At 69.9% G+C, this 227,991-nt stretch carries 197 protein-coding genes and 7 pseudogenes; 109 read left to right on the forward strand and 95 right to left on the reverse strand.

Annotation, left to right across the window (positions count from 1 at the left end):
* The first annotated feature begins 161 nt into the window (after nt 1-161).
* From ACWGI6_RS05780 to ACWGI6_RS05800, 5 genes are all read left to right on the forward strand, one after another.
* Nucleotides 162-2,228, forward strand: a complete 2,067-nt coding sequence (locus ACWGI6_RS05780; RefSeq protein ID WP_453266319.1) for a flotillin family protein — start codon at nt 162-164, stop codon at nt 2,226-2,228.
* Nucleotides 2,229-2,304: 76 nt separating this feature from the next.
* Entirely contained in the window at nt 2,305-7,218 is a 4,914-nt protein-coding gene (locus tag ACWGI6_RS05785) for a DNA repair ATPase (RefSeq protein ID WP_453266320.1), read from the forward strand.
* Nucleotides 7,219-7,378: 160 nt separating this feature from the next.
* The gene (locus tag ACWGI6_RS05790; protein WP_453266321.1) at nt 7,379-7,840 is read left to right on the forward strand and encodes a CBS domain-containing protein; all 462 of its coding nucleotides are present in this window, start codon (nt 7,379-7,381) and stop codon (nt 7,838-7,840) included.
* 262 nt (nt 7,841-8,102) lie between these two features.
* Nucleotides 8,103-9,356: a cation:proton antiporter gene (locus tag ACWGI6_RS05795; protein WP_453266322.1), complete on the forward strand. Its 1,254-nt coding sequence runs from the start codon at nt 8,103-8,105 to the stop codon at nt 9,354-9,356.
* A 52-nt stretch (nt 9,357-9,408) separates the two neighbouring features.
* Nucleotides 9,409-10,707, forward strand: coding sequence for an ArsB/NhaD family transporter (locus ACWGI6_RS05800; protein WP_453266323.1), 1,299 nt, complete (start codon nt 9,409-9,411; stop codon nt 10,705-10,707).
* Between the two features lie 188 nt (nt 10,708-10,895).
* On the opposite strand, the gene ACWGI6_RS05805 is transcribed toward ACWGI6_RS05800, so the two are convergent.
* The 4 genes from ACWGI6_RS05805 to ACWGI6_RS05820 form a co-directional block, all read right to left on the reverse strand.
* The gene (locus ACWGI6_RS05805) at nt 10,896-11,567 is read right to left on the reverse strand and encodes a DUF4142 domain-containing protein (protein WP_453266324.1); all 672 of its coding nucleotides are present in this window, start codon (nt 11,565-11,567) and stop codon (nt 10,896-10,898) included.
* Between the two features lie 217 nt (nt 11,568-11,784).
* Nucleotides 11,785-12,969 carry an FAD-dependent monooxygenase gene (locus ACWGI6_RS05810; protein ID WP_453266325.1) on the reverse strand — a complete coding sequence of 395 codons (1,185 nt, stop codon included), beginning with the start codon at nt 12,967-12,969 and terminating at the stop codon, nt 11,785-11,787.
* Between the two features lie 92 nt (nt 12,970-13,061).
* Nucleotides 13,062-14,756 (reverse strand): chloride channel protein, encoded by a 1,695-nt coding sequence (locus tag ACWGI6_RS05815; protein ID WP_453266501.1) that lies wholly within the window; start codon nt 14,754-14,756, stop codon nt 13,062-13,064.
* A gap of 263 nt (nt 14,757-15,019) precedes the next feature.
* Entirely contained in the window at nt 15,020-15,529 is a 510-nt protein-coding gene (locus ACWGI6_RS05820; protein ID WP_453266326.1) for a nitroreductase family deazaflavin-dependent oxidoreductase, read from the reverse strand.
* A 406-nt stretch (nt 15,530-15,935) separates the two neighbouring features.
* On the opposite strand from ACWGI6_RS05820, the gene ACWGI6_RS05825 reads away from it, so the two are divergent.
* Nucleotides 15,936-16,460, forward strand: coding sequence for a MarR family winged helix-turn-helix transcriptional regulator (locus ACWGI6_RS05825; protein WP_453266327.1), 525 nt, complete (start codon nt 15,936-15,938; stop codon nt 16,458-16,460).
* Nucleotides 16,461-17,071: 611 nt separating this feature from the next.
* Here the strand turns inward: ACWGI6_RS05825 and ACWGI6_RS05830 are convergent.
* Nucleotides 17,072-18,238 carry a ferritin-like domain-containing protein gene (locus tag ACWGI6_RS05830; RefSeq protein WP_453266328.1) on the reverse strand — a complete coding sequence of 389 codons (1,167 nt, stop codon included), beginning with the start codon at nt 18,236-18,238 and terminating at the stop codon, nt 17,072-17,074.
* A gap of 511 nt (nt 18,239-18,749) precedes the next feature.
* Here ACWGI6_RS05830 and ACWGI6_RS05835 point away from each other — a divergent pair.
* On the forward strand, nt 18,750-19,226 hold the full coding sequence (locus ACWGI6_RS05835) for an STAS/SEC14 domain-containing protein (protein ID WP_453266329.1): 477 nt from the start codon (nt 18,750-18,752) through the stop codon (nt 19,224-19,226).
* Between the two features lie 259 nt (nt 19,227-19,485).
* Nucleotides 19,486-19,533, forward strand: a pseudogene (locus ACWGI6_RS05840) (hypothetical protein); the annotation flags it as partial.
* Between the two features lie 111 nt (nt 19,534-19,644).
* Here ACWGI6_RS05840 and ACWGI6_RS05845 read toward each other — a convergent pair.
* From ACWGI6_RS05845 to ACWGI6_RS05855, 3 genes and pseudogenes are all read right to left on the reverse strand, one after another.
* Nucleotides 19,645-19,959 (reverse strand): annotated as a pseudogene (locus tag ACWGI6_RS05845) (FAD:protein FMN transferase); the annotation flags it as partial.
* A 44-nt stretch (nt 19,960-20,003) separates the two neighbouring features.
* The gene (locus tag ACWGI6_RS05850; RefSeq protein ID WP_453266330.1) at nt 20,004-20,444 is read right to left on the reverse strand and encodes an FMN-binding protein; all 441 of its coding nucleotides are present in this window, start codon (nt 20,442-20,444) and stop codon (nt 20,004-20,006) included.
* A 9-nt stretch (nt 20,445-20,453) separates the two neighbouring features.
* A pseudogene (locus ACWGI6_RS05855) lies at nt 20,454-21,816 on the reverse strand (ferredoxin reductase family protein).
* A gap of 146 nt (nt 21,817-21,962) precedes the next feature.
* Here ACWGI6_RS05855 and ACWGI6_RS05860 point away from each other — a divergent pair.
* A complete protein-coding gene (locus ACWGI6_RS05860) occupies nt 21,963-22,697 on the forward strand; it encodes a response regulator transcription factor (RefSeq protein WP_453266331.1) in 735 nt (244 codons plus the stop codon).
* Nucleotides 22,694-24,142, forward strand: coding sequence for a sensor histidine kinase (locus ACWGI6_RS05865; RefSeq protein ID WP_453266332.1), 1,449 nt, complete (start codon nt 22,694-22,696; stop codon nt 24,140-24,142). Before ACWGI6_RS05860 ends, ACWGI6_RS05865 begins: the two co-directional genes overlap by 4 nt.
* Nucleotides 24,143-24,542: 400 nt before the next feature.
* On the opposite strand, the gene ACWGI6_RS05870 is transcribed toward ACWGI6_RS05865, so the two are convergent.
* Nucleotides 24,543-24,761, reverse strand: coding sequence for a CBS domain-containing protein (locus tag ACWGI6_RS05870; RefSeq protein WP_453266333.1), 219 nt, complete (start codon nt 24,759-24,761; stop codon nt 24,543-24,545).
* A gap of 4 nt (nt 24,762-24,765) precedes the next feature.
* On the opposite strand from ACWGI6_RS05870, the gene ACWGI6_RS05875 reads away from it, so the two are divergent.
* The gene (locus ACWGI6_RS05875) at nt 24,766-25,419 is read left to right on the forward strand and encodes an MBL fold metallo-hydrolase RNA specificity domain-containing protein (RefSeq protein WP_453266334.1); all 654 of its coding nucleotides are present in this window, start codon (nt 24,766-24,768) and stop codon (nt 25,417-25,419) included.
* Between the two features lie 78 nt (nt 25,420-25,497).
* On the opposite strand, the gene ACWGI6_RS05880 is transcribed toward ACWGI6_RS05875, so the two are convergent.
* Entirely contained in the window at nt 25,498-25,830 is a 333-nt protein-coding gene (locus ACWGI6_RS05880; protein ID WP_453266502.1) for a universal stress protein, read from the reverse strand.
* A gap of 28 nt (nt 25,831-25,858) precedes the next feature.
* Between ACWGI6_RS05880 and ACWGI6_RS05885 the strand changes: the two genes are divergently transcribed.
* A complete protein-coding gene (locus ACWGI6_RS05885) occupies nt 25,859-26,317 on the forward strand; it encodes a hypothetical protein (RefSeq protein ID WP_453266335.1) in 459 nt (152 codons plus the stop codon).
* A 66-nt stretch (nt 26,318-26,383) separates the two neighbouring features.
* Here the strand turns inward: ACWGI6_RS05885 and ACWGI6_RS05890 are convergent, their stop codons facing one another.
* The 4 genes from ACWGI6_RS05890 to ACWGI6_RS05905 are packed head-to-tail and all read right to left on the reverse strand — an operon-like array spanning nt 26,384 to nt 30,810.
* Nucleotides 26,384-27,403, reverse strand: a complete 1,020-nt coding sequence (locus tag ACWGI6_RS05890) for a 3-oxoacyl-ACP synthase III family protein (RefSeq protein ID WP_453266336.1) — start codon at nt 27,401-27,403, stop codon at nt 26,384-26,386.
* Nucleotides 27,400-28,053 (reverse strand): SRPBCC family protein, encoded by a 654-nt coding sequence (locus ACWGI6_RS05895; protein WP_453266337.1) that lies wholly within the window; start codon nt 28,051-28,053, stop codon nt 27,400-27,402. Before ACWGI6_RS05895 ends, ACWGI6_RS05890 begins: the two co-directional genes overlap by 4 nt.
* Complete coding sequence (locus ACWGI6_RS05900; protein ID WP_453266338.1) at nt 28,025-29,797, reverse strand: thiamine pyrophosphate-binding protein; 1,773 nt, start codon at nt 29,795-29,797, stop codon at nt 28,025-28,027. The genes ACWGI6_RS05895 and ACWGI6_RS05900 overlap by 29 nt, the downstream gene beginning before the upstream one ends.
* Nucleotides 29,794-30,810, reverse strand: a complete 1,017-nt coding sequence (locus ACWGI6_RS05905) for a GlxA family transcriptional regulator (RefSeq protein ID WP_453266339.1) — start codon at nt 30,808-30,810, stop codon at nt 29,794-29,796. Before ACWGI6_RS05905 ends, ACWGI6_RS05900 begins: the two co-directional genes overlap by 4 nt.
* Nucleotides 30,811-31,145: 335 nt before the next feature.
* Here ACWGI6_RS05905 and ACWGI6_RS05910 point away from each other — a divergent pair, with 335 nt between their 5' ends.
* Nucleotides 31,146-31,682: a DUF2231 domain-containing protein gene (locus tag ACWGI6_RS05910; protein ID WP_453266340.1), complete on the forward strand. Its 537-nt coding sequence runs from the start codon at nt 31,146-31,148 to the stop codon at nt 31,680-31,682.
* 180 nt (nt 31,683-31,862) lie between these two features.
* On the opposite strand, the gene ACWGI6_RS05915 is transcribed toward ACWGI6_RS05910, so the two are convergent.
* The gene (locus ACWGI6_RS05915) at nt 31,863-32,102 is read right to left on the reverse strand and encodes a hypothetical protein (protein ID WP_453266341.1); all 240 of its coding nucleotides are present in this window, start codon (nt 32,100-32,102) and stop codon (nt 31,863-31,865) included.
* 61 nt (nt 32,103-32,163) lie between these two features.
* Here ACWGI6_RS05915 and ACWGI6_RS05920 point away from each other — a divergent pair, with 61 nt between their 5' ends.
* Nucleotides 32,164-33,081, forward strand: a complete 918-nt coding sequence (locus ACWGI6_RS05920) for a hypothetical protein (protein ID WP_453266342.1) — start codon at nt 32,164-32,166, stop codon at nt 33,079-33,081.
* A 130-nt stretch (nt 33,082-33,211) separates the two neighbouring features.
* On the opposite strand, the gene ACWGI6_RS05925 is transcribed toward ACWGI6_RS05920, so the two are convergent.
* Nucleotides 33,212-33,340 carry a CBS domain-containing protein gene (locus tag ACWGI6_RS05925; RefSeq protein WP_453266343.1) on the reverse strand — a complete coding sequence of 43 codons (129 nt, stop codon included), beginning with the start codon at nt 33,338-33,340 and terminating at the stop codon, nt 33,212-33,214.
* Between the two features lie 1,100 nt (nt 33,341-34,440).
* On the opposite strand from ACWGI6_RS05925, the gene ACWGI6_RS05930 reads away from it, so the two are divergent.
* On the forward strand, nt 34,441-34,986 hold the full coding sequence (locus ACWGI6_RS05930; RefSeq protein ID WP_453266344.1) for a DAPG hydrolase family protein: 546 nt from the start codon (nt 34,441-34,443) through the stop codon (nt 34,984-34,986).
* 61 nt (nt 34,987-35,047) lie between these two features.
* A complete protein-coding gene (locus tag ACWGI6_RS05935; protein ID WP_453266345.1) occupies nt 35,048-36,424 on the forward strand; it encodes an FAD-binding oxidoreductase in 1,377 nt (458 codons plus the stop codon).
* A 557-nt stretch (nt 36,425-36,981) separates the two neighbouring features.
* On the opposite strand, the pseudogene ACWGI6_RS05940 reads toward ACWGI6_RS05935, so the two are convergent.
* Nucleotides 36,982-37,950, reverse strand: a pseudogene (locus tag ACWGI6_RS05940) (recombinase family protein); the annotation flags it as partial.
* 119 nt (nt 37,951-38,069) lie between these two features.
* Here ACWGI6_RS05940 and ACWGI6_RS05945 point away from each other — a divergent pair.
* The gene (locus ACWGI6_RS05945) at nt 38,070-38,687 is read left to right on the forward strand and encodes a flavin reductase family protein (protein ID WP_453266346.1); all 618 of its coding nucleotides are present in this window, start codon (nt 38,070-38,072) and stop codon (nt 38,685-38,687) included.
* Between the two features lie 170 nt (nt 38,688-38,857).
* On the opposite strand, the gene ACWGI6_RS05950 is transcribed toward ACWGI6_RS05945, so the two are convergent.
* The 7 genes from ACWGI6_RS05950 to ACWGI6_RS05980 form a co-directional block, all read right to left on the reverse strand.
* Nucleotides 38,858-39,091, reverse strand: a complete 234-nt coding sequence (locus ACWGI6_RS05950; protein WP_393905054.1) for a DUF2277 domain-containing protein — start codon at nt 39,089-39,091, stop codon at nt 38,858-38,860.
* Between the two features lie 36 nt (nt 39,092-39,127).
* On the reverse strand, nt 39,128-39,715 hold the full coding sequence (locus tag ACWGI6_RS05955; RefSeq protein ID WP_453266347.1) for an alpha-ketoglutarate-dependent dioxygenase AlkB family protein: 588 nt from the start codon (nt 39,713-39,715) through the stop codon (nt 39,128-39,130).
* A 357-nt stretch (nt 39,716-40,072) separates the two neighbouring features.
* A complete protein-coding gene (locus ACWGI6_RS05960; RefSeq protein WP_453266348.1) occupies nt 40,073-40,633 on the reverse strand; it encodes a hypothetical protein in 561 nt (186 codons plus the stop codon).
* A gap of 45 nt (nt 40,634-40,678) precedes the next feature.
* Nucleotides 40,679-41,218, reverse strand: a complete 540-nt coding sequence (locus tag ACWGI6_RS05965) for a methylated-DNA--[protein]-cysteine S-methyltransferase (RefSeq protein WP_453266349.1) — start codon at nt 41,216-41,218, stop codon at nt 40,679-40,681.
* 335 nt (nt 41,219-41,553) lie between these two features.
* The gene (locus tag ACWGI6_RS05970; RefSeq protein WP_453266350.1) at nt 41,554-42,723 is read right to left on the reverse strand and encodes a PQQ-dependent sugar dehydrogenase; all 1,170 of its coding nucleotides are present in this window, start codon (nt 42,721-42,723) and stop codon (nt 41,554-41,556) included.
* A 219-nt stretch (nt 42,724-42,942) separates the two neighbouring features.
* Nucleotides 42,943-43,695 carry a hypothetical protein gene (locus ACWGI6_RS05975; RefSeq protein WP_453266351.1) on the reverse strand — a complete coding sequence of 251 codons (753 nt, stop codon included), beginning with the start codon at nt 43,693-43,695 and terminating at the stop codon, nt 42,943-42,945.
* Between the two features lie 792 nt (nt 43,696-44,487).
* Nucleotides 44,488-44,868: a VOC family protein gene (locus tag ACWGI6_RS05980; protein WP_453266503.1), complete on the reverse strand. Its 381-nt coding sequence runs from the start codon at nt 44,866-44,868 to the stop codon at nt 44,488-44,490.
* Nucleotides 44,869-45,485: 617 nt separating this feature from the next.
* Between ACWGI6_RS05980 and ACWGI6_RS05985 the strand changes: the two genes are divergently transcribed.
* The gene (locus ACWGI6_RS05985; RefSeq protein WP_453266352.1) at nt 45,486-45,716 is read left to right on the forward strand and encodes a DUF6296 family protein; all 231 of its coding nucleotides are present in this window, start codon (nt 45,486-45,488) and stop codon (nt 45,714-45,716) included.
* Between the two features lie 306 nt (nt 45,717-46,022).
* Here the strand turns inward: ACWGI6_RS05985 and ACWGI6_RS05990 are convergent, their stop codons facing one another.
* The gene (locus tag ACWGI6_RS05990) at nt 46,023-46,304 is read right to left on the reverse strand and encodes a hypothetical protein (RefSeq protein WP_453266353.1); all 282 of its coding nucleotides are present in this window, start codon (nt 46,302-46,304) and stop codon (nt 46,023-46,025) included.
* Between the two features lie 254 nt (nt 46,305-46,558).
* Between ACWGI6_RS05990 and ACWGI6_RS05995 the strand changes: the two genes are divergently transcribed.
* Nucleotides 46,559-47,410, forward strand: coding sequence for a GNAT family N-acetyltransferase (locus ACWGI6_RS05995; protein WP_453266354.1), 852 nt, complete (start codon nt 46,559-46,561; stop codon nt 47,408-47,410).
* A 45-nt stretch (nt 47,411-47,455) separates the two neighbouring features.
* Here the strand turns inward: ACWGI6_RS05995 and ACWGI6_RS06000 are convergent, their stop codons facing one another.
* Nucleotides 47,456-48,154, reverse strand: coding sequence for an aspartate/glutamate racemase family protein (locus ACWGI6_RS06000; protein ID WP_453266355.1), 699 nt, complete (start codon nt 48,152-48,154; stop codon nt 47,456-47,458).
* A 512-nt stretch (nt 48,155-48,666) separates the two neighbouring features.
* Here ACWGI6_RS06000 and ACWGI6_RS06005 point away from each other — a divergent pair.
* Nucleotides 48,667-49,428 (forward strand): chitinase, encoded by a 762-nt coding sequence (locus tag ACWGI6_RS06005; RefSeq protein WP_453266356.1) that lies wholly within the window; start codon nt 48,667-48,669, stop codon nt 49,426-49,428.
* A gap of 304 nt (nt 49,429-49,732) precedes the next feature.
* Here ACWGI6_RS06005 and ACWGI6_RS06010 read toward each other — a convergent pair whose 3' ends face one another.
* Nucleotides 49,733-51,022, reverse strand: a complete 1,290-nt coding sequence (locus tag ACWGI6_RS06010; RefSeq protein WP_393905067.1) for an ATP-binding protein — start codon at nt 51,020-51,022, stop codon at nt 49,733-49,735.
* Between the two features lie 219 nt (nt 51,023-51,241).
* On the opposite strand from ACWGI6_RS06010, the gene ACWGI6_RS06015 reads away from it, so the two are divergent.
* From ACWGI6_RS06015 to proP, 4 genes are all read left to right on the forward strand, one after another.
* Nucleotides 51,242-51,970 (forward strand): Mut7-C RNAse domain-containing protein, encoded by a 729-nt coding sequence (locus ACWGI6_RS06015; RefSeq protein ID WP_453266357.1) that lies wholly within the window; start codon nt 51,242-51,244, stop codon nt 51,968-51,970.
* Between the two features lie 935 nt (nt 51,971-52,905).
* Entirely contained in the window at nt 52,906-53,718 is an 813-nt protein-coding gene (locus ACWGI6_RS06020) for a hypothetical protein (RefSeq protein WP_453266358.1), read from the forward strand.
* Between the two features lie 128 nt (nt 53,719-53,846).
* Nucleotides 53,847-54,545 carry a class F sortase gene (locus ACWGI6_RS06025; protein ID WP_453266359.1) on the forward strand — a complete coding sequence of 233 codons (699 nt, stop codon included), beginning with the start codon at nt 53,847-53,849 and terminating at the stop codon, nt 54,543-54,545.
* 1,189 nt (nt 54,546-55,734) lie between these two features.
* On the forward strand, nt 55,735-57,246 hold the full coding sequence (gene proP / locus ACWGI6_RS06030) for a glycine betaine/L-proline transporter ProP (RefSeq protein WP_453266360.1): 1,512 nt from the start codon (nt 55,735-55,737) through the stop codon (nt 57,244-57,246).
* A gap of 91 nt (nt 57,247-57,337) precedes the next feature.
* On the opposite strand, the gene ACWGI6_RS06035 is transcribed toward proP, so the two are convergent.
* Nucleotides 57,338-57,994, reverse strand: a complete 657-nt coding sequence (locus tag ACWGI6_RS06035) for a maleylpyruvate isomerase N-terminal domain-containing protein (RefSeq protein ID WP_453266361.1) — start codon at nt 57,992-57,994, stop codon at nt 57,338-57,340.
* Nucleotides 57,995-58,083: 89 nt separating this feature from the next.
* On the opposite strand from ACWGI6_RS06035, the gene hemC reads away from it, so the two are divergent.
* The gene (gene hemC / locus ACWGI6_RS06040) at nt 58,084-59,019 is read left to right on the forward strand and encodes a hydroxymethylbilane synthase (protein ID WP_393905073.1); all 936 of its coding nucleotides are present in this window, start codon (nt 58,084-58,086) and stop codon (nt 59,017-59,019) included.
* Between the two features lie 60 nt (nt 59,020-59,079).
* Here hemC and ACWGI6_RS06045 read toward each other — a convergent pair whose 3' ends face one another.
* The 6 genes from ACWGI6_RS06045 to ACWGI6_RS06070 all read right to left on the reverse strand — a co-directional run bounded on the left by ACWGI6_RS06045 (nt 59,080) and on the right by ACWGI6_RS06070 (nt 66,323).
* Entirely contained in the window at nt 59,080-59,775 is a 696-nt protein-coding gene (locus ACWGI6_RS06045; RefSeq protein ID WP_453266362.1) for a hypothetical protein, read from the reverse strand.
* Between the two features lie 398 nt (nt 59,776-60,173).
* Nucleotides 60,174-61,355 carry a hypothetical protein gene (locus ACWGI6_RS06050; protein WP_453266363.1) on the reverse strand — a complete coding sequence of 394 codons (1,182 nt, stop codon included), beginning with the start codon at nt 61,353-61,355 and terminating at the stop codon, nt 60,174-60,176.
* A 69-nt stretch (nt 61,356-61,424) separates the two neighbouring features.
* A complete protein-coding gene (locus ACWGI6_RS06055) occupies nt 61,425-62,000 on the reverse strand; it encodes a dioxygenase family protein (RefSeq protein ID WP_453266364.1) in 576 nt (191 codons plus the stop codon).
* Between the two features lie 540 nt (nt 62,001-62,540).
* Nucleotides 62,541-65,318 (reverse strand): helix-turn-helix transcriptional regulator, encoded by a 2,778-nt coding sequence (locus ACWGI6_RS06060; protein ID WP_453266365.1) that lies wholly within the window; start codon nt 65,316-65,318, stop codon nt 62,541-62,543.
* Between the two features lie 88 nt (nt 65,319-65,406).
* Nucleotides 65,407-65,802 (reverse strand): nitroreductase/quinone reductase family protein, encoded by a 396-nt coding sequence (locus ACWGI6_RS06065; protein ID WP_453266366.1) that lies wholly within the window; start codon nt 65,800-65,802, stop codon nt 65,407-65,409.
* A 107-nt stretch (nt 65,803-65,909) separates the two neighbouring features.
* Complete coding sequence (locus tag ACWGI6_RS06070; RefSeq protein ID WP_453266367.1) at nt 65,910-66,323, reverse strand: hypothetical protein; 414 nt, start codon at nt 66,321-66,323, stop codon at nt 65,910-65,912.
* A gap of 471 nt (nt 66,324-66,794) precedes the next feature.
* Here ACWGI6_RS06070 and ACWGI6_RS06075 point away from each other — a divergent pair, with 471 nt between their 5' ends.
* A complete protein-coding gene (locus ACWGI6_RS06075; protein ID WP_393905079.1) occupies nt 66,795-66,947 on the forward strand; it encodes a hypothetical protein in 153 nt (50 codons plus the stop codon).
* Between the two features lie 208 nt (nt 66,948-67,155).
* On the opposite strand, the gene ACWGI6_RS06080 is transcribed toward ACWGI6_RS06075, so the two are convergent.
* The 4 genes from ACWGI6_RS06080 to ACWGI6_RS06095 form a co-directional block, all read right to left on the reverse strand.
* Complete coding sequence (locus ACWGI6_RS06080; protein WP_453266504.1) at nt 67,156-67,500, reverse strand: MmcQ/YjbR family DNA-binding protein; 345 nt, start codon at nt 67,498-67,500, stop codon at nt 67,156-67,158.
* A gap of 88 nt (nt 67,501-67,588) precedes the next feature.
* A complete protein-coding gene (locus ACWGI6_RS06085; RefSeq protein WP_453266368.1) occupies nt 67,589-68,086 on the reverse strand; it encodes a potassium channel family protein in 498 nt (165 codons plus the stop codon).
* Between the two features lie 42 nt (nt 68,087-68,128).
* Nucleotides 68,129-69,139 (reverse strand): trypsin-like serine peptidase, encoded by a 1,011-nt coding sequence (locus ACWGI6_RS06090; protein WP_453266369.1) that lies wholly within the window; start codon nt 69,137-69,139, stop codon nt 68,129-68,131.
* Between the two features lie 213 nt (nt 69,140-69,352).
* Nucleotides 69,353-70,090, reverse strand: coding sequence for an HAD family hydrolase (locus ACWGI6_RS06095; protein ID WP_453266370.1), 738 nt, complete (start codon nt 70,088-70,090; stop codon nt 69,353-69,355).
* A 317-nt stretch (nt 70,091-70,407) separates the two neighbouring features.
* Here ACWGI6_RS06095 and ACWGI6_RS06100 point away from each other — a divergent pair, with 317 nt between their 5' ends.
* Nucleotides 70,408-72,243, forward strand: coding sequence for a glycoside hydrolase family 15 protein (locus ACWGI6_RS06100; RefSeq protein ID WP_453266371.1), 1,836 nt, complete (start codon nt 70,408-70,410; stop codon nt 72,241-72,243).
* A gap of 55 nt (nt 72,244-72,298) precedes the next feature.
* Here the strand turns inward: ACWGI6_RS06100 and ACWGI6_RS06105 are convergent, their stop codons facing one another.
* On the reverse strand, nt 72,299-72,934 hold the full coding sequence (locus tag ACWGI6_RS06105; protein WP_453266372.1) for a hypothetical protein: 636 nt from the start codon (nt 72,932-72,934) through the stop codon (nt 72,299-72,301).
* 265 nt (nt 72,935-73,199) lie between these two features.
* Here ACWGI6_RS06105 and ACWGI6_RS06110 point away from each other — a divergent pair, with 265 nt between their 5' ends.
* The 4 genes from ACWGI6_RS06110 (at nt 73,200) to ACWGI6_RS06125 (ending at nt 79,132) form a co-directional block, all read left to right on the forward strand.
* Entirely contained in the window at nt 73,200-74,993 is a 1,794-nt protein-coding gene (locus ACWGI6_RS06110; RefSeq protein WP_453266373.1) for a coagulation factor 5/8 type domain-containing protein, read from the forward strand.
* Between the two features lie 274 nt (nt 74,994-75,267).
* Complete coding sequence (locus tag ACWGI6_RS06115) at nt 75,268-76,686, forward strand: purine-cytosine permease family protein (protein ID WP_453266374.1); 1,419 nt, start codon at nt 75,268-75,270, stop codon at nt 76,684-76,686.
* 357 nt (nt 76,687-77,043) lie between these two features.
* Complete coding sequence (locus tag ACWGI6_RS06120; protein WP_453266375.1) at nt 77,044-78,147, forward strand: CPBP family glutamic-type intramembrane protease; 1,104 nt, start codon at nt 77,044-77,046, stop codon at nt 78,145-78,147.
* Nucleotides 78,148-78,694: 547 nt separating this feature from the next.
* Nucleotides 78,695-79,132: an ATP-binding protein gene (locus ACWGI6_RS06125; RefSeq protein ID WP_453266376.1), complete on the forward strand. Its 438-nt coding sequence runs from the start codon at nt 78,695-78,697 to the stop codon at nt 79,130-79,132.
* Between the two features lie 397 nt (nt 79,133-79,529).
* Here ACWGI6_RS06125 and fabV read toward each other — a convergent pair whose 3' ends face one another.
* Entirely contained in the window at nt 79,530-80,738 is a 1,209-nt protein-coding gene (gene fabV, locus ACWGI6_RS06130) for an enoyl-[acyl-carrier-protein] reductase FabV (RefSeq protein WP_453266377.1), read from the reverse strand.
* 1,086 nt (nt 80,739-81,824) lie between these two features.
* Here fabV and ACWGI6_RS06135 point away from each other — a divergent pair.
* The 7 genes from ACWGI6_RS06135 (at nt 81,825) to ACWGI6_RS06165 (ending at nt 90,539) form a co-directional block, all read left to right on the forward strand.
* Nucleotides 81,825-83,138, forward strand: a complete 1,314-nt coding sequence (locus ACWGI6_RS06135) for a helix-turn-helix domain-containing protein (RefSeq protein WP_453266378.1) — start codon at nt 81,825-81,827, stop codon at nt 83,136-83,138.
* A 232-nt stretch (nt 83,139-83,370) separates the two neighbouring features.
* Complete coding sequence (locus tag ACWGI6_RS06140; protein ID WP_453266379.1) at nt 83,371-83,979, forward strand: toll/interleukin-1 receptor domain-containing protein; 609 nt, start codon at nt 83,371-83,373, stop codon at nt 83,977-83,979.
* A complete protein-coding gene (locus tag ACWGI6_RS06145) occupies nt 83,976-86,291 on the forward strand; it encodes a hypothetical protein (protein ID WP_453266380.1) in 2,316 nt (771 codons plus the stop codon). Before ACWGI6_RS06140 ends, ACWGI6_RS06145 begins: the two co-directional genes overlap by 4 nt.
* A 30-nt stretch (nt 86,292-86,321) precedes the next feature.
* Entirely contained in the window at nt 86,322-87,224 is a 903-nt protein-coding gene (locus ACWGI6_RS06150) for a hypothetical protein (RefSeq protein WP_453266381.1), read from the forward strand.
* A complete protein-coding gene (locus ACWGI6_RS06155; protein WP_453266382.1) occupies nt 87,221-88,480 on the forward strand; it encodes an OmpA family protein in 1,260 nt (419 codons plus the stop codon). The genes ACWGI6_RS06150 and ACWGI6_RS06155 overlap by 4 nt, the downstream gene beginning before the upstream one ends.
* 14 nt (nt 88,481-88,494) lie before the next feature.
* A complete protein-coding gene (locus ACWGI6_RS06160; protein ID WP_453266383.1) occupies nt 88,495-90,123 on the forward strand; it encodes a hypothetical protein in 1,629 nt (542 codons plus the stop codon).
* The gene (locus ACWGI6_RS06165; RefSeq protein ID WP_453266384.1) at nt 90,120-90,539 is read left to right on the forward strand and encodes a hypothetical protein; all 420 of its coding nucleotides are present in this window, start codon (nt 90,120-90,122) and stop codon (nt 90,537-90,539) included. Before ACWGI6_RS06160 ends, ACWGI6_RS06165 begins: the two co-directional genes overlap by 4 nt.
* A 19-nt stretch (nt 90,540-90,558) precedes the next feature.
* On the opposite strand, the gene ACWGI6_RS06170 is transcribed toward ACWGI6_RS06165, so the two are convergent.
* Complete coding sequence (locus ACWGI6_RS06170) at nt 90,559-90,996, reverse strand: HIT family protein (protein ID WP_453266385.1); 438 nt, start codon at nt 90,994-90,996, stop codon at nt 90,559-90,561.
* Nucleotides 90,997-91,185: 189 nt separating this feature from the next.
* Nucleotides 91,186-91,752: a GNAT family N-acetyltransferase gene (locus tag ACWGI6_RS06175; RefSeq protein WP_393905241.1), complete on the reverse strand. Its 567-nt coding sequence runs from the start codon at nt 91,750-91,752 to the stop codon at nt 91,186-91,188.
* Nucleotides 91,753-91,900: 148 nt separating this feature from the next.
* Here ACWGI6_RS06175 and ACWGI6_RS06180 point away from each other — a divergent pair, with 148 nt between their 5' ends.
* Nucleotides 91,901-92,299: a DUF3662 domain-containing protein gene (locus tag ACWGI6_RS06180; protein ID WP_453266386.1), complete on the forward strand. Its 399-nt coding sequence runs from the start codon at nt 91,901-91,903 to the stop codon at nt 92,297-92,299.
* A gap of 160 nt (nt 92,300-92,459) precedes the next feature.
* Here the strand turns inward: ACWGI6_RS06180 and ACWGI6_RS06185 are convergent, their stop codons facing one another.
* Both ACWGI6_RS06185 and ACWGI6_RS06190 read right to left on the reverse strand, forming a co-directional pair.
* A complete protein-coding gene (locus ACWGI6_RS06185; RefSeq protein ID WP_393905100.1) occupies nt 92,460-92,771 on the reverse strand; it encodes a DUF4326 domain-containing protein in 312 nt (103 codons plus the stop codon).
* Between the two features lie 157 nt (nt 92,772-92,928).
* Nucleotides 92,929-93,225, reverse strand: a complete 297-nt coding sequence (locus tag ACWGI6_RS06190; protein WP_453266387.1) for a putative quinol monooxygenase — start codon at nt 93,223-93,225, stop codon at nt 92,929-92,931.
* Nucleotides 93,226-93,338: 113 nt separating this feature from the next.
* Here ACWGI6_RS06190 and ACWGI6_RS06195 point away from each other — a divergent pair, with 113 nt between their 5' ends.
* Entirely contained in the window at nt 93,339-94,304 is a 966-nt protein-coding gene (locus ACWGI6_RS06195) for a GlxA family transcriptional regulator (protein ID WP_453266388.1), read from the forward strand.
* A 404-nt stretch (nt 94,305-94,708) separates the two neighbouring features.
* On the opposite strand, the gene ACWGI6_RS06200 is transcribed toward ACWGI6_RS06195, so the two are convergent.
* Nucleotides 94,709-95,008 carry a hypothetical protein gene (locus tag ACWGI6_RS06200; RefSeq protein ID WP_453266389.1) on the reverse strand — a complete coding sequence of 100 codons (300 nt, stop codon included), beginning with the start codon at nt 95,006-95,008 and terminating at the stop codon, nt 94,709-94,711.
* A gap of 529 nt (nt 95,009-95,537) precedes the next feature.
* Between ACWGI6_RS06200 and ACWGI6_RS06205 the strand changes: the two genes are divergently transcribed.
* From ACWGI6_RS06205 to ACWGI6_RS06240, 8 genes are all read left to right on the forward strand, one after another.
* Nucleotides 95,538-96,149: a flavodoxin family protein gene (locus tag ACWGI6_RS06205; RefSeq protein WP_453266390.1), complete on the forward strand. Its 612-nt coding sequence runs from the start codon at nt 95,538-95,540 to the stop codon at nt 96,147-96,149.
* Nucleotides 96,150-97,126: 977 nt separating this feature from the next.
* The gene (locus ACWGI6_RS06210; protein WP_453266391.1) at nt 97,127-98,131 is read left to right on the forward strand and encodes a methyltransferase; all 1,005 of its coding nucleotides are present in this window, start codon (nt 97,127-97,129) and stop codon (nt 98,129-98,131) included.
* Nucleotides 98,132-98,160: 29 nt separating this feature from the next.
* Entirely contained in the window at nt 98,161-98,811 is a 651-nt protein-coding gene (locus tag ACWGI6_RS06215) for a thermostable hemolysin (RefSeq protein ID WP_453266392.1), read from the forward strand.
* Nucleotides 98,798-100,369 carry an AMP-binding protein gene (locus tag ACWGI6_RS06220; protein ID WP_453266393.1) on the forward strand — a complete coding sequence of 524 codons (1,572 nt, stop codon included), beginning with the start codon at nt 98,798-98,800 and terminating at the stop codon, nt 100,367-100,369. The genes ACWGI6_RS06215 and ACWGI6_RS06220 overlap by 14 nt, the downstream gene beginning before the upstream one ends.
* Entirely contained in the window at nt 100,366-101,307 is a 942-nt protein-coding gene (locus tag ACWGI6_RS06225) for a TauD/TfdA family dioxygenase (protein WP_453266394.1), read from the forward strand. Before ACWGI6_RS06220 ends, ACWGI6_RS06225 begins: the two co-directional genes overlap by 4 nt.
* Complete coding sequence (locus ACWGI6_RS06230; RefSeq protein WP_453266395.1) at nt 101,304-101,981, forward strand: O-methyltransferase; 678 nt, start codon at nt 101,304-101,306, stop codon at nt 101,979-101,981. The genes ACWGI6_RS06225 and ACWGI6_RS06230 overlap by 4 nt, the downstream gene beginning before the upstream one ends.
* A 67-nt stretch (nt 101,982-102,048) precedes the next feature.
* The gene (locus tag ACWGI6_RS06235; RefSeq protein WP_453266396.1) at nt 102,049-102,576 is read left to right on the forward strand and encodes a nuclear transport factor 2 family protein; all 528 of its coding nucleotides are present in this window, start codon (nt 102,049-102,051) and stop codon (nt 102,574-102,576) included.
* On the forward strand, nt 102,573-103,835 hold the full coding sequence (locus ACWGI6_RS06240; RefSeq protein ID WP_453266397.1) for an amidohydrolase family protein: 1,263 nt from the start codon (nt 102,573-102,575) through the stop codon (nt 103,833-103,835). Before ACWGI6_RS06235 ends, ACWGI6_RS06240 begins: the two co-directional genes overlap by 4 nt.
* Nucleotides 103,836-103,845: 10 nt before the next feature.
* Here the strand turns inward: ACWGI6_RS06240 and ACWGI6_RS06245 are convergent, their stop codons facing one another.
* Entirely contained in the window at nt 103,846-104,358 is a 513-nt protein-coding gene (locus tag ACWGI6_RS06245) for a MarR family winged helix-turn-helix transcriptional regulator (protein WP_393905111.1), read from the reverse strand.
* Nucleotides 104,359-104,527: 169 nt separating this feature from the next.
* Between ACWGI6_RS06245 and ACWGI6_RS06250 the strand changes: the two genes are divergently transcribed.
* Entirely contained in the window at nt 104,528-105,337 is an 810-nt protein-coding gene (locus ACWGI6_RS06250) for an alpha/beta hydrolase (protein WP_453266398.1), read from the forward strand.
* A 109-nt stretch (nt 105,338-105,446) separates the two neighbouring features.
* Here the strand turns inward: ACWGI6_RS06250 and ACWGI6_RS06255 are convergent, their stop codons facing one another.
* A complete protein-coding gene (locus tag ACWGI6_RS06255) occupies nt 105,447-106,178 on the reverse strand; it encodes a CAP domain-containing protein (protein WP_453266399.1) in 732 nt (243 codons plus the stop codon).
* Nucleotides 106,179-106,700: 522 nt separating this feature from the next.
* On the opposite strand from ACWGI6_RS06255, the gene ACWGI6_RS06260 reads away from it, so the two are divergent.
* On the forward strand, nt 106,701-108,200 hold the full coding sequence (locus ACWGI6_RS06260; protein ID WP_453266400.1) for a sigma-70 family RNA polymerase sigma factor: 1,500 nt from the start codon (nt 106,701-106,703) through the stop codon (nt 108,198-108,200).
* 101 nt (nt 108,201-108,301) lie between these two features.
* On the opposite strand, the gene ACWGI6_RS06265 is transcribed toward ACWGI6_RS06260, so the two are convergent.
* From ACWGI6_RS06265 to ACWGI6_RS06275, 3 genes are all read right to left on the reverse strand, one after another.
* A complete protein-coding gene (locus ACWGI6_RS06265) occupies nt 108,302-109,624 on the reverse strand; it encodes a M64 family metallopeptidase (protein WP_453266401.1) in 1,323 nt (440 codons plus the stop codon).
* 296 nt (nt 109,625-109,920) lie between these two features.
* Entirely contained in the window at nt 109,921-110,277 is a 357-nt protein-coding gene (locus ACWGI6_RS06270) for a hypothetical protein (protein ID WP_453266402.1), read from the reverse strand.
* Between the two features lie 47 nt (nt 110,278-110,324).
* Nucleotides 110,325-111,215, reverse strand: a complete 891-nt coding sequence (locus tag ACWGI6_RS06275; RefSeq protein ID WP_453266403.1) for a helix-turn-helix transcriptional regulator — start codon at nt 111,213-111,215, stop codon at nt 110,325-110,327.
* 214 nt (nt 111,216-111,429) lie between these two features.
* Between ACWGI6_RS06275 and ACWGI6_RS06280 the strand changes: the two genes are divergently transcribed.
* From ACWGI6_RS06280 to ACWGI6_RS06290, 3 genes are read left to right on the forward strand one after another with little or no spacing between them, the layout of a single operon-like run.
* A complete protein-coding gene (locus ACWGI6_RS06280) occupies nt 111,430-112,020 on the forward strand; it encodes a non-oxidative hydroxyarylic acid decarboxylases subunit B (RefSeq protein ID WP_453266404.1) in 591 nt (196 codons plus the stop codon).
* A gap of 32 nt (nt 112,021-112,052) precedes the next feature.
* On the forward strand, nt 112,053-113,477 hold the full coding sequence (locus ACWGI6_RS06285) for a non-oxidative hydroxyarylic acid decarboxylases subunit C (protein WP_453266405.1): 1,425 nt from the start codon (nt 112,053-112,055) through the stop codon (nt 113,475-113,477).
* A 60-nt stretch (nt 113,478-113,537) separates the two neighbouring features.
* Nucleotides 113,538-113,783: a non-oxidative hydroxyarylic acid decarboxylases subunit D gene (locus tag ACWGI6_RS06290; protein ID WP_453266406.1), complete on the forward strand. Its 246-nt coding sequence runs from the start codon at nt 113,538-113,540 to the stop codon at nt 113,781-113,783.
* 136 nt (nt 113,784-113,919) lie between these two features.
* Here ACWGI6_RS06290 and ACWGI6_RS06295 read toward each other — a convergent pair whose 3' ends face one another.
* The 3 genes from ACWGI6_RS06295 to ACWGI6_RS06305 all read right to left on the reverse strand — a co-directional run bounded on the left by ACWGI6_RS06295 (nt 113,920) and on the right by ACWGI6_RS06305 (nt 116,105).
* The gene (locus tag ACWGI6_RS06295; RefSeq protein ID WP_453266407.1) at nt 113,920-115,380 is read right to left on the reverse strand and encodes an amino acid permease; all 1,461 of its coding nucleotides are present in this window, start codon (nt 115,378-115,380) and stop codon (nt 113,920-113,922) included.
* A gap of 89 nt (nt 115,381-115,469) precedes the next feature.
* The gene (locus ACWGI6_RS06300) at nt 115,470-115,703 is read right to left on the reverse strand and encodes a hypothetical protein (protein ID WP_453266408.1); all 234 of its coding nucleotides are present in this window, start codon (nt 115,701-115,703) and stop codon (nt 115,470-115,472) included.
* 87 nt (nt 115,704-115,790) lie between these two features.
* Nucleotides 115,791-116,105 (reverse strand): hypothetical protein, encoded by a 315-nt coding sequence (locus ACWGI6_RS06305; protein ID WP_453266409.1) that lies wholly within the window; start codon nt 116,103-116,105, stop codon nt 115,791-115,793.
* A 222-nt stretch (nt 116,106-116,327) separates the two neighbouring features.
* On the opposite strand from ACWGI6_RS06305, the gene ACWGI6_RS06310 reads away from it, so the two are divergent.
* The 3 genes from ACWGI6_RS06310 to ACWGI6_RS06320 all read left to right on the forward strand — a co-directional run bounded on the left by ACWGI6_RS06310 (nt 116,328) and on the right by ACWGI6_RS06320 (nt 119,801).
* A complete protein-coding gene (locus ACWGI6_RS06310; protein ID WP_393905126.1) occupies nt 116,328-116,666 on the forward strand; it encodes a hypothetical protein in 339 nt (112 codons plus the stop codon).
* 532 nt (nt 116,667-117,198) lie between these two features.
* The gene (locus tag ACWGI6_RS06315) at nt 117,199-118,683 is read left to right on the forward strand and encodes a cytochrome ubiquinol oxidase subunit I (RefSeq protein ID WP_453266410.1); all 1,485 of its coding nucleotides are present in this window, start codon (nt 117,199-117,201) and stop codon (nt 118,681-118,683) included.
* The gene (locus tag ACWGI6_RS06320) at nt 118,680-119,801 is read left to right on the forward strand and encodes a cytochrome d ubiquinol oxidase subunit II (RefSeq protein WP_453266411.1); all 1,122 of its coding nucleotides are present in this window, start codon (nt 118,680-118,682) and stop codon (nt 119,799-119,801) included. Before ACWGI6_RS06315 ends, ACWGI6_RS06320 begins: the two co-directional genes overlap by 4 nt.
* 40 nt (nt 119,802-119,841) lie before the next feature.
* On the opposite strand, the gene ACWGI6_RS06325 is transcribed toward ACWGI6_RS06320, so the two are convergent.
* From ACWGI6_RS06325 to ACWGI6_RS06335, 3 genes are all read right to left on the reverse strand, one after another.
* Entirely contained in the window at nt 119,842-120,654 is an 813-nt protein-coding gene (locus ACWGI6_RS06325; RefSeq protein WP_453266505.1) for an endo alpha-1,4 polygalactosaminidase, read from the reverse strand.
* Between the two features lie 106 nt (nt 120,655-120,760).
* Complete coding sequence (locus ACWGI6_RS06330) at nt 120,761-121,522, reverse strand: IclR family transcriptional regulator (RefSeq protein WP_453266412.1); 762 nt, start codon at nt 121,520-121,522, stop codon at nt 120,761-120,763.
* Nucleotides 121,523-121,643: 121 nt separating this feature from the next.
* Nucleotides 121,644-123,035 (reverse strand): MFS transporter, encoded by a 1,392-nt coding sequence (locus ACWGI6_RS06335; protein WP_453266413.1) that lies wholly within the window; start codon nt 123,033-123,035, stop codon nt 121,644-121,646.
* 167 nt (nt 123,036-123,202) lie between these two features.
* On the opposite strand from ACWGI6_RS06335, the gene ACWGI6_RS06340 reads away from it, so the two are divergent.
* Nucleotides 123,203-124,168, forward strand: a complete 966-nt coding sequence (locus ACWGI6_RS06340) for a 2-hydroxyacid dehydrogenase (RefSeq protein ID WP_453266506.1) — start codon at nt 123,203-123,205, stop codon at nt 124,166-124,168.
* A gap of 244 nt (nt 124,169-124,412) precedes the next feature.
* On the opposite strand, the gene ACWGI6_RS06345 is transcribed toward ACWGI6_RS06340, so the two are convergent.
* Both ACWGI6_RS06345 and ACWGI6_RS06350 read right to left on the reverse strand, forming a co-directional pair.
* Entirely contained in the window at nt 124,413-125,087 is a 675-nt protein-coding gene (locus ACWGI6_RS06345; protein WP_453266414.1) for a hypothetical protein, read from the reverse strand.
* 208 nt (nt 125,088-125,295) lie between these two features.
* Nucleotides 125,296-125,886 carry a TetR/AcrR family transcriptional regulator gene (locus tag ACWGI6_RS06350; protein WP_453266415.1) on the reverse strand — a complete coding sequence of 197 codons (591 nt, stop codon included), beginning with the start codon at nt 125,884-125,886 and terminating at the stop codon, nt 125,296-125,298.
* 62 nt (nt 125,887-125,948) lie between these two features.
* Here ACWGI6_RS06350 and ACWGI6_RS06355 point away from each other — a divergent pair, with 62 nt between their 5' ends.
* Both ACWGI6_RS06355 and ACWGI6_RS06360 read left to right on the forward strand, forming a co-directional pair.
* Entirely contained in the window at nt 125,949-126,704 is a 756-nt protein-coding gene (locus ACWGI6_RS06355; protein WP_453266416.1) for an alpha/beta fold hydrolase, read from the forward strand.
* Between the two features lie 408 nt (nt 126,705-127,112).
* Nucleotides 127,113-128,024 (forward strand): MBL fold metallo-hydrolase, encoded by a 912-nt coding sequence (locus tag ACWGI6_RS06360; protein ID WP_453266417.1) that lies wholly within the window; start codon nt 127,113-127,115, stop codon nt 128,022-128,024.
* 15 nt (nt 128,025-128,039) lie between these two features.
* Here the strand turns inward: ACWGI6_RS06360 and ACWGI6_RS06365 are convergent, their stop codons facing one another.
* Nucleotides 128,040-128,771: a class I SAM-dependent methyltransferase gene (locus ACWGI6_RS06365; protein ID WP_453266418.1), complete on the reverse strand. Its 732-nt coding sequence runs from the start codon at nt 128,769-128,771 to the stop codon at nt 128,040-128,042.
* A gap of 200 nt (nt 128,772-128,971) precedes the next feature.
* Here ACWGI6_RS06365 and rho point away from each other — a divergent pair, with 200 nt between their 5' ends.
* Nucleotides 128,972-130,339, forward strand: a complete 1,368-nt coding sequence (rho, locus tag ACWGI6_RS06370) for a transcription termination factor Rho (RefSeq protein WP_453266419.1) — start codon at nt 128,972-128,974, stop codon at nt 130,337-130,339.
* Nucleotides 130,340-130,355: 16 nt separating this feature from the next.
* Here the strand turns inward: rho and ACWGI6_RS06375 are convergent, their stop codons facing one another.
* From ACWGI6_RS06375 to ACWGI6_RS06385, 3 genes are all read right to left on the reverse strand, one after another.
* Nucleotides 130,356-130,868: a DinB family protein gene (locus ACWGI6_RS06375; RefSeq protein WP_453266420.1), complete on the reverse strand. Its 513-nt coding sequence runs from the start codon at nt 130,866-130,868 to the stop codon at nt 130,356-130,358.
* Between the two features lie 313 nt (nt 130,869-131,181).
* Nucleotides 131,182-131,421 carry a chaplin gene (locus ACWGI6_RS06380; RefSeq protein ID WP_453266421.1) on the reverse strand — a complete coding sequence of 80 codons (240 nt, stop codon included), beginning with the start codon at nt 131,419-131,421 and terminating at the stop codon, nt 131,182-131,184.
* Between the two features lie 152 nt (nt 131,422-131,573).
* On the reverse strand, nt 131,574-133,286 hold the full coding sequence (locus tag ACWGI6_RS06385; RefSeq protein ID WP_453266422.1) for a purine-cytosine permease family protein: 1,713 nt from the start codon (nt 133,284-133,286) through the stop codon (nt 131,574-131,576).
* Between the two features lie 651 nt (nt 133,287-133,937).
* Between ACWGI6_RS06385 and ACWGI6_RS06390 the strand changes: the two genes are divergently transcribed.
* Nucleotides 133,938-135,332 (forward strand): tetratricopeptide repeat protein, encoded by a 1,395-nt coding sequence (locus ACWGI6_RS06390; RefSeq protein WP_453266423.1) that lies wholly within the window; start codon nt 133,938-133,940, stop codon nt 135,330-135,332.
* Between the two features lie 14 nt (nt 135,333-135,346).
* Here the strand turns inward: ACWGI6_RS06390 and ACWGI6_RS06395 are convergent, their stop codons facing one another.
* A complete protein-coding gene (locus tag ACWGI6_RS06395) occupies nt 135,347-135,619 on the reverse strand; it encodes a hypothetical protein (protein WP_453266424.1) in 273 nt (90 codons plus the stop codon).
* 363 nt (nt 135,620-135,982) lie between these two features.
* Here ACWGI6_RS06395 and ACWGI6_RS06400 point away from each other — a divergent pair, with 363 nt between their 5' ends.
* From ACWGI6_RS06400 to ACWGI6_RS06415, 4 genes are all read left to right on the forward strand, one after another.
* On the forward strand, nt 135,983-137,023 hold the full coding sequence (locus tag ACWGI6_RS06400) for an NAD(P)-dependent alcohol dehydrogenase (RefSeq protein WP_453266425.1): 1,041 nt from the start codon (nt 135,983-135,985) through the stop codon (nt 137,021-137,023).
* 38 nt (nt 137,024-137,061) lie between these two features.
* On the forward strand, nt 137,062-137,850 hold the full coding sequence (locus tag ACWGI6_RS06405; protein WP_453266426.1) for a DeoR/GlpR family DNA-binding transcription regulator: 789 nt from the start codon (nt 137,062-137,064) through the stop codon (nt 137,848-137,850).
* Nucleotides 137,851-138,137: 287 nt separating this feature from the next.
* Nucleotides 138,138-138,707, forward strand: a complete 570-nt coding sequence (locus ACWGI6_RS06410; RefSeq protein ID WP_453266427.1) for an AMIN-like domain-containing (lipo)protein — start codon at nt 138,138-138,140, stop codon at nt 138,705-138,707.
* A gap of 216 nt (nt 138,708-138,923) precedes the next feature.
* Nucleotides 138,924-141,179 (forward strand): HelD family protein, encoded by a 2,256-nt coding sequence (locus ACWGI6_RS06415; RefSeq protein WP_453266428.1) that lies wholly within the window; start codon nt 138,924-138,926, stop codon nt 141,177-141,179.
* 99 nt (nt 141,180-141,278) lie between these two features.
* On the opposite strand, the gene ACWGI6_RS06420 is transcribed toward ACWGI6_RS06415, so the two are convergent.
* The 6 genes from ACWGI6_RS06420 to ACWGI6_RS06445 form a co-directional block, all read right to left on the reverse strand.
* On the reverse strand, nt 141,279-141,833 hold the full coding sequence (locus tag ACWGI6_RS06420) for a GNAT family N-acetyltransferase (protein WP_453266429.1): 555 nt from the start codon (nt 141,831-141,833) through the stop codon (nt 141,279-141,281).
* 273 nt (nt 141,834-142,106) lie between these two features.
* The gene (locus tag ACWGI6_RS06425) at nt 142,107-142,988 is read right to left on the reverse strand and encodes a carbohydrate ABC transporter permease (RefSeq protein WP_453266430.1); all 882 of its coding nucleotides are present in this window, start codon (nt 142,986-142,988) and stop codon (nt 142,107-142,109) included.
* On the reverse strand, nt 142,985-144,388 hold the full coding sequence (locus ACWGI6_RS06430; protein WP_453266431.1) for an ABC transporter permease subunit: 1,404 nt from the start codon (nt 144,386-144,388) through the stop codon (nt 142,985-142,987). The genes ACWGI6_RS06425 and ACWGI6_RS06430 overlap by 4 nt, the downstream gene beginning before the upstream one ends.
* Nucleotides 144,389-144,406: 18 nt before the next feature.
* The gene (locus ACWGI6_RS06435) at nt 144,407-145,741 is read right to left on the reverse strand and encodes an ABC transporter substrate-binding protein (RefSeq protein ID WP_453266432.1); all 1,335 of its coding nucleotides are present in this window, start codon (nt 145,739-145,741) and stop codon (nt 144,407-144,409) included.
* A gap of 55 nt (nt 145,742-145,796) precedes the next feature.
* Entirely contained in the window at nt 145,797-147,593 is a 1,797-nt protein-coding gene (locus tag ACWGI6_RS06440) for a glycoside hydrolase family 13 protein (RefSeq protein ID WP_453266433.1), read from the reverse strand.
* 205 nt (nt 147,594-147,798) lie between these two features.
* A complete protein-coding gene (locus ACWGI6_RS06445; RefSeq protein WP_453266507.1) occupies nt 147,799-149,070 on the reverse strand; it encodes an ABC transporter substrate-binding protein in 1,272 nt (423 codons plus the stop codon).
* A gap of 172 nt (nt 149,071-149,242) precedes the next feature.
* Here ACWGI6_RS06445 and ACWGI6_RS06450 point away from each other — a divergent pair, with 172 nt between their 5' ends.
* From ACWGI6_RS06450 to ACWGI6_RS06460, 3 genes are read left to right on the forward strand one after another with little or no spacing between them, the layout of a single operon-like run.
* Entirely contained in the window at nt 149,243-149,749 is a 507-nt protein-coding gene (locus tag ACWGI6_RS06450; protein ID WP_453266434.1) for a PadR family transcriptional regulator, read from the forward strand.
* Nucleotides 149,746-150,507: an ABC transporter ATP-binding protein gene (locus ACWGI6_RS06455; protein ID WP_453266435.1), complete on the forward strand. Its 762-nt coding sequence runs from the start codon at nt 149,746-149,748 to the stop codon at nt 150,505-150,507. Before ACWGI6_RS06450 ends, ACWGI6_RS06455 begins: the two co-directional genes overlap by 4 nt.
* Before the next feature lie 3 nt (nt 150,508-150,510).
* A complete protein-coding gene (locus ACWGI6_RS06460; protein ID WP_453266436.1) occupies nt 150,511-152,850 on the forward strand; it encodes an ABC transporter permease in 2,340 nt (779 codons plus the stop codon).
* Nucleotides 152,851-153,049: 199 nt separating this feature from the next.
* Here ACWGI6_RS06460 and ACWGI6_RS06465 read toward each other — a convergent pair whose 3' ends face one another.
* Nucleotides 153,050-153,700: a CAP domain-containing protein gene (locus ACWGI6_RS06465; RefSeq protein ID WP_453266437.1), complete on the reverse strand. Its 651-nt coding sequence runs from the start codon at nt 153,698-153,700 to the stop codon at nt 153,050-153,052.
* A gap of 826 nt (nt 153,701-154,526) precedes the next feature.
* On the opposite strand from ACWGI6_RS06465, the gene ACWGI6_RS06470 reads away from it, so the two are divergent.
* Both ACWGI6_RS06470 and ACWGI6_RS06475 read left to right on the forward strand, forming a co-directional pair.
* Nucleotides 154,527-154,733, forward strand: coding sequence for a DUF2180 family protein (locus ACWGI6_RS06470; RefSeq protein ID WP_453266438.1), 207 nt, complete (start codon nt 154,527-154,529; stop codon nt 154,731-154,733).
* Nucleotides 154,734-154,793: 60 nt separating this feature from the next.
* Entirely contained in the window at nt 154,794-155,522 is a 729-nt protein-coding gene (locus ACWGI6_RS06475) for an alpha/beta hydrolase (RefSeq protein ID WP_453266439.1), read from the forward strand.
* Between the two features lie 31 nt (nt 155,523-155,553).
* On the opposite strand, the gene ACWGI6_RS06480 is transcribed toward ACWGI6_RS06475, so the two are convergent.
* The gene (locus ACWGI6_RS06480; RefSeq protein WP_453266440.1) at nt 155,554-156,195 is read right to left on the reverse strand and encodes a hypothetical protein; all 642 of its coding nucleotides are present in this window, start codon (nt 156,193-156,195) and stop codon (nt 155,554-155,556) included.
* A 462-nt stretch (nt 156,196-156,657) separates the two neighbouring features.
* Here ACWGI6_RS06480 and ACWGI6_RS06485 point away from each other — a divergent pair, with 462 nt between their 5' ends.
* The gene (locus ACWGI6_RS06485) at nt 156,658-157,308 is read left to right on the forward strand and encodes a DUF2238 domain-containing protein (protein WP_453266441.1); all 651 of its coding nucleotides are present in this window, start codon (nt 156,658-156,660) and stop codon (nt 157,306-157,308) included.
* A gap of 125 nt (nt 157,309-157,433) precedes the next feature.
* Here ACWGI6_RS06485 and gntA read toward each other — a convergent pair whose 3' ends face one another.
* Nucleotides 157,434-158,111 (reverse strand): guanitoxin biosynthesis heme-dependent pre-guanitoxin N-hydroxylase GntA, encoded by a 678-nt coding sequence (gene gntA / locus ACWGI6_RS06490; RefSeq protein ID WP_453266442.1) that lies wholly within the window; start codon nt 158,109-158,111, stop codon nt 157,434-157,436.
* A gap of 552 nt (nt 158,112-158,663) precedes the next feature.
* Nucleotides 158,664-159,281 carry a hypothetical protein gene (locus ACWGI6_RS06495; RefSeq protein ID WP_393905162.1) on the reverse strand — a complete coding sequence of 206 codons (618 nt, stop codon included), beginning with the start codon at nt 159,279-159,281 and terminating at the stop codon, nt 158,664-158,666.
* Nucleotides 159,282-159,930: 649 nt separating this feature from the next.
* Here ACWGI6_RS06495 and ACWGI6_RS06500 point away from each other — a divergent pair.
* Genes ACWGI6_RS06500 through ACWGI6_RS06510 form a run of 3 tightly spaced genes read left to right on the forward strand, consistent with a single transcriptional unit; the run spans nt 159,931 to nt 162,762 of the window.
* Complete coding sequence (locus ACWGI6_RS06500) at nt 159,931-160,140, forward strand: ferredoxin (RefSeq protein ID WP_453266443.1); 210 nt, start codon at nt 159,931-159,933, stop codon at nt 160,138-160,140.
* Nucleotides 160,130-161,494: an NAD(P)/FAD-dependent oxidoreductase gene (locus ACWGI6_RS06505; RefSeq protein WP_453266444.1), complete on the forward strand. Its 1,365-nt coding sequence runs from the start codon at nt 160,130-160,132 to the stop codon at nt 161,492-161,494. Before ACWGI6_RS06500 ends, ACWGI6_RS06505 begins: the two co-directional genes overlap by 11 nt.
* A gap of 35 nt (nt 161,495-161,529) precedes the next feature.
* Nucleotides 161,530-162,762, forward strand: a complete 1,233-nt coding sequence (locus ACWGI6_RS06510) for a cytochrome P450 (protein WP_453266445.1) — start codon at nt 161,530-161,532, stop codon at nt 162,760-162,762.
* Here the strand turns inward: ACWGI6_RS06510 and ACWGI6_RS06515 are convergent.
* A complete protein-coding gene (locus ACWGI6_RS06515) occupies nt 162,756-163,199 on the reverse strand; it encodes a hypothetical protein (RefSeq protein ID WP_453266446.1) in 444 nt (147 codons plus the stop codon). The genes ACWGI6_RS06510 and ACWGI6_RS06515 overlap by 7 nt on opposite strands.
* Nucleotides 163,200-163,415: 216 nt before the next feature.
* Between ACWGI6_RS06515 and ACWGI6_RS06520 the strand changes: the two genes are divergently transcribed.
* From ACWGI6_RS06520 to ACWGI6_RS06530, 3 genes are all read left to right on the forward strand, one after another.
* Complete coding sequence (locus tag ACWGI6_RS06520) at nt 163,416-164,483, forward strand: helix-turn-helix domain-containing protein (RefSeq protein ID WP_453266447.1); 1,068 nt, start codon at nt 163,416-163,418, stop codon at nt 164,481-164,483.
* 148 nt (nt 164,484-164,631) lie between these two features.
* Nucleotides 164,632-165,240 carry a CatB-related O-acetyltransferase gene (locus ACWGI6_RS06525; protein ID WP_453266508.1) on the forward strand — a complete coding sequence of 203 codons (609 nt, stop codon included), beginning with the start codon at nt 164,632-164,634 and terminating at the stop codon, nt 165,238-165,240.
* Between the two features lie 257 nt (nt 165,241-165,497).
* Nucleotides 165,498-165,656, forward strand: coding sequence for a hypothetical protein (locus tag ACWGI6_RS06530; protein WP_453266448.1), 159 nt, complete (start codon nt 165,498-165,500; stop codon nt 165,654-165,656).
* A 27-nt stretch (nt 165,657-165,683) separates the two neighbouring features.
* On the opposite strand, the gene ACWGI6_RS06535 is transcribed toward ACWGI6_RS06530, so the two are convergent.
* Nucleotides 165,684-166,973 carry a cytochrome P450 gene (locus tag ACWGI6_RS06535; protein ID WP_453266449.1) on the reverse strand — a complete coding sequence of 430 codons (1,290 nt, stop codon included), beginning with the start codon at nt 166,971-166,973 and terminating at the stop codon, nt 165,684-165,686.
* A complete protein-coding gene (locus ACWGI6_RS06540; protein WP_453266450.1) occupies nt 166,970-167,758 on the reverse strand; it encodes an alpha/beta fold hydrolase in 789 nt (262 codons plus the stop codon). The genes ACWGI6_RS06535 and ACWGI6_RS06540 overlap by 4 nt, the downstream gene beginning before the upstream one ends.
* A 279-nt stretch (nt 167,759-168,037) precedes the next feature.
* Between ACWGI6_RS06540 and ACWGI6_RS06545 the strand changes: the two genes are divergently transcribed.
* A complete protein-coding gene (locus ACWGI6_RS06545; RefSeq protein ID WP_453266451.1) occupies nt 168,038-169,807 on the forward strand; it encodes an MOSC domain-containing protein in 1,770 nt (589 codons plus the stop codon).
* Nucleotides 169,808-169,928: 121 nt separating this feature from the next.
* On the opposite strand, the gene ACWGI6_RS06550 is transcribed toward ACWGI6_RS06545, so the two are convergent.
* Nucleotides 169,929-171,338: an alpha/beta hydrolase family protein gene (locus ACWGI6_RS06550; RefSeq protein ID WP_453266452.1), complete on the reverse strand. Its 1,410-nt coding sequence runs from the start codon at nt 171,336-171,338 to the stop codon at nt 169,929-169,931.
* A 162-nt stretch (nt 171,339-171,500) separates the two neighbouring features.
* Entirely contained in the window at nt 171,501-172,154 is a 654-nt protein-coding gene (locus ACWGI6_RS06555) for a TMEM175 family protein (protein ID WP_453266453.1), read from the reverse strand.
* 714 nt (nt 172,155-172,868) lie between these two features.
* Here ACWGI6_RS06555 and ACWGI6_RS06560 point away from each other — a divergent pair.
* From ACWGI6_RS06560 to ACWGI6_RS06575, 4 genes are all read left to right on the forward strand, one after another.
* Nucleotides 172,869-173,849: an ABC transporter permease gene (locus tag ACWGI6_RS06560; protein ID WP_393905174.1), complete on the forward strand. Its 981-nt coding sequence runs from the start codon at nt 172,869-172,871 to the stop codon at nt 173,847-173,849.
* Nucleotides 173,850-173,901: 52 nt separating this feature from the next.
* On the forward strand, nt 173,902-174,969 hold the full coding sequence (locus ACWGI6_RS06565; RefSeq protein WP_453266454.1) for an ABC transporter permease: 1,068 nt from the start codon (nt 173,902-173,904) through the stop codon (nt 174,967-174,969).
* 67 nt (nt 174,970-175,036) lie between these two features.
* Nucleotides 175,037-177,172, forward strand: a complete 2,136-nt coding sequence (locus ACWGI6_RS06570) for an ABC transporter ATP-binding protein (RefSeq protein ID WP_453266455.1) — start codon at nt 175,037-175,039, stop codon at nt 177,170-177,172.
* A 62-nt stretch (nt 177,173-177,234) separates the two neighbouring features.
* Nucleotides 177,235-178,932 carry an ABC transporter family substrate-binding protein gene (locus tag ACWGI6_RS06575; RefSeq protein ID WP_453266456.1) on the forward strand — a complete coding sequence of 566 codons (1,698 nt, stop codon included), beginning with the start codon at nt 177,235-177,237 and terminating at the stop codon, nt 178,930-178,932.
* A 134-nt stretch (nt 178,933-179,066) separates the two neighbouring features.
* Here ACWGI6_RS06575 and ACWGI6_RS06580 read toward each other — a convergent pair whose 3' ends face one another.
* Nucleotides 179,067-180,272, reverse strand: a complete 1,206-nt coding sequence (locus ACWGI6_RS06580) for a cytochrome P450 family protein (protein ID WP_453266457.1) — start codon at nt 180,270-180,272, stop codon at nt 179,067-179,069.
* A 552-nt stretch (nt 180,273-180,824) separates the two neighbouring features.
* On the opposite strand from ACWGI6_RS06580, the gene ACWGI6_RS06585 reads away from it, so the two are divergent.
* The 3 genes from ACWGI6_RS06585 to ACWGI6_RS06595 all read left to right on the forward strand — a co-directional run bounded on the left by ACWGI6_RS06585 (nt 180,825) and on the right by ACWGI6_RS06595 (nt 184,508).
* The gene (locus tag ACWGI6_RS06585; protein WP_453266458.1) at nt 180,825-181,523 is read left to right on the forward strand and encodes a class I SAM-dependent DNA methyltransferase; all 699 of its coding nucleotides are present in this window, start codon (nt 180,825-180,827) and stop codon (nt 181,521-181,523) included.
* Between the two features lie 48 nt (nt 181,524-181,571).
* Entirely contained in the window at nt 181,572-183,506 is a 1,935-nt protein-coding gene (locus ACWGI6_RS06590) for an ATP-binding SpoIIE family protein phosphatase (RefSeq protein ID WP_453266459.1), read from the forward strand.
* Between the two features lie 300 nt (nt 183,507-183,806).
* Entirely contained in the window at nt 183,807-184,508 is a 702-nt protein-coding gene (locus ACWGI6_RS06595) for a hypothetical protein (protein WP_393905181.1), read from the forward strand.
* Nucleotides 184,509-184,654: 146 nt separating this feature from the next.
* On the opposite strand, the gene ACWGI6_RS06600 is transcribed toward ACWGI6_RS06595, so the two are convergent.
* Together ACWGI6_RS06600 and ACWGI6_RS06605 are read right to left on the reverse strand one after the other, a co-directional pair.
* Nucleotides 184,655-185,893: an RNA polymerase sigma factor gene (locus ACWGI6_RS06600; RefSeq protein ID WP_453266460.1), complete on the reverse strand. Its 1,239-nt coding sequence runs from the start codon at nt 185,891-185,893 to the stop codon at nt 184,655-184,657.
* Between the two features lie 8 nt (nt 185,894-185,901).
* Nucleotides 185,902-186,261, reverse strand: coding sequence for a YciI family protein (locus ACWGI6_RS06605; protein ID WP_453266461.1), 360 nt, complete (start codon nt 186,259-186,261; stop codon nt 185,902-185,904).
* 468 nt (nt 186,262-186,729) lie between these two features.
* Between ACWGI6_RS06605 and ACWGI6_RS06610 the strand changes: the two genes are divergently transcribed.
* The 4 genes from ACWGI6_RS06610 to ACWGI6_RS06625 all read left to right on the forward strand — a co-directional run bounded on the left by ACWGI6_RS06610 (nt 186,730) and on the right by ACWGI6_RS06625 (nt 190,413).
* On the forward strand, nt 186,730-187,956 hold the full coding sequence (locus tag ACWGI6_RS06610) for an AI-2E family transporter (RefSeq protein ID WP_453266462.1): 1,227 nt from the start codon (nt 186,730-186,732) through the stop codon (nt 187,954-187,956).
* A gap of 414 nt (nt 187,957-188,370) precedes the next feature.
* Nucleotides 188,371-189,039, forward strand: a complete 669-nt coding sequence (locus tag ACWGI6_RS06615; RefSeq protein WP_453266509.1) for an AAA family ATPase — start codon at nt 188,371-188,373, stop codon at nt 189,037-189,039.
* A 373-nt stretch (nt 189,040-189,412) separates the two neighbouring features.
* The gene (locus ACWGI6_RS06620; RefSeq protein ID WP_393905185.1) at nt 189,413-189,688 is read left to right on the forward strand and encodes a hypothetical protein; all 276 of its coding nucleotides are present in this window, start codon (nt 189,413-189,415) and stop codon (nt 189,686-189,688) included.
* Nucleotides 189,689-189,969: 281 nt separating this feature from the next.
* Nucleotides 189,970-190,413, forward strand: a complete 444-nt coding sequence (locus ACWGI6_RS06625) for a HEAT repeat domain-containing protein (protein WP_453266463.1) — start codon at nt 189,970-189,972, stop codon at nt 190,411-190,413.
* Between the two features lie 225 nt (nt 190,414-190,638).
* On the opposite strand, the gene ACWGI6_RS06630 is transcribed toward ACWGI6_RS06625, so the two are convergent.
* Nucleotides 190,639-190,938, reverse strand: a complete 300-nt coding sequence (locus ACWGI6_RS06630; RefSeq protein ID WP_453266464.1) for a hypothetical protein — start codon at nt 190,936-190,938, stop codon at nt 190,639-190,641.
* Nucleotides 190,939-191,248: 310 nt separating this feature from the next.
* Here ACWGI6_RS06630 and ACWGI6_RS06635 point away from each other — a divergent pair.
* Nucleotides 191,249-191,734 (forward strand): annotated as a pseudogene (locus ACWGI6_RS06635) (hypothetical protein).
* 159 nt (nt 191,735-191,893) lie between these two features.
* Here ACWGI6_RS06635 and ACWGI6_RS06640 read toward each other — a convergent pair.
* Entirely contained in the window at nt 191,894-192,337 is a 444-nt protein-coding gene (locus ACWGI6_RS06640; protein ID WP_453266465.1) for a DUF2690 domain-containing protein, read from the reverse strand.
* A gap of 20 nt (nt 192,338-192,357) precedes the next feature.
* The gene (locus tag ACWGI6_RS06645) at nt 192,358-192,852 is read right to left on the reverse strand and encodes a hypothetical protein (protein WP_453266466.1); all 495 of its coding nucleotides are present in this window, start codon (nt 192,850-192,852) and stop codon (nt 192,358-192,360) included.
* A 910-nt stretch (nt 192,853-193,762) separates the two neighbouring features.
* Between ACWGI6_RS06645 and ACWGI6_RS06650 the strand changes: the two genes are divergently transcribed.
* Nucleotides 193,763-194,236, forward strand: coding sequence for a lamin tail domain-containing protein (locus ACWGI6_RS06650; RefSeq protein ID WP_453266467.1), 474 nt, complete (start codon nt 193,763-193,765; stop codon nt 194,234-194,236).
* A gap of 277 nt (nt 194,237-194,513) precedes the next feature.
* Here the strand turns inward: ACWGI6_RS06650 and ACWGI6_RS06655 are convergent, their stop codons facing one another.
* The 3 genes from ACWGI6_RS06655 to ACWGI6_RS06665 all read right to left on the reverse strand — a co-directional run bounded on the left by ACWGI6_RS06655 (nt 194,514) and on the right by ACWGI6_RS06665 (nt 197,046).
* Nucleotides 194,514-194,759, reverse strand: a complete 246-nt coding sequence (locus ACWGI6_RS06655) for a hypothetical protein (protein WP_453266468.1) — start codon at nt 194,757-194,759, stop codon at nt 194,514-194,516.
* A 1,022-nt stretch (nt 194,760-195,781) separates the two neighbouring features.
* Nucleotides 195,782-196,528, reverse strand: coding sequence for a DUF4232 domain-containing protein (locus ACWGI6_RS06660; RefSeq protein WP_453266469.1), 747 nt, complete (start codon nt 196,526-196,528; stop codon nt 195,782-195,784).
* A gap of 98 nt (nt 196,529-196,626) precedes the next feature.
* Nucleotides 196,627-197,046, reverse strand: coding sequence for a helix-turn-helix domain-containing protein (locus tag ACWGI6_RS06665; protein ID WP_453266470.1), 420 nt, complete (start codon nt 197,044-197,046; stop codon nt 196,627-196,629).
* A 30-nt stretch (nt 197,047-197,076) separates the two neighbouring features.
* On the opposite strand from ACWGI6_RS06665, the pseudogene ACWGI6_RS06670 reads away from it, so the two are divergent.
* From ACWGI6_RS06670 to ACWGI6_RS06680, 3 genes and pseudogenes are all read left to right on the forward strand, one after another.
* Nucleotides 197,077-197,534 (forward strand): annotated as a pseudogene (locus tag ACWGI6_RS06670) (serine hydrolase domain-containing protein).
* Nucleotides 197,518-197,700 carry a hypothetical protein gene (locus ACWGI6_RS06675; RefSeq protein ID WP_453266471.1) on the forward strand — a complete coding sequence of 61 codons (183 nt, stop codon included), beginning with the start codon at nt 197,518-197,520 and terminating at the stop codon, nt 197,698-197,700. The pseudogene ACWGI6_RS06670 and the gene ACWGI6_RS06675 overlap by 17 nt, the downstream one beginning before the upstream one ends.
* Nucleotides 197,701-197,791: 91 nt before the next feature.
* Nucleotides 197,792-198,370, forward strand: a complete 579-nt coding sequence (locus ACWGI6_RS06680; RefSeq protein ID WP_453266472.1) for a dienelactone hydrolase family protein — start codon at nt 197,792-197,794, stop codon at nt 198,368-198,370.
* Between the two features lie 170 nt (nt 198,371-198,540).
* On the opposite strand, the pseudogene ACWGI6_RS06685 reads toward ACWGI6_RS06680, so the two are convergent.
* Nucleotides 198,541-198,711, reverse strand: a pseudogene (locus ACWGI6_RS06685) (IS5/IS1182 family transposase); the annotation flags it as partial.
* Between the two features lie 248 nt (nt 198,712-198,959).
* On the opposite strand from ACWGI6_RS06685, the gene ACWGI6_RS06690 reads away from it, so the two are divergent.
* Complete coding sequence (locus ACWGI6_RS06690; protein ID WP_453266473.1) at nt 198,960-199,370, forward strand: RidA family protein; 411 nt, start codon at nt 198,960-198,962, stop codon at nt 199,368-199,370.
* Between the two features lie 186 nt (nt 199,371-199,556).
* Here ACWGI6_RS06690 and tpg read toward each other — a convergent pair whose 3' ends face one another.
* Nucleotides 199,557-200,114 (reverse strand): telomere-protecting terminal protein Tpg, encoded by a 558-nt coding sequence (tpg, locus tag ACWGI6_RS06695; protein WP_453266474.1) that lies wholly within the window; start codon nt 200,112-200,114, stop codon nt 199,557-199,559.
* Nucleotides 200,115-200,123: 9 nt separating this feature from the next.
* Nucleotides 200,124-202,208: a telomere-associated protein Tap gene (tap, locus tag ACWGI6_RS06700; protein ID WP_453266475.1), complete on the reverse strand. Its 2,085-nt coding sequence runs from the start codon at nt 202,206-202,208 to the stop codon at nt 200,124-200,126.
* 354 nt (nt 202,209-202,562) lie between these two features.
* On the opposite strand from tap, the gene ACWGI6_RS06705 reads away from it, so the two are divergent.
* From ACWGI6_RS06705 to ACWGI6_RS06730, 6 genes are all read left to right on the forward strand, one after another.
* The gene (locus tag ACWGI6_RS06705) at nt 202,563-203,387 is read left to right on the forward strand and encodes an LLM class F420-dependent oxidoreductase (protein WP_453266476.1); all 825 of its coding nucleotides are present in this window, start codon (nt 202,563-202,565) and stop codon (nt 203,385-203,387) included.
* 16 nt (nt 203,388-203,403) lie between these two features.
* The gene (locus ACWGI6_RS06710; protein ID WP_453266477.1) at nt 203,404-203,832 is read left to right on the forward strand and encodes a TIGR03668 family PPOX class F420-dependent oxidoreductase; all 429 of its coding nucleotides are present in this window, start codon (nt 203,404-203,406) and stop codon (nt 203,830-203,832) included.
* 416 nt (nt 203,833-204,248) lie between these two features.
* Entirely contained in the window at nt 204,249-206,093 is a 1,845-nt protein-coding gene (gene ggt, locus ACWGI6_RS06715) for a gamma-glutamyltransferase (RefSeq protein WP_453266478.1), read from the forward strand.
* A 466-nt stretch (nt 206,094-206,559) separates the two neighbouring features.
* A complete protein-coding gene (locus tag ACWGI6_RS06720) occupies nt 206,560-207,480 on the forward strand; it encodes a hypothetical protein (protein WP_453266479.1) in 921 nt (306 codons plus the stop codon).
* Between the two features lie 489 nt (nt 207,481-207,969).
* Nucleotides 207,970-208,635 (forward strand): hypothetical protein, encoded by a 666-nt coding sequence (locus ACWGI6_RS06725; protein ID WP_453266480.1) that lies wholly within the window; start codon nt 207,970-207,972, stop codon nt 208,633-208,635.
* Complete coding sequence (locus tag ACWGI6_RS06730; RefSeq protein ID WP_453266481.1) at nt 208,616-209,548, forward strand: inositol monophosphatase family protein; 933 nt, start codon at nt 208,616-208,618, stop codon at nt 209,546-209,548. Before ACWGI6_RS06725 ends, ACWGI6_RS06730 begins: the two co-directional genes overlap by 20 nt.
* A 121-nt stretch (nt 209,549-209,669) precedes the next feature.
* Here the strand turns inward: ACWGI6_RS06730 and ACWGI6_RS06735 are convergent, their stop codons facing one another.
* Nucleotides 209,670-210,860 carry an SLC13 family permease gene (locus ACWGI6_RS06735; protein ID WP_453266482.1) on the reverse strand — a complete coding sequence of 397 codons (1,191 nt, stop codon included), beginning with the start codon at nt 210,858-210,860 and terminating at the stop codon, nt 209,670-209,672.
* 56 nt (nt 210,861-210,916) lie between these two features.
* Between ACWGI6_RS06735 and ACWGI6_RS06740 the strand changes: the two genes are divergently transcribed.
* Nucleotides 210,917-216,904, forward strand: coding sequence for a WD40 domain-containing protein (locus ACWGI6_RS06740; RefSeq protein ID WP_453266483.1), 5,988 nt, complete (start codon nt 210,917-210,919; stop codon nt 216,902-216,904).
* Between the two features lie 151 nt (nt 216,905-217,055).
* Here the strand turns inward: ACWGI6_RS06740 and ACWGI6_RS06745 are convergent, their stop codons facing one another.
* From ACWGI6_RS06745 to ACWGI6_RS06755, 3 genes are all read right to left on the reverse strand, one after another.
* Nucleotides 217,056-217,574: an LppU/SCO3897 family protein gene (locus ACWGI6_RS06745; RefSeq protein WP_453266484.1), complete on the reverse strand. Its 519-nt coding sequence runs from the start codon at nt 217,572-217,574 to the stop codon at nt 217,056-217,058.
* Between the two features lie 133 nt (nt 217,575-217,707).
* Entirely contained in the window at nt 217,708-218,523 is an 816-nt protein-coding gene (locus tag ACWGI6_RS06750) for a thioesterase family protein (protein ID WP_453266485.1), read from the reverse strand.
* A gap of 131 nt (nt 218,524-218,654) precedes the next feature.
* Entirely contained in the window at nt 218,655-219,323 is a 669-nt protein-coding gene (locus tag ACWGI6_RS06755; RefSeq protein ID WP_453266486.1) for a ScbR family autoregulator-binding transcription factor, read from the reverse strand.
* Between the two features lie 99 nt (nt 219,324-219,422).
* On the opposite strand from ACWGI6_RS06755, the gene ACWGI6_RS06760 reads away from it, so the two are divergent.
* The 4 genes from ACWGI6_RS06760 (at nt 219,423) to ACWGI6_RS06775 (ending at nt 223,791) form a co-directional block, all read left to right on the forward strand.
* Complete coding sequence (locus ACWGI6_RS06760; RefSeq protein WP_453266487.1) at nt 219,423-220,343, forward strand: ScbA/BarX family gamma-butyrolactone biosynthesis protein; 921 nt, start codon at nt 219,423-219,425, stop codon at nt 220,341-220,343.
* Between the two features lie 228 nt (nt 220,344-220,571).
* The gene (locus ACWGI6_RS06765) at nt 220,572-221,291 is read left to right on the forward strand and encodes an HAD family hydrolase (protein WP_453266488.1); all 720 of its coding nucleotides are present in this window, start codon (nt 220,572-220,574) and stop codon (nt 221,289-221,291) included.
* A 550-nt stretch (nt 221,292-221,841) separates the two neighbouring features.
* Nucleotides 221,842-222,918 carry a chitinase gene (locus tag ACWGI6_RS06770; RefSeq protein WP_453266489.1) on the forward strand — a complete coding sequence of 359 codons (1,077 nt, stop codon included), beginning with the start codon at nt 221,842-221,844 and terminating at the stop codon, nt 222,916-222,918.
* Between the two features lie 135 nt (nt 222,919-223,053).
* Nucleotides 223,054-223,791 (forward strand): SAM-dependent methyltransferase, encoded by a 738-nt coding sequence (locus tag ACWGI6_RS06775; protein ID WP_453266490.1) that lies wholly within the window; start codon nt 223,054-223,056, stop codon nt 223,789-223,791.
* 349 nt (nt 223,792-224,140) lie between these two features.
* On the opposite strand, the gene ACWGI6_RS06780 is transcribed toward ACWGI6_RS06775, so the two are convergent.
* Nucleotides 224,141-224,458, reverse strand: coding sequence for a UBP-type zinc finger domain-containing protein (locus tag ACWGI6_RS06780; RefSeq protein ID WP_453266491.1), 318 nt, complete (start codon nt 224,456-224,458; stop codon nt 224,141-224,143).
* 672 nt (nt 224,459-225,130) lie between these two features.
* Between ACWGI6_RS06780 and ACWGI6_RS06785 the strand changes: the two genes are divergently transcribed.
* The 3 genes from ACWGI6_RS06785 to ACWGI6_RS06795 all read left to right on the forward strand — a co-directional run bounded on the left by ACWGI6_RS06785 (nt 225,131) and on the right by ACWGI6_RS06795 (nt 227,878).
* Nucleotides 225,131-225,616, forward strand: coding sequence for a peroxiredoxin (locus ACWGI6_RS06785; protein ID WP_453266492.1), 486 nt, complete (start codon nt 225,131-225,133; stop codon nt 225,614-225,616).
* Nucleotides 225,617-226,150: 534 nt separating this feature from the next.
* Nucleotides 226,151-226,306: a hypothetical protein gene (locus ACWGI6_RS06790; RefSeq protein ID WP_453266493.1), complete on the forward strand. Its 156-nt coding sequence runs from the start codon at nt 226,151-226,153 to the stop codon at nt 226,304-226,306.
* Between the two features lie 324 nt (nt 226,307-226,630).
* Nucleotides 226,631-227,878 carry an FUSC family protein gene (locus ACWGI6_RS06795; RefSeq protein WP_453266494.1) on the forward strand — a complete coding sequence of 416 codons (1,248 nt, stop codon included), beginning with the start codon at nt 226,631-226,633 and terminating at the stop codon, nt 227,876-227,878.
* Nucleotides 227,879-227,991 lie beyond the last annotated feature (113 nt).

The raw sequence follows: 227,991 nt of genomic DNA on the forward strand, positions 1-227,991 counted from the left end.
GCCGACGCTCCGCGTCGACTCCCTCCTCCGCCTTGCGATCGCACGAACCAGACCCCGCTCCCTGATCCGCCCTGATCCAAACGACACGCCCTAGCTGAGTCCCTGGACCAGCACGCGCCCGCTTCCCACTTCCGATTCCTCATGCTTCAAGGATGTTTCCCATGGATGCCACCACTGTGGGCATCGGTGTGCTCATAGCCGTTGTCCTGCTCGTCGCCGTCGCTGTGCTGCTGGTCTTCTCCCGCCTGTTCCGCAAGGTGGAACAGGGCAAGGCGCTGATCGTCTCCAAGATGCGGAAGGTCGATGTGACCTTTACCGGGCAGGTCGTACTGCCGGTGCTGCACAAGGCCGAGGTGATGGACATCTCGGTGAAGGCCATCGAGATCACGCGCACCGGGCGGGACGGGCTCATCTGCCGGGACAACATCCGGGCGGACATCCGCATCTCGTTCTTCGTACGCGTCAACAAGACCGTCGAGGACGTCATCAAAGTCGCCCAGGCCGTCGGAACGCAGCGGGCCAGCGATCAGACCACGATGCAGGAGCTGTTCCACGCGAAGTTCTCGGAGGCGCTCAAGACGGTCGGCAAGCAGCTGGACTTCACCGACCTCTACACCAAGCGCGACGAACTGCGGTACCGCATCATCGAGGTCATCGGCGTCGATCTCAACGGTTACCACCTGGAGGACGCGGCGATCGACTACCTGGAGCAGACGCCGCTGAGCCAGCTCGATCCGCACAACGTCCTCGACGCCCAGGGCATTCGGAAGATCACCGAGCTGACGACGGTGGAGCACGTGCGCACCAACGAGTACCAGCGCACCGAGGAGAAGGAGATCACCCGGCAGAACGTCGACGCCCGGGAAGCCATCCTGGAGCTGGAACGCCGGCAGGCCGACGCCGAGATCAAGCAGAAGCGGGAGATCGACACCTCACGGGCCCGTGAGGAGGCCGAGACGGCGCGGGTGGTGGAGGAGGAGCGGCTGCGGGCGCAGGGTGCCTTCCTGCGTACCGAGGAGCAACTGGGCGTGCAGCGCGAGAATCAGACGCGCGAGGTGGCGGTTGCCGCGAAGAACCGCGAGCGGGTCATCGCTGTCGAGAGCGAGCGCATCGAGAAGGACCGTCTCCTGGAGGTCATCGCCCGGGAACGGGAGACGCAACTGACGCGGATCTCCGCCGAGAAAGAGGTCGAGGCGGAGAAGCGGGAGATCGCAGAGGTCATCCGGGAGCGCGTCGCAGTGGACCGTACGGTCGCCGAGCAGGAGGAGTCGATCAAGAAGCTGCGCGCCGTGGAGGAGGCGGAACGGGGCCGGCAGGCCGTCATCATCGCCGCTGAGGCACAGGCGCAGGAGAAGCTGGTCAAGGACATCAAGGCCGCCGAGGCCGCCGAGCAGGCCGCCACCCACCGGGCGGCGGAGGTACTGACGCTGGCCGAGGCAAGGCTGAAGTCCGCGGACTTCGACGCGCGGGCCAAGGTGCGGCTCGCCGAGGGCGTCCAGGCTGAGTTGGCGGCGGAAGGACTCGCGGCCGTACAGGTCCGCGACAAGGAGGCCGAGGTCATCGAGAAGGCCGGCCGCGCCGAGGCGGAGGCCACCGAGGCACGGCTGCGTGCCGAGGCCGAAGGCGTACGGGTGAAGGCCCTCGCCGAGGCGGTAGCGATCGGCGAGAAGCTCAAGGCCGAGGCGGAGGGCCTCACCGAGAAGGCGCGCGCGATGGCCGCTCTTGACGAGGCATCCCGCGGTCACGAGGAGTACCGGCTGCGGATCCAGGCGGAGAAGGAGATCCGGCTGGCCGGCCTCGACGTCCAGCGCCAGGTCGCCGAGGCACAGGCCACGGTGATCGCGACCGGGCTGGAGAACGCCGACATCAATATCGTCGGCGGAGAGTCGGTCTTCTTCGACCGGCTGGTGTCGTCCATCGCGCTCGGCAAGGGCGTCGACGGTTTCGTCCAGCACTCCGAGACCGCACAGGCCCTGGCCAAGCCCTGGCTGGACGGCTCGGCGAGCTTCACCGACGACCTGAGCCGGATCCTCAGCTCGGTGTCGGCCTCCGATGTCCAGAATCTGACCGTCTCCGCACTGCTGATGAAGCTGATGAAGAAAGGCGACGGCGCCAACGCCGGGCAACTGCGGCAACTGATCGACAAGGCCGGTGAACTGGGCCTGGCCGACTTGCCGCTCACCACCCTCGGCGCAGCCCTCAGCACCAACGGCACCATCAAGGCTTGATCACCCGCGTCGACCGGAGCTGCCGCACAGGGGACGGCAGCTCCGGTCCGCACCTTCGCGAAGGGAACCGCACCCCATGTCAACCGGGGCAACCGGCATGGACACCGGTACGTACGAGGTCCTGCGTGAGCGGCTCGCCGCGCAGGCCGCCGAACTCGCCCGCCGCGCCGATGAACTCAACATCCGCCGCACAGCGGAGTTCGGCTCGACGCGGCTCGAACTCACCGGCACTGAGCGGCTGCGGACCGAGCACACCTGCCTGCCCCGCGACATCGTCCCCATCGGCGATGCCCTGCTCTTGGGATACGGCGCTCTTCCCGGAGCCACGTCCGGCAACGCTGTGGGCGAAGTCTTCGCGCTGTACGACCGTGACCTGCACCGGCTCGGCGAGGACGCGGTTCCCGGGCTCCTCGACGATCCCGGCTTCGTACGGGAATTCGCCGCCCTCCACCGCTACTACCGCGATACCCGGCTCCTTCAGCTGCGCCGGACCGAGGGCAGGCTGCTCGCCGTCTTCCGGACCGGCGAGAAGAGCGACGACATCCGGGTGCTGCGCTGGTCCGTGTCCGACGACGGCAGGATCTCCTTCCTCGATGCCCGCGGGGAGCACGATCACGTCCTTCCTGCCGCGCACGACTTCGAGTGGACCGAGGCGACCCGCGAGGACCACATTCCCGGCCGCCACCCGCACCTCTCCGTCAGGGGCGAGATCTTCGTCGCGACGGACGGCGGAACCCTCACCGTCAAGACAGAGAACGACACCGGAACCGGCGAGGGCATCTACACCGAACCGGTCGACGAGCCGCTGCAGTCCCTCGCCGACGCGGAGGTCGCCCATGCGCGCGTGGGCGACCTCCTTCTGCTGCGGATCCGCCCCTACAAGGAATCCGCCCACCGCCACCTCGTCTTCCACACCCTCACCAAAACGGTGGTGCGCCTGGACGGCATCGGGCAGGCGTGCCGCCGCCTGCCCGAGGGCCAGGGGATCGTCTTCCCGGGCGGCTACTGCCTGTCCTCCGGCGCGTACAAGATCTTCGACGCGGACACCACCGGCCTGGAGTTCGAGCACGCGGTGCGCTCGCCCAACGGAGAGGACCTGCTCTTCACCTTCCACGCACGAGCCGGGGGCCGCAGCCTGCTGCTGCCCTACAATGTCATCCGCAAGGAGGTCGCCACCCCGCTGTTCTGCCTCGGCTGGGCGCTGTTCGACGACGGCACGCTGATGGTGCTGCAGCGCGGTGCCGGCGACGAACCGGGCCGGGTCCACCCGCTCCAGCTCTGGCGCTCTCCCTATGTCTCCGACACCTACGCCGCCGCCCGGCCCGTCGGCAGCGGACCGCTGGCCCGTGTGGGTAACGCCGACCTCGTACGGGGCCTCTCCGACTGCCTCTCCCTCACGCGTGCCGTTGCCGAGACCACCCCGACGACCGAGGTGTACAAGGCGCTGGCAGCCGGCTGTGTCCGCACCGCCGATGCGCACCACTGGCTCGGCGACGACGAACTGGGCGAGCTGCGCGCGCCGCTGGACGCCATGCGGAAGACCGCCGAGCAGGTGCTGAGCGAGTTCGAGACCGTCCAGGTGCTGACCCGGCAGGCCGCCGACGCGCTCGGCGAGGCAGCGGCCCGGATCGCGTCGGTGGTGCGCCGTCTGCGTGGCGAGACCCCCCGCAGCGCCGGCGCCTGGGTGACGGGGCTGACCGAACTGCGGCAGGCCCAGGGCCATCTGCTCACCCTCAAGGACCAGAGGTACGCGGACACCACCCGTATCGACGAACTCGCCGCCGACGTCGAGACGGACCTGGCGACATTCGGCCGACGTGCACTTGCCTTCCTGGCCCGCGAGGATGCCTTCACCGACCACCACCAGGACACGGAGCGGCTCGTAGCGGACGCGGAGTCGATCACCACGGTCGCCGAGGCAGCACCGGTCGGGGCCCACCTCGACGAGCTGGCCGACGGGCTCCGGACCGTCACCGAGGTCGTCGCCGGTCTCGACATCGGAGATGCCACGGTCCGCACGTCCGTCCTGGGGCGCATCGCGGAAGTACTGGGCGGCGCGAACCGCGCCCGCGCCACGCTCGACGCCCGCCGCCGCGAACTCGCCGACCACGAAGGACGCGCCGAGTTCGCCGCCGAGTTCGCCCTGCTGGGGCAGGCGGCCACCGGCGCGCTCGCCGTCGCTGACACCCCGGCGGCGTGCGACGAACAACTGGCCCGCCTGCTCGTACGGCTGGAGGACCTGGAGTCCCGGTTCGCGGAGTTCGACGACTTCCTCGGTGAGCTGACGGACAAGCGCACCGAGGTCTACGAAGCCTTCTCCGCCCGCAAGCAGACCCTCGCCGACGCCCGCTCCCGCCGCGCCGAGCAGCTCGCCACCGCGGCGGCCCGGATCATGGAGACCCTCGCGCGCCGGGCCGCCACCCTCGCCGACGCCGACGCTGTCGCCACGTACTTCGCCTCCGACCCATTGGTGAACAAGGTCCGCCGCATTGCGGAGCAATTGCGCGAACTTGGTGATCAGGTACGGGCGGAGGAGCTGGAGGGGCGCCTGAAGGCCGCCCGCCAGGACGCGTCCCGTGCCCTGCGCGACCGCACCGACCTCTATGCCGATGACGGCCGGACCATCCGCCTGGGCCGCCACCGCTTCGCCGTCAACACGCAGCCCCTCGACCTCACGCTCGTCCCCCAGGGCGACGGCCTTGCCTTCGCCCTGGCCGGCACCGACTACCGCTCACCGGTCACCGACCCGGACTTCGCCGCTACCCGCCCGTACTGGAACCGGCTCCTGCCCTCAGAGTCGCCCGCGGTCTACCGCGCCGAACACCTCGCCGCCCGCCTGCTCGACGCACACGGCCCGGCAGCCCTTGCCGGGTCCGACCTCGCCGCCCTCGTACGGCAGGCCGCCGAGGAGGCGTACGACGAGGGCTACGAACGCGGCATCCACGACCACGACGCAACCGCGATCCTGGCCGCGCTGCTCCGCCTGCACGCCGGCGCCGGCTTGCTGCGCCACCGGCCCGCCGCCCGTGCTGCCGCCCAGCTGTACTGGGCGCACGGGACGACCGCCGAAGCCCGCGAAGCCTGGACCCGGCGGGCCAGGTCGCTCGCCCGCGCCCGGGAGACATTCGGCCCGACCTCGGCGATCGCCGAACTCCAGGCGGAGTTCGCCGGCGCGATCGGCCGGGACGAGGCAGCGTCCGCTGCCGCGTACCTCTTCGAGGAGCTGACCCGCGGACCGGACGGCTTCGTCCTCAGCACCGGCACCCGTACGCTGCTCGACACCTTCCGCCGCACCGTCGGCACACCGGCGTACGACGAGGACCTGTCCGCCCTCGACGACCTCGCCGCGCGCCGTCAGCTGGTCGAGGCGTGGCTGTCCTCCTACGCCGTCGCCACCGCCACGACCGCCGGAGACCTGGCCGAGGCCGTGGCCGCGGAGCTGTGCCCGGACCTGACGCGCTACGAGTCCGACGCACCGCTGACCGAGATCGTCGAAGGGCTGCTCGGCACCCACCCCCGGATCACCGGCCGCGCGCTCACGGTCCGGATCGACGAACTGCTCGCCCGCACCCGTGACTTCCGCGCCCTCGATGTCCCCGGTCACCGCGCCTACCAGCGGCAGCGCACCGCCCTGGTGGCCGCCGAGCGCTCCCGGCTCCACCTGGACACCTACCGGCCCCGCGTGATGTCGTCCTTCGTCCGCAACCGGCTCATCGACGAGGTCTATCTCCCCCTCATCGGCGACAACCTCGCCAAACAGCTCGGCACCACGGGCGAGGCCAAACGCACCGACACCGGTGGACTGCTGCTGCTCATCTCCCCGCCCGGATACGGCAAGACGACGCTGATGGAGTACGTCGCCGACCGGCTCGGCCTCGTCCTGGTCAAGGTGAGCGGCCCGGCACTGGGGCACGCCGCCACCTCCCTGGACCCGGCCGACGCCCCGAACGCCACCGCCCGCCAGGAGATCGAAAAGATCAACTTCGCCCTCGCGGCGGGCAACAACACCCTCCTCTACCTGGACGACATCCAGCACATCTCACCCGAGCTGCTCCAGAAGTTCATCCCGCTGTGCGACGCCACCCGCCGCATCGACGGCGTCCAGGACGGCGAGCCCCGCACCCACGACCTGCGGGGCAAGCGTTTTGCGGTCTGCATGGCCGGCAACCCCTACACCGAGTCGGGCGGCCGCTTCCGGGTTCCCGACATGCTGGCCAACCGCGCCGACGTCTGGAACCTGGGCGATGTACTGACCGGCAAGGAGGAGGTCTTCGCACTCAGCTTCATCGAGAACACCCTCACCGCCAACCCGGTCCTGGCTCCGCTCGCCGGCCGCGACCGCGCCGACCTCGACCTCCTCATCCGCCTCGCCGTCAACGACCCCACGGCCCGTGCCGATCAGCTCACCCGCCCCTGCGTCCCCGCCGAGCTGGACCGGATCACGGCCGTGCTGCGGCACCTGCTCGCCGCCCGCGCCACCGTCCTGGCGGTCAACGACGCCTACATCGCCTCCGCCGCACAGACCGACGCCACCCGCACCGAACCGCCCTTCCAGCTCCAGGGCTCCTACCGCAACATGGCCAAGATCGCCCAGCGCATCCAGCCGGTCATGAACGACGCGGAACTGGCGGCCGTCATCGACGACCACTACACCGCCGAAGCCCAGACCCTCACCAGCGGGGCCGAGGCCAACCTGCTGAAGCTGGCCGAACTGCGCGACACCCTCACCCCCGAACAGGCCATGCGCTGGGCAGCGCTGAAGTCCGCCTACGTCCGCACCCAGAAGCCCGGCGGCACGGAGAACGAACCCGCCGGCCTCCCCCAAGCTCTCGGCTTCGCTCGAGCAGGGGGGACCCCCACCGCCGCCGCCCTCGGCCTCCTCTCCGAACGGATCGCCGCCGTCGAGTCGGCCCTCACGCACGCGGCCGATCCCCGCCACCTCATGGCCGAGTCCAGCGCCCGGCATGCGCCCGGGGGGCACCCCGAGTGAGTGCACGCCCTTGCGGGGGTGGCCCGGCCGATGTCATGGCGGCAACCGCTCCGCCTTGCCGTCGTGTCCGGTCCCACCGGTTGTAGGGTGCCCAGTGCGGTCCCGGCGCCGCTCCCATGACGCCGAAGGCCGGTACCTCAGGGCGAGACAGGAGCCGATCGTGCGGGCACGTGACCTGGCGGTGCAATACGAGACAGTCGGCCTCGACAGCGAGGCTCTGGACGCGGCCCGGCTGATGGCCGAACACCGGCTGCCCGGCCTGCTGGTGGTGGATGAGAAGGGCGCACCGGCGGCGGTCCTCCCGGCCTCCCAGATGATCAAAGTACTGGTGCCCGGTTATGTCGTGGAGGACCCGGCCCTCGCGGCGGTGGTGGACGAGCGCCACGCCGACCGGCTGTGTCAGGCGCTGTCCGGACGCACCGTACGGGACTGCCTGTCGAGGACGGCACCCACACCACCCGTCGCGGCACCCGACGACACGGCGCTGGAGGTTGCGGCACTGATGGCCCAGGCCCGCAGCCCGCTCGTGGCGGTCGTGGACAAGGGCAGGACCGGCGTACGGCTGCTCGGTGTGATCACCGCCTCCCATCTGCTGGAGCGGCTCCTGCTCGCCGCCTCCTGACGGGCGACCGGAAGCGCCGCGGGGCGCCCCTTCGCACCCGCCGACGGTGCGCCGCAGCCACGGCCCGCCGACGGCGCATCCGGTGCCCGGCTGGGCCAGTGGGTCCTGTAGTTGCCGGAGCCCGGCAACGTTCCGACCCCCAGGGTGCCCGTTAGTAATCTGTCAAAGAAGCATCAAGAATCGGTAAGCTTCCGCACGGTGTGCCGGGAAGTCTGGTCGGCGAGCAGGGGATCACTCTCTCTTCCGATCGGGGGCTCACGACATGGTGCTCGTGGTGGTGTTCGGCGCCGCGCTTTTGGCGGCGGTGTTGTTGTCGGGACTGGCGGCGCGGACGGTGCTCTCCACGTCCTTGCTCTTCCTCGTCGGTGGCGCTCTCGTCAGCGATGGCTTTCTCGGGCTGATCCACATCACGCCCGACAGCGAGATCGTGTCCGTCACGGCCGACCTCGCGCTCTTCGCGGTGCTGTTCACCGACGGCATGCACGTCTCGCTGCCCAAGCTCCGGGCCAACTGGAAGAACCCCGCCCGTGCACTGGGCCTGGGCATGCCGCTTGCTTTCGTCTTCATGGCACTGATCACCCACTACCTTGCGGGACTGGACTGGACGACGTCCTTCCTGGTGGGAGCGGTTCTCGCACCCACCGACCCGGTGTTCGCCTCGGCGATCGTCGGGCGGAGCGAGGTCCCGGCCAAACTGCGGCAGCTGCTGAACGTGGAGAGTGGCATCAACGACGGCCTCGCCCTCCCCGTCGTACTCGTCCTCATCGCCGCTGCGGGCCCCACGGCCGACCGCGCGGAGGCGTCGCTCGTCGGCATCACGCTGGAGCTGGCGCTCGGCCTGGCCGTCGGGATCGCGCTGCCACTGGTCGCGGGCGGGCTCGTACGCTTCCGGCTGCTGGGTGTCGAGCCGAAGCTCCAGCCCTTGCTGCCACTGGCCACCGGGATCATCCTCTACGCGACCTGCCACCTGACCCACGCCAATCCCTACCTGGGCGCGTTCTCGGCCGGCGCGGTCCTGGCGCACGTCTCGCCCGAGGCGAAACAGTCCTTCCAGCCGCTCGGTGAGGCCCTGGCGGAGCTGGCGAAGTTCGCGGCACTGCTCGTCTTCGGCGCGCTGCTGACTCCGCAGCTGTTCGGTGCCCTGTCGTGGGGCGGTTACCTGGCCGTGATTCTGGCGATCGTCCTCATCCGGCCCGCCTCGCTGCTTATCTCGCTGCTCGGTACGCGCTTCCCCCGCCGGGAGAAGCTGGTCGCGGCGTGGTTCGGCCCGAAGGGTTTCGCGTCGGTGGTGTACGGCCTGTTGGTGCTCCAGTCCGGCATCCCCCAGGCAGAGAAGGCATTCACGCTCATCGCGGTGTGCATCGCCTTCTCGATCGTCGCCCACAGCTCCACGGACGTCCCGATCGCCCGTGCCTTCCATGTCGACGATCTGGCCGGAACCCCGGCCTCGCAGGAGCAGGCAGCTGCGCACCCGAACACGCTCACCAAGGAGAACCAGGTCGGCGCGCCCGGCTGAGGGACAAACGCCCGGCTGAGGACACTCAGCCGGAACCTTTCATCGGAGGATCGTGAACAACTGGCACAGCTGGGCCGCCATCGTCGTGTTCGTCGGCGCCTACGCCCTGATCATCAGCGAGAAGATCCACCGCGTCGCCGTGGCCCTCGGCGGCGCGGGACTGATGCTGGCGATCGGGGCGACCGACGACGCGTCGGCGTTCTACTCCGCGGAGTCCGGCATCGACTGGAACGTCATCTTCCTGCTCATGGGCATGATGATGATCGTCGGCGTCCTGAAGAAGACCGGCCTCTTCGAGTACCTGGCGATCTGGTCGGTCAAACGCGCCCGTGCCCAACCCTTCCGAGTCATGGCCATGCTCATCGTCATCACGGCAGCGGCCTCGGCACTCCTCGACAACGTCACCACCGTGCTGCTGATCGCTCCCGTCACGCTGCTCGTGTGCGAGCGTCTGGCGCTGCCCGCCGCGCCGTTCCTCATCGCCGAGGTCCTGGCCTCCAACATCGGCGGCACAGCGACTCTGGTCGGCGACCCGCCCAACATCATCATCGCCAGCCGAGCCGGCCTCACCTTCAACGACTTCCTCGTCCACCTCGCACCCCTCTCGGCGATCCTGGTCGTCGTCCTCGTCGCCCTGTGCCGAGTCATGTTCCGCAAGACCTTCGTCTACGACGAGGACCGGGCCGCCGAGATCATGGCGCTGGAGGAGCGCGAAGCCATCAAGGACCCGCGCCTGCTGATCCAAGGCCTGATCGTGCTCGCCCTTGTGGTGGCCGGCTTCGTCCTGCACCCGGTCCTGCACTACGCCCCCAGCATCGTTGCCCTGCTCGGCGCCGGCCTGCTCGTCGCTGTCTCCTCCGCCGAGACCAGTGACGTACTGGCCGAAGTGGAGTGGCCCACCCTGGCCTTCTTCGCCGGACTCTTCGTCATGATCGGTGGCCTGATCGACACCGGCGTCATCAACGAGATTTCCAAGGGGCTGGCCCACGTCACCGGCTCCAACGAGCTCGGCGGATCCCTCATACTGCTGAGCGCCTCCGCGGTCCTCTCCGGCGTCGTCGACAACATCCCGTACGTCGCGACCATGGCCCCCATCACCAGCGACCTCGTCCACAACATGGGCGGCGGAAACGACCACGTCATGTGGTGGGCTCTTGCGCTCGGCGCGGACCTCGGCGGCAATGCCACTGCGATCGGTGCCTCGGCCAACGTCGTCGTCCTCGGCATCGCGGAACGCAACCGGCAGCCCATCTCCTTCTGGCAGTTCACCAAGTACGGCCTGATCGTCACCGCAGTGACGGTCGCGCTGTCCCTCGTCTACGTGTGGCTGCGCTACTTCGCTCTCGCCTGATGCGGCTCGGCCGGCCATGGGTCCATGTGCGCCGCGGCCGGGCTCTCGGCCTGAGACGTGTCGCCCACACCGGGTTCGAGGCCGACATGTCGACCGGGGAGCATTCGTCGAGGTGTGGGCCACTCGTGGCCGTTGAGCGCGCGAGGTGACGCTGGGACGCCTCTCCGGGCAGGAGGCGCGGCGGAAGGTCACTTGGGGATGGTCGAGGCGACGTCGTCGAGGGTGGCGTCGGTGACCAGGCCGGTGTCCTCCAGCACGTCCATGTGGTCCTGGACGGTGTTGTTGGTCTGTGTGGCCAGTCGCCGGATCATAGTGTTCTTGGTCGTGGCGCGGACCTCGCCGATGGTGATGAAGATCTTGCCGTGGGAGGCGCGCAGCAGGTCCACGAAGAGCTGGTCGAACGCCCGGCCCCGGGCGTTTTTCAGCTGGTCCACCCAGCCCTGTTGTTCGGCGGTGGCCTGGTCGGGGATGGGCACGCTCAGCGCCTCGGAGTCCTCCCGGGCCAGCTCGTCGAGCTTGCTGTGCCCTTCGAGCAGGTGCATCCCGGCGCGCTTGATGGCTTCGCTCGATGCATGCGTCTGGGCGAGCCGGCCCGCCGGCATCTCCCATAGCCCGGCCTGCCGGACCTTGGTGAGGAAGGTCTTGTCCAGCGCACCGAGCGCGCCCGCACTGCCTTTCTGAGGCCCGTTCAGGGCGGCATTCGCGGCAGGGAGATCGGCGGAGACGGACTCGTCGGCGGAGCTGTTCCGCTGCCAGAGCCACACGGAAACGGCAGCGATGACGGTGGTGAGGGCGAGTGCGGCGGCTATGAAGCGGCCGCGGTTCGAGGTGGGGCGGGGGTTTCGCGCGTGAGATTTCATCGTGCCTCCTGGCTTGCGCGTGACCGATCGCCGGCGGGCGTGGCCGTCCCGGCGACGGTGGGCGTCGCCACGCTAACCTTTGCACTAGGCAAGGAACCGGATTGAGCGACGATGCTCAAATCCGGCCAACGGGCGGTTCTCGTGGGCTACGATCTCGCCCTTCGTGCCGTGGGCATGGATCCTGGCCGTGCCGGGCGGATTCCATGGCCGGCAGGCTTCAGGGCTTCCGGTTGCCGGGTTCCGTGGCGGCTGATGCGGACTCCCCGGCGAGGACCGCACCGCGGTTGGGGTTGGTATCGGACGGCCCGGGGGCCTTCAAGGCTCCGCGCCGGACGTGGAGTTGCCAGGCGGCGTTGGGAACGAACCACCGGGCGGTCTCTCGAACGGTGCGTTGTCTCTCGGTGATCACCGGTTGCCAGATCTGTTCGTAGCGGCGCAGGGCGGCTTCGACCGAGTCGCTGCGGTGGAGTTGGTCGGCCAGGATGCAGGCGCCGGCCATGCCGAGGGAGGCACCTTGTCCGGCGAGGAGGGAGACGGCCTGGCAGGCGTCGCCCAAGAGCGTGACCCGGCCCCGGCTCCATTGCGGCAGTTCGATCTGCGCCACCTGGTCGTAGGAGATGTGGTCGGCCGACGGGCACCGTTCCAACGCGCGGGGGGTGACCCAGCCGAGCCCGGAGTACTCCCGCAGGAGCGCGGTCCGCACATCGCTCGGCAAGGTGGGGTCGGGGGTGCGGTGCACGGCGAAGGCTGCGACCTTGCCGTTGCGCAGCCCGTGGAAGCCCATCTGGCGTCCGAGGGTGTCGGTGAGACAGATCCGGTTCCGAAGCCGGGCGTGGACTTCCGGCGCGTCGAAGACGAACGCGGCGGTGTGGAAGCCGAGGTAGCGCAGGTAGCGTGCCTCGTCCCCGTGGATCATGAAGCGAACGGTGGAGTGGAGACCGTCGGCCCCGACCAGCAGGTCGGCGTCGACGGTGCTGTGGTCGGTGAGGGCCACCGAGACGCCGGTGACGTCATTGTCGATATGTACGAGGCCGGTGGCGAAGCGCAGGTCCACGCGACGGGAAAGGCTCTCCCGCAGGGCGTGTTCGAGGTCGGGGCGCATCAGACTCGGCAGCTGCCCTCCTGTTGGCCTGCCGGACTGGGCATATGTCAGCCGGGCGCGGGTCTGTCCGTTGTGGTCGACGGAGACGGCTTCACGGACCGGGTAGGTGAGTTGCTGCAGCCGGGGCAGGAGGCCCATGGCGCCGGCGGCGTCGTGGACGGGGCCGGCTAAGTCGAGCAGGTAGCCCTGGGCGCGGGGGCCGGGCGCCTTCTCCAGCACCACGACCTCCCAGCCGAGGGTGTCCAGGCGCTGGGCGAGTGCGAGGCCGGCGATTCCGGCCCCGCAGATGACTGCCTTCATGTGGCACGGCCTTTGCATGGTGGATGTCGGCGACGGCGCCGGTGTGCTGTCGGAGCTGGTGTGTCTCCTTGTTGCGTGGGGGAGCGGTGCCGTCAGGAGGCGATGGGTGTGTGGAGTGCACGCAGGGCGCTCTGGTGGGTGAGCCAGCCGACCAGCCGGTCCCTTCCGGGTGCGAGGACGGGCAGGCCGGTCCCGGGCGCGGCGACGAGGGCGTGCAGCGCCGTGGACAGCGGCATGTCGGTGGTGAGGGGAGCGGTCGGTTCGGCGAGGTCGCCCGCGAGGGCCGGGGCTTCGAAGTCGCCGCCGGGGCGTTCGGCGAGCACTTCGGCCACGGACCGGGCGGTCAGCGTGCCCAGGTAGCGCCCCTCGGTGTCCAGCACCGGCAGTGCTCCGTGCTCGGACCGGACCAACAGGTCTCCCGCTTCCGCGAGTTCGGTGGCATCCGGCAAGGGAGCGGGGAGCGGCTCCATGACCTCCTCCACGGTCTGCGAGCCGATCCTGGCTCCGGGCGCGGGTGCGTTCAGGTCGATGCCGCGGCGGCGGAGCTTGAGGGTGTAGACGGTGTCGTGGGAGAGCAGTCGGCTGGTGAGGGTGGCCAGGACGATGGCGAGCATCAGCGGCAGGATGATCGAGTACTGGCCGGTGAGCTCGAAGAGGATGACGACGGCGGTGATGGGGGCCCGTGAGGCTCCGGCGAAGACGGCGCCCATGCCGACCAGCGCGTAGGCGCCGACGGCACCCGCGGTGCCGGGCATCAGCTGGTGGGTGGTGGCCCCGTACGCGGCGCCGAGCATGGCGCCGATGAAGAGGCTGGGGGCGAAGACGCCGCCGGAGCCGCCGATGCCGATGGTCAGGCTGGTGGCGAGGATCTTGCCGACGAGCAGGAGCAGCAGGAAGCCGGCGATGTACCCGCCGTGGGCCGCCTTCTCCAGTACGGGGTAGCCCACGCCGTACATCTCGGGCAGCATCAGCAGGACCACGCCGAGCAGCAGGCCGCCGACGGCGGGGCGGAGCCATTCGGGGCCGCGCCAGGCCCAGTCGCAGGCGTCCTCGATCCAGTACAGGATGCGGGTGAAGCCGACTCCCACGACGCCCGCGAGTACACCGAGAACGGCGAACAGTCCGTACTGGCCGAGGTGTTCGACATGGAACGGTGGCAGCGTGAGGAAGGCGGTGTCGCCGAAGGCGGCTCGGCCGATCACACTCGCGGTGACGCTGGCCAGGACGGTGGCGCCGAACGCCTCGATGCTGAAGGCGCCGAGTATGAGCTCCATGGAGAAGAACACGCCGGCGAGCGGGGCGTTGAAGGTGGCGGCTATACCGCCGGCGGCCCCGCAGGCGACCAGCAGCCGCATCCGGTCCTCGGAGACCTTGACCACACGGCCCAGGGTCGAGCCGAGGGCGGAGCCGATCTGGACGATGGGGCCCTCACGGCCGACCGAGCCGCCCGAGCCGATGCACAGCGCCGAGGCGAGCGCCTTGACGACGGAGACCTGGGGGTTGATCCGGCCACCGCGCTGGGCGACCGCCAGCATCACCTCCGGTACGCCGTGGCCGCGTGCCTCCTTGGCGAACCTGTCGACCAACGGCCCGTACAGCAGACCGCCGACGACGGGCGCCAGCACGACGAAGAACGGCCCCAGCCACGGCACATGCGGATTCGCTTCCCGGCCGGCGCCCGCGTAGTCGGCATGACCGGAGAAGAGGTGGGTGAAGGTCACGATCAGCCAGCGGAAGGCGATCGAGCCGAGGCCGGCTCCCGCACCTACCGCCACCGCGAGCGCCAGTAGTCCCCACGGAGCGTTACGCACTCGCGCCACCGGTGAGGGGGGCCGAGTCTCGACCACTGTCCCGCGGTTACCGGTGCCGACGGCATCCGTTGTGCCTGTCCCGCTCATATCGTCCTCTCGTCTCACTGATGGGGCGCCTGTTTGCATTATGCAAAAGTTGTCAAGCGGCACTTTCAGTGGGGCGGGGGGCGCAGGAGGGGCAGGGGAGAGGTCTGCGGGGTGCGAGGGTGCAGGGGGCCGTCTCGGAGGGCTCCTGCGGTTCATGCGAGGCGATCAGGCGACGCGTCGAGGCGGACGAACGGGATGCGCCGTCCCGCCTGGCGGTAGGCGCCTTCGCTGCCGTCCACCTCGAACCCCATGAAGGAACACAGCCGGCGAGCCAGTCGCGGGTGCTCCGGGGCGTAGCGGGCCATGATGGCGCCGCCGTCCTCGGGGGAGAGGAAGGAGGCCGTGGCGGTGTAGCGACGGTTGCCGCACCGGACCGTTGTCCGAGGGGAGTGGCGCAGGTTCTGGTACCAGGCCGACGCCGGGCCGAAGCCGGAGGCGACGGTCCAACTGAGTCTGTCGCCGTCCCGCTCGTGTGCGACCACTTCCAGGACCACCTGGCGACGGAGTCCGGTGAGCCGCCCGGTGTGGTTCAAAAGCAGCAGTCGCTTGCCGAGCAGCGGGCCGAGTCCTGCCCGGTAGAGGCGGATGGGCAGGCGGGCCACGAAGCGTCGCCATCCGGTGGGGAGAGGTGGGCGTTCAAGGGTCGAGAAGTGATGCGTCATGGGTCTCCTTCCGGCCGGGGGTCGCGGCCCTGTGCGTGGAGTGGGTCGAGACGCCGGGAATGGATTTTCGCCAGTGCAACAGTTGCATAGTCTAAAATGTGTTCCCAGGGCGCAAGGCATGGGGTTCCGGAGTGTCGTCGCACTGTCGCCGGGCGCGCCGCGGTTCCCGGGGGCGGTCACTTCATGCCTGCGGACGGTGGTTGACGAAGACGCGCAGCACGTTCGAAGGCGGCTGACGGCCGCTCGAAGGCAGTCTGTGGACGAGGTCGCGTGCCGGAGCGGAACTGACCGAGCGTTGTCCTGTCAGCACGCTGGGATTGCCTTGGGTCGTGTGGTGGACGGTGGTCGCGTGCACTGTGGGTGTCCCGACGGGGTCACTCCTGCCGCCGGACGGTAGAAAGGGGGCATGGCCGAGAGCGGAGCCCCCACGAGGGGCGTTGACGATGTGGATGCGGTGACCCGAGCGGTGCTCACGGCGTCAAGACTGCTGGTCGCGGTGTCCGCGCGGTCACTCGGCGAGGTCGAGGAACGGGTGACGCTTCCCCAGTTCCGGATGCTGGTGGTGCTCTCCACGCGAGGGGCCACCAAGCTGGTCGCGCTCGCCGAGCTGCTCCAGGTCGCTCCCTCGACCGCGATGCGCATGGTGGACCGGCTCATCGTCGCCGGTCTGGCGGATCGGCAGGCAAACCCCGACAACCGGCGCGAGACACTGCTCCAGCTCACCGACGAGGGCCGGCGAACGGTCGAGGACGTCACCGCCCGCCGGCGCGCGGAGATCAGTACCATCGTCGAACGTCTCGCTCCCGAGCAGCGAACCGCGCTCATCGAAGCGCTCGACGCCTTCAACGAAGCGGGCGGCGAGCCGCCTGTGGATGCCCTGGAACTCCACCCCCTGGGGTGGGCCGACGCCGTGCCTGACCGCCGTAGCTGAGCGTCCGTGTGAACAGGGCGGCGCGGCCGGCGGAACTCACATCGGGGCGCTTGGCTCCCAGACGTGCGCCCATCCGGCGCGTGGAGATCATCCATGTCGCCCTCGGTTCGACCGTGGTCTCCGTAGTGGAGCCACTTCGCGAGCGACCCAGACCTTCATCTGCCGCACCGCCGTGAGCGGCCGACTGCGCGACGGCTCCAAGGGCGCTTCGTGCACGCCCCATTGGCGTGCCGGGCGAGGAGAGTTGGCATCTACAGGAGTCGGCCGCGTTCTGAGACATCGGCGATCGGTTCGCGCTTCCGACCATCACGTCGGCGATCTCGTCGACGCAGGGGAGGCGTCGGCCGAAGCATTCAGCGCGCTCGGTCGAGCGGCGGAGGCCGCTGCAGCCGTAGCGGAAACCGTCGACCGATGCGCGGCGGGCGGCCTTTCCCCGGCACGCGCCGCGGTGCTCGTGGCGCGTCGAGGGTCTGCTGCACGGCGGTCGTCACGCTGACCGCCTCAGATGGGGAACCTGCCACGGGGCGCAGGCGGCGTGGAGAGGGTTGTGGACCAGGGCGTGGATGACGAGGCCGGCGCCGGCGGCTTGCACGCCGAGGTCCCACAGGCGCTCACCGCCGGCGGAACTGGGGACCGTAGGTGCCTGGGCGGTTGGGGAGGTCGATCTCCATCAGCTCCACGGCAGGGTGCTCCAACCCGCGCATGGCGTGGACAGCCAGGCGCAAGGTGTGAGGGTCGCCTTCGCCCCAGGCTCTGTCGAGGGTGTTCAGCACGGCGCTGTAGGCGGCATCGAAATGATCAAGGAGCCGACGTGCCCGGGCAGGCGGGTGCGGCCAGCCGCCACGTGGGACTCGGGCCATGGGGCGAGCGTCGGGGAAGGGCACGGGCGCGCCGGTGAACTGCCAGCCGTTCTCCGTCTCGCGCAGCCGCCGCCCGTGATAGATCTCGCCGAAGGCGTAGTAGTGCGCTGGGTGATCGTCCTCGAACGAATCGGCAGGCGAGCTGGCGGTGCCCTCGCCTTGCTCCTTGATGATCTCGATGCATTGCTCCACACCATCAAGACTGTCGACGGGCTTCAGTACGTCGGATCCGATGCGTTCGGACAGCTGCCCCCGCCTCGACAGCTCTGGTCTCGTGGCCCGGAACGTCTTGAGCAGGTCGCTGTAGAACGCGCCGACGCTGGGCGGCTGGTCGGTGCTCAGGGTGAGCGGGCCTTCCGGGGCTTCGATAGCCATCATCACGTCGTGGACGAACGACTTCGTCAGGCCTGACAGGTACACATTCAACCCGGGGTGCACGCCGCCGGGCAGCGGACCCGGGTAGGTCGGCGCCGCAGCCCCGATCCGCGGTCGCTCGCCCACAGCCACCAGTAGGTTGCAGACCATGCCCAGGTGGTACATCTCGTCACCGACGATACGACGGATCAGCCGCGCGGCCGCGCTGCGCCGGTCTTTGACGGACCACCAGCCACACAGATAGGGCGGGATCGTAGCAAGTTCGAGCTCCACAGCGACCTGGAGGGCTTCCTTGAGCCAGCTCACGCCGCGTCCGCCCTCGGGCACAGCAAGCAGACGCGCCACGGACCCGCGGCCGACCGTGGCCCGGGGCTCGTGCAGCGGCAATCCGGCTCCCGCGGCCTCGACCGCCCGCTCAGCTGCGACCGCTGTTCCGCCGGGCGCGGCCGGCGCTCCGGCCGCCAAGGCAGCCGACGCCAGAAAACGCCTGCGGTTGAGAGCGGGAACCGCCGGTCCTTCAGGGGCTTCGCTGGTATCACTCATCGTTGCCTCCCGCCATGCTGATAGCCGTGCCTCGTACCGAGGCTTCGTGAGTCGTCGGAGGCTCGCGAAGCTAGCAGCGATCACGGCCCCTCCCAGGACGCACAGGCCGCAGCCTGTCCCCTCCACCCTGTTGGACCAGTCCGGACTGACCAGCACGTCGGGGTCGGGATCCCCTCATCTGCGCGAGATACCGGGCCTGTTCGAGACGGGGCACAGTTCAGGGCGCAGGGATGTGGCGTGCGTGCGAGGTCGAAAGCCCTGCTCCGCGTGGAGCCGCAGCATGCCCCGCTCTGCCGGCAGAGCGGGCGAGACCGATCGGACTGGCAGAATATGCCCCGCGGGCCAGGTGTACTGCAGCCACGGAGCGGCCGCTCCGGCCCGTCGGCGGGGGGCGCTTCGAGCTTGCCGGAAAGCGTCGTCGTACCGCTGCCGCCGACACCGGGGAAGACCGGCAGTTGCGCTTCACCTGGCAGCAATCTGGTCTGCCGGGCCGCCTGGCCCCATCACAGCCGTGGCCGCCGGCCATTTGCTGGACAGGCGGTGCCGGAGGGAACGCGAGGAAGCTCTGGACTGGCTGGCATCACTGCCCCAAGGCCCCGGCATCTCCCACCGGCTCCTGCCCGATTTCCGCGTACTGGTCGTCGAAGTTGAACATCCCCTGCGCGCCCAGGACTTCGACGCTCTTGCCGTGACGGCGGACAGCTGGCTCGGCACTCACGACGCGTTGGCGGGTGTTGTGATCCACTTGCGGACCTTCCCCGGCTGGGAGAATGTCGGCAGCCTCATCCGCCACGTTCGTTTCATCCGCGACCATCACCGGAAGGTCAGAAGGGTTGCGCTGGCGGCGGACACCAAGGCCGCCGCTTTGGCGCCCCAGCTGGCGAATCACTTAGTCCGGGCCGAGGTGCGGCGATTCGCGTACGACGGGTTCGAGGACGCTCTCGCCCGGGCCGCAGGTCCTGGGCTCCCGCAGTCGGGTGAGGCCTGACGACTGCAGGGAAGGGCGGGCACATGAGGGCGAGCAAACCGATCCACCGGGCCGCGAGGTCCCCCTACTCTCTCTACGTGGCCACGGCTGCCGCGGTAGCCGCTGCCGCGGTGATCGGGTCGCGGGCGGTGGACCGCCGCCGCCTAATGGTCAGTCTGGGCGTGAACCTGGCCCTTAACGCGGGGTGGAACTGGATGTTCTTCGGCCGCGCAGCACCGAAGCCGGCGTGCTGGGAACGTTCTTGCTGGACGTGAGCAATGTGGAGCTGATCCGCCGCACCGCCCGCTCCGACAGCACGGCCGCTCGCGTCCTCCTGCCCTATGCGGCGTGGTGCGCCTTCGCCACCATCCTCAACCTCGCCATCGCCCGGAGCAACTCGTCCAACGACCGCGCGCCGCTACCGGGAGGCGGCTCCTCATTACGCCGTCGTTCTGACGACGTCGCACGCCGCTCCCGGGAAGTTTTGGGTGTGCCAGATGCTGCCGTCCCATGCCACCGCGAAACCCTCGTGACCGTCGAGCCCCGCCAACCAGTCGCGGGCGCCCGCACCCATGGCGAAGGCCGCCGTGGCATAGGCGTCGGTCGTGGTGAGACTGCGGCCGACGACGGTGACCGAGGCCGGTCCCGTCGCGGGAGTGCCGGTGTGCGGATCGAGAATGTGGGCCCCGCGTTCGGCGGTGCCCGAGGTGGCGACGGCCAGGTCGCGTCCGGTGACGACGGTGCACAGCTCGCCCCGTGCCCATCGTCCGCTCGACGTGGCGCAGTCCGCGACGGGGCTCAGACACCGGCCCGGTCCAGGGCGCTCTGCAACGACCGGATGTAGCCGGCACTGGTGTAACTGGCCCCGGACACCGCGTCGATGCGGGCGCTGTGCGTGCTCAGCGCTTCCTGCGTCAGGCGCGGGACGGCGTAGGTGGCGATCTCACGGTCACGGCCGTTCTCGGACGGCGCGTGCAGCACCTTGACGGCGGTCAGCCGGCCGGCCTTGACGGTGGCCGAAACCTGTACGGTGCCGTAACGCGTGCTGATCCGGGCGCCGGTATAGGTGCCTTCGGCTGGGTGGCCGCCTCGCTGCGGACGTCCGGTGGGCGACAGGGCAGGTGCGACGCCCGCCTGGGCCGGGTCGCCGGTCAGGCCAGCGGGCTGGTGCGGCTTGAGGGAAAGCAGGAGGACGATCAGCGCGCTGGTCGACGCTGCGGTCAGAACGGCTCGGCGCACGGGGGCTCCTCAGAACTCGAACGACTCGTGGTGGATGCGGTGCCGGGGTATGCCGGCACCGCGCAGCGCGCGCCGGGCGGCGCCGGTCATACCGGGCGGACCGCACAGATACACGTCGTGGCCGGCCAGGTCCGGTATCAGGCTCTTGAGTGCGCGGGCGGTCAACGGCGCGGAGTGCCTGGCCGGTTCATCGACGAAGTAGTGGACGGCCGTGCCGCGCGCGGCCGCGATCGCGTCGAGCTCGGCGCGCAGGGCGAGGTCTTCCGGACGCCGTGCCCGGTAGATGAGCGTGACCTCGCCGGGGAGGGTTTCGAAGAGCGCACGCAGCGGGGTGATGCCCACGCCGCCCGCGAGCAGCAGCACCTTCGCCGACCGGCGGCGTGCTTCGGTGAAACCACCGTAGGGGCCTTCGGCCCATACCCGAGTGCCGGGCTGCAGCCGCGCCAGGGCCGCACTGTGCCGGCCTGCTTCCTTCACGGTGATGCGCAGGTGGTGGGGGAGCGGGGGCGCGGAGAGGGAGTAGGGGTTAGCGGTCCACCACAGGCCCGGCGCCAGGAAACGCCAGCGGAAGAACTGGCCTGGTCGGGCCCCGAGTTCGGTCAGCCGCTCCCCGGTGAGGTGCACCGACACCACGCCCGGTGCCTCGGGGCGGACGTCGGCGACGTGGAGCCGGTGGCGCAGGGCCCGTCGTACCGGGACCACGAAGCGGTACCAGACGATCAGCGCAGCCACCGTCGTGTACAGGGCGTACCAGCCGAGTTGGGCCGGCTTCCGGCCCACGAAGTCGGCCCCGTTGGCGAGCTGGTGACCGAAGGCGAGGAAGACGGCCAGGTAGGTGGCGAAATGGAGGTAGTGCCAGGTCTCGTAGCTCATGCGGCGCCGGGCGGCACGCGCCGAGACGAATCCGGTGCCGACCAGCAGCACGAAGCCCGCGGGCGCCTTGAGCATGTCCGGATAGTCGAGGACGAGTGTGGTCGTCTCGTGTAGGAGATCGCTCCGCGAGGTGAGGGCGTAGCCCCAGACGATCAGCAGGGTGTGTGCCAGAACCAGCGAGATGGTGTAGCGCCCGCCCATGGCGTGCCAGCGCGCAAGGCGATCGGTGCCCAGGTTGTGGTCGAGCAGCGGAACGCGGGCCACCAGCACGACCAGTACCGTGCAGGCGTAGCCGGCCAGCAGTCCGGTGATCCGGCCGGCGCCGGTGAGCCAGTCCGCGGGGCCCACCACGGACGCCGTTCCGGTCCACCACAGGGCCAGGACGCCGGCGCCCCCCCGCCCAGATGACGCCCTGGGCGAGCAGCGGAGCCGAGGGCGGTAGCCGCCGTGGCGGGGCGCTGCCGCGGGCACCGCGGCGGGTGTGCGAAATGGCGCTCATGGGGGCTTCCCTTCCCTGGTCGGCGCCAGCGTCGCAGCGAAACCTCTGAAGATCCTCTGAGCGGCGTCCCCGCCGAGCGATTCACAGGAAACTCAGAGCTGACTCTTACCCGCGCGTGCCTCCGCGGGAGGGATGCTGGAGCCACCATGCACACTCGCCGTGCTCCCGCCCCACTGCACGCCACCGACGGCTCGCCGGTGCGGGTCCTCGTGGTCGACGACGAGCCGGACGTCACCGAAGTGCTCTCCGGCGTCCTGGCCGGTGAGGGCTGGGAGGTCCGCAGTGCGGCCGACGGCGTCTCCGCGCTCGCTGTGGCACGGACCTTCCGTCCGCACGCCGTCGTCCTGGACTGGATGCTGCCCGACATCGACGGTCTGCAGGTGCTGCACCTGCTGCGCCAGGAACTGACGACGGTCTGCGTCCTGTTCCTCACCTCACGTGACGCCGTCGAGGACCGGATCGCCGGGATCACCGCGGGCGGCGACGACTACGTGACCAAACCGTTCAGCCTGGAAGAGGTCCTGGCGCGGCTGCGCGGTCTGTTGCGCCGGGCCGGTATGGCGCATGATCCGGACGGGGACCGGTTGGTCGTCGGGGACCTCGTCATGGACGAGGAGGCGCGGGAGGTCGTTCGCGGCGGTGAACTGATCGAGCTGTCCCGCACCGAGTTCGAGCTGCTCCGGTTCCTGATGCGCAACCCCCGGCGGGTACTGTCCAAGGCCCAGATTCTCGACCGGGTCTGGTCCTACGATTTCGGCGGCCGGTCGCATGTCGTCGAGCTGTACATCAGCTATCTGCGGAAGAAGATCGACGCCGGCCGCGCCCCTATGATCCACACGGTCCGTGGCGTCGGATACGTCCTCAAACCGGAGCTGTCGTGAATCGGCCCGTCCCGCGCACACTGCGCAGCCAGCTCACCGCCGGTCTGGTCGTGCTCCTGGCGCTGGCCTGCCTGGCGGTCGGCGTCACCACGGTCTTCGCGCTCGAGGGTTTCTTGGTACGTCGCCTGGACCAGCAGCTCTCCGCCTCCGCCGGCCGCTTCGCGGTGAGTCTGGAACACGAGTCCAGGCCGGACGCCGACAACCGGCCGGACACCCGCGGTCAGTCCGAGGGCACCTTGGGTGCCCGGCTGCTGCGCGGCACGCCGGCCCAGGCGGCTGTCGTACGGGACCGGACGGACGCCGCGGTGCCGCTGTCCGCCGACGACAGTCGTGCGCTGTCCGCCCTCCCGACCGACGGCTCCGGACACGGCATCCGGCTGTCCGCCCTGGGGCGGTATCGCGTCAACGCGGTGGTGGGCGACGATCACGACGTGCTGATCACGGGTCTGCCGCTCCGCCCGGTCGAGGAGACGGTGCACCGGTTGGTGGCGGTCGAGGCGGTGGTGTTCGGCGGGGCTCTCCTGGTCACCGGCGTGCTGGGAGTTCTGTGGGTACGTCTGTCGTTGCGTCCGCTGCGCCGTGTCACGACCACGGCGGCGAGCGTCGCCGAACTACCGTTGGCCAGTGGCGAGGTGGCGATGCCGGCGCCGGTGCCGGTGGCCGACACGCGCACCGAGGTGGGGCAGGTCGGCACGGCCCTCAACCGGATGCTCGGCCATGTCGGCAACGCCCTGGAGCGTCGTCATGCCGGCGAAGAGCGACTGCGGCGCTTCGCCGCCGACGCCAGTCACGAGCTGCGGACGCCGGTGGCCAACGTCCGTGGCCATGCGGAACTTGCCCTCCGGCACAGGGGGCCGGTGCCCGGTGAGGTCCGGCGCTCCCTGGAACGGATCCAGGCCGAGTCTGAGCGGATGGGCCGCTTGGTGGACGATCTGTTGCTGCTCGCACGCCTCGACGCCGGCCGTGCCCTGGAGAGCAGGCCGGTGGATCTGACGCGACTCGTGCTCGACGCGGTCGACGATGCGCGGGTGGTCGGCCCGGGCCACCGATGGCTGCTCGACCTCCCTGAGACGGCGGTGACCATGACGGGGGACGAACACCGCCTGCACCAGGTCGTCGGCAATCTGCTCGCCAACGCCCGGACGCACACCCCGCCGGGGACCGCCGTGTCGGTAGGGCTGACGGCCGACGACCAGGGAATCCGGCTGACGGTCGCCGACGACGGCCCTGGCGTGCCCGAGCAGGTCCGGCGGGGAGTCTTCGGCCGCTTCGTGCGGGGTGACCACAGTCGCTCGCGAGCGGCAGGCAGTACCGGCCTGGGACTGGCGATCGTGGAAGCCGTGGTCTCCGCGCACGGCGGACAGGTCATGATGAACAGCCGCCCCGGACACAGCGAATTCACCGTGACCTTTCCTCCGGCGTCGCTCGGTTCCGACATCCACTGACCCGACATATCGTCAGGTTGCTGGGACGCTTGACCATGAAAGCCACGCCTGCGAAGTTGTGAAGGAAGCCGTTGGTCCAGGTCACGAAGGTGCGGCAAGAGCTGCTGATCTGAGGCGTCCAGAGCCTGCCTTGCCCGGTCCCACGGAACGGCACCGAGGGCCCCGAGTCGCCTCAAGGACCGTCAACGTGGACCTCATGCTCGGTGACGAATCCCTCGGGAAGGTACGTCCACTTCCCTCAGGCCGATCCACGGATCTTGAGCGTTGCTTGCGGGAACCGTCGAGCGAGGCTTGGCGTGGAGAAGGGGGAGCACGGATGTGCCCGGCGCTGCCCAGAGGTATGGGATGTGGGCGTCATCTGGCACTGTGCACCGTTGAGCGGCTGGACGCTGTGGTGGCGTCAAGCAGTCGCACAGATGGCTTCGACGAAGTGCCCTACCTTCTCTTCCGGCAGATGCCGGGCGAGGTCGGCTTCGCTGATCATGCCGACCAGCCGGTGATCGTCGATGACCGGTAGCCGCCGGATCCGGTGTTCCGCCATGGAGTGCAGGACCTGTTCGCTTCCGGCGTCGGCGCTGATGGTGAAAGGTTTGCCCTGAGCGGGCTCGCCGGCGGTCATCCTCTTGGGATCCTTGCCCCTGGCGAGGCACGAACTCGCCGCGCTGCGTTCGAGCGGCAGACTGCCCGACTCGGTCCCGGTCTTCGTGGACAGCCCGATGGCACTGGCCGCACTGGACGTCTACACGGAGGCAATCCGGACGCAAGCTCCGGAGCTGCGGCCCGAAGTGCGTACGGCCGGCAGCGCCGCCCTGGCCCCCGAGCCATTTCTTGCTGCCCGGTCGGTGCAGGAGTCGATCGACATCAATCACACCCCCGGGCCCGCCGTCATCGTTTCCGCGTCCGGCATGGCCACCGGCGGGCGCGTCCTGCACCACCTTCGCAAACGACTGCCCGATCCGCGGAACGCCGTGGTGATCGTCGGGTTCGCGGCTCAGGGAACCCGCTCACGGGACCTGCTCGACGGGGCACGCGCCCTGAAGATGTTCGGCGAGTACGTGCCGGTGCGCGCCGAAGTCGCCGACGTGCCGCATTTCTCCGCACACGCCGACCGGCGGCAGCTTCTGGACTGGCTGCGTACCGCACCACCACCGCAGGTCACCTATCTCGTGCACGGCGAGCCCGACGCGGCAGCCGCTCTCAGGGACCAGATCGACCTCGCATTGGGGTGGACAGCAGTGGTTCCCCGTTCCGGAGAGCACGTGCTGGTACGTGGATGAGTATCCGACGCAGTCGACGAGGCAATCGGCACAACACTCCAGAGTGTCTCCCCACACGGGGCATGCCGTGCCACGGGATCAGTCGTGGGGGACGATAGCTACCGGACACGGGGCGTGGTGCACGGCTCCCTGTACGACGTGGCCGATGCGAGGAGGCAACACGCCTCTGTGCCGGCGGCCGACAACCAGCAATTCTGCGTTCGGTGTGCCGTGCAGAAGTGCGGGCGCCGGACTCTCCAATATCACCTGTTCGTCGACGTGCACGTCCGGGAACTTCGCCCTCCACGGACGCAATGCCGCAGCCAACTCGTCGCGTGCGTTCTGAGCCGATTCCCCGGCGGCGATCCGGTCCACGCCACCGCCGCGGTTGTAGGCGTACGCAGGCAGATGTCTGCCGTGTACGGCGCGCAGCGGGACGGCCGCCGAGGGCTACAACCGAATGGACGACGGCCGCGATGCCGAACAGCGCCGCTGGACTCACGACACCGCTGCCGAACCAGCCGTCGACGACGGCATCCCGGACTACGCCTTCGGCCCCCGCAAGCGCACCGGCTCGACCCCCGTCAGGGACTTCGCCGGCCGGGGCACCATGCCCGACCGCGCCTACGCCGACTTCGAGACATGCCCCCAACTGGCCTCGCTCAGCGTGGGCGATACCCCGGCCGACTGGCTACGCGCCGGCCAGGCATTGGAGCGTGTCCTGCTCCTGGCTACTCTCCACGGGCTCGCCGGCTCCTTCGCGACGCAGCCCGTCGAATGGCCGGACCTGCGATGGATCCTGCGCGACCCGCAGTCCGGCACCGGCCATGTGCACATGATCCTGCGCCTGGGGTACGGCCCACAGGGGCCCAGGACTCCGCGACGTCCGGTGGAGCAGGTGCTGACGATCACATCGTGAACGACAGCCGGATGACACGGGCTCTCGTTCAGGGCAAGTCGGGGCGGTGCGCGGGATGTCCATCGCTCAGTCCCGTCCACCCTGCCAGCGGACGGCGACGGCGCCGGCGAAGTCGCCCGCGTGGGCAAATCCTCCGAGCACCACCAGGTTGCCGTCCTCGACCTGTCGGGAGCTGATCGCGCGGTCCAGGGTGATCGGGATCGCCGCGCCGAACAGATTCCCGTACTTGTCGAAGGTGTCCAGGTGCCGTTCGGCCGGAAGGTGCAGCGCCTCGCGCCAATTCCGTAGAAAGGTGCGGTTGGGCTGGTTGGTGATGAGGACATCGATGTCGGCGGTCGCCACGCCGAGCCGCCGGCACAGGTCGGCGACCACCTCGGGGACCAGGCGGTTCCCGCGTGCCAGGACCTTGGCGACGCCGGCGTCGGTGAACCCGATCCGCAGTTGGGATTCTCCCGGTTCCCAGTACTTGCGGCCGTCGTCGACCGCTACGGTCATGTCCCCGGCGTTCTCGCCGACGTGCCGGGTCTCCACGTCGAGGACGGGTGCGTCGGACGACGTCGTCACATACCCCACGCCGCAGCCGTCGCCCGGGATCGCGGCCTGGGCGAGACGGCGCACCTGGGACTGGGTGAACCATTGACCTGCGGCGCTTTGGGCATTGCAGATCAGGGCGGTCTTCGCGTCGGTGGTGGTGAGGATCTGCCGGGCCAGCTTCAGCATGTACACGAAGGAGGCGCAACCCGCGTTGGCCACGTCGACGAGCCACTCCGGGTTCAGGCCCAGTCGGCGCGCCACCTCGGTGCCGGCGCCCACGAACGGCAGGTCCGGCAACTGACTGTGCACCAACAGCACGTCGACGGCTCGGATCTCTTCCCTGCCGTGCCGTTCGATCAGCGGCTGTACGGCGCGTTCGACCATGTCTGCGTTCGTCTCGTCCGCGGCCACGTGATGCCGTAACGGAGGGACCTTGAACATGGGATGGTTGCGGAGCTTGTCCTCGGCTCCGGGGTACTCGGTGTAGAACTCCGCGGGGACCGGCTCGCCGGGGAGGTAGCTTGCGACGTCGGTGAGGCTGACCGTCGTCACCGCGCCACCGCCCTCGACGGCGTCGCGCTGACCGGGAGGCCGTTGCGGTGGCGGTGTTCCAGGATCGCCTTGAGGTTGTTCATCTCCACGGTGTGCCCCGCGTAGAAGAGGTCCCAGTAGTCGCCCACCCAGGGCCGGTTCGGGCGGGGTGCCTTGTCGGGATGCGGGTTGGCGTCGTAGTAGGGGTGCCGGCAGTTGGTCCAGGTGATCACCGAACCCGGCTTGTCCAACACCAGCCGGGCCGGGACGACGCGCATCAGGTAGATCATCCACAGCTTCTCACCCTGGTCCCACGAGCAGTGGTAGTCCACGGTCATGGCCTCGGGGTTGGCGACCACCTCGCAGTAGATCCTGGTGTCGGCCTCGAGCCGGTCGTGGCCGACCCACTGCCCCGGCGTGCCGGAGGGCGCGAAGTCCCGGAGGCTGCAGGTCCACTCCTCCAGATGGTGCCCCTGGCGCAGGTAGTCGTAGGCCGGCTCCGGGGGGCAGTCGACGTACTCGTGGATGGTGCAGTACCGGCCGTAGACCTGATGGTGGGGGTAGACGGAGTGGGTGAGCTCCATGCAGTGGGCGGTCAGTTCCTCCTTGCCGGCGTTCTCGATCCGTATCAGACCGGGGATGTCAGCCAACGTGGACGATTCCTCGCTCATCTGAACTCTCCTTGCTCTCGGTGCCGTTGGTGCTCTCGGTGATTTCGGTGAAGGACTGGAAGGGAAGGAACGGCGGGATCTCCCGCGGGTCGCAGTCCACCGCGACGAACGCCGGGCCGCCGCCCGCGTTGCCGCGCAGCAGCGCCGTGCGCAGCTGCGCCGCGTCGCCGGCCCCGGTGGCATCGAGGGAGGGGAAGGCGGCGGCCACTCCGGCGGCGAGGTCGGTCCGGGCGAACAGGTCGTCGTTGCGGACGCCGCCCTGGAAGAACTCCTCGCGCAGGGCGCACATGGCGTGGGCGTTGTTGTTGAAGATCACGAAGGTCACGGGTGCGGCGTACTCCACGGCGGTGTGCACTTCCATCCCGTGCATGAAGAAGGCCCCGTCCCCGGCGAGGACATAGGTGCGTCGACCGGTGGCGAGCGCGGCGCCGATGCCGGCACCGAAGGTGTAGCCCATGCCGCCCATGCCGACCGCCACCACGAATCGGCCGCGTCGCGGTGCCGGTAGCAGATGGATGGCGCTGGCCCCCGCGTTGCCGGCGTCCACGAAGACGTGTGCGTCTGGGGGAAGCGCCGCTTCCACCGCGGCGACCGCCTGAATGTAGGGGGTGTTTCGCCCCCGGGCTTGAGGAGGCGGGCTCGGCACGGGGGTGGGAAGGGGACCGGCGTGCGGGGGACAGGGACGTGGGCGGGACGGCAGGCGGGCGGTCACCGCGCGCAGCGCGTCCCGCAGGTTCCCGCCCAGCGTGGTGCCTGCCACGAACGGCGGTTCGGGGCCGAGGCAGAGGACGTCGGTGGTGGCCAGGGCCCGGTCGAGGCCGCCGCGTGCCATGAGCGGCAGTCGGGTACCGACCAGCAGGCATACGTCGGCTCGCCGCAGACACTCCTCGACGTTGGTGTGGCCCATCACCCCGGCTACGCCGGCGAATCGGGGATCACGGTTGTCGAAGACGTCCTTGGCGTCCGGGGTGACCGCCACCCATGCCCCGAGGCGCCGGGCCAGTTCGGCCAGCTCCGTGCGCGCATCGGCGGCGGAGACCTCCTCACCGGCGATGACGAGAACGCGGCCGACCTTGCGAAGAGTGTCCGACACGGTGGTGAGGGCGGCTCCGTCGAGCCGCGCGGTCGATGCCGTCCGCGTCCGCACGCACGGGGTCGGGGCCGCGCCAAGGCCGGTCATTTGGAGCTGCGCCTGCTGCACGTCCTTGGGCAGCAACAGGACGGCCGGCCCGCATGGATCGGACTGCGTCGCCGCCACGGCTCGGGGCAGCAACTTCTTGAGCGACTCCGCGTCATCCACCCGGGCGCAGAACCGGGAGATGGGGGCAAAAACGTCCCGAGCATCGAAGGAGCCCGCCTTGCCGCTGGAGTCCTGGAACGCCCCGCGGCCCTCCTGGGCGGTCGGCGGCTGGCCCACCAGGGCCAGCACGGGCACCCGCGAGGCATGGGCCTCCGCCAGGCCCGGTACGAGATTCATCGCCCCACCGCCCGAGGTGGCGGCAACGACGCCGATGCGGCCGGTGGTGCGTGCGTATCCGTCGGCCATGGTGACGGCGGAGAACTCGTGTTTGGCGACGACGCCGCGGACGGTGCCACAGCGGTGCACGGCGTCATACAGGTCTTCGATGTTCGCGCCGCCGACGCCGAATACGTGGGTGACGCCGGCCCTGGCGAGTTCCCCGACCAGATGGTCGACCAGGCGTACCGTTTTCGTCTCGCGTAACTTCGCGGTCGTGCCGGTCATACGGAGCTCCTGTCCCTCTCGTGCTGCCGGTCGATGAGACCGGACGGCGAGATGACCTGAAAGCGGTGCCGATATTCCTTGGGGGTGAGTCCCAGGATCCGTCCGAAGGAGCGGAAGAACGTCTCGGGGGCGGTGAATCCGCAGCGGCCCGCTACCTGATTGATCGTCAGGTCGGTGGTTTCCAGCAGTTCGCGTGCGCGGGCGATACGCGTCCGCTCGACGTACTGGCCGGGTGTCGCGCCCGCCTCGCGCCGGAAGACCCGGGCAAAGTTGCGCTGACTCATGTTGGCCTGCCGGGCGATCTCGGCCACGGACAGGGGGTTGTGCAGGTTGCCAAGAATCCACTCCTGTGCTGCCCTGATCGGCGGATGGTCGGCCAACTGGGCGTCGAGGACGGCGCTGTACTGGGCCTGCCCTCCGTGCCGCTTGAGGAACAGCACCAGAAACCGTGCCGTCTCCAGCGCGAGCGCCGCACCGTGATCGGCCTCCACCAGAGCCAGCGCCATGTCGATACCCGTCGACACGCCGGCGGAGGTCACGAAGGGGCCGTCCCAGACGAAGATCGGCTCGGCGTCCACCGTCACCTCCGGATAGCGGCACGCCATCGCTTCGCTGTACGCCCAGTGGGTGGTGGCGCGTCTGCCGTCCAGGAGGCCAGCCTCGGCCAGCAGGAAAGATCCGCCGCATACGGAGGCGACTCTGCGCGACCGGGCTGCTGCCCCGCCGATCCAGCAGACCAACTCCTGGTCCTGAAGCGCGTCGGGAAGACTCCAGCCGCCCGGCACGAGGAGCGTGTCGATCGGCCCCTGTCCCGCCTCCAGGGGTGCGGCTTCCACCACCACTCCTGAACTCGTGCGTACCAGTGGCGCGTCGGCGGAGACGAAGTCGACGCGGTAGGGGACGCCCGAGGGGTCGAGGAGCCGGTTGGCGGTATCAAACACTTCGATGGGTCCGGTGATGTCCAGGGCCATTGCGCCCGCGTACACCACGACCACAACACGTCGCTCGATCACAGTCACAGCCTGTATTGAACAACGCACTGGCTGCAATGACAGTTTATTGACGTATCCGGCCAACAAGCGGTCGGCGGATGGGGAAAGGGGGCCGGCCAGGCAGTTCGAGTGCGAGCGGACGGCGCTGTGTGAGGCAGCTCACATGGCTCCACCAGCGGCAGAGGTGCCAGCCGCTGAGACGCAGATTACGGGACTCGAATGCACTGCTCTCCGGAAGGACGTGGGCTCAGAAGAAGTTGAGAGCTTCCTGTGCCAGGCTGTCGTGCCCACTGGCCCGCACGGGGAGACTGTGCGCGAGCTGACCCCGCACGGTTGCTTTCCGGAGGAGCGCCTCTATGAGCCTCAATGTTGTCAATGGCCTGCCCGCACACGTCCTGATCGTGCACGTCGTCGTCGTGCTCGTTCCCCTGAGTGCACTGGCGGTCGTGGTCGGCGCGATCTGGCCGAGTGCCGCCCGGCGCATGGGGATGGTGCTGCCGCTACTGGCCCTGGTGACGCTGGTGAGCGTGCCTCTGGCCACGGACGCCGGGGAGTGGCTGGAGAAGCACGTCGACAGCAACGCCCTGGTACGCAGGCACACCGAACTCGGCGACGGGTTGCTTCCCTGGGCCGTGGGCCTGTTCGTGCTGGCGACAGTGGTCTGGTGGACGACCCGCAGGCCGGCCGCGGCGGAGGCCGCCTCCGGTGAACGGACCCGGTCCGCCGCGTCCCGGTCCGCGCTGGTCATCCGCATAGTGGCAGCAGTGCTGGCCGTAGGGGTGGCCGCGGGCGCCGTCGTGGACGTGTACCGGATCGGGGAGTCCGGGGCGAAGGCCGCCTGGCATGACGGCTTCTCCAAGACCGCCACGGGCGACCGGGGTGGCAACGACTGACACAATTGGCTCAGCCGCCGGTGCGGATGCGCAGGCGCCGGAAGCCGTGCTGACACGCTCCACTGCGATTCGGATACAGGCCCCCTCCGTCTGGCCCATTGGCGGACGGAGGGACCGATCTCGCGGGGTGGACTGACGCTGCTCCCCGGTGAGTTCAGCTCCTGGCCTGCCGGGGAATGGTCACCCGCTGCTGCCCGTCCCATTCGGTGCCGTGCCGGGGAGTTTCTTGATGAAGTCGGCGGGCACAGCGGGGGGCCCGGCTGCCTCGGCCGCGCCCTTTTCCCTGGCCAGGAAGGAGCCGAGTTCGCCGATGGTGCTCATGAGCGGGGCTGGGAAGACGACGGTGGAATTCTTGTCCACGCCGATCTCCACCAGGCTCTGAAGATTGCGCAGTTGAAGAGCCAGCGGGTGCTGCATCATCGTGTCCGAAGCGTCGCCGAGCGCAGCTGCGGCGAGCGACTCGCCCTGTGCGCTGACGACCTTGGCTCGCTTCGACCGGCATGTGACCGTACCGCTGCCCAACCAAGCCGAGCGCGCGGCGATCCTGGCCGTCCACGCCCGCGGCAAGACATTCGCTCCCGACGTCGTCTGGGACGTCATAGCGCGGGCCACCCCCGGCTTCTCCGGAGCCGACCTCGCGAACCTCGTCAATGAGGCAGCCATCAACGCGGTCCGTGCGGGCGGCGCCGTCATCTCCGCCCAGAACCTGGACACCGCCCGCGACCGGGTTCTGCTCGGACGACGCGAAACCTCCAACGCCCTGCTCCCCGAGGAACGCCACGCGGTCGCCGTTCACGAGTCCGGCCATGCTCTCGTCGCGGCCCTTTGCGAGCACGCCGATCCGGTCGCGAAGGTGACCATCCTGCCCTCCGGACCGACCTTGGGCGCCACCGAGCAGCTCCCCGAAGCGGAACGCCACCTCTACAGTGAGGGCTATCTGACGGACCTGCTGACCGTTCGCCTAGGGAGGCGGGCCGCCGAACTCGTCGCCTTCGGTGAAGGCTCGACCGGCGCCGCCGACGACCTGGCCGGCGCCACTCAGGTAGCCGGCCGCATGGTCCGCGATTTCGGCATGTCCTCTGACCTCGGCCCGGTCGGGTATGCCGTGGGCACCCCTCAGCGTCTCGGCGGCGAGACCCCCGAAGAGACCCTGCACCGGCCCTACTCCGAGCAGACCCAACGCATCATCGACCAGGAGGCCGCCCAACTGGTACAGGAGGCAGAGACACGCGCAGTGATCCTGCTGGGCGAACACCGCAAGGCGCTGGACGCCCTTGCGGCGCTGCTCGTCACCCACGAAACGGTCGCCGGTTCCGCCGTCCTGGAGGTGCTGCGACAGCACCAGCGAACCGATGATGGTGATGCCACCGTGGCGGACAACCCCACGGCGCCGTCGTGAAAGCATCGACCGGTACTCGGCGTGCCGCCGGCCATCAGAAGTCTTTTGGACCGCGACGACCACGGCCGCCAGGTCCGCGCGTCGGATGTGCAGTCACGGCTCCCTCGGGTCGCGTCCCTGACAGGCGTGGCTAGTCGTCGACGACCGGTACCGCCGTGATGTCGTGCTCCCCGAGGTGTGTGGTGATGTCCTGGAACCCCGTATCCCGTAGCACGCTCACAGCGGCCGTGGTCATGAGGTCTCCGACCATTCGATGCATGTCACCGCTTCCTCCTCAGGCGTTCGCACTGCGGTTCCTCTCTCCACTGTCCGCCCCTTGGAGGGTGCCTGCACTGTTCATGCGTCCTGAGCGGGCATGTGTCCGGACTGGCACTCCTTGCCGGCGCCGCCGATCGTGGGGTCGGCGCCGGCGGGTCACCCGCTGATTTCGGGCTCGGGCATCGTGTGCTTGATCAGACGTCGGCGCAGTGAATCAACGCCCCATCGATGCGGACGACTCCTGATTACTCCCATCGATCACCCCGCGACACCGCTCGGCTGCTCGTTCACGCCGGCCCCGGCCCGTCGTCCCCTGGATGAGTACGCCGCGACGGTGGGCTCGTACGAGGGTGTCCTCCGGACGGACCCTCCAGCAGGGCATCGACTGCCAGTCGTGCATAGCGTCACCCAAGAGCGCAGGACTCCCGTCCCTGCTCGTGCTGCCGGGAATTCCCGGGTCGCCCGGGCATTTGACACCTCGCAACGGAGTGACGATGGCGGAGCGACAGCCGACTGCTCGCAGGGCTGTGAGGCGATTGAGCCGCACCGCAGGGGCCTGCGCGCTGGCTGCGGGGTTTGCCGTCGCGAGCTATGCACCTCCCGCCGAGGCCAGTCCGCCAACGGGGCCTCGTTTATGCGCGACGGAGCAGGCTCCTCCAACCAGGAGCCAGGCCGCGCCGGAGCTGGTCACTTCGGGCAGCGGGGTGTGGAGCTTCGTCTCCGAGCCAGGACTTCATCCCATGCGGGTCACCGTCACCACCTCGTGAAGGAGGTGTCGTATGGCCGACGTGGCGGAACCACGCGCCGACCCGGGGCGCCGGCCCCACTTGGGAATGCAGGTCGGCGAACTCGACGGCAAGTGGTATGCGAAGTACTGGAACCCGGTGATGGCGCCGCTGCCGCAGCACGTCAGGGAGGCCCTCGCACTCGGTCCGCAGGCGCCTCCGCTGTGCCTGGAATTCGACGCTGCCGGGACGCTGAGCGACGTCGGCCACCACGACCTCGAGAACGGCTACAGCCTCTTCGACGACGGTTCCATGCACACCGCCACGCTGACCCGTATGCCAGGCGTGTCCCGGCCATGCTGGATTGGTGGTTCTGGTGGCACGCCACGGAGCTCAGCGGTACAAGCTGTGGAACCCGCGAGCCCATGTGTACGCCGCATGGTCAGGAGCCCCGACGGACCGAGATGCTCCGTACCACGAGAGATACATCGGGGGCACGTCGTTCGTCGACGAGTACGTCGGCAGCGCCCTCGGCGAGCTCGCCATCCGCTTCGTCCGGCCCAGCACGTTCGGATTCAGCGAGGACAGTCTCGATCCGGACGAGGCGACCGCGGTCTGCGGTGTGGTCGGACTGTCCCGAGTTCCACTCGATTGGGGCTACTTGATCCATCACGTGCGGCGGGTGAAGGACGGCAGCGAGATGCGCTCACGCTTCTGGATGGGCGGAAAGTACGTCGCCCCTCGCGAAGAAGCATCCCTGTCCGGGGAGCTCGAAGCGGCCGCGGAAGGCTTGAGAAAGCTCGGAGCGGAGCAAGCCCGTGCCATGGTCGTGCATTGTTCCCAGGAGATGAACCACCTCGCCGCGTTTCTCCCGGGAATCTTCGATGAGTTCACCCGCGATGAAGGACGCGACCAGCCGTAATGAGCCGTTCTGCAGCGGGCAGCGGGAGTCAATTTCACGGAAGATCCAAGAGGGAGAGGGCATGGCGCCTCGTATCGAGGGCAGGGTGTTGCGGCAAGGTGACTACCGCTACGAGAGCCTGCGTCGTGAGGCTTGCTGGCACGCCGGTGTACCGGACCGGTATCCCGAAGTGATCGTGCTGGCGAACCACGAGGACGACGTCGTCGGAGCGGTCGAGCTCGCCAGGCGGGAGAGCCTGCGGATCGCGGTGCGCTCCGGAGGCCACAGCTGGTCCGCCTCGCACCTGCGTGACGGCACGGTGCTGATCGACCTCTCGAACCTGCGGCACGTGACGGTCGACCCGGAGGCGATGACCGGCACCGCGCAGCCCGGCATCAAAGGATCAGAGTTCAGCGCCATGCTCGCGGATCAGAACCTGTTCTTCCCCACGGGGCACTGCTCGGGCGTCTCCCTCGGCGGGTACCTGCTGCAGGGCGGGTTCGCCTGGGCAGGGCGGGACTACGGGCCGGCCTGTATGTCGGTCACCGGCATCGACGCGGTCACTGCCGCCGGCGAGCGGGTCCACGCTGACGAGACGGAGAACCCGGACCTGTTCTGGGCGTCCCGCGGAGCCGGCCCCGGCTTCTTCGCCGTCGTCACCAGGTTCCACGTCACGCTCTATCCGCGCAGGCGCGTCACGATGAACAGCGGCTACTTCTGGCCGGCCTCCGCCGCGTACGACGTCTACGGCTTCGTGCACGAGACCGGCCGCCGGACGCCGACGGAGATCAATCTCCTGTGCAGCCGCGATCCGATGACCGGCGGTGAGCCGCTCATCGCCCTCAACGCGACGGCCTTCGCCGACACCGAGGAGGAGGCCAGGGAACAGCTGTCGGTCTACGAGTCCTGTCCGGCACGCGCGCACACGCTGACGACCCGGCTCAACGAGGTGACCGACACCGGAACCTTGAGCCGTTTCGGCACCGACCCGCACTACGACGAGACCAAGCGGTATCTGGCCGACAACATGTGGACCCACGCGCCGTTCGACGACCTGTGGCCCACCTTCCAGGAGATGCTGAAGACCTGGCCGCCGGCACCGTCGCACCTGGTGTTGTTCAACTGGGCAGGCCACGAGGGGCAGCCCCCACGCCCGTCGATGGCCTACTCCGTGGAGGACGAGCTGTATTACGCCCTCTATGCGGCCTGGACCGATCCGGCCGACGACAGCACATACACCCGGTGGGTGACCGACCACATGCGCGCGTGGGAGCCCTGCGCCAGTGGCATCCAGCTGGCCGACGAGAACCTGCTCCACCGCCCATATCGCTTCGTGACCGACGAGAACCTCCGCCGGCTCGACGACCTCCGTGTCACCTGGGATCCGGACGGGATGTTCGTGTCCTGGCTCGGCCGGCCTGCTGGACGTTCTAGCGGAGCGGAGGGCACGGCCCTTTGACGGGCACCTGTGCAGTTCAGGCGGCTACTGGTGGGGGGCGGGCGTTGCCCGGTCAGCTGCAGTCCGCTCTGCGCGTAGACGTTTTCCCTGCAGCGAGGGGGCACCCGGTTCGGCCCACGCCAGCAGGGCTTTGATGACCCTTCATGGGGCTCGTGGTCGAAGAAACTGGGTCTCGATCGTGCCGACGGCATCGGCGGAGGGCCGGGCCAGGCGGTCTGCAGAACGACCAGGGAACGCAGCGGCGGCCGCCACACCAAGTCGGTCTTTGAGGTCTGAAGCTGCTCATACAGGAAGGCATTCATAGCTTCGTCGACCGCCGCGTCGGCGGCGGGCGCCGAGACGGCGATTCCCCCATAGCCACCTCGCTCGGACGACGGACAGATGTAGTTCTGGACTAGCTTTCCCGACTTACGCCGGTAGCGGTGTCCCACCAGACCTCGATGGCATTTGCTGCACCGCATGATTCCGAAGAGAAAGTACTTGTTGACCGGCGCCGTGCCGGACTCGCCGAGCTTGATTCCGGCCTTCTGACGGCGACGTTGCCACTCGAACTGGACCTGGGACCAAAGCTTGGGGGTGACGATGGGTTCCCAGGAGCCGAGCAAGGGGCGTCCCTGGTCATCGAAGAGGACCAGGGACCAGCCGTCCCCGGCCGTAGCGGCTTGGACCCGATGTTTCCCCGCGTAGGAGACCATGCCCGCGTAGCGCGGGTTGCGGAGCATCTTGGCGACCATCGTGGACGACCATGTGCGGGCGGCCGGAGGCTTGATTCCTTCGGCGTTGAAGTTCCTGGCGATGCTGTATGCCGACTCCCCTGACATGAAGTCCTCGAAGATCCGGACGACGACGTCGGTCTCGTCCGGGACGAGCTGCCCCTTGTGCTCGCCCTTGCGGACCCAGCCGTACGCGATGCGGCCCTGGGCGATTCCGTTCTGGGCGGCGGAGAGATGCTGACGTGCGACGCGGCGGGCGGTGTCCTCGGAGGACTTGAGCGCCATCACGCACATCATGCGAGCCATGTGACCGTCGCTGTCGTTGATGAGGTTCATGCGGCCGCCGCTGGCGCCGGTGACCCGCCGCTTGACGTATTCGACGATGTCGATGAGGTCTTCGAGGTCTCGGGGCTGGCGGACGAGCCGGTCGAGGTCGTAGAAGATCACGCCGTCGATGACGCCGTTGGCAAGGTCGGCCAGGAGCTGACGGAACTCGGGACGCAGGACGATCCAGTCGATGGAGCCGTCGGGCTTGATGACCTTGCGCTTCTTGAAGGCTGAGGTGTCGTTCTCGCGGTAGATCTTGGTGAGCGGCCCCCAGCGCAGGCGTGCCCGGGTGTCTTCTGCGTCTTCGAGCTGACGGTCGACGCCGGCTTCGAGACCGAAGCGGTCGGAGGAGATGCGCAGGTAGGCGCCAGGGCGTTTGGGGGCGTATGCCGCAAGATGGTCGTGGAGGTTCAGGGTGACTTGGCCGCCGCGGGCATGGGGAGGGACCTCGAAGTCCTCCCAGACGGTGGGGGCTGCTGTTGGCACGGTGTCGGCTCCTGGTGCTCGGTGGCTCCGATACCAGGCACTTTCCGCCGAACTCAGGGGTTTGGTGGTGCCGTGGATCCGCTATAGGATCCGCGGCCGCCTCCTGGATACTGATCACCATGCGTACCGACTTTGATCCCGCTGCCATGTCCCGCAACGAGTTCTACAAGCTCCTGACCGCCACCGTGGTGCCGCGGCCGATCGCCTGGGTGTCCACCGTCTCGGCCGACGGCACGCACAACCTGGCCCCGCACTCCTTCTTTACGATCGCCAGCGTCGCGCCGCCCGTTGTGCAGTTCAGCTCCGTCGGACGCAAGGACACCTTGCGCAACATCGAGGCGACCGGGCAGTTCGTGGTCAACTTCGCGCCGGAGGGGCTGTTTGAGCAGATCAATGACACGGGCACCGACTTCCCGCACGGGGTGAGCGAGTTCGAGGCGGCCGGGATCGCTGTCGAGCCGAGTCTGCGGGTCAAGCCCTCGCGGGTGGCGGCCTCGCCGGTGGCGCTGGAGTGCGAGGTGCACAGCACGCTGGGCATCGGGGATTCGACCATCGTGTTCGGGCGCGTGGTGCATGCGGCCGTATCGCAGGACGTGCTGGTCGACGGGCATCCCGAGATCGCCAGGCTGAAGCCCCTGTCGCGGCTGGGGAAGGATGAATGGGGCACGGTCGGCGGCGTACGGGAGATCTCCCGTATCCGGCATGCGGACTGGCGGGGGCCGGCGGGCGATCGATAGGGAGGGGACGGGGAGCCGAGCCCGCCCGCAGGACCGGGGAGGCTCAGGAACCTGACATGCGTGAGCGGCGCGTCAGGATCCCTTCCCTTCCGCGCACGGTCGGTGTCCGTGCGATCACCCACCGGCTAGGGGCGTTGCCGAGGGGTGTCGGCAATGCCGGTGCCGGTGGTTCAGACCTGCGAATGCGGGCGGGCGGCGGAGCCGCGGATCTGCAGGCCGTCGAGGAGTTCCTGGGTCGCGGCCGCCACGGCGTCCACGGCCTGGTCGAACACCTCGCGGTTGTGGGCGGCCGGGGCGCGGAATCCGGAGACCTTGCGGACGTACTGCAAGGCCGCGGCCCGGATGTCCTCGTCGGAGACCTCGGGGGTGGTGGGCGGACGGAGGGTCTTGATGCTGCGGCACATGAGTCCAGTCTGCCTCGCGGTGTGGCCGATATCCGCCTATCCGTCGAGTCCGGTCACCCGCATGGTGATGTTGAGGCGACCGCCGGTCAGGCCGGACGCCGGGTCGCCGGTGCCCAGCCTGACCTTGGGGACTCCGTGGTACGCGAAACGCGACGGTCCGCCGAAGACGAAGAGATCACCGGAGGCCAGCTCGACGTCGGTGTACGGCTTGGTGCGCGTCTCGGTATTGCCGAACCGGAAGACACAGGTGTCGCCGATGCTGAGGGAGACCACCGGCGCGCCGGAGCGCTCTTCTTTGTCCTGGTGCATGCCGAGCTTCGCCTGGCCGTCGTAGAAGTTGATCAGTGCGGTATCCGGCGTGTAGTCGTCGCCCGCGGCGTCGTCCTGATAGGCCTCGACCAGCGCGCGACGGCCCAACTCGACCATCCAGTCGGGGAATTCGGCTACCCGAGCGCCGTTCACGTCATCGGCCGTGCGGGTGTATGCGTACGGCTGCCAGTGCCAGCCGATGCACACGGTCTGGACGGACATCACACCGCCGCGCGGAAGCTTGGTGTGCCGGATCGGGGCCGGGCCGCGCGCCCAGCCGCGACATGCGGTGACGAGCTCGCGTTGCTGGGCCATGGTCAGCCAGCCGGGGACGTGGACGGCACCGGGGGCGATTTCCCGGCGGCCGGCGTGGGCGTGGTGCCCGTCGGCCGTGGTGGGGTGGAGGAGCCCATGGGGGCGCGCGGCGCCCGGGGCGGTGCCGTCGGGTCCTTCGCCGGGCAGCTCGGCGGCGTCGCCGCTTCGTGCTCCTTGACGTCGACCGGGCCCACCGCGTCCGTCAGGCCCACCGCGTCCGTCAGGCCCGCCCGATCCGTCAGGACCGCCAGATCCGTCAGGCGCACCGGGTCCTATGGGACCCGCCGGATCGCCGAAGTCCTCGAAGCCGGGAAGTGGCGTGCTCATGTGCTCCTGCCTTGCCTCGTCGCTCGCTGTTTACAGCGTCCCACGGGGTGAGTCGTCGGCCGACGGGCCGGTTGCTTGCTGGGTGACCCAGCCGCCGTCGATGGTCCAGGTGCTGCCGTCCGCGGCCACACCGCGCATGCCCTGCAGCGTCTCCGGGCCCGCCAGGGCGGGTACGCGGGAGTCGCCGAGAGCCGCGAAGCCGTAGGTGCGTGCCGGGTCCCAGACGGTGCTGTGGCGCAGCCGGCGGCTCATCTGGGCCCAGCCGAGAGGTGCGGCGGCCACTACCCAGGCGTCGGGCTCCTCGGCCGTGAAGCGGTTGGCCGCACGGAGCCAGGACGCGGCGGACTCTGGCCAGTCGACGACAGCGAGTACCGGTAGCCGCCCGTGGGCACGCCATGCTTCGGCAAACGCTGCCGCTGCCGAGCGCGACGCGGCGTCCCGGCCGTGCCCGACGACCACCGTGGCGACACGATTCCGGGGCGCGGTCAACAGGTCCAGCAGGGCGGCGAGTTCGGCGTCGGTGTGCGGGGCGGGGGAGGGGAGGTCGCCGTACGCGGCCACCTCCGCGGGGGAAATGAGGGGAGAGGTCATGAGGAGAGAGGCCATGAGGGAAGGGGTGCCGGGCCGTGGCCGGGCTCAGAGGAGCGTGGGCTGGAGGGCGCCCTCGTGCGTGAGCAGCGCGGTTTTGCGTTCGACGCCCGCCGCGTAGCCGCGCATGGTGCCATCCGCGCCGATCACACGATGGCAAGGGCGCAGGATCAGCAGGGGATTCGCGCCGATCGCGGCCCCCAGGGCCCGGACGTCGGACCGCGGTACGCCGATGGCCTCGGCGAGCCGGCCGTAGGTGGTCGTGGTGCCATACGGGATGGCTTCCAGGGCCCGCCAGACGCGTTCCTGGAGTTCCGTACCGGTGGTGCGGAATTCCAGCTCGAAGCGGGAGAGCTCGCCGGCGAAATAGGCGCGGAGCCGGCGGACGGCCTCGGCGAAGGGACGGGGGTCGCGGCGCCAGTGCGGCTGCACGGTGGCGGCGCCCCGTTGCCCCGGCATGGAGAGGGCGGTCAGGGCGGTGCCGCCGGGCGCGGTGGACGATTCCTCGCCGACGAGCAGCAGCTCGCCCATGGGGCTGTCGAGGGTGGTGTAGCTGGTGGTGGCGGTGGTTGCCGCGGAGGAGATCATGGCGCTTCCTCGTTCGTGTTCACTGCTTTCATTCCTCGCTTTCATTCCTCGAGTCTGCAGGTTCGGCCGCGCCTCGGCTGGCGGAAATCGGACGTCACGATGGGGCGCTGCTGGTCCGTCGCAGTCGCCAGTCGCCAGTCGCCAGTCGCGAGCCGCCAGCGACGGCTCATCGATCACCCACCAACCACAGGTCACTCGCCGGCCACCGGCCACCGGCCACTCACCAGCCACCGATCACCACCGATCGCTCGTCACCACCCACCGCGCACGGACCACCGGCGTGTCGACCCGCCGCACCGGCAGTGGCCGACACGCCGGCCGTGCTCCATCGGGAGCTACCTCAGGTCGATCTGGAACACCTTGTCGGAGCCCGGCTCGCCCTCGCCGCTGTTGTCGGCGTTGGTGGTGGTCAGCCACAGGGACTTCGTGCCGGGTACGGACTCGACCGTACGCAGCCGCCCGTAGTCGTGGGTGTAATACGCCTTCGGGGTGCCCGTGTTGGTGCCGTCGACCGGGATGCGCCACAGGCGTTCGCCGCGCAGTGCGGCCATGTAGACCGCCCCGTCGGCGTAGGCGACCGCGCTGGGCGAGGCTTCCGCGACGGGCCACTGACGCTTGGGGTTGGTCATCCCGGAGGTCGAGCAACTGCCTTCGCACCGGGGCCAGCCGTAGTTCTTCCCCGGCTCGATGAGATTCAGCTCGTCGTCCTTGCTGTCACCCAACTCGCCCTCCCACAACCGGCCTTGGGCGTCCCAGGTGATGCCCTGGGGGTTGCGGTGGCCGTAGGAGTAGACCAGAGACTGGAAGGGGTTGCCGGGGGCCGGCTTTCCCTCGGGGGTCATCCGCAGGATCTTGCCGTTGAGGGAGGTCTTGTCCTGGGCGAGATCGGGGGTCCGGGCGTCGCCCGTGGTGGCGTAGAGGTAGCCGTCGGGCCCGAATTTGATGCGCCCGCCGTTGTGGTACGTGTTCTTCTTGATGCCGTCGACCAGCACCTTGTAGTCGCTGAGGGTGCTGCCATCGAAGGTCATGCGCGCGATCCGGTTACCTTCGGCGGCGGTGTGCATCACGTACACGTAGTGATCGGTCCCCCAGGACGGCGATACGGCGATGCTCAGCAGCCCGCCCTCGCCGCCCGTGGTGACGACGTTCGGGACCTCGCCGACCTGCCGCTTCGTGCCGTCCCGGGTGAGTGTGTAGACCTTGAACGCATCGCGCTCGGTGAGCAGGGCGGAGCCGTCCGGCAGCCAGCTCAGGCCCCAGGGGATGGACCAGCCCGACGAGACGGTCTTGGGGGAGCCGGGCTCGGAGGCAAGGGCGCGGCTTCCGGTCACGTGACCCGGACCGGCGGCATGACCCGGACCGGCGGCATGACCCGGACCGGCGGCGTGACCCGGACCGGCGGCACTGCCGGTGCCGGAGGCAGCGACGAGTAGTCCGGCGGCCAGGGCGGAGGTGACCGCCACGGTCCATGTGGTGGGGCGTGCGGCTCTGGTGCGCAGGTGCATGGAGTCCTCCAGCCAGGAAGAGGCGACGGGGCGTTCCCTCGGGGACGAGCATTCGGCGGCGCCGAACTGATAGGAAAGTTTCCTGCCGTTCGGCCCCGGAAGCTACTGCGCCTCGGGGTGAGGGTCAAGGCTGGAAGGCGGGAGGTATCTGCCCCGTCGGCAAGGGGAGTTGATGCTTGAGCGGCGTCCGGTGCCCTCGCCAGGCCGTGCCCTCGACACTCAGGGGTGGTAGTGCTCGACGATCTTCGTCGCGACGCCGTCCTCGACGGTGACCCGGACGTCGAGGGAGTTCATCTTGGCGGCCTTCTCCAGCTGTGCTGCGGTGCACGGGGAGGTGCCGTAGCCGCTGTCGTCCATGGTGACATTGCCGTTCGACGCGCACATCGCGGCGGCTCCCAGGGCCTTGGTCTGTGAGTCGACGAAGAACCCCTGCTCGGCTCCGGAGGCCGGGGCCACGGTCAGCTTTCCGGGTGCCAGGTACTTCAGGACGCCGTTCCAGGTGCCGCTCACGCCCTTGCCGTGGGGCGCCGAGCCGGCGTCGTCCGCCGAGCCGGAGCCCGCGCCGGCACCGCTCGTGCCGTTGGCGCCGCCCGTTCCGTTGCCGCCGCTCGCCGTGCTGTCGCGACCCGTCTTGCCCTCACTCGCCCCGGCGCCGTCACCGCCGCTCTTCCCGGCCTGAGACGGCTTCCGGCTCGGCGCCGACTCATCCTTGGACCCCGGTTCGGCCGCTACGTCGCCGAGGGCTGCGGCCTCGTCCGACAGATCCGAAGGATCGGGGCTCGACGAGACCTTGGTGCTCGCCTTCGTGTCGTCGTCGCTGCTGCCGCAGGCGGTCAACGAGAGCGCGGCAACGGCCACTAGCGAAGCGGCGACGATCCGACGCCCACGGCGTAAGGCGGAGCCGTCGGCGGTGGCGGACGCGGCGGTGCTGTTGGCGTCTGCGTCGACCTCGGAGGCCTTGTTCCAGGACATGAATCCCCTTTGTGTGCACACTGCCGCACAGCGTCTCGGCGGAATCGCGCCGTTGCTGCGTTGGCGTGGGCGTGCGCGTTGGTTTCGGCCACGGGCTTCGGACATGGCGTAGCTACCGCTTTCGGTAGCGGTGCATCACCAGCTTGGTCATGGCCGTTGCCGATCCACTAACGGACCACTAACGCAGCTTCCGTTTCCGTGTGCTCACCGGAAACGGACCCTCGGACCGGGGTCTTCCGCAGACGCTTTCCAGGCAGGAGGCAGGAGGCAGGAGGCAGGAGGCAGGAGGCAGGAGCCGACAGCCAGGAAGGGCGGGCGCGCGGGCCGTTGCGTTGACCGTGCGGGGGCCTACGCCGCCTCGACGACCTCCGAGCGCACCGCAAGCGTCCAGATCTCCAGCAGCACCGCATACTCCGCCATGTCCTGAGCCGACCACGCCATGCCGCGACGGGCGCGTACAAATCGCCGGATCGATTCATTCGCTTCGGAAGCAGGAACGGGCGTACCCGTAGGGGCAGAAGGAGTTGGGGACATATAAGCCATGCTAGGGGCAGACACTGACAACGCAGACCCACGCGCGGCGTCCCCGCGCCCGCAGCGGGTGCTCCTGCGGGTGTCCCTACGTCACCTCAACTTCTTGACCAGCAAAGACAGTCGGCCCTCCGCGCGGCCCCACCGTCCGCATGTGTCCATTCCCACACGCTCCGCGATCACCCGGGGTGACGGAGGCAGCCGGCACGCCAACTCCGGGCGGGCATCGCCGACAAGCCCACTCGCCCACAGCTCCCTCCTTCAGTGGAGGAAGAGGCAGAACGGGTGCCCCGCCGGATCAAGAAGCACCCGGACATCGTCCTGCGGCTGGAATTCGGGGCATGACGCACCCGCCGCGACGGCATACGCCTCGGCCTCCGCAAGGTCATCGACCCGAATGTCGAGGTGCAGCATCTTCTGCTGTTCCTCAGGACGTTCCGGCCAGACGGGGGCTTGATATCCCGGCTCGGACTGGAACGAGAGCCCCGTACCTCCGTCCGGGCACCTGAGCAGTACCCAGTCCGGTTCACTGGACTTCACCTCCCATCCGAGGAGCCGCTGATAGAACTCCGCAAGCGCATGGGCATCCGGGCAATCCAGAGCCACCGTCGCAAGCGAAAACCAAGGCTTCCCCATCGGCATTGCTCCCATCGCCCCCATCCACACACCGGCACCTGACCATACGGCTCGGCCCCCTGGTCGTGGCGTGCCCAGGCTGACGAGGAGGACCGCGCCGTGGCCACGCGAGCGTTACCCCAATCGGGTGAGGTGTGAAGCCGCCGTCGCGACCGGGTTCCGACGGCCGCATCCTCGTCGTCACCGCATGGGTAAACGAGCGCAGCCTCATCGTTCTCGAGTCGATCTCGGTCGAGGTGGCGCTCCACGAGCACCTCGCAGAGTTCCGCCGGACCCGCCGTTGTCAGTGGTGCCCCCTACCGTGGCTCTCGTAAATATCCGAGCTGCTGGCGCTTCTCGGACCCGCCCCGCTTCCGTGAACAGCGCACGGGAGCGGGGCCACCAATCCGGCCGGCCCGCGGAGCTATCCGGCCGGCCCGCGGAGCTAGGTGATGCGCGCCGCGATGGGGGCGACCTTGATCCCAGCCTGGTCGGTCCTCGGCGGGGAAACGGACGTTTTCGCGTCCTCCTCAGGCGCGCCGGGCGGGTGTGGGTGACGATGGAATGGCCGAGGTGCAGCGGCGCCCGTGCAGCGGCGGTGGGGGACGCCCGGAGCACCTGCCGAGTCGTGCCGGGAGGCCCCGATGGATTATCCGGAATGCTATGAGCTGGTATTTCAAGCCCCTGCCGTCGAGGACGACGTGGTGATCGTCCGTCGTACCGACCGGGCTGGAGCGGGCGGCTATCCGGTCTATGAGGACGAATCCGGAATCGTCCGCGCGGAGATCAGCGACCGGGGTGAAGTCCGCATGCTGGCCAGCGGGGGACATCAGATGCTCCGGACGCCGCTGCTGGCGCGACCCCTGACCCCGTGAGGTCTCGCAGGAGCCTGTCCGGCGGACGGGAACGCGCACTCATAATCACGCTGTGTTGCGACATCTTTACCCTGGGCGAGTTTCCGGGCGCTGAGTCCGCGTGGCGCACCTCGGAGCGATAGCTCTCTCGGCAGTCAGCTGCATGCCGTGTGCGTCGCTCCCCCATGCCGTGCGCACAAGGGCGCGTCGCCCTCCGATCGGCACACGCACGCCAGGCGCGTGGCCCCCCGATCGGCATACGCACGCCAGGCGCGTCAGCCTGATCCGCACACGGAGCCAGGAGCTTCGACTGATCCGCGCTCCGGCTCAGAGGCCCCGCAGATGGTTTCGTTTTTGCGGCGTCCGTCGGCCGTCGGGCATTGTCACGTTCCCGCTGCCCCAGGTGTTCCTGCGGTCCTCGGTGCCTTCGCTGTCCGTGCCGGCCTCGCTGACCTCACCGTTCTCGGCGGGGTCGGGCTTGGCGTCGGGTTCGGATGGCGATGCGGAGGAAGCCGTCTGGCCTTCCAGCACGGCCATGGCGCGTTCGAGCGTCTCACCGGTGACCTGCATCCGGATCCTGGCCAGTCGTTCTAACTCGCTACGCGACACCACGTCAGCGTACCTGCCGTGAGTTCAAACCTCGGCACGACCCAAGAATCCGTGACGATAGGGGAGTTGGCGGACGCATCACCCTCAACCCGGCGGGCTGTCGGACTCCCACACGTACGACCTGGTTCGCGAGCCCGGTGTCGGCAGTTGATCAGCATTCCGTCCCACACGTCCCTCCCTCCCTGGGGGCGCGTTGGGCGGTGGAGCAGTGCGGTGGAGAAATGCGTGGCAGCGGTTCACGACCTGCTGCTTGGATGCGCGGTGTGACTTCCTTGGAGCTGGCTGACCGTCGTGAACTGCTGGAACGGCTGGAGCATTACTACGATGCCGTCCCCCGATCCGGTGCCCGGGCCGAGGACTTCGGGGCGCTGACGTTGTTCGTCCGGGAGGGGCAGGGATGGCCCTTCTATGCCCGCCCGGCCCTGGGGCGGCGCGGAGAGGTGAGTGCTGCCGAGGTGAACCGGGTGCGCGCCCGGCAGCGGGAACTGGGCATTCCGGAGAGTTTTGAGTGGGTGGCCGAGACTGCGCCCACGCTGAAGGCCGCGGTCGAACAGGCGGGGCTTTCGGTGCGCGCACATCCCTTGATGGTGCTGGGCCCGGACGTCCCGACCCCCGATGAGTCCAAGGTGCCCGACGGTGTGGCGCTGCGGACCGTCGGGCCGGACGATCCTGTGCTGCCCAGCGCACTGGCCGTCCCACATCTGGCCTTCGCCGATCCCGGGACCGGTGTCGGTGTGGCCGGAGTGCGGGAACTGGCCGAGGCGGTCCGGGGCAGCGCCGGAGACGGGACGGTGGAACGCTCGGCCGCACGCATCCGGGCCGGTCTGACGTGTGTCGCCGCCGCGGTGGCGGACGGCAGGGCGCTGTGTGCCGGTCAGCACCAGCCGGTCGGGAAGGTCAGCGAGACCGTCGGCGTCGGAACTCTGCCGACCGCACGCCGCCGTGGTCTGGGGCTCGCGGTCACCGCGGCGCTGGTGTCCGACGCACGCTCGCGAGGCGTCGAGACCCTCTTCCTGTCCGCGGGCGACGATGACGTCGCGCGGATCTACGCCCGGCTCGGCTTCCGCTTCGTGGCCACCGCACTCATCGCCGAGCCCGCCGAGTAGGGCTCGCGGAGGTCCGTCACCCGTGATGCGCCACGGCCGTACGGGCTACGGGACGTCGGCGAGAGCGCGGGTGACGGCCGCTTCGGCATGCAGCCGGGTGGTCGGAAAGAGCGGAACCGGGCTGTGCTCCGGTTCGATGAGCAGCTCGATCTCGGTGCAGCCCAGGACGATGCCCTCCGCTCCGGCAGTGACGAGGTCGCCGATGACGGCCTGGAACGCCTTCCGGGATTCCTCGCGGACGATGCCGAGGCACAGCTCCTCGTAGATCACGCGATGGACGGCGCTTCTCCCGGCGGCGTCCGGGACGAGCACATCCAGCGCATGGCTTTCGAGTCGGCCGCGGTAGAAGTCCTGCTCCATGGTGAAGGCGGTGCCCAGCAGTCCGACGCGGTGCAGGCCGCTGGTACGTACGGCGTCCGCCGTGGTGTCGGCGAGATGCAGCAGCGGGACGGTGACGGCAGCGGACACTTGGTCGGCGACCTTGTGCATGGTGTTGGTGCAGAGCAGGAGCATGTCCGCGCCGGCCGACTCCAGTGCTCCGGCGGCCTCGGCGAGCACCTCGCCGGCCTGCTCCCAGCGACCTTCAACCTGCAGTCGTTCGATCTCCGCGAAGTCCACGGAGTAGAGCACACACTTCGAGGAGTGCAGGCCGCCCAGACGCTCGCGCGTCAGCTGATTCAGCAGCCGGTAGTACTCCGCCGTGGACTCCCAGCTCATGCCTCCGAGCAACCCGATGGTCTTCATCGGGCCACCCTCGCACAGGATGCGGGCCGTTACGTCACCTCACCGGGGCGCGGTTACGTCTCCTCAACTCCCTGCGGCTGTCATGCCCTCGTCCCGAGCCCCGCGCGGGGTGGGCGCTGACAACGGCTCGATCCGCATGGGGGATGCCGTGCGGGCGCCGGCCGGGGCGAGCACCGATGGGGCCGATGGGATCGATGCATTGGTATGGACATGTTCAATGCGCTGCCCATAACCTGGCGTTGGTCTAGACCGCAGCTCTGGCGGTCGTAGCCGCAGTCCTGGTTGCAGCTGCAGTTGAAGCTGCCGTGCGTTGCCGTCCTACTCGTCCTTGTCCGTGAACGTGTCGCTTGACGATCCGTGTCCCCACGCCCGTACTGCGAGGGCGGTTGCGGCATCTCCGACCACACGTCGTCAACTGGCGGAGTTCGTAAGGCGATTCGTCAACTCGGCCATCCCCCCACACGCAGTGGCCCCTCCTGCCCGGAGTGCGGCCGCGCGAAGGAGTCACCGCAATGAGATCACGTATTGCCGCGTTGCTGAGCGCCGCCGCCGTAGCCGCGAGCGTCGCGCTCGTCGTACCGACTGTGCCTGCGGCCGCCACGGTGGGCTGCTCCGACTGTGCTGCGGCTCCGGCCAGGGCTGATGCCCAGGCGGAGGGGTTCGTCGTCAGCGAGGCGCAGTTCAACCAGATGTTCCCGAACCGGAATTCGTTCTACACCTACAGTGGCCTGACCGCGGCCCTCAGCGCTTATCCGGAGTTCGCGAACACCGGGAGCGACACCGTGAAGCGCCAGGAGGCCGCGGCCTTCCTCGCGAACGTCAGTCACGAGACCGGTGGCCTCGTGTACGTGGTGGAGCAGAACACCGCGAACTACCCCCACTACTGTGACGCCAGCCAGCCGTACGGGTGCCCGGCGGGTCAGGCCGCCTACTACGGCCGTGGTCCGATTCAGCTCAGCTGGAACTTCAACTACAAGGCCGCGGGCGATGCGCTCGGCATCGACCTGCTGCACAATCCCTATCTGGTGGAACAGGACGCCGCCGTCGCCTGGAAGACCGCCCTTTGGTACTGGAACACGCAGACCGGGCCGGGCACGATGACCCCGCACCAGGCCATGGTCAGCGGCGCCGGGTTCGGTGAGACCATCCGCAGCATCAACGGCTCCCTCGAATGCAACGGCGGCAACCCCGGCCAGGTACAGAGCCGGATCAACAGCTACCAGAGCTTCGTACAGATCCTGGGGACCACGCCTGGCGGCAACTTGAGCTGCTGACGAGTGGTGCGGTCGGCAAATCAGTGGTCGGCAAATCAGTGGTCGGCATATCGGTGGTCGGCAATCCGACGGGCGGCATACGTATGGCGGCCGGTCGTGAGCGGCGGCCGCCTTGCCGGCCGGCCGTTCCAGCGCACCGGACGGTGTTCCGTTCCCCGGCCCGGCATTCCGGTGCGCTGGACGAGCCGACCAGTCCGACGAGCCCGACGAGCCGACCAGTCCGACGAGCCCGGTGTCCATGGCTCCATGGCCAGGTCGGGGCGCTGTCCGCCGTCCCCGAGCTGGTTGTGCCGCGCACAGGTCGTCAGCAGCGAGCGTGGGCGGTGATGTCCGCGCTGAATTCGTCGATCATTGCGGGGGTGACGGTCGGCCGGCACTGGGCGATGGCGGCGAGATAGTCCTCGGTGGTCGCCCCGAGCCGGCCGTGCGCCCCCGCACCGACGCCGATCGCCTCCAGGTCCCGCTCGAAAGACGTCTGGGCGGCCACCCGGGCGGTGTGCTCGATGTCGGCCGGGGTGAACAGCTCGCTGGCCGCCACCAGCGCCGCGACATCCACCTCGGCCCGGCCGTCCGTGTACCGGGACCAGATCGCCGACCGGGCCGCCGTGTCCGGCGTCCCGATCGGGATCAGGTAGTCGAACCGACCGGGGCGCAGAAACGCCGGGTCGAGCGAGCGGACGGAGTTGGTCGCGCACACCAGCAGCCGTTCGTCCCGTTCCCGGAAACCCGGTATGAGCTTGAGCAGCTCATTGGTCACACCGTGCAGCCCGCCCGGCTGCGCGGGCTCGCCGCGGACCGGCGCAATCTCCTCGACCTCGTCGATGAAGACGAGGACCCGCTCCAGCTCCGCGATCCGGGCGAACGCGCTGCGCAGGGCCGCCGCCAGATTGCCCTCGTCGGCCAGGCGGGACGGAAGCAGCTCGACGAACGGCCAGCCGAGCCTGGCGGCGATACCCCGGGCGAAGGTGGTCTTCCCGGTTCCCGGCGGACCGAACAGCGCGATCGCCCGCGGTGGCCGGACGCCGTGCCGGGCGGCTCGCTCCGGCTCCGCCAGCGGGAGCACGACACGCCGTTCGATGAGGTCCTTCTCCGCTTCCATGCCGGCCACCTTGGCCCACAGGTCGGTGGGCAGGAACCGTCCGCCGAGGTCTTCCAGGAGGCTGGCCGCGGGCCCGTGGTGCGGCTCGACCTTCTCGAAGTAGGCGACGGCGGGCTGCCGCGTATAGCCCGCGTTGAGCAGTCCCTCCCCGAGCAGATCTTCTTCGGGGAGCACATAGGCGATACGGCTCACCCGGGCCGCGATCAGCCGCCGCTCCAGCTCCACCAGCAGCGCACTCGCCAGCCCCCGGCCACGCCAGGCCGAGGAGATCGCGATCCGCATCACCCAGCCCCGCTCACCCGCCACACACGCGAGCGCCGTGCCGATGGGCGCACCCTGGTGGACGGCCACCACGGCGGGCTGCCGAGAGGTCAGCGCACTGATGCACTCGGCGAGCGAGAAGACGGACTCCTGTCCGAGCTCGGCCGTGGAGTCGATCAGGTGGACCACTTCGGCGAGATCGTTCTCGCGGTAGTCGTGGATGAGCCAGTTCACCGGTACCGCCCCTCATTGGTGATGTTGGTGATGTTGGTGATGTGGTGGCAGTGAGGCTAGGGGCGGCGACGGAGCGGGTCCCGCTCCATCGTGAACAATCCGGGGCGTGGATCGCTACGGTCCGTCTGTAGCCAGATCCGCCGTGGCCACGACAGGGGCCCCTCTGACCGGCAGGAATCGGCTGGCTGGCCAGGCCCGGCCGATGGCATGCTGTCCGGCGTGAACGGACCTGAGATCCATGTCAGCTTCGCCCCTGAGCTGCACCTTTTCGTCGCCTCGGAGCACACCACGACCACCCCTGCGTCTGTGGTGACCGATGGGTCATCGACGCTCGGCCATGTCGTCGAGTCGCTCGGTGTCCCGCTCACGGAGGTCGGGCGGCTCGTCGTGGACGGCGTCGAGGTTGCCGTCTCCCATGTCCCTGGGGCGGGCGAGAACATCGAGGTACAGGCCGTCGAGCGCCCGCAGCGGATCGCCGGCGCGCCCCTGAGGTTCCTGCTGGATGTGCACCTCGGCACCCTGGCCCGCAGGTTGCGGCTGCTCGGCGTCGACGCGGCGTACACGAACGAGGACCCCGGTGACGCGGCGCTGGCCGCGCTCTCGGCGAAGGAGCGACGGGTACTGCTCTCCCGGGATCGGGGACTGCTGCGACGCCGGGAGATCTGGGCGGGCGCATTCGTCTACAGCGACCGGCCCGACGACCAACTCCGCGACATACTGGGCCGCTTCGCCCCCACCCTCGCCCCGTGGACGCGCTGCACCGCCTGCAACGGACGGCTGGCGGACGCGGACAAGAACTCGGTCCGGGAGCAGCTTGAGCACGGCACTCAACGTACGTATGACGTCTTCGCGCAGTGCACTGCCTGCGGGCGCGTCTACTGGCGAGGGGCACACCATGCGCGGCTGGAGGCAATCGTCGAAAAGGCGCTCCGGGACAGCACGACCTGAGGTGAGGGCGGACCGACACTCGATATTTCATGGGGACGTGAGACCGCCTCTCGGCTCCACCCGTCGGCCGTACGAATTCCTCAGTTCGGGTGAGGGCGCCCTTGGGGCTCCCGTGGCGCACCCGTGACAACCCGCGGAGCGCCCGTGGAGGACGGTCCGCGTGCGTGTCCATTAATTGCCGGGTGATCACGGCACCGGACGCACGGCGAAGTTCGTGCGGATCGGCTTCGGACGGTGCCTCAACTGGCTCTGACAGCAGGCTATTTCGGACTTTGGGGATCGGGACCGGGGCGAGCCGAGGTGTTCCGGACCATGGGCCCCCCGACCGCGACCGGGCCGTCTCGCCGGTGCCGCCATAGTGGACCACGGTTCCGAATCGGGTTCCGCTGCGCGGCGGGCAGCGGAACGAACCATCCCTGTCGGGGAGTTCGTCCCTTGCCTGCTCTTCGCGCAGTACGGGGTGACCGCATCCCGCCAGGGCTGCGGTCACAGGCACACGGCTCGTCGGCCACGTCCGTATCGACCGCGTTGAGTTCACCCACGCAACCCATCGCCGAACGCCCTCGTGTCGTCGCAGTCGTCGCAGTCACCGTTCGCCGCAGTCGCCGTCACCCCGGTCATCACAGCCATCGGGGCCGTCGGCGTGTCGCGGAGAATCCCGCTCGGCGGGCTCGTTCAGGGCTGAATTGCGGTGCCGTGGAGGGGCGCCGAAGTGCCTCTAGCCCACTCGTTGCGCGACACGCCGACGACGCGCGCCATCCAACGGGTGAATCCGCCGCCTCCGGCCACCCGAAGAGCCCATGACGTCCCTCGAATGCGACGTTCTCCGGTGGTGCGAGGTCGCAATCAGGCTGACGGTGATCACGTCGCCACTGCGATCCGATGAGCCGGCAAAGAGTCAGCCTTCGCAGTCGCGTCGAAAGGAACTTGTCCCCATGCGCACTGCTCGCACCCTGTTCGCCTCAGCCGCCATTACGGCGGTGCTTGCAATCTCCGCTCCCGCTGCGAACGCCATGATCACGGCGGACATTGCCTCGGACAGCGCTTCTTCCGCCACCAACAACGACCACGACAGGAACGGCGACCGCGACCACGGTCGGGGCAACGACAACTGCCGCGACCACGGCCGCGGCGGCTACGGCGACCGTGACCACGGCCGTGGCAACGGACGTGACAACGGTCGCGGCAACGGACGTGACAACGGACGTGACAACGGCCGTGACAACGGTCGCGGCAACGGCCGTGACAACGGAGGTGACCACGGCCGCGGTGGCTACGGCGACCGTGACCACGGCGGTGACCACGGCGGCGCCCACTGCCGCGACGACCGGATGCCGAGCGGCGGTATGCACACCGGCGGCGGCGCCATGGCCAAGACCGTGATCGGTGACTGGGACCAGGGCAGCGGCTACGGCGACGACCACGACAAGCACGGGCGTGGCGACCGCGACCACGGCCGCGGCGACCGTGACCACGGCGGCGGCGACCGCGACCACGGCCGCGGCGGGTACGGCGACCGTGACCGCGACCACGGCCGGGGTGGCTACGGCGACGGTGACCACGACAAGGGTGGCTACGGCGGCTACGGCCGCGGCGACCGCAAGCCTCACGGTGGCATCCACACCGGTGGTGGCGGCATGGCGACCGGCAGCGGTCTGGCCGCCGGCTCCGTGCTGATGCTCGGTGGTCTCGGTGCTGGTGCGTACATGCTGCGTCGTCGCAACACCTCGGGCGCTGCGGCGGCCTGACCCGGCTGCCCCACACGGGGGCCGCTGCGCTGTCGCGGCCACCGTTCCTCGTGGACGGTGGCCGCGGCGATTGCATCACCGCTGCCCCTCACGCCTCGTCGTCCCCCGGTTCATGAAAGGCACCCTCAATGACCGCCCAGCAGTCGCCCCAGCCGAATTCGAACCCGTCCCGGACCACCCCCGCGTCTCGCCCCGTCGGCCGCGGTCTGCTGTGGTCTGCGGGAGCGTTCCTGCTGGGCTCCCTCCTCGTCTACAACTCGGTGGACACCTCGGCGGACCCCAAGCCGCCCTCCCACCACACCGTGGCTTCCTCCGCCACACCGCGGCCCTCCGCCGCCGCGGCAGTGCCTGATCTGGCCCTGCCCCGTTCCGCCCCGAAGCGCGTGTCGATCCCCACGATCGCCGTGGACGCGCCCTTCACCCCGCTGACCATCGGCCCGACCGGACAGCTCAACGCGCCGCCCGCGGGGGACAAGAACCTCGTCGGTTGGTACCAGGACGGCGCGACGCCGGGCGAGCGCGGCTCGGCGATCATCGCCGGTCATGTGGACACCAAGACCGGACCGGCGGTGTTCCTGCAACTTGAAGCGCTCAAGCCCGGTGCCCTGATCAACATCACCCGTGAGGACGGCATGGTCGCGACCTTCAAGGTCGACTCCATCGAGACCTACAGCAAGGCGAAGTTCCCCAGCGACCAGGTCTACGCCGATGCTCCCACCGCGCAGCTCCGGGTGATCACCTGCGGTGGTGCTTACGACAGGAAGGTCAAGGACTACGTCGACAACATCGTGGTGTACGCCCACCTCGCCTCGTACCGACACGTCTGAGCCTTTCCGACACGCCCGAGGGGCTCTCCCCCCATCCCCGAGGCAAACACAGACACGCCAGGACAAGCCCAGGCCGACCCCCTCGTCGGCCTGGGCTTTGTCATGGCCGGGGCCGGGGTGGGAGTGGCAGCAGGAGGGGGATGGGCGAGCCGTTCGCGTGCGGGGGCATGGGCGGGCGTTGCGCGGGTCGACGGGGCGGGCCGGGCCGATCGCGGGCTGGTGAGGTCCGGTCAGGCGGCTCGTCGCATACGAGGCAGCGGCCGGGACGGGGCCGGGCTCGGTGCGGAGGCACTACCGTCGGGCCACGTGGTCGGGGCGAGCCGGCCTCGCGGGGGCGCGCCGCACCCAGGGGCGGCCGGGCAGCTCGACCCGTGCGAACTGTCCGTCTTCCGTGAACGGGGTAATGACCCCGTCGTGCAACTTTTCCGGTTCGCGTTGCCGGTCGCGGTCCGGCACCCATGGCCCTCCACGGCCTTACCAGATCGCGCGCTCCGCCACCCCGGCGGAGAACGGGAAGGGGACAGTTGACGGCTGTGGGGTGGGTGGCATCGAGCAAGAGGACCTTGGCGGCGCGTCGGCGCCGCCGGGCCCGGTCGCGGGGGCGGGCGACGGCATCCACGGCAATCGGGCCGCCGTGCGCACCACATCGGCCTCGCCAGGCTGCCCGGGGCCGGGACGACCTGGCGAGGGCGGCACGGAGGCTGTCGGGACCGCGGCCCGCCTGAGACCGACGCCGCCCGGTGGCGATGCTCACCCGGTGGCGAGGCCGCCTGACGTCGGTGCCCGCCCGGTACCGAGGCTGCCCGGTACCGAGGCCGCCCGGCACCGAGGCCCGCCCGGGACCAAGGCCCGCGTCGTACTGCCCGTCAGATGTCCGACGGCCCATGGAACGGCGGCGGCATTTCACCCACCCTCGGCTTCCGGTAATCCGCCCCGGCCCCCTAAGCCGACAGCCTGTCAGGTCGTCGGGCGACACGCGGTGCCGTGGCTTTCTCCCGATACGGAATGCCCGGGGAAATAATGAACCGTCGAAGAAACCATGGGCGCGCCCATGATGTTCCCGAGTGTATTCATGAGGCACCCGATGCCGCCCTGTTGACGGGATGAAATGAGCGCTGGACGCCAAGGACCGTCGCACCCGCGCAGGGGCCGGAAGCCGGCCCGCGGAGGCACTCCTGCCACCGACCGCATGCTCCGCATTCTGCTGCGCCGCCGCAAACAGCCGCTGAGCGCCGAGGATGTGACGATCACCGACAGACCCGCCGTACGCCAGGCGGTGTCGGCCGCGGCCCTCGGCAACACCATGGAGTGGTTCGACTTCGGGGTCTACGCCTATCTGGCCGGCACCTTGGGCAAGGTCTTCTTCCCGTCGAGTTCCCCCGGGGCCCAGGTGGTGTCGACCTTCGCCACATTTGCCGCGGCATTTCTCGTCCGGCCGCTCGGCGGCTTGGTATTCGGCCCGCTCGGCGACCGTATCGGCCGTAAACGCGTGCTCGCCGCCACCATGATCATGATGGCGATCAGCACCTTCGCCGTCGGATTTCTGCCCACCTACAACACCATCGGCTTCGCCGCGCCCATTCTGTTGCTGATCTGCCGTCTGGTTCAGGGGTTCTCCACCGGCGGGGAATATGCGGGAGCCACCACCTACATTGCCGAATACGCACCGGACACCCGCCGCGGATTCCTCGGCAGCTGGCTCGACTTCGGCACGTTCGTCGGATATGCGCTCGGCTCCGGACTGGTGACCCTCCTCACGGCGGTGCTCGGTGCGGACGGCTTGGTGGACTGGGGCTGGCGGCTGCCGTTCCTCGTCGCCGGACCGCTGGGGCTGATCGGCCTGTACATGCGGCTGAGGCTGGAGGAGACCCCGGCCTTCCAGCGTGAGGCCGAACAGGCACATCACGATGCGGAGGAGGTCGTCGCCGCGGGCGGCGAGGACCCGGTGGAGGAGGCCCGCCAGTCCGGTAAGGGGCGGCTGAAGGAGATCTTCACCCAGCACTGGGAGGCCGTGCTGATCTGTATGGGCCTGGTGCTGCTCTACAACGTCACCAACTACATGGTGACCTCGTACCTGCCGACGTTCATGACCGAGACGCTCGGTCAGGACGCCACCACCGCCCAGCTGCTCATCCTCGGCACCATGATCGTTGTGGTGCTCACCATCACCACCGTGGGCCGTACCTCCGACCGATGGGGCCGCCGGCCCGTCTTCATGGCGGGCAGCGCCGCCATGATCGTCCTCGCCGTCCCCGCGATGCTTCTCATCCGCGCCGGCGGCATCCTGCTGCCGGCCTTCGGGTGCCTGATCCTGGGGCTCCTGCTGGTGTGCTTCGCGGGTACGTCCGCCTCGACCCTGCCCGCACTGTTCCCGACCCGGCTGCGCTACGGCGCGCTGTCGATCGCCTTCAACATCTCGGTCTCGCTCTTCGGCGGCACCACCCCGCTCATCGCCTCCGCGCTGGTGCAGGCGACCGGCAACGACATGATCCCCGCCTACTACCTCATGGTCGCCGGCGTCATCGGGCTCATCGCCACCTTCTTCCTCCACGAAACGGCCGGAAAGCCGCTGCGTGGTTCCGGCCCGATGGTGGAGAGCGAGGAGCAGGCTCAGGAGCTGGTGGCCAAGAGCCGCACCGAAGCGGGGCGGCGGGCCAGGGACCTCTGGCTCCGGTTGCGGCACCCATGGGCGCGGCATTGAGCGTGACGACGGGCAGGAGGCTCAGTGGCGTGACGGTGCCCGTCGCTCACCCGGCCGGCGCAACCGCCCGGACCGGTCCAACGCCCGGGAGCTATCCCTGAACGCTGCCGTACCAGCGCCAGCTGGTGCGGCGAGGGTGCCCCGGTAGTTCGGCGCGTCCGGTGGCCCACAGCAGCGTGTGCCAGGGATCGGCGGCCTCCGGGGCGTCCGGAAACAGCCGGGCGAGCACCCGTGCGCACACGTCGGCGGGCGGGTTCCAGGAGAGCTGAAGCCCCTCCGCCAGGTCGTAGGCGTGCACGAGGGTCTCCACCGTGCCCATGGCGGCGAAGCCCTCGGGGTCCGACACCCCGAACACGTGGTGGGCACGCACCTTCGGCGGCGTCGTCCGCGCCATGGCCACCAGCAGAGCGCCGCTCGCCTCCAGCACCTGCAGCAGCCCCGCAGGGCCCGCCGTACGGTCGGCATGCACGGCGTTCGCGGGGCCGCCGGGCCGCCGGCTCTCCCACACAAAGGGCACATTGCCCTCCAACGGCGGCCTCCGGGGGCCCAGTTGGGCGGCGTAGGCGAAGAGATCGTCGCTGAGGTGCTCGACGGTCTCCCAGCAGTCCCACTCCAGCGAGCCTGCCTTGCGGTCCCACGCCGCCGGGGGCGCCTCGCGCAATACGGCCACCGCGAGCTGTACGGCGCGGTCAAGATCGTCCGCAGCGACGGCGGCCGGCTGGAGTGCGACTTCTGTTGATCGGGACATACGGGGACCGTACCGCGAGCGCGGGGGAGGGCGGGCCGACCGGGCCCGCTGGTGGTCGTGCTACGGATCTGACGGTCTATCGTAGGCGCATGTCCGCGCCTGAACTGATCCGTATCGTCTCCCGCGACTCGCCGATGGCCCTGGCCCAGGTGGAGCGCGTCCGCGCCGAACTCGGCGCCCTCCACCCCGGCATCGCCACCGAGGTCATCCCGGTCAAGACGACCGGCGACCGCTGGATGGGCGCCCTCTCCCAGGTCGAGGGGAAGGGGGCGTTCACCAAGGAGGTCGACGCCGCCCTCCTGGCCGGTGAGGCGGACCTGGCGGTGCACTGCGTCAAGGACATCCCGGGCGACCGCCCGCTGCCGGCCGGCACCACCTTTGCCGCGTTCCTCGAACGCGATGACGTCCGGGACGCGCTGATCCACCCCGACGGGCTCACTCTCGACGAACTGCCCGACGGCACCCGGATCGGTACCTCCTCGGTCCGCCGGATCGCGCAGCTCGCCGCCTCCCATCCGCACCTGCAGTGTGTGCCGATGCGCGGCAACGCCAACCGCCGTATGGAGAAGCTCGCGGCCGGTGAGGCGGATGCACTGCTGCTGGCCGTCTCCGGTCTCGAACGCATCGGCCGTACGGACGTGATCACCCAGATCCTGTCGGTGGACGAGATGTGCCCGCCCATCGGCGCGGGCGTGCTGGCGCTCCAGTGCCGCGAGGGCGACACCGACACCATCGACGCCGTCAGCGGTCTCGGCCACCCCCGGACCTTCCAGGAGACCACCGCCGAACGCATGCTGCTGCACGTGCTGCAGGGCCACTGCAACAGCCCCATCGCCGGTTACGCCAAGACCGACGGCCGCGGTGAACTGTCGCTGCGGGCCTGTGTGTTCACCCCGGACGGCAAGACGGTTCTCAACGCGCACGAATGGGCCGGCCCGCTCACCCCGGAGACGCTCGGCACATCCGTGGCCGTCGCCCTGCTGCGTCAGGGCGCCCGCGAGCTGATCGACGGGATCGCGCACTGACGTCCGTGTCCCACCTGGGCCGGCGAGCTCTGACCGAGGTGGGAGGCCGATTGGGGGCCTTCAGCGGGCGAATGCTGCCGATACGCGGCCTTGGTCCTCCGTGGTGAAGGCGAAGGTACTGGCCGGATTTCGGTAGGAGTGCGTGCCGTCGTTGGCGAGAACTCCGTTGTGGGTGGTCCAGGAAGTGGGGCCGGTCGAGCCTTGATCTTCGACGAGCGCAGCCGCAAGGTCGTGAGGCGCCTCGGCGGAGGTGCGGGCATCGAGTGCGGCTGCCAGGCGTGGCATCGCGCTATCCGGGAGGTCGTCGTCTCCCATGGCGGGCAGCAGAAGCAGGAGGCGGGCGTGTGGGTCGGTGGTGCTGCCCCCGGCCAGACCGTTGTCGGCAGCGCTGATCAGCTCGGACCAGGACATGGCCGGTCCCATGAAATGCCCGTCGTCCCGGGCGAGAAGCAGGGCACGTTCCCAGGCTGGGTGGTGCAGGAGGTAGTCGACACCGGGGTCGTCGTTGTCGGTGCGGTAGACGACGTGGAGACGGTGCTCAGCGCCCAGCGGGATCGTGAAGACGGGCCAGTTCGCTCGTTCCGTCAACTGCCGGTGGAACTCCTCGGCCGCGTCGTGGTCGGCGCCGAAGAGCAGCTCTTCCGTCTCCTCGCGCTGAGCGATGGAGTACAGGTGGCCGGGCCAGAAGAGGGCTGACTTGAGCAGTTCCGGCTCGGGCGTGAGCGGTCCGCATGCGTACCCGGGTATCTCCATCATGGCGGTCATCATGCCGCGTGGCTGTCGTGCCCCGACCGGTACCTTGCCGCTCCGCGCGCACGCATTGCGCCCGGACCGCGCCGCGGTGTCGTCATCCTGCACCACTCGCGCGCCCGGCCGATCGTCAGGAAGCCGCCGCGAGGGCAGCGGCGAGGAGGGCCGCCGGGCCGTCCGGTAGCACGTGGTGCAGGGCCTCGGTGCGGTGGACCAGCCGCCGCACCGGCGCTGTGCGACCGGCGCCGGGGGGGGTCAACCACCGGACCGGGGCTGACCGTTGGGACCGGGGCTACCGTTGGGACCGGGACTGAACCGTTGGGGTCAGAGCTGACCGTTGGGGTCGAAGGCGGACCGTTGGGGTGGACGGGCATGCTCTGTCCACCCCAACGACGGCCGTCGGCTCAGCCCTTCAGGCGGGTGATTGCCGGAACGAGGTCTCCTTGTTCGGAGATGCCGGCGGCCCAGAGGTCGGCGCTCTTGGGCACCGTGGTGAAGCTCCGTACGACGATGCCCGGAGCGGAAGCCGTGTCCCACTGGTTCGTCTTCCCGTTCCACCGCAGGGCCACGGTCGCGGCGCCCTTCCCGCCGACGGCCCACAGATCGCCGTTCGCCGCCTTGCCGACGGCACGCAGCCGGCCGTCCGCCACGTCCGGCGTCTTTGCCGCTGTCCAGGCGGTGCCGTTCCAGTGCACCGCGAGGGGACGATCCGCGCTACCGGACGTGCTGCCGCCCACCGCCCAGATGTCGTCGGAGGCGAACGCGGTGACTCCGCCGAGCCAGTTGTGGGACTTCTGAGGGCCCGGCACGGTGACCCGCTTCCAGCTGGTGCCGTCCCAATGCAGCAGCAGCGCCGTCTGCGGTGACTTGGCGTCGGCGGCATACGCGGCACCGGCCGCCCAGATGTCGTCCGGAGCGACGGCCGTTACGCTGCTGAGTTCGCCCGTGCCCACATCGGGCAGGGTCTGCCGTTGCCAGCTCGTGCCGTCCCACGACTGGATGGCCGGGACTCCGTCCTTGATCGACCGGCTCATCGCCCGGCCCACCGTCCAGGCCTTGCCGTCGGACGTCGTTGTCACGGCGTCGGGGACGACATGGCCGCCCGGATCGCGGGCCAGCTGGTGTGTGGTCCATTTGGAGCCGTCCCAGTGCACGGAAGCGCTGCCCACCGCCCAGATATCGGTGGCCGAGCGGACGGCGAGGGCCTGCGGAAAGCTGTTCTCCGGCAGTGTGGACTCCTGGGTCCAGGACGTCCCGTCCCAGCGCAGTGCGACGGCCTCGAGAGCGGTGGCACTCTTCAGCCGATAGCCCACTGCCCAGGCCTGCTTGTCACTCAGAGCGGCTATCGCGGTCAGATCGCCCTTCTTTACGGGCACCTGTGTTGCCTGCCACCCGTCCGCGCGGGATGCCGAGGACGCGGGAGCGGTGTCGGACGAGGTGGGAACGGTGGCTGCTGCGGACGCGGCCGGTCCACCGTTGATGCCGGTCAGGACCAGTGCCCCGGTGACCACGGTGCCGGCAAGCGAGGCCAGCAGCAGCGGTATCCGGCCGGGACGCCGCCTGGGCAGGGAGTTAGTCGATGGCATAGGCATTTCCTTGTCTGGTGGGGGATCAGGTCAGCGCACGGGGGCGGTTGATGGGCGCCCGCCTGCTCGCTAGACCTTGGTGGTGATCACGAAGTCGAATGTGCCGGTGTAGCTGCCGTCCTTCGGGCCGGTGAGCCCGACGGCGCAGGCGCGGTTGAACAGCCGGTCGGCGGCGTTGAGGGCGGCGAAGTCCCGGCCGTACGCCTGGGTGTCGTCGGGGAAGTACAGCTGGGTGACGAGCACGGGGCCGCCGGACGCCTGCACCTGGGTGTGGATGTGTGGTGCCCGTTGGCCCCAACGGCCCCAGTAGTCACGGGGGATGATCGTCCGGAGCAGGTAGGCGCCCCTGCTGTCCGTGTACTGGTGCCCGCGGAGCGAGAACCCCGAGGTGTCGTAGTCGCCGTTCTGATCGCACTGCCAGAACTCGATGAGTGTTTCGGGCAGCGGCTTGCAGCTGGTGTCGTACACGACTCCGCTGAGGTCGAGCCGTACCCCGCGGGTGGCCGGGGTGATCAGATCGCCCCGTGCGGGGGAGTTGGGCTTGAACAACGGGCCCTCGATGGAGTCCGGAGTCTCCTGGCCCGAGCAGGCGGGGGTGACGGCGAGCGGGCGTGCCCCGCGGCGTGCCGCTGTTGGCCGGCTCACCTCCGAAGCTTCGGCCGCAGAGCCGGTCGAGGCAGCCAGGCTCGCCCCGAGGGCCACGGTGGTCACGCCCGCGGAAGTGGACCTGATGAAGGACCTCCTCGAACTTCCCTGCTCGCCGCCTGCCCGTGCCGGGGGCCGCGGGCCGGTGTCAGACCCCGGGCTCATATCGTCGGCGTACCGCATCGCATCTCCTTGCCGGAAGGAACTCGTTGACGGGGCACCCGACGAGGGCAGGCCGGTATGGACGGCCGGGGTCAGCGCTGGTGACGTGACGAACGGCTGACGGTGGGTGTCCTTGGTGGTGTCCTTGTGACGGCCCTGCTGATGACGATCGTTCGCTGTTCCTGTGACGATCGTCCGTGTGACGGCCATCCGGTGGGACGGCTTGGGACGGCCGTGGGGTGATCGGCCCGTCGGGTGCGCTCTCCCGCTCAGCCTCCGATGCCGTATCGGCCCCCGCATCGGTCGGATGACCTACGAGTTGTGTGCGTGACGAAACCACCGGCGCCGGGCGAACGGCCGTCGGTGGCTCCGGTCCGCTCAGGGGCCGGGCTCGGCGTCCGGTGCCCGTCCCGCGACCCGGACGGCGATCTGCGTACGGGACCTGACCCCCAACTTGTCCCGGACCCGGTCCAGATGGCTGGCCACGGTGCTCTTGGAGAGACCGAGATGTGAGGCGATCTGCTGGTTGGTCATGCCCTCGGCGACCAGCTCGGCGACCGTCGACTCGCGCCCGGTCAGCGGGGGCTGCCCGGCCACGCCGACCCGGCCGGGGTGCCCTTCATGATCACTGTCGCGCCCCATGGAACGGATCTGCGTACCGCGCAGTGCATACGCGACCAATCGCGTTCCGCGCAGTCGGCGACCGGCTGCCATCGCCGCGCTGACCCCGGAGGGGTGGACCCGCTCCTTGACCCGTGCCACGGCCGCCTCCACCTGCCCCCACCAGTGCGCTTCCGGCTCCGTGTCGATCCGCCGCCGTATCGCGGCGGCGGCCGCGTACAGCCGTAGCGACCGCTCCAGGTCCCCCCGCTCGGCCGCCACGATGGCCAGCCCCTCCAGCGGGTAGAGCGTATGGAAGCTCTCGCCGGGCGGCGTCTTGAGCAGTACTTCGGCGAACCGCCGCTCGGCGGCAGCCACATCGCCCTGCGCCAGCCGGATCGCCCCTGCGGTGTGCAGAGCGGCCGTCAACTGGCCTGGCGGCGCACTCGCCTCCAACTCGGGCAGGCACTCTTGCATCAGCTGCTCGGCCCGTGCGACCCCGCCCGTTTGGAGCAGCGCCCAGGCCAGATGGTGCCGGCAGAGCGCGAGGTCCAGTGGGCGGCCGAGCGTGTGGACCACGTCGAGGCACTCGGCGAAAACAGCGACGGCATCGGAGAACTCGCCCCGGCACAGCCGAGCGGCCGCCAGTGCGTCCAAGGCATTGGCCAGCCTGGCGGGGTCCCGTCCCCTGCGCCCGACGGCGACGGCTTCTTGCGCGAAGGCGAGGGCCGCGGCATGGTCGTCCTGCAGACAGGCCGACCGCGCGGCCAGTGCCAATGCCGCGCCGCGGTCTTCGCGGTCGTGCATCTGCTCCCACACCCCCGACAACAGCGTGCGCGCGGCCGTCAACTGCTCCTGGTGGTACTGCAACCGGGCCAGGGCCACGGCGAGCGGGGCGTGCCGACGGTCGGAACGGGAGGCGGAGTAGGCGACGGCTGCCGCGAGGTTCTCCTGCTCCTGGGCGAGGGGCCCCTCGGTGGTGTCGGGGAATGTCCCCGGTGCGACGGCTCCCGCGGCCTGCCCGGCCAGCCAGTCCAGCGCCCGGTCCCATGTGTCATGCAGCTCCCCGGCTTCCGCGAGCCGCGCCATCCCGTAGGCCCGGATCGCACTCAGCTGCCGGAACCTCGCCGGGCCCCGCGGCTCATCCCCCCGTACCCTCACGACCAGAGATTTGGCCTCCAGCGCGCAGACCACGCGCAAGACCTGCTCCGGTCGCACGGTGCGGTGCGGGGCGGCTCGGTGACCGGGGTTTTCCGTGTGGTGGACGCCGTCCCGGGGAGCGATGCCGTCCCTATGGTCGATGCCGTCCCTGCGGTGGACTTCGCCCCTGTGGCCGGCGCCGCCCGCCTCGCGGACGTCTCCGCATCCGTCCCGTCCGCTGCCCCGTTCCCGGTCTCCGTCCTCCCCTCCGTGCCGGTCTCCGTCCTCTCCTCCGCCCTTGCCCCCGTGCTCGTTGTCGCCCTCGTCGCCGTCCCGGTTTTCCGCTCCGTCGGCGCAGACCGCGGCGGCTCCCTGGGCGTCGAAGCCGCCCCCGAGGACCGACAGCCGCCGGAAGACCACCCTCTCCAACGGATCCAGCAAGCGATGACTCCAGTCGATCGCGGCCCCCAACTCACGATGCCGGCCGGGCCCGGTCCGACTGCCATCGGTCAGCAGCGACAGCTGATCGTCCAGGCCGTGCAGAATGCCCGGCAGGGAGAGCGAGCCCGCCCTGCCCGCCGCCAGTTCGATGGCCAGCGGCAGCCCGTCCAGCCGTCGGCAGATCTCGGCCACCGTACGGGCCTCGCCGGGCTCGAGCCCGAACGCCGCGTCGCTTCTCCGGGCGCGCTCCAGGAACAGCCTGGCGGCCTCCGACTGCAGCAGCTCAGCGGTGTCGTGGTCCTCGCCTGCGGGCGACAGCGACAGTTCGCCGACACGGAAGACGACCTCGCCGGGGACGCGCAGCGGCTCCCGGCTGGTGGCGAGAATCCGCAGGCGAGGGCAACGGGCGAGCAGCGTCGCGGCCAGCTGCGCGCAGGCGTCCGCCAGATGCTCGCAGTTATCCAGCACGACGAGCATCGTGCGAGTGCCCAGCGCATGCACCAGTGCCTCGACGCCTGCCCGGCCGCCGCGCTCGCGCACCCCGAGGGTGGTGGCAAGAGCCTGCGGCAGCAGCTCGCTGTCCTGCAGCGAGTCGAGTGCGGCCCAGTGGGCACGGCCCGCGTGTGCGCCCCGGACGCTGCCCGCCAGCTCCAGTGCCAGACGTGTCTTGCCCACCCCTCCCGGGCCCGTCAGCGTCAGCAGGCGCGAGGAACTCAGCAGCGCACGTAATCGCGACAGCTCTCGCTCACGACCCACGAACGCGTCGAGCGCGGGGGGCAGTCCGCGCCCCGCCAGCTCCGTTCGAGGCGGGACGCGACGCTCCGCGCGCTGCCGGAACGCGCGTTGCCGACAGGCACTGGAGCAGTACCGCGCGGGCCGGCCGCCCGGAGCCGTGCCGCCGCTTGCAGCCCGTGAGGGCGTCGGGAGCGGCGCACCACATGCTTCACATCCCCACGACTTCGCCACACCAGGCATCCTGCACAACAGGCGTCCTTCGCACCAGCGTTGCACGTGGTGGCCGCCCCGCACCGGCAGGCGGCCACACTTCCGCCGCCCAGGCGCCTCAGTCGAGGAGATCGACCCGGAACGTCAGCAGGTTGGTCCCGAGCGCCCGGACCGCAGCGCTGTTGAACCGCGGCAAGGCCTTGAGCCGCGCCCGAGCGTCGTCCTGTGGGACCGCATGAGCGGTGCCGACATGCCACCGTCCCTTGATCCGGACCCGGACCCGGGAATGCGCCTGGATGTTCCGTACGTACTGTGACTTGTCGCCGTACTCGGAAACGAACCAGAATTCATTCCCGACGCGGCGTCCGCCGATCGGTGTCCGACGGGGCAATCCGGACTTTCGTCCGGTCGTCTCCAGGAGGGTCTGTTGCGGCAGCCGAGCGAGGATCGGGTTGCCGATCCGCCTCTGGAACGACGTCACAGTCCGAAATTTCATCTCGCGATAGCGCGACATCCGTGGCCCATCCGTTCATTGCTGGAATTCCTCGGCGATGGTCAGGCCGTCAGAGTGCGCGGATGCGCCGCGGCATGACTCGTCACGATGTCACCATTGTCCCCGGATCACGGCCTCGCTGCCCCCGGGCCCTCCTTCTCCCACGGCACGACAACGACCTGCTCGTCATCCTCATAAATAATCCTTCCCGGATTTGTGGACTCGATCCGCTCGCAGGCCACGTCATGCGCGGCCAGCAGCTCCAAGTAGCCGTCCACCCGGTCGATGAGATGCACCGCGTGAGCCTTGAACCACGCCACGGCCCCTGGGTTGAGTTCGCGATCGTAGACAGTGGGGTCGATGCGCGAGGGGTTGGTGTACGTGGCGTCGTACCAGTCGTTGCCGGCGCGCCAGAAGCGGTACTGCTCGTCGCTCAACTTGCCCTGGCGGGCAAGGCCGTTGGCGAGGCCGAAGATGCCGGGGAAATGACCCCTCGGATTGCGCCTGGTCCCCTGAAACCTTACGTACAGCGCCTCACTCACGAGCTCTCCTCCAGCTGATGTATCGAGAACGAAGATGACCGGCTGCGGCCGAAGCTCTCGCCGGGACCGGAGCGCGTGGGAACGACGCACCCCGGCGGGCCGGGCGGGCTTCGGTCAGGGGCGGGGTATCACTTCGATTTCTCTCTCCTTGAGCTTCCCGGTCGTGCTCAGTACGACGGAGAGGGGACCGGTCCCCGGCGCGTTCGCCTCACGGGCGAGTTTGACGAACGCCTCCAGCGGCGATCCCGGTTCCGGACGTTCCCCGTCAACGGTCTCGGCCCCTGGGATGATCTTTGCGCGCCCGCCGCGCTCATGACACGATGTCCAGCGCCCGCGCGGGGGAGCGGTGGACGAGTGGGGACAACCTCCCTTTGTGCACCGAGTTTGCAAACTGTGGTGCTCCCTACTTCCCGGGGCGGCGAGAACGCACCAAGCCGCAGTCACAGGATCACAAGGGAACGGGACGCCGACATGACTACCTCCACCTCCAGCCCTACCCCCATCTACGAAGAGCTCGTCGAGGAACACGGAGACATCCTCGCCGAAGCCCGCGAGGCCGCCGAGCGTTCCCAGCAGACGGCCACCCAAGCGCTGGACTGGAGCGATCTGCGACGCCGACATTGATTTCTGCGGCCTTGCCGGCAGCCCTCGCCATCCGAGCCGTGCAGCCGTCGTCAGAGCCGTGCAGCGATGGCTTGGCGGCAGCCCGTCGGGATGTGGAAATGCGTTGCACCCCTGAGGACTCCGAGCTGTTCCGTCTGGCTCGGCGTCCCTCGGTGGGACGTGGTGAGTGAATCCGTCGGGGGAGTGGCGTCGCACAGGATGCGCGGACTCAGTCCGTCCGGGGAAAGGCATCCACGAGCCGCGCCGGAGCTGCTTGCTTCCAGGAGTCCACGAGGATGTCCTGTAGCTCGTCCATATCCTCCAGCTCGGCCAGCCGCACCCGCACCCAGGCGGAGCCGGCCTCGTGCGGCGGCACCCAGAACTTCGCCGGTTCCGCGGCAATCAACTCTTGCCGCTCATGCATCGGGCAGCGCACGGCGAACGATGTCTCATCGTCGGGGATCGTGATGAACATCTTTCCGGCGACCCGGAATGTGGGCATGTCCCAGGCTTCCTTCTCCACCGTCTCGGGCAGGGAAAGGGCGATACGGCGGACATCAGCGGAATCGATCACGGCCACCAACCTACCCGGGGGCACGGAACGCCGCGTACCCCCTCAAGGACCACAAGGCTCCTCGGTCAAGGACCACCACGTTCCTCGGTCAGGAGGGGGAGTGTGAACCTTTGTCCCGGATCAGATTCTCGACGTGGTCGAACCGCGTGTGCAGCGTATGCAGTTCCGAACGAAGCGCCTCCGCATCCTCGCGTGCATGGTTCCCCACCGCCTTGCCCACGCGGACCATGTCCTGCTCAGCGCGGCCGACGAACCAGGTGGCCAGGGCGGCCGTGATGACCCCGAACGCCGTAATGGCGCTGAGCATCAAGAAGGAAGCAATGATGCGGCCCCACAGCGTGACCGGGTAGAAATCCCCGTATCCCACCGTGGTCGCTGTTTCGATCGACCACCACAATGCCCTCGGATACGACGTGATATTGGCGCGGGGCGCACCGGATTCGGCGACCACGACCAGAGCGGCACCTCCGAGAAGTACCGCGGTCATGACCAGGGTGACCCAGAGCGCCGCTTGTGCATGAAGCCGGCGCCACGCTTCATTGCCGAAGAGGCGATTCAGTACGGACGAGAGAAACGACGGCACCAACGGGCGTCACCTTCCACTGCGGGCCTGCTGGGCATCCAGCCCTTAGCCATCGCTGACATTAACAGCACCCAACGCAACGCTCGGATATGTCGATGGCGGATTCCAGCGCGGTGCGGCAGGCGTGTCGCCGCGGACGGCGTGTACATAGAGCGCCAGCGTGTCGGTCGTGAAGTACGAGCTGTAGGAGACGTCCGGGATGTCGCCTCCCGTGTGGTAGCCGCCGATGACCCCGATCAGGGCGTAACCCGTGAAGTCCCGTACCAGGAACGGCCCGCCGGAGGTGCCGCCGATATAGCCCGCGCAGGCAATCTCCAGGAAGTCGCCGGGGGCGGCCGGGTCGGTGCTGGTGTAGCGATGTGTGGAGGAGGCGCAGTCCAGGGGTTTGGGGTGGCTGGTGTCGCTGTTGCCGGGGTAACCGATGAGCCGTACGTTCCGGTGGTCGTAACCCGGGTACGGGAGGAGGTCGAAGCCGCCCGTCACTTCCTCCACCTCGGCCCCGTCCTCCCTCGCCCCGAGCCGTACCACCGCGTAGTCCCAGCGGGCACCCGCGTCAGTACCGAGGTCGTAGTACCGCTGGTCGAGGTAGATGCGGTCGACGGGGTAGATGCCGTGCGGCTTCAGCCCGTCGTGGTACTGCGGCACGAAGGACAGGTGGCGCTTCGGGTCGGGGGAGCGCAGACAGTGGGCGGCACTGACCACGAGGTCGCGGTGCGGGCTGCGTACGACCGTGCCGCCACAGAACCGGCCGGTGTTGCTGCCGTCCGTCCAGAAGAAGGTCCCCACCTGGGGGAGACCGTCGAACGGGTGGCTCGGCGGAGTGGGGCCCGCCGCCGGGCGCCGCGCCTGCCAACTCCTGGTGACGACGGCCGGTTCGGCTGCCCTCATCCGCTGCGGGCTCCAGTACGTGCCGGCCGACGCGACCGGGTGACCGGGGCCGTCCGGGGTACCCGCCGCCTGCGCGAGCGCTCCGGGCGGCAGGGCGAGCGACAGTCCGAGAAGCAGGGTGGTGAGCCGCAGAGTCAAACGGCCGCGTGCAGCAGTCGGTCTGCTCATGATCCGGGTCCTCCCCAAGGCCTGGCGTACGGGACGGGGACAGGTGCGAGCGAGCGTGCCATGGTCCTACGGCGGGGAGGCGTATGGCGAGAGGCCGGGCCGGAATTCCTGCTGGTGGTGGGGAGTTGGCACGGGCGGCCGACAGTGGCCTCCTTCAGTCGGGGGACCACCAAGACGCGGGGCCGCCGTGCCGCGCCTCCTCCGCGCCCGTGCTCAGGCCGAGGGCAGTCCGGCCAGTCGCAGCACCGCGTCGAGGCCGCGCAGCGAGCCGGGCGCGGATCCCGCGGGAAGCACATACGAACGCAGGCCCGCGCCGACCGCGCCGCCGTCCTTGGCGGGGTGGTCACCCACCATGAGCGTCTCCGACGGATCCGCGCCCAGCTCGCGGCAGGCGTGCCGGAACAGCAGCGGGTCGGGCTTCTCCGTGTGGTGCTCGTAGGAGTGCACCCAGGCCGAGAAGTACCGGTCCAGATCATGGTGGGCGAAGGTCGCCCGCAGATCCCAGCCGACGTCGCTCACCACCCCCAGGGCCAGGCCGTTCCGTGCGAGGTGGGCGAGCGTGGATGCGGTGTCCGCATAGGGCAGCCACTGCTCGGGAGCCTGCAGTTGTTCGTAGAGCGCCTCGGCGAGCGGAGCGAGTTCGGGGACCGAGGCGTACCACGTGGTGAAGGCATGCCGGTGAGCCTTCGAGGAGACGTCCCGCGCTCGTTGGGCCTGCATGACCTCGGGGTCGGACAGTCCCGCTTCCAGCCCGCTCAGCAGACGGTCCATCGTCGTGTCGTCCACCGGCCGGTCGGAGGCTGCCCGGATCCTGTCCTCATACGCTCCCATCTGGAACAGCGTGCCGGAGAAGTCGAAGAGCACGGCCCGGACGGCGGTCGGGGCTGCTGCTTGCGAGGCGGCGGTGACGCGGAGGGGCCCTTCGGGACCGCAGACAGGGAGAAAACTCATGCGTACTTCCTACCGCAGTTCAGCTGGGCGCGACGGGATGAACCGTCTTCGCGGCGCGGGTAGCGGTGGGGCCGGCTCCTGGTTTCGCACCGCGGCCCTTCTGTCCACTTTCCACTGGACCGGCCACCCCCTCATCTCCCACCTCCAGGCCTTGTCCGGTGGCTGCGGCGGTGACCCTGACGGCTCCCTCCGTGAACATCGATCACACACAGTGACACATCGGGCGGGCTCAGGCCCGCGCCGCTCGCTCGCCGCCCACAACCGCGCGGAGGTAACCTGAATCCACTGCTCCCGCAGCCCCGTCCCGGGGAGGTCGCATGACCGCTGCTGTGAGCCTCCGCCCCAGCAAGGCGGACGCACTCCGCTACAACCCCATCGCCGAGCACGGTCTGATCGGGGACATGCGTACGGCCGCGCTCGTCGGCACCAACGGCACCATCGACTGGTATTGCTGCACCCGCTTCGACGCACCCAGTGTCTTCGCGGCGATCCTGGACGCCGACCGGGGCGGGGCCTTCGAGCTGGCCCCGGACGTGCCCGCCCGCACGAAGCAGTTCTACTTCCCCGACACCAACATCCTGATCACGCGGTTCTTCGCGGACCACGGCGTCGGCGAGGTCCAGGACTTCATGCCGATCGTCGACGACTCACGCGAGGCGGACCGTCACCGGCTGATCCGTCGGGTGCTGTGCGTGCGCGGGTCGCTGCCGTTCACCGCCCGGGTGGCTCCCCGCTTCGACTACGGGCGCAGCACGCACACGGTGAGTACGCGGCAGGGCCAGACCGTGTTCGACTCCCCGGATCTCTCACTGGCGCTGACCTCCAGCGTCCCGGTCGAGATCGACGGCCCGGACGCCACTTCCTCGTTCACGCTGGGCGAGGGGGAGGCAGCCGTGTTCGCGCTCGACCGGATCGGCGGCGGGGTGGAGCCGCGAGCCTGCCCGGTGATGGAGGCGGAAGAGCTGTTCGGCGCCACGGTGCAGTACTGGCGCAAGTGGCTGTCGCGCTCCCGCTACCGAGGGCGCTGGCGGGAGATGGTGCACCGCTCCGCGCTCACCCTCAAGCTCCTCACGTACGCCCCGACCGGCGCCATCGTGGCAGCTCCCACGACCAGCCTGCCCGAACAGGTCGGCGGCGAGCGCAACTGGGACTACCGCTATGCGTGGGTGAGAGACGCCGCGTTCTGCATCTACGCACTGCTCAGACTGGGCTTCACCGACGAGGCTCAGGCCTTTGTGCACTTCCTGTCCGAGAACGTCGGCCTCCATGACGGCGCTGACGGACCGCTGCAGATCATGTACGGCATCGACGGCCGCAGCGAACTCCCCGAAGAAGAACTCCTCCATCTGGAGGGTCACTTGGGCTCGTCGCCCGTCCGGGTCGGCAACGAAGCCGTCAACCAGCTCCAACTGGACATCTACGGGGCCCTCATCGACTCCCTCTACCTCTACGACAAGTGGGGGGAGCCGCTGTCCAGCGACCACTGGACCACCGTCGGCACCCTGGTCAACTGGGTCTGTGACAACTGGGACCAGCCGGACGAAGGCATTTGGGAGACCCGCGGCAAGGCCCAGCGCTTTTTGTACTCACAGCTGATGTGCTGGGTGGCGATCGAGCGCGCGATGCGGATCGCCACTCACCGGGGTCTGCCGGCGGACATGCCCCGCTGGGCGCATGCCCGCGACGCGATCTACCGGCGGATCATGGAGAGTGGCTGGTCCGACAGGCGACAAGCATTCGTCCAGCACGAGGGCGACGACGTCCTCGACGCGTCCGTCCTGATGATGCCGCTGGCCAAGTTCATCTCCCCCACCGACCCGAAATGGCTGTCCACGCTGGACGCGTTGGGCGAGGAGCTGGTGTCCGACTCCCTGGTCTACCGCTATGACCCCCGCCGCAGCCCGGACGGGTTGCGCGGTGAGGAGGGCACCTTCTCGGTCTGCTCGTTCTGGTACGTCGAGGCGCTGTCCCGCGCCGGCCGGGTGGACGAGGCCCGGCTCGCCTTCGAGAAGATGCTCACCTACGGCAACCACCTGGGGCTGTACGCCGAAGAGATCGGCCATACCGGCGAACAGATCGGCAACTTCCCCCAGGCCTTCACCCATCTTGGACTCATCAGCGCCGCCTTCAACCTCGACCGGGCCCTGGGCTGAAGCGCCGTAGCCGCGCCGCCGACGGCGTGCGGCGCGCACCGGAGAAACCGGCGCCTCAGGGCCTGGGGCGCCGGCTCAGGTCCGGGCGGCCGAGGTGGCCGGGTGCGCGTTGCTCCTCGCCCCACCACAGGTGCGGCGGGAGGTACTGGCGGATCGCCGCCGTCACCTTGTCCCGGCTGCCGGGCGGCAGCGGTAGCCGGTAGCGCAGGCGCGGCAGACCGGGCGCGACCGGCTCCTCGTCGCGGACCAGGGCCCACAGCACCGGATCCCGGTCGTTGATCGGGCCGCCGGGGCACAGTTCGATGGAGTACTGCTTCGTGCGCCGTCCGAACCGGCTCCACTGCATACCGGCTCCGGCCAGTCCGTCCCAGGGGATGACCTGCCGCGCCGTGCCGTTGTCCAGCCACACCCCGGCGCGGTCCACGATGACCGCCCCGCGCCGGCCTCGCCAGACGGGGATTCCGAAGAGCACACCGAGCGCGCCGAACACCAGCAACATCACCAGACCGGCCACGCCCGGAACGGTGACCTCGCCTTTCGCCGTGCCCATGAACAGCATGATCAGTCCGACCACGCCGGTCAGGCCCAATGCGATCAGGATCAGACAGATGGGGATGACGGTCAGCGCGCCGCGGCGTCCGGTGCGCACCACGGTGTCGTCCGGGGCCGGGGAGTTCTGTGGCATGGACATGGGGCCGCAGTGTACGCAAGTCCGCCCGCCTCGGGTTCCACTGACATCTCCTGAACACGAGAAGACCTCCGCAAATGACCCGCCGCCCGGCCGCATTCGGCATCAACTTGCCTAAACTGCCTCAAGTTTGATGGATGGTCAGTACCAAGTTTTCGGATTCCCGACAGAAGTCTTGACGCACCGTTCACATGTGATGAACATGCATCGGGCAAGAGAGCGCTCCCATGAACATCACTCGTTCACTTCCTGAATCAGGAGAGCCGCTATGCCCACACCCCCCACAGATGCCACGGCTTCCCGCACGCCGAGGCCCTCACGCCGTAGAGTCCTGGCCGCGATGGCAGCCGCGCTCCCCGCCGCAAGTCTGCCGGTGCTCTCCTCCCGGGCGTCCGCGGCCCCTGCCGCCGCCGCGCTGCCGGGCGGGGGCGATCTCGGCCCCAATGTGCTGGTCTTCGATCCCGCCACGCCCGACATCCAGGGAAAACTGGACGAGATCTTCAAGCAGCAGGAGTCGGCCCAGTTCGGCAACGGGAGGTACGCACTCCTCTTCAAGCCGGGCACCTACAACGGTCTGAACGCTCAGCTCGGCTTCTACACCTCCATCGCGGGCCTCGGGCTGTCGCCCGACGACACCACCTTCAACGGTGATGTCACCGTCGACGCGGGCTGGTTCAACGGCAATGCGACACAGAACTTCTGGCGCTCGGCGGAGAACCTCGCGCTCCGTCCCGTCAACGGCACCAACCGCTGGGCCGTGGCCCAGGCGGCGCCGTTCCGGCGGATGCACGTCAAGGGCGGACTGAATCTGTCCCCCGACGGCTACGGCTGGGCGAGCGGCGGCTACATCGCCGACAGCCGGATCGACGGCGCGGTGGGACCGTACTCCCAGCAGCAGTGGTACACCCGTGACAGCTCGGTGGGTGGCTGGAACAACGCCGTGTGGAACATGGTGTTCTCAGGGGTCGAGGGAGCCCCCGCCCAGAGCTTCCCCGACCCCCCGTACACCACGCTCGACACCACCCCGGTCTCCCGCGAAAAGCCCTTCCTCTATCTCGACGGGGCCGACTACACGGTCTTCCTGCCCGAGAAGCGCACCAACTCCCGCGGCACCACCTGGGGCAATGGCACACCACGGGGCGAGTCCCTGCCGCTCGGCCAGTTCTATGTGGCCAAGCCCGGTGTCGACGCGGCGACCCTCAACGCCGCGCTGGCGCAGGGGCTCAACGTGCTTCTCACGCCCGGGATTTACCGCGTCGACCGGCCGATCGAGGTCCAGCGCGCGAACACGGTGGTCCTGGGGCTGGGGTACGCGACCCTGGTTCCGGAGAACGGTGTGACGGCCTTGAAGGTCGCCGACGTCGACGGTGTGCGGCTCGCCGGGTTCCTGATCGACGCCGGCCCGGTCAACTCCGCCACGCTGCTGGAGGTCGGCCCCCAGGGTGCCTCCGCAAACCACGCCGCCAACCCGACCACGGTGCAGGACGTCTTCATCCGGATCGGCGGGGCGGGCGCCGGCAAGGCGACCACCAGCATGGTGATCAACAGCAACCACACCATCGTCGATCACACCTGGGTCTGGCGCGCCGACCACGGCGAGGGCGTGGGCTGGGAGACCAACCGGGCCGACTACGGGGTCCGCGTCAACGGTGACGACGTCCTGGCGACCGGGCTCTTCGTCGAGCACTTCAACAAGTACGACGTGGAGTGGCGCGGCGAGCGGGGACGCACGGTCTTCTTCCAGAACGAGAAGGCGTACGACGCGCCCGATCAGGCCGCGGTGCAGAACGGCAGCACCAAGGGGTACGCCGCGTACAAGATCGCTGACGAGGTGACCACTCACGAAGGGTGGGGCCTGGGCAGCTACTGCTACTACAACGTGGATCCCACCATCCGCCAGGACCACGGCTTCGAGGCTCCGAACAAGCCGGGCGTGAAGTTCCACGACCTGCTCGTGGTCTCCCTGGGGGGCAAGGGCCAGTACGAGCACGTGATCAACGGCATCGGCGCGCCCACCTCGGGTACCTCGACGGTGCCGTCGACGGTGGTGTCCTATCCGTGACCCGTGACCCGTGACCCGTGACCCGTGACCCGTGATCCCCGATTCGTGATCGCCGCCCCTGATCCAGATCATCCCGATCCCTGACTCCCTGACTCCCTGACTCCCGGATCCGTGACCCCCGGACCCCTCGGATCGCCCTCCTCCCCGACCGCCCCCTGGGACGGCCCGCGCCTCCGTTCGGCAACGGCCGGCGGCACCGTGCCAGGGGGCCGTTACGGGCGGGCCGTCCGCGCGGCCTACCGTAGGGCGGCGCATCTGTAGAGCCTGGAGAGTCATGACCATCGAAGAATCCGCCTTCCGAGGGCGGATGCCTGCCCGTACCGGCGACCTGGCGGTCGAGCGGCACGGCATCGAGCCGGTGCCCGAAAGCAACCGCTACGGCAAGTCCGCCCGCCTTTTCACCGTATGGTTCGCCCCCAACCTCACGATGACCGGAGTCTTCTCCGGCACCGTGGGCGTCACCCTGGGGCTCGACTTCTGGACAGCCTTCACGGCCATGGTGCTCGGCACGATCGTCGGCGCGGTGCCCGCCGCGTACCTCGGCACCTGGGGCAGCCAGACCGGGACCGGTCAGCTGCCGCTGTCGCGGCTGGCCTTCGGCCGTGGTGTGGCGCTGCCCGGCATCATGCAGTGGCTCTCCTCCGTCGCCTGGGATGCGCTGATCGGCCTCTTCGGCGGCGAGGCGCTGGCCCAGCTGCTCGGCTGGCCGTTCTGGCTGGGCGCACTGGTGGTCCTGCTGCTCCAGGGCGCCGTCGGCGTCTTCGGCTACGAGGCGCTCCATCAGCTCCAAACGGTGATGACCTTTGTGCTGGGCGCCGCATTCCTGGTCCTGAGCGTCAAGCTGCTCTCCGGTGTGCCGCTGCCCGTATCGAGCTCGGCGCACGGCGCCGATCGTCTCGGTGCCTTTGTCCTGACCAGCACCATTGCGCTCAGCCTGGCCATCTCGTGGGCCCCCTACGCGTCCGACTTCAGCCGCTACTTGCCCCGCGCGACGTCCCGGCCCCGGATGTTCTGGTACTCCGTGCTCGGCATGGTGCTCTCCTTCGCCTGGGTGCAGGCGCTGGGGCTGTGGGGAGCCAAGCTGTTCACCGACCAGACCGCCGCCGGGGTGCACGGGCTGCTGGGCGGCGGGGTGCTCGGCGCCTTCGGTCTGCTGGCCATTGCGGCCGCGGCGGTGTGCAGCAACGCGATGAACGACTACAGCGGCTCCCTGGCGCTGCAGGCCGCCGGCCTACGGGTGCCCAGGCCGCTCGCCGCGGCCGCAGCGGCCGTGCTCGGCTTCCTGCTCGTGCTGTGGATGCACGCTGCCGACACCACGCTCCGCTTCCAGAACCTGCTGTTGTTCGTGGGCTACTGGATCCCCGGTTTCGTGGGCATCGTGCTCGTCGATGCGAGGCTGCGCGCCAAGGCCCGGCGCGGCGCGGCGATCGACGTCGAGGCCGAGTTCGCCCGTCCCCAGCCGTGGTGGCCCGCGTGCGCCGCTTTCGTCGTCGCGTTCGCCGCGGCCGTGCCCTTCATGGACACGACCCTGTTCGTCGGCCCGGTTGCGGCCGCACTGCATGGCGCCGATCTCGCGTACTACGTCGCATTCATGGTTTCCGTGGTGGTCTACGCCCCTTTGAGGCTCCTGGCCGGTGCCCACGCGGCACGGAAGGCGGAGCCGGTCGTGGCGGTGCCGGGCGCGGGTGGATGAGCCGAGCTCACCGTTCGGGCAACGCCGAGCACGGAGGGCGTGGCGTCGCCCTCGTCCACGCCGTCATCGGTCTGCTCTGCCGCTTCGGGTACGGCCGCTGGGTCGAGGGATGTAGTCCCCTGCCGCGGTAGGTCATGCCGCAGGAGGGTTTGCGGGGCCGTTCGTGTCGGGCGCGCCAGGGTGCGGCTTCATCGTCGAAGCCGCGGGCACACGTAGCTCTCGAAGAGCTTGCGGGGTGTGGCGGTCCGGTACCGGCCCGGTGTCGGGTGACGAGCCCCATCAGGCCGGTTCGCTGCGCACGGACGATTCCGGCGGACGCGGCCGGACGCCTCTCCCGCCGAACGTGAAGGGAAGCCGATGGCTACGACCTACGGCACGACGCCGGCTCGGGGCTCCGCGTGGCGGGCCTGGGGGAGGGCGCTGCTCGGCGGTGCGGTGATGGCGGGTGCGCTGGGAGCGGGAAATGCGCTGGGGGAGGCGCTCGCCCGCACGCTCGGTGCCGATGGCTATCTGCGGCAGCTGTTGCCTGCCGCACTGGTGAGTGCGCTGGCCGTCCCCGCCGTACTGGGGTTACGGGCCGCGCGGTCAACACGGTGCCTTCCGCTGGGGCTTGGGCCCCTCTCCTCGGCGCCGCTCGGCTTCTTCCGCGGCCTGGCCGTCACCGCCTCCTGCGCTGCCGTCGTCCTCGGGGCCGGTACGGCGCTCGGGTGGGTCAGCTGGTCCGGCCTGGACCCGGCAGCCCTTGCCTCGTTCCTGGTGAGCAACGCGTGGGTGGCCCTGCTGCTGGAGGCGCTGCCCGAGGAGGCGACGTTGCGTGGCTATGCCTGGGCCTCCTTGCGCGACCGGCTCGGCGGAGTCATCTCCGCTCTGGGGGCGACGGCGGTCTTCTTGCTGGTACCGGCGGCGTCCACCGTGGTGCAGGCCGCGGTGTCCCCTCTGGTGGGCGTGACCTCCGCGCCCATGGGGCTGACCCCCGCGGGTCAGGACCCTGTCGCCTATCTGGTGTTGCTCTCGCTCTTCGGTCTCACGCTGGTGGCCGCACGGACGGCGCCGGGATCCGCACCGCTGTGGGCCGCGATCGGCACACATGTGGCCTTCCTCAGCGTCAACCGTGTCGTGTTCGAGGGCGTACAGCGTGGCGCGGGCTGGTCGGCGAGGGTTGCCCCGACCCATGCCGCGGTGCTCGAACTGGGGTATCTGGCGGCCACGGCGATGGTCTTCGTCGGGGCGAGGCTGGTGTCGTCCCGTCTGCGGGCGCGGGCGCATCGGCGCCGGTCCGGACACCCGTCCGCGGCGACCACACACAGCGTGGGCCACTGGACCGGTACTGCTCCGCTGCTCGTCCCGGCCGGGCGGGAGTGGCCGTCCTCGGGCGCCGGGCAGGAGGGCCCGTCGCGCGTCGGCCGGGAGTGGCCGTCACATGACCGAGGGGCCCGCGTCATCCGACGTAGTGGAGTTTGACGGTTTGACGGCTATGGGGCATTTGCTCGTATTTATTCGGACACAGCGGATCTGATCGGTGAGGTGATGCCGAGCCCGGCGCGGAAGGCGGCGCCGGGCTCGGTGAGCAATACCGAAGGCCTTTCGCCCTCTCCGCCTGCAACGGCCGGAAGGAATCGGCTCTTACCCATCGGCCCGTGAAGCAAACAGGGGTAATTTCCGATTGCGCGCGGCAGATACGGGCACGCGCTTGTCCGGAGGATGATGACGGTGGTTCCGCTTCTGCTGGTGTCGCTCTCGCGTTGATCTTTTCAGCGTGGAGGTGCACAGCAGGCCTTATGGGCACGGCGGTGACCGTGCCCGCCGTCCTGCTGCCGAGGTGGCGTGAGGTGTTTCACAGCACTCCCGCTTGTCCTTGTCCGCTCGGGACGAATGGGGGCCGGGCTTTTCGCCCGCGTGGCGAACCAACCATTTCGTCCGACCTCGGAGAATTGTGGTTGGTAGCCCGGGAAGAGGGCACGCTCTCCGGCCTGAAGGCGAGACGACGCGATATGGGGTGAGCTTTATCATGAGCACCGCCGAGGCTCCGCGCACCGTTACGGCGTCGCCGGTGCTGGAGCTTCAACTGGACTGTCACTCCGAAGCCGTCGGGCCCGCACGGCACCTCGCCGCCGGCTTCCTGGAGCAACTGGAGCCCTCCGTGGAAAGGGACACCAGGGAGGCCGTGATCCTGGTGGTCTCCGAACTGGTGACCAACGCGGTACGGCACGCGGGCGGAGAGACCTGCACACTGCGGATGAGGGCCGTCCCGGAGTCGGTGGTGGTCGCCGTGGGCGATTCCAGCCCTGTTCTTCCTCGCCCCCGCACCCCCGACGTCACCGGCGAGGGCGGCGGATTCGGTTGGTCGATGGTCTGCCGCATCGCGACCGCCGTGAAGATCAGGAGAGAGCCGGCCGGTAAAACCGTGACCGCGATCATCCCCCGCCAGGGGCCCGGCTCACAGTGACCGGCCGGGCCGTGGCCGATGCGCCACGACCTGAGCGCACCGCGTTTGCCGCGGCGGACGGCCGGGCCGACCGATCGGTCCCGGAATGACGTGATGCATATCGCCACCGCTCGACCGCCCGATTCCCCACGAGGGAGTCGGCGCCAGGCGACGACTGGCCAACCGCCCGAATTCCTTGACGGTGTAGGCGAATTCGACGTGCACGCTCACGAACGGCACTCCGGGGCCGCGCTCCGGCCCCGCCCCGTCAGCAGGAAAACTTCCCTTGTCAGGGCGGGATTTCCGCAGTGAACGCGCGTTCTTTCGTCAATCCGATGGCGAAGTCGTTCCCGTCGGTGATCAACCGGTGGCCGTCCGAAGCACACCACGAGAATTCCGGTCGGTGGTTTCCCGGGGATCAGGCAGAGGCGTCCGGCCAGGGAACCTGGGTCGCGGTCGGGGCCGAGTAGTCGATGCCCGGTACCGCGAAACCGTAGAGGCGCTGGACCTCGGCGCGGAACCAGTCGAGGTCGGCGAGCCGGGAGATGGTCTCGGTGGTGGACGAGTCCCACCTTTCGGTGACCGCGGCCTGCACCGCACTGTTGAGTTCCCAGCCGTCGAGACGGACCCGGCCGTCGTCATCGGTTTCGAGGGGCCGGACGCCGGTCAGCTGGTCCCACAGGTCGGCCAGCTGTGCAATCGGTGGCACCACAGCCTCGCCGAGCGCACCGCGCAGCAGACCGACGTAGAGGGCGATGCCGGGGATGGCGGTGGAGGACTGGGTGACCGCGGCCCCGTTGACGGAGGTCACCGCGCGGCCGCCGACCAGCTTGTCCAGGCGCTCGTCGAGCGCGCGGGCGGTGGCTTCGAGGTGGGACTTGGCGGCGCCGATGGTGCCCTGCCGGTAGATCCCGTCCGTCAGGGGCGAACCGACGTACGACAAGGCTGCCGTGGTGAAGCCGTCGGCGAGCAGACCGCGGTCGGCGAGATGGCTGACCCACCGCTCCCAGTCGATGCCACCCATCACCGCCACGGTCTGCTCGATGTCATCGCCCTCGGCCGGTGGTGTCTCCACCTCCTTGACCTCCGGAGTCCCGTCACCGTCGAAGACGAGGGTCTTGGTGCGGTACGCCTGACCGATGGGCTTGAGAACCGAGGCGTAGGTGGCACCGGTCTCCGGGTCGGTGCGCCGTGGTGCGGCAACCGAGTACACCAAGTGGTCCAGACGGCCGAAGCGCTGCCGGAGGAGATCGGCGACCTGGTCCTTCATCTCGTCGGAGAACGCGTCGCCGTTGAGGAACACCATCTCGTGGCCGTGCCGGCGGGCGAGTTCAGCGGTGGCGGCGGTGCGGTACCAGCCGGCCGTGGCCGTGCGCCGCTCGGTAGGGGCCTTCTCGAAGCAGACTCCGATGCCGCGGATCCCCGACCGGGCGAGGCCGGCGATCATCGCGGCCAGCCCGTAGCCGGCTGAGGAGCCGACGACGAGTGCCACCGGAGCGTCGTCCGGGACCCGGGCGGGCGAGGGAGCGGCCTGCCACATCTCCTGAACCAGGCGCGCGCAGCCGGCCGGGTGGGAGTCGAGGAAGAGGAACCCGCGGCTGCGCGGGGTGATGACACGTTCGCTCATGACGCACGTCCTTCAGGTCGTCGCGGAGGAGGCGGGCCGCCACCGGAGCACACCGCCCCTGCAAGTGTGCGACCCCATACCTCCCCATGATCGTCTTGGCGGCCACAGTGTTGGAGTGACGGATTTGGAGGTTTTCCCTCAGTTCGAGCGGTGACGGGTCTGCCGCGCGGGCCTGGGGCTGCACCGTCCCGGGACGGGCGCATGTCTTTCCGGGTGCGGCGAGGGCGAGGTGGCGACGAGGCGGCGGTGTGTTGCCGTGCCTCCCTCGGCCGCCAGGCCCCGGCGAGCCGACCGGCTGCCGCACACGTCCCGGCTCGCAAGAGACGGCCCCCGCAACCCGTCGGGTCAACCTGTCGGGCGATCCGTCGTCAGGCGCAGCCCGTGCAGCCGGTGCAGCCCGTGCTCTTCGGCGCTCCAACCGAGGAACCGTCGGGCCGGCCGGCGTCGGCGACCGTCCGGCGGGGCACCCGCAGCGGCATGCGGCGCGGGCAGCGTGGGCGGTCGGGCGGCCGATTTTGTCGCCCTGGCGCTGGGCGAAGGCGGACCCCTGGCCCTGGGGGGACACAGTCAGACCGCTGCCCTCCGCGTGCGCCACACCAGGACCTGCACCAGCCATAGGAAAGACCTGTACTTCGTCGATGGGCGGTCAACGTCCTTGTCAGTCAGGCTGGTTGACCTGACCTCTTCCTGGCCTCGCCCGTTGTGCCTGCTTCATGGCACGTGAAGAGAGGCCAGAGGCCGTCGTGCCCCGCACTGTGGCCCATGTAGGAGGCGAACTGCCGGCCTGGAGTCCACCCCAGGACCCCACGCTGCCGGCCCGGCCGGGCCGACCGGTAGCCGTTTCCGGGGCTGCGGATGCATGCCAACTACCCGCCACCACCAATGATCTCCACGTTTGCGGAACGGCGGAGCGCGGCGAAGTGACCGTTGCGCAAGGGGTCCTTCCTGCGGAGAAGAGGATTTACCTCGCGCGAAGCGGAGCGTGATGAAACCGATAGCAAGCAATGTGTGAAGAGGATGTGAGAGTTGGTGTGATGCGTGGCACACTCCCTTCACCGGTCGCGAGCGACGAGGGGGGCGGGCGGGGTGCAGCGGATTCCTGTGTGGTTCGGGGCGGAGTTACGCCGGCGAAGGATCGAAGCGGGGCTGTCGCTGGGAGAACTGGCGACCCTGATTTGCTTTTCCAAAGGCCACTTGAGCAAGATCGAACGTGGTGTGAAGGCGCCCAGCCACGATCTTGCCCAGTTATGCGACAGCGCTCTGAACGCCGAAGGGCAACTCAGCAGCCTGATTTCCGCACCTGAGCGCAGCACCGTAGCGACACCCCTTGCCGAAGCGGATGTCGCTACGCCCTGGACATTACGTATGCACGCCGGCGGCGAGAGCGACTTCGTGGCATTCGACCGTGCATCGCTCGGTGCCGGTACCGTGCCCTCCACCATTGTGAGTTGGTCCCTCGCACCCCCTCCTTTCGAAGGTGGGGAGACGAATTCGGCGTTGCCGCACTTCCGCACTGTCTTCGACGAGTTCCGCCGTATGGGCCAGCTCTTCGGGCCCGCGGTCGTCGCCCAGCTCTGCATCGCGGCCACCAGCGCGCTGCGGGGCATGGCGCACCAGGCACAGTCGGCCCACCGGGACGCCGTGCTCCGGCTCGCCTCCCGGTTCGCCGAGTACACGGGATGGATGGCGCAGGAGGCGGGCAGCGACGCGGCGTCGCTGTGGTGGACCGAGCAGGCGGTCCAGCTGGCCGCAGACAGCGGTGATGACGAACTGGCCGCCTACGCCCTGGTCCGGCGGGCGGAACTGGCCCTGTACACGGGCGATTCGGTGGCCACCGTCCAGCTGGCCCGGCGGGCCGGACAGCAGGCTCGCAGTGCGCGCATCCGCGGGCTCGCCGCGCAGCGCGAGGCGCAGGGGCACGCACTGGTGGGGGACCGCGACGCATGCCGCCGGGCTCTCGACCGCGGTGCGGAGCTGACGTCCGGCGCGGCGCCACCGGGCGGCGGGGAGCCGGTTCTCGGCAGCATCCATCTGCCGGATCTGACGGCTTTCGTCGCGGGCTGGTGCATGCACGACCTCGGTTCCCCGGCGGAGGCGGTCACCCTGCTCGGGGACGGCCTGGACGCCATTCCGCCGGAATCCCGACGGGCCAGGGCCCGATATGGCGCCCGGCTCGCGCTTGCCCTGGCGAACGTCGGCGAGATCGAACAGGCTTGCCAGATCGCCGAATTGGTCGCCTCTCATGTTGCCCTCATCGACTCGGCCACCATCCGTGCCGATCTTCTGCGCCTGAGTCGGGCACTCAATCGTTGGCCAAAGAATCCCACCGTCCGTCGGACCCTTCCGCATATCGCGATGGGCCTGCACACCAACCGGACCGGGCCGGGAACTCCGGCCTGACTTCTCGCCCACCGGCCGGCCCCACGCAGAAGGCCGCCCGAAGAGCCGCAGTGCTGCCGTATCCGCGGTGTTCCGTTGCCCGCTCAAAAGGCCGAGGGCAACGCGTTGACCGTGCTTGAAACCCCTGTGAATCTCGGCTTCATCCCCCTGTGCCCAGCGACAGCCCGAGCGGCCCGTGCAGCACCCGGCTGCCGTAATCCACCGCTGTCATCCTGAGGAAAGGCAGAACATCATGGCCGGCGTTTTCATCAACTACCGGACCGGCGACGGCGCTGAAGCAGCCGTCCTGCTCGATGAGGAATTGAAGGACGTATTCGGCCCGGAGAACGTCTTCCGGGACCGCCGCGCCATTCCGGCCGGGGCACACTTTCCGCCCGACCTGTGGCGGCACCTCGAAAGCTGCGGGGTTCTCCTCGTCCTCATCGGCCCGAACTGGCTCGCGCTGCGCGACGACGACGGCCGGCGCCGGATCGACGTACCGGGTGACTACGTCCACGACGAGATCCGCTGCGCACTGGAGTGGCGCAAGACCGTCATCCCCGTGCTGATCGATGCGGCCGTGCTGCCCTCCAGGAGCCAACTGCCCGCCGCTATCGGCGAACTGGCGGAACGTCAGGTCTTGCATCTGCGAGTGCCGTACGCGCATCTCGACCTCCCCGTCATCACGGAGGCCCTGCGCAGCCACGTACCGGTGAGCAGGACGGCCCAGCAGCCGGCGCCACCCGCCGGCGGGCCCCTCCAGGCGCGCGGGGACGTCATCCACAAGAGGAGCGCCGTCAGTTACGGCGGCAACTCCACGTACCACGAGAACCGGGACCCAAAGAGCGGAGGGCAGCAGTGAGCGACACCGAACAGCCCGGCGCGGACAGTGCCGCGCCGGAGGACATACCGGGTGAGGACCTCTCGTCCGCCACCCCGGACGAACCGGCACAGAGCGCGGCCGAACCGGTGGAGCCGGGAGCGGCCCCACCGTCCGATGCCGCCGAAGCCACCGCCGCGAGCGCCCCGAACGGGCAAGCCGCAGCCAAGAACGGCGACAGCCGCCCGTCGGCCCAGGACACCGGCCGGGCAGCTCCCCGGCGCGAAACCGGCGACGGCGGCGACTTCACCCGCTACCAGCAGGCCCGGCAGCAGAACGCCCTGAACAAGCTCAAGCGCAGTGCCGTCGCCCATGGCAGCGGCTCCGCCTTCTACGCCGAGCAGCTGACCATCGGCGGAGACACCGGCATCGAGATCCAGGTGCTGAGCGTCTCCGCGCTGACCGTCGCCCAGCAACTGGACTCCCATCAGGACGTCGATCAGCAGGCACAGATGAGCGCCCGGCTCGCGGCACAGCACGTCCTGGTGCTCGCCGGGAAGCCGGGCAGCGGTCGCCAGTCCACGGCACTGACACTGCTCGCCGGCCGCTGTCCCGACGACCGGATCAAGATCCTGCACAGCGAGGCCCCGGGCATCCTCCAGGCGTTGTGCCGGCGTGCGGACGAACTGCTCACCCCGGGCGGCTTCGTGGTGGACCTGGACGACCAGCCACTGAAGCTGTCGACGCTCGAAACGCTGGGCCATCTCGCCCGCAAACAGCGCGCCTTCCTCGTCGTCATCGGCGAAACGGGCCCGGTGGACCCCGACCGGCTGCGGCCCCATGCCTTCGAGCACCGGCGCCCCGCCCTCGGCGACGTCCTGGCGGTGCACCTGCGCCGACTGCTCGCGGGGCACCCCGGCGTCTGCGCCCAGCAGGACTGCACATCCGAGCACACCACGGCGTTCCTCACCCGGATGCTGGAGTCACAGCAGGTGCAGCGCACCCTCGACGGGGCCCCGTCCGTACGCAGCGTCGTGGAGTTCGCGGAGGTCCTGGCGCAGAGCGTCCACTCCGAGGACACCAGCCTCAGCGACGTCATCGGTCAATGGCGTGACCGGCTGCGCCGGCTGGCGAAACAGCTGCTGCACGTCCCCGCGGAGACCTCGCAGGGCCCGGTCCTCGATCCGCACCGCCAGGCGTTCCGTATCGCCTATGCGTTCTTCCACGGCCATCCGCTCTCCGATGTCTTCGAGGCGGGCCAGGTCCTCAGCGCGACCGTCCTGCCGCGCTACGAGACCCGCGAACCGGCGCCCACCAACCACGTCTTCGAGCGGGAACTGGACCAGCTGATCCCGCAGGAGATGCGCGCCTCCGCGGACACCACGCCCGGTGGCCGCGCCGATGACAACCCCCGCCGCGCCAGGCTGGTGGACGAGGAGCTGATGCACGCCGTCATCGAGGTCGTCTGGCACGACTACGACAGTCTGCGCGACCCCTTGCGGGAGTGGCTGACGGCGCTGGTCGCCGGCCCGCTGGAGCGGATCCGGGTCCGTGCCGCGCAGATCGCGGGGATCCTGCTCAGCCATGACTTCGACAGCGTCTACCGGGACCTGATCCGGCACTGGGCCGGCGAGTCCGCGGCCTATCGCCAGTCCGCCGCGCTGGCCCTGGAGATGGCGGCCCACGACCCCCGGCTGGTGGACCGGGTACGCGGCCAGATCAGAAGCTGGCTGAGCAGCCCCCGGTGGCAGCTCCAGGACAGCGCGGCCCGGGCGTACGGAACCCTGGTCGGCGCGCAGGACGTCCCCGACACCCTCTGGGCGCTGCGTGAACTGGGCACCCGTCCGGAACTGGCGTTCAGCAGCTCGGTGGCCTTCTCGATGTCCTGGCTCTATCTCGCCGGTGCCCCGGGCCCGACGGCCGACGCCCTGGACCGCTGGATCACCTCGGACAACGACCATCTGAACCGGCACGCGATCCGCACCCTGCTGATCCTCAGCCGCTACGGCGCCGGCCCGGACCGACGCGACCGGCCCGTACTGGCCGACACCGCCATGACCGACCAGGAACGTGCCGATGCCCTGGTACGCCTCTGGCGCCATGCCCTGATGGGGAAGGACAGCTCGGCACGCGCCTGGGATCTGCTGCGGCGCTGGCTGCTCGCAGGGGACGCGGACAAGGAACTCGCCGCCTTCCTGGAGGCACTCGTACCGCGCATCTGCGCCCGGCCGCTGTCCCTGCGTGCCGGGTTCTACCTCGGTATGTGGGCCGGCCGCCATCCGGACTCGCGCACCATCCGCCGGCTCCGTCACCAGCCGGCCCGCGGCGGCCTCGCCACCGACTCCGTGTCCTGACCGACACCCCGCAACAAGAGGAGAACGACCATGACAGAGCGCAAAGGACTGCGCGCCAGGCTCCGCAACTGGTGGCGCCGGGTAACGGGCAAGAACGAGGCGGAGAACGTCGACGGTCCCGAGCCCGTCGACGAGACGGAGACCCCCGACACCTCGGCTGCCGGCCAGGCGGCGCGGGCCGAGGTGGGGGTGGAGCTGCCACCGGGCGACGATGCGCTGTCGGTGGCGGCCCGCGGGGATGTGTTCGCTTTTGAACTCGTTCCGCACTTCCGCTGGAGCAGCCGGGAGATGACGCTGGACACCCTGCGCGAGCGCGCGGCGATCCACGAGGAGGCAGCCCGGGGCAAGCTGCTGCGACGCGCCTGGGCCATCGCCCGGACCTGTGATCCCGGCGATCCGGTGGCCGCGGAGAAAGCCGTCAACAAGGAGCTGCGCGGCGGCTGGTGCTACAACGACGAGAAAGGCCTGATCCGCTGCCGGCCGTCGGTCCGGATGCGTATCGACCCGGCCCTGCGCGAACATGTGCTGCCCTTCCACCTCGCCGAAGTGAGACTGACGGAGGAGCACCGCCTCGGTGAGCTCAAGGCGGGACAGGTGCAGGCGCGCACCGAGCGCTGGCTGCAGGTGATACGCGAACTGGAGCTCCTCGGCACCCTGGGCCCGGCCGAGCGGCGGCTGTTGGTGCCGTTCGCCGCGGCACTCGCCGACGAGGACTTCTTCAAGGTCATGCAGGCGCTCAAGAACACCCGCCGCAACGGGGCCGAGGCGCTCGCCGATGTCCTCACGGCCGCGACCAAGCACCACGAGCAGGTGGGCCTGTTCGAGTACGCCAACGCCTACGACAAGGCACTGAGCGAATTCTGCCGCCAAATGGGACTCAGCCCCTTCTCGTGGGTGGACACCGTGACCGACGTCGAGGAGCTGGCCCCGTGAACCGCGCGGACACCGCAGCACCGCGGCCCGGGCGCCGCCGCGCAGCGCCCCTCGCCGGAGCCCTGGGAATGGTGCTGATGGCCGGCCTCATCGGCGCATGCGGCGACTCCCCACGCCTGGACGCCTGCGCCTGGATGAAGGAACCCGTGGAGCCCGCCGGCCGAACGGTGGTCCTCGTCGACGCCTCCGCCTCCGTACGGGGCACGGCCACCGGACGCGACTACGCCCACAGCGTCGGCCCGCTCCTCGCGGCGGTGGCCGAGCGCAAGGACACGGTCTCGGTGGGCAGCTTCAGCGGCGACTCGGCGCAGATCACCTGGCTCGCCAAGGACCGTTCGACCGACTGGGCCACGAACAACGACAACACCATCAATCAGCGGAAGCGAAAGCAGCAAGCGGTCGGCTGCCTGACCGGCCTCGTCGGCAAGGCCGAAAGCGCCGTCCCCCAGGGCGGTGGCAGCAACGTCCTCGCGGCCCTGACGGCAGGCGTCTCCTCACTGGAGGCCGCATCCGGCGACCGCAGCCTTCTCGTACTGACCGACGGGCTCTCCACCACGGGCTGCGCCGATCTGCGCGGGGCCGCGTTCCGGGACACGAGCGAGAGCAACGCCATCGCCCGGGTCTGCGCCGCCCGCGACGAGACACCGTCCCTGACCGGAGTGGACCTCACGCTCGCCGGACTGGGCCAGCCGGCCGCCGACCAGCCCGCTCCCACGGCGGCCCAGCGCACATGGCTGAACACCCTGTGGCGCAAACTGTGCCGTGCCGCGGACACGGCCGCCCCGGGCACCTCCTGCACCATTGCCCCGACGGCCATCGGCACGGCCGGACACCGCGCGCCGCAGAAGAAGCCGCCGCAGGACCCAGTGGTCGACTACGCCAACGACCGGCCCGAGACCTACCAACTCCCCGGCGCCGCACTCTTCGACACCAGCTCATCCGTCGTACGCCCCCAGGCGCTGCCGCTGCTCAACGATGTCGCGGTCAGAGCCCGTACCACCCCCGGCAGCAGGGTCGCCGTCTTCGGCTATGTCGACCCGCGCGGCCGGCCGGACAACAACCAACAGCTGTCGCAGGCACGGGCGAACGCGGTGCGGAAGGTCCTGACCGGGCTCGGGGTGACGCGGGTGACGGCACACGGCCGGGGCCTGCCGACCGGGTGCGCGAAGCCGGCCCCCACCGCGGCGGGCCGGATGACGGCCGAGGACAGGCTCCAGTGCGACCGACGCGTCGACATCGACATCATCAGAAAGTGAGGTTGCGGGCAGCGATGAACACCACCAACGGAAAGCACCGGCCAGGACCGGCCGCCCGCTATCAGGCGGCGGTCGACTGTCCCGGCAGTGACCCCTCCTTCGTCGGACTGGACGTCAAGAAGAGACCGTCCTCCCGGCCGGCGGACCAGACCGACAACCGGGAACAGGCCGCCCTCATGCGTGCCTTCACCGACGCCAACACCGTACTGACCGCGGCACAGCCGGGGCTCGGAACCGCGGCAACCGCGGTCGCCCGTACCTTCCAGGAGGCGCAGACCACCATCGAAGCGGCCGAGCGGTTCACCGTCGCCCGGTCGTCCCAGCAGGCCCAGGAGCACATCGGGGAACTGCGCGCCCGGCATGCCGACGACGGGCCGGAGAGCCTGCGCCGTCGGCCGGTGCTCTGGCGGCGTCTGCTGTGGCCCACCCTGGTGGCCGGGGTGGCCTTCGACACGATGTTCATCGGCACCCTGATGCAGCGGTTCTTCGGCCTCGGCGAGGATCAAGCCCTCGCCTACCACCTGGCGTACCTGCCCGGATTCGGGGTCGCCGTCTGCCTGCTGGCCGCGGGCAGTCTGCTGGCCGAGTCCGTCTTCCGGCGGCGTACCCGGACCGCCCGCACGCTGGAGCGGACCCACCGCGGTCCGGTCGCCGCACTGCGCGAAGCGATCTGGCCCAAGAGCCCGCGTACGGAGCGGCGCCGAGCCGGCGAACTGCCCTGGCCGAACGCGGCAGGCCCGGTGCTCTTCGCCCTGGCCATCTTGACGATGGTCGGCATCTGGGCCCGTATGCGTGCGGCCGACGCGGTACGCGAGCATGTGGACCTGGCACCGGATCAGGGCGCCGTCATCATCCTCACCCTGGTGCTCAGCACCGCCGCGATCGTGGTCAAGGTGCTCGCCCACAACCCCTGTGCCGACAGCGACCGGGAGGCCGAACGGTCCGTCGCCGCGGCGGAGAAACGCGGTAAGGAACTGCTGGCGGAGGCACGGCGCAGGCTGGTGGGGCACACCGAGACCTGGTGGCGGCTGCGTGCCACCGTCGAGGCGGCGGCGAGCGAAGCCCACCGTACGCTCGAAGAGGCATGTATCCGCATCGTCGAGGAGCGCGCCCGCACCGGCGTCGCCGGCCGACACGACTTTCCGCTCACCATGCCCGCCTGGCCGTACCCCACCCCGGCACACAACGGCGCCGCCCCGGCCACCGACGACCGGGCGCCCCTCCGTCCCACACCGCCCAGGGCCCGTCTCGAACTCCTCGATCACGCCTACACCGTGCTCGTCCGCTACGCCCCCGAGCCGCTGGAAGACCGCATCGGCGGCATCGCCGATGACCTGAACGGACAGTTCCGTGCGTCCCCCGGTCAGCCCGCGGAGCAACCCGACGCAGCGACACCCGGGAGCGCCCCGGTGGCCGGTGAGGCCCCCGTGGCCGACAAGGCGGGGATACCCGGCGAGGCCGAGGTACCCGGCGCGGTCCCGGCAGCCGGCGAGGCCGGGACAGCCGACGGCGCCCACATACCCGACGAGCACCGGATTCCCGAGGCTGACCGGCCACCCGGTGAGCCCACGGCACCACCGGCGGAGCCCCGTCACGTCGCCGCGGACAGCCCGCCGGGTGCGGAAGGAGGGACGGCAGGGTGACCGTGCCACCGCGCTTTTGCCCCGAGGAAGTGAAACACCTGGAGTTCCTCCAGGCCGTGATCGCCCGTCATGCCAATACCTCCTTCCTCGTCAAGAGCTGGGCCATGACCGTCAGCGGTGCCTTCATCGCGGTGGCCACCCGCGGCCCGAGCTGGAAGACGGCCGCGGTCGCCGTGGGACTGGCGGCGGGATTCTGGCTGCTCGACAGCTACTACCTCCGCCAGGAGCGGAGGTTCCGCACCCTCTACGAAAGGGTCGCCGACCGCCGTACCCCGCAGGTGATGCCGTTCACGATGGACGCCGAGCAGTACGGCGACCGGGTGCCGTGGCGTGATGTGGCGCTGTCCAGGACCATGCTGCTCTCCTACGGGGTCCTGGTCGCCATCGACACCATGACGGTCATCTTTCTCGCCTGAGTGTTGTTGACGGCAGCGGTCATCTCCCCGCGGGCCGGGCGGCGGTCCACGGCAGCAGCAGACCGTCGCCGTCGGCACGCGGGACGACATGGAGATGAAGGTGGCGGACGGTTTGTGTGGCCGACGGACCGCGTGAGGTGATCACATTGCAGTCCCCGGCCTCTCCCGCGAGTTCGGCCGCGCGCAGCATGGTGGTCGCGGACACCTCCGGGTCCTCGGCGACATCGGCGACATGCACCCTGGGGATGACCAGCACATGTCCGTCGGTGACCCCTCCGTGGCGTGGCCGGATGGCGATGGTCTCCGGCCACTCGCGCAGCACCGTTGCCGGTGCCTGGCCCCGGACGATGAGGCAGAAGGGGCACCCCGGCCGCTGAGCGCGGGAAGTCCGCGGATTTCGCGGGCAGGCGCCCGGCGCGTCACCGGTCACCTCGCGGAACTCCCCATGACTGACCATGAATCCTCCGCACGGGGCTGCTCGGACCGGTCGGGCCGGTCGTACCGGGACGGGCTGGCCGGACAGATACCGCCGGGCCGTCGAGCACCCCGTCCGCTGGATCAATAATCGACCATGGAATCCGGTCGTGAGCGGCTTCGTCTTCTTCCCGCCGGGTGAACGCTGTGTTCCCGGTCCGAGCGGTCCTCGTCACCAGAGCTTGTCGATCTCGCCCGGGTACACCTCGATGCGGGAGTGCGGGAAGGCGGAACGATGCCGCCGGCCCCGGGGCGAGAAGAAGCCGGCCATGGTGACCTTGTCGAAGCCGGGGCGGTCGCTGGGGAAGGGGGCCAGAGGCGTACCGCCGACGAGCACCGCGCCGGGCAGCTGATGCCAGCCCGCGCCTTCGTAGAAGGGCTGAAGCGGGCGGTCGCAGGTGAACAGGCCGACGTCCAGGTTCATGGCCGCCATGGCTTCGCGGGCCGCCGTCACCAGACGGCGGCCGTGGCCCTGGCCGCGGGCGGCGCCACGGGTCACCACCGTGCTCAGCCCCGCGGCCTGGTAGCGCTCTCCGTCATGGACGATCTGCTTGGTGAGGATGTCCAGGGCGGCGAGCACCGTGGCACCGTCGACGAGCAGCATCGACACCGGCCGCAACGCAGGGTCGTGGGCGAACGTGCCGGGCGCCGAAGGGGAGTCCGGTGGCCAGGCCTCGTCCCGCAGCTCCGCCACCTGCGTACGCAATGCGGGCGGGACATCGGCTTCCGGGAATGTCATGATCGGCACCCATCCATTGTGACTGCCCGTGCATGGGGGGCCAAGGGTTTTCCTGTGACCGGCCGCACCTGGTCTCTTGTGGGCCGTGGACGATCGAGGGCCGACCTCATCGCTGCATGTGCACGTCGGCCCAGGGCAGACGATCTCCATGGGATTGCTGAGGCGTTGGGAACGTGCGGTGGAGGATTGCGAGAGCGCGCTGCTGGCCAAGATTTTCCGGACCGACCCGGTCCAGCTGTTCGACGCGCTACGGCAGGAGTGCGACGACCGTGCGGTCGTCTGCAGCCAGCACCGCGTCCTCGTACCCAATGACTACACCGTCGAACTCGCGGAAGAGGTGCACGATGAACTGGCCGCACGCGGCGGGCAGATGGGACGGCAACTGACCGACGTGCTGGACCGGCACGCCGCCGAGCGCGGATACGAATGGGCCGGCCCGCTCACCGTCCACGTCGCCGCCGCCGAGGTGCCGAACGGGCGGTACCGCATATCGAGCGCGGCCCTCGCGCACATCCCCGTCGGTGCCGCAGGTCCCCGAGGAGGGTGACCAGAAGCCGCTGTCACCTGATCCGGGGGAGAGCGCCGGGTAACCGCAGTGGTCTGCCGAATTGAGGGGTGCGTACTACGGACATCGATGGGTGCGTGGTGCTGGCAGCGAAGGGCCGGGCCTCAGAACGGCCCGGCCCCTCCGCGTCCCATCGGACTCCTTACTCCGTCGAATCGGCGATCTCGGCAATCACCTGGGCATGGCAGGGCTCCGGGAGGCACCAGCAGCCGAGCCGGCGTCCGCGCAGTTCCGGCAGGAGCGCCAGCAGATCGGGGCGTTCCAGCAGATAGGCGCGGTACTTCGCCAGGACCTCCGCGCGCGACCCGTCCCGGCCCGGGCGGAACGGACTGGCCAGCGGCGACGCCTTGAGGTGCCAGCCGCCACGGTTCATCGCCCGCCCTACATAGACCACGTCGGCGTACTCCGGGTCGTCCCGGTGGCCCTTGAGGTTGACGACCGTCGTGCGCTTCATGCCTTCATCCTCATGCCGCCGACCGCATCCGGCAGTGCGACGGCCGCGTGCGGGTCGTGGCCGCCTCGTGCGAGCGCCCCGGGCGGATGCGCGTGGACCGTGGACTGTGTCATCTGTCGTTCTCTTCCGGTGGTGTGGTCCCGGGACCGGCCGGCTTTCAGGGGAGCTTGACCGCCAGCAGGTCGACGGGACGGATGTCGGGGGCCGAGCGGAGCATGGTCCCTGCCGCTTGTGTCAGCGCCGCGGCGATCCGGCCCTGCAGATGACCGGTCCGGCCCTCCTCGTCGTGAAAGGTGTCGAAGACCCCGAACGTGGTGGCGTCCTCGCGGAACGCGAACCACGTGACGGTGTGCTCCTCCTGCCGCGCGAGCTCCAGCGCGTCGCCCAGCAGCGCCGCGACCTGCTCGGCGTACTCCGGCTGTGCCTCGATGCGTGCCAGCAGCCCGATCTTCATGTGCGTGACTCCTTGTTTCGGTGTGTGCCCTCCGTTGGGCACACACCGAACCTACGGCTGTGCACCGCACCCACGACAGTGTCGTAAACGACGCTCCTGATAGCGTTTCCGACATGGATGTAGCGGTGCTGGCCTACGACGGCGTCTTCGACTCCGGGCTCGCGGCGATCCTCGATGTGCTCGACGGCGCCAATGCGATGCGCGGGGAGCTGGCGGAACCGCCGCCCGCATGGACGGTCACCACCATCGGGTTCCGGCGACGGGTGCGCACGGGAGCGGGACACCTCGTGAACACCGCACCGGTGAGTGCGGCGGCGGAGGCGGATCTGCTGCTGTTGCCGGCACTCGCCGAGCGACGCCCCGAATCCCTCATCGAGCATGTCTCGGGCACCGCCTCCGCCCCGCTACGACGGCTGCTGGCCACCACACGGGAGCATCGCACCCCCCTCGCCTCGGCCTGTACCGGCACCTTTCTGCTGGCGGAGTCCGGCGTGCTGGACGGGCGGCGGGCGACCACGAGCTGGTGGCTGGCGCCGGTCTTCCGCACCCGCTACCCCGCGGTCGAGGTCGACCAGACCCGCATGGTGATCACCTCGGACGGTGTCACCACGGCCGGTGCCGCCTTCGGTCATGTCGACCTGGCGCTCGCCGTCGTACGGATGAGCAGCCCCGCGCTGGCGGACCTGGTGGCCCGCTACCTGGTGGTCGACGAACGGCCGTCCCAGTCGGCGTACACCATCCCCAGCGCCCTCGCCCAGAGCGACCCGCTGGTGTCGGCCTTCGAGCGCTGGGTCCGCGCGCGTCTGGACCAGCCGATCAGTATCAGCGAGGCCGCTCACGACCTGGGCGTCAGCGAACGCACCCTTCAGCGCACGGTTCAACGGACCCTGGGCACCTCCCCGGTGCGCTTCGTGCAGGACGTCCGGGTGGAGCAGGCGTCACATCTGCTGCGGACCACCGAACTGACCTTGGAGTCCATCGCCCGCAAAGTGGGCTACGAGCATGCCAACACCCTCCGCGTCCTGCTGCGTCGGCTCACGGGCAGGACGGTGGGGACCTTCCGCGGTCCGGATGTGTGACCGCACGCCCCGTGCCGCCCACCCGGCCGACCTCGTGTCAGGGCCGGTGAGGGGCTCCGTACCCGCGCAGCCCTCTCGGCTCGCGGCCGACCGGGCGGCCGTCCCCCTCCCGTGGCCGACCGGACGGCCGCCTCCCTCGTGACCGATCGGCCGTCCCCCATGGGCCGATCGGCCGTCCCCCGTGACGGATCGGCCGTCCCCCGCGACCGACCGGCCGTCCCCCGTGATGGATCGGCCGTCCCCCGCGACCGACCGGCCGTCCCCCGCGACCGATCAGCCGCCCCCCCCGCGACCGACCGGGCGGTCATCCCCCTGTCCCCGCGCACCACTCGCGCGGGGACGGACCGCCCGACTCGGGATTGCCGGCTGCGACTACCCGTGAGCTGCCGGAAGCGGCGAAGGGTTTACAGGGGTCGGGCCCACAGGTCCCACTGGAGGCCCCCGCCGTCGCAGAAGGGATCGGCCCACTTGCCGCTGCTGACCAGGTCGGTGCCCGCGGCCTGGCAGCCGCTGAGAGTCCAGAACTTCTTGCCGGTCCACACCGTTCCGGGCGGGCCGTCCATCGGCTTGGCCTGGGTGTGGAGCGCGGCCGGTGCGGCGGCCTCGGCTCCGGTGGTGGCGTGGGCCTGAGCGGCGCCACCCAGCCCGACGACCGTGAGCGCGGCGGCAGCGAGCGCAGTGGTGAGAATTCGCCTGTTACGCACGTGATGTCCTTTCCCCGTTGCGAGGGACCCCTTGCGAGCCCGTCACCCTGCATACGGATGAGGGCCCTTCGCTGTATGACACGTCGTCGTGTGACGTGGGTCACATGTAGCGCGACGGGGGGCTACCTGCCCTCTTTCTCGTACGCCCGGCCCCCCGGCCGCCGCCCGGTGGGCGTGAACTGCCGTGGCCGAAAAGCTATTTGACGAAGAAGCGTCTCGCCATGGCGACCGTGTACGTCTGATCGTGAAGTGTGCCGCGGCGCCCGATTTCGTCCGGCAGGGCCGAAGTCGCCGATGTATCGGCCGTGGTGACGGGGCGTGCGGTGCCGTGTGCGGTCGCCCGGCGAAGAGAAGCGGAGGTGGCCGGGTGAACTATTCCGACCTGCCGGTTTACCTGTTCTTTTCAGGGTGTTGTCCGGAGGCGCTTGCCTTGGAAGCGCGGGCATGGATAGCGTAACCAGCACCTAAAGCTTTCTGGACAGCTTTAGTGAAAGCTAAACATCGTATTGATCCCGGGTGGGGGAGAAGCATGCAGATCAAGGTTGCGGTGGCGTACCACAGTGGATACGGCCACACCGCAAAGCAGGCGGCGGCTGTCGCGGCCGGTGCGGAGAAGGTTCCCGACACCCAGGTACGCCTGGTCTCCCTCGCCGAGCTGAACGACGAACTGTGGGAGGTGCTGCAGGAGTCCGACGCGCTGATCTTCGGCACACCGACCTACATGGGCGGCAGCAGCGCCGTCTTCCGTGCCTTCGTCGAGGCCACCAGCCAGGTCTGGGGCGACAACATGCGCTGGAAGAACAAGATCGCCGGTGGCTTCACCAACAGCGGCAACATGGCGGGCGACAAGCTCAACGCGCTGATCGACATCACGCTGTTCGCCGCTCAGCACGGCATGATCTGGGTCGGTCTCGCCGAGTACGGCGGCTGGAACACTTCCGCCGGCAGCCCCGAGGACCTCAACCGGCTCGGCAGCTGGCTGGGCGCCATGTCCCAGTCGAACAACGACGAGGGGGCCGATGTCACCCCCTGCGCCAGCGATCTGCGTACCGCCGAGGCACTCGGCCGCCGGATCGCCGAGACCGCCCATGTGCACCGGGCCGGCCGCGCAGCCGTCGGGTTCGACGAGGTCTCCGCCTGACCTCCACGACCCGTACCGAGGCAGCTGCGACCGGGAGGGGGACCCGATGAACAGCCGTCAGGAGCCGGTGGTGCCGCGCACGGACGTACAGTCCGAGGTGGCCACCGGCGATGCGGTCAGCCGTCAGGTATGCAGCGCGGCGGCTGTCGCAGGGGGCACGGCGGCCCGTGCCGTGCCGGCGGGGGTGCCTTGTCCGGGCCCACCGCCGTCGCCCGAGCCGGCGCGACGGGCGATCCGCTCCGCACCACCGCCTCCTGTTGCGGGATCGTCGGGTGCGAGCCCGCCCGGTCCCGCACCCGGCTCGCCGGGCCCGACGGCGACGATCCGGTGAACGGCGGGGCGAGTGGAATCGACTGTGTCGTAAGCCGCTCGATTCCGGATGGAGCGGCGGTCGTCCGGCACGTTCCAGGGGTGGCGTCGGGAGATCCCTGCCGGGTGCCACTCGCGTCCGGCACGGTGCGGGACGTCATGGCATCGCCGCCGCACCGACTCCGGGACGCCGGGCCGCCCGGCCCCGGACCGGATCCCTTCCTCTCGACCGCACACTCCGGCGGGGGACGCTGTCCCCCGGTTCCGCACCGGCTTCGGCCACGAGGCCACCGGAGAACTGCCGGGCCGGATGATGCCCTCTGTTTCTGCGACATCCAGGCGGCTGGTCCCCGCGTCGCCGTACCGGACAGCGCGCCGTCACCGGCGTCGCGGCCGGACCGAAGCTGAACACCACCCGGTGGCCCCGCCCACCGGTGTGGAGCACCACGGCCGTCACGGCGCGGAGCGCATTTCGCTCACCCTCGTGGCACGGCCGGAACCGATGCGCCCCAGGGCGTCCCGGTTCCCCCCTCCCGGCCGGCTGAAGCTCGTCCCCGTTCGGCAGTTCCATCACCTGCACCGTGCCCGCGGGCCGCCGCGAGCACGGCACGTCCCGGCCGCGTCCGTCCACGCGGCCGTTGCCACCTGCCATTCCGAGGAGATCAGCCATGTTCAAGACCACCACCGATGCCGAGTTGGCCGGCAACCCGATCGACGAGGTGATCGGTTCCACCATCCGTTACGCGGCGCTCACCTCCGCCGCCAAGCTCGGCATCTTCACCGCACTGGAGGAGGGCGGCCCCAAGACCCTCGACGAGCTGGCCACGGCGATCGGCGCCGGCACCGACGGCACCCGTGCGGTGGCCGACGTCGCCGCCGTCCTGGGCTGGCTCACCCTGGAGGACGGGCGCTACCGCAACGGCCCGCTCGCCGAACGCTGGCTGGGCAAGAACGCCGAGTACGACTTCACCCCCGCCCTGCTGTGGGCGTACGAACTCACCAATGTCATGTGGGACCTGCCGCAGGCCGTACGGGACGGCAAGCCCGACCGTTCGCTGTGGGAGCGCTGGGCCGACAACCCCGAGGCCGGGCGGGACTTCTCGGCATACATGCGGGTCAAGTCGCGGCTGACCGTGCAGGCCATCGTCGACGCCGTACCGCTGCCCGAAGGGGCGCGGCGCCTCCTGGACCTGGGAGGATCACACGGACTGCACTCCATGGCCATGTGCCGGCGGCACCCCGCGCTGTCCGCGACCATCGTCGACCTGCCCGAGGCGCTCGCCGACACCGGCGCCGCGATCGCGGAGGCGGGGCTGGCCGACAGGATCAGCCTGCGGCGCGGCAGTTTCCTCAGCGGCGACCTCGGCACCGGATATGACGTGGTCTTCCTCTTCGAGATCGTGCACAACCACACCGACGAGGAGAACCGGGACCTGATCGCGCGGGCCGCCAAGGCGCTGCGGCCCGGCGGCCGGATCGTGGTGCTGGAGGACGTACGCGGCGAGCAGCTCGACGAGCACAACGCGGCGTTCTCCCTGGCGATGTACGCCTGCTCCGGTGACCGCACCTACAGCCTGCCGGAGATCTCCGGCTGGCTCGCCGGGGCGGGCCTGAAGACCGTCGAGCGGATCGCACTGCCCTCATCCGTCTCCCTGGTCGTCGGCACCAAGTAGAGCCGGCAGCCGGGGAAGGGGGGAGCACCGTGCAGATCGATCTGGCACACCGGTCGACCAGCTCATGGGTGGACGCCGCGGACCTCGCTCGTGAGGTGTACGCCCAGGCATATGGCGCCGATGTGGCGCCCCGGCCCGACTCGTTCATCGTCGCCCGCCCGGCCTGCGCCGGGGCGGCGGAGCCCTGCGCGCCACTGGCCTGTGCGGGGCTCACCTTCGGCAGGGACCAGGAGTTGTTCTCCGAGCGGTATCTCGACACCGGAGTCGAGGCCGCCGCACTGGCCCACCTCGGGGTCACGGTGGACCGGAGGCGGGTGGTGGAGGTGGGGGCACTGGCCACCCGCCGCGCCTCGGTCGGCCGCGAACTGATCAGAGCGACACCGATCATCTCCTGGTGCCTGGGCATGGAGTACATCCTGTGCACCGTCACCCGGAGCCTGATCACGACACTGGGCCGCACCGGCATCTGCTTCGTGCCGTTCGGCCCCGCCGACCCCAGCCGGCTGGCTCCCGACGAGGCGGCGCGCTGGGGCTCGTACTACGACCATGAGCCACAGGTCGGCGTCATCGCGCTGAACGCCCTGGACCGGCTGTTCTCCGACACCACCGGGCGCTACTCCGTCACCGACCTCCAACTGAGCATCAGCGCAATGGAGGTGGCCGGTCATGCGGGCCATTAGGGAGAGCCTGGTCAGGTTCGGGGAGTCGGCGCGCCCGATGATCGAGGTGTTGGGGGAGGACGGCGTCCCGGCACGGACCCTCAGCTACCAGGAGGTGACGCGCCGGGCCGCCGACCTCGCCGAACGGATCGCCCAGGGGGACGGCCGGCCGCTGCGCATCGGAGTGGTCTGCGGCAACACTCCCGAATTCGTGGTTGCCGACCTCGCGCTGATCGCCGCCCGTGCCATCGAGGTGCCGGTCCCGCTCGCCTTCTCCGCCGAACAGGCCGCCGGCCTGCTGGAGGAGACCGATCTGTGTCTGGCGGACGCGGCCGGGCAGGAGCGTCTGACGCAGTGGGGGAGGGACCGGGTGCTGCGCCCGGACTGTACGGTGCTGCCGCTGTCCACGGACGAGCCCGTGCCGTCCGCGCCGTTGGTGCTGCGGCCGGCCGGCGCCGGGCGGACGGACTGGGAGTGCAAGGTCATCCACACGTCCGGGACCACCTCGCGCCCCAAGGGGGTGCGGATCCGGGCAGCGGCGCTGAATGAACTGCTGGGCTCACTGCGGTCGGTGATGCCCCGGGGCGCCTTCGCCCGCTATCTCTCCGTCGTTCCCTTCAGCCTGCTCATCGAGCAGGTCACCGGCCTCTACATGGTCCTGCTCGACGGCGGGACGCTCGTCCTGATGCCGCCGGGCAAGGCCCTGGTCGGCACCGCGGCGTCGGCCGCCGCCGACGCCATGCCGTATGTGGCGGCGTCCCGCCCGACCGCGATGGTCGCCACGCCCGCGCTCGTCGATGCCTTCGCCACGGCTGCGGACGAGGCCGCGGGCAGCGGACGGGCCGTGGCGCCGGCTCTCTTCGGGAGTCCGGAGGCGCCGCTCATCTGCTGCGGCGGTGCGCCCGTGCACCCCGAGCTGCTGCGTCGCCTGGAGGAGCACGGCCTCCCGGTCCACGAGGGGTACGGGTTGTCCGAGAACAGCTCCGTGGTCAGCTGGAACACCCCGGCCGCCCGGCGGCTCGGCACCGTGGGCCGCCCCCTGCCGCACGTCCGTGTCAGGATCGCCGACGATGGTGAACTCCTGGTCAACAGCACCTCGTTGTTCGCCGGCTACACCCGCGACGACCCCTCCAGCCTCGTCCTCGACGCCGACGGCTGGCTCCGCACCGGCGACCTGGCCCGGGTCGACGAGCAGGGGTTCCTCAGCATCACCGGACGCAAGAAGAACGTCATCATCACCGCGGCGGGCCGCAACGTGGCCCCCGAGTGGGTCGAGGCGCAGTACGCCCAACTCCCCTTCGTCCGCGCCGTCGCGGTGTTCGGTGACGGACTCACCGTCCTCCACGGGCTCTTCCTCGTGGACGGGTCCACCGACCTCGCGGCGGCCGAGGCAGCCGTCCGGGAGTTCGGCGCGGTGCACCTCTCCGAGGTGGAGCGGGTCGCCGTACCGCACCTCACCGTGGCCGACGAGCGCCTGTACCGCAGGTTCTTCACCGTCACCGGCAGGCCCATGCGGGCAGCCATCCGCACCGCCCTGTCCAACGGAACGCTGTACGACCACCAAGGAGCTGACGCATGACCACGATCGCTGACGTCCGGCCCTACGGCGCCGCCACCGGCCGGCTCGTCCTGCCCGCCGGGGACAGCTCGCTCCGGGCGCTGGACCCCGCATGGGTCACCGGTCTGCTCGCCGACGCCGGCTTTCTGCTCTTCCGCGGCTTCTACACCGACCTGGAGGAGTTCACCTCGTTCGTGAAGGCACACTCCGGCCGGATCACCCTCGACCCGGCGCGCTCCTTCCACGGCGGTGAGGTCGCGCAGAAGGTGGACGCGGGCACCAACGCCGTCGGCCTCCACCTGGAGAACGGCAACAGCCCCTTCGGCCCCGACCTGACCTGGTTCCTGTGCGAGAAGGCCGCCTCCAGCGGCTCCCGGACCACCGTCTGCGATGGCTACCGCGTCTGGGACGCGGCCGGCGACACGGCCCGCGCGGTCTTCGGCATCAAGGACATCATGTACAGCCGCCGGGTGGAGGAGCCCAAGTGGAAGGCGTTCGTCTGCCACCAGACGGAAGGCCGCAAGGACCTCGACGACGTCACCTTCGCCGATATGAAGGAGCTGGTGGGCAGCAGTGTGTCCACCACCCTCCAGCTCAACGACGACGGCTCCATCCACTACGCGTACCGCACCGGCGCCGCCCACACCACGCTCTTCGGCAGCCGGCTCTCCTGGGCCAACAGCATCTTCGGCCCCTCGTACAACTACGAGGCCCCGCGCATCACCTTCGCCGACGGCACCGACATTCCCGAGGAACTCCTCGCCGAATTCCGCCGGCTCACCACCGAACTGACCGAGGAACTGGACTGGCAGGACGGCGACCTGGCGCTGATCGACAACACCCGGGTGATGCACGGCCGACGCGAGATCCTCGACACCGACCGGACCATCTACAACGCACAGAGCTACCTCGACCCCGCCTTGCTGGCCGCCGTGCGGGACGGGAGGGCGCAGCGGTGACCACCCCTCCCTCCGGGCTGGACGACGCGCGCGTGGGCGCCGTGCTGGACGAGATCGCCCACACCGCCGAGCACAACGACCCGGACGTGATGAAGCGCGCCTACGCCACCGCGGCCGACTGGCCGCAGCCGCCCACCGCCCGGCAGGCCGCCGAGCTGTGTGCCCAGGCCGCGCTGCCCGTGCACCCGCAGGTCGGCACCTTCCTATACCAGCTCGTACGGAGCCTGCGCCCGGTCCTCGTCGTGGAGTTCGGGACCTCCTTCGGCGCTTCGACGCTCTATGCGGCGGCGGCGCTGCGCGACAATGGCGGCGGCCGCATCATCGGCTCGGAGCTGCACCCCGGCAAGGCCGACCGTGCACGCGGCCATCTGGAGCGCGCGGGGCTCGGTGCCTTCGCCGAGATCAGGACCGGCGACGCCCGCGAACAGCTCACCGCTCTTCCCGGTCCGGTCGATCTGGTGCTGCTGGACGGATGGAAGGAGCTCTACCTCCCGGTCCTCAAGGTGCTCGAACCCGCGCTGCGGGCCGGCTCCCTGATCATCTCCGACAACCTGCCGATGCTGCCGCCCGAGTTCACCGACCACGTCCGCACCGCCGGCAACGGCTACCTCTCCCAGCAGCTTCCGCTGGGAGACGGCATCGAGTTCTCGCTCCGCCTCCAGGAACAGGCATGACGCCGCGGCCGGGTGAACCCGCCGGACGCCGCGCCACCCGTACACACGGAAAGGGCACTGAACACCCGTGAACCCCCGCACCCATCGCCGCACCCTGCTCCGGGCCGGCTTCGCCGCGCTGCCCCTGGCGGCAGCGGCACCGGCCGCACACGCCACCGAGCGGACCGGCCGGCTCACCGCCGCCGATGTCTCCTGCTGGACCGACGCCTATCTGGAGGCCTGGCGGACCAAGAACGACGCCGCAGCGGTCCGGCTGTTCACCCCCGACGCCGTGTACGAGGCGGTGCCCGGCATTCCGGCGCAGACCTTCCGCGGGCGCGACGCCATCGGCCGCTACTGGCGCGAGATCACCGCAGGCCAGACGGAGATGACCGGCCGTCACGGCACCCCGGTCGTCACCGGCAATCGGGCGGCCGTCGAACTCTGGGTCACCCTGCGGGCCCCCGCCATCAACCCGGACGGCGACCACTGGGTCACCTTCCTGGAGACCAACATCCTGCTCTTCGCCGCCGATGGCCGCTGCCGGCGCAACACCGAGTACTGGAACCTCCAGATGGGCCGTCTGGCACCGCCTCAGGGGTGGGGCACTGCATGATCCCCGCTCGTTCGCTGATCACCGGTGGCCGCGTCCTGAGCATGGACCCGGCCATCGGTGAACTGCCGTCCGCCGACATCCTGGTGGAGGACGGCCGGATCACGGCAGTACGCCCGGACATCGACGCCACGGGGGTGGACGAGCGGATCGATGCCCACGGGTGCCTCGTGCTCCCCGGCTTCGTCGACACCCACCGCCACATGTGGCAGGCGGCACTGCGCGGCAGTGGCGCCGACCAGACCCTGGACCAGTATTTCGCGACCGTACTGCAGACCCTGGCACCCCGGCTGACCGCCGACGATCTCCACACGGGGAACCTGCTGAGCGCACTGGGCGCCCTGGACGCGGGGGTGACCACCGTCCAGGACATCTCCAACGTCGCCAAGCCGACCGAGGAGCACACCGACGCCCTGCTCGATGCGCTCACCGCCTCCGGGCTGCGCAGCGTCTTCGCCTACGGACACGGCACGGCACAGGACGCCCGCCGGGTCCGTACCCGGCGGCTGCACGCCAAGGACGGCCTGGTGACCATGGCGCTCAACGCCGAGGCCGGCAGCGATGAGACCGTCCGTCGAGGCTGGGCCCTGGCACGTGAACTGGACCTGCCGACCGCCCTGCACGTCCGGGGCGGCAGCCCGGTCTCCCGGCTGCGCCGCCTCGGCGTGCTGCGCCCCGGGACGGTGTTCATCCACGGCACCGGCATGGACGCCGGTGAGCTGCAGCTGATCCACGACAGCGGTGGGGCACTGTCGGTCGCGCCCGCCATCGAAATGACCATGGGCCACGGGCTGCCCCCGTTCGCCGCAGCGAGGGCCGCCGGTTTGCGCCCCAGCCTCAGCGTGGACGTCGAAGTCGCCGCGCCCAGCGATATGTTCACGCAGTTGCGCGCCGCCCTCCAGATCGGGCGCTTCGCGGCGCTGCAAGGTCATGCGGGCCCGGAAGCACCGCTGCTCACCGCGCGGGATGTCCTGGAGTTCGCCACGCTCGGCGGCGCCGAGGCGCTCGGGATGACGGACCTCATCGGCTCGCTCACCCCGGGCAAGCAGGCCGATCTGATCCTGTTGCGCACCGACCGGCCCGGAGTGGCGCCGGTGTACGACGCCACCGCGGCCGTCGTGTCGGCGATGGACCGCGCCGATGTCGACACCGTGATGGTCGCCGGGCGGATCGCGAAGCGGCGGGGGCAGCTGCAGTACGCCGGGCTGCCGCGGCTGCTGGCACGGGCGCAGGACGTGCGCGACCGGCTGGCCGCTCACTGACGCCACTGCGTCAGCGGCGGATCAGCACGCCCTCCTCGATGGCGGCGAGCGCGATCCGCAGCTGTTCGCTGAGGGCCTTCGCGGTGCGCTCCGGAATGCGGTCGACGAGCCGGGCATGCACGGCGGTGGTGGCGCGCACCGCCGCCTCGGCGGTCTCCACCCCGCTCGGCGTGAGCTGCACCCAGCTGCTGCGCGCATCGTCCTCGGCCGCCGCGCGGGTGACATAGCCGGCGGCCACCAAGCGCTTGATGACATTGCTGGTGCCACCGGAGGACAGCAGGAGGGCGTGCGTGAGGTCGGTGGGCTTGAGGCGGTAGGGGGCGCCGATCCTCCGCAGGGTGGCGAGCACTCCGTACTCGGCCTGGGTGAGCCCCAGCTTCTCCAGTTCGGCGCCGGCGGCGATGTCGAAGGCCGAAACCAACAGGGCGGTCCGTTTGGCGAGTTCCAGCGGGAGACCGGCGATTTCGGGCAGTTCATGCCCCCATGCCGAAATGATCTCGTCTACGTGGTCAGGCTCCACCATGAACCGCCTTCCCTCTACCTAATAGCTCAGTTCAAAGATATCCCACTGTCCGGACAGGCACGTTCTGACCTGGGGAGACGGTGTGGTTGTCAGATGCAGACACTGTGAAAAGCTTTCCATCTACCTTTCAATATAGCTTTTTCCAATGCTTTCTCTCTATGCTTCTCCCATGTTCAAGCGTGCGTCGAAGCGTGCTCTGGCCATGACGGCGGTCCTGGCTCTGGCGCTGACCGGCATCACTTCCTGCGCCGGCCGCGCCGCGGACAAGGCCCCACAACGGGGCGCAATGGCGGAAAACCGCCGCTCCACCGAGGAAGGAACCGTCGGAATGCGAGAGTTCAGCGCCGCACCGGACCGGCTGCCGTCGTGCTTCCGCGGCGCCCGGGACGCCACCGCGTACCGTCTGCCCGGTTCCTCGGGGCGAAGCCGGCTGGTCACCGTGGGCAGCGGACCTCGCGGGGTCGTCTTCGCGCCCATCTCCTGGGGCGATGCCTGTGAATGGGCGGCCGAGGCCAAGCGGCTCGCGACCCGCGGCTACCACGTCGTCACCTTCGACTGGGGAACGGACCGCCGCCGGACCGTGTCCGACGCGACCCGGCTGCTGCGTTCGCGCGGCACCACGAGCGTGGCGTGGGTGGGCGGTTGCATGGGCGGCACGCTCATGCTCGGCATGCTGCCGGACCGCACCGCCCGGCCTGCCGGCGTCGCCGGTATCAGCCCGCTGGCCTCGCTGGGGGGCTACACCGCCGGGAGCGGCACCTCCTACGACGGCGAACTGCTGCTCCTGGGGACGGCCGACGATCCGCTCTCCGACGAAGGACGGCTGCGCGAGGTCGCCCACAGCTTTCCCAAGGCAGAGGTCACGGTCCTGCCCGGCACCCTCCACGCCGCCGAGATCTTCGCCGGCCCGCACGGTGACGCGGCCCGCCGCAGCCTCGACGGCTTCCTCGGCCGCACCTTCGCCCCGGCCGGCGGCTGAAGCCTCGGTGCCGCAGGCCCCAGCAGTCCGGCCCGGCCCGAACTGCTGGAACCCCTGGCACCGCCCCGGCCCGAGAGGAGGCGGAGGCGGCGCCGACCGTCCGGGTCGGTCAGGAGTGGGTGGCGAAGTCCTGGGTCCACCACGGGCCGTTGGCGCTGAGGTTGACGCCCACTCCGGTGGCCTTGTACGAGCAGTTGAGGAGGTTGTCCCGGTGGCCGGGGCTGTCCATCCAGCCCTTCATCGCCGTCGACGGATCCTTGGGGCTCTTGAAGATGTTCTCGGCCCAGCTGCCCCACGGGAAACCGGCCTTGGTCATCCGGGTTCCCGGGTCGACGCCTTCCGGGGTGTTGTGCTCGTAGTAGTTGCGGGCGGCCATGTCGTCCGAGTGGGCCTGTGCCGCGGCCTGCAGTCGGCGGTCGACGGTGAGCGGGCCGCAGCCGTGCTGCGCCCGCTGGGCGTTGACCAGCTCGACGATCTTCTGCGCGAACGCCGCGGCGGTGCCCGTCGCCGCCCGCGTTCCGGCCGGGTCCGTGGCCCCTGCTCCGGACTCGGGGTGGGCCGCGCGGGGCGTTGTGCTCTTGGCGGTGTCCGCGCTGCGGCCGGGGCGGGAGGCGTGCGGCCGGGGCGCGGAGTGCCGCTTGCCGTGTCGTTCGGCCTCGGACGGGGAGGCCGATGGCTTGCGGCTCTTGCGCGGGCGTGAGGCGGTCGGCGCCGGGGGAGTGGAGGTGGTGGCGGCCGATGCGGACGGCGCGGACTGCTCTGCCGCGAGCGCCTGGTCGGCTCCGGAGTCGGGCCGTATCAGTACCACACAGGACCCGCCCACGACGATCACGGAAGTCACCGCCAGCAGTGTGGCCTTCCGTCGGGGATGGCTGCCGCCGCGGTGCAGGCCACCGGTGCGTCCATGCCGGCCCCCCGAGCGACTGCCGGCGCCGGACCCGCCCGAACGCCGGTGCGCGGCGGACTCGTTCGCCCGGCCGCCGTTCCCCGTCGGGGCCGCGTCGTGGAATTCGGTCTGAAGGTGGTCGTTGTTCATGGTTCCGTTTCCTGTGGGGGCCGAGGGATCTGCCGGCCGGCGGTGCCGCGTGGTGCGTGCTCCGAGGTGGCCGACACATGGGAGATCCCGGGGGCGGGCCCCGATAACGGAAAGTCGCAAGAAATGTGCCGCGGTCCCTCAGAGGCCTCCGGTCCCCGGCCGGGGACCGACTGCCACGACGTGTCGCCGGCACCGGGACCGAGCCAGGGGCGTGGCCCGGACCGTGGGCACTTTCCTGATCCGCGTAGGTTTTTTCTGTTATCGCGATGAGCCCGCGGGGTCACCTGAGTGCGGGGGCTACGAGTACGCACGAATGAACAGGGATGAATGGGCGTGAAGCAGGAAAACGGGACGGCGGCTGTCGAGGCCGCCAAGGCCGGGGACGAACATGCCCGGGAGGAGCTCATCGCCTCCTACCTGCCGCTGATCTACAACGTCGTGGGGCGCGCACTGGACGGCCATGCGGACGTGGACGACGTGGTGCAGGAGACCATGCTGCGCGTCCTGGAGTCGCTGGCGGACCTACGGGAGCCGGCATCCTTCCGCTCCTGGCTGGTGGCGATCGCCATGAACCAGGTACGCCGCCGGTGGACCGCCGACCGCAAGGCACCCGTCGTCGGCCTGGACGAGGCGCCGGAGCGGGCCGACCGCTCCGCCGATTTCGTGGACCTGACCATCCTGAAACTGGGGCTGTCCGGCCAGCGCCGGGAAGTGGCCGCGGCCACCCGGTGGCTGGACGAGGGGGACCGGTCACTGCTGTCGCTGTGGTGGCTGGAGGCCGCCGGTGAGATCACCAGGCCGGAGCTGGTCGCCGCGGTCGGGATCGACTCACGCCACGCGGCGGTCCGGGTGCAGCGCATGAAGGAGCAACTGGAGGCCGGACGTGTGGTGGTCCGTGCGCTCTCGGCGAGTCCGCCGTGCCCCGACCTGGCCCACTTGACCGCCACATGGGACGAGGAACCCTGCGCCCTCTGGCGCAAACGGATATCCCGCCATGCGCGTCAGTGCGCGGCCTGCTCCGGACACTGGAGCGACCTCCTGCCCGCCGAAGGACTGCTGGCCGGCCTCGCCCTGCTGCCGCTGCCTTCGCATCTCACACCGCCCCCGGGCCTGGCACCCACCGCCGCGACGGCGCCGGCGACCGCGGCACCCGCACACCACGCATCCGGCGTGTCCGGCGCACACCCCTTGCCGAAGCGGCTGCCCCGGCCGCGCCGGGTGAAGAAGGGCACCGCCGTGACCGGTACCGCCACGCTCGCCGTGGTCGTCACCGCCGCCCTGTGGTGGTCGCCCGGTACGCCGCCGGCTGAGCGGAAGGACGAGCCGAAGGCGACACGTACCGTGGCCGCGCCCCCACCGACCCCACACCCCACACCCACCCCGGCCCCGTCGCGCACCCCGAGCGCGTCGGCCACCCCGTCCGCCCCGCCCACGCCCACTCCGCCCAGCCTCGAAGAACAGGCCACCACGCTCATCAACATCCGGCGGGCCCGAGTCGGCTGCGGGCCGCTGCACATCAACGGGAGACTGCACACCGCGGCGCGGCGCCACTCCGCCGACATGGCGGCACGTCAGTACTACGAGCACGACGCCCCGGACGGTACCGGCCCCGACGAGCGGATCACCGCCGCCGGATATCGGTGGAGCAGCTGGGGCGAGAACCTCGACCGCGGTCCGCGAACCGCCGCCGCGGCGGTGAACGACTGGATGGGCGACTCCATGCACCGCGACAACCTGCTCGACTGCAAGTTCACGGCAGTCGGCATCGGTGTCGTCGAGGGGGCGGGCGGGCCCTGGTGGACCCAGGACCTCGCGGCACCACGCTGACCTTCACGGCCGGGGAGGGCCGGGCGGGCACGTGGACCGGGCCCGCCCGGCACCGGGGCGGCGAGTGAGAGCCGCCCCGGTGCGGACTGTGCGGGCCCGTCCTAGCGGGACACCCGCCAACTCAGCGATCCGGACAGCGGTTTGCGCAGCGCCGGGTCACGGACCGCGGCCGTCCGGTCGGTGGCCCTCGCCGTGACGGTATGGGTGCGACCGTCGGCCGGGACACCGAGGGCCCGCACCATGACAGTGGACCTGCCGCGCGCGGCCTTGCGCTCGCGGCCGTCGACATACCACTTCACCTGTGCGGAGGCGGGTGCGCTGACACGGAGACGAGCCGTGCGCGGCACCGTGCGGTCGGTGGCCACCGGGCTGCTCAGCACGCTCGCATAGCGGTAGAAGCCCGCGATCATCGCCTCACGGCCGGGAAGGTTGAACTCCCGGCCGAGCGTCCGCATGATCGAGTTCTCGGTGGGGCGGTTGAGCCCGTACTGGTAGTAGCCGCCGCCCTCGAACGCGCCGACCGCGCCGCCGTCCGGCGACTCCTGGCCGATCCAGCGGTACCACTTCTGCTGCTGGGCGGTCATCTGGTCGGCGGAGAGCGTGGTGAGGTTGGCCTCGGCGGGCTCGGGACCGGAGTAGGTGCCGGACTGGCCGTAGTCGTACTCGTCGGCGAGCTTGCCGAGCGAGTGACCGGTCTCGTGCACCGCGATCTGGTCGGACCGGTCGTTGTCGGAGGAGGCGGTGGCGATCCCGTCGTAACCGACCTGTGAGGAGACGTCGTTGTAACCCGCACCTCCGTACTTGGTGGAGTTGGCGAGCATCACGACGAGGTCAGCGGCCGGGGCCTTGGAGGCGTACGACTCGACCTTGCCGGTGTCGACGCACAGCAGCCGCTCGGTGCCGTCGCAGAAGAAGGCGGAGTCGAGCGCGGTGTCGCGCACCACGTCTTGCGTCGGGTCCCCGGAGACGCCGGACTCGTTGGAGACGGCGTCGACGGCCCAGACGTTGAACAGTCCGGCGTACGAGGCGTAGGGCTCGACGGCGGAGATCTTGGCCCACTTGGCGCGGACGTCTGCGTGGAAGTCCTCCTGCTGGGCGGCGGTGTAGCCGTCACCGATGAAGACCACATCGAGCTTGGTGCCGACCGGGCCGTTCTGCACGATCGAGGTGACGTCGCCGTCGCCGGCGATCGCGGCCTTGTCGGAGGGGGAGAGCGGTTTCGAGGCCGGGACGGTGGTGTGCCGGGGGTGACCGGCCGCTCCGGTGAAGTACTCGACCTGCTGGGTGCGTTGCCCGTGCGGGGACGGGGCCGTGGTGGCGCCTTGGGCGGAGGCCGCGGCGGCGGTCGCCGCCAGCGCCACCGCGGCGAGGCCGGCCGACACGGCGGTACGTATGGAAGTGCGTCTGGAGGTGCGTCTGCGCATGGGGGGTTCCTCCCGAAGCCCGCCGCACGAGCGGCGGGCTGAGCTGAATTCAGGCGCGCTCAACGTAGAGGCTCCGGGGGCTCCAGGCAACGGATGATGCCCAAGTGGCTGATTATGCGGATGAGTTGGGGGACAGGCGGGTGTGCGCGGGGGTGCCCCGTTCGGCCCCGATACGTGTAGGGGGTGTCGCGGTCGGCGGGGCGAGCGCGGGAGCATACGCGCCTGGCGTGGTGCGGTTGCGTATATGCCCAGCCGTCCCGCGGCCGACGGTGAACTGCCGTACCCGCCCCCCGTGTTCAGCCGCCCTCGCGCGCGACGAGCACGTCGTAGAGCGGCCAGCCGTCCAGCTCCTTCTCCCCGGCTGCGGTGGGCAAGCGGCCCTGTGAGGCCACCTCGTCGAAGATCCGGCGGACCACACCCGGCTCGTGCAGATTGAGCACACCGCCGTTGTGGGCGGCGACCGCACCGGAGTGCAGGAGGCCGTCAGGGACGAGACGCCCCGGCCGGGCACGGAAGACGATCCGCAGGGTTGCCCGAGTGGCGTCGTGGTGGAGCGAGAGAATCTCGCGGCATGCGGGGTGCTGGTGGCGGACCGACCACAGCCAGGTTTCCTCGCCGATGGCCAGACGCCGAAGTTGATGATCTTTCCGCATGTGTCCGAGCGTAGGGGCCGCAGTGCGCAGCGGGGCCCCGCGCCGGGTCACGGCCGGTTCCCCCGTGCATGGTTGCGGAAGGTGGCGGGGGTCTCGCCGGCCCGCTGCCGGAAGAACTTGGTGAAGACCGTGGCGTCCGGGAAGCCGAGCCGGTCGCCGATGGCGGTGGCGGTGAGGCCGGTGTGCACCAAGAGGCGCTTGGCCTCCAGGAGGACCCGGTCGTCGATATAGCGCTTGGCGCCGCACCCGGCGGCGGCGTGGGTGGCGCGGGTGAGCGTGCGGACGCTGTAGCCCAGCTGTCCGGCGTACTCCTCCACCCGGTGCGTGCGGGTGAAGTCACGTTCCACGGCCTGCTGGAAACTCCGGAATGCCACACTGCCCGCCTCGTCGCCGCCCTGTGCGCCGCGCACATGGGCCAGCCGCAGGACGAGGACGGCGAGCAGATGGCGCAGCACCTCGATATGCACCTCCAGGGGCAGGCCGGCCAGCTGCCGGTACTCGCTCTCCAGCAGCTCCAGGACGTGCCGTACGGCATCCCCCTCCGCGCCTTGAGGGGTCAGCGGCAGCCTCCCGTCGTGCTGGTCGACGCGGGCGGCATCCACGGTGGCGGGGCTCAGGAAGCCCGGCAGGAAGAGGACGATGGTGCCCTCGGCCAGGGTGAGGTCGGAGCGGTACTGACTGATCTGGCCGGGCCGCACCCACAGCCAGCTGCCCGGGGTCAGCTCGTGCTCGGTGAAGTCGACGGAGCAGCGCAGGGTGCCGGAGCGCACCGAGATCAGCTCGTGGAAGGCCAGCCGTTTGGTGGCGTACGGGTCGATGTCATGCCCGCGGGCGCGGGCGAGCAGGTCGGCGAAGCCGAAGACCTCCGCGCCGGGCGGGGCTCCCGCAGAGGCCCTGAAGGGGACCTCGGTGACGTCAGCGGGTCCGTTTCTGTCCATAGCGTGTCCTCAGCGTACTGCTTCGAAGGGGTGGCTCGCGCCTAGCGTGAGAGGTGACGGGGCCGGTCAGGCCAAGTGCGGGCTGACGCGGCACAAATCCGCGGTGACGATGCAGTGACCGAAACATTCATTGCACTCGCACCGGCCTCCGCCTGCCGTGCACCGGCCTTGACCGGCCTTTGTGCTGTCCGACGAACCGAGGGAGCTGACCACTGTGCGACTGATCGTGGGGATGACGGGAGCGACGGGTGCCGTGTTCGGTGTCCGGCTGCTGGAGGCCCTGGCCGAGCTGCCGGACGTCGAGACCCATCTCGTCCTCTCCCGCTGGGCGCGGGCCACGATCGAGCTGGAGACCGGACGTTCCGTCGCCGAGGTCAGCGCACTCGCCGATGCCACGCACCGGCCCGAGGACCAGGGCGCGACCATCTCGTCGGGCTCCTTCCGGACGGACGGCATGGTGATTGTGCCGTGCTCCATGAAGACGCTGGCGGGTATCCGGGCCGGCTGTGCCGACGGGCTGGTGGGGCGGGCGGCGGATGTGGTGCTCAAGGAGCGCCGCCCGCTCGTGCTCGTACCGCGTGAGACACCGCTGAGCGAGATCCATCTGGAGAACATGCTCGATCTCGCGCGCAAGGGCGTGCAGATGGTGCCGCCCATGCCCGCTTTCTACCACCACCCGCAGTCGGTGGACGACCTCGTCGACCACCTCACGGCCCGCATCCTCGACCAGTTCGACCTGCCCGCGCCCACCGCCAAGCGATGGGACGGCATGCGCGCCGCCCGCGCGGTCAAGCCCGTCGCCTGACCCCGACACCCCCGCCCCACCGAGGAGTTCTCATGGCGTACGACGACCTCCGCAGCTTTCTGGCGGCCCTCGACAAGGAGGGCCAGCTGCTGCGCATCACCGAAGAGGTGAGGCCCGAGCCGGACATCGCCGCGGCCGCCAATGCGGCCCCGCGGCTGGGCGACGCGGCGCCGGCGCTGTACTTCGACCACGTACGGGGCTTCACCGACGCCCGTATCGCCATGAATGTGCACGGCTCCTGGGCCAATCACGCCCTCGCGCTGGGCCTGCCGAAGGAGACCGGCACCAAGGAGCAGGTGGCGGAGTTCATCCGCCGTTGGGCGGAGTTCCCCGTCGCGCCCGAGTGGCGGAGCGATCCGCCGTGGGCCGAGAACACCATGGACGGCGACGCCGTCGACATCTTCCAGGTGCTCCCGCTGATCCGCCTGAACGACGGCGACGGCGGCTTCTACCTGGACAAGGCCGCGGTCGTCTCCAAGGATCCCGAGGACCCCGGCCACAGCGGCAAGCAGAACGTCGGCATCTACCGCATCGAGGTCAAGGGAAAGCGCAAGCTCGCGCTGCAGCCGGTGCCGATGCATGACATCGCCCGGCATCTGCACAAGGCCGAGGAGGCCGGCGAGGACCTGCCGGTCGCCCTCGCCCTCGGCAACGACCCGGTCATCTCCCTCGTCGCCGCGACCCCGATGAAGTACGACGAGAACGAGTACGAGCTGGCCGGCGCCCTGCGCGGCGCCCCGGCACCGCTCGCGAGGGCGCCGCTGACCGGTCTCCCGGTGCCGTGGGGATCGGAAGTGGTCATCGAAGGCGTCATCGAGGGCCGCAAGCGCGAAATCGAGGGCCCCTTCGGCGAGTTCACCGGCCACTACTCCGGCGGCCGCAATATGCCCGTCCTCCGCATCGACAAGATTTCCTACCGGAACCGCCCCGTCTTCGAGCACCTCTACCTCGGCATGCCATGGACCGAGGTCGACTACCTGATAGCCGCGAACACCTGCGTGCCGCTGTACCAGCAGCTGAAGACGGACTTCCCCGAGGTCCAGGCGGTCAACGCCATGTACACCCACGGCCTGGTCGTCATCGTCTCGACGAAGAAGCGCTACGGAGGCTTCGCGAAGGCGGTCGGCATGCGGGTGCTGACCACCCCGCACGGCCTCGGCTACGCCGCCACGGTCATCGTCGTCGACGAGGACGTCGACCCCTTCAGCCTGCCGCAGGTGATGTGGGCCCTGTCCACCAAGATGAACCCGGCAGGCGACCTCATCCAGGTCCCTCATCTGCCCGTCCTCGAACTGGCCCCACAGGCGCAGCCCCCCGGCATCGTCGACAAGCTCATCATCGACGCCACCACTCCCGTCGAACCCGACGGCCGCGGGAACTACGGCAACCAGGTACGCGACCTGCCCGAGACGGGCGCCTGGCTCACCAAGCTCCAGCAGCTCGCCGCCCACCGCTGACGGCGCTCCTCCGGCTCAACTCGCCGCCCGCCCACCCCACTTCACGAAGGGGACAGCCCCATGCCCGACGCCGCCACTTGCTGCCCACGCTGCGCGCACACCACCATCGAGCACCTCTTCACCTCACCCGTCCCCGGCGTCTGGGACGTCCTGCAGTGCGAGCGGTGCCTGTACTGCTGGCGCACCACCGAACCCGCCCGCCGCACCCGCCGCGACGCCTACCCCGACAGCTTCCGGCTGACCGTCGCGGACCTCGACAACGCCCCTGAGGTACCTGCCGTCCCGCCCTTGCGGACCGCCGGGTGAGGAGCGGTCCCGGTAACAGGGGGTATTGCCGGGGATTCAGGCGCGCCGACGGATGTCGTGGGGGTCCGCAGTACCACCGCGGACCCCCACGACATCCAGGTACCGGTCACGGGGCCCGGATCGCCCCGCCGCCCGTTCAGGTAAGCCGCGACGGCTCCGGAATCTCCTCGTCGGGCGGTAGGGCCTGGGGACCGGCGGCCCGGGTGCGACGGGTGAAGCGATAGCCGGCCACGAGGATCACCGCCCAGACCGGAGCCACGTACAGCGCGATTCTGTTCTCCGCGTCGAAGCCGAGCAGGACGAGAACGAGGCCGAGAAAGGCGAGGACGACGTAGTTCGAGGCGGGTGCCAGCGGCATGCGGAAGGCGACCTGCCGAAGCCGCCCGGCACGGACCGCAGCCCGGTAGCGCAGATGGGCGCAGACGATGATTCCCCAGGTGAAGACGGCGGCGATGGTCGCCACGCTCGTCACGTACACGAAGGCCTTCTGCGGCACGAAGTAGTTCGCGGCCACACCCAGCAGCATGACGACCATGGACGCGAGGATCCCCGCGGCGGGGACACCCTGGCGGCTGACCTTCCCGAACGCGGCCGGCGCGTGCCGGTCCCGGGCCAGGGTGAGCAGCATGCGGCCGGTGGAGAACACCCCGCTGTTGCAGGAGGACAGCGCCGCGGTGAGTACGACCATGTTCACCACTCCGGCCGCCGCGGGAACCCCGACCTTGCCGAAGACCAGCACGAACGGGCTGACATCCGGGTCGAGTTGGGTCCAGGGGACCAGTGCCATGACGGCGGTGAGGGCGCCGAGGTAGAACAGCGCGATCCGCCAGATCACCCGGCGCACGGCGGAGGGAAGGGTCTTTTCGGGGTCCTTGCTCTCCCCGGCGGTCACCCCGAGCAGTTCGACTCCGACGAAGGCGAACACGACCACTTGGAGGGCGAGCAGCGGTCCGGCCATGCCGTGGGGGAAGAAGCCACCGTGCGTCCAGATGTTGCTCAGCGAAGCGGTCTTCCCCAGGGGGCCGAAGCCGAAGATCAGGATTGCGGCGGCCATGATCAGCAGGATGACGATGGTGAGCACCTTGATGATGGCGAACCAGAACTCGAACTCCCCGAACAGCCGGACCGCCAGGAGATTGGCCACGCCGAGGATCGCCAGGGCGATGAGGCCGGGCAGCCACTGGGGCACGTCGGGCCACCAGTAGCGGACATAGATCCCGGCCGCGGTCAGCTCAGCCGTACCGGTGACGACCCACATCAGCCAGTAGCTCCAGCCGGTGGCGAACCCGGCCCAGTTGCCGATGAACTCCTCCGCGTAGGTGGCGAACGAGCCGGACACCGGCCGGTACACCAGGAGCTCACCGAGGGCACGCATCACGAAGAAGACGACCAGGCCCGCCAGCGCATAGGTGATCAGCAGACCCGGTCCGGCGTCGTGGAGGGCTTCGGCGGAACCGAGGAACAGACCGACGCCGATCGTCCCCCCGATGGCGATCATCTGGATGTGACGGGGCTGCAGACCCCGGTGGAGGTGCTCGGAGCCGGGGTCGTCATGGCCGGTGGGACGTGGCGGGGACGGTGGAGGCCGGTGCGTCATGGTGGGGCTCTCTCGTCGGGGGCGGAAATGAGGCAAGGGAGGGGACGGTTTCGGTGATCCAACGGGGTGGGGCGCTGGTCGGTATCGGTTCAGCGTGCGTCCAGGGCCGTGTCACCGGTGTAGGCGCGCGGAACGCGGGCGCCGATGCGGCTGACGATTTCGTGCGCGACGGTGTGGACGGCGCGGGCCCAGCCCTGCGCGCCGGGCTCCCCGCCGTCGGCGCGCGCCGCGGTGTCCAGCAGCGTCGGCCAGTCGCCCGCCGAGGCGCCGCCGCGCCCGAGCCCGGTCTCCGCTTCGAGGTGCAGCCGCGCAGGGCGGCCCACGGTGTGCGCCGCCCGGACCGCTGCCCGCACCGCCCAGTCGGCACCGGCCGACAGCTCGACGCCGCGGCCACCGCGGAATTCCGGTCGTCACCCGGCGTCAGGAGCCAAGCGAGCAGTGTGAAAGACACCGTGCCGCCGGAAGTGGGCGTTCACGTCGTCGGGGACGTGCCGTCGCATGATCGTTGCGACCCGCACCTCGTCCCCGCGTTCCTGCCGCGCGGAATAGGCGAGGACCCGCGTGCTGCGCTCCTCGATGGTGACCGGTGCGTCGATCACGGCGGCGATGGCGTCGGCCAGCCCGAAGGGATCACCCGCCTCGGCGCCGACCGCCCGCGTGCCGGAGTCCGCGTAACCCTCGCCCCGCGCCTGCACCTGCGGTTTCCGTAGGGAAACGATCGTCACGGCCGCATGACGGTGCGTGTGCACCGCTCCCGGACGGCTCGTGAGCCGCCTTGCAGGTGCGGCGCCCGCACGGTGCGCCCAGGCGCCGACACCCGCGGACCTCGGGAGGACTCCGCGGAAATCACCTGTCGGTGGCGGGAATTGAACGGTTGCGGCCACCGCACCGTATCTCTCCATATCCGTGCCCCGTGGGGCACCGGTCCGCGATGTGAGGAGGGCACCATGACTGACCCTGGTATCCCGCAGCTCCAGGCCCTGCCGGACGGAGACGCCGAAGTTTCGCTGGTGATTCGTCTGCAGTGGGAGGACGTTGCCGCGCTCGGTCAGGACGCCGCCCGGCTGGCTGCCCGGTGGAAGCGCCCGGTGACCCTGGACGAAGCTGCCAGCCAGCGGCTGCGCATGCGCCCGCCGGCCACTCATGCCAAGACGGTGGGACAGGAGCGGGCGCAGCCCGCGGTGGCGTCCACGACGGTGTCGCCCCTGCCGTCCCGTTCCCCTCAGGAGCAGGCACGCCAAGCGATAGAGAAGATCAATGGCAGCACCGGTCATGAGACGGCGTAGCGCGGCGACGCACTGAGGAGAGCGGCGAAGAATCCTGGTCTCCTGGGGCAGGCAGGGGGTCCGGCAGCATTGAACTGCCGGACCCCCTGCCCGCTGTGTTTCCCTGCGGCGCACCGGACCTCCGATCCTGTCCGCAGCGGAGCGAGCGGCCACCGTCCGGCCGAAGGTCCGGCCGAAGGCAGGCGGCCCTCCCTGCCCCGCCGAAGCGCTGCGCCAAGAACCGCAGACTGGGCCGACCGAGCGAAGATCCTCGGCCCAACGGCTCAACGCGGGCCCGCAGTGCGTGCTGCCCGGGCCCCGCCGGTGATTCTGTGACGAGCCGGGCGCGACCGGCGCGGTGTCCCGCCAGGACGGGGCCGAGCACCGAGGAGGCAGCCCATCGTGAACTCCACCGCCGGTGCAGTACGAGAGCCGGCGCCGGCGCGGCTACGGGACATCCGGCCCGGCGGACCTGGCCGGCGGCGTGGCCCGCCCGCCGGTGACACCGAGGCGGCCCTCTCCTGAACGTCCCGAGCAGCAAAGGCACGTAGGCATGCACACCACGGTCACACTGCTGGCGGACGCTCCGGCCCAACTGCTCCCGGCCAGGCAGCTGATGGCATTCACCCTGGCTTCCCACATCATTCTGGTGCCGCTCGGCGTGGCCCTGCCGCTGATCACCCTGGTGATGCACTATCGCGGCCTGCGCCGGAACGACCCCGTCGCACTGCTCCTCGCCCGGCGCTGGTCGGCCGTCATGGCGGTGCAGTTCGCGGTCGGCGTCGTCACCGGCACCGTGCTGTCCTTCGAGTTCGGACTGCTCTGGCCGGGCCTGATGGGCAAGTGGGGCGGTGTCTTCGGGATCGGATTCGGCGTCGAGGCATGGGCCTTCTTCCTCGAAGCGGTGCTCATCTCGATCTATCTGTACGGCTGGCGGCGGCTGAAGCCTGGCACCCACTTCCTGCTCGGCCTGCCCCTTCCGGCCGCCGCCCTGCTCGGCGCGTTCGGAATCCTGGCGGCCAACTCGTGGATGAACACGCCCCAAGGATTCACCCTCGATGCCGACGGCAGGCCCGCGGACGTCCACATCTGGTCGGCGATCTTCACCCCCATGTTCGGCCCCCAGTACTGGCACTTCGTCGTGGCGATGTTGGTCACCGCGGGATACACCGTCGCCGGCGTCTACGCCGCCGGCTGGCTGCGCGGCCGCCGCGACCGTTATCACCGGCTCGGCTTCACCGTTCCCTTCACCCTCGCCGCGGTGTTCACCCCCGTGCAGATGCTGCTCGGCGACTCCATCGCCCGGTCGGTCTTCCACAAGCAGCCGGTGAAGTTCGCCGCGACGGAGATGGTCTGGCGGACCGACACCCACGTACCGGAGTACATTTTCGGCCGTCTGCACCCCGACGGCAGCATCTCCGGCGGCATCAAAATCCCCCAACTCGACTCCGTTCTGGCCGGGTTCACCACCAAGACGAAGGTGACCGGGCTGACCTCCGTCCCGGCGAGCGACCGACCGACGGCCGCCCAGGCCACCATCGCGCACTGGGCCTTCGACCTCATGGTCGTGATCGGCTCACTGCTGCTCCTCCTCGCACTCTGGTACGGCTGGTGCCGGCTGCGGCGCCGTCGGCTGCCCCGGTCACCGTGGTTCTTCCGCGGTGCGGCATGCGCGGGTGTCGCCTCCGTCGTCGCCGTCGAATGCGGCTGGGTCACCGCCGAAGTGGGACGCCAGCCCTGGATCGTCTACCAGCACATGCGGATCGGTGAGGCGGTGACGGCGACCCGCTCCACCAGTCTGTGGATCATGCTCGGTCTGGTGATGGTGGTGTATGTGTTCATCTTCGGCTCGCTGCTCGCCGTGCTGCTCAAGATGCGTACCGGCTGGCGGCTCGCCGACGCGCGACCGGCGGCGGGGGAGCGGCAGGAGGGACCGGAGACCGACACCCCCTACGGGCCGCGCTCGCCGGTGCCGGCCGGCCACCCGCCGTCGTCCGACGGGACGGGGGCGGAACCGGCCGAGGACGGCCGGCCATGATCGCCGCCGTCATCGCCGTGGCGATGCTGCTCGCCGTGGCCGCCTACACCTGCGCCGGCGGCACCGACTACGGAGCCGGGTTCTGGGATCTGACCGCAGGTGGCGCGGAGCGCGGCAAGCGCCCCCGATGGCTGATCGACCATGCCATGGCCCCCGTATGGGAGGTCAACAACGTCTGGCTGGTCTTCCTCTTCGTCATCATATGGACCGGGTTCCCGATTCTCTTCCAGACCGTGTTCTCGGCGATGTGGCTCCCCTTGGCCCTGGCCGCCGTCGGCCTGGTTCTGCGCGGCGCCGGCTTCGCACTGCGCAAGCCCGTCCGCCGCATCGCGGGACGACGCCTGTACGGCGCCGTCTTCGCCATCTCCTCGCTGCTCACCCCGTTCTTCCTCGGCGCGGCCGTCGGCGGTATCGCCTCGGGACGGGCGGTACCGGGAACGGCGGCGTCGGCTCACGCCTGGGCCAACCCGACCTCCATCCTCTTCGGGCTGATCGCCATCGTGTCGACGGCGTTCCTCGGCGCCGTGTTCCTGGCGGCCGACGCCGCCCGCTACGGCGCACCCGACCTGGTCGGCTACTTCCGGCGGCGGGCGCTGGGCAGCCTCGTCGCGCTCGCCGTACTCGCGGCGATCATGCTGACCGTCACCCGGAGCGACGCCCCGCACGTCTGGCACGGACTCACCCACGGCGTCGGCCTCGGCCTCGTCATTCTGGCCGGAGTCTGTTCCCTCGCCACCGGGTGGCTCCTGCTGCGCCGCTCCGGAGCCTGGTCCCGGCTCACCGCCGTCGGCGTCGTCGCCGCGGCGGTCATCGCCTGGGGAGCCGCCCAACGCCCCTATCTCATCCCCACATCCCTGACCGTGGCCGAGGGCGCCGGCGCTCCCAGCAGCCTGCGGTGGGTCGGCCTGGTCACCCTCGTGGCCGTGGTACTCGTCTGCCCGGCGGTGGCCTTCCTGTACTGGCTGGACACCCACGGCGAGCTGGAACCGCTCTCCGGCACCGACCTGCACCAACCCGACCTGTACCGGACCGAGCCGGGCCGCGATGACCCGCCCCTTGCGGAACACGGCGGCACCCACGATCCGGGTAGCGGCGAACCGAAGGATCCGTCACCCTGACCGACGACGCCGGGAGCGGGCTTCTCCTGCGCGGCGGTTGTCAGCAGCGCTCCGCGACGTGGCGCCCGGCGCCGGCGGGGCGGACCTCGCGATCGCGCAGAGAGATCGAGAGGGCCTTCCCCCAGGCGCGGCAGGCTGTGGTGAAGTCCGTCTTCTCGTATTCGATGACGAAGATCCGCTGGGCGTAGGCCTCGGCGAAGTCGGTGCACTCCTGGTAGCGGGCGCACTCCTCGACGACGGCGAAGTCGAAGCCGATGCGACGGTGTTGCGGCAGCAGGTCGGTGGTGTTCTTCTGGGCGATGGCCAGGTGCCGCTGGTGGGCGCGGCGGGCCAAGAGCTGGGCGAAGGCCGCGGCATGCCGGGAGGTGAGCTTGCCGTCGGACCGCTCGTAGGAGTCGAGGTTGTCGGGTTCCACGGCGTCAAAACCGGCCTTGGCACAGCCGTCGATCCAGGGACCGACGATGTCCATGAGTGCGCGGCGTTTGGCGCCGGTGGAAATATCGAGCAGGGGCTCGTTCCAGTCCTCGTCGATGACGGGCTCGCCGCGCCCATCCCGCAACAGCAGCTCGGGGTGGCGGTCCTTCCATACGCCGGCCGCGTCGGGCTGTGCCTGGAAGGCGTTGACGTAGCAGATGTTGTAGAGACCGGGGGCGGGCCGGGCCGTACGGTCCCGGGACACGGCCCGGACCCCGGCGGGCGGGGGATAGGCCCCGCCGAGCTGATAGTCGAAGACGGCGTTCGCCGTCGGCGGCCGTACCGCGGTCGGGGCGGCCGCCCCGCCGGTCGGCGCAGATGTCCGGGAGCCGGCGGCTTCCGGAGTGCGAGGGCCGGAGCACGCCGTGCTGAGCGCCATGACCAGGACGAAGGCGCCGACGGCGAGGGGGCGTGAAGAGTGCACAGGCGGAGCTTACGGGCGGGTGGCGCGCCCAAAGGCCGGTGATGGCGCCCTCAGGGACGGTTCACACCAGACGGGCGGCGATCTCCTGGGCGCAGGTGTGCAGCGCGGGCAGGTGGCTGAGCAGCTCGTCCCGCGAGGTGAGGACGACGGTCGCGCCGAGGGATACGGCCAGCGGCGGACGGCCGGAGGTCTCGCCGCCCGGCACGGCGACCGCGACGGACCGCACCCCGACCTCGTTCTCCTCGTCGGCCTCCGCCCAGCCCTGGGCCCGCACCCGTGTCAGCTCCTCGCGCAAGGCGTCGCGGGTGGTGACCGTACGGGGGGTGACGGGCGGGAGCGGCGCGGTCATCAGTGCCTCCCGCTCACGCTCGGTCTGCGCCGCAACGAGGGCCTTTCCCAAGGACGTTGCATGCCACGGGTTGCGGGTCCCCTCGGCGCTGCGCAGCTGCAGATGCTGGGTGCCCTCAAGGGTGAGGACGAGAAGGACCTCGCTCCCGTCCAGAACTCCGGCGATGGCGGGGAGACCGGTACGGGCGGCCAGGCGGCGCATGGGGCCCGATGCGGCGGACCACCCGGCGTCGGACCGCTGGAAGCCGCGGGCGAGTTCCAGAACGCGTACGCCGAGCGCAAACCGCCGGGTGTCCTCGTCGTAGGCGACGAAGCCCTCTTCGGCCAGCCGCCCGAGCAGCCGGTGCGCGGTGCTCACGGGGAGCTGCGCGCTGCGGGCGATCGCGCTGACGCCGGCGCCCGCGGGCAGCTCGGACAGCACGGTCAGCAGCCGCAGTCCACGGCCGAGCATGTCGTCGCCCGATTGCCCGCTCACCGCTGCGCTCTCCTGGTCACTGTCGCCGTTCCGTCCCTGCTCGGGGCCGCGCCGCGGGCGGGTGACGGCCTCCCGGCCACCCGCCTCGCCCGCGCCCTGCCCGTTATCCGTCCGGGCCGCATCATCCGCACGGTCCGCCCGCCGGTGTGTGCTGGTGCTCCGGCCGGTTCACCGTACCCGTTGGATGCGCGGTGGCGGATCCGGGCGCCGCGGCCCGGGGCTCGCGAACGGTGAGCATCAGGGCGGCGGACAGCAGGGTGCAGGCGGCCATGAAGCCGAAGGCCCCCGCATTGCCGAGACCGGTGCCGCGCACCCAGCCGACGAGGTAGGTGCCGGCGAACGAACCGAGCGCTCCCAGGGAGTTGACGAGGGCTATCGCGGCGCCGGAGACACCGGCCGGCGCCAGTTCGGAGACGAGCGCGAAGTAGGGGCCGTACGGCGCGTACATGCACAGACCGGCGACCACCAGCAGCGCCAGTGCGAGCGGGAAGTGCGGGCCGGCCGCGTAGCTGCCGAGGAGGGCCAGGGCGCCGGCCGCGAGCCAGGGCCAGACCGCGATCCGGCGGCGTCCGCTGCGGTCGGACAGGCGGGAGTTGAGCAGCATCGCCACCGTGGCGAACGCATACGGCACGGCCGACAGCAGGCCCGTTGCCCCGATGCCGTCGCCGGAGCCCTCCTTGATGATGGCGGGCAGCCAGAAGATGAAGCCGTACATGCCGAAGGACCAGAAGAAGTACTGGGCGGCCAGCAGGAGGATCGGCCGGGAGCGCAGCACCTTGCGGTACACCCGCCCGGTGTCGATGGCGGAGGGGGACGGCACGGGGACGACGGACCCGGCGGTGTGCCGCTCCGTGGTCAGTGCGGTCTCCAGCGTGGTGCGTTCGGCGTCGCCCAGCCAGCGGGCGTCCGCGGGCCGGTCCTTGAGCAGCCGCAGGCACAGCAGGCCCCACACGACCGAGGGGGCGCCCTCCAGGACGAACATCAGACGCCAGTCGGAGACGGAGATCAGCCAGCCCGAGACCGCCGACAGCCACATGACGGTGACGGGATTGCCCAGGATCAGCAGGGTGTTGGCCCGGCCCCGCTCGCCCTTGGTGAACCACCGGCCCAGCAGCATCACCATCGACGGGAGCACCGCCCCCTCGACCATGCCCAGCGCGAAGCGCACCGCGATGAGCTGGCCGGGGCTGCTGAGCAGGCCCTGCAGCACGGCCAGCAGACCCCAGGTGACGGTGCACCACGCGACGAGCCGGCGGGCGCTGCGCTGCTCGGCGTAGATGGTCCCGGGGATCTGGAAGAGGAAGTAGCCGAGGAAGAAGGAGGCGGCGATCAGCGAGTCGAGTCCGGCGGACAGACCGAGCTCCTTGGCCATCCCGCCCGCCGAGGCGATCGCGTAGTTGGACTTGTCCAGGTACGCGAGCGAGTACGTGACGAACGCGATCGGCATCAGATGCCGGGCGCGGCTCGACGACCAGAATCCCGCGGCGGGACGGGAGGGAGACGTCATCGTCATCCCGGACCCCCTTATTTCCGTGTGATGGAAAGTGTTTCACTGGGCGGGAAGACGTTATGAGGGCGACGCCGACGGGTCAATGGGTTCGGCAGCGTGGCCCGCCCCACATCCGTCCGCGGACGGTGGCCGTCCGGCCCCTGCCGCGTATCAGCGAGAGCGAGCAGCAGATGCAGCACACCCCCGCCCCGGCCGGTGCGGTCGGCCGGCACGGCGTGGACGTCCTCGTGCCCTGGCCCGACCTGGACCGGCGCCACGGCGCCTGGCCGGCCGGGATCGGCGTCCATGTGTGGGACGGGCTCACCCCGGCCGGGGAACTGTCCGACGAGACGCTTGCCCGTGTCGGCCTGTGGGTGTTGCCGTACGCCGTGCCGGGTGCCGAGCGGCTGCTGCCGCGGCTGCCGGAGCTGCGGGCGGTGCAGTCACTGAGCGCGGGGGTGGAGAAGCTGGTCCCGCTGCTGCCGTCGGGGGTGGCGCTGCACAACGGCCGTGGTCTGCATGACGCGAGCACCGCCGAGCATGCGCTCGGTCTGATCCTGGCGGCACAGCGCGATCTGCCCCGGTGGGTCGCCGACCAGCGCGCCGGTCGGTGGGAGCCGCACTTCACCCGGTCCCTGGCCGACTCACGTGTCGCGGTGATCGGATACGGGTCGATCGGCGCGGCCCTGGAGCGGCGCCTGCTCGCCTGTGAGGCGGACGTGGTGCGGGTCGCCCGCCGAGCCAGGCCCCAGGAGAAGGTCCATGCCGTCGACGAACTGCCCGCGCTGCTGCCCGAGGTGGACATCGCCGTGCTGGTGCTGCCGGAAACGCCCGCGACCACGGGCCTCTTCGGGGCGAAGGAGCTGGCGGCGCTGCCGGACGGCGCGCTGGTCGTCAATGTGGGACGCGGCCGCACCCTGGACACGGCGGCGCTGCTGCGGGAGGCCGATGCCGGCCGGCTGCGCGCCGCACTCGATGTCACCGACCCCGAGCCGCTGCCCGCCGGTCATCCGCTGCGCACCGCTCCGGGCGTCCTGATCACCCCGCATGTCGCGGGCGGGTCGGCCGCGTTCCGCCCGCGAGCCGAACGGCTGGTGGTCGAGCAGGTGCGCCGCTTCGCGGCCGGCCTGCCACTGGGCAACGCGTACCCCGTCTGACCGGGCGACCGGCCGGACCGGCGCCGGGGGCGGTAGTGCTGCGGCCGTCGGCCCGCCGGCGGAGCCGGGCGCGGGCGAGGCACAGGGAGCGTCGGAGAGTGGGGGAGATCCCGCGAAAAGTGTGCCTCCCGGCCCGGAGGAGCGGGCCGGGAGGCACGGTGGCCGACGGCTGCAAACGTCCGTCCCGTGCCCGCAGGCGCGGGGCGGCCCCCCGGTGCAACCGTGCGGCTCCGCCGTGGTCGGCTCAGCGCTTGACCACGAACGCCTGGCCCTTCTTCGCGTCGGAAGAGCAGGACGTCTTCTCCGCAGTGGTCATCTTGCGGGTCTTGACGGTCACCGCATTGCTCTGCCCGTCCGTGCCGTTGTCCGCCGGCCCGGTGACCGTGTCCGGGACGAACCAGAAGTAGTGACCCCACTTCGGGCTGTCGTAGTGCGTCTGCCAGGTGCCGGAGACGGCCTGCATCACCTGTGCGCGGGAGATCCAGCCCACCTCGCCGGGCTTCACCGTCATGTTCAGGGAGCTGTTCTCGGTGTGCGAACTCGTCCAGGTGTGGCTGTAGGTCGCGGTGACACTGAGATCGATGAGACCGGCGATGTTTCCGCCGGCGGTGACGGAGACGCCTGCGGAGTCCGTGGAGCCCACGGTGTCCGCCCAGCCCATCGACTGGGTGGCATCCGAAGTGCTGCAGTTGTAGAGGGAGTTGGAGACCTGGCGGAAGTCCCCGAGGTATGCCTTGCCGAGGGTCGGCTCGTTGAAGCTGCACTTCCCCTCACCGGAAGCGCAGTCGGCTTTGAGCTGGTCCCGGGTCGGTTCGTCGGCCGCGGCAGCCGGTATGGCCATCGCCGCGACCAGGCCCAGTGACGCCGTGGTCAGCGCCAGCAGCCGGCTTCCGTGGCGGATCGTTCTGCTTTTCGTCATCGTGCTGTTGCCTCTCGCCCAGCCTTGTGGAAGCGACGAGTACGTGTGGCATTCGTCGCTGTTGCGTTTGAGACTGGTGTGAAATCTGTGACAACTACACCAAGGATTAGTAAAGTTGTAGTTGATAGTGAAACAGACCCTTTACAGGGGACCGAAACGGAGGCAGCATCAGGTCCCGCCGTGACTCCGGAGAGCCGGTCGTCGGGCGTTACCCGGCGGCGCCCGCCCCGTTGAGGACGGTGTGCACGGCCCGCGCCACAAAGCCTTCCTCAAGGGGGAGTTGGCGCAGCACGACACGCACCCACGCGGCCCCGGCCAGCAGGTCCACCAGCAGCATGGGGTCGGTGTCCGCCGTGATCTCGCCGCGTGCCACGGCCCGGTCGAAAACAGGCTGCTCGCGGGCGATCCGGTCGGCGAAGAAGTCCTGCACATGAGCGGCGAGTTCCGGGCTGTGGGTGACGGCGCCCAGTACGGACACGGCGATGTCGGAGGCGGGCCGCGTGGTGAGCAGGGTCACCATCGTGTGCAGCAGGGCCTCCAGGTCCCCTTCGAGGCTGCCGGTGTCGGGAGCCGTGAGCTCCAATTGGCGGGCGCCGATGAGTGCGGCGCCCAGGAGCGCCCCCTTGGAAGGCCACCAGCGGTAGATCGTGGTCTTGTTGACGCCGGATCGCTGGGCGACTCCCTCGATGGTCAGCCCCTCGTAACCCTTCTCCGCGAGCAGATCCAGTGTGGCGTCGAAGATCTCCTGTGCTTTCCGTGGGCCGCCGCTTCGCCGTGTCCCGCTCCGCTCCTCGCTCATGAGAGGAGATTAGCATCAGAAGCAACGCAACGTTGCGTTGCATTTGAGGTAGCGTGCCGGGCATGGAGCCCAATGAAGCCGGTCTGCCCATCGTTTTCGTGCACGGCACCCGGGTGAGCGCCACGATGTGGCAACCCGTGATCCACGCCATCGGAAGGCGTCATCCCACGGCGGCGCCCGACCTGCCCGGCCACGGGAAGCGGCGAGGTGAGCCGTTCAGCATCCCCGGCGCAGTGGAGGCGGTGGCCGAGGCCGTGGACGAACTCGGCGGCCGCGCCCTGCTCGTAGGGCTGTCCCTGGGCGGCTATGTCGCGATCGCCACCGCCGGTGCCCACCCGGACCGGGTCCTCGGCGCGGTGGCCATGGGCTGTACGGCGCTCCCGCGCGGACTCTTCGGTGCCGTCTACCGGGGAGTGGCCCGGCTCGCGGCCGGACATCCCCAAGAGGCCGATCGGCTCAGCGCGTTCGCGTTCCGCCGCGTCCTGCCCCGCGCTCAGGCGCACGCCATGGTCGCGGGCGGCCTGAGCTGCGAGGCCACTCCGGGCGTCGTCAAGGCCGTGCGCGAGATGGACCCGCTGGCGTCGCTCTCCGCGTACCCGGGCCCGGTCTGGCTGGTGAACGGCGAGCGCGACCACTTCCGCCGCAGCGAACGCCTCTTCCTCCGGGCCTGCCGCGACGGTCGCCTCGTCATCCGGCCGGGGTGCGGACGCATCACCAGCCTCACCGATACGACGGCCCTCACCCGTCAAGTCCTCGATGCCGCCGCGGTCGTCACGGCCCGGACGTACGGCTCCTCGACGCCGGAAGGAGCGCGGTGACCGCCCGAGTGTGGAGCGTGGAGGAAACCCTGGAAGCCCCCCTCCCGCCGCACGGCGTGGGCCTGGTTCCCACCGGAACCCCGGCCGCCCGGCGCGCCGCACGCCACCGCACCGGCATACGGATGACTCGCCGCCGACCGGACGCCGGGTGCCGGACGGCCCCCTGAACCGTTCCGGTCCCTCCCAGGCACCGCCGAGCCGCTCCCGCGATCCGGTCAACAAACCGGCTATAAGTCACAAAACGCCCACCAATCCCGCGTGCGGCAGCCGCCCGGAAGAGACGTTCCGGGCGCAAAGCGCAAGATCCGTCCCCTCTTCCCCTTTTGCTCCACAGCGGGGTACTTCTGGTTCCTGTGCGCACCCACCGCACCTTCACCTCCCACCCGGACCAGGAAGGACGGACCTGTCATGACCGACAACCCGCTACCCGAGGCGGTGCCGGAGGAGGGGACCGGCGGCTGGCACGTCGACGCGCGCTGCACCAACTGTGATGTCGCCAGGCAGCTCGCCCCCGATGTGATCCGCGAGAAGAACGGCCGGGCGGAAGTGATCCGGCAGCCGCAAAGCGACTCGGAGGCCCGGCAGTTGTATGCCGCCGCTTTCGCCTGCCACACCCGGTCGATCCGTCACCCCGCGCAACGCCTCACCCCCGACCTCGACCCCTTCCCCCTCGCACTGGACGACACCGTCCAGCTCTGCGGCCACAACTCACCCCACACGGCGGGTGCGAACTCCTACTTGCTGCGCCGGCCCACGGGACACTCGATGATGATCGACACGCCTCGGTGGAGCAGCGGTCTGGCCGCCCGGTACGAGGCACTGGGCCCCATCACCGACGTCTTGCTCACACACCGCGACCACGCGGCGCACGGCCGCCGCTACGCCGACCGGTTCGGGGCCCGGCTGTGGATCCACGAGGGCGATCTCGACGCCGCTCCGGACGCGGACCGCATCCTGCGGGGCACCGACCCGGTCGAGATCGGGGAGGGGGTTACGGCGTATCCGCTCCCCGGCCACACGCGCGGCAGCGTGCTCTACCTCGCCGATACGCGGTACTGCTTCAGCGGGGACAGTTTCTACTGGTCGCGCACCACAGCCGATCTGGAGGTGGCCGCCGCCGTCACCTGGTACTCGATCGTGGAACTGGCCGCTTCCCTGACCCGGACCGCCCCTCGGCTGCGCTTCGAGTGGGTGCTGCCCGGCCACGGCGACCGCAAGCGGCTCCCCGCCGCGGACATGGCGCACCGCCTCCGGCAGTTGACAGCCCGCACCCACGAACTCCGGCCGCAGCCCGTCGACTTCACCGCGGTCCGTTGGTGACTGCGCACACGTCCCTCAGGCGGCCCGGGTGGCCACCACCAGCCGGCACCGCGGGCTGCCGTCGGGGCGCCGGCCGAGCTCAGGCAGGGCGCAGAGCTGCACATCGAAACCGGTCCGCATCAGCTCCGCCCGCACCTCGGTGAGCGGGAACGTCCGGTAGTACATGACGAAGCTCGGCCGCCACAGTGCGTTGCGGACCCGCATCGCCGCGTCGAAAGCCAGCAACGTCCAATAGCCGGGCGACCCCGGCCGCGCAGGAGCCCCGATCGGGAAGACGAACCGGCCACCGGGCCGCAGCACGGAGTGCACCTGCGAGAACAGCCCCGGCCGCTCCCGGGGCAGAAAATGCCCGAACGCGCCGAAGCTCACCGCGAGATCGAAGACCGGTCCGAAGGGGAGCGCCCGAGCGTCCGCACGCACCCACTCGGCAGACGGGACGCCCGCGGTCACCCGCTCTCGGGCGCGGCCCTCGGCGAGCATTCCCGCACTGAGGTCGACACCCGTGACCCGCTCCCGGCAGATCTGCCGCAGCACGTCCATGCCCGCCCCGGTGCCGCAGCACAGGTCGAGGCCACTGTCGAACGGTCCCAGCCGCTGCAGCGCCCGCGACACGGGCGTCAGGATCGCGTCCGGGGTCCGGAACGGCGTGTGGTCGAATTTCGGCGCGAGCAGGTCATAGCCGCGCTCGATGGAGGACAGTGCCTGCACGGCGAGTTCACGGAAGGTGGGGCCCTGAGGTGCGAACATTGACCTCAGCATAGAACTGGTCCACACCTCGCCGCTTGGGCCGCGCCGTGTGGTACCGTCCGAATGGAACGCACTTTCGCTCGCCGCTCTTACGGCGCCGGTGCGTCATGTTCCCCCATCGCATTCCCCTCGCTGTGGCGCCCGTCCTTCACGACCGGCGATCCAGCAGGCACCGACTGTTCGACCTCCACAGTCCAGCGATGCGGCTTTCCTTCCCGTTCCGGCGCGGGCCTTTCTGCCCGCCTGCAGGGCGTGAACTCACCGCCCTTTCCTGCCGGATTTCCCCCTCCACCTCGACCCACGGACCCACGTCCCGAGAGGACACAGGACACCCCATGACCAGTACTTCACCTACTTTTCCCCCGTCTCCCCACGTCAGCAGGCAGCCCGCCAAGGCCGCTTCTGCTTCTCCTTCCGCCTCCAGCCCCTTTCCCCAGCGCGCTGTCGCGGCCTCGGAGAACCCCGCCGTATCGGCATCCGGGGTCCTGGATATCGCGAACGGCCGGCAGGAAGGAGGTTTTCTTCGAGCGGAGGGCTGCCTTGCCTCGTCCGGCGATGTCCGGGTGCCCGCTGCACTGATCCGTAAAGCGGGCCTGCGCAAGGGCGATTTCGTCGTAGGAACGTGCACGCGGCCGCGGTCGCTCGCCCAGGTCGAGTCGGTCAACGGACGAAGCCCGGATGCGGTGCGCGGGCGACCGCATTTCCGTGACCTCACGCCGCTGCATCCGCAACACCGTATGCGCCTGGAAAGTGCGGCCGGCGGGCCGGCGCCGCGCATCGTCGATCTGATCGCACCGGTCGGTAAAGGCCAGCGGGGGCTGATCGTGGCACCCCCGAAGACGGGCAAGACGGTGCTGCTGCAACAACTCGCCGCCGCAGTCGCCGAGAACCACCCCGCATCCCGGCTGATGGTGGTGCTGATCGACGAACGGCCCGAAGAAGTGACCGACATGCGCCGTTCGGTACGCGGAGAGGTGCTCGCCTCGACGTTCGACCGGCCGGCGAAGGAGCACATCGCCCTCGCCGAACTCGCCGTGGAACGCGCCAAACGACTCGTCGAGCTCGGACAGGACGTCGTCATCCTCTTCGACTCCCTCACCCGCCTGTGCCGGGCGCACAACAACGCCGCCACGTCGGGCGGCCGCACCCTGAGCGGAGGCGTCGACGCCGGCGCGCTGCTCGGCCCCAAGAGGCTGTTCGGCGCGGCGCGGCACGCAGAGGAAGGCGGCTCGCTGACCATCCTTGCCACGGCCCTGGTGGAGACCGGATCCCGGGCCGACGATTACTTCTTCGAGGAATTGAAGAGCACCGGCAATATGGAACTCCGTCTGGACCGTGAACTCGCGGGCAGGCGGCTCTATCCAGCGGTCAATATCACCGCCTCGGGCACCCGCCGCGAGGAACTGCTGCTCCCGCAAGCGGAGTTGGCGGCCATCCGCCGACTGCGTCGCGCCCTCCGGACCGGGGACGGTCAGACCAGCATGGAGTCCCTGCTCGACAAGGTCCGGCGCACGCCCGACAACGCGACGTTTCTGCGGCAGGTGCAGCAAACCGCCCCGGGCGGATGACCGACACGAACTCCGGTCAGTAGTAACCCTTTTCACCGTCGAGAAGCTCCCGGACGGCATCCATATGGCCTGCGTGCCGGGCGGTTTCCTCGATCATGTGGAACATCATCCACCGTAGGCTCGCGGCAGCAACCCGGAAGTCGGGGTGTTTGCCCACGTCATCGAGCGAATGGGCAGCGATGATCTCGTTCGACACCGCACATTGCCGTTCGTAGTCGGCAAGGAGCTGGGGGAGCGGGGTCCCGTCGACCATCATGTCGGCATCCTCGGGCCCGTCGTCGAACTGCGGCCCCACGGCCGGTCGGCCGAGAAGCACGACCTCGAACCAGGTGTGTTCGACCCAACGCAGGTGGGAGACGAGCCCCGCCATCGACATCTGGGGTGAGCTCGGCAGGACGGAGCGGTGGGTGTCGGCGTCCGACAGCCCCTCGCATTTCCAGTGAATGATCGCGCGCTGCATATCGAGCCACCCGATGAGCTGGGTCCGCTCGTCGGCGTCGAAGGGAGGACGAATACGAGAAGGCGGCATGAGCGCAGAGGCTAAGGGCTGTCCCGTAATCCCTGGCGGGCGCACGACGACAGCTACGGCACCTCGCCGCGTTGTCGGAACATCCGGATACGCCCAGTATCCGGACGTCCCTCCGCCTTGCGATGCACCGCATCTGACGCCGTGCGCTGATCCGCCAGGGATTACGGGACAGCCCTTAGCCCGGCCGACGACGCCGCGCACGGGATTTTTCGTGGTGAAGTGGCCCCCGGCGACCGCATTCGGGGGCCACTTCGGGCCGACGCGCGCCGGGCGACGGATATACCGCTCCGCACGACCGCGCGCCGAACGGGCGTCAGTCGCTCATACAGGGGTTACCGAAGGTGGGGTTGAGCAGCCCGATGATGCTGATGGTATTGCCACAGACGTTGACCGGAATGTGGATGGGGGCCTGGATGGTGTTGCCGGACACGATGCCGGGTGAGTTGAGGGATGCCGCCTGGGCGCCGCTGTCGGCGGTGGCGATACCTGCACCGCCGAGGACGACGGCGCAGGCACCCGCGGTCGCGAGGGCACTCTTGATCCGGTGAGCCATCGATCGGTCTCCTTAACTGGTGGAGGAACTGCGGCACATGGCGCTGAAGGCCCCCGTAGGGCGCTGTGCACCACGGCTGTGCGCCGCCCGTACGTGGCTGTCGTTCCCCACCGGCACCCGCTCCAGCGGCACAGGACGCGAAGAGCAGACTTTTAGGTGATATGGCTGTCTGTGTTGACTGCCGTGCCGCTGCCTGACGAAGCGGGGGCCGCCGGCAGGACATGAGCGCCGGTCTTGTCGGTGCTCAGGCACAGCGAGCAGATCACCGCGGCGTGCCGGTGGCAGGCGGCGAGGTCCGGACGCTCGAACTCCTGTTGGCAGACATGGCACTCGTACGGGGCCGAACTGGGGTTGCCGTCCGGGTCCAGCAGCGGAGCGTCGATCCCGTCGCTGGTGCGCCGCAGGTAGAACCGGCCCTTGGTCAGAATGGCCATCAGGGGCGTGAGGACGAAGGCGATCACTGCCGCAGCGACCGGTGAGTACGGCTGGAGCGTGTCACCCAGAGCGTGGAAGTACAGGGCGATCGACAGACCGGATGCGGCGGTGAAGGCCACCACTCCGACGGGGTTGACCGCATGGAGCATGCCGCGGCGGAACTCGGGGGCCTGCGGGGAGAGTTTCAGCAGGTACTTGTTGACGATGATGTCGGTGGCGACGGTGACGATCCAGGCGATGGCGCAATTGGAGTAGAACCCCAGGATGCTGTTGAGGAAGCTGAACATGTCCGCTTCCATCAGGATCAGCGCGAAGGCCAGATTGGCGAGCACGAACACCATCCGGCCCGGGTAGCGCTTGGTGACGCGCGTGAACGAGTTCGTCCATGCCAGCGAACCGGAGTAGGCATTGGTCACGTTGATCTTGATCTGGCTGATCACGACCAGCACCACGGCCAGCGGGATGACCAGCCACGACGGCATCATGGCCGCAAAGGCGCCGGTGAACTGCTGGATGGGCTCGGTGGCGGAGGCCGCGCCCACCTCGGAGAGGATGTAGACGGCCAGGAAGACACCGATGGCCTGCTTGAGTGCGCCGAGCACGACCCATCCGGGTCCGGCCATCACGACGGCCGTCCACCAAGTGCGCCGGTTCTGCTCGGTCTTGGGCGGCATGAAGCGCAGATAGTCGACCTGCTCGCCGATCTGCGCGATCAGCGACAGACAGACGCCCGCGCCCAGCAGCACCGACGCGGAGTTGATCCCGCCGTCGCCGTCGGAGCCCCGGTACGAGAGGAAGGTGTGCACCGTGCCGGGGTCCGTGGTGATCAGATAGAGCAGCGGCCCCACCATCAGCAGCAGCCAGATCGGGGTCGTCCAGACCTGAAGCTTGCTGAGCGCCTTCATCCCGTAGATGACCAACGGGATGACCATGAAGGTGGAGATCACATAGCCCAGCCACAGGGGCAGACCGAAGCCCAGCTTCAGGCCTTGCGCCATGATCGAGCCTTCGAGGGCGAAGAAGATGAAGGTGAAGCTGGCGAAGATGACGCTCGTCAGGACCGAACCGTAGTAGCCGAAGCCCGAGCCCCGGGTGATCAGGTCGAGGTCGATGTTGTAGCGCGCCCCGTAGTAGGCGAGGGGGAAGCCGGTGATGAAGATGACCACCGCGGCGACGAGGATCGCGGCCAAGGCGTTCCCGGTGCCATGGGTGAGCCCGATGCCCGCACCGATCGAGAAGTCGGCCATGTACGCGATGCCGCCCAGCGCGGTGGTCGCCACGACCATCGGCGTCCAGCGGCGGTAGCTGCGCGGGGCGAACCGGAGGGTGTAGTCCTCCAGGGTCTCGTCGGCCGCTTTGTCGACCGGCGCCTCGGTGGGTGGGGGCCGATGACTGCTGTCGGGGGCGGTCAGTTGTGGCTCGACGCTCATGCCGGACCTCCTGAGGGGGCGGTGGGAATGCGACGCGATGTGCCACGCCCACGGCAGGGGAGACCGTGTGGCGCGCGACAGCGTTGGCGAGGCGGGAGTGCGGTGCTGCGCAGGGGGAGCGGACCCGGACGGTGTGCTGCCGGACCGTCGGGTCAGGACGTGCCGCTGTGCGGCTCGACGGCCGAGGCCGTTGCCGGGGGCAGCCCCCGGCGACGGTGGCCGTGAGGCGCATGTGCCGGGGGGCGCAGTGAGGTGGCGGACTGCGTATCCGGTCCTGTGTCCATGGCGGGGACCTTAGGGAGCGCGTGTTTCCCGCAACGTCTTCGCAGATGAAGCGGACGTTTCCGCGGCGGCGCGAAGCCGGGCAGGCACCGCGGCGGACGGCCCCCCGCCGGCCGGCTGCCGCGCTCTCGCGCACACCGGTCCCGGCGGTGCGCTGCCGTCAGCGGTGTGGGGTGCTGCCGGGTTTCTCCGGGGGAGGGACCATGGCGCCATGAGAGGCATGTCCTCGCGGCTCGTGCCGTGGAGGGGGTAGACATGAGGAGGCTGCCGACGGCGGAGCGGCCCGGCACCGCAAGGGGTGTGCCTGGCGTGGCCCGGCCGGCCCCACCCGCCCCGTCCATCCCCCTTACTCACCCCGCAGGAGTCACCATGACAGCGGACCGACACGGGCACCCGATGAGCGATACCGGCGCCGAGGCCCTCGGCCATTACGAACAGGCGCTGGACGACTTGCTGTTCTTCCGGCCCCGGATCGCGGAGACGTCGCAGGCGGTACTGGCCGCCTCGCCGCGGTCGGTGATGGGGCAGACGCTGGCCGCCTATCTGGGGGTGCTGGGCACCGAGGAGAAGGACGCAGCCGCGGCCCGGGACCGCTTCGTCCGCTTCCGCTCCGGCCTGGACACCGAGCGGCTGACGCCCCGGGAACGTATGCATGTTGCCGCCGCAACGGCATGGCTGGACGGTGACCTTCACGGTGCCGGCCGCACCCTCGGTGACCTCACCGTCGCCTTCCCGCGCGATGTGCTGGCACTGTTCGCGGGTCACCAGCGCGACTTCCTCACCGGCGACGCCCAGCGCCTCCGGGACCGGGTCGGCGGAGCACTGGATGTCTGGGACGAGGACGACCCCCACCACGGGCCACTGCTCGGCATGTATGCGTTTGGCCTGGAGGAGTCGGGCCATTACGAACGGGCGGAGGAGGTCGGGCTGGCGGCCCTTGCGCAGCATCCGGGCGACGTGTGGGGCATCCATGGCGTGGTGCACACCTACGAGATGCGGGGACGCTTCACGGACGGGATCCGCTTTCTCGACGCCCGTACGGACGACTGGGCCCAGGGCAGCTTGCTCACCGTCCACAACTGGTGGCACTACGCCCTCTACACGCTGGAGCTCGGTGACACCGCCCGGGTCCTGGAGATCTACGACTCCGCGCTCCACCACGACGCCTCGGCCGGTGTCGCGATGGAACTGCTGGACGCCGCGGCCCTGTTGTGGCGGCTGTACCTGGCGCAGGACGAACAGAGTGCACGCTGGGCCCGGCTCGCCGACGCCTGGGAGAGCCGCCAGGACGGCCCGCACTATGCCTTCAACGACGCACACGCCGTCATGGCCTATGTGGGAGCAGGCCGCTTCGCCCAGGCGCGGCGCCTCGTCCAGGACCGGGAAAACTGGGTGGCGGCGGAGTCCGGCGGGTCCAACCGCGCCATGACGGCCGAGGTCGGACTGCCCGTCTGCCGCGCACTGATCGCCTACGGGCAGCAGGAATACGGCCGGGCCGTCGATCAGCTGCTGCCCGTCCGCCACCGTCTGAACACCTTCGGCGGCAGTCACGCCCAGCGGGACGCGATCCAGCGCACCCTCGTCGAAGCATCCCTCCGGGCCGGCCGCGCCGACCTGGCGCGGACCCTGCTCAGCGAACGTATCCACCTGCGCCCGGTCTGCCCGTACAACTGGTCGGCCAAGGCCCGGCTGGAGGAACAGCTAGGCGACCCGGCGCGGGCGGCGGCCGCCCGTGCCCGCGCCGTCGCGCAGGCATCGGGGTGAGTGGTTCCGCGAGGTCAGTGACGTTCTGCGGGCAGGCCCGCGTCATCGACGGCCGGCGGGACGTCAGGCGCCGTGAACTCCGGGTCGGGTTCGAGGAATCGGATGGCGACGGCGGTGGCGAGATGCAGGGCGGCGAACATCACGCTGAGCAGGCGCAGCCAGGCCGAGGTGCTGAAGCCGACCGTCTCGGTGAAGAAGAACGGCAGACAGACCAGGAAACCGAACTGGGAACCGGTGCTGAAGACGCGCACCGCGGCTCCGATGGCCACGCGTGGGCGGCGCCGCATGATCGAGACACTGCCCGCCAGTGTCGCGAGCGGACGCCCGCGCATCGGGAGTGGCCGCGGACGGCCGGCGGAGGGCCGGTGGCCGGTGTCCGCGCCGTTCGAGGGCGAGCGGGGCTGCTCATGGACTCTCCAAGCGGGTTGATCTTGATCGGGTGAGCAAAGGGGTGGGGCGCACCGACGCATGCGTACGTGCGGAGAGGGTGAGCCGACGCAAGTCTTCTCATATTTTGTGCGAAGTCAAGACTCCTCTGATAAAAAAAGAGGCGGTACCGTGCCGAACCCAAGGGGCGCGCACCGGCCCGGAGCCGGCTCGCGCAACGCCCCCGCCCCACCCCCGCACCCCGAGGGAGCCGTGAGCCCGCCATGACCGCCACATCCGGGATTCCCGCCACCATGCGTGCCGCCGTACTGCACGGACCCGAGCAGCTGAGCATCGAGGAACGCCCCGTTCCCGCCCCCGGTCCGGGTGAGGTCCTGATCCGTGTCGAGGCGGTCGGGACCTGCGGCTCGGATGTGCACTACTTCCGGCACGGGCGCATCGGTGACTTCGTCGTACGCGAGCCACTCGTGCTGGGGCACGAGGCCGCCGGCACGGTGGTCGCCTGTGGCCCGGGCGCCGACGCACGCCGGATGGGGCGGCGGGTGTCCATCGAGCCCGGCACGCCCTGCGGCAGCTGCGCGGAATGCCGACCGGGCCGCTACAACCTGTGCCCGGACATGCGCTTCCTCGCCACACCGCCGGTCGACGGTGCCTTCTGCGAATACCTGGCCGTGCGCGAGGACTTCGCCCACGAGGTGCCCGCATCCCTCACCGTCGAGGAGGCCGCCCTGCTGGAACCGCTGTCCGTGGCGGTCTGGGCCTGCCGCAAGGCCCGCGTCGCCCCCGGCGACCGCGTGCTGATCACCGGCGCCGGGCCCATCGGCCTGGTCGCCGCCCAGACCGCACGGGCCTTCGGCGCGCGCGACGTACTGGTCACCGACGTGCTCCCGCACCGCCTCGACCTCGCCAGGGCCACCGGCGCCACCGCCGTCGACGTCTCCCGCACTCCGCTGCCCGAGGCGGAGTACACCCCCACCGTCCTCCTGGAGTGCTCCGGCGTGCCCGCCGTGAGCAGCGAGGCGATCCGCACCGTCGGCCGGGCCGGACGGGTGGTGCTCATCGGTATGGGCGGCGCCGAGGTGCCGCTGCCCGTGAGCCGGGTGCAGAACTACGAACTGGAGCTGACCGGTACCTTCCGCTACGCCCATACCTGGCCCACCGCAACGGCCCTGGTGGAGTCGGGAAGGGTCCGGCTCGACTCCCTCGTCTCGCACGGTTACGGTCTTGCCGAGGCCGAGAGCGCACTGACCGTCGCCACCCATGACGCGACCGCTGTGAAGGCTGTCATCTACCCGCAGCGGTAGGCGCGCTGCCGCTGTCCGACCGGAAAGGGGCGGCCCCGATGGCTTCCACACGGTCGTCGCCGGCCGAGGTCGACCGGCGACGGCGGGACGTACTGGCCCATGTCGTCGAGCACGGAGAAGTGCGCATCGACGAACTGGCCGGACACTTCGGGGTCAGCCTCGCGACCATGCACCGCGATCTGGACCAGCTCGCCGAACGCCGGCTGCTGCGCAAGGAGCGCGGCCGGGCCGCGCCGTTCCCGACCCTCACCATGGAGACCGCCACCCGCTTCCGCATCGGCGTGAACCTCTCGGTGAAGGAGGCGCTGTGCGCCGCCGTTGCCGACGAGATCCGGCCCGGCAGCACCGTCGTGCTGGACGACTCGACCACGGTCTTCCCGCTCGCGGCCCGCATCGCGCGAACCGAGGCGGTCTCCGTGGTCACCAACTCCCTCGGTGTGGCCCGGCTGTTCGATGAGACACCGGGCGTCGACGTCACCCTCCTCGGCGGCCGCTACCGAGGCGAGTTCGGCTCCTGCGTCGGCCCCGAGGTGCTCCGCGCCCTCGGCCGTCTCCACGCCGACCTCGCGGTGATGTCCGCGGTGTCCGTGCTCGGCGGCCGGCTCTTCCATCCCCTACGCGACTACGCCGAGGTCAAGGAAGCCATGCTGGACTGCGCACAGCGGTCGCTGCTGCTGGTGGACCACACCAAGTTCGGCAAGACCGCCACACATGCCTACAGCGACATCGCCCGCTACGACCGGGTCGTCACCGACCGCGGCGCACCGTCCGGGGAGCTCGCCGAACTGCGCCGCAGAGGCATCACCGTGGACGTGGCCGACGCCTGAGGGCACCGCGGCGCCGTACTGCCGGTGCGTGCGGGGGCGGCCCCTGCGCTCACTTCGGCGCAGACCACGGCAACTCCGGTCACGGGGCGAGCGGCCTGTCAGCATGCGTCGCCGCCCCGACTGCGCCGCCTCATCGACCGGTAGGGAGGCGCCGACTGATCAACAAGCTTCGATTTCGCGACAACTTGGCCCTGTCGGCGGCCAAAAGCCGTCCGACGGACAACGCCCCCGCAACTCCGACCGTCCTACTGCGCGCACCTGTATGCACTCTTCTCTGGAGGTTATTCATGCGACGGTTGGGGACAATGGCCGCGGCGCTCGTGCTGGCGGGCGCCGGGGTGGCGGGCGCGGCCGGAGTGGCCGGTGCCGCGACCGGCCCGGCGGGCAAGGCCCCCGCGGCCTGCTCGACCGCCTGGGGCAGTGCCGGCAAGTCGGCGACGGACGCGAACACCAAGCCATTGAAGAACATCAGGACCAGCCACACCACCTGCTACGACCGGATGGTCTTCGACATCGGCGGCGCGACCGGCAAGCTCGGCTACCACGTCGGGTACGTCGATGCGTTCCATCAGGACGGCTCGGGCGAGCGGATACCCGTCAAGGGTGGCGCCATCCTGCAGATTTATGTGTCCGCGCCCAGCCACGACCCGGCAACCGGCAAGCAGACCTACGCCGGAACGGCCGGCAAGCCGCTGCCGGGGGTGAACCTCACCGGATACCAGACGTTCAAGGACACCAGGTTCGGGGCGAGCTTCGAGGGGCAGACCCAGGTCGGCCTGGGACTGCGCGCCAAGCTGCCGTTCCGGGTACTCCAGTCCGGTCATGAGCTGATCGTGGACGTCGCCCACACGTGGTGACCCGCCGCATCGCCGAGGACCGCCCGCCCGGCTCTGCGGAAAGGGCGAGGCGACCCGCCTGACTCTCGGGTAAAAGCTCCGGCGGCACACAGAAAAATACCCCGGTCCGAATTGACGGCCGGGGTATTTCTCTGTGTATATTGAGGGCTTCTGTGTCTTCACCGATACGGGAAGTAAGCCCAACTTCATTCCGAACTGTATCCGAGCGGAGCTGAATTGTCAAACGAGGAATTGCGGCACGAGCAGGAATTCATTGATCTGCTCTATGAACGCCTCGCCGAACTTCGGGCCGGTGCCGAGACAGCGGTAAATGAAGCCCTGCCGCAGGGCGGGAACAATGCCCAGGCGCGGCTGGAGCGGGATGTCCTGGTGGCCGAGCACTCGGGCCTGCTGGCCGCGTTCGACGCCGGCGAGAACGGCCTGTGCTTCGGCCGGCTGGTATTCCGGGACGGCCACGACCACCACATCGGCCGCATCGGAATCCGGCGCGACGACGCGGACCGGACCCCGCTGGTCATCGACTGGCGGGCCGAGGTCGCCCGCCCGTTCTACCTCGCCACCGGGCACACCCCGATGGGGCTGCGCCGCAGGCGCCACCTCACCACGGAGGGCCGGCGGGTCACCGCCCTCCATGACGAGATCCTCGACCTCGCCGACACCGTACGCACCGGGCACGAGAGCGCTGACGCGGACGCCGTATTGCTGTCCGCGCTGGACGCGGCGCGCACCGGACGGATGCACGACATCGTGCAGACCATCCAGGCGGAGCAGGACGCGATCATCCGCGCCCCGCACCACGGCATTCTCGTCGTGGAGGGCGGGCCCGGCACCGGCAAGACCGTGGTCGCGCTGCACCGCGCGGCGTACCTGCTCTATGCGCATCGTGAACTGCTGGCCCGCCGCGCCGTGTTGATCGTCGGTCCCAACCCCGCATTCCTCAGCTATATCGAGGAGGTGCTGCCCTCGCTCGGCGAGACGGGCGTCCTGCTCGCCACGCCCGGTGAGCTCTTCCCGGGCGTGACCGCGACCGGAACCGATACCGCCGAAGCCGCCGCGATCAAGGGCGGTGCGGCGATGGCGGACGCGCTGGCGGAATGCGTACGGGAGCGGCAGACCCTGCCCGACCCCGAGATCATGATCGACCACGAGGACGGCGAGCTGCGGCTCGACGCGGCCATGGCGCACGAGGCGCGACGTTTCGCCCGCGAGACCAAGCTGCCGCACAACCTCGCCCGTCCCCACTTCGCGTTCCGCATCATCGACGCACTCACCGCGCAAGTGGCCGACCGGCTCGGTGCGGACCCCTTCGGCGGGCCGAACTTCCTCGGCCCCGACGACCTCGCCCAGCTCGGCAAGGCGATCGCCACCAGCCCCGAAGTGCACCGCGCCATCGAGGAGTTGTGGCCCGTCCTCACGCCACAGCGGCTGGTCGCCGACTTCCTCGCCGCCCCCGCCCACCTCCCGGACGCCGACGCGGACATGATCCGCCGCGCGGACGGCGACTGGACCCCCGCGGACATTCCCCTGCTGGACGAGGCCGCCGAACTCCTCGGCGAGGACGATTCGGCGGCCCGCGCCGCCGCCGAGGCGGCACGACAGGAGCAGATCGAGTATGCCCACGGCGTGCTCGAACTCTCCTACGGCTCCCGTACCCAGGAGTTCGAGGACCGCGCGGATGACGAGTCGGAGGTGCTGGCCGCGCACGACCTGCTGGACGCGGAACGGCTCGCCGACCGGCACGAGGAGGCCGACCACCGCACCGCCGCCGAACGCGCCGCGGCCGACCGGACCTGGGCGTTCGGCCACATCATCGTGGACGAGGCACAAGAGCTGTCCGCGATGATGTGGCGGTTGCTGATGCGCCGCTGCCCCACCCGCTCGATGACCCTGGTCGGCGACCCGGCACAGACCGCCGAGCCGGGCGGCTGCGGCTCGTGGGAGACCATCCTTGCGCCGTACGCCGGCGACCGCTGGCAGCACGTCAGGCTCGGGGTCAACTACCGCACGCCGAGCGAGATCATGGATGTCGCGGCGCAGGTGCCGAGGGCCACGGACCCCGCCTTCGAACCGCCGCGCTCGATCCGGTCCACCGGCGTGCGCCCATGGGCGCACCGTACCGACGACCTCGCGCGCGCCGTCGCCGAGGCCGTCGCACGGGAGGCCGACGGGGAAGGCCGCCTCGCCGTGATCGCCCCCCATTCCCGCCACGAGGCTCTCTCGGCCGCCCTCCCGGCCGCCTCCGCCGGCGCCTCCCCGGATCTGACCAGCCCGGTGGTACTGATCGACCCACGGCAGGCCAAGGGGCTGGAATTCGACACGGTGATCGTGGTGGAACCGGCGGAACTCGGGGCCAGCGACCTCTACGTCGCGCTCACCCGGGCGACGCAACGGCTCGGCGTCATACATTCGGTGCCCTTGCCGGCGGGACTGGAGACGCTGCCGACGCCGGACGCCGCCCCCGCCGGCCGGTGACCGCACGCTGCCGGGGCGCCGTACGGTGAGATGCGGCGCCCCGGGTGAGCCGCAGTTGACGGGCCGGGCGTGGCCTGCGGACCGCACCGCGACCCGGCCCTACGCTCGCTTCTTGGCCCGCTGCGCTCCGGCGGAGATCCGGTACACCACGATCCGGCGCAGCGGCCCGTCGGGCACGCCGGGATCGTCGAAGTCGTCGGCGGGGTCGCGGGCCATACCGAGGCGGCGCATCACGGCCTGGGAGCGGAGGTTGGTGGCGGTCGTCACCGCAAGGATCTCCGTCAGGCCGAGGGTGGTGAAGCCGAAGTCCAGGGCGGCCTCGGCGGCCTCGGTGGCGTAACCCTGCCCCCAGGCCGACCGCGTCAGCCGCCATCCGGCCTCCACGCCGGTGAAGGGCAGGTCCTCCTCCACCGGATCCAGCCCGGTGAACCCGATGAACTCCCCCGTGGCGCGCACCTCGACCGCCCACCACCCCCAGCCGCGCTCATCGAGATCGGCCTGGAAACGAGCGGCGGACGCCGCGCTCCGCTCAGGCGTCAGGACATCAGGGAAGTGCTGACGGACCTCGGGATCGGCATTCATCGCCGCCCAGGGCGCAAGGTCGGAATGCCGCCACGCACGCAGCAGCAGGCGCTCGGTTCGCAGTTCGGACATCGCGCCAACCTAACCCGCTCAGGTCCGGGAGACGATCGAATAATGCCGTCCCCGTACCAGTGCCGATCCGGACCGGTGCGGAGGAATTTCTCTCGCCATCAGCCCTCGAACCCGGACGTGTCCAGGTCGAGAGCGAGGCGACGACGAGCGCGGTACTCATGATCAAGAACGATACATACGGCGTCAGCCACCCGGCAGGCGCGGACGGCCGGACCCGCCCACGCCCCAACGGCCCCTCCGGACGGCCCGGTTACCGCACCACCGGCGGATGGACTACTTGACCGAACCTGCCATGATCCCCTGCACGAAGTGCCGCTGGAAGGCGAAGAACACGATCAGCGGGACGATCAGGGACAGGAAGGCGCCCGGCGCCAGGACGCCGATGTTGCTGCCGAACTGCCTCATCTGCGACTGGAGTGCCACCGTCAGCGGCTGCGACGCGTTGTCGGCGAAGAGCAGCGCGACCAGCATGTCGTTCCAGACCCACAGGAACTGGAAGATGGCCAGGCTGGCGATGGCGGGGCGGCCCAGCGGCAGCACCAGTTGGGAGAAGATGCGCCACTCCCCGCCGCCGTCCATCCGGGCGGCCTCCAGCATCTCCTTGGGGATCTCCGCGAAGTAGTTGCGCAGCAGGAAGATGGCGAACGGCAGGCCGTAGGCGGTGTGGAAGAGGACCACGCCGGGGATGGAGCCGAACAGCCCGAGTGCACCGAACAGTTTGGCCACCGGCAGCAGCCCGATCTGGACCGGTACCACCAGCATCGCGACCACCACCAGGAAGATCCAGTCCCGGCCGGGGAAGTCCATCCAGGCGAAGGCGTATCCGGCCAGCGCGGCGATCACGACCACGGCGAGGGTGGTGGGCACCGAGATCAGCACGGTGTTCCAGAACGCCTGGACGATGCCCGAGTCCTTCAGCAGCGCCGTGTAGTTGTCCAGCGACAGCTGACCGGGCGCGGTGAGAGCGGTCCACCAGCCGCTGCTCGCGTTCTTCTCCTCCGTACGCAGGGAGGAGAGGAAGAGTCCGGCGGCAGGGGTGAGCCAGACCAGGCCGATGACGAGCAGGAACAGCTGGATCGCGCCGCGGCTGATGCGCTTCGCCGGCCGTGCCGTCGTCCGCCTGCGGTGCGCGGCGGTTCCGGGGACGGTGGTCATGACTGGCTCCTGCGGAAGCGTCGGATGTTGAGGGCCATGGCCGGGACCACCAGGAGCAGCAGCAGGACACCGAGGGCGCTGCCGAGGCCCTGGTTGTTGCCGCCGCCGAAGGAGACCAGCCACATCTGCAGGGCCAGGACATTGGCGTCCTGCTGCACGGGACCGGGGGCGATGATGTAGACGAGGTCGAAGACCTTCATCACATTGATCACCATCGTCACGAACACCACGCCCAGGACCGGCCCGAGCAGCGGAACGGTGATCCTGCGGAAGACCTGCCACTCGTTCGCACCGTCCACCCGGGCGGCCTCCAGGACGTCACGCGGCATGGAGGAGAGTCCCGCGCCGATGAGGACGAGCGCGAAGCCGGTCCAGATCCACATATAGGCGCCGATGATGGCGGGGGTGATGAGGGCCGGGCCGAGCCAGGAGATGCCCTCGTAGGGGGCGGCGAAATCCTTGGCGGGGAGCTGGACGGCGTAGGACCCGGACGCCAGATGGGGCAGGCGGTAGGAGCCGTCCGCCGCGGTGGTGGCCGTGGCCACCACCTTGCCGCGGGAGTCGACCGCCTCGACGGAGAGCTTCGGCAGTCCGCGCTCGGCGCGGTCCACCCTGCCGGGGGCGCCGCCACCGCCGGGGGTGAAGTCGAGGTAGACCACGCCGCGCAGTTCACCGTCGCCGGCCGGGGACGTGGCGGCCTGTGCGGCGGGCCGTGCCTGCGACGGCATGTCCTTGGGCGCGACGCCGACCAGTCCGAGGTTGACGATGTTTCCCGGGCCGGTGCGGTGCGCCGTGCGGTAGGAGCCGTCGTGGCCCTTGGTCAGCCGCTTGTCGCCGAGGCGCGCCTTGGCGGTGGGGAAGGAGGTGGACTCCCCCTCGACCTTGTCGTGGACGCCGACGGTGATCGCGTTGAGGACACCGCGCTGCGGGTCCTGCTCGTAGGCGAGGCGGAAGATGATGCCCGCGGCGAGGAAGGAGATCGCCATGGGCATGAACATCAGCAGCTTGAACGCCGTCTTCCAGCGGATCTTCTCGGTCAGGACGGCGAGGACCAGACCGAGTCCGGTCAGCAGCGCGGGGGCGAAGACGACCCAGATCGCGCTGTTGCGGATGGCCCGCAGCGTGGCGGGGTCCTGGAACATCGCGGAGTAGTTGCCGGCGCCGACAAAGGTGTTGCCCGAGGCGTCGTACAGGCTGCGGACGACCGAGAACACGATGGGGTACGCGACCAGGGCGCCCAGCAGCAACAGCGCGGGAAACAGGAACACCGCGGCGATCCGGCGACGGCGCCGGGCGGCGCGCCGCATGGGGTCGGTTGCTCTGCCGGGCGTGCCGCCCGGGGGGAGGGGCGCGGTGCCGCGCGTGGTGGCGGGCGGCACCGCGGGAGTGGTGACAGGCATGGGTCGGGCCCTTGGTCCTTACTTTCCGTACGCCTTGGCCGCGGCGGCCTCGAGCTTGTGGGCCGTGCCTTCGGGGTCCGAGGGGTCGCGCAGGAAGTCCTGGAGGAGCTTCCACTCGCCGGCGCCCTGGGTGCCGCCGAACGCCGCGGGGGCCTGGTCGGACATGTCGAAGCGCACGGAGTTCCCGGCGCCGGTCAGCGACCGGGCGGCCTTGCGGGCGACCTCGTCGTGGTACGCGTCGGCGGGCACCTTCTTGTTGGGCGAGATATAGCCGCCCGCCTTGGCCCAGACGCCGGCCGCCTCGGGAGTGGCCAGATACTTCACCAGCTCCATCGCGGCCTTCTTGTTCTTCCCGGCCTTGAGCACCACCGCGGCGTCGCCGCCACTGACCACCGGCGCCTTGCCACCGTCGACCGCAGGGAAGGGGAAGAACTTGGCGTCCTTGCCGACCTCCTTGTGGAGTTCATCGGTGACCAGGGCGCTGACGAAGTCACCCTCGTAGACCATGGCCGCCCCCGGCTCCGGGCCGAAGACCTGCTGGACGGACTCGGGGAAGTCGGTGCGCAGGGCGCCCGAACCGCCGCCCGCCACCAGGTTCTTGTCGCTGAACAGCTTGCCGAGCGCGGTGAGCGCCTTGACCACGCTGGGGTCCGTCCACGGGATCTTGTGGGCGGCGAGCTTGTCGTACTTCTCCTGACCGGCCTGGGAGAGGTAGATGTTCTCGAACCAGTCGGTCAGCGGCCAGCCCGCCTCGCCCGCGACGGAGAACGCCGGCACGCCCGAGTCGGACAGCGTACGGCCCGACTTCAGCAGCTCCTGGTATGTCTTCGCGGGGGTGACCCCGGCCTGGCTGAAGGCCTCCGGGCTGTACCAGACGGTCGACTTGTGCGAGGCCTTGAAATACAGGCCGTAGTAGGTCTTGTCGACCGTGCCGTAGTCCTTCCACACCTGCGCGAAGTTCTTCTTGGCCTCGGCGCCGATCTCCGCCGACAGGGGAGCCAGCCAGCCCTTCTTGGCGAACTGCTGGAGCACACCGACCTGGGGGACCATCACCACATCGGGGGCGTTGCCGCCCTCGACCTGGCTGCCGATGACGGTCGAGACGTTGTCGCCGGTGGAGGCGAAGGTGACCTTCGCGCCGGTCTTCTCGGAGAACGCGTCCAGGACCTTCTTGAAGTTCTGCTGTTCCACGCCGGTCCAGACGCCTGCCACGGTCACGTTCTGGCCGTTGAGCTCCTGCTTCTTGCCACCGGCGGACACGGTGCCGCCGCATGCGGTGGCACAGAGCGCCAGACCGAGTACGGCGGAGCCGGACACGGCGGCTCGGATGTGTCGAACTGCGGGTCGTCTCATGGTGGGTTCCCTTCGGAGGACTGACGAGGAGGGGGAGAGGGGGAGAGGGGTGGGGCTATCGGGGGGCGGGAGCGTGCATCCACCAGGCGGTGGTGGAGCCCGGGAGCGTTCCTGCGGGGCAGTCGCCGCTCGCCAGCAGCGGGACACCGGGTACGGGAGCCGGCACCGGCTCGGTGCCGAAGTTGACGGCACAGACCAGACCGTCGCCACGGTCGAAGGCCAGCACCTGGGGCGGGGAATCCAGCCAGCGCAGGGTGCCTTCGCCGAGCTGCGGAAGGCTGCGGCGCAGCTGCAGCCCTTCGCGGTACAGATGCCAGAACGACCGGGTGTCGGCCAGCGCCCGGTCCGTGGCGTGGTCGGCGAACCAGGCGGGCTGCGGCAGCCAGGGCCGCGCCGCGTCGGTACCGGAGGTGAAGCCGAACGGGGAGGCGTGTCCGGACCAGGGCAGCGGCACCCGGCAGCCGTCGCGGATGTGCTCCCGGCTGCCCGTACGGTGGTAGATCGGGTCGGTCAGGACCTCGTCGGGCAGGTCGACGACCTCCGGCAGGCCCAGTTCCTCGCCCTGGTAGATGTACGCGGCGCCGGGCAGCGCCAGCATCAGCAGGGCGGCGGCGCGGGCGCGCGCCGGACCCAACCCTCCGCCGGACGCCTCCTCCAGGCTTCGTCCGGGCGGCGCCACCGGGACGGTTCCCCCATCGCCGGCGCCGGCTTCGGCCGCGTAGCGGGTGACGGTCCGGACCTGGTCGTGGTTGTTGAGCACCCAGGTGACCGTGGAACCGGTGCCCGCGATATCGGTCAGCGCCTCGGAGATGACCCGGCGGAAGGTGCCGACGTCCCAGCGCGCGGTCAGCAGGTGGAAGAAGAACGCCTGGTGCAGCTCGTCGGGCCGGACGTAGGCGGCCTGCTCGCCGGGTGTCCGTACGGAGACCTCGCCGACCAGCAGCCGGTCGCGGCCGTCGCGGGCCGTGTACTCCTCGCACAGCGCGCGCCAGTCGCGCCACACCTGGTGCACCTCGGGCTGGTTCCAGGCCAGCGGGTTGACCGAGTCGCGGGTCCGCTCGTCGGCCGAGGGGTCGGGGGAGTCGGGGAGCTCGGGGTGCTTGAACAGCCCGGCGGCCACGTCGATGCGGAAGCCGTCGACACCGCGGTCCAGCCAGAAGCGCAGCACTTGGTCGAAGTCGGCGGCGACGGCGGGGTTGCGCCAGTTCAGGTCGGGCTGCTCGGGCGTGAACATGTGGAGGTACCACTGGCCCTCGGCGCCTGCCGCCTCCGTGACCCGGGACCAGGCGGGACCGCCGAACATGGCCCGCCAGTTGTTGGGCGGCAGCTCGCCGGCCTCCCCGCGCCCGTCGGCGAAGTGGAACAGTGACCGGGCCGTGCTGCCCGGCCCGTCCTTCAGTGCGGCCCGGAACCACGGGTGCTCGCTGGAGCAGTGGTTGGGGACGATGTCCAGCAGCACCTTCAGGCCCAGCCGGTGGGCGTCGGCCACCAGGCGGTCGAATTCGGCAAGGTCGCCGTATACGGGGTCCACATCGCGGTAGTCCGCGACGTCATAGCCGTGGTCGTGCTGCGGGGAGGGGTAGAAGGGGCTGAGCCAGATGCCGTCCACCCCGAGCTTCTTGAGGTACGGCAACCCCGTGCGGACGCCGGCCAGATCGCCGATGCCGTCGCCGGTGCTGTCGAGGAAGCTGCGGACGTAGACCTGGTAGATCACCGCATCGCGCCACCAGCGCTGTGCCGTGTCCGGGGACCCGGTGGCGGCCGGCGTGAGCGCCGGGGAGGCCGGACCGGGGAGGGAGGGAGAGGGCGCGGAGTCGGCCGAGGGGCCGTTACCTGCCGTGGCTATGAGCATCTGCCGTGATCCCGTTCTTGCATGGGCATGCCGTGCGGCTGCAATCGCTGTTATGCATGCATGTTAAGTAGAGATGTCTTTCGAGTGTCAACGAAAAGGTCGAAACTCGCTGTGAGATGCCCGGATTTATGGAGAATTGAGCGGCCCGCCTGTACTTAACAAGTAAGTAGAGCGGGTGGGATGCGACTGCGGAGAGCGCCGAGGGTCAGCCGCGGCCGACGATGGCCCGCAGCTCCCGTGTCAGCCGCGCGACGGTGGCATCCGTGCTCCGGCGATGGATCAGCGCGTCATGCATGACCGCCTGCACCGCCAGGCTCACCTGGTCGTACTGCGGGCTCTTGAGGCGCGGCTTGGCCGCCAGGACGCCCCGCTTGAGCGTCGGAAGGTACGGGAAGCGGCGCACCAGCTCCGGATCCGAGTACAGATCGGCCCACACCGGTGGCAGTGCGCCCTCGGTGAGCACCCGGCGCTGGACCGACTCGGTCGTCAGATAGGAGATCAGCTCGGTGGCGGTCTTCTGATGCCGCGACTGCGCGTTGACCGCAAGATTCGAGCCGCCCAGCGCGCTGGAGCCCGGCCCGTCAGGACCCGGCAGCGGCACCGCGCCGAACTTCCCCGCCACCTTTGACTGCCGGGCGTTGGCCAGCGCGTACGCATACGGCCAGTTCCGCAGGAACAGCAGCCGGCCGTCCTGGAAGGCCTTGCGGGACTCCTCTTCCTTGTACGCCAGCGCCCGCTGCGGGATCCAGCCCTCGCGCACCCCGTCGAGGAGGAAGGACAGGCCCCGGCGAGCGGCGGGGGAGTCCACCGTCACGCGCGAGCCCTCGCCCGCGAGCACCGTGCCGCCCGCCGACTGAACGGCCTCGCCGACATTGGCGGTCAGCCCCTCGTACGGCAGGAACTGGCCCGCGTAACCGTCCATCCCGTACTTGGGCGCGACCGTCTCCGCCAACCGCTCCAACTCGGCCCAGGTGCGCGGCGGCCGGGCACCTTCCCGGGCGAGCACGTCCTTGCGGTAGTAGAGCAGCCCCGCGTTGGTCACATACGGGACCGCGTAGAGCCGCCCCCGGAAGGTGGCGGTGTCCACCACAGGGGGAAGGAAGTGCTTCAGCGGGAACTGGTCGCCGTTCACGGGCTTGATCCAGCCCGCGGCCGCGAACTCGGACGTCCATGCCACGTCAATGTTCAGCACGTCGAAGCGGTCACTGTGGGAGCGCAGCTCGGTGACCATCTGCGCCCGCACCTCGTCGGCCGCGTCGGGCAGCTCGACCAGCGTCACCTTCTCGCGCGGGTGCCGGTCGTTCCAGCCGTCGAGGACACCCCGCAGATAGCCCGTGAGGTCGCCGCCCGTCACCAGGGTGATCGGGCCCCGCCCCTCCGAGCCGCCGGCCGGCTCCCCGGCCTGCGCACCGGCATGGCCCGCGAACAGCAGCGAGCAGACCAGGAGAGCCCTTCCCGCGGCACGCTTCCACCGCATGGGCTCCTCCTCGTACCAGGCGTCGACGGGACACTGGACCGACAGCCCGCCCCATGTATACCTGTTAGCCATGCGGGATACTAGATGCTGCAGGAAGATACGACGGCGACCCGGCTCACAGTCGGATGAGTTCAGATGACCGTCAACTAGGGCGGGGAGGGAGAGGGAGAGCGTGCGGCTGCCACTCCTGGCGCTGTTGGTCAACGGCCCCGCACACGGCTATGAACTCAAGCAAGCCCTTGAGAACCTCCTGGGCGCGGCATACCCTCAGCCAAATGTCGGCCAGATCTACGTCACCCTGGGCAGGCTGGAGAAGGCGCGCCTGATCGAAGGGGAGGACGTCGAGCAGTCGGACCGCCCGAACAAGCGCATCTACCGGATCACCGAGGCGGGACGCGAAACGGTGGACGCGTGGTTCGAGGAATCCACCGCCGAGCCGCGGGTACGGGACGAATTCTTCATGAAGCTCGCCCTGGCCCCCCACACGGGGGCCGCAGACCAGGTCGCCCTGATCAACAAGCAGCGCCGCCACTACCTCAACACCATGCGTGACCTGTCGAAACTCGCGGCGGGCGAGGACCGGGACAACCGGGTCGCACAGCTGCTGATAGAGGGCGCGATGCTGCATCTGCAGGCGGATCTCGACTGGCTGGAGCGCTGTCAAGAGGAGTTGGAATGAACCGGGACGAGCCGTCCGGCCCGATAGTCCGGGCAGCCGGCCTGGTCAAGACCCACCGGCCGGAGGGCGGCGCCCCCGCCCATGCGGTGCGGGGCGTCGATCTGTGCATCGAGCGCGGCGAGTTCGTCGCCGTCACCGGTCCCTCGGGAGCCGGGAAATCCACACTGCTGCACCTCCTCGGCGGTCTCGACCGGCCCGACAGCGGTTCGCTCTGGCTCGACGGCCGCCAGGTCGACGCCTACAGCGAGGCACGCTGGGCGGAGCTGCGCCGCAACCACATCGGCATCGTCTTCCAGTTCTTCAACCTGGTCTCGAACCTCAGCGTCGCCGACAACGTCGAACTCCCCGCCCTGCTGGCCGGCAGGTCCCCCCGGCAGGCCCGCACCGACCGGGCCGAGCTGCTCGACGAACTGGGCCTGACGGGCAAGGAGAACTGCACACCCGGCGAGCTGTCCGGAGGCGAACAGCAGCGCGTCGCGCTGGCCCGCGCCCTGGTCAACGCCCCCAGCCTGCTGCTCGCCGATGAGCCCGCCGGCAGCCTGGACAGCAAGGGCACCAGGGAGGTGCTGCGGCTGCTCGCCCGCTTCCACCAGCGCGGCCAGACGATCTTGCTCGTTACCCATGACGCCAGGATGGCCAGCGCCGCGGACCGGGTGATCAGCTTCTACGACGGCCAGGTGGCCGACGATGCCCACCTCGGCGGCAGCCGGCACCGCCCCGCGGCCGGTGTGGCCGACGTACTCAAGCTCAAGGGCTGACCCGTGCGAGCAGCGGCACGCTGGACACAGGCGCACCTCAGAGCACACCGACCGGCCGCGGTGCTCATCGTGCTGGCCACCGCAGGGATCACCATCTCGCTGCTGCTGGCCACCGCACTGTTCGCCTATGCGACCGACCCCTGGCAACGGGCCTTCACCCAGTCCTCCGGCGCCCACGTATGGATCCACACCCAAGCCGGCACCGCCGCCGGGTCGCTCGCCGGACTGGACGAGGTGCGAGCCACCTCCGGCCCCTTCCGTACGGTCCGCACCACCGCGAGCCTCCAGCCCGGCGGCGCCAAGGCAACGCTGGAGCTGCGCGGCGTGGCGAAGCGCCCCGCCACCGCCGCCCCCCACATCGTTGCGGGCCGCTGGCTCGACCCGGGCACCGACGCGGGTACCACCAAGGGCATCGTGCTGGACAGCTCGGTGGCCCGTGCGATGTGGGCCAAGCCGGGTGACTCCCTCGTGCTGAGCGGTATCGCGGCACATCTGCGCGTGGTGGGCGTTGCGGACACCGCCGAGGTCTCCTTCCGCGCGGGCGAATCCCCTGGCGTGGCCTGGGTGCTCCCCAAGACCCTCGCCGCCTCCGACGCGGGCCGCGACCAGCGCGGCCGCACCATAGGTCTCCAGCTCACCGACCCCGCGGACACCGACTACGTCGTCCAGCGGGCGGTCACCCTGCTCGGCGCCGATCAGATCACCGATGTCTCCACCTGGCGGCAGGCCAAGGCCGAAGCCGAGGGTGACAACCAGCTTCTGGGACGGCTGCTCGGCCTCTTCGGGCTCGGCGCGCTGCTCGCCGCCGCGCTGGCGGTGGGCGGCGCCATCAGCACCCGGATCCGCGGACATCTGCGGGACATCTCGATCCTCAAGGCCATCGGGTTCACGCCCGGCCAGGTGGTCCGCATGTTCCTCGCCCTCCACCTCGGCTTCGCGCTGCTGGGCGTCGCCCTCGGGGCACTGGTGACCCAGGTGCTCGGCACGCTGGTCCCCGGCCGGATCGGCGAGGCGATGGTCCTCTGGCAGCAGCTTCCCGAGCACGCCTGGCTGTCCTTGGTGATCTCCGGCGGAGTGGTGGTCTTCATCGGCTCGGCGACCTGTCTGACCGCGTGGCGCGCCGGGCGGGTACCGCCGGTGCCCGTCGCCCGCGCCGCCACGGCCACCGGCGGCCGGGTCTCCGGCCTCACCCGGCGGGCGCTCGGCCTCCGGGTCCCACCGGCCCTGGTCCTCGGCTGGCGGGGTGCCTTCCACCGTCCGCTGCGCTCGTCGGCGGCGGTGGCACGGCTGGCGGTCCCGCTGCTGCTCATCACCATCGCGCTGGGCACCTGGACCACCCTGGACCGCTTCACCTCACACCCCGAGAACGTCGGCCTGCCCGCGGCGCTCACCGCGCGTTCCGACACCCTCGGCGACCAGGAGCTACGCCAACTCCTCACCTCCCAGCCACGGATGACCGCCTACCCCGGAGCCGAAGTGCAGGCACTCGTACCGGGGCAAACCGGGACGATCACCCTGCGTGGACTCGGCACGGATGCCAAGCCGTACCCCTTCGCCATCGTGGAAGGCCGTGCCGCCCGCGGTCCCGACGAAGCGATCGCCGGACAGGGCCTGCTGGAACTGCTGGACGCACACGTCGGCGACTGGGTCCGGATGACCGTCGCCGGCCGGCCGCACGTCCTCCACATCGTCGGCCGCAACATCGAAACCGCGGACGGCGGCCGGGTCATCTCCACCACCCTGGACACCCTGCGCGACGACGACACCGCCGGCGCGACGCCTTCTGCGTCTCCTGCACCCCGCCCGGACTTCTACAACCTGGTCCTGCACCACGGTGCCGACCCCACGGTGGCGCGCGACGCCCTGACCAAGGCGTCGGCCGGCCGACTCGAAGTACGCGAGATCCCCAACCCCGCCGACCAGCTGTCGGCGGTCCGTGCCGTCGCCATCGGCCTGATCGCGGTGCTGATCCTGATCGGGCTGGCGGAGCTCGCGACGACGGTCGGTGCCGGCGTACGCGACCGCAGCCGCGACCTGCTCGCGCTCAAGGCCGTCGGGCTCACGCCCCGCCAGATCACCGCCGTCATCGTCTCGGCCACCGCATTCATCACGCTGGCCGCCGGGCTGGCCGGCACGGCGCTGGGCCTCCTCGCCTCCGAGTGGCTCATCAACCTCCAGGGCCGCACCAGCGGCTGGGGGACCGGCATCGCCCAGCGCCCCGCCCCGGCCATCCTGCTGCTGGTCATCGCCATCGCGGTGACGATCGCCGCAGTCGCCTCGGCCCTGCCCGCCGCCCGTGCGGCCCGGCGCCGGCTCGCGGACTCGGCCAGCGATCTGCTGTAGGGCGGGTCATGGGGATCGGCCCCGCCGTGATCCGGAAGGCCCGCGCTCTCCGGGTGTCGTCACACTCCCCGGAGCCTTACGCGCTGAGGTCCCCGACCGGCATCCGGTCGGGGACCTTCATGCGCTCCACAGGGGCTCATGCACTCCGCAGGGGCGGAGGAAAGGAGGCCGGGGAAGTGGCGGCCGGTCCTGGCGCCGGCTAGCCGGCCGTGCCGAAGTCCTGCGTCCAGTAATCGCCGGGCTGTGCGAGGCCGACGCCGATCTCCTTGAACGAGCAGTCAAGGATGTTCCGCTTGTGGCCGGGGCTGGACATCCAGCCCGCCATGACCTCTTCGGGCGTGGAGTAACCGTAGGCCACGTTCTCGCCGTAGGAGCTCCAGTGGTAACCGGCACGTGTGATCCGGTCGTCCGGAGAGGAGCCGTCGGAGCCCGTGTGCGACATGTTCTTATGGTCCGCCATGTCCTTACTGTGATCCTGGGCGGACTTTGTCAGTTTCGCATTCACGGTCAGCGGTGAGCACCCGGCCTTGCTGCGCTCCTTGTTGACGAGTTCCACCACGCGGGCCGCATCGCCGGACGCCGAAGCGGCGGTCTTCGAAGAGCTGGTGGTTTTTGAAGCGCCGGCGGGAGCTGCGGGCTTCTGAGATGTCTTCGCGGCCCACCCGGAGCCCCATTTTGCTTTCGCCTGGCGGTGATCGAAGGACGCATTCTGCCAATGGCCGTGGTGCCGACCCGCCTCGTTCTCGTGACCCAGACAAGCCATGGCGGCAGAGGGCACGCCCACGGCGCCTACGGCCAAGGCAGCGACGGTTATCTGCCGGTAGCGCCGCGTCCTGCGATGTTTCGTCATGCGTGACCTCACTCGGTAATTGCGGAGCGTCCCTGGCGCGGCTGGCTCTGTGCAATTCCCGCGCCTGAGCTGCGGAGACGCCTTGCGGCTCGTCATTCTTGGCGCCGCTGTGCAGACAAGGCAACAAAGTCTGAGTACTACTTCGCTTCGTAGGAGTGGCCGGCCCTTGCCATGAGTGCGGGAGCATGCTGGTCCGGCTCCTGGATCTTTCAGGAATTCCTGTTGTCCCGTCAGAACGCCTTATGCGCCGACTGTGCGAGCAAAGGCACGGAGCGGGCCGAATGCCGCTTATCCCGGTGCGCGGCATTCGTAGGCCAAGACGGACAAATCTCATATGTCGCCGAGGCGTCATCTACTATCCGGCTTAGTTAGTGCCGGGATTCGGTATGACGCATATCACGGGACTCGGGATTCCGTGGCGGGAACCTGGGGGCGCGTATCTGCGTCCAGCAGGGCATTCGTAGATCGTGAATGAAACTCCCGAGCAACTCATGCTCCCCGTACGGGACTTCGCCGACACGCCCGCCACACACCGCCCGACGGTGGGCGGAGCGCCACAAGAACTGCGGGTGTCAGCGCTCAGGGACCTCCCCTGCATGCGGGTCTTCCGTGATGTCCACTACCCCCGCCTCCTCACCGGCTGCACCGGCTTCGGCCTCTCCATCCACGGGATCCGGACCGTTGTGACACCGCGGGGGAGCCGCGTCCTTGGGGCGGCCAGGTGAGCCGCCCCGACCCGGCACGGCGCTTCCCGCGTCCGCCATGCGTCGCGACGTACATTGCCGTTGGGTCTGCGTCGGCCTACCTCACGAGATCGGACATGTGCATGAACTGCTATGACTGCGCGACGGGCGACGGAAACGCCGCCGCGGTGGCGATCTGCCGGAACTGCGGCGCCGCACTGTGCGACCAGCACGCCTGGTCCGCCCCGCAGACCGTGGTCCGCGTACAGGGCGTAGGTCCGAGCACCCTGCCGGATCCGGCACGTCGCATTGTGTGCACGATCTGCCGAGGAGCAACTCAGTCGGTCTGAGCCCTGAGGATCCGGTCGCGGCCGGGGTGCCGGACGGGCGGCGGTGGCATGATGCCGTCAATGACGACCTTTGTCTTGATTCCGGGTGCGGCATGCGACTCGTGGCACTGGCATCTGCTGGAGGCGGAGCTGTGCGCCCGGGGCCGTGAGGTGGTGAGCGTGGACCTGCCGTGCGAGGACGATGCGGCAGGCCTGGACGCGTACGCGGATGCGGTCGTCGCCGCGGTTGCGGGCCGGAAGCGGCTCACGCTCGTGGCGCACTCGTTCGCCGGCTTCACCGCACCCCTGGTCTGTGCGCGGGTGCCGGTGGATCTGCTGGTGCTGCTGGCGGCGATGGTGCCCTTGCCGGGGGAGGCGCCCGCGGAGTGGTGGGGGGCGACACGACACCCGGACTCTCGGGTCAGACGTGCCGGGCGGGACGCGCAGAGGGCCGGCGCGGCCCCGGCTGCGGAGGGCGCACCGGAGTCCGCTGTGCCGGGTTCTGCCGCGGATCCGTTCTTCCAGGATCTGCCGCCGGGGCTGGCGGCGGAGGCGGCGGTCCGATGGCGGCGGCAGTCCGAGACCCCTGCCGCGCGGCCCTGGCCGATGGAATCCTGGCCCGCGGTGGCGACCCGGTTTCTGCTGTGCCGTCAGGACCGCCTCTTCCCGGCGCCGTTCCTGCGTGCCGTGGTGGCGGAGCGCCTGGGGGTGACCCCCGACGAGATGGAGGGCGGGCACTTCCCGATGCTGTCCCGCCCGGTCGAGCTGGCTGACCGGCTGGAGCGCTACAGCCGGTCAGCGGCGAAGTGACGACCTCACAGGCGCCCGCGGGCCGAGCGCCTCAACGTTCCTTGATGTCCGCCGCGGTCCCGTAGGGAAGATGTGCGAGGGCGGCGATCAGCGGCACCGGCAGGTATGCGGGCCACTTGGGGCGGGCCGCCTGGTAGGCGACATACCCGAGCGAGCCGCTGATTCGTACCTCTTCCGCCGTCTCTGCCTGGTACACCACCCGGCAGTTACGCGATGCCCGTTGGGCGCGCTTCCACAGCGCCGAAGCGGGTTTCCTCTCCGCCTCGGTCCGCGGGGTGAAGATCCGGTCGCCGAAGTCCGACCAGGCGAACGGGCTGGTGTCCGCCCAGTCCTCGTCGATCACCTTCTTCAACTCCGCTGCCCGCTCCGCGTCGGTGGTGCCCCACGACGACGGCACGTTGGTGATCAGGCCGACGGGGATATGGCGGGCGCGCAGCGCGCGCAGATACCCGGCGGCTCCCGGCATGTACCGCACGCTCTTGTCCTCGGCCGTGTGTACCAGCGTCTCGCCGAGGTCGAAATACACCACGGCACACCCGCCGACCCGCCCTCCTTCCCCGGCGGTGCGCGGTACGCCCTCGGCGGCTCCCGCGGTCGGCACGCCTAACGCTGCCACGCCGCCCAGGGCGAGCAGCGCGCGCCAGGTGACTCTGCGAGCGGATGTCTTTTTCATGGGGGATGCCTTTCCCGTAGGGGGGCATCCGATCGTACGCGCCATGTGCACGTCATCGACCGGATCGGCGCTGCCGGGCCACTGATCTCGGCCGTCATCACCTCGCCTCGCCTCGTCACGCCTGCCGTCCGTGAAGGGAGCGCGGGCAAGGCCGTCACGCCGGCGCCGGCGCACACATGGTGCCGCACACCGTCAACCAGGGACTCAAGGGCTCGGCTCTTACGCTCCGCGGCCCTGACGTTCTGCGCGAGGAATCTGAGTAGCGGTACTCATGACACACCCCACGGTGGCCATGAGGCTGATGCGGACGACCAAGCGCGGCAGAGCGTCCGTCCCGGCCTGTGGTGTGGTGACGGCTTCGGCGGGTACCTGCGCCGTACGGCAGGGGCCCCTCCGTCCGCCCCGCGGCGGCGCCGCGCGCCCTGCACCCGACGTCTTCGAGGCTGATCCATGAAGGCCACCATGGCCACATCCCGCATGCTTCCCCCGACGCTGGCCGTAGCGGTGCTCCTCGCTCTGGCCCTGTCGGGCCTGCAGCCTCATGACCGGATCACATGGGTCATGGAGACCTGCTGGGTGATCGTCGGCCTGCCGCTGCTGGTCGCGGTGTGGCGACGCTTTCCGCTCAGCCCGCTCCTGTGCTGTCTGCTGGCCGTGCATGCACTGGTCCTGATCGTCGGCGGCCACTACACCTACGCCGAGGTCCCCTTCGGCCACTGGCTGCAGGACGCTCTGGACCTCTCCCGCAATCCCTACGACCGGATCGGACATCTGGTGCAGGGCTTCGTGCCCGCCGTCCTGGTCCGCGAACTTCTGGTCCGCACCTCCCCGCTGCGCGGCAGCGCCTGGCTGGCCCCGCTGACGGTGTGCGCATGCCTGGCCTTCAGCGCGTTCTTCGAGCTGATCGAGTGGTGGAGCGCGCTGGCCGGCGGTTCCGCGGCCGACGCGTTCCTCGCCACCCAGGGGGACCAGTGGGACACCCAGTGGGACATGGCCTGCGCCCTCCTCGGCGCGATCGTCTCGCTGCTGCTCCTCAGCCGCGTCCACGACCGCCAGCTCGCCCGTTACGACACCGGGGAGGAGGAGCGGATCACGGGACGGCCGGCCGCCTGATCGCGCTTCCGGTCACTGTCCTCAGGCAGGGTCCGCGGACCGAAGCAGGATCCGCGGACCGGCCCCGGTCCCGTACCCGTCAGGAGCTCGTGCGGTGAACTGCTCCTCGACTCGCTGTAGTTCTCTCACACCCGGGCGGAGAACGGGCAGGCCCAGTCCGCCGGTTTGCGCCGGCCCGAGTAGCGTCGGGCCTCGGAGAGCTGCTCGTACTCCATGAGATTGGGGTTGATATTGCCCTGCAGCTCGATGTCCTGCTTGCGGATCTTCTCCTGCAGCCGGCCCCAGAGGCCCGCGGCCTTTATTCGGTCGAACTGGGCGTGGGAATTGAAGGCGAGCATCGGGAACGGCGGGCGGCGGCCGATGCGGCTGTGCGTTTCGTGCAGTCCGATCACGAAGAAGGGGTGCCCGGCGACGCTGTACGCGAAGGCACCGGATGTCGGATCGGGGTCGTAGCCATCGGCCCAGGGGTGCGTGAGGCTGTCATGGTCGTGGACAGCCTGCAGCTGCTGCCACAGCAGCGCCTCGAACTCGACTTCCGCCACGTTCAGGGGGCCCGAGAAGGTGGCCACGAAGCTCGTGAAGGGCTTGGCGGCCCAGTCCACCGCCGCCACATACGCCTGAAGATCGGCCGCCATCTGCCGGGCCGCCTCGTCATCACCGAACCACGTGTAATGGCGATGGGTGATACCCCCCTGCCGCCATGCGGAACGGCCCGCCAAGCAGGGGAAGGCATCACCGAGCAGGAACCGTCCGACTTCGGCGGCTGCGTCAACTTCGGTGGCGGCGGTGGCGTCAACCGTCATGTTTGTGACCTTCGGTGAGGGGGGCAACACCCCTGGTGGGGGCCCTGCGGTGGTGGGACCCTGGCAGTCAAGATCGGGCAGGGCCAGTTCGTCAAGACTCGGCCGTTTCACCCCTCTGCGACTGCCCTCACCGACGGCGTCAGCACCGCGTTTGCGGTGGTATGACCGAATCGGGCCGTGACCATGTCTCGGCCGCCGGACAGCGCGCTCTCACTGCAGGGCTTCTGGTAGATCTTCATCGTCTCAGAAACTCGGGCAGGTGATCGCCAGGGCGGCCTACGGCGGCGCCGCGTCCCACGCCGCCCGGTCCCCCGTGCCGGAACTCCCTCGCCGACGCGACCGCCGGAGCCCACCCGCTCTGTACGGCGGTCGTCGATCCGAGCCGCCGGCTACCGGCCTCGGACGGTCTGGCAGCCGGCCGGGCTCTCCAGGGCGGCCGACTCTGCCGCGGCGCGATCCCCCGTACCGATCGCGCGCGATGTGTCCCGCGCCGGCCGCGCCCCGTCTGCTGACTGCGTGCGGCAGCGTCGGCAGACGGGAGCGGGGTCCCCGTCAGGCGCGGGCGGGCGCGGCCTCCTCCTGGGTGTCAGCGGCATCGGCTGCACGGTCCTCGGTGCCGTCCTGGGAAGTGGCGCCGGGGAGGGAGTAGAAGACGCTCCTTCCCTGCTTGCTGCGGTGTGCCAGGCCCTTGGCGATGAGTGAGGTCTCCAGGGTGTTGCGTACGGCGGTCTCCGGTGCCGTGTGATCCGGATGTTCCTTCGCCAGCAGCTTCGTCAGCTCCGTCACTGTGCGCGGCTGCTCGTCGAGCAGGCCGAGTACGCGGTCGGCGCGGGTGGAGTTCCGCTGCCGGGATTTGCCCCGGGCCGGCGTGGCCTTTCGTGCCTTCTTTGCGCTCCCCGCCGCCTTGGCCGGGGCTTTCTTCGCGGGCTTGGCCTTCGGCGCGGCAGGCTTCGCGCGTCGCGCCGCGGGCACGGTCACCGGCTTCGTCACCGCGGTGTCGGCCTCCGAGGGCTGGGGCGCGACAACCTCTTCAACTTCCTTCCGGGGGCTCGTGCCGAGATGCTGCTGGAGGTCCTCCAGCTTTGCCCGGAGCTTTTGCAGTTCGTCGATCTCCTTCGCGATGCTCTTCAGCTTGGCAGCCACCTGCACGGCGAATTCCGACTCGGACATGAAACAGCCTGCTCTCTTTTGCCTGATCGATCTGCGGTTGGCTGGATGTTACTCATCTCGCTCCGCAATTAACCCGGTCCCGCTCCGTTTTATCGCCAGGCGCAGGGCACCGGTGTTCGGTTCCGCTGCCGAACAAGCGCGCCATCACGGGGAGTTCGGATGGTGTCCAACCCCTCCGTATCGGTCAAGAAAAGGACCTTGAATGAGCCATACGGGCCGTGAATGTAGTCGCGTACCCCGTCGACAGAGGGCCTGAACTCCGTCCGGTTGTCACTCCTTTGAGTCTTTCCTCCGGTGGATCCGCCATGGTCTCGTCGTCCGTTGGCCGCGGAGAGACGCACTGCGAACCGGCGCGCGGCCGTGATGCGCCGGAGTCTGGTGGCACGTGTGCTGGGTGACCGTAGTTCCGGCGCGGTGGTGCGTACCGATGGCGTCGACGGTGTGAAGCGTTCTCTCCATGGCGGCAGGTTGCTGCCACCGCGCAACGTCAACCCACCAGCCTGTGGTTGATGCCGGAGTTTTCGCAGGGAGAGCTGAGTGCGGACGCCACACCTCCGCCACCCCCGGATGGCTCACCACCACGTGCGCCGCACCGTGACCGGTTGTAGGACGGACACGACGGGTGTGGCGGTGGGAGGAGTGGCTCGGCATGAACGTCGTCGTTGATCTCAACCGATGTCAGGGTTATGCGCAGTGTGCCTTCCTCGCCCCCCGGGTGTTCACGATGCATGGCGAGGAGGCCCTGTTGTACACCCCGGCCGTCCCGGAAGACCAGCGGGAACGTGTCCTGCGGGCCGAGGCGGCGTGTCCGGTGCAGGCGATCCTCGTGGGTGAGGAGGCGGGCGTCGGTGCAGGGTGAACCACGCGATGGCCGCATCGTCGTCGTCGGTGCGTCGCTGGCGGGGCTGCGGGCCGCCGAGACGCTGCGTGACGAGGGGTTTGCCGGCTCGCTGACGCTGATCGGGGAAGAACCGCATCCCCCCTACGACAGGCCGCCGTTGTCCAAGCAGGTGCTGCTCGGAACGGTGTCGGCGGACAAGACCGGGCTGCCACAGCGCCGTCCGGTCGACGCCCACTGGAAACTCGGTGTGCGCGCCAACGGGCTCGATCCGGTCGGGAAACAGGTACTCCTCGCCGACGGCGAGAAAGTGCCCTTCGACCGGTTGCTGATCGCCACCGGAACCCGCGCCAGGCCCTGGCCGAACCCGGCCGAGGCCGCCTTGGACGGGGTGTTCACCCTGCGCACCAGCGAGGACGCGGGCCGTCTTGCGGAGCGTCTCGACGCCGGGCCGCGACGGGTCCTGGTCGTCGGTGCCGGCTTCACCGGTTCGGAAATCGCCTCCGCCTGTCGCGAGCGCGGTCTTGCCGTGACGGTCGCGGAGCGGGGCCCGGCACCTCTGGTCGGTGCGCTCGGCGGAACGCTGGGTGCGCTCGCCGCGAAGCTGCAGCGCGCGCACTGTGTCGATCTGCGGTGCGGGGTCACGGTCACCGCGCTGGAGGGCAACGGCCGGCTCACCGGCGCACAGTTCTCCGACGGCACGAGGATCGATGCAGATGTCGCCGTGGTGGCCCTGGGTGCGGTCCGTAACACCGATTGGCTGGCCGAGTCGGGACTCGCCGCGGGCCCACGAGGAGTGACCTGTGACGCGGGGTGCCGCGCCTTCGACATGTACGGGATCGTCACCGACGACATCTTCGCCGCGGGCGATGTGGCCCGGTTCCCGCACCCGCTCTTCGAGTATCAGCTGCTCTCCCTGGAGCACTGGGGCAACGCGGTCGCCCAGGCCGAGGTCGCGGCCCACAACATGGTCAATCCGGGGCCGCGCAGACGCCCGCATCTGACGGTACCGGCGTTCTGGTCCAGCCAGTTCGGCCTCAACATCAAGTCGGTCGGCGTACCCACCTTCTCCGACCAGGTGGTCATCGCCCAGGGGTCGCTCAAGGATGCCCGGCTGGTTGCCGTCTACGGCTACCGCGGACGCGTCACCGCTGCGGTGAGCGTGAACCAGGCCAAGTCGCTGGAGTACTACCAGCGGCTGATCGAGACGGCAGCGCCGTTTCCGCCCGCGCCGGGAGCCGCCGACCAGATCGAGTCCCCGGTGCCCGTCCCCTCCGACGTGCCGGACCCGAAGATGCTGTCGCACGGTCCGACCGTCGCCCTCACGGGTCATCTGCCGGACCGGCGCCTGACCCTGGTGCAACCGGCACGCTGAGACCGCCACTCCATAGCGATGAGGAGCCCCCGCGCATGGCTGCGGACACCCTGTTCCACCGGATCACCGACTACGCCAACCGCGCCAACCCCTACCCGCTGTACGCCGAGCTCCGCGAGGAGGGGGTGGCACGGCAGGAGGACGGCAGCTACCTGGTCGGGACCTACCATGAGATCCAAGCCCTGCTGCACGACCCACGGATCAGTTCGGACCGTCGCAAGCGCACCGTCCCGGACGAGACGACAGCAGCCCAGGAAGGACTCCCGCCGGCCTTCATCGGACTCGACGACCCCGAACACCACCGGCTGCGAAACCTGACGATGCGCTCCTTCGGCCCGCCCCACACGCCGGACCGGATCGACGGCATGCACGACGACATCACCCGGATCGTCAAGGACCTCATCGGCAGCTTTCCGGGCAAGGAGCGGATCGACATCGTCGACGACTTCGCCTACCCGCTGCCCGTCACGGTGATCTGCCGTCTCCTGGGTGTACCGATCGAGGACGAGCCACGGTTCCGTGAGTGGTCGGACGCCATCGTCACCGGCATCGATCCCAGCCCGGGGGAGGACCCCGCGGAGCGTCAGCGGGCAGCCGCCGAGGCCCGGAAGGCGATGGGCCTGTATCTCGGAGAGCTCGCCGAGAAGCGCCGTGCCCATCCCTCCGACGACATGCTCTCCGCATTCGTCAGCGACAGCTCGGACGGGCAGCTGACGCCGCTCGAGATCATGACCACGTCCGTGCTGCTGCTCATCGCCGGTCACGAGACAACCGTCAACCTGATCAACAACGGGATCCTCACCCTGCTGCGCCACCCTGACGAGCTGGCACGCCTGCGCAGCGAACCCGCCTTGATGCCCCGGGCGGTGGAGGAACTGCTGCGCTACGAGCCCCCCGTCCAAATGCTCCCGCAGCGCACGCCGTTGGCCGATATCGAGGTCGCGGGCGTCACCGTCCCCAAGGGCGCGCCCCTCATCCTGATGCTCGCCTCGGGCAACCGCGACCCCCGGCGGTTCCGTGACCCCGACCGCTTCGACCCGACCCGCGACGACAACACGCACCTCGGCTTCGGCAGTGGCATCCACAGCTGCTTCGGGGCACCGCTCGCCCGTCTGGAGGCGCAGATCGCTCTGAACGAGCTCCTCCAGTACCTCGACCACCCCCGCTTGGCCGAGGACCCGCCTCCCTACCGCCGCAGTCCCGTACTGCGCGGGCCCCGGCACTTGCTCGTCGAGCAAGGCCGGGCCGATGTCCGAGGGGGTCAGTAGCGCGGATTCTTCTTCCCGGCCCCGCAGAGGTCCCGCACCGGGTGACTGGCGTTACCGCGGAACAGGGCCATCTCGATGCCCGCGACCTTGATCTTGTCGCGGTCGCGGACGACGGGAGTGGACCAGTGGTTGTCGCCGTTGCGGACATGCCGCCAAGGCGTGGACTTGCCCCTGCCCTTGCCGTTGTACCAGTAGAGCCGGATCGCCGGGTGCATGCCGTCGGCCCGGTTGTCCTTGGCGCGGACGGATACCGAGTGCAGCTCCGTCTTGCCGGCCCAGGTCCATGCGGCGCTCCCCGAGCCGCCCCTTCCGGAGCAGGACGCCTGGACCGCGGCGGCCGCGGCCGGAGTGGCGGTGGCCGGAGCGGCCGCGGCCGGCACCGTGAGCGCCCCTGCCGCGAACGCCGCCGCCGCGAAAGTCATTCCCCGTGTACGCACAACATCTCCCTTGAGTGGGTCTCGTCGTCTGGTGGGACCGAACCCCCGTACCAGTCCTCGATCAAGAGATACCGGGGCGGCTTGACGAGCGACAGATGATTCGATGAGGTTCGAAACGAGCCCCGCGGCACCGGCCTCCGGCGGCGGAGGGGCACGGGCCAACCGCGACGGGCCGGGGTGCCGCAAGTGCGCAGCGGACAACAGCAAGGCAGGGCAGTGATACGCATTTCCCTGGACGCCGGGGCACTGGCTGCCACCCGTTTCGTGGTGTCCCCGTTAATGCAGGCCGCGGCGGCGTTGCATCCGCTGGCCGCCGGGACGGCGAGCCTGCGGGGGTTGCCGGGCCCGCAGGAGGTCGGCCGGACGCTCGAAGGGCGGCGCCACTGCCTCATTCCGGCGCTGCGCGCGCAAATCGGCCCCTACACCCCGGACTTCATGATCCCCGGTGCACAGTCCGGCCCCCGGCCGGATGTCGACGCCGAACTGCACTGCGTCGCCACCACTCCGGCGGAGATCGTCGGGCGGCAGATGTGCCGGCTCGTCGAATCCGCGACTCGTCAGGACGACCGGGGCGAAGCGGCCGTCATGACGCTGCGCCGGTATCTCGACCGGGGCGAGCGGGAGTTCGCCGAATGCGTCGCGCGGGAGATGGCGGACTTCTGGCAGCACTGTCTGGCCTCCTCCTGGCCCGCGCTGCTCTCCCGTGCCCGGACAGATGTCGAGCGCCGGGCCATGACGATGGCCACGGAAGGCCTGGCCACCGCGTTGGACTCGCTGCATCCCGCCATCGCCTGCCGCTCGTCGACGCTGTACCTCGCCGACCCCCGGCTTCTCAGCCTGACCACCAGCCGGCCCCTGAGGCTGTTTCCCTCGGGCCTGGCCGGCGGATGGCTGCTCAGTGTGGACCCGTGGGACGAGCGCGGGCCCTATCTGGTCTATCCGGCCACCGGGCAGAACACCCGGGCACGCACCGGCAAGCCGTCCGCCACACAGGACCCGGACCTTCCCTTCGCCGATGTGATCGGACACTCCCGGCTCCTGCTGTTGACCGACCTGCATCTGCCGAGGACCACGACGGAGCTGTCCCGGCGTCACTTCATGAGCGCGTCCACGGTCTCCTACCACCTCAGCCGTCTCCACCGTGCGGGCCTGCTGACCCGGACCCGCTCGGCACACCGGGTCCACTACCGGCGTACGCCCCAGGCCGACCAACTGCTCCAGCCGGCCGAGGACCCGCCGAGCGCGGGCCACGCGAGCGCGCCCAGCGCGGTGGTCTCCGTCTGATCCGTGCGCGGGCCGGCGGCCGGCCGGTGCGAAATGGAGTGGCCCGCCCCCGGTGACTGCTGTGATCATGGGAGGCCCGTCTGTCGCAGTGTCTGGAGGAAGCGTCGTGAGCCCTGCCGTTCCTGCCGATCCGACCGTGCTCCACCCGATGCCCGAGCAGCCGCGCGTGGTGCTGTTGAAGCCGCTGGTGACCTCGCCGTTGATCGAGGTCGGGGAGTTCTCCTACTACGACGATCCGGACGACCCGACCGCCTTCGAGACCCGCAATGTGCTGTACCACTACGGGCCGGAGAAGCTGGTCATCGGGAAGTTCTGTGCGCTGGGGGAGGGGGTGCGGTTCCTCATGAGCGGAGCCAACCACCGTATGGACGGCCCCTCGACGTTCCCTTTCCCGATCATGGGCGGTTCCTGGGCCGCGCACTTCGATCTGATCACCGGCCTGCCCGGCCGGGGTGACACCGTGGTGGGCAACGATGTCTGGTTCGGATACCGGGCCACGGTGATGCCCGGCGTCCGTATCGGCCACGGCGCGGTCATCGCGTCCGGGTCCGTCGTCGTCGACGACGTCCCCGACTACGGGATCGTCGGCGGCAACCCGGCCCGCCTCATCCGTCGTCGCTTCGACGATGCGGATATCGACCGGCTGCTGGCAATGGCCTGGTGGGACTGGCCGGTTGAGCACCTGACCGAGCACATCCCGGCCGTCATGTCCGGCAGCGTCGACCAGCTGGAGGCGGCGCGCCCCAGGAAGCGGTAACTGCGCTTCAGGGCCCACCGTCCGCCCGCACTCGCCCCGGCCCGGTCGGTCTCCGGTGGGGCTGAGGGGTTGTACGACCCGGGATCGTGCAAGGGGGGCATGGCGTGGGCAGTCCGGGCCCCGTGCAGTGCACATCGGCTCGCGGGAGGGTCCCGTCGCGCCGATACGTCCGCAGGCCGCCGGCGAGGCCCGCCCAGCGCCCGGTACGGCCCAGCGCCCGGTACACGGCGCGGTCGAACTCTGCCGCCCGGACCGCCGTGCTCGACAACGGCCACCTCGTCGAACAGGGCCTGACCGGACAACTCCTCGCGAACCCCCAACACCCGCTCACCGCCTTGCTGCTGCAGGCCCCACCCGGCCGCAGAGCCGCGCCGGGCCTCGCGCAGCCCGAGGCCGGCGCGGCACTCCGCACCTGAGCCGGACGCCTCTGCCAGTACGGCCCGCTACCGGTGCGGACCGTCCACCAGCCGCAGAGGCAGCGACTTCAGCCCATTGATGAAGTTCGACACGAGCCGCTGCGGCCGGTCGGCGACCGCCAGGGCGGGCAGCAGTCTGCCGGTCTCCTCGTACAGCACCCGCAACTGCAACCGGGCGAGATGCGCGCCCAGGCAGATGTGCGGGCCGTCGCCGAAGGAGACATGCGGGTTGGGCGAGCGGGCAAGGTCCAGACGGTGCGGGGCGGCGAAGACCCGCTCGTCGTAGTTCGCCGAGCCATGGAACACGACCACCTTGTCGCCGGCGCGTATCCGGCGCCCGGCCAACTCGGTGTCGCACGCGGCGGTCCGGCGGAAGCTGAGCACCGGCGGATGCCAGCGCAGCAGCTCCTCCACACAGGTCGCCGCCTCCACGGTCCCGGCGCGCAGCTCGCGGTACGCGTCCGGGTGCCGGGCCAGTGCGAGCAGGCCGCCGGGGGCCGCGCTGCGGACCGTGTCGTTGCCCGCGATGGTCAGCAGGAAGAAGAACATCTCCAGTTCGGGCGTGGCCAGTTCGTCGTCCGAGGCGAGTACGGTCATGACGTCGTCGCCCGGATGCCGTCGCTTGTGGGCGGCCAGCTCGCGCGCGAAGCCGAACATGTCCTGCAGCATCGCCGGGGACCGCGGGTTGGCGGGACGCCCGTCCGGCCCCGATGCGGCCGGGCCCGATTCGTCCGGGTCCTGATACCCGATGACGCGCCGGGTCCAGGCCAGCAGCAGTCCGCGCTCAGCGGGCGGCACTCCGAGCAGATCGGCGAGGTTGAGCAGGGCGAAGTCGTCCGTGACATCGGTGACGAGGTCGCGCACCCCGTTCCCCGTACGCGCCGCGTCGACCGCCGAGGTCAGCAGGTCACGGGCCCGCTCGCGGACGGCCGTCCCGAACCGCTCGATACGGCGAGGGGTGAAGGCGCGGCTGACCAGGCGCCGCAGCCGCCCATGGTCCGGGGGATCCTGATTGAGCATCATGCGGCGGATGAACGGCAGGTCGGCGGGGTCGGGATCGCGGATCTGGGTGGCCCCCAGACGGGAGGAGAACGTGCCCGCGTCCTTCAGGACCCGGACGACGTCCTCATGCCGCGTGACCGCCCAGAATCCGGGGCCGGCCGGCCAGCCGAGCACCTCGTGCTCCTCCTGCCAGGCCACCGGAAGCTGATCGCGCAACAGCCGGTACGCGGTGTGCGGCAGACCGTCCGCGTAGCCGCGCGGATCGAAGACGTCCGGCACCTCCGGCCGGGCGGCACTCCCGGCGGACACCGTCATCCGGCTGCCGGCCCGTCGCCGTCGGCGCGCAGAAAGTCCTCGACGGCCCGGATCAGCTCCAGCGGTGTTTCGTCCATGGCGTAGTGCCCCGCCGAGGGCAGCTCGACCAGCTCACTCTGGGCGTACCACTGCATCCATGTCTCACGCGTCAGTTCGGCGGTCAGCGCGGGATCCAGCGCCCCGGTCACCGCCAGCGCCGGCACCGCCGAGCCCTCGACCTCGGCCGAGAACGTCTCCCCGGACCAGGAGTCCAGCCAGGACCGGAACGCCTTCGGGTCGCTGCGCTCCAGTGACCGCTGCACCATCCGGTCCAGCCAGGCGGCCGGACGCTGCCCGCCGGTGGTGAGGTCGAGGATGGCCCGTCGGTTCTCCGGCATATGGGCCGCCGAGGAGAACAGTTCCCACTGCTGCGGCGGCAGCGGCAGCCCGGAGGCGGGGACCGGCGAGATTCCCACGAGCCTGCGCACCCGGTGCGGAGCCGAGGCCAGTACGCGTTGGACGACACTGGCGCCCATCGAATGTCCGATCACCGAGAACCGGTCCCAGCCCAGCCGGTCGGCGAGCGCGAGCACATCGCCCGCCCCCTCACCCGAGGTGTACGCGCCGACCGCGGCCCTGGCCTCGCCGTAGCCACGGAGATCGACCAGTGCGTACTGGAACGCGTCCTGATCGAGATCCGGCAGCACCGGGTCGAAGGCGGACCTGTCGGCGAACCATCCGTGCACGGCGATGACCTTGTGCGATCCCCGGCCGTGCAGGGCATAAGGCAGTACGAAGGAAGCCACGCGCACTCCACATGTGTGACGAACTTGCCGACGGCCAACGGCCACGTCCGACCACAGTGGCCGTAACCTCCCGGCCCTGCAAGGGCGCCACGGGCTCGAAGCGACAGGCCGGAGCGGCGCCAGGAGACCGTGTGCCGACGCCGCACCGGCAGCGACCACGGGCACCACCTGGTCACCGTTGCTGTGGGCAACCAGGGCGGCGCGTGACCGAGCGTCTGTGGTTCCGGCGTGGTTACGATCGAAAGGACAGGTGGGGGCCGTCAGCGTGAGGTGGACGTCGTGGCCAGACTGGTCTCCGTCAACGTGGGTCTCCCCAAGGATGTTTCCTGGCACGGGAGGACGGTGCACACGGGGATCTGGAAGAGCCCCGTCACCGGCCCCCGGATGGTGCGGAAGCTGAACATCGACGGTGACGGGCAGGGCGATCTCGCCGGGCACGGCGGTGAGATGCGCGCGGTGATGGTCTACCAGCTCGACTCCTACCGCTACTGGCAGCAGGAGCTCGGGCGTGACGACTTCGTGCTCGGCCAGTTCGGCGAGAACTTCACCGTGGAGGGGCTCGCGGACGACGAGGTGTGCATCGGGGACCGCTACCGGATCGGGGAAGCCGTCTTCGAGGTGTCCCAGCCCCGGGTGACCTGCTACCGGGTGGGGCTGCGGATGGATGAAGCCCGGATGCCTGCCCTCCTGGTGTCCCACCGGCGACCGGGCTTCTACTTCCGGGTTCTCACCGAGGGCGAGGTCGAGGCCGGGCAGGACATCGTCAAGATCGCCACGGGGACGGGCCGCATGACCGTCACCGAGGTCGACGGCCTGCTGTACCTGCCTGAGCACCCACGGGACCGGATCGAGCAGGCACTGCGCATCGACGCCCTCAGCCCGGGATGGCAGGGCTCTTTCCATGCCCTGCTGGAGCAGGCCGACCGCGGGCCCGGGGCCACCGCCGGCAATGCCGGCCTGCATGCCCAAGATGCCGGCGTCGGGCTGGCCTGGGCCGGATTCCGTCCCCTCGCCGTGGCACGGGTCGAGAGGGAAAGCCGCAGCGTCCTTTCCCTGTGGCTGGCCGACCCCGATGGCACGCCGGTGCCTGCCGCCGCACCCGGCCAGTACCTCACCGTGCGCCTGGGGGCCGGGGAGGACGGACCGGAGCTGGTGCGCAGCTACTCCCTGTCCGGTCAGCCGGGCGGGGACCAGTACCGCATCAGCGTCAAACAAGAGCCGCACGGCGCCGCCAGCACCCGGATCCATACCCGGGTCCGGGTCGGCCAGCGCCTGGAGGCCGCCGCGCCCCGTGGCACGTTCACCCTCGCCCCGGGGCCCGCCTCCGTGATCCTGGCCTCGGCCGGTGTGGGCGCCACACCCGTCATGGCCATGCTGCGTGCGCTCGCGGACTCCCGGACGACTCGCCAGGTGTGGTGGCTGCATGGGGCCCGCAACGGTGACGATCATGCCTTCGCGGAGGAAAGCAGACACCTGCTGAATCAGCTGCCGCACGGCCATTTCCGTATCTGCTACAGCCGCCCCCGGCCCGAGGACCGGCAAGGCTCCGACTACACCGACGCCGGGCACCTGTCCGCCGGGCTCCTCAGCCGCATCGGCCTGCCCGCCGACGCCGACGCCTACCTCTGTGGCCCCACCGCCTTCATGAACGACCTCACCGACGCCCTGACCGGAATCGGCCTGGGCCCCGGGCAGGTCCACACGGAAGTCTTCGGAGCCGGCCCCGGGATCACTCCGGGCATCGCCCCCACCGCGGCCCGCCCGCCCCACCCGCCCGCCGGAGCCCCCGGAACCGGACCCGCGGTGTCGTTCGCACGCAGCGGCCTGACCATCCCCTGGAAACCGGAGTACCGCACGCTCCTGGAGATGGCCGAGGCCTGCGACGTACCCGTGCGCTGGTCCTGCCGCACCGGTGTGTGCCACACCTGCGTAACCGGCCTCCTGGGAGGAAGCGTCAGCTACGACCCCGATCCCGTCGAGCCGCCCGCCGACAGCAACGCCCTGATCTGCTGCTCACGGCCCCGCCAAGACGTCGTACTCGACCTCTGACGCGCGCCGCTCCGCGGATACCGGCCCACGGTTCCGCGTCGCGCCGGCAGCGACCCGGGCCGAATCCCCTCATCCGGCTGCCGTGCTGAGGGCCCGTGACGAGGAGGCCGCCGCGGAGAGGTCAGCTGCCGGACAGCTTCTCCTGCAGCCAGTCGAAGACGACCTCGCAGTGCTGCTGAGGGGCCATCGGGGAGCAGTGCAGCTGCGCGCCGGTGGCCGTGGTGAGTTTCACGTAGTCCTTGGGTGCCGTCAGTCTGTCGAACATCTGACGCGGCTGACCGGGATAGAACTGCTCGTAGTCGTAGTCGAGGACCAGCGTCGGCATCTTGATGCGGTCCACGACGTTTGTGATGTCCAGCGACTTGATGAGGGTGGCCGGGGTGTAGAAGTCGGTGAACATCTTGCCCTCGCGGGCCGCGAGCATCGCCGGCACCGAGAACGGCTCGATGCGCTTCTTCAGCGATGCGGCCGCGGACGGCGGCAGCTCGGGCACGACCTCCTTGTTCCAGATGTGGTTGGTCTTCTCCTTGTCCGGAGTGAGGACCTCCCGGATCTCCGGAGGAAAGCCGAGCCAGGGCGTGAGCACGCCGGGCATCGCCACCAGAGCGGCGATCCGGTTCTCGAAGGCCGCGGCCCGGGGAGCCAGATTCCCGGCCATGCTGAGGCCGGTCAGGGCGATCTTGCCGGTGTCCACGTCCGAGCGGGCGGACAGCCAGTTGACGAGCGGCGTGACGACGGTCTCCCAGCGTGGCGTGAAGACCACATGGTCGACGAAGAGCAGCCGGCCCTGTCCGGGCCCGTCGTACACGAGGGCGTTCCAGCCGCGCTGCAGAGCGGCCGGGACGCCATAGGTCCACATGTCGACGTTCTGCCCGTCGCTGCCGTTCGTGAGGACCACGGTGGGGCGCCGCTTGCCGGAGCCGTCCGGCCGGAAGAACCACACCGGCAACGGGGTATTCCGGTACGGGATGTGCGCCGTCACCGGTGCCGGGTCGCTCAGCTCGCAGAACGTGTCCCAGGCGTCGTGCCCGGCCTTGTACAGTTGCTCCTCGCTTCCGGGGGTGTCGGAGCCGAGGACGAAGAACAGTGCCTGGCCGTAGTACTGCGCGGCCCGCAGCGCACGGAAACGCGTGGTCTCCGTCCCGGGCTTGCCGCTCTTGGGCGGTTGCCTCAGCCGGTCGCCGATTTCCTTGAAGGTCTCGGTGTACGTCTGTGCGGAGAGCCCGGCCTTGTTGATGGTGTTCACGGCGGTGAGTACCTCGCCCACCTCCCCGGCGCCGTAACCGGACGCGCCGAGCGCGAGGAGCCCGTTGAAGTTGAAGCCGGGGTCCTTGAAGAGCGTCATCACACCGGGTGTGGGGCCGCTCGTCGGCGCGGAGGCCCACGCCGTGCGCGTGGGAGTGGGCGCCGCGGGCGAGGCGCCCGACGCGGTGCACCCGGCGGCCAGCACGGCCCCCGCCCCACCGACGAGCCCGGCGAGGGTGGTGCGGCGGGTGGGGCCGGATGCGGGATCCCCCGAAACGTAGGTCATGCGGCCTGAACGTACGAGCCGTGCCCCTGGGCCTCTCTCTCCGACACCCGCCGTTCCCCCGAACGGCACGTCACCGCCCCGCCTCCACCGTGCGGAGCCAGGGGTATGCATCGAGCGTGGGTGCCAGGCGTCGCGGGCCCGCGCTGATGCGAAAGACAGGGCTCAGGCGTCGAACCGCTGGGCGGCCGCGCGCAGACGCTTGCCCCGCCTGCCCGCCATCGATTTGACCGGGATCAGCACCACCCACCACAACTTCGCGCCCGTCGGGGAGACGAAGGCGAGCGGCACGGCGACGGCGAAGACCACCACCGTCGACGCAAGGTCGGCCACATCGTTGCGCGCGACGGGATCGGGCAGCGCCGCGCTTCCCAGCCAAGGGCGCTTCCACAGCACGATCGTCAGTGCGAGCTGTGTGGCCACCATGGCCGCGACGGCGCCGGAGTAGACGGCCACCGACTGCGGCTGGTCCCCGTACTCGGCCAGCAGGGTGGTGGGGAAGGGCATCAGGGCGACCAGCCCCAGGCTCAGCAGCCCGAGTCTGATGACCGTCCCGTCGACTCGCCGCACGTACTGGAAGATCTGGTAATGGCCCCGCCAGCACGCCGCGATGACCAGCAAGCTGAGGACGTACGCCCACACTTTGGGCATCACATCCCCCAGTGCCTGAGAGAAACCGGCGGGGCCCAGCCCGTCGGGCAGTTTGATGTCCAGCGCCAGCAGCGTCATCGCGATGGCGAACACTCCGTCGGACAGCGCAAGGAGTCGGCCCGCGTTCTCCTCGTCGTCGTCCCGTACTCGCTGGTGACCTTTCACCACGCCACCCTAGGATCACATGCCCCGGAATATTCCGATTGATCCCTTGAACGTGTTGAGCCGCCCACTGGGCTTCGTGGCGCCGACGGCGTGGGGGCGCGGGGTCGCGGCCCTGTCGCCGGCCGTCGTCCGTCATCGATGCCGAGCTGACACGGCGTAAGCGGGCAAGCGGCGGCGAGCACCGCATGCGCCGCCCTCATGGCGGAGGTGTCGGCTCGTCGGACGCACCGTCAGTCGTCCCAGGAGCCGCGTCGGACGCGCCGTCAGTCGTCCCAGGATCGCGTCGGACGCACCGTCAGTCGTCCCAAGAGCCACGGCCATTCGGCAGCCCCCGTACCACCACTAGACGCCCGCCTGCCAGTAGGTGGGGACGGTGCGGGAAGCAGGCCCCCCGGCGTTCCCCTACCCCTGTTGCCGTAAAGTCTTCGTCAACTAGCCGCGCTCCACATCACGTTCGCACGGTGTCCGAATATCGGGTATCGCTACACGGTGGAGCGGTGTAAACCTGGGAATCGAAAGCGTGGGTCCCCTGAGGCCATTGAATCCGCTGACGGAAACCGCAATGTCCTTGGCTGGCAGGGGAGTTGGCGTTATGGCTCCGTGAACATCTCGTTATCGACAAACGTGTTGAATACATGAAGGATGTGCTCGATCCGTACCGACCCCCACTTCAGCTGCATATGGCTGATTCGGTGCGAATGAGGGAGAGACATCACCATGGGCCGCTATTTGCTGCGCAGGCTTGCCAACTATCTGGTCCTGGTCGTCGTCGCCGCGTCCCTCACCTACTTTCTGGCCGGGCTCAGCCTCAACCCCCGCGCCAAGTTCGAGGGTCGCAATCCGCCGCTGCCCGCGTCGTCCATCACCAAGACGCTCGACGACTACAACATGAACCCGGACACCCCGATCCTGTCCCGGTTCGGACACTGGGCGGAGGGCGTCGTCCATGGTGACCTGGGCAAAACCATCGAAGGTGACGACGTCAACGACGACTTCGGCCGTCGGGTGGGTGTCTCCACCCGGCTGCTGCTCATCGCGACCCTCGTCGGGTCCGTCGGCGGTGTCGCGCTCGGCGCCTTCGGTGCCATTCGCCAGTATCGCCTCTTCGACCGGTTCACCACCCTCGCCTCGTTCTTCGTGCTGGCCATGCCGGTGTTCGTGATCGGCGTCGCGCTGAAGATCGGCGCCACCGCGCTCAACGACGGCTCACAGACCATCAAGGTGCTCGGCGAGTACGACCCGCAGTACGCGGGGCAGTGGAACTTCGACGCCCTCGTCAACCGCGCCCAGCACATGCTGCTTCCGGCACTGACCCTGATCATCCTTCAGGTCGCGCTCTACAGCCGCTACCAGCGCTCCACCATGCTCGACGTCCTCGGCAGCGACTTCCTGCGCACCGCCCGCGCCAAGGGACTGCGCCGACGAAAGGCCCTGGTCAAGCACGGACTGCGGACTGCGATCCTGCCCGTCGTGCCGCTGCTGGTCTACAACATCGTGCTGCTCTTCACCGGCGCGACCTTCACCGAGAAGACCTTCGGCTGGCACGGCATGGGCGAGCTGCTCGTCGACTCGATCAACAAACAGGACGTCAACTCCGTCGCCACCGTCGGGCTGTTCACGGCCGTACTGGTGCTGATCGCCGGAGTGCTGTCCGACCTGCTGTACGCGGCGCTCGATCCGCGCGTACGGGTCCGCTGACCCGCCCCCGCCGACCGGCCCCCACCCCCACCGCCCCTCAGGAGAGCGCGCGATGAGCGTCCAGCTGCCCCCCGCCACCGAACCGGTTCCCGGCCCCGTCCCGACCGGTGCAACCGAAGGCCGTCCCGCCAAGGCCCGTACCTCACGGCTGCGGCTGACCGTCCGGCGCTTCGCCCGGAACCGACTGGCACTGTTCGGACTGTTCCTGCTGGTGCTGCTGTTTCTCGGCGCCTACGGCGGCCCGTTCCTCACCAAGTGGGACTACCAGCAACACGACTTCATGAACTTCCTGTCCAGCCCCTCCGGGGACCACTGGTGGGGCACCACACAGGGCGGCGTCGACCTCTTCTCCCTCACCATGCGCGGGCTGCAGAAGTCGCTGATCATCGGCATTCTGGTCGGTGTCATCTCCACCTTCCTGGCCGCCACCGTCGGTGCCTTCGCCGCGTACTTCGGCGGCTGGACCGACCGGGTGCTGATGTGGATCGTCGACCTGCTGCTGGTGATGCCCTCGTTCCTGATCATCGCCGTCCTGTCGCCCGCGTTCCGCGGCGCCACCTGGCTGATCTTCGTGGTCCTGCTCGGCGCCTTCAGCTGGATGGTCACCGGTCGCGTCGTACGCTCCATGACCTTCACGCTCAAGGACCGCGAGTTCGTCAAGGCCGCCAAGTACATGGGCGTCCCCGCGCCGGTCATCATCTTCCGGCACATCCTGCCCAGCATGGCCTCGATGCTGATCATCGACACCGTCATCCAGGTCGGTGCGGCGGTCATCGGCGAAAGCAGCCTGTCGTACTTCGGGTTCGGCGTGCAGGCGCCCGACGTCTCCCTCGGCACGGTCATCGCCGACAACACCACCAACGCCTCCACCTACCCGTGGCTGTTCTTCTTCCCGGCCGGCTGCCTGGTGCTGATCGGCGTCTCCATCTCCTTCGTCGGCGATGGGCTGCGTGACGCTCTCGACCCCAACGCGTCGGGCGCGAAGGCGCGTTCGCACCGCAAGAGGAAGCAGCCGAAGCAGCGACCGGCCACGGCCGCGGTTCCGGCACAGGCGACGGCCGCCGGCACCCGGCCCACCGAGCCCGAGACGCCCGCCGGCAGCCAGGGCGCCGCCTCGTGAACCGCGCCGTCCGCCACCCCCAGCTCCAGCACCCCGCGCACCGCGCGCCCCAGGAAGGACCCCGACGGTGACCGAGACCAGGCCGTCCCAGCCCACCGAGGCTCTCGACGCGGCGCAGCCCGTCCTCGACGTCAGCGATCTGACGGTCTCCTTCCCGAGCGAAGCGGGCGAGGTGCAGGCCGTACGCGGCGTCTCCTACGCCGTGCGTCCCGGCGAGGTGCTCGGCATCGTCGGCGAGTCCGGCTCCGGCAAGTCCGTCTCCGCCATGGCCGTGCTCGGGCTGCTTCCCGAGAGCGCCGAGGTCGCCGGGTCCGTCAAGCTCGCCGGGCGTGAACTGCTCGGCCTCGGTGACGCCGCCCTGTCGAAGATCCGCGGCAAGGACGTCGGCATGGTCTTCCAGGACCCGCTGTCCGCGCTGACCCCCGTCTACTCCGTCGGCGACCAGATCATCGAGGCCATCCAGGTCCACCAGTCGCTGGACAAGACGGTCGCCCGCAAGCGGGCCGTCGAACTCCTCGACGTGGTCGGCATCCCCGACTCCAGGCGCCGGGTGGATGCATTCCCCCACGAGTTCTCCGGCGGTATGCGCCAGCGCGCGATGATCGCCATGGCCATCGCCAACGACCCCAAGGTCATCATCGCCGACGAGCCCACCACCGCCCTCGATGTGACCATCCAGGCCCAGGTCCTTGAGGTGCTCAAGACCGCACAGGAGGTCACCGGCGCCGCCATCGTCATGATCACCCATGACCTCGGTGTCATCGCCGGCTTCGCCGACCGGGTGCAGGTCATGTACGCGGGCAAGCCGGTCGAGGCCGGCCCGGTGGACGAGGTCTACTACCGGCCGCGGATGCCGTACACCATCGGCCTGCTCGGCTCGATCCCGCGGCTGGACGAGGCACGGGCGGAGAGCACCGCGCGCCGCGCCCTCACCCCCATCGACGGCAACCCGCCCAAGATGGTCGACCTGGCACCCGGCTGCCCCTTCGCCCCGCGCTGCCCCATCGCGATCGACCGGTGCCACACAGCGGAACCGGAGTTGACGGTCGCCGAAGGGTCCCGGCACCGCACCGCCTGCCACCGCGCGCACGAGATCGGTGCGGGTCTCGACCGCGACGCCGTCTATCCGGTGCCGGTCCTGCCGGAAGCCGGCGCGATCGAGCGGCTGCCGCGCGAGGAGCGCCCCACGGTTCTCGAACTCGACGGACTCGTCAAGCACTTCCCCCTCACCAAGGGCGCCATCGTCAAGCGCACGGTCGGCACCGTACGGGCCGTGGACGGCATCAGCCTGGACATCCGCGAGGGCGAGACGCTGGGCCTGGTCGGCGAGTCCGGCTGCGGCAAAACCACCACCCTGCTGGAGATCCTCGACCTGCCCAGCGGCCAGGCCGGCACCGTCACCGTCTTCGGCAAGGACATCCGCGGTCTCAGCCGAGCGGACCGCAAGGGGCTCCGCCGCGACATGCAGATCGTCTTCCAGGACCCGATGGCGGCGCTCGACGCCCGGATGCCGGTCGGTGACATCCTCGCCGAACCGCTCAAGACACACGGCTGGGACAAGGCACGCATCGCCGCCCGGGTCCCCGAACTCCTCGACATGGTCGGCCTGGAGGCCGAGCACGCCGACCGCTATCCGCAGGAGTTCTCCGGCGGCCAGCGCCAGCGCATCTCCATCGCCCGCGCCCTCGCGCTGGAACCCAAACTGGTCATCCTCGACGAGCCGGTCTCCGCCCTCGACGTGTCCATCCAGGCGGGAGTCCTCAACCTCCTCGACGAGCTGAAGACCCGCCTCGGGCTCAGCTACCTCTTCGTCGCCCACGACCTGTCCGTCGTACGGCATATCGCCGACCGCATCGCGGTCATGTACCTCGGCCGGATCGTGGAACTCGGCGCGGCCGACGACGTCTTCGCCGCCCCCTCCCATCCGTACACCCAGGCGCTGCTGTCCGCGGTCCCGCTGCCCGACCCGCGCAAGGAGCGGGAACGCACCCGGATCCTGCTCAGCGGCGATCTGCCCAGCCCCGCGGACGTGCCGTCCGGCTGCCGGTTCGCGGGCCGCTGCCCGAAGTACGCCGGGCTCGGTGACCCCGAGCAGGCGCGCTGCCGGGACGAGGACCCCGCCACGGTCGTCCTCGGCACGGACCACAAGGCGGCCTGCCACTACGCGACGCCGCTCGACGTCGTCCGGCCCACAGCGCACTGACCGCCCGCCCGCTCCGCACATCCGTAGCCGGCACATTTTCGACAGCTCAGGAAGAGGCATCCGTGAAGGTCTCCCGATATCCACTCGCCCTCGTCGCGACCCTCGCCGTGTCATCGCTGGCACTGACCGCCTGCGGCGGCTCGGACAGTGACGACGACGCGCAGCAGAAGGCTCCGCAGGGGACGAGCGCCGTCAACATCAAGGCGACGGACCCTGCGAAGCTCAAGCAGGGCGGGACGATGAACTGGGCCATCAGCACCTTTGCCACCCAGTGGAACATCGCGGAGGTCGACGGCCTGCAGGCCGGCCCCACCGAGGTGATGAAGTCCCTCATGCCGAGCCTGTGGCATTCGGACGCGCACGGTGTGCAGCACCCCAACAAGGCGTTCCTGCTGGACGCCTCGTCCGCGACCGTCAAGGGCAAGCAGGTCGTCACCTGGCATCTGAACCCCAAGGCCAAGTGGTCCGACGGCACGCCGATCACCTGGAAGGACATCGCGGCCAACACGAAGGCCCTCGACGGTCACGACAAGGCGTACAAGGTGGGTTCCACCGTCGGCTTCGACCAGGTGGCGGACGTCAAGAAGGGCAAGGACGACGACGAGGCCGTCATGACCTTCGCCAAGCCGTTCGCGGACTGGAAGAGCATGTTCAACGCGTCGGCCAACCAACCGCTGTACCCGGCGAAGTACGTCTCCGACCCGAAGGCCTTCAACACCGCCTACGTCAACAAGATCCCGGTCACCGGCAACGCCTTCAAACTGGGCAGCATCGACAAGTCCGCCAAGACGGTCACCGTGGTGGCCGATCCGAAGTGGTGGGGTGACAAGCCCAAGCTGGACAAGATCGTCTTCCATGCGATGGACAACACCTCGATGCCCGGCGCCTTCGCCAACGGCGAGGTCGACTACTTCGACGTGGGCGGCGACGCCTCCGCCTACAAGCAGGCCTCCAAGGTGTCGGCCGGTGAGATTCGTGAAGCGGGCGGTCCCAACTACCGTCAGCTCACCTTCAACGGCGGGAGCGGCAAGCTGAAGGACCCGAAGGTCCGCCAGGCGCTCTTCATGGCCACCGACCGCGCGACGATCGCCAAGTCGGACCTCAAAGGCCTGGGCTGGAAGCCCTCCACCATGGACAACCACCTCCTGATCGCCAACCAGAAGGGCTATCAGGACAACGCGGGCAAGCTCGGCAAGTACGACCCCCAGGCGGCCGGAAAGCTGCTCGACGAGGCCGGCTGGAAGCTCAGCGGCAAGACCCGCAAGAAGGGCGGAAAGGAGCTGTCGCTGCGGTTCATCATCCCGGCGAGCATGCCGGCGGCCACCAACGAAGGGTCGATGCTGACCCAGATGTACCAGCAGGTCGGCGTCAAGCTGCAGGTCCAGACGGTGCCGTACAACGACTTCTTCGACAAGTACATCACCCCGGGCGACTTCGACATCACGCCCTACACCCTGCTCGGCACGCCGTTCCCCGCGAGCGGTTCCACCAACGTCTACAGCGCCAAGGGCGGCAACAACGACGCGAACGTCGGCAACGAGAAGCTGGACGACCTCCTCAACTCCGCCAGCTCCAACGCCGCCGACCCGGCCGGTGCGCTCAAGCAGACCAACCAGGCCGACGCCGAGGCGTGGCAGCTCGCCGGAGTCCTGCCGATCTACCAGCGCCCCGACATCGCGGCGATCAAGAAGAACCTCGCCAACATGGGTGCCCTCGGCATGACCGACGTGGTCTACGAGCGCATCGGCTTCACCAAGTAGCCCGCTGAGCAACAGGCGCACTGACGCCGGTGGCCGTATCCGGACCGTTCGGATACGGCCACCGGCGTGCGCACGTGGCGGAGTTGATGGGCCTCCGCCGCCGTCCGGTCAGCGGAGCCTGCCCGAAAGGTCCCTCACGACCAGCGGACGGGAAGACTCCGCGGGCCTCGGAACAATGCGCCCAACCGCCAGGACAGATCGGCCGGGTGGGCGTCCAGCTCCAGCTTCGGGCAGCGCTCCAGGAGCGTACGCACCGCGATCCGTGTCTCCAGCCGGGCGAGCGGGGCACCCAGGCAGAAGTGGATGCCGTGGCCGAAGGCCACATGGCCCCTGGCGTCGCGGGTGATGTCGAAGCGGCCGGGATCGTCGAATCGGACGGGGTCGCGTCCCGAGTCGCCGATCACGGGGAGCACCACTTCGCCGCCGCCGGGGATCACCGTGCCCGCGATCTCGGTCGGCTCGACGGTGAAACGGAACGTGGACGTCTCCAGCGGCCCGTCGTAACGCAGCATCTCCTCGACCGCGCCGTCGATCAGTGACAGATCGGCGCGCAGCGCGGCGAGTTGAGCGGGATGGGTGAGCAGCGCCAGGACACCGTTGGAGATGAGGTTGGCGGTGGTCTCATAGCCGGCGATCAGCAACAGCTGGGCCATGCCCAGGAGTTCGTCCTGGCTGAGCCGGTCGCCGTCCTCGTCGCTCACCGCGATCAGATCGGTGAGCAGATCGTCGCCGGGGCGGGCGCGCTTCGTCTTCACCAGGTCGTCGAGGTAGCCGGCCATGGCCGTCAGGGCTTCCTTGGTCTCCGGCGTCGCGGCACCGACCATCAAGATGTCGGTCCAGGTACGGAAGATGTCCCGCTCCAGGAAGGGCACACCCAGGAGCTCACAGATGACGGTGATCGGGAGCGGGAAGGACAGTACCTCGACGAGGTCTCCGCGGCCTTCGGGTTCGGCGAGCATCGCCGCCAGGAGCTCGTCGGTCATCTCTTGGATGCGTGGCGCGAGGGACGCCATCCGACGCGCGGTGAAGGCCCGTGCGACCAGTCCGCGGATGCGGGTGTGCTGCGGGGCGTTGGAACGGAGCATCGACACGCCGATGGACACCGGCTGCAGGCGCTGCGCGGACGAGGCGTGCCGCCACTCCTTCGACAGGCGGGGATCGCTGAGGGTCGCGCGCACCTCTGCATAGCCGACGACCAGCCAGACGACCGTGCCCTCCGGAAGCCGTACGCGATGCACCGGGCCTCGCTCGCGCAGCCGCGCATACACCTCGTACGGATCGCGGACGAAATCCTCCCCCATCGCCGCCAGATCAAGGGTCCCCACCGGTTCCGTTGCCATCTGGCCTCCTTTCCCCGTGGCCTTTGCCGCGGTATGGCTGGGTACGGGGGGACTATCCGTGGCGGCGGCCCCGCAAACCGTCCGCCCGCGCTCAACTGCACACGATCGAGGGGCCGTTCGGCGACGGTGTGGCCACGCCACGGGCACGCGGCAGGGCGTTGGCCGCGGGCGCAGGCGGCGAAGCCCTCGACGACGGGCCGTCGTCGGTCCGACCGGAATCCGGTCCCGGACGGCCGGATGCCGGCCCGTGACGTCCTCGCTCTGCCTCTCCGGAGCCAAGGCCCCGGCGTCCGTACGTCCGTACGTTCCGACGGCACGTTCCATGAGGTGTCGGCGAGGCCGGCGGCGGCGCGCTCGGAGCGGGCGTCCGGCCGCCGCGCGCACCGCCCCCGGACGCCCCCGCGACGGTCGGGCTGCCGGGCGAGCGGACAGCCCTGGCCACGGTGTGCGCTCCGTACGGACCGTGGCGGCCCGCCGTGCGAGGGGCGACGGCGGACGGGAGGGGTGCATGATGGAAGTAATCGAATAGACGCACGTGAAGAGGCGTAATTCGTGAGCGAAGGATTCCTGGAGACCGGTCACGAGAGCGATGAGGCCGGCCCTGACACACGGCCCGACCGCGAGGGGCAGGCCGAGGCCTTCGACGCGATCGGCGATCGCTATGACGAGGCGTTCCCGTACAAGAATGGGCAGCTCGCCGCCGCCGAGTGGCTGATCAGGACGCTGCCCGCCGGCTCCCGCGTGCTCGACCTGGGCTGCGGAACCGGCCTGCCGACCGCCCGGCAGCTGGTGGACGCGGGGTTCGAGGTCCTCGGCGTCGACCTGTCCCGCGGGATGGTGGATCTCGCCCGGGAGTATGTGCCCGGTGCAACGTTCCACCGGCTGGACATCGCCGACCTGGGGCCCGACGGCTCGCACGACCTGGGTCGCTTCGATGCGGTCGCGGCCTTCTTCTCCCTGCTGATGCTGCCGCGTACCGAGATCCCCGGTGCGCTACGGACGATCCACGACCTGCTGGTCCCCGATGGCCTGTTCACCCTCTCGATGGTGGAGGCCGACGTGGACTACTTCACGATCCCCTTCCTCGGCGACACCATCCGGGTGTCCGGCTACCTGCGCGACGACCTGCGCAAGGTCATCGAGGAGGCGGACTTCGAGATCGTCGAGGAGACCTCGTACACCTACGCCCCCGCGATCTCGGACGTGCCGCCCGAGGAACAGCTGTTTCTCAACTGTGCGCGACGCGACTGAGGCCGCCCCGCACGGTCCCTGGCACCCACCGGACGGACGAGACGAGTGATGGAGCCCCGCACCCCAGGCCAAGGCCCCGGCAGGCTCCCCACCGGGTCCGGGGGCCGTCCTGCTCCCCACGACCTGACAGTGAGTGCCGCACCCGTGGACCCGGGCGCCACCACGCGGTCCCGACCGCCGTCACCTGGAAGCGGTCGTTCCGACGGCGTGCCCCCGGAGGGCCTGATCCTTCCGGGCCGCGGCGAGCGCCCCGCGGAGGATGCCCGGGACGAGGCGGAGCGTGCCCCCGAGACACCGACCGACCGGCTTCGGTACCTCGAAGCCGCGACCCGGCGGATCGCCCGGGGAATGGACCTGGACGAAACCCTGCGGGAACTGCGCCGGGCGGTGATCCCCTCATTCGCCGACGCGATTCTCGTTCATCTGCGTGATCCACTGCCGACCGGGGAGAGACCACCGGCCGACCCTCTCGTCCTGCGACTGCACAGCATCGCTCAGGGGCCGGAGGGTTCGGTCACCGCCGTGCCTCCAGGCGCCGCCGCCTTCGTGCATCTGCCGGTCACCGGCCGGTTCGCCGAGCTTCTGCTGGCCGGGCGGCCCGTGTTCGGCGACGCCCCGGAGATCGCGCCCGCGATGACCGAGCTGCTGGAGCCGGTGGCGGGCATGCCGGCGACACCCTCACCGGGCCGACGGCTGATCATCGCCCCGCTGTACGGCCGTCACCACGTCATGGGAACCGTCGCCCTGCTGCGTGGCGCCGACCGGCTCGCCTTCACGGCGGACGACCTCCTCGTCGCCTCCCAGCTCGCCACCCACGCCGCCTTCGGCGTCGACAAAGCGATGCTCTACGGGCACGAAGCCTCGCTCGCCGACGCCCTGCAGCTCACGATGCTGCCCTCGTCGCTCCCCGAGACCACCGGCGTCCGGCTGGCGAGCCGGTACCTGCCGGCCGCCGAGACCTCCCAGGTGGGCGGCGACTGGTACGACGCGATCCCGCTGCCCGGCAACCGCGTCGCGCTGGTGGTCGGCGACGTCATGGGCCACTCCATGACCTCTGCCGCGATCATGGGCCAGCTGCGCACCACCGTGCAGACCCTCGCCGGGCTCGACCTGCCGCCGGAAGAGGTCCTGCACCACCTCGACGAGCAGGCGCAGCGCCTCGGCAGCGAGCACATGGCGACCTGCCTCTACGCCATCTACGACCCCATATCGCAGCGGCTGCTGATGGCCGACGCGGGCCATCTGCCCCCGGTACTGCTGCACCCGGACGGGTCGGGGGAAGTGCTTCAGGTCCCGCCCGGCGCGCCGATCGGCGTGGGCGGCGTCCCCTTCGAATCCGTGGAAATGCCCGCGCCCAGGGGAGCGACCCTGCTCCTGTACACCGACGGCCTCGTCGAGTCCCGTACCAGGGATGTCTGGACAGGAGTGGAGCTGCTGTGCGCCCGCCTGCAAGCCGCGGCCGCCGCGGTCACCTCCCCGCCGCTGGAAATGCTCTGCGACGCGGTGCTGACCATCCTGGACCAGGACGCCCGGGACGACGACGTCGCCTTGCTCGCCGCCCGGTTCGACGGTTTTCCGTCGCTCAATGTCGCGTACTGGTTCCTCAACCCCCAGCCCCAAACGGCCGGCCGGGCCCGGAAACTCACCCGCAGAGCGCTGCACCGCTGGGGCCTGGACCCGATGCTCGAAACGACCGAGCTCCTGGTCAGTGAGGTGGTGACGAACGCGGTGCGCTACGCCTCCCGGCCGATCGCCCTGCGGCTGCTCCGCACCGATGTGCTCCGCTGCGAGGTGGGCGACGATTCACCGCAGGTGCCCCGGATGCGGCGCGCTCAGGCGGGTGACGAGGGCGGACGTGGCCTGTTCCTGGTCGACCGGCTCGCCCAGCGCTGGGGAGCGACACGGCTGAGCACGGGCAAGGTCGTCTGGTTCGAGCAGCCGATCCCCGAGGAGTACCGCCAGCAGGAACGCGACGCGCCGTAGCTCCCGTCCGCGAGTCACGAACGCGAGAGGCGCCTGCACCGGGGCAGCGGCCCTGAGAAGGGGGAGCGGGGCGGGGCGCCCGGCGGGAAACGGGAGCCCGCCCGGAGCGCGTTGCGCGGTGATGATGTGTCAGATGATCGGCCGGCTGTACCACCGGCGCATTCCGCCCGATGCGTCGCGCGCCCGGCCGGTGGGAGGAATCTGCCGTCTAAACCTCCGCCCCGCCTGTCGCGTTTTCCCTCACGGCTCGTTGTCGCTCACGTGATTCCCTGTAGCAGCCCTGTCTCGGCCACCAAGAGTATGAACAGACCGAAGAGCGTCAGCTGGGCCGGACGCATCGCCCTGATCGAGCCCGCCCCCAAACCGGCCTACTACGCCCGCTATCTGGCGCCCCATTGGAAGGGCATGGCGCGCCTTGACAGCGACAACGGGATCGGCGCCCTTCCGGCCGCCCTCCTCCTGCTGCTCGCCGCGGCGCTGCTGTTCGGAGCCGGCGGAGCCGCGGCAGCCCTGGCGGTTCGAGCGGCCTGCGGCCGGCCCCCTCTGGTGGGGCTCTGGCTGGCCTTCGACGCCGCCACCGCTCTCATCCTGGCCGCCTCCTACTGGCTGGTGAACCGCTACGGCCTGCGGTTCTACGACACCGAGCCCGCCGACAACGAGATCTGGCGGCTGGTGACCGTGGCCAACACCGCCTGGCGCGCCCTTCCCCGCACCCATCGCCGCATCCAGCAGCCCCGGCTGCGCGCCGCCAACACCGCGGCCCGCCTCCTGCTCACCGACCACACCGATACCCGCACCCGTCAGGTCCTGGCGGCACATACCGAACTCCTGCGACATCTTTCGATCACCGTTCTGCCGGACACCCAGCCGCACGGTCAGGCAGACGAGGCCCTCAGCGCCGTTCTCGCCCACCACGATGCGGACGAATGCCAGATTCAGCTGGACGCCACCACCCCCGCGCCGCCCACCTCCCTCCCGTCACTCGCCGCCGCATCGGCGTAGCGGCCACGCCTCACCTCTACGCCGCCCAGCGGCTCTTCTGCCTGCGGCACCATGTGGTCACCGCCGCCGAAGTCAGTCCGGTCGGCGCAGGACCCGGTGCGCTGTCGGGTTGCCCCGGGCCTGGCTGTGCAGCCGGGCTGCTTCGTTCACCGCCCGTCTCGGCCATGCCGGGGGAGCGCGTGACGACTGCGCTGCAGGAAGTCGCGCTCGGCCGCGTTCTCGGTGCGGGCGAGCGCCTTCTCGTACGCCACGGCAGCCTCCGCGTGGCGGTCGAGGCGACGGAGCAGGTCGGCACGGATGGCGTGGAACACGTGGTACCGGTCGAATTCGAGGCCGTCGACGAGGGTGAGTGCCTCCTCCGGCCCCTCGACCTCGGCCACCGCGACCGCGCGGTTGAGGGCCACGACGGGGCTCGGGTCGAGGGAGAGCAACTGGTCGTACAGCTGCAGGATCTGCCGCCAGTCGGTGGCCGCCGCGGTCGGGGCGTCGCTGTGAACGGCATTGATCGCCGCCTGGATCTGGTACGGGCCCGGCTGATTGCGGCGCAGGCACCGCCGGACGAGGGCGTGGCCTTCGGCGATGAGACCGCGGTCCCAGCGACTGCGGTCCTGGTCGGCCAGCAGCACGAGGTTGCCGTCCGGGCCGGTGCGGGCGGCGCGGCGCGATGCGGTCAGCAGCATGAGGGCGAGCAGCCCCACGGCCTCGGGCTCGTCGGGCATGAGCTCGGCGAGCAGCCGTCCGAGGCGGATCGCCTCCCGGCAGAGGTCGTCGCGGACCAGCGCCTCACCCGAGCTGGCCGTGTAGCCCTCGTTGAAGATGAGGTAGACGACGGCCAGCACGGCCCGGAGACGGTCGGGGAGGTCGGCGTCGGTAGGGATCCGATACGGGATCTGTGCGTCGCGGATCTTGCCCTTGGCCCGGACGATCCGCTGCGCCATGGTCGGCTCGGCGACCAGGAAGGCATGGGCGATCTCCGCGGTGGTGAGCCCGCCGAGGAGCCGGAGTGTCAGGGCGACCTGGGCTGCGGGGGCGAGCGCGGGGTGGCAGCAGGTGAAGATCAGGCGTAGCCGGTCGTCGCGCACGGGTCCCTCCTCGGCCGGTGCGTCCCCGGCGTGCAGCAGTGCGGCCTGGGCCTGCCGGTCCTCACGGGACGCCTCCCGGCGGAGGCGGTCGACCGCCCGATTGCGGGCGGTGGTGATGATCCATCCGGCCGGGCTCGGGGGCAGCCCGGCGGACGGCCACCGCTCAGCCGCCGTGGTGAACGCGTCCTGGACCGCTTCCTCGGCGACGTCGATGTCGCCGAAGACGCGGACCAGGACGGCGACCGCACGCCCGTACTCCTCGCGGAACACACCGGAGATGTCGGATGCGGTCGCCTTCGGCATGCGGGACGTCACCCACAGGACTCGTGCTGAAACGGCCTGACCTCGATGGGAAGCGTGGTGGCGCGGGCGAGCTTGCGGCCCCACGCGAGCGCGGCGTCGAGGTCGGGCGCCTGGATGACGGTGAAGCCACCGAGGTGCTCCTTGCCCTCGATGTACGGCCCGTCGGTCGTGAGCATCTCGTTGTCCTTGAGCCGCACCACGGTGGACGTGCTCGGCGCATGCAGGCCCCCGGCGAACACCCAGGCACCGGCCGCTCTGAGCTCGGCATTCAGGGCCTCGACGTCCCGCATGATCGGCTCCAGGAATTCCGGCGGCGGCGGGGTCCCGTCCCCGTCGGGCTGGTAGATGCTGAGCAGGTAGTGCGTCATGGTGTGCCTCCTTGGCCGGGCGTTCCGCCGGCGCTTCGCCGACGTCTCACCCTCTATACGAATGACCTCGCCCCGGATCGACACCGGGCCACGACCGGCCGGCAAGTTTTCTGCGACCGCTCCGACAGCGGGGGAGGAGGCGACCTCCCCTCCCAGCTTGAGGCCTCGGCCCGAACCCCGGAGCGGACGGCCTGACCAGGGCCAACACATGCCTCGGCTCGTACGTCACACATCCCTCGGCGTCGTAGGGGGTGTGCAGGCGGAGCACCCGTGTCCGCGGTATCAGCCGCCCGCAGCCCTTCCCTTGCCGCGTGCCTTTGGGGGAATGCGGGCCCGTACACGTTCGAAGGCCCCTTCGAGGTGATACCACGTTGGGGTATGCGCGAAGGCCGGGAGCCCGTCCCTCGCGCGGCAGGCGTCCCTCTTCCGGCCCTGGGCACGGGAGGGGTGGGAGGTGGTGGCGGCCAAGTGCGGAACCGATCCGGCAGGGAGCGTGGCCGTTCCCTCGCCGCCCACGGGGTCGAGGCGCGGCGGCGCAGGAACAGCATGCAGCGTCCGGCCCGCGGGGCGCGAGCCGTAGGCCTGCGCCGGCCGGTGGGGGGCACGCCGGATTGCCGACCGGGGGAAGCCGTCGAGGTCTCTCCGTCGCTGCGGGTGGCGGCGGCGTACGGATGGCGTCTGATCATTGTGGGTGCGGCCGTCTACGCGATCTTTGCCGCGCTGGGGCGGTTCCAGCTGGTGATGCTGGCGGTGTTCCTGGCCTTGGTGCTGACGGCCCTTCTGGGGCCGTTGGTCGGCCTGCTGAACCGCTGGATGCCGCGGTCTGTGGCGGTCGCGGCCGGTCTGCTGATCGGCATCGTGCTGCTCTTCGGTGTCCTGAGCCTGATCGGGGCGAATGTCGCCGGTGAGTGGGAAGGGCTGCGCCGGGAGTTCGTCGGCGGTGTGGCCAGGATCGAGCGCTGGCTCCAGGGCCCACCGTTCCGTCTGCGTGCGGGGACGCTCTCGGACCTGCAGGCGCGGGTGTCGCGGTTCGTGTCGAGCCATCGTGCGAGTCTGATCAACACCGCCCTGAGCGGCGTGGGCCAGCTGTTGGAAGTGCTGACGGTGGGGGTGCTGGCACTGTTCTGTTCGGTTTTCTTCCTGCATTCGGGCGACCGGATGTGGAATTGGTTCGGCGGTCAGCTGCCGGGTCGCGGGCGCCATCCGCTACGTCTCGCGGGGCGTGCCGCATGGGTGACCTTCACCGGCTACACCCGCGGGATCGTGGTGGTTGCCGCGATCAACGCGGTTCTGGTCGGAGTAGGGCTCTTCGTCCTGGGGGTACCCCTCGCCGTTCCACTGGCCGTGCTGGAGTTCTTCGCCGCATTCATCCCGTTGGTGGGTTCGCCCGTGGCGCTGGCCGTGGCCGCCGTGGTGGCACTGGCCGCGAAGGGGCCGCTGGTGGCCGCGGTCGTCGTGCTGCTGATCGTGGCCATCGGCCAGATCGAAGGCCATGTGCTGCACCCCCTCGTGATGAGCCGGGCCGTCCGTCTGCATCCGGTGGTGGTGGCGCTCGCGGTCATCTGCGGCAGCGTCACGGCGGGCGTGCCCGGCGCGGTCGTCGCCGTACCACTGGTCTCCGTGGCCTGGTCCGTGTACGGCGTACTGCGCGCCAACCCGACTCCGGCCCCGCCCTCAACCTCCCCGGGGCGCTGAACGAGTCCCCTCTCGACTCTCGACGACAGCAGTCCTGCCGCCCCGTCACGACGACCCGCAGCACGACAGCCCCAGGCGCAGCACCACAAGCACGACACCCCACGAGTCGGCTCGCTGGGCCGGCAAGGGGGCGCCGGGCACGGACGGGCGCCCGGCACAGCGGTCAAGCAGCAACTGCTACGAACCGTCCCGGCTTTGAAGTCCTGGTGCACTGTGTGAAGATCGCACGTTGCGGCGGTGGGGGAATTCAGTGCGGTCAAAGGACGGGTAGTGGGTAAGTCGGTCTGGTCGGGTGCAACGGAGAAGTCCGTTGCTGCACATGAGGGGTGGGGGTTGCGGCCGCACGGACTGGTGGATCTGCGGGGCCCGGGGGATGTTCCGGCTGTGTTGTCGTATCCCGCCGGAGCGGTGGTGGTGGTCTCCGGATTGCCGGGGAGCGGTAAGAGCACCTTGCTGCGGCGTTGGTCCACGGCGGCCTCCGTTGTTGACCCGCGCATCGTTCATGTCGCCTGTGAGGCGGCGATGCCCGCCCGGTTGCCGTACGCGGTGTACCGGCCTTGGGCGCGGTGGAAGTACTTCCGGTGGTTGCGTACGGCGGTACGCGACGGGGAGCCGTTGCTGGTCCACGATTGCGGTGGCCGGCCGTGGATGCGCCGGTGGCTGGCCAGAAGCGCCGGACGTCAGGGACGTGAACTGCACCTGGTACTGCTGGACGTAGGGGTGGCCGAGGCGTTGTCGGGCCAGAAAGCGCGGGGCAGATGGGCCCCGCGGCGCGCCTTCGTCCGACATCGCAGAGGCCTCGACCGGTTGCTCGGTGCGTTGTCCGGACCCGGTGCGGCACAGCCGGGCGGCCCACGGGCTGCCGCAGACGACACTGACACTGCTTCCACGCATACCGTCAGGCTCCCGAAGCAGTCCGCACAACCGGCTACCCCGGCCGCTGACCCGGTGCGGGAAGCGATATCGGTGGTCTTGCTGGACCGCAGTTCACGAGAGCACGTGACGGCGGTGGAGTTCGTCCCCGCACCGGCCCGGTTCCGTCCGCCCCTGACGGATGGCGGAACATCAGCCAAGCCTGCTTGAGCCCGCCCCTTCCCTCACGCGTCTTGAGCACAGCAAGGTCGCTCTTCTGCGCCCTGGACGCTTCGCCCCTCCGCATCCGGACGAGAAGGCCGCGAAAGGAGATGGCCTGGCCGCGGCGTGTCCGGGACTGGTCCGTCGGATGACGTGGTGACTCGACGGATCAGGGGGACCAGGGCCTCGCGCCGGGCGCTGGGCGCCGGCACCGGCCGCTGCGGCCGTGGGCACCAGCATGCGGCCGAGCGGGGCACGGTGAACCGGGCAGTTCCTCCCTCGCACACCGAACCCACGGACCTGCACCACTCTCGCCCACAGCCGGACGCATCCCGGCGGGGCTGGTTTGCGGCTGGTGTGAGGTGCAAGGCACTCTTGCGTCATGTCATATGTGAGGCTCGAAGCCTGGATCGGTGGAGAGTGGCTGGAAGTGGACGCCGTGAGCGTCACCGTAATGGACTCTGCACTGACCCTCTCCTTCGAACCCCAACGAAGCGAGTCGGGGTACCGGAGCCTCATCTGGGAGCCCCTGGAGAACTTTCTCAGGGAGTACCGCGAAGAGCCGCTCGTGGTGGTGCCGCTGGGGCGCAACTTGCCGGTGATGTTCGGCCCCGGCGCCGCGGGTCCCTTCCGGCTGGCGGAGACACCGGGCAAGTGACCGCCGCGTGCCGGTGGTTTCACCGCCCTTCGTAGCCTGCGAGCGCCAGGGGGCCAGGACCGCGGCGACGGCACCGCCGGTCCCGCGAGGAACGGCCGGACGAGGTGTGCCGGTAGCTGAGGTAGATCACACCCAGCACGCTCGCCGTGATGAGTCCGAGGATGAAGAGCAGCGGCTGCACTCGCATGTCGCGGTGCGGGTCGTCCTGCTGCGGGCGGGGGGTCCCTGTGGGCGGCGGTCATGTTGCTGTCGGTCGTTCGCCCGGTATGTACCGACAGCTGATGGAACAGCTTGAAACGGCATGGACGACGCCGGCCGGCGCTGATGCACGTCAGCGAGAGGTCTGGGCTGACAGCCTTGGCGATCTCCTGGGATCGGCCTACTTGACGCAGGCTGACGCCGAGCGAGTCGTCAGATGGCTGGTCCAGTGGGCGGTGTCCGACATGGACTACGCGGTGCGGGAGTCCGCCCTGCACGCGGTGTCCGAGGCCGGAGTTCAGTACGAGCTCCCCTACACGGCCCTCGCGCCGCTGGCGGCCAATATCGACTCCTTTGAGCCTCTGCTGCTGGAGTATGTGCTGTGCAGCCTGTCGGCAACTCATGACAAGCGTGCACTGCGAGCTGTCGAGCCGTTCCTTACTCATCCTGACGCCGGAGTGCGCGAGGAGGCGGTGCTTGCGATGGCTGAGCTTCGCGAGACCAGCGGCAGATCCGCTGCACCCTGAGACGCCGCCTGGGTGTACTGGCGGTAGCAGAGCAGAGCGCCGGCGGCCAGAGGCCTTGAGTCACGGCGGGCGATGCGCGGCACGATCTGCCGGCACCGCACCCAGCCGGGGAGGTGCTCGAAGCCGTCGCCCGTTGTCCGCGCGTAGCTTGGCCGGGCGGCGGTGCCGGGGCTCGTACGCAAGCGGATCGGCGGGATGCGCGAGCCGTGGCCGATCAAGATGTGTCTAAGTGAGCCCGCTTTGTGCCTTGCTGAACAGCACACCCTCGGAATAGAAAAACACCGCGCTGCTGCTTCCGTCGGCGCCGTAGCACGTCCAGGTGAGGGGATAGCTGTCGGCGACCTTTTCGCTGTCCTGTTGGCAGGTGCTGGCATAGGCGAACAAGGTTTTCTCGCTGCTGCCGGCCTTGAGCTTCTCGTATTCGGCGAGGGTCAGCGGGTCGCTGGTGGCGGCGCTGCCTTGGTAGGCGCCGGCAATCACGAGAAGGCCGAGTATGCAGCCGCCGGCTATCGCGCTCTTCTTCACGGGTGGAATTGTCCTTTTACGGGTGGATCGGTGAGGCAGTGGGCTTGGGGCCTGAGCCGTGTTTTTCGGATCAACGCGGATCAGCCCGCGGCGCCTGGCACGGCCTCTGGGCGGGGAGGGACACGGGCTGCTCGGGCACGGCGACACCTTTCTGCGGACGGGGACGGGGACGGCGGACGAGCCGGTATAGGGGAGTCTATGTCGCGCGCAAACCTAAGGGGTGTCCCGTAACCGCGCTCATGAGTGAGATCGTGGTGGCTGCCGCGACGCCACAGGAAGTGGGTCTCATCCATGGCCAACGTCGACATCGATGAGACATGGGGCGCGATCCCTGTTGCGTGAGCAGCATCCGGATCTTGCAGGACCGGGTCTGCGTCGCGTGGCCGTCGGCTGGGACAATCAACTGTGGCGCCTCGGGGACGAGTTGGCCGTGCGTCTGCCGCGCACGCCACGCGCCCCGTCTCTTCTCCGCAACGAGCAGCAGTGACTGCCCATCCTGGCCCCGCGGCTTCCGCTCCCGGTGCCGACCCCCCCGTGTCCGGCGACGGATCTCGCGGCCGCCTGGCTGCTCCTTCCCGCAGGCGCGGCTGCACGATTCCTCGACGCGTACGCAACTGCGGACGAGGCAATGATCCAGCGGGCGCGAGGGTGGGCTGCCCTGCGCGCAGTTTCCCTCATCGGCATCGGTCAGGCCTGGGAGCGGGGCCTCCCCGGCGGCCGGCCGACATGGGAACTCGCGGGCCGGACGGCGCTTGATCGTGTTCTGGCATCCGATTGGGGGCTGTCCCGTGAGTGATCTCTGAGACGCCGGACGCCCTGCTCGTTCGTCTCTCAGCCGCCAAGCCTGCACTGACCAGCGATTACGGGACAAGTCCTGGCGCGCCCCTAACGAGAAGGGCCGGGGGCGCGCATGCGGGTGGGGACGCGGACTCGCGCCCCCACCCCCGGCAGCCGGTCAGTACGCTTCCGTGCACACGATGTTGCCGTTCCGCCGGTGTAGACAGCCCCAGGCCTTGATCCCCTTGTCGTTGACCATGGCGGTGTACGCGGAGGACCGGCCGGTTGCCACCGTTTTCGCGTAACAGGACCTGTGCCGACAGGCACCGCCCTTGTTCCGCGCCTCGATACGGTCACCGCCCCGTGCGTGGGTGACCCGGACCCACGCTGCCCGGCAGGCCGCGCTGTAGCGCAGCTCAATCAGGGGACCGATCTCGGCGCTGCGGCGGACAGTGCGGGCATGGTGGTCGCAGCCGGTGCTCACGGGGCTCTTCCCGGTGCAACCGCTGCCGGTGCAGTGCGCTGCGACCGCGGCGGGAGCCGCGTTCCCGGGGACGGCCCCGGACATGGTCAACAGCAGGGAGGCTGCTGCGGTGACCGCGAGACGTAGGACGGTGCGCATGGTGGTTTCCTCTCTCCCCGTCACTTGTAGGTGATGTCCCAGTGGCTGCTTTCCCGGGCGTAGATGTTGCCTGCGGAGGACTTGTACATGGGCGCTCCGTCCCCGCGCTTGCCGGCGTACCGGAACGTGTGCTTGATGTAGTTCGTGACGCAACCGGTGGGAGAGATGTCCACCTTGTAGCCGTTCCAGTGGCTGTACCGGCCTGATGCATGGCCGGTCTCGGTGCCGCCGGTGAGGGTGACCGCGCACCGGCTGGCCCGCTTGAAGGTGATGATCCCCTTGACGGTGCCGGAGTTGATGCGGGTGAACGAGGTGCATCGCCGGTTGTTGCGGTTCGAGCAGTGACCGCTGGAGGTCCAGGTGATACCGGCCGCCCGCAACTTGCTCGCGGCTTGCGCATGCGTCAGCTTCGAACCGCTGGCGGCCGCGGTTTCGGCGGTGAAGACGGGCGCGGCGATTGCAACCGCGGCCAGAACGGCGACGAGGCCGCGCCGAGCGGACAGATGGGTGGACATAGCCGGGTTCCCTTCGTGATGACAGTTCGAGGCGAGGGGCGGTGGGCTCCACTCCCCGGTAGGGGGCTGCGCCGTACGGGCGGTCCGTCGACAGGACGGCCGTTACTGGCTCTGCGGGGCCTCCCGTCTCGCCGCACCGATCATGTCCATCGGGGCCGCCGACGGAACACAGTCACCGGCCGGCTGGGGATCTCGCGGGACGCTGTGGGCGCTGAGCTGCTGGGACGCCACGGTCCGTGAGGCGATCGTGGGACGCCGGACGCCGGACGCCGGACGCCGAGCGCCGGACGCCGTCGCCACGCGATCCGTGCCCGTCAGCTCGAACGAGTACCGGACCCGTACCGCGGCGGCGAAGACCGGCGGCTACCCCACTGCCCCTTGAGTAGTTGGTGTGCCGGTGAGGGCACCGAGGCGCGTGATCGAGGGCCGAAGCGCGCGATCGCGGCTGTTGCCCGGACGGCAGCTGCCCGGGCTCATTCGGTGACCGCGTGAGGCAAGTCCAGCTCCGACCGGCCGCCGAGTTGTCGGGGAGTGCGGAGCGCGGCGCCCTGCCGCAGGCCGTCCGGTCCACAAGCCGGTACAGCGATGGGATTTTTGGGGCGCTCCGAGCCCCTGCCGTCCGCGGATCCGGCACGTCGTCGGCGCAGGCTCGCGACAGCCACGAGCAGTACACCGCCAGTAACCCTTGCGGCGTCTGGATGCGTGTACGAGGTGTTGCGTTTGTGGTGGTGGGCGCGGGGGAGTGTGCGCCTGGCGTGGTGTGGTTGTGTATATGTCTGTGTTTTGTAACACCAAACCGGATTTCTTCCGTCAAGGTGTGACGAGGCGTCACTGTGTGGGTGCCCGGTCAAACCGGCCGGGTATCCGGTTTCCGGCACCCGGTTGTGGGTGCCGTATCCAGGGGGTTTTCGTGCTCCGTAACACTTCGCGTATTGCCGCCGCGGTCCTCGGCTCCGCGGCTCTGGCGGCCACCGCCGTCCTCCCGGCGGCCGCGGCCGGCCACGGTCATGCTCCGGCTCCGCGTCACCGCTCCGCAGTGGTGCTCGGTGCGATCCAGTACGACAGCCCCGGGCGGGACGACCACTCCAACCGGAGCCTGAACGCCGAGTACGTGACGGTGAAGAACACCGGCCGTATGCCGGTCAACCTGCGTGGCTGGACCCTGTCGGACCGCGCCGGCCACACCTACCGCTTCGGCAACTTCCGTCTGGACGGCCACCGCCAGGTTCGTGTCCACACAGGTATCGGTCGTAACAACCGCTGGGACGTCTTCCAGGACCGTCGTGACTACGTCTGGGACAACCACCGGGGCACCGCGGTCCTGAGCAACGATCACCGCAGGATCGTTGACACCGAAAGCTGGGGCCACGGTCACCGCCACTGACCAGCCCTAGCGGGTCGGTGAGAGGTGACGTCGCCTCGCCGGCCACACGGTGCGCCGCAGGTTCCTGCACCTGCGGCGCACCGCCATGTTCCGGCTCCCCGCCATTCCGTGCCGGGGGCGGGCATTCGTCGAAGGCTGCGCTGAGGGCATCGGGTACTGCCGGGCATCGTGTCCGTCGATGCGGTGGCGGGGGAAGATGTGGACGAGCCTCGTCTTGAACGGGCGGCCCACGGGGGACGGTGCGATCTCGGGGAAACGGCTGCGTAAAGCGAGGAGGTCAGCCGACGGGCAGCCGTCCGCAAGGCTCGCCGTCGAGCCAGTCGTCCCGCTCGTACTCGGCGATGAGCGCAGCCGACAGCTGGTCCCTGACGGACAGCTTCATACGGCTGCAGGCGGAGTTGAAGTCGCACACCGCCTCGTCATCGCCGCCGGCGAGCAGCAGCAGGAGGACCTGGCCGCTGTTGCCCGACGGGACGCTGACGAGCCCCGCCGCCGCCAAGGACCCGCCCCGTGCGAGGTCCATCGCCGGGAAGCACTTCAGCACTCCAGAACTCCAGCGCGCCGAAGACGGCTCGGTAGGCCCCGTAGTCGCGGTCAACAACCTGCAGTGAGTCGATCAGCGCGCGGACGGCCGCCGGCCCTCGCCGGCCGGCGCGATCCGGTCGGCCCTTGCCGGAAGACGGCAGCACGCGGCGAGGCGTCCTCGCTCATGTGCCCTCGACCCCGTCGATGCGCATGTCGCGACCGGCTTGGTAGACGCGGGCCTGGCCGGAGGCGGTGGCGTGTTGCGTGACGGTGGGCGTCGCAGCGCTGTCCGGGGAGAGTTCGGCAAGCAGCGTGCGCAGTTCGTCGGCGAGTTCCGGGTGGGTGGCGAGCAGCCGGCGGATCCGGCCCTGCCACTCCGCCCCGATCTCGGCTTGGCCTGCCCGTCGCCCGCCGCCTGGGCACCGAGCAACTCTTCGCGGGTCACGTCGAGTTCGGTGCCGACGGCCGCCGCCCTGTCAGGCCGCGCGCGCCGCCACAGCGCGACCATCCTGTCCCGGACGCTGTGCCAGGTGTCGGTTGCCAGCAGGGTGACGAGTGTGGTTCCTGCGGTGCCTGCCAACGCTGTGATCTCCGGATCCACGATGGTCCCCTCCAGCCGCCCGACTCGACAACGTCACCCTAGGGCTTGTCCGGTGGGTCGAATGACCGGCACGTTGGGTGGATCTTTCAGCTGGGTGTGGGGATGGGGTTGTTGTCGTCGCACCACGCTTCGTGGTAGCCGTTCTCCTGGGCTTGCGGGAGTTCCGATGCTTCGCACGCCGCCTTCGAGGGGTATCTTTCGGCGCCGATGGGGACCCAGCCGTCGCCGGGGGCGGGGCGGCGGAGGCGGTGGTGGCGGTCAGTGGAATGGCGACCGCCGCGGCACCGACAGCGAGACCGACACCGATACGAGTACGCCATGACTTCATAGTGATCTCGTTGCTTGTCTTTGACGTGGTGAGCTGGTTCCGCTCAGAGGTGTTCTTTTCTTGACTCATGTCCGGGGCAGCGCCGCGGTGGTCAGCCGATGGGGTTGACGAAGGTGGCCGGGTGGGTGGCGCCGGTCTGGTCGACGAGCGGGCCCCAGGGCCACTTCAGGGTCAGCGCGGTGGTCTCGTTCGGCGGGGTGACGGTCGCGAAGGCGGGCATCCAGAAGTGCCCTTCGTTCTTTTTGGCCATGCCGAGGTTGATCGTGAAGTCGGTGCTGTCCCCGGGCTTCAGGGTGATCGAGCCGTGCTTGGCCGACGAGCGTCGCAGCGACCAGCTCTGACCGCCGTTCTCGGACTTGAGGTCCACGCCCGGGAAGCCGCCGATCACGCAGGTGCGGCTCCCCTTGTTGGTCAGCACGACGCTGGTGGTCGTCGAGCCGCCCGCGTTCGGGTCCGGGGCCGCATCGTCGCCCATGGCGAACGACGCCTTCAGACCGGAGGTGTGGCAGCGCTGGACGCCTGAGCCCGCCCTGGCACCGTCAGCGGCTTGCGCGCTGCCCGACTGCTTGCCCGCGGCGCCCGCCTTGGTGTCGGCCTTGGTGTCGGCCTTGGCACCGGGGCCCGCCTGGGCATCGGAGCCCTGCGCTGCGGCGGAGGAGCCCGCGCCGCCGGACTCGGCGGCGGCCGTGCCCGTGTCCACCTTGTCCGCGGGCTTGGCGCCGACGACGTCCGAGCCGGAGCAGGCGGTCAGGGTGAGGCCGGCGACTGCGGTCAGGGCCGCGGCGGCAACGCGCAGCGTGCGGCGACGAGCGGTGCGGACAGTGGTGCTGGAGCTCATTTCGGGTCCCCCGGGGCAGTCGGTGTCGTTGTCTCTCGGTACGTCACCCACTCTGATCGGGGCCACTGTCGTGAGGCTGCCGCTCCGCTAACGTGCGGCTAACACGGGTGACCCGCAGCCGTTGGGCGAGTTCCGCAGCAGTCCGCGCCCCAGAGGGGGCAGTTACGAGGCAGGCCAGCACGCTGGCGGCCGTGCGGGGCAATCCGGTCCCGATCATCATGGTCGCGAATCTGTCCACGTAGGCGTGGACGGCGGCGGGGTCTCGTCCGTGCGTGGCCTCGGCGTCGGCAGCCGGTGGCGTCGCGGGCCGAGGCGGCCGGTGGCGTCGCTGCCAGGCGCTTCGCCCGGTCGGCGTGTTCCGCACGGTAGCCGCCGGGCCCGCCGTTGCGGGCAACCTCCCTGCTGACGGTCGAAGTCGGCCGTCCCAGCCGTCGGGCGATTGCGGCGTACGGCAAGTCCTCGGCCAGTCCCGCCTCGATGTCCCTGCGGTCCTCCGCGGTGACACCCGCAGGAACCACGACGCCGCCCAGCGTGTGCTCGACCTAGCGGTGCGGGAAGGGGAAGTACCAGGAATTCTTGCTGAGGTTCGTGACGGTGGCGGGCAGTGGTTCGGCACGGCGGGGGTTGCCGACACTCGGACACGTCGGGCGCGCGGGCACGAGGACCGGTTCTGGATCGGCAGCATCACCAAGACCTTCACCGCCACAGTGGTCCTGCAACTCGTGGCCGAGGGACAACTGGCCCTGGGGACACGGTGGAGCGATGGCTGCCGGGCGTGCTCACCGGGAACGGGCACGACGGCAACACGATCACTGTCCGACAGCTCCTCGACCACACCAGCGGAATCTTCAACCACACCCACGACGAGCCGGCGCTGAGCAGGCAGGAGAGCTACACGCCCGAAGAGCTCGTGGAGATCGCCATGTCGCGTCATCATCCTCTGAGTCGAACGATGATCCAAAAGAAACTGCCTAAAGGGTGTCTCGTCATTGGCGAATGGACCTGACCTGCAAGGCGAGAACACCACCCTCAGACAAAGGCTCCGCCGGGTCACCGCCGATATCCGCACCCTCGACGAGCAGCTCAAGGTCGCCCGCTCCAACCTGCGCTTCCAGGACCGCCGCATGGCCGACCTCGAAGCACAGATCGCTGATCCTGGATCAACAACCTGATCCTGCCGTGCCGGGGACCCGCGGTTGTCAGTGCTGCGGGTCATACTCGTGCTGCGGCGCCGCCCGGGCACCGCAGCACGAGGGGAGCGACATGGCTGAGGTGCTGGTTTTCCACCACGGGCACGGACTGACCGCTGGCGTCCGCGAGTTCGCCGAGCAGCTGCGACGGGCCGGACACACCGTCCATGCCCCGGATCTGTTCGAGGGGCAGGTATTCGACAGCCTCGAGGAGGGCATCGACTACGCCGAGAGGATCGGGTTCGGCACGGTCATCGCGCGCGGAACCGCCGTCGCCGAGGGGCTACCTGCGGAGCTCGTCTACCTCGGGTTCTCACTCGGCGTCCTGCCGGCGCAGAAGCTGGCCCAGACCCGCCCGGGCACGAAGGGCGCGGTGTTGATCGAGGCATGCGTCCCGGTCTCGGAGTTCGGCGGTGCCTGGCCCCAGGGCGTCCCGGTCCAGGTCCACGGCATGGACTCAGACCCGTTCTTCTCCGGTGAGGGCGATGTGGACGCGGCCCGCGCGCTCGTCGAGACGGCGGCGGATGCTGAGCTGTTCCTCTACTCCGGCGACAGGCACCTGTTCACCGACAGCAGCCTGCCGTCGCACGACGAGCACGCTGCAACGCAGGCCACCCACCGGGTGCTCGGCTTCCTCGACCACATTAAATAGCCAACCGAAGCCGGATCAACAACCTGAGCCTGTCGCCCTCCCCGCCCTCGGGTGCACCAGGGCGAGCGACAGCAACGGCCTCAACTCGCCGTCGCGGAGATGTAGTCTATGAATCGTCGCAGCTCAGAGCCGGTACGCGAGCTCTTGTGGTCGGTAAAGTGCACTGGCATCTATCCACGCATGGCGAGGTTGTGCATTCGGGCGATGGCACTGGCGGACCGGAACACGCCGTCGCCCCTGCGTCGGCAGTCCTGCAGGACCTTCCAGTTCTCCATCCGCGAGAACACGTGCGCGACCCTGGCCCGGACCTTGCGATGACTGCGGTTGTGGTCGGCTCTCCAGCCGGTGCTTCCAGTTGGGTTGGCGCCGGGCCCGGGGAACTTCAAGGGTGGAGGTGCCGCCTACTCATGACGCCGTTCAGCTCTCCCGTTCGGCGAGGAATGCATCAAGCAGCCGGATGCGTCACTGGATGGGCCAGCGGCAGAGCCGCAAAGCACTCACTGTCGCCCGACGAAAAGAGGAGGCGGGGATCGAGGCACCCCTGCCAGGATGGCCGCTTCATCCTGACTGGAAGGGACCGAAGATCGCTATGGGCCGTGTCATCACGTTGATTCGCTCCGACGCGCTGTCCGACGTTGCCGAGTATGCCTACGCAGCCGCGGCGCCTGCCGAGGCTCGGCTCATCTTCCTCGCCGGCGCGTGTCCGCTCAACGAGGACGGCTCCACAGCGGCGATCGGGGATTATGCGGGCCAGGCGGCAAAGGCTGTGGAGAACCTGCAGGTTGCCCTCGCCGCCGCCGGTGCGTCGTTGCAGGACGTCATCAGCACACGGGTTCTCGTTGCCTCCACCCGGAGAGAGGACCTGGTGACCAGCTGGGAAATGGTCCGGGACTCCTTCGGCGACCACGATGTCCCCAGCACACTGATGGGCGTCACCGTGCTCGGCTACAACGACCAGTTGGTGGAGATCGAAGCCATCGCTGCCGTTCTTGATGCGTAGTCACTCGATCGTCCCTGTCGGCCATGCCGCATTGGGCAGGGAGAATGTGAGCGCACCTGCTCGATCCCGCCGCCTGCTCGCTGCCCGACATCCGCGGACGGTGACAAAGGCCTGCCTTGGTGGCAACAACTGTCGTGCTTCGGTCCAGGTGCGTGGGTGCTCAACGTGCGCCCTTCCTCGGGAGCGTCAGAAGTCCAGCTCGACGTAGTCGATGTCGGTGAACTCCACCAGGAGCCCGTCGGCACGGCGCCCGTGATCCTTGAAGTAGATCTCCTGCAGGCCTTCGGCGGCGATGTGCTGCAGCTGCTGTTCGGTGGCACCCGACGCCTGGGCCTCGAAGAGGCGGGCCGCGTAGGCGGGCGGGAGGTGTTGGGTGATGAGGCGGATCCGGCCGTCATCGGTGGTGCCGGGCGCGGCGGTGAACCCGAACCGGGCCCGCGTCTCGATGACGATGCCGCCGGTACGGGCCGCGTTCTTCTTCGCCTTGTCGCGTACCCGGGGCTGCCACCGCTTGCGAACCTCGCGCTCTATGCGGGCCGCGAGGTCCTTGCGGGGCCGTTTGATCTGAGCCTTGAGGTAGCGCTCGATGGTGCGCTGGGAGACGCCCAGGAGCTGCGCGACTGCCCTGGTGGATCCCCTCTCCTGCTTGACCAGGAACCGTACCTGGGCGCCGGCGGATTTCGGGATCGGGCGGGTGACGGTGTTCGCCGCGGCCTTGTCGAGGCTGTCGCCGAGGATACCCATCGTGTGCCCCTACTCTCCGCTGTCGGGGGCGTCGTCGCCCTTGATGTGGCGGGCCGGGTTGATCCGGTCGTCCTCGATCGTCTGGGCGAGCCACAGGAAGTCCCGGGTGCCTTCGTGCTTGACCATGCCGGGGCTGACGCCGAGGCGGAACCCTCCGGGCAGCGGCTTGCCCTCGGCGGTGCGGGGCATGAAGTCCAGCGGGCCGGGGCCGTGGGACAGGTAGACGGCGCAGTCGGACAGGATTGCCACGGGGTAGAGACCGGCCCTCGCCCATGCCATGAGTTTGCGGTGCTCGTTGGTGCGCACCTTGCCGATCAGCTCTGCCCTGGCGTGCGGGCTCCAGGTGGGGCGGGAGAGGGCGGGCCAGGGCTCACCGAATTTGTAGGCGATGCTCTGCGGGCGTTCCCGTAGCTTGCCGATGCCGCCCTTGACGGTCGACTTGATGGCCGACAGGACGGCCGCCTGTCCCGGGTCGACGCTCTTGTGGCGGTCCATCGCGGCGAGGAAGTCCTCGTCGGTCATGCCGGTGGTGACGCCCAGGTCGGCCATGGTGGCGATATAGGCGTTGCGCAGGTGGGTGTACCAGGCGTCGAAGTAGGCGGCGTGCTCGTACCGGACGTACGCCTCGGCCGGCGCCACGTCGTAGCCGAGCTCCACCGCGTAGGCGACGGTCGATGTCGCGTACCAGGCAGGGCCGGTCGGCCGGATCCCCTTGGGAGTGAAGGGATTTGGCAGGCGTGGGTCGGTCTCGATGTGGGAGAGGTCGACGAGCCAGGAACCGGGCAGCTTCGGCTCGAACGCCGGGTTCCGCACATGGGTTGCCGGGCCGGTGCCGATGACGAGACGGTTGGCGGCGGCGGCAAAGGCCATATTGACGTCGATGCCGACCGCGTGGGTGTAGCCCTGGGTGCACTCCTCATCGGTGAGGGGGCGGAACCAGTCGTACGCCTCCTCGTCGATGACCTGGTCCGGGGTGCGCACGTGGTGGCGGGGGTAGTGGGCGGCGACGAGCGGGTGCTCGGCGGGAGCCTCGGGCGGCGCGGGGTCGACCGGCTCGGTCAGCGAGCCCGGGTTCGGCCCGGACACCCAGGAGCCGGTGGCCGCGTCCTTGACCGCTCGGGTCGGCGGGCGCAGCGCGCTCATCAGCTCCAGGCCGCAGACGGCCGTGGAGCCACGCGGGGTCAGGACACGGGTGGCATACGTGCCGAGGACCGCGGCGACGTCGGCCGGTGGCAGCTGGCCCGTGTCGCCCCAGGAACGAGTGTCGAGGGCGCCCCAGGGCAGGATCGCGAACTGCACGCACTGCCGCTTGCCGCGCTCGGCGGGACGGTAGACCCGGGCCCAGGGGCCGAACCCGCGCTTGGTCAGCTTCCACTTGGCCTTGGCCAGTTGCTTGAGGACCTTGTGGTCCTCCGGGAGCCGCAGGCCGCGCCGGTCCTCCAGGACGGCCGGGAGCCCGAGTCGTTCGGCGGCGGCGTCGGTGAGGACGATCAGCGGGTCGGCGTCCTTGCCGTTGCGGTGGAGCCTGGCAGCGCCCAGCTGCGCTTCGGTCAGGGCCCAGTCGACCAGCGCGGGGAGGGTTTTGGCCGGACAGTCCAGTACCAGGCCACCGACGCAGTACGCCGATCCGTCCCCGTCCAGTACCGCGAGTGGGCCGTGGGCGAAGCGCGGGTCGGCCTCGGCCGGGGCCGGCTTCTTCGCCACGGCCTGCTTCGCGGCCGGGCGCCTCGCCGTCGACGGCCTGGTGGCGGGCGCCGCCGCGGGTACGGGGATGGGGGCTTCTGCCGCGGAGGCCGGGGCGGCCGGGGCGGGCGGGGCGGGCGAGGCCGGCTGTTCCGACGCCGGCGCCGGGTGCTGTGCGGCCCAGCCCTCCAGCAGCCGCTGATACGCCTGCAGTCGGGGCGGTCGGGGCTCGCTGCGGCCGTGCTCCCAGTTCTTCACCGTCTGCGGCGTCGTGCGCAGCACCTGGGCCAGCCGGGCCTGCGTGACACCGGCCGCATCCCGGAGTCGGGCCCGCTCCGCCGGTGACGGCAGCTGCGGTTCGCCTTCCAGCAGTGCGTCGACCGCGGCGAACAGCTCTTCCTCGCTGGGCATGCTTCACCTCCGCCCCGAGGCTAGCATAATTTACCCTTGAATTTAGCCTTAATTTTATCCAATAAGTGCTGGTTGGCGGCGGAGTCTCCGTGCCCGTGCGATGCCCTCGACCTCCCGTCTGCAGGGGGCAGTGGGCGTGCTGCGCTGACGGGTAAGACGGTCGGCGGACCGGATCTGTTGTTTCGTCAGGCGGAAGGTGCCGCGCGCTCTGTGCATTTGCCGGGTGGTCGCTCCGTCGGCCGCACGGGTAGTTGTGCCGGGGGTGATCGGGGTACCTGCTAGGGGCCGCGGGTTTGCGCCCCGCGTGCTCGCTGACCCTGCACCTCCGAGAAACTGCAATCTGAGGGAGCCGTTGTGAAATTCGGTGTGTCAACCTTCATCACCGACCAGGGCATCGCGCCCGCCCCACTCGGGCGCGCGGTCGAGCAGCGAGGACTCGACTCCTTGCTCATCGCCGAGCACACCCACATCCCGGTGGACCGCCGCTCGCCGTACCCGGGCGGCGGTGATCTGCCGGAGATCTACTACCGCACCCTCGACCCATTCGTCGCGCTCAGCGCGGCCGCCGCGGTGACCGAGCGGATCCTGCTGGGCACCGGCATCGCACTGGTGGCCCAGCGCGACCCGATCATCACGGCCAAGGAGGTGGCTTCCTTGGACCTTGTCTCCGGTGGGCGGGCCGTCTTCGGCATCGGGGTCGGCTGGAACGAGGAAGAGATGGAGAACCACGGGACGGACCCGCGCACCCGGGGCCGTCTCGCCGACGAGCGGCTGCGGGCCATGCGCGAGCTGTGGACGAAGGACAGGGCCGAGTTCCACGGTGAGTTCGTCGACTTCGACCCGGTCTACTCCTGGCCGAAGCCGGTGCAGCGCCCGCACCCGCCCATCTACGTGGGTGGCGGGGAGGCAGCCTTCCAGCGGGTGGCTGCCTTCGGTGACGCCTGGCTGGCCAATAGCCTGCCGCCCGAGGAGCTGGGCCCGAAGATCGACCGCATGCGCAGCATCGCGGGTCGGGACGTGCCGGTGACCGTCTACGCGGTGGCGAAGGATCCGGAGATCATCGAGCAGTACACAGGTCTCGGTGTGGAGCGGCTGTTGTTCTACCTGCCCACGATGCCGGAGGCCGAGACGCTGTCGTATCTGGACGAGCTCGCCGACGTCGCGCAGCGCTTCCGGTGAGCCGTAGGGGCTCGCAGTGCCGAGGATGACGAGTGGTCAGGCCCGGGAGCGCTTCGCCCTGGCCCGGATCGCCCGGCTCGCGACCGTCGACGGCACCGGACGCCCGCACCTGGTCCCCGCGGTCTTCGCCCTCACCGGTGACACCGTGGTCTTCGCCGTGGACCACAAGCCGAAGCAGTCGGTCCGGTTGAAGCGGCTGGCCAATATCCGTGCCCATCCCGAGGTGTGCCTCCTCGTCGACGGCTACGACGAGGACTGGGACCGTTTGTGGTGGGCGCGGGCGGATGGCACGGCCGTGGTGCTGCCACCGGCTGAGGAATCGGCGGCGTCGGCACAGTATGCGGGCCTGCTGGCCCGGAAGTACGGGCAGTACGCCGACCGCCCGCCGGCCGGACCTGTGGTGGAAATCGCGGTGGGCCGGTGGTCGGGGTGGCACGCCACCTGACCGGCCTTTCCTTGCCGGCCGGGGCACGGATCGTGACCTTCAGGCGGGACGTGCGTCCGTCGACCCGTGCGGGCGCGAACATTCGCCGGCGCCCGCGCCCGCGCGTTTTGGCTGCGATACGCGGGGCACACGCCCTGTAGTCCCCGGCTGGCCTCCCCCGTCCAGCCGGGGACTCCGGTTTCCGACGCCGGTCGGTGATCCGAGCCGCAGCTGCCTCCCCTTCGCCTCCCGCCGGGTGCGCGGGGCGCCGCCGTGCCCTCGGAACCGCTTTCGGTACCTCGGACCTCCGGACGGGTTACTGGAGGGAAACCTCAGATCTCGCGCAAACCTTGCAGCTCAACGTTGATCCTCCGGTCGAGCGGTGCCAGGGTTTCGGGAATCCCTCGCAAACATCACAGTGAAGTCGTGGAGGCCCTATGGCTGTCCGTCGTGCCGCTGTCGTCGCCGCGTCAGCGGCTGCGCTCAGTCTTTCCCTGCTGACCACCTCATGCCAGGTCAACGGCGCCGCATCGGCCGCCGACTCCAAGGAGCAGCCACCCGCGAAGAAGGCCGTGGCCACCGGCAGCGGTGGCGCGGTCTCCAGTGTCAACCCGTACGCCTCCCGGGCAGGGCTGGAGGTGTTGCGCAAGGGAGGCAACGCGGTGGACGCGGCGGTGGCAACCGCCTCCGCGCTCGGTGTGGTTGAGCCCTACTCGGCAGGGGTGGGGGGTGGCGGCTACATGGTCTTCTACGACGCCAAGGCCAAGAAGGTGCGCACCATCGACGGCCGGGAGACCGCTCCGCACAGCATGCGCTCGGACTCCTTCCTCGACCCTTCGACCGGCAAGCCCCTCGCCACCGAGGACGCGATCAACTCGGGCCTGTCCGTCGGCGTCCCGGGCACTCCGGCGACATGGCAGAAGGCGCTCAAGGACTGGGGCACGGTCTCCCTGGCGAAGGCCCTGCGCCCGGCCACCCGGATCGCCGACGACGGCTTTGTGGTCAACGACGAGTTCCGGGCCCAGACGGCCATGAACGAGAAGCGGTTCCGCGACTTCAAGTCCACCACCGACCTGTTCCTGCCCAAGGGCAAACTCCCGGTGGTCGGCTCACGCTTCCGCAATCCTGATCTCGCCCGGACCTATCGGCAGCTCGCCCGTGAAGGCGTCGACGCGCTCTACCACGGCGCGGTGGGGCGCGACGTGGTGCGGACCGTCCGGAAGCCGCCGATAGCTCCCGGCTCCCAGCACAAGGCCCGCCCCGGCCTCATGAAGACGGCCGATCTGGCCGACTACACGGCCAAACGCAGGGAACCGACCCGGACCACGTACCACGGCATGGACGTCTACTCCATGGGGCCGTCGTCGGCCGGTGGTACCACGGTGGGGGAGGCGCTCAACATCCTGGACAATTTCCACCTCTCCAAGGCCGACAAGACCCAGGCCCTTCATCACTACCTGGAAGCCAGCCGGATCTCCTTCGCCGATCGCAACCGCTGGGTGGGCGACCCGGCGTTCTCGGATGTCCCCACCAAGCCGCTGCTCTCCAAGGAGTTCGCCAAGGACCGGGCCTGTCTGATCCGTTCCGACAAGGCGCTGACCAGTCCGCTGGCTCCCGCCGACCCCCGCCATCCGGGTTCGGGTTGTGACCGGAAGAGCGGCAACAAGCAACCGCACGAAGGGCCGTCGACCACTCATCTGGTGGCCTCGGACCGCTGGGGCAATGTCGTCTCCTACACCCTGACGATCGAGCAGACCGGTGGCTCGGCCATCACCGTGCCCGGACGCGGATTCCTCCTCAACAATGAGCTGACCGACTTCGACTTCGCTCCGATCACCAAGGGGACGCCGGACCCGAACCTGCCGGGCCCCGGCAAGCGTCCGCGCAGCAGCATGTCGCCGACGATCGTCCTGCGGGACGGCAAGCCGATGATGGCTGTCGGTTCTCCGGGCGGCGCCACGATCATCACCACGGTGCTGCAGACCCTGGTCAACCGTCTTGACCTCGGTATGTCGCTACCGGCGGCGGTCGCCGCACCGCGTCTCTCGCAGCGGAACCAGACGGCGACGGAAGCCGAACCGGCCTTCCTCGACTCGCCCGAACGCAAGAAGCTGGAAGGCATGGGCCACCGGTTCGTCCTGGCCCCGAAGGCCTTCACCCCGTCACCGGAGATCGGAGCGGTGGCAGCCCTGGAGTTCCTGCCGCAGGGCAAGGTCAGGGCGGTGGCCGAACCCAAGCGCCGTGGTGGCGGTTCGGCCATGGTGCTCAACGAATCCCGCTGAAGCCCGTCCCCTCCGGGGCATGCCCCGGAGGGGATCGGGCCGTGGGAGGCGGCCGCGCCACGGCCCCGGCCTGCCGGCCGCGTTCCCGTCCGCACCGAGGCATCCCGTGGAGCATCCCGCGGCTCCTCGCTCCTTACCTCCCGGGCGGGCCATGAGTCACCCCCGCGTTACCTCACCCCGGCCGCCACGTGGCCGAGTGGTGCCCGACATCGCCACAGTCACGACAGGGCGAGTCGCGATGCCCAGCCTCACGTCAACACCACCACTCAAGCGCCCCGCCCCTGGCCCCTGTCGCCGCCGCCCGTGGCGCAGATGCCCCCCTCAGTGATCACAATTGCTGGCGGGCCACACGGTGCACCTCCTACGATTGCCTTACCCGGGGGAGGAGTTGGGCCACGTGGCGCGCAGAAACACACCTTCAGGACAGGTGTCAGAACGGTCTTCAGGAAATCGGATCGAGGCCGCTGTGGCCTGGGTCATCAGGCACTTCGACGGGGTCGTGGCCATTTCCGGCGCCATGGTCGTCGGCCTGATGGACATCTTCAGCGACGCCGTCTCGGACAATGTCACCTCCGGTGCGACCCTTCTGGTGCTGGCCGCGCTGGTCTTCGGGTCGCTCACCGAGCGACGGCGGCGGGTCGCCGACATCCGCGAGGCGACGACCGGCACACAGAAGGCGCTGGAGGACCTCGCCATGGTGCGGTCGCTGTCCGGAACCGAGGTCCGGCGGGCGCTGGACGAGGCCCGCCAGAACACCGACCGCTGGGTGTTCAAGGGCGGCACCGGCACGTATCTGCGCGCTGTCACGCTCCCCGAGTGCGTACGGAAGGCGCAGGAGCAGCGCCGCTCCCTCACGATGAAGATCGACATCGTCAATCCGGCGGACGCACGGGCATGTGAGGCGTACGCCCGCTTCCGGCGGACGTTCGACGGCGGGCAGGCGGACACGGCACAGCGGCGGACCTGGAGCGCCGAGCGCACCCGCAAGGAGTCGTATGCCACCGTCCTGGCCGCCTGCTGGCACAAGCAGCGGCTGGACGTCCTGGAGATCGACGTCCATCTGTCCTCCGTGGTCCCGACCCTCCGGTTCGACCTGACCGACTCGTGCCTGATCATCACGCAGGACGATCTGCGCCGGGTCAACCTCCTCGTGGACCGTGGGCGTCCGCTGTACGACTACTACCTCACCGAGCTGCACCAGGCCCGGGAACAGGCGGTCGCCCTCAACCTGCACCACGCGGCGCCGCTCAGCGACGAGCCCACGGTGGACGAGGCGCGCCAGCTCTTCGAGAGGCTGGACCTCGCGCTCCCCTCCACCGTCACCGACACGGACGTCGGCGAGATCATCGACAAGGCGCTGCATGCGGAGAACCCGTACCGGAGTTGACCTCCCTCCGGGTTTCCTGCTCCATGGCCGACTGCGGAAGGGAGGACCCTTGCCGACCGACACCAGCTCCACCGGCACGGCCCGAGGCATTTCCTCGCTTCAGCCGGTCCGGGAGGTGCCCGCCGGCCGAGCAGGTCTGCGAGGGGCGCAGGCCCGCGCTCCGCTACCCGCCACCAGTCACCGCGAAGTCCGCCACACCCAGCCCGGCACCGGTCCGGTCCCGGGCTTCCTCAAGCGGCTCGGACCGGACGGCGCCGGCGACGAAGTCCGCCTGCCGACGCCTGTCCGAACCGCGCCCGTCCGAACCGCGCCCGTCCGAACCGCGCCAAGGGGCGCTGTCGGTAAGGAAGATGGGGTCGGGTGCGTGCGCGCTTCGTATGAGGGCCTGCGCCGGTACCACCGGGTCATCCTCGAAGGGGCCCGCAGCTCCCTCCGGCCCGAAGACCGCATCCAGCGGGAGGTCAGGTGAGCGGCCGAAGGCGACAGCCCATGGACTATCGCGTGCTCGAACGGACCATTGGGCGGGGCGGAGGGACCGACACACTCTTCGGCGCGGCCGTCGCCGCGCTGGAGGATGTCGCCTCGGGGCGGCGTGCCCTGCGCGCCGTACACCATCCGCTCGGCTTCTTCTGCCTGCCGGTGCTGCGCGACGGGGACGAAGGTGTCTGTGTGCATGTCTTCGAGCCCGGCGCGAGCGACCCCGTGGAACTCACCACCTCGCCCATGCACTGCCACAGCTGGGAGTTGACCAGCTTCGTGCTCTACGGCGAGGTCGGGAACCTGCGGATCGGGGTGCGCCGGGATCCCGCGGAGCCCACCCACCGCGTCTTCCAGGTGCACAGCAACCCCTCCGGGGTGGACGAGATCCGGCCGACTTCGCGCCTGGTCCGCTGCGAGCCAGGCCCCGAGCAGACCAGCGCCCGCGGGCAGGTCTACCGCCTGCCGGCAGGTGCGTTCCACAGCACGGTCGTTCCGAGCGGGAGCGCCGCGGCCACCCTCGTGCTCGGCCGTTCGCTCCCTCGGCACACCGACCTGTCCCTCGGACCGGTGGATGGCACGGGGCACCGGGTGGTACGACAGACATGCGACGCCGCACAGACCGCCCGGACGGCGCGGTCCGCCCTCAGGAGGATCCATGGGCATCACCCGGAATGACCCGGCCGTCCCGCAGGACGCTCCAGGACCGTCCACTGCAGGGCCGTTCGCACCAGAGGCGTTCGCGACAGCGCCGTTCGCGGCCGAGCAGCAGCTGGCCGTCGCCACCGTACGGGAGGCCGGCGCACTGGTGCGCTCGCGCTTCCAGGACGAGTACGGCATCCAGCCGAAGGGCGACCAGGGCGATGTGGTCACCGACCTTGATCTGCTGGCCGAGCGGCTCGTCGTGCAGCGCATCCACGAACACTTCCCGCACGACCGGATCCTGGCCGAGGAGTCGGGAATCCTGGACGGCGACGGCGGGTCCGCGCCGGGTCCGCGCAGGATGTGGCTGGTCGACCCGCTCGACGGGAGCAACAACGTCGTCATCGGGCTGCCCGCCTACGTCGTCGGCGTCGCCCTGTGTGTCGACGACGAGCCGGTGGTCGGCGTCATCCACGACCCGGTCACCGACCGGACCTGGTCGGCCCTGACCGGCTGCGGGGCGTACGGCCCGCACGGGCGGATGACAGGCCCCACCGGCCCGCTCGCAGCTTCCGGGCCGCTGCTCGCCTGGACCCAGGGGCACGCCGTCGCCCGCGACGACCCGGCCGCGCGCACCCTCAAATCGGCTCTGGAGGTCCGCTCCCGCCGCCTGCTGCAGCTGTGGGCGCCGCTGCTGACCTGGTCGATGCTCGCCCGTGGCGACATCGACGGGTTCGTCGGCTACCGGGCCGAGGCCATTGACTTCCCCGCCGGTGCGCTGCTCGCCGCGGAGGCGGGGATGGAGATCCGGTCCCTGGACGGCGGCCCGTTCCAGGGGTCCATCGCCGGGCCCGACACCGACCGCAGCTTTGTCGCCGGTCGGCCGGAGGACATCCCGTACCTGCTCGACCTGGTCAGCCGGAGCGAGGCCGTCGACCGCGTTCGCTAAGGGGTGCCGTCAAACGTCCTGGTCCGTCGCGCCTGTTGTCGGGCTCCGGGCGCTGGGGGCGGGTGCAGGCCGCGCCGCGGGCCGGTTGCTCAGCCTGTCACCAGGAGCGTGCCGCGCCCGCTCACCCCGTCGCCACGAGCGCCGCCGTGGATGCCAGCACCGCGCCCACCGCGAGCACCGCGCCCGTCGCCATGAAGCTCCGCAGCGGCACCCGTACGCCCTGTGCCTGGCAGCGCTCGAACCACAGCAGTGTCGCCAGCGACGCCCACGGAGTCACCACCGGGCCCACGTTGGTGCCGATGAGCAGTGACAGCAGCTGCTGGTGGTTCGCCAGGGGCACGGCCGACTCGCCTGCCAGGTAGACGGGCAGGTTGTTGAGGACGTTCGACAGGCCGGCGCCGACCGCCGAGGCCCGGAACATGCCCACGGCGCCCCCGTCCGTTCCCACCGCCGAGGTCAGGAGTTCGTGCAGCCCGTTGGCGTTGACCGTCTCCACCACCAGAAACAGCCCCGGCACCATGACGAGCAGCCGCCAGGGGACCAGCGACAGCCGCAGGCTGGCCGGGCGGCGGACGGCGAAGGCCACCACCACGACCGCCGCCGCCGTCGCGGACGCCGACCACAGCGGCACATCCGCGATCAGTATGGCCAGCAGAAATCCCACACAGACCACGGCGCACACCCGGAACAGCACCGGATCCCCGGGGCGATGCAGGTCCGGGGGCGTGTAGGTCTCCGCCCCGCGCCGCCCGCGGCGCCAGAAGAACAGCCACAGGCAGCCCATCGTCACGGCGATGGCCGCCAGTTGGGGCGCCCACATCGTGGCGGCCATCTGCGTGGGGCGCAGTGCCACGCGGTTCGCGGCCAGCAGGTTCGTCAGGTTGGACACCGGCAGCAGCAGACTGGCCGTATTGGCCAGCCACACCGTCGTCATCGCCAGCGGCACCGCGGCAATCCCCACCCGGGACGCGAGCGCCAGCATCACCGGGGTCAGCAGTACCGCCGTGGTGTCCAGATTCAGGGTGATCGTGGTGATCGAGGCGAAGGCCACGCACAGCACGAACAGCCGTCCATAGCCGCCCCGCCCGGCGCGGGCCACGCCCGAGGCGACGACGTCGAAGACCTCCGCCTCGCTGGTGAGCTCGGCGAGCACGATGACCGTGCCGAGGAAGGCGAGGAGGGGACCGATCCGGATCATCGCTTGGCCGGCCGATTCCGTGGGAAGCAGGCCCGTCGCCGTGAACAGCAGACCGCAGGCGAGCAGCCCTACGGCCAACCAGTCCAGTGGATGCAGACGTTGTATGGCGCGCACACGGAAAAGAGTAAACGCTGGGCAGCCGGTTGACGATGGATCATAGGATGGCGGGCATGGTGGCTCGCCAGGAATTCGGAGAACCCGAAACCCGCCCGGAAACCGGCCCGTTAGACTTCTTCATCAGCTACTCACCGGCCGACGAGCGGTGGGCCTCATGGATCGCCTGGACGCTGGAGGAGGCGGGCTACCGGACGGTCGTCCAGGCCTGGGACTTCGTCCCGGGCACCAACTTCGTGGACTTCATGGACCGTGGCGTCAGCGAATCCGCCGCCGTCATCGCCGTGCTCTCCAGCAACTATGAACGCTCCCGCTACGGGCGCATGGAGTGGCAGGCCGCGCTGCGAGCCGACCCCGACGCCCCGGAACGGAGACTGCTGACCGTCCGGGTCGAGGACATCCCCATCGAGGGCCTGCTCGCCACCATCACCTACGTCGACCTGGTCGGCGTCACCGACACCGCCGCCGCCCGCGAGCTGCTGCTCACCCGGGTGGGCCAGGCGCTCGACGGGCGGGCCCGGCCCACCAGCCGCCCCGGCTACCCCGGCGGGCCCACCGGAGCCGCCACCCCGGCCGGGATTCCGCGGCCGCAGTCCGGGGACGGCAGGCCGCTGGGCCGCCCCGGCTGGGCAGGGCGTCGCCGCCCGGCCCTTCCGCCGCAGTACCCCCAGGAGCCGGGAGCGCAGCACACCCGGGAGGCCGTCACCGTGCTGCACCTGGCGGGGCCCGCCTTCGGCCGTGGCCAGGACCCGGCCGCACTCCAGGCAGCCATCTGGGGCGACCTCGTCGAGCTCACCGACGCCGGCGCCCCCGCCCCCGACCTCCTCGTCGTCACCGGCGACCTCACCGCCTCGGGCAGCCCCCGCGAAACCGACCAGGCCCTGAGCTTTCTCACCGGCCTGCGGTCCCTGCTCGGCCTCGAACCCCACCGTCTCGCCGTGGTGCCCGGCGGTCAGGACGTCAGCCAGGCCGCCTGCCGCGCGTACTTCAACACCTGCGAAGCCGACGAGATGCAGCCCAGGCCGCCCTACTGGCCCAAGTGGCGGCACTACGCCCGGCTGTTCCACGAGCTCTACCAGGGCCTCGACGTCGTCTTCGACAGCGACCAGCCCTGGAGCCTGTTCCCCGTCCCGGAACTGCGCACGGTCATCGCGGGCCTCAACTCCTCCATGGCGTACAGCCACCGGCCCGACGACCAGTACGGCTGGCTCGGCCCCGAGCAGGCCGCCTGGTTCGCCCAGGCCCTGCGTCCGTACGAGCAGGAGGGCTGGCTGCGCCTCGGCGCCCTGCGGCACCCGGTCATCGAGGACGGGGGCCGCCGCCCCGGCTCCGCGCACGGCCCCGGCCCGCTCCGCGACACCGCCGCCCTCGCCCGGCTCACCGCGCCCCGCCTGCACCTCCTGCTGCACGGCCCCGCCGGAGACGGACGCTCCGCCTCCGCGGCGGCCACCACCACTCCGTCCCTCCCCTTCACCGCGGGTGAGCTGCCCGTCTACGGTGCGGCTGGCCCCGCCCGCCACCAACTGCTGCGGATCACCCGCGACGGCCTCACCCGCTGGCGGGAGCGCCCCGACACGGACCCGGAGCACGTCGAGGCCGACTGGCGGCGCGCCCAGCGGGTCTTCGGACCGCCGCGCCCGCAGCCCGATGCCGGCGGCAGTGCGCCTGAGGAGGGCAGGCCGGAGACCGCTGGGCCCGGCGCGCCGGACGTGGAGCCCGGCCGGGAGGCCCGCGCCCTCGACGACCCGCTCGACGAACTGGTGGCCCGCGTCGCCGAGGTCTGCCGCACCCGCCACGACGGTGCCCAGCTGCGGCGCATCGCCGGCAGTCCGCCCCAACTCCTGGTCACCTGGAACGAGTCCGGTTTCGTCCGGCAGCAGCGGGTCGGGGTCTGCCACGGCACCCCCTCCGCCGAGGACATCGACGGCTTCCTCGACCACGTCCACGCCTCCGACACCGAACCCGACACCGAACTCGTCCACGACGGGCCCGCACCGGCCCGCGAACTGCGGGAGCGGGCCCGCCGCCGGGGCGTCCGCGTCCGCAGTTTCACCGAGTTCCAGGGGCTGCTGGACCTGCGCGACTACGTCACCGCCCAGACCGAGCGGCTGCGCACCGACCTCCGCTACCGGCCCGACCTCTACCTCCCGCAGCGCTACCGGGAGGTCGAACGCCCGGGCGGCGAGGAGCGCGACGGGCTGGTCGACGACATGCTGCGGCTGCTCGACGCCGACCACGGCCGGTTCCTGCTGCTCCTGGGGGACTTCGGACACGGCAAAACCTTCGCGCTGCGCGAGCTCGCCCGCCGTATCCCCGAGGAGATGCCGCACCTCATCCCGCTGTTCATCGAGCTGAACACCCTGGACCGGGCGTATTCACTGGACGGCCTCGTCGCCGCCCACCTGGCGAACCACGGTGTCGACTCCGTCAACCTCCGCGCCTTCCGCTACATGTTCCAGCAGGGCCGGATCGTGCTGCTCTTCGACGGCTTCGACGAGCTGGCGAACCGGGTCAGCTACGAGCGGGCCACCGACCGGCTGCAAGTCCTCCTCGACGCCGTCGTGGACCACGCCAAGGTCGTCGTCAGCAGTCGCAACCAGCACTTCAAGTCCCAGGCGCAGGTGCTCACCGCCCTCGGCGAGCGCGTCGGGCTGCTTCCGCAGCGCCGCGTCCTCGCCCTCCAGGAATTCACGCCCCAGCAGATCCGCACCTACCTGGCCAACCGCTACGGCGACCAGCAGGCCGCCGACCGCCGGGTGCGACTCCTCGAAGGCATCCCCGACCTGCTGGCCCTGTGCCGTAACCCGCGACTGCTCAGCTTCGTCGCCGACCTCGACCACGACCGGCTGCGCGCCGTCGCCGGGGCCGGGCGCGCGCTCAGCGCCGCCGGACTGTACGAGGAAGTGCTCACCTCCTGGCTGCAGTACGAGGAGCGGCGCGGCCAGGGCGGCGCCGGCGCGGCTCCCGGGATGGATCTGGACCAGCGGTGGGACGCGGTCACCACGCTCGCTCTGCGGCTGTGGTCCAGCGGCCAGAGCACCCTGAGTCTCGACGAACTCACCGACGTCGCCGGTACGTTGACGGGCCTGGCGGACATCAGGCTCTCCGCGCGGGAGGCCGCCCACGCGATCGGCTCCGGCAGTCTGCTGGTGCGCAGCGACGAGGGGCTGTTCCAGTTCATCCACAGCTCCATCGTGGAGTGGCTGGTGGCCCGCGAGGCCGCGACCCGGCTCGCCCGCGGCGAGTACGAGCTGCTGGCGCGCCGCCCGCTGAGCCAGCTCACCGTCGAGTTCCTCTGCGACCTTGCCGACCACCGCACCTGCCAGGAGTGGGCCGAGCGGACCCTGGACGGCCCGGACGAGGACGGCGAGGGGGAGGGGCGGCGCGGGCAGGCCGACGAGGTCGCCCGGGCCAACGCGGTCAAGGTCCTCGCCCGGCTCCGGGTGCCCGCCCACACCGACCTGCGCGGCGCCGCCCTCGCCGGCGAGGACCTCTCCCATCGCGACTTCTCCGGCGTCGACCTCACCCGCGCCGACCTCACCGACACCCAGCTGGTCGGCGCCAACCTCTCCGGAGCCGTGCTGCGCGACGCCCGCCTGGTCGGCGCCCGGCTCGACCACGCCGACCTCACCGGCGCCGACCTGCGCGGCGCCGACCTGCGCCGGGCCCGGCTGATCCGCGCCGACCTGCGCGGCGTGCGGACCGAGGGCAGCCGCTGGAACCGGGCCGCGCTGATCGACGCGACCACCGACGAAGAAGCCCTGCGCCGCCCCGAACTGCGCGCCGCCGCCCTCGCCCCCGGCATGCCGGTCGACGCGGGCTTCCGGCCCTCCGCGGTCGGCGTCCCCTACGGCTTCGGCATGCAATCCGTCCGGCTGCCCGAGCCGGTCTCGTACAGCACCGACGGTGAACTGCTCGCCGTGGGCAGCGAGGACGGCGGCGTCCTGGTGTGCGACGCCGCCAGCGGTACGGCCCTGCGCACCCTTCAGGGCCACGTCGGCCGCGTCTACGCCGTGAAGTTCCGCCAGGACCTGCTCGCCACGGGCGGGGCGGACGGCACCGTGCGGCTGTGGGATGCCGTCTCCGGCGCCTGCCTGCACCGGCTGGACATCCACCCGAGCGGGGTGTGGCCGGTCTCCCTCGACGCGGACGGCACACTGCTCGCCACCGGCGACGCGGAGGGCACCGTCACCCTGTGGGACGCGGCCTCCGGCACCCGGCGGCACGAGCTGCTCGGGCACACGGCCCCGGTCTACACCGCGGTGTTCAGCCCCGACGGGCGCACCCTGGCCACCGGCGACGGGGCCGCGGGCGTACGGCTGTGGGACACCCGCACCGGGCAACTGCGCATTGAGTTGCCCGGTCACGAAGGCGTCTGCAACCGGACGCAGTTCAGCCCGGACGGGTCGCTGCTGGCCACTGGTGACAGGGGCGGCGATCACGGCGGCACGGTACGGGTGTGGGACGTGGCCTCGGGCCGGCTGCGGCACGAGTTCACCGGCCACACCGGGCGCGTCTATACCCTGGACTTCCACCCGAGCGGGAGGCTGCTGGCCAGCGGCGACACCGACGGACAGGTGCGGTTGTGGGACCCGGTGGCCGGGATCCCGGCCGGGCAGCCCGGCCGGGGCAGCGGCGCCGTGTATCAGGTGGTGTTCGACACGGACGGCACGCTGCTGGCGGCGGGTGACAGCGACGGCGTCGTCCGGCTGTGGCGGGTGCAGGCGGCCGGCACCGGGACCGACGGCCGGGGCCGTCCCGGAGATGCCCCCGGCTGGTCCGTTTCCCCACTGCGCCAGCAGCCCGCCGACCACCGTGGATCCGTCTGGACCTGCCGGTTCCGGCCGCGCGGCGGCCTCAGCGGCACCGAGTCCGGCTCGTTGCTGGTGACGGCCGGCAACGACGGCGTGGTGCGGCTGTGGGACACCGCCAGTGGCCAGGGCCGGCGCATCCTGCGCGGTCACGGCCGCCGCATCGGCACCCTGACCTTCAGCGCCGACGGCTCATACCTGGCGGCCAGCAGCAACGACGGCGTCGTACGGCTGTGGGAACCCGCGACCGGCCGCCGCCTCCGCGAGCTCAGCGGCCACAGCGGCCGCCTGGTGTCGGCCGTCTTCAGCCCCGCCGGGGCCGGCGGAGCAGTCCTCGGCACCTCCAGCAACGACGGCGACGTGTACCTGTGGAACGCCGCCACGGGCGAGTACCAGCGGGAGATCGACGTCGAGACCGACCATGTGTGGGCCGAGGCGTTCAGCGGCGACGGCGAGCTGCTCGCCACGGCGAACGACGACGACACGGTCCGCCTGTGGTACCGCAGCACGGGCACGCATGTGACGACGCTCGCCCAGCACCGGGGCCGGGTGCGGTCGATCGCGTTCAGCGCCGACGACGCGCGGCTGGCGACCGGCTGCGACGACCGGGTCGTCCGCATATGGGACCTCCGGGAAAGCCGCCTGACCGCCGAACTCGACGCGCACCGTGACCGGGTGTACACGGTGGCCTTCGGGCCCGGCGACTCCTGGCTGGCCAGCGCGTCCTGGGACGGAGACGCGATCATCTGGGCCGACGGCAGGCCTCAGCACCTGCTCCGCGGACACTCCGGCCGGCTGTGGACCGCCGCCGTGCACCCGAGCCGCCCGTTGCTGGCCACGGCCGGCGACGACCGGATCGTACGGCTGTGGGATCCGCGTGACGGGCAGGAGACCGGCCAACTGACCGGGCACACGGGGCGGATCCTGTCGACCGCCTTCAGCCCGGACGGCTCGCTGCTCGCCAGCGGCGGCGAGGACGGCACGGTCCGGCTGTGGAGCGTGCCCGCGCAGGGCGAGCCGTCCCTGCAGGCCACCTTGATCGGTGTACCGGGCGGCTGGGCCGCGCTCTCACCAACGGGCGGCTACAAGTACGAGGGCGATATCGCGGGCGAGTTCTGGCATGCGGTGGGCATGTGCCGCTTCGAACCGGGTGAACTCGACGGCCACCTTCCGGGAGTGCGCCGACTGTCACTCACCGCACCGCTCGGCGGCTCCGACCCCAACGAAAACTGAGCCGGAGGCGAGCCGTACGGCAGCGGTCCGCATGCCTCGACACCGCATCCAACGGGGTCCCGGGGTGGCTCGAAGCCGGCTGCCCGTGGGCCTGACCGGCTCCGGCCGCCACCCGTTCCTACGGGCAAACGGCCGGAGTGCGAACCGACGGTCAGACCTTGGTGAAGCACAGCGTGTAGTCAGCGCCGCGGCGGCTCGAGACCTGAATGCCGTAATCGAATCCCGATCCGCACCGCTTGTCGGCACCGATGAGCTTGTCGCCGGTCTTGTACTGGGCCTCGGCCGAGCCACAGTCGACGATCACCGGCAGCGGTTCCCCCTTGGGGTCCTGGACCTTGACGCAGTCCCCGACCTCCGGGTTGTACTTCTTGTTCTCCTCGGCCCGCGCGGCCTGTGAGGCCTCCGCCTTGGCCTTGCCGCCATGGGGATCGGTGTTGTAGTTCCACACGTACCAGGCCCCGCCGCCGAAGACCGCCAGGACGATGACGGCGGTGATCAGCCCCCGCAACGGGCTGCTCTGCTGCGGCGGCCGCTGCGGTCCCTGTGGCCCGTGGGGTTGCTGCGGATGCCCATACGACTGCTGCTGCGGATGCCCGAACGACTGCTGCTGCGGGTACCCGTACGGCTGCTGCTGCGGCGGCTGGTTCTGATAGGGCGGCGGTGCGGACATGCCTGATATCCCCCGTGGTTGACGACACGAATGAAGGGCAACGCGAATTGACCGATGCAGGCTACCTTCCGGCGCCGACCCGCTGACCAGCAGCCCCGTCTGCCGGCGTCCCCCACCACAGGGGTCTCTCCGGTCAGCGCTCGGCGACCAGCAGGGTCTGCAGAATGCGGCCGCAGTCGCCGGCCGCGTCATCGAATTGCCCGAGTGCCAGCCCCGAACCGTGGGGGCTGGCCGCGGTCGACGACCGCATGCAGAGCCACTCACCGACCGGCTCGCGGTGCAAGGACACCGTCACATCGGTGTTGATGACGAACTGTTGATGGTGGTCGAGCTCGAAGGCGACCGCCCAACTGCTGTCGGCCAGGGTGAGTGCCCGGGTCAGCGGCGTGTCCGGCTCGTCAGCCACCAACGGAATGCGCTGGCGGGCCCAGACCGTGCCAGGGCCCGGTGTGTCAAAGCCTTTCCCCTGTTCGAACCGCCATTCCATTGCGGCGATATAGCCGTCCATATGCGCGCCGGTCATGGTCTGTGGCGCCTGCGATCGAGGCAGCGGCGGCGGGTCGGCTTCGGGCCGTAGCTGCGGAGTGTCAGCCGGGCTGGCCGCGACCCGCCACGCCCGCGCCAGCATCACAGGCTTTCCGTTGGCGGTGAGCTCGCCCTCGACCAACTCCGTTCGCCCACCGGAGTGGACAGTGCGCACCTCGACCTGCAGGTCATCGACGGGTACCGGGCGTGGTAGCTCCAGTGTGATGCGGGCAATGCGAAAGCCCTGCCGGGCGGCGTGGCGCTCCAACGCCCTGCCCAGCAGTGCCGAGGGCGGACCGGCGTGTTGGGCCTTGGGACTCCATGGTCCCGCGGTGGCGGGGCTGCTCTCATAGCGGCCGTTGCCGAGGCTCCGGTAAAACGCGCGGTGCTGGGGTTCCGACTCGGCAAACCAACGATCAGTCATGCGAAAGGCTTACCCCCAAGCTCGCCGTCCAGGCAACGGCTGTAGGCGCAACTGCCGGACGTGCAGCAAGGTTGGACGGACGTTGCAGCGCCGTTTGCGAAGATTCGGCATCGGTCGACCACACGATCCAGCTACGCCGGTCCGGGGGCCTGCCTGTTGTCGCTGTTGTCGCGCACGGGTCGGCGCACGCGATCGAGCAGTGCGGCCGGATCCGCCTCGGCCTGCAGACCGCGGAGCAGCAGATGCCACAGGTCATGCAGGCGCTCCTCGATGTGCCGGCGGCCGTCCAAGGCGTCGGAGACGGTGTGCAGACCGAAGAAGGCGCAGACGATGCCGTGGGCGGTGGCGGCAGGCGGCACATCGGCAGCGACTTCCCCGTTACGGGCGGCTTCTTCGAGCAACTGCGTGACCGCTTCGATCCAGCCGAGGAATGGTGCGGGGAGCTGCGTGTCGATGGCTTTGCGTTCGGCCCAAAGGCGGGCACCGGCCCGGACGATGATGTCGTCACGAAAAGCCCGGGCCACGTCGAAGCTCAGCCCGATGAGTTTCTCCAAGGCGGGCAGGCCGGGCTGCTGGTATCGGCCGATCAAGTGCGGCCAAGTGGCGAAATGCTCCTCGACAATGGCGAGGGCGAGCTTCTCCTTGCTGGCGTAGTGGAAATAAATGGCACCGCTGGTGCGACCGGAATGCGCACTGATGTCGCTGATGCTGGTACCGGCGTACCCTCTCTCGTCGAACAAGGTTGCTGCCGCTTCAAGAAGGGACCTGCGCGTCGTCTCCGCCCGGATCTGCACATACACCTCAGATATCGTTCTCGTTCCGCCGGATGGCAACCTACCGCTCCGCGCGCCCCGCAATTCAGGGGTGCGCACGTACGGTTCTCGGTATTCCCTGGTCGTATGAGCACGCCAACAGCCGATGCCGCCGGAAAGAGTGAGCCGCTCAGCTGGTCGCGCACGGTCGAGCGGGAGCTGGTGCACCGGACCTCGGTGGCAGAGGTCCTCCTCACCGATGTACGGCCGACCGATACCGCGCACGTCTTCCTGGCAGCGGCGTCATGGCCACGTGCGCATACGACGTTCCCGCGCGACGGGTCACAGCGGCACAGCCCGCTGATCCTGGTGGAGACGCTGCGTCAGCTCGGCCTCTGTATTCCCCTGCGGTTCTATGCCGTTCCGGAGGCGTTCCACGCGGTCATCACCGACCTGTACTTCCGTCTCAGCCCCGCCGACGAGTCGCCGGCCCGCCCCGGAGCGACCGAGGTCACCTGCTGCGCACGGGTGAGCGCCCTACGGCGGGCGCCGGACGGGTCCGTCGTCGGTCTGCGACTGAACGTCACCTTCGCCACCCGCGGGGTGATCTTCGGCTGCGGTGGCGGGGGCGTGCGATTCCTGGACGGCGCGCGCTTCACCGCGCTGCGCGCCGGAAGCACGGCCGATGCCGCCCCGGCCCGCCCTTTGGATGACGGGTACCGCCCGCCGGCCGCCCGGCTGACCGTGAACCACCCGCATGACGTGGTCCTCGCTCTCGACGAGGGTGGGCTGTTGGTGTCGCCGGCCGACCCGCTGCACCCGTTCTTCTTCGACCACCCCACCGATCACGTACCCGGCATGGTGCTGTTGGAGGCCGCCCGCCAGGCCGCCTCCTACCGCAGTCAGGGCAGGCTGAGCCGGCCCCTTTTCGGTTGGCTGAAGGCCTCGCGGTTCACCGAACTGGCCCCACCCGCACGTGTGCTGTGCACTCGGCACCGCTCGACGTGCGTATTCCGCATCCGCCAGGACGGCAAGGAAACGGCTTGGGGCACTCTCGGTTATATGTAGAGCACAAAATATGGATATTTATGAATCTGTTGACCACCCTGTGTTGCCGTCCGTAACGTAACGATCGTTATTTTCTGGCATGGCGCGGGAGCAACTCCTCTCCATGAGCGCTGCCCTCTGCCGGAAATTCCTCGGCCCGGTGCCGAGCGTCCGTGAAACCGACGCTGATCCGCCCCTCTCGCGACCGGTCACAGCGGCGCCTCCGGGCCCGTCAGAACGGATTCTCGGATGACCGCAGACAGCATCCTTTCCTGGACCCCCGCCGCCGTCGTCTTCGACTGCGACGGCACGCTGATGGACACCGAACGCCACTGGCAGGACGCCCGTGACATGGTGCTGCACAGCTACGGATTCACCCCCTCGGCCGCATTCGCGGAAAAGGCCCGGGGACTGCACTACACCGAATGCGGGCGCTTGATGGCCGATGTGGCCGGCCGCCCGGAACTGACCGGAGACATGACGGAATCGCTGCTCGAACGTTTCCGTGACCTCGTCGCCGCGGACCCCACCACCATGCCCGGGGCGCCGGAACTGGTGTATTCGACCGTGCAGTTCGCGCCGCTGGCGGTGGCCAGCAACTGCCCGCTGGAAGTCGTCGAGTCGTGCCTCGGTATGGCCGGGCTCCGGGATTGCTTCAGCCACATCGTGGTGCCCAATGCCACGACGAGACCCAAACCCCATCCGGACGTCTATCTCACCGCCGCCCAGCTCTGCGGAGTGGAACCCGGTGACACGCTGGCCGTCGAGGACTCCCACTGCGGCATCCAAGCCGCCGCAGGTGCAGGCATGCGGGTACTCGGAGTCGGCCCCCGGCCCAGCGACCAGGAGACCGCATTGGCCGACTGGTGGGTCCACTCGCTGGAAGAGCCGGCAGTGCAGGGGTGGGCCGATGCCCGTATCCCTGCTCAGGGCTCTGGTCCCACTGTGCCCGAGTCCGGGACACCATGAGCGTGAGCGCGGTCCGGTCCGGGCGGACGTCTCCCTGAGCGGGCTGCACCGCACCATCGCAGGCGTGTGGAAGCCGCTCCCGTCGTTGCCGTACGGAGCGAGCCGATGTGGTCCCGGCCAACACAGCCCTGCGTGGGGGAGGTTCTGACCATGCTCGGATGCGTGCGGGGTGCGGCGTGCGCCTTCCGCTGCTCCCCGTGCCCTCCCTCGGCCCGCCGCTACGCAGCGGCAGGAAGGGCCTGGGTGTGAGACTCCCGCTTCACTGATGCGGTCGGACGCGTGGGGGACGGGGCGGGCACCCGTTGCACTTGCCGTACCTGGGGGCGGGACCATGCCCGATCCGTCGGATCACGTACCCTCAACGGATGACCACGTGACGTATCCGTATCCGTCGGACGGGCCTTCCGCCGCCCCCGGCGCCCGCCCGTTCACCTGCCGCCGCCCGACGTCTTCCGGAGCCGGCCCTCAAATTGAATCCCCAGCTTTGTCGCTTCCTCGCGGCAGGTCCGAACGCAAACTGCCCACCCCCACCGATGGAGGCAGCCCGACGATGACGAACAACGCAGCAGTGCATGCTTCGCGGAGGAACCGCAAGCTGACGCCGACCGCCACCGCGGCAGGGGCGGCGGTGATTGCGGCGTTGTTGCTCGCCGGCTGCTCGACGGAGGAGCAGGAGCAGCCCAAGCGCCCGGGTCCAGTGGAGCCCTCGCCGCGGAAAGGCAGCCATGCCCCCGCGGAGAAATCCACCGCTTTCTCGCCGTACGTGGACACCTCGCTCAGGCCCCCCTACGACCTTCTCAAGGGTGCCGAGGAGACCGGCGTGAAGGACTACAACCTCGCCTTCGTCTCCCCTGGAGGCGGCTGCGTACCCAAGTGGGGCGGCAGGCAGGCGCTCCGCGACAACCCGGTGGCGCGGCAGGCGGACGCGCTGCGCGCCAAGGGCGGCGATGTGCGGATCTCCTTCGGCGGACAGAGCGGTAACGAACTGGCCAGGGTCTGCGGCTCGGTGGACAAGCTGGTGAATGCGTACAGCAAGGTCATCGACGCCTACCACCTGACGAAGGTCGACTTCGACATCGAGGGTCCCGCCCTGACGGACACCAAGGCCAACAACCTTCGTGCGCAGGCGATCGCCCGGCTCCAGCAGCGCAAGAAACTGGATGTCTCCTTCACTCTCCCGGTGCTCCCCTCCGGTCTGAACCGGCACGCCGTCGCGGTGCTGGAGAACGCCAAGAAGCATGGTGCCCGGATCTCCTCCGTGAACATCATGGCCATGGACTACGGCACCTACTACCACGGTGACATGGGCAAATACGCCATCGCCGCCGCCACCGCCACCCAGAAGCAGGTCAAGGCGGCGCTGGGCATCCGCACCGAGGCCGAGGCCTGGAAGACGGTCGCGGTCACGCCGATGATCGGCGTGAACGACGTCAAGGTCGAGGTCTTCCGGCCCGACGACGCGGCCGAGCTCAAGAGGTTCGCTGAGAAGAAGGGGCTCGGCCGGTTGTCGATGTGGTCGGTCACCCGGGACAAGGCCTGCCCGGGAGGCCCGAACTCCAAGGCAGCAGCGACCTGTTCCAGCATCGGGAAGGCCGCCAACGAGTTCGCGAGGGTTTTCACCGGCTGAGCGGCCGGCGTGGTCCAGCGGGTTGCGCAGCGGTTCCCGTCGCTCCACGCTCGCGGCCTGTCGGGCAGGCGTAGGCCATGTCGCCGTGGAGGAAATTCATGTGCGTGCGGCATCCGGCGCTGTCAAGCTGCGCCGGTGAACCGTGAACAGATCTCGGCACTCGCCCATGCCGACCACCCGATCAAGTCCCCGCTCGACGACGATTCGGTACGCCGACTGCTGGAGCGCGGCCTTCCGCGCGGCAACGAGCGGGTACTCGATCTCGGTTGTGGGGGAGGGGAATGGCTGCTGCGCGCCCTGGCCATGCACCCTGAGGTGCACGCCGAGGGGGTCGACATCTCCGAAGTGGCGCTGGCACAGGCCCAGCAGGCCGCGGCCCGCCTCGACGTCCAGGAGCGCCTCGTACTCCACCACCAGGAAACCGCAAGCTTCTCCGCACCGCGCCCGTTCGACCTGGTGCTCAGCGTCGGGGCCGCGCACGCCTTCGGCGGGCTGCTGCCCACCCTGGCTGCGGCACGCAAGCACCTGGCTCCTGGGGGTCATGTGCTGATCGGTGACGGCTTCTGGGACCGCGAGCCCGCGCCGGAGGCCGTCGAGATGCTCGGGGACTTCGCCGACCTGGCAACCACGATGGACCGTGTCACCGCGGACGGGTGGACTCCTGTGCACGGCCATGTCAGCACCCGCAGTGAGCTGGACGACTACGAGTGGTCGTGCTGGGGCTCACTGGCCTCATGGGCCCTGGACCACCCCGCCGACCCGGACAGCTCGCAGCTGCTGGAGACAGCCGCCACTCGACGCTCCGAATGGCTACGCGTCTACCGGGACACCTGGGGCTTCGTCTGCCTGGTCCTGCGTCACACATCCGGCTGACCCCGGAACAGCACCAACTCCCCGTTGAACAGGGGGGATTCGATCACGCCACCGCGTTTGTGCCGAGCTGCGCGGGGCACACGGCTTGATGTCCCCGGCCGACACCCCCGTGCGGCCGGGGGCTTCTTCTTCGTGTCTTCCGATGACGCCTCCGCACGGGGCGCCGAGCGTCGGTGAGGTCCGGTTCGGCTATGCCGGGAGCTGGGTCGTGAGTACCTTCCGCTTCTCGATGGAGGGTTTTCGGTGAACAACCCGGCCCTCTTTCTGCGAGGGCGTTGCTGCCTCCGTGCGGGCGCCCGGAGCCGCCGGTCAGCGGCGTCGGGCGCCCGGGTAGGTGCGGGACCTGGGATTACGCCGACCGTATGGGGCCCACGCCCTCGACCTCGAAGACGACCTGGTCCTCGTAACACCACCACCAGGCCTCGCCGGGCTCGTAGGATCGGATGAGCGGGTGGCCGGTGGCGTCGTGATGGGCCGTGGCGTGCTTGTTCTTGGAAGAGTCGCAGCAGCCGATGTGTCCGCAGCTCTGGCACTCGCGCAGGTGCACCCACTGGTCGCCCTGTGCGACACACTCCGGGCAGCTGTCAGGGCTGTCCGGGCTGACCGGCTCCACCTGATTGAGGTGCTCACAGATCAGGCCGCCCGCCGTTCCTTCGCTGAAAGCCATGTTGCCTACTCACCGCACGCAGCCCACACCCTGACCGGCCCCTGGGGCATCTGCACGGGGACCCCTCACGGACGCTTGTCGCAGGGGTACGACCGAGCAGGGTCAGCTGGTGCCGTCGTTGGGAGGGAGGACGAAGTAGTCCAGCCCACGTCCTGGGGCGCCCTGGCCCGGCCGCGGCGCCACAATCATCACTTCTACCCTCCCACGCGGCGGCACCCTGTCAAACGGTGGACTGGACCACTCGAATTTCGATCACCGCTTCCGCCGGAGGAGGCGCGGGTCCGCTGACGCCATCGCGCAGCAGCCTGCCAAGAGGAGCCCAGGTGTCGGAGCGATCACTCAGGTGCTCGGTCCCCGTGCCGAGACGCGCGCCGACGACCACGGGCGCCAGGCCATGCGCCGCCATGCGCCGCCATGCGCGGCCGGGCTGTGGCTGCCCGTGGCTGCCCGCGCCCACCGACGGCAGGCCCACTGCCCGACCCATCCACACCTCGACCGGCGACGAATACACCAGGTGACGAATGCACCGGATGAGGGCGCCCTGAAAGCCGCGCTGCTCCCTCGCCGGGCCGGCTGCACCGCTTTCTCGTATAGGGCGCCGGAGCATGGGAAACCGCGTACGTGCACACTCCTCACAGACCTTCTCGTTCCCCTGGTGGATTGGACACTCAGATGGCGTCCGCACCCCAAATCGGCTCGCCGGTACCCGACTTCACTCTGCCCGGTGGTGTGCTTACGGGCGACCGCTTCGAGCGTCGCGACTACACCCTTTCCCTTCAGCGCGGCCGCCCGCTCGTCCTGGCGTTCTATCCGGGCGACGACACCAGTGTGTGCACCAAGCAGCTGTGTTCCTACTCCAGCGGCCTTGAGCAGTTCCGGGACCAGAACGCGGAAGTGTGGGGTATCAGCCCTCAAGATGTGGACAGCCACGAGCGGTTTGCACGCAAGTACGACCTGCGGATGCCCCTGCTCGCCGACACCGATCGCCGGGTCGCCCGCACCTTCGGTGTCGCCGCCCCCGGCATCGGACTGCGCCGGGCGGTGTTCCTCATCGGACCCGGCGGCACCTTGCACTGGAAGCACGTGGCGCTGCTCGGCGCCACCTTCCAGCCGGTCGACACGCTCGCCCGGCAGCTCGCCGGGATGGCAACCAGCTGATCGATGACGGGGCCCGGATGAGTACCTGCGCCGTCGGCCGCTGAATCCGCAAAAAACTTTCTGGAGCGATCGACCAATCCGCTCCTGGGCGGGTTCCGAATACCGGTCATGAGCACGCGACGACAGACAGTCACCCGCACGGTACGAGGCGTAGGGAGCGCCCTCGTGGCTGAGCGCGTGGCTGTGTCCGTTGCGGAGTTTGCGTCCGTTGCGCCCGGTCTCGACCGGCCGCGTGTCCCGGATCCCCGTGCGCCGCCGTCTACGCGCACCTCGACGCGGTCGATGCCCTTGTGCTGCGCCCAGGCCACCCCGGCGGGCCACCGACCGCACCGGCTACACCCGGACCGGCAAGCGCGCCCGGCCCCTTCCCGATGGCGCCTCCGGTTGGCATTCGGTGGTGGTCACCGTGGCCTGACACCCCACGCCCCGGCCGACGTCACCGTCACCATGGAGCCGGATCCGCACCCCGGGCCGCAGACCGGGCCAGGCGTTACGCTCACTTTGTATGGACTCGTACCGACTACGGAGGCGGCCATGAGGCAGAACGAGGAGTACCCGACTCCGTCGCAGGCCGAGGGCGAGAGGCTGGAGGAGGATCGGGATCCGACCGAGCAGCGCCACCCTGCGACGACCCGCACCCAGCCGTCCCAGGCGGAGGGCGAGCGCCTGGCGGAGGACGACGAGAGTTGACAGGAAGGGCAGGGATATACGGCCCCCTGCCGGCACCTCTTCCGTAGGAGAGGGAAGAGGTGCCTTCTCCTGCTGTGGGCCGTGTCGGGGGCCTGAGTGAGGTCCAGCAGGCGTCGCGACCCACGGCGCGAAGAGGGCCCAGGCGACGGAACCCGGCAGTGACCGCGGGCGGGGGAGCATCCCACGAGCAGCTCGGGCCTGCCGGTCTGTGCGCTGCGCGTGAAGCGCCCCGGTAGGCCGTACGCACCGGGTGCCGGTGAGGTGTGCGGGTCATTCACGGCGATCGATGTTGCCTCCGGGGCGGATGGGGGAAAGGGACGCAGGGTGCGCGAAGTTACCGATCCCTTGCTGGATCTCGTCCGATGGCACAGCGAACCCGTCGTCGCCCAGACGCTCCGCTCGACGGTGGCTGCCGTGATTTCCTATGTCGTCGCCCTGCTGCTGAGCAGCGAACCGGCGCCGCTGACCGCACCCCTGACCGCCCTGCTCGTCGTCCAGGTCACCCTGTACACCACCCTCACCACCAGTGTGCGCAGGGTGAACGCCGTCGTGGTGGGCGTCCTCATCGCCATCGGCTTCAGCTCCCTGGTGGGTCTGACCTGGTGGAGCCTGGGGCTGATCATCCTCGCGTCGCTGGTCATCGGGCGCTTCGTCCGGGCCGGTGAGTTCGTGCCCGAGGTGGCGATCAGCGCGATGCTGGTGCTCGGGGTGACGACGACGCGAGTGGCCGCGACGGCCTGGGACCGGGTGTTGGAGACGCTGATCGGGGCGGTCGTCGGACTGCTCTTCAACATGCTGTTCGTGCCACCCCTGTGGGTGCAGCCCGCCAGTGAGGCCATCGAAGGCCTGGCTGCCCGGATGAGCCGGTTGCTGCTGAGCCTCGGCGAGGAGGTGACGGGCCACACACCCGTGGCGGAGGCGGCAGCCCGGTTGCACGAGGCGCGGCAGCTGGATCACGACATCGTGCAGGTGGACGAGTCGCTCCGACAGGCGGAAGACAGTCTCCGGCTCAATCCTCGCGTCAAGGAGGGCCTGCTCTCCCGTGTCGTCCTGCGTACCGGCCTGGACACCTTGGAGATCTCCGCGGTGGTGCTCCGCACGGCGTGCCGCACACTGACCGACCTCGCCAAGGCGCGGACCGATGAGCCGCTCTTCTCGCCGGCCCTGGCCACCGCCCTGCGGGAGCTGTTCGGCCATATGGCCCGCGCGGTCGAGAGTTTCGCGGTCCTGATCACCACGCAGGTCACTGCCAATGCGGAGGAGGCCGAGGAGCGGCTCGCCCAGGAGCTCGCCGCGAGCCGCGAGAGCCGCGAGATCGTCGCGCATCTGCTTCTCGACGGTGTGCAGGAGCATCCGCGGCAATGGCAGCTGCACGGCGCGCTGCTGGCCGAGATCGATCGGATCCTGGATGAGATGGACGTGGCGAAGCGCTCCGAGCGGCTCGTGGAGGAGCTGAACCGCCAGGCCCGCGAGCAGCGGGAGAAGTACCCACTGGTGGACAAGCTGCGCGCCCGGTTGCGCCTGGGACGGCAGGGACGGCAGGGACACCGCACCACGGACGTGGCGCACTAGGTGTGTTGTCCGGACCAGCGCGGGCCCGTGAGCGAAGGACACGGACTGAGCAACGGCGGTGTCCGTCTCGGCGTTCCATGCCGGACCCTGAGTCTCGCCCCTGCTCAGCCGCT

The sequence above is a fragment of the Streptomyces sp. NPDC054786 genome (assembly GCF_053611685.1).

Excerpts from the sequence above, each read along its gene's own strand:
- ACWGI6_RS05780 (WP_453266319.1), top strand. The coding sequence starts at position 162 with ATGGATGCCACCACTGTGGGCATCGGTGTGCTCATAGCCGTTGTCCTG.
- ACWGI6_RS05785 (WP_453266320.1), top strand. The coding sequence starts at position 2,305 with ATGTCAACCGGGGCAACCGGCATGGACACCGGTACGTACGAGGTCCTG.
- ACWGI6_RS05795 (WP_453266322.1), top strand. The coding sequence starts at position 8,103 with ATGGTGCTCGTGGTGGTGTTCGGCGCCGCGCTTTTGGCGGCGGTGTTG.
- ACWGI6_RS05805 (WP_453266324.1), bottom strand. The coding sequence starts at position 11,567 with ATGAAATCTCACGCGCGAAACCCCCGCCCCACCTCGAACCGCGGCCGC.
- ACWGI6_RS05810 (WP_453266325.1), bottom strand. The coding sequence starts at position 12,969 with ATGAAGGCAGTCATCTGCGGGGCCGGAATCGCCGGCCTCGCACTCGCC.
- ACWGI6_RS05820 (WP_453266326.1), bottom strand. The coding sequence starts at position 15,529 with ATGACGCATCACTTCTCGACCCTTGAACGCCCACCTCTCCCCACCGGA.
- ACWGI6_RS05825 (WP_453266327.1), top strand. The coding sequence starts at position 15,936 with ATGGCCGAGAGCGGAGCCCCCACGAGGGGCGTTGACGATGTGGATGCG.
- ACWGI6_RS05830 (WP_453266328.1), bottom strand. The coding sequence starts at position 18,238 with ATGAGTGATACCAGCGAAGCCCCTGAAGGACCGGCGGTTCCCGCTCTC.
- ACWGI6_RS05860 (WP_453266331.1), top strand. The coding sequence starts at position 21,963 with ATGCACACTCGCCGTGCTCCCGCCCCACTGCACGCCACCGACGGCTCG.
- ACWGI6_RS05870 (WP_453266333.1), bottom strand. The coding sequence starts at position 24,761 with ATGACCGCCGGCGAGCCCGCTCAGGGCAAACCTTTCACCATCAGCGCC.
- ACWGI6_RS05885 (WP_453266335.1), top strand. The coding sequence starts at position 25,859 with ATGGACGACGGCCGCGATGCCGAACAGCGCCGCTGGACTCACGACACC.
- ACWGI6_RS05895 (WP_453266337.1), bottom strand. The coding sequence starts at position 28,053 with ATGAGCGAGGAATCGTCCACGTTGGCTGACATCCCCGGTCTGATACGG.
- ACWGI6_RS05900 (WP_453266338.1), bottom strand. The coding sequence starts at position 29,797 with ATGACCGGCACGACCGCGAAGTTACGCGAGACGAAAACGGTACGCCTG.
- ACWGI6_RS05910 (WP_453266340.1), top strand. The coding sequence starts at position 31,146 with ATGAGCCTCAATGTTGTCAATGGCCTGCCCGCACACGTCCTGATCGTG.
- ACWGI6_RS05915 (WP_453266341.1), bottom strand. The coding sequence starts at position 32,102 with ATGATGCAGCACCCGCTGGCTCTTCAACTGCGCAATCTTCAGAGCCTG.
- ACWGI6_RS05925 (WP_453266343.1), bottom strand. The coding sequence starts at position 33,340 with ATGCATCGAATGGTCGGAGACCTCATGACCACGGCCGCTGTGAGCGTG.
- ACWGI6_RS05935 (WP_453266345.1), top strand. The coding sequence starts at position 35,048 with ATGGCGCCTCGTATCGAGGGCAGGGTGTTGCGGCAAGGTGACTACCGC.
- ACWGI6_RS05945 (WP_453266346.1), top strand. The coding sequence starts at position 38,070 with ATGCGTACCGACTTTGATCCCGCTGCCATGTCCCGCAACGAGTTCTAC.
- ACWGI6_RS05950 (WP_393905054.1), bottom strand. The coding sequence starts at position 39,091 with ATGTGCCGCAGCATCAAGACCCTCCGTCCGCCCACCACCCCCGAGGTC.
- ACWGI6_RS05955 (WP_453266347.1), bottom strand. The coding sequence starts at position 39,715 with ATGGCCCAGCAACGCGAGCTCGTCACCGCATGTCGCGGCTGGGCGCGC.
- ACWGI6_RS05960 (WP_453266348.1), bottom strand. The coding sequence starts at position 40,633 with ATGACCTCTCCCCTCATTTCCCCCGCGGAGGTGGCCGCGTACGGCGAC.
- ACWGI6_RS05965 (WP_453266349.1), bottom strand. The coding sequence starts at position 41,218 with ATGATCTCCTCCGCGGCAACCACCGCCACCACCAGCTACACCACCCTC.
- ACWGI6_RS05970 (WP_453266350.1), bottom strand. The coding sequence starts at position 42,723 with ATGCACCTGCGCACCAGAGCCGCACGCCCCACCACATGGACCGTGGCG.
- ACWGI6_RS05975 (WP_453266351.1), bottom strand. The coding sequence starts at position 43,695 with ATGTCCTGGAACAAGGCCTCCGAGGTCGACGCAGACGCCAACAGCACC.
- ACWGI6_RS05980 (WP_453266503.1), bottom strand. The coding sequence starts at position 44,868 with ATGCCGATGGGGAAGCCTTGGTTTTCGCTTGCGACGGTGGCTCTGGAT.
- ACWGI6_RS05985 (WP_453266352.1), top strand. The coding sequence starts at position 45,486 with ATGGATTATCCGGAATGCTATGAGCTGGTATTTCAAGCCCCTGCCGTC.
- ACWGI6_RS05995 (WP_453266354.1), top strand. The coding sequence starts at position 46,559 with ATGCGCGGTGTGACTTCCTTGGAGCTGGCTGACCGTCGTGAACTGCTG.
- ACWGI6_RS06000 (WP_453266355.1), bottom strand. The coding sequence starts at position 48,154 with ATGAAGACCATCGGGTTGCTCGGAGGCATGAGCTGGGAGTCCACGGCG.
- ACWGI6_RS06005 (WP_453266356.1), top strand. The coding sequence starts at position 48,667 with ATGAGATCACGTATTGCCGCGTTGCTGAGCGCCGCCGCCGTAGCCGCG.
- ACWGI6_RS06020 (WP_453266358.1), top strand. The coding sequence starts at position 52,906 with ATGCGCACTGCTCGCACCCTGTTCGCCTCAGCCGCCATTACGGCGGTG.
- ACWGI6_RS06025 (WP_453266359.1), top strand. The coding sequence starts at position 53,847 with ATGACCGCCCAGCAGTCGCCCCAGCCGAATTCGAACCCGTCCCGGACC.
- proP (WP_453266360.1), top strand. The coding sequence starts at position 55,735 with ATGCTCCGCATTCTGCTGCGCCGCCGCAAACAGCCGCTGAGCGCCGAG.
- ACWGI6_RS06035 (WP_453266361.1), bottom strand. The coding sequence starts at position 57,994 with ATGTCCCGATCAACAGAAGTCGCACTCCAGCCGGCCGCCGTCGCTGCG.
- hemC (WP_393905073.1), top strand. The coding sequence starts at position 58,084 with ATGTCCGCGCCTGAACTGATCCGTATCGTCTCCCGCGACTCGCCGATG.
- ACWGI6_RS06045 (WP_453266362.1), bottom strand. The coding sequence starts at position 59,775 with ATGATGGAGATACCCGGGTACGCATGCGGACCGCTCACGCCCGAGCCG.
- ACWGI6_RS06050 (WP_453266363.1), bottom strand. The coding sequence starts at position 61,355 with ATGCCATCGACTAACTCCCTGCCCAGGCGGCGTCCCGGCCGGATACCG.
- ACWGI6_RS06060 (WP_453266365.1), bottom strand. The coding sequence starts at position 65,318 with ATGCCTGGTGTGGCGAAGTCGTGGGGATGTGAAGCATGTGGTGCGCCG.
- ACWGI6_RS06065 (WP_453266366.1), bottom strand. The coding sequence starts at position 65,802 with ATGTCGCGCTATCGCGAGATGAAATTTCGGACTGTGACGTCGTTCCAG.
- ACWGI6_RS06075 (WP_393905079.1), top strand. The coding sequence starts at position 66,795 with ATGACTACCTCCACCTCCAGCCCTACCCCCATCTACGAAGAGCTCGTC.
- ACWGI6_RS06090 (WP_453266369.1), bottom strand. The coding sequence starts at position 69,139 with ATGAGCAGACCGACTGCTGCACGCGGCCGTTTGACTCTGCGGCTCACC.
- ACWGI6_RS06095 (WP_453266370.1), bottom strand. The coding sequence starts at position 70,090 with ATGAGTTTTCTCCCTGTCTGCGGTCCCGAAGGGCCCCTCCGCGTCACC.
- ACWGI6_RS06100 (WP_453266371.1), top strand. The coding sequence starts at position 70,408 with ATGACCGCTGCTGTGAGCCTCCGCCCCAGCAAGGCGGACGCACTCCGC.
- ACWGI6_RS06105 (WP_453266372.1), bottom strand. The coding sequence starts at position 72,934 with ATGTCCATGCCACAGAACTCCCCGGCCCCGGACGACACCGTGGTGCGC.
- ACWGI6_RS06110 (WP_453266373.1), top strand. The coding sequence starts at position 73,200 with ATGCCCACACCCCCCACAGATGCCACGGCTTCCCGCACGCCGAGGCCC.
- ACWGI6_RS06115 (WP_453266374.1), top strand. The coding sequence starts at position 75,268 with ATGACCATCGAAGAATCCGCCTTCCGAGGGCGGATGCCTGCCCGTACC.
- ACWGI6_RS06120 (WP_453266375.1), top strand. The coding sequence starts at position 77,044 with ATGGCTACGACCTACGGCACGACGCCGGCTCGGGGCTCCGCGTGGCGG.
- ACWGI6_RS06125 (WP_453266376.1), top strand. The coding sequence starts at position 78,695 with ATGAGCACCGCCGAGGCTCCGCGCACCGTTACGGCGTCGCCGGTGCTG.
- fabV (WP_453266377.1), bottom strand. The coding sequence starts at position 80,738 with ATGAGCGAACGTGTCATCACCCCGCGCAGCCGCGGGTTCCTCTTCCTC.
- ACWGI6_RS06140 (WP_453266379.1), top strand. The coding sequence starts at position 83,371 with ATGGCCGGCGTTTTCATCAACTACCGGACCGGCGACGGCGCTGAAGCA.
- ACWGI6_RS06150 (WP_453266381.1), top strand. The coding sequence starts at position 86,322 with ATGACAGAGCGCAAAGGACTGCGCGCCAGGCTCCGCAACTGGTGGCGC.
- ACWGI6_RS06160 (WP_453266383.1), top strand. The coding sequence starts at position 88,495 with ATGAACACCACCAACGGAAAGCACCGGCCAGGACCGGCCGCCCGCTAT.
- ACWGI6_RS06170 (WP_453266385.1), bottom strand. The coding sequence starts at position 90,996 with ATGGTCAGTCATGGGGAGTTCCGCGAGGTGACCGGTGACGCGCCGGGC.
- ACWGI6_RS06175 (WP_393905241.1), bottom strand. The coding sequence starts at position 91,752 with ATGACATTCCCGGAAGCCGATGTCCCGCCCGCATTGCGTACGCAGGTG.
- ACWGI6_RS06180 (WP_453266386.1), top strand. The coding sequence starts at position 91,901 with ATGGGATTGCTGAGGCGTTGGGAACGTGCGGTGGAGGATTGCGAGAGC.
- ACWGI6_RS06185 (WP_393905100.1), bottom strand. The coding sequence starts at position 92,771 with ATGAAGCGCACGACGGTCGTCAACCTCAAGGGCCACCGGGACGACCCG.
- ACWGI6_RS06190 (WP_453266387.1), bottom strand. The coding sequence starts at position 93,225 with ATGAAGATCGGGCTGCTGGCACGCATCGAGGCACAGCCGGAGTACGCC.
- ACWGI6_RS06195 (WP_453266388.1), top strand. The coding sequence starts at position 93,339 with ATGGATGTAGCGGTGCTGGCCTACGACGGCGTCTTCGACTCCGGGCTC.
- ACWGI6_RS06205 (WP_453266390.1), top strand. The coding sequence starts at position 95,538 with ATGCAGATCAAGGTTGCGGTGGCGTACCACAGTGGATACGGCCACACC.
- ACWGI6_RS06210 (WP_453266391.1), top strand. The coding sequence starts at position 97,127 with ATGTTCAAGACCACCACCGATGCCGAGTTGGCCGGCAACCCGATCGAC.
- ACWGI6_RS06220 (WP_453266393.1), top strand. The coding sequence starts at position 98,798 with ATGCGGGCCATTAGGGAGAGCCTGGTCAGGTTCGGGGAGTCGGCGCGC.
- ACWGI6_RS06225 (WP_453266394.1), top strand. The coding sequence starts at position 100,366 with ATGACCACGATCGCTGACGTCCGGCCCTACGGCGCCGCCACCGGCCGG.
- ACWGI6_RS06240 (WP_453266397.1), top strand. The coding sequence starts at position 102,573 with ATGATCCCCGCTCGTTCGCTGATCACCGGTGGCCGCGTCCTGAGCATG.
- ACWGI6_RS06245 (WP_393905111.1), bottom strand. The coding sequence starts at position 104,358 with ATGGTGGAGCCTGACCACGTAGACGAGATCATTTCGGCATGGGGGCAT.
- ACWGI6_RS06250 (WP_453266398.1), top strand. The coding sequence starts at position 104,528 with ATGTTCAAGCGTGCGTCGAAGCGTGCTCTGGCCATGACGGCGGTCCTG.
- ACWGI6_RS06260 (WP_453266400.1), top strand. The coding sequence starts at position 106,701 with ATGGGCGTGAAGCAGGAAAACGGGACGGCGGCTGTCGAGGCCGCCAAG.
- ACWGI6_RS06265 (WP_453266401.1), bottom strand. The coding sequence starts at position 109,624 with ATGCGCAGACGCACCTCCAGACGCACTTCCATACGTACCGCCGTGTCG.
- ACWGI6_RS06270 (WP_453266402.1), bottom strand. The coding sequence starts at position 110,277 with ATGCGGAAAGATCATCAACTTCGGCGTCTGGCCATCGGCGAGGAAACC.
- ACWGI6_RS06275 (WP_453266403.1), bottom strand. The coding sequence starts at position 111,215 with ATGGACAGAAACGGACCCGCTGACGTCACCGAGGTCCCCTTCAGGGCC.
- ACWGI6_RS06285 (WP_453266405.1), top strand. The coding sequence starts at position 112,053 with ATGGCGTACGACGACCTCCGCAGCTTTCTGGCGGCCCTCGACAAGGAG.
- ACWGI6_RS06290 (WP_453266406.1), top strand. The coding sequence starts at position 113,538 with ATGCCCGACGCCGCCACTTGCTGCCCACGCTGCGCGCACACCACCATC.
- ACWGI6_RS06295 (WP_453266407.1), bottom strand. The coding sequence starts at position 115,380 with ATGACGCACCGGCCTCCACCGTCCCCGCCACGTCCCACCGGCCATGAC.
- ACWGI6_RS06310 (WP_393905126.1), top strand. The coding sequence starts at position 116,328 with ATGACTGACCCTGGTATCCCGCAGCTCCAGGCCCTGCCGGACGGAGAC.
- ACWGI6_RS06315 (WP_453266410.1), top strand. The coding sequence starts at position 117,199 with ATGCACACCACGGTCACACTGCTGGCGGACGCTCCGGCCCAACTGCTC.
- ACWGI6_RS06320 (WP_453266411.1), top strand. The coding sequence starts at position 118,680 with ATGATCGCCGCCGTCATCGCCGTGGCGATGCTGCTCGCCGTGGCCGCC.
- ACWGI6_RS06325 (WP_453266505.1), bottom strand. The coding sequence starts at position 120,654 with ATGGCGCTCAGCACGGCGTGCTCCGGCCCTCGCACTCCGGAAGCCGCC.
- ACWGI6_RS06335 (WP_453266413.1), bottom strand. The coding sequence starts at position 123,035 with ATGACGATGACGTCTCCCTCCCGTCCCGCCGCGGGATTCTGGTCGTCG.
- ACWGI6_RS06340 (WP_453266506.1), top strand. The coding sequence starts at position 123,203 with ATGCAGCACACCCCCGCCCCGGCCGGTGCGGTCGGCCGGCACGGCGTG.
- ACWGI6_RS06345 (WP_453266414.1), bottom strand. The coding sequence starts at position 125,087 with ATGACGAAAAGCAGAACGATCCGCCACGGAAGCCGGCTGCTGGCGCTG.
- ACWGI6_RS06350 (WP_453266415.1), bottom strand. The coding sequence starts at position 125,886 with ATGAGCGAGGAGCGGAGCGGGACACGGCGAAGCGGCGGCCCACGGAAA.
- ACWGI6_RS06355 (WP_453266416.1), top strand. The coding sequence starts at position 125,949 with ATGGAGCCCAATGAAGCCGGTCTGCCCATCGTTTTCGTGCACGGCACC.
- ACWGI6_RS06360 (WP_453266417.1), top strand. The coding sequence starts at position 127,113 with ATGACCGACAACCCGCTACCCGAGGCGGTGCCGGAGGAGGGGACCGGC.
- ACWGI6_RS06365 (WP_453266418.1), bottom strand. The coding sequence starts at position 128,771 with ATGTTCGCACCTCAGGGCCCCACCTTCCGTGAACTCGCCGTGCAGGCA.
- rho (WP_453266419.1), top strand. The coding sequence starts at position 128,972 with ATGCGGCTTTCCTTCCCGTTCCGGCGCGGGCCTTTCTGCCCGCCTGCA.
- ACWGI6_RS06375 (WP_453266420.1), bottom strand. The coding sequence starts at position 130,868 with ATGCCGCCTTCTCGTATTCGTCCTCCCTTCGACGCCGACGAGCGGACC.
- ACWGI6_RS06380 (WP_453266421.1), bottom strand. The coding sequence starts at position 131,421 with ATGGCTCACCGGATCAAGAGTGCCCTCGCGACCGCGGGTGCCTGCGCC.
- ACWGI6_RS06385 (WP_453266422.1), bottom strand. The coding sequence starts at position 133,286 with ATGAGCGTCGAGCCACAACTGACCGCCCCCGACAGCAGTCATCGGCCC.
- ACWGI6_RS06390 (WP_453266423.1), top strand. The coding sequence starts at position 133,938 with ATGACAGCGGACCGACACGGGCACCCGATGAGCGATACCGGCGCCGAG.
- ACWGI6_RS06395 (WP_453266424.1), bottom strand. The coding sequence starts at position 135,619 with ATGCGGCGCCGCCCACGCGTGGCCATCGGAGCCGCGGTGCGCGTCTTC.
- ACWGI6_RS06400 (WP_453266425.1), top strand. The coding sequence starts at position 135,983 with ATGACCGCCACATCCGGGATTCCCGCCACCATGCGTGCCGCCGTACTG.
- ACWGI6_RS06405 (WP_453266426.1), top strand. The coding sequence starts at position 137,062 with ATGGCTTCCACACGGTCGTCGCCGGCCGAGGTCGACCGGCGACGGCGG.
- ACWGI6_RS06410 (WP_453266427.1), top strand. The coding sequence starts at position 138,138 with ATGCGACGGTTGGGGACAATGGCCGCGGCGCTCGTGCTGGCGGGCGCC.
- ACWGI6_RS06420 (WP_453266429.1), bottom strand. The coding sequence starts at position 141,833 with ATGTCCGAACTGCGAACCGAGCGCCTGCTGCTGCGTGCGTGGCGGCAT.
- ACWGI6_RS06425 (WP_453266430.1), bottom strand. The coding sequence starts at position 142,988 with ATGACCACCGTCCCCGGAACCGCCGCGCACCGCAGGCGGACGACGGCA.
- ACWGI6_RS06430 (WP_453266431.1), bottom strand. The coding sequence starts at position 144,388 with ATGCCTGTCACCACTCCCGCGGTGCCGCCCGCCACCACGCGCGGCACC.
- ACWGI6_RS06435 (WP_453266432.1), bottom strand. The coding sequence starts at position 145,741 with ATGAGACGACCCGCAGTTCGACACATCCGAGCCGCCGTGTCCGGCTCC.
- ACWGI6_RS06440 (WP_453266433.1), bottom strand. The coding sequence starts at position 147,593 with ATGCTCATAGCCACGGCAGGTAACGGCCCCTCGGCCGACTCCGCGCCC.
- ACWGI6_RS06445 (WP_453266507.1), bottom strand. The coding sequence starts at position 149,070 with ATGCGGTGGAAGCGTGCCGCGGGAAGGGCTCTCCTGGTCTGCTCGCTG.
- ACWGI6_RS06455 (WP_453266435.1), top strand. The coding sequence starts at position 149,746 with ATGAACCGGGACGAGCCGTCCGGCCCGATAGTCCGGGCAGCCGGCCTG.
- ACWGI6_RS06465 (WP_453266437.1), bottom strand. The coding sequence starts at position 153,700 with ATGACGAAACATCGCAGGACGCGGCGCTACCGGCAGATAACCGTCGCT.
- ACWGI6_RS06470 (WP_453266438.1), top strand. The coding sequence starts at position 154,527 with ATGAACTGCTATGACTGCGCGACGGGCGACGGAAACGCCGCCGCGGTG.
- ACWGI6_RS06475 (WP_453266439.1), top strand. The coding sequence starts at position 154,794 with ATGACGACCTTTGTCTTGATTCCGGGTGCGGCATGCGACTCGTGGCAC.
- ACWGI6_RS06480 (WP_453266440.1), bottom strand. The coding sequence starts at position 156,195 with ATGAAAAAGACATCCGCTCGCAGAGTCACCTGGCGCGCGCTGCTCGCC.
- ACWGI6_RS06485 (WP_453266441.1), top strand. The coding sequence starts at position 156,658 with ATGGCCACATCCCGCATGCTTCCCCCGACGCTGGCCGTAGCGGTGCTC.
- gntA (WP_453266442.1), bottom strand. The coding sequence starts at position 158,111 with ATGACGGTTGACGCCACCGCCGCCACCGAAGTTGACGCAGCCGCCGAA.
- ACWGI6_RS06495 (WP_393905162.1), bottom strand. The coding sequence starts at position 159,281 with ATGTCCGAGTCGGAATTCGCCGTGCAGGTGGCTGCCAAGCTGAAGAGC.
- ACWGI6_RS06500 (WP_453266443.1), top strand. The coding sequence starts at position 159,931 with ATGAACGTCGTCGTTGATCTCAACCGATGTCAGGGTTATGCGCAGTGT.
- ACWGI6_RS06510 (WP_453266445.1), top strand. The coding sequence starts at position 161,530 with ATGGCTGCGGACACCCTGTTCCACCGGATCACCGACTACGCCAACCGC.
- ACWGI6_RS06525 (WP_453266508.1), top strand. The coding sequence starts at position 164,632 with ATGCCCGAGCAGCCGCGCGTGGTGCTGTTGAAGCCGCTGGTGACCTCG.
- ACWGI6_RS06535 (WP_453266449.1), bottom strand. The coding sequence starts at position 166,973 with ATGACGGTGTCCGCCGGGAGTGCCGCCCGGCCGGAGGTGCCGGACGTC.
- ACWGI6_RS06550 (WP_453266452.1), bottom strand. The coding sequence starts at position 171,338 with ATGACCTACGTTTCGGGGGATCCCGCATCCGGCCCCACCCGCCGCACC.
- ACWGI6_RS06560 (WP_393905174.1), top strand. The coding sequence starts at position 172,869 with ATGGGCCGCTATTTGCTGCGCAGGCTTGCCAACTATCTGGTCCTGGTC.
- ACWGI6_RS06565 (WP_453266454.1), top strand. The coding sequence starts at position 173,902 with ATGAGCGTCCAGCTGCCCCCCGCCACCGAACCGGTTCCCGGCCCCGTC.
- ACWGI6_RS06580 (WP_453266457.1), bottom strand. The coding sequence starts at position 180,272 with ATGGCAACGGAACCGGTGGGGACCCTTGATCTGGCGGCGATGGGGGAG.
- ACWGI6_RS06590 (WP_453266459.1), top strand. The coding sequence starts at position 181,572 with ATGGAGCCCCGCACCCCAGGCCAAGGCCCCGGCAGGCTCCCCACCGGG.
- ACWGI6_RS06595 (WP_393905181.1), top strand. The coding sequence starts at position 183,807 with ATGAACAGACCGAAGAGCGTCAGCTGGGCCGGACGCATCGCCCTGATC.
- ACWGI6_RS06600 (WP_453266460.1), bottom strand. The coding sequence starts at position 185,893 with ATGCCGAAGGCGACCGCATCCGACATCTCCGGTGTGTTCCGCGAGGAG.
- ACWGI6_RS06605 (WP_453266461.1), bottom strand. The coding sequence starts at position 186,261 with ATGACGCACTACCTGCTCAGCATCTACCAGCCCGACGGGGACGGGACC.
- ACWGI6_RS06620 (WP_393905185.1), top strand. The coding sequence starts at position 189,413 with ATGTCATATGTGAGGCTCGAAGCCTGGATCGGTGGAGAGTGGCTGGAA.
- ACWGI6_RS06625 (WP_453266463.1), top strand. The coding sequence starts at position 189,970 with ATGGAACAGCTTGAAACGGCATGGACGACGCCGGCCGGCGCTGATGCA.
- ACWGI6_RS06640 (WP_453266465.1), bottom strand. The coding sequence starts at position 192,337 with ATGCGCACCGTCCTACGTCTCGCGGTCACCGCAGCAGCCTCCCTGCTG.
- ACWGI6_RS06645 (WP_453266466.1), bottom strand. The coding sequence starts at position 192,852 with ATGTCCACCCATCTGTCCGCTCGGCGCGGCCTCGTCGCCGTTCTGGCC.
- ACWGI6_RS06655 (WP_453266468.1), bottom strand. The coding sequence starts at position 194,759 with ATGGACCTCGCACGGGGCGGGTCCTTGGCGGCGGCGGGGCTCGTCAGC.
- ACWGI6_RS06660 (WP_453266469.1), bottom strand. The coding sequence starts at position 196,528 with ATGAGCTCCAGCACCACTGTCCGCACCGCTCGTCGCCGCACGCTGCGC.
- ACWGI6_RS06680 (WP_453266472.1), top strand. The coding sequence starts at position 197,792 with ATGGCTGAGGTGCTGGTTTTCCACCACGGGCACGGACTGACCGCTGGC.
- ACWGI6_RS06690 (WP_453266473.1), top strand. The coding sequence starts at position 198,960 with ATGGGCCGTGTCATCACGTTGATTCGCTCCGACGCGCTGTCCGACGTT.
- tpg (WP_453266474.1), bottom strand. The coding sequence starts at position 200,114 with ATGGGTATCCTCGGCGACAGCCTCGACAAGGCCGCGGCGAACACCGTC.
- tap (WP_453266475.1), bottom strand. The coding sequence starts at position 202,208 with ATGCCCAGCGAGGAAGAGCTGTTCGCCGCGGTCGACGCACTGCTGGAA.
- ggt (WP_453266478.1), top strand. The coding sequence starts at position 204,249 with ATGGCTGTCCGTCGTGCCGCTGTCGTCGCCGCGTCAGCGGCTGCGCTC.
- ACWGI6_RS06725 (WP_453266480.1), top strand. The coding sequence starts at position 207,970 with ATGGACTATCGCGTGCTCGAACGGACCATTGGGCGGGGCGGAGGGACC.
- ACWGI6_RS06730 (WP_453266481.1), top strand. The coding sequence starts at position 208,616 with ATGGGCATCACCCGGAATGACCCGGCCGTCCCGCAGGACGCTCCAGGA.
- ACWGI6_RS06740 (WP_453266483.1), top strand. The coding sequence starts at position 210,917 with ATGGTGGCTCGCCAGGAATTCGGAGAACCCGAAACCCGCCCGGAAACC.
- ACWGI6_RS06745 (WP_453266484.1), bottom strand. The coding sequence starts at position 217,574 with ATGTCCGCACCGCCGCCCTATCAGAACCAGCCGCCGCAGCAGCAGCCG.
- ACWGI6_RS06750 (WP_453266485.1), bottom strand. The coding sequence starts at position 218,523 with ATGACTGATCGTTGGTTTGCCGAGTCGGAACCCCAGCACCGCGCGTTT.
- ACWGI6_RS06760 (WP_453266487.1), top strand. The coding sequence starts at position 219,423 with ATGAGCACGCCAACAGCCGATGCCGCCGGAAAGAGTGAGCCGCTCAGC.
- ACWGI6_RS06765 (WP_453266488.1), top strand. The coding sequence starts at position 220,572 with ATGACCGCAGACAGCATCCTTTCCTGGACCCCCGCCGCCGTCGTCTTC.
- ACWGI6_RS06770 (WP_453266489.1), top strand. The coding sequence starts at position 221,842 with ATGACGAACAACGCAGCAGTGCATGCTTCGCGGAGGAACCGCAAGCTG.
- ACWGI6_RS06780 (WP_453266491.1), bottom strand. The coding sequence starts at position 224,458 with ATGGCTTTCAGCGAAGGAACGGCGGGCGGCCTGATCTGTGAGCACCTC.
- ACWGI6_RS06785 (WP_453266492.1), top strand. The coding sequence starts at position 225,131 with ATGGCGTCCGCACCCCAAATCGGCTCGCCGGTACCCGACTTCACTCTG.
- ACWGI6_RS06790 (WP_453266493.1), top strand. The coding sequence starts at position 226,151 with ATGAGGCAGAACGAGGAGTACCCGACTCCGTCGCAGGCCGAGGGCGAG.